This is a genomic window from Streptomyces yerevanensis (genome assembly GCF_000716805.1).
Classification (GTDB): Bacteria; Actinomycetota; Actinomycetes; order Streptomycetales; family Streptomycetaceae; genus Streptomyces; species Streptomyces flaveus.
Window position 1 is genome coordinate 1 of record NZ_JNWJ01000010.1, and the last position, 216,829, is coordinate 216,829.

200 protein-coding genes and 5 pseudogenes are annotated in these 216,829 nt (G+C 69.8%); 123 read left to right on the forward strand and 82 right to left on the reverse strand.

The features are described 5' to 3' along the window. The first annotated feature begins 192 nt into the window (after positions 1-192). From OP79_RS12315 to OP79_RS12345, 7 genes are all read left to right on the forward strand, one after another. Positions 193-1,035 (forward strand): nitrilase-related carbon-nitrogen hydrolase, encoded by an 843-nt coding sequence (locus OP79_RS12315; protein WP_033320165.1) that lies wholly within the window; start codon positions 193-195, stop codon positions 1,033-1,035. Further along, entirely contained in the window at positions 1,032-2,315 is a 1,284-nt protein-coding gene (locus OP79_RS12320) for an aspartate aminotransferase family protein (protein WP_033320166.1), read from the forward strand. The genes OP79_RS12315 and OP79_RS12320 overlap by 4 nt, the downstream gene beginning before the upstream one ends. A 189-nt stretch (positions 2,316-2,504) precedes the next feature. Next, positions 2,505-4,067, forward strand: coding sequence for a PucR family transcriptional regulator (locus OP79_RS12325; RefSeq protein WP_033320167.1), 1,563 nt, complete (start codon positions 2,505-2,507; stop codon positions 4,065-4,067). A gap of 155 nt (positions 4,068-4,222) precedes the next feature. After that, positions 4,223-5,065 carry a nitrilase-related carbon-nitrogen hydrolase gene (locus tag OP79_RS12330; protein WP_033320168.1) on the forward strand — a complete coding sequence of 281 codons (843 nt, stop codon included), beginning with the start codon at positions 4,223-4,225 and terminating at the stop codon, positions 5,063-5,065. An 88-nt stretch (positions 5,066-5,153) separates the two neighbouring features. Continuing rightward, the gene (gene hydA, locus OP79_RS12335; RefSeq protein WP_033320169.1) at positions 5,154-6,557 is read left to right on the forward strand and encodes a dihydropyrimidinase; all 1,404 of its coding nucleotides are present in this window, start codon (positions 5,154-5,156) and stop codon (positions 6,555-6,557) included. An 11-nt stretch (positions 6,558-6,568) separates the two neighbouring features. Continuing rightward, complete coding sequence (locus tag OP79_RS12340) at positions 6,569-7,591, forward strand: TIGR03842 family LLM class F420-dependent oxidoreductase (RefSeq protein WP_033320170.1); 1,023 nt, start codon at positions 6,569-6,571, stop codon at positions 7,589-7,591. A gap of 115 nt (positions 7,592-7,706) precedes the next feature. After that, positions 7,707-9,266: an NCS1 family nucleobase:cation symporter-1 gene (locus OP79_RS12345; RefSeq protein ID WP_033320171.1), complete on the forward strand. Its 1,560-nt coding sequence runs from the start codon at positions 7,707-7,709 to the stop codon at positions 9,264-9,266. 29 nt (positions 9,267-9,295) lie between these two features. On the opposite strand, the gene OP79_RS12350 is transcribed toward OP79_RS12345, so the two are convergent. Beyond that, complete coding sequence (locus tag OP79_RS12350; protein ID WP_033320172.1) at positions 9,296-9,964, reverse strand: hypothetical protein; 669 nt, start codon at positions 9,962-9,964, stop codon at positions 9,296-9,298. 247 nt (positions 9,965-10,211) lie between these two features. On the opposite strand from OP79_RS12350, the pseudogene OP79_RS49690 reads away from it, so the two are divergent. Continuing rightward, positions 10,212-10,768: pseudogene (locus OP79_RS49690) on the forward strand (Uma2 family endonuclease). Positions 10,769-10,867: 99 nt separating this feature from the next. Here the strand turns inward: OP79_RS49690 and OP79_RS12360 are convergent. After that, entirely contained in the window at positions 10,868-11,908 is a 1,041-nt protein-coding gene (locus OP79_RS12360) for a carboxymuconolactone decarboxylase family protein (protein ID WP_033320173.1), read from the reverse strand. A 166-nt stretch (positions 11,909-12,074) separates the two neighbouring features. Between OP79_RS12360 and OP79_RS12365 the strand changes: the two genes are divergently transcribed. The 7 genes from OP79_RS12365 to OP79_RS12395 all read left to right on the forward strand — a co-directional run bounded on the left by OP79_RS12365 (position 12,075) and on the right by OP79_RS12395 (position 19,442). Then, a complete protein-coding gene (locus tag OP79_RS12365; RefSeq protein ID WP_033320174.1) occupies positions 12,075-13,175 on the forward strand; it encodes a sensor histidine kinase in 1,101 nt (366 codons plus the stop codon). Then, the gene (locus OP79_RS12370; RefSeq protein ID WP_033320175.1) at positions 13,172-13,840 is read left to right on the forward strand and encodes a response regulator; all 669 of its coding nucleotides are present in this window, start codon (positions 13,172-13,174) and stop codon (positions 13,838-13,840) included. The genes OP79_RS12365 and OP79_RS12370 overlap by 4 nt, the downstream gene beginning before the upstream one ends. Positions 13,841-13,874: 34 nt before the next feature. Beyond that, complete coding sequence (locus OP79_RS12375) at positions 13,875-14,501, forward strand: DUF4232 domain-containing protein (protein ID WP_078491755.1); 627 nt, start codon at positions 13,875-13,877, stop codon at positions 14,499-14,501. Between the two features lie 68 nt (positions 14,502-14,569). Then, positions 14,570-16,408: a gamma-glutamyltransferase family protein gene (locus tag OP79_RS12380; protein WP_033320177.1), complete on the forward strand. Its 1,839-nt coding sequence runs from the start codon at positions 14,570-14,572 to the stop codon at positions 16,406-16,408. Positions 16,409-16,528: 120 nt separating this feature from the next. Beyond that, positions 16,529-17,374 (forward strand): inositol monophosphatase family protein, encoded by an 846-nt coding sequence (locus OP79_RS12385; RefSeq protein ID WP_033320317.1) that lies wholly within the window; start codon positions 16,529-16,531, stop codon positions 17,372-17,374. A gap of 143 nt (positions 17,375-17,517) precedes the next feature. Beyond that, positions 17,518-18,927, forward strand: a complete 1,410-nt coding sequence (locus OP79_RS12390; RefSeq protein ID WP_033320318.1) for a phytoene desaturase family protein — start codon at positions 17,518-17,520, stop codon at positions 18,925-18,927. Next, positions 18,924-19,442 carry an O-acetyl-ADP-ribose deacetylase gene (locus OP79_RS12395; protein WP_033320178.1) on the forward strand — a complete coding sequence of 173 codons (519 nt, stop codon included), beginning with the start codon at positions 18,924-18,926 and terminating at the stop codon, positions 19,440-19,442. Before OP79_RS12390 ends, OP79_RS12395 begins: the two co-directional genes overlap by 4 nt. 48 nt (positions 19,443-19,490) lie before the next feature. Here OP79_RS12395 and OP79_RS55235 read toward each other — a convergent pair whose 3' ends face one another. Further along, entirely contained in the window at positions 19,491-19,637 is a 147-nt protein-coding gene (locus tag OP79_RS55235) for a hypothetical protein (protein WP_157857305.1), read from the reverse strand. A 255-nt stretch (positions 19,638-19,892) separates the two neighbouring features. Here OP79_RS55235 and OP79_RS12400 point away from each other — a divergent pair, with 255 nt between their 5' ends. The 4 genes from OP79_RS12400 to OP79_RS12415 all read left to right on the forward strand — a co-directional run bounded on the left by OP79_RS12400 (position 19,893) and on the right by OP79_RS12415 (position 26,906). Next, positions 19,893-22,757, forward strand: a complete 2,865-nt coding sequence (locus OP79_RS12400; RefSeq protein ID WP_425428565.1) for a SpoIIE family protein phosphatase — start codon at positions 19,893-19,895, stop codon at positions 22,755-22,757. Positions 22,758-22,972: 215 nt separating this feature from the next. Continuing rightward, positions 22,973-24,559, forward strand: coding sequence for a sugar ABC transporter ATP-binding protein (locus tag OP79_RS12405; protein WP_033320319.1), 1,587 nt, complete (start codon positions 22,973-22,975; stop codon positions 24,557-24,559). Further along, the gene (locus OP79_RS12410; protein WP_033320180.1) at positions 24,556-25,674 is read left to right on the forward strand and encodes an ABC transporter permease; all 1,119 of its coding nucleotides are present in this window, start codon (positions 24,556-24,558) and stop codon (positions 25,672-25,674) included. Before OP79_RS12405 ends, OP79_RS12410 begins: the two co-directional genes overlap by 4 nt. Positions 25,675-25,742: 68 nt before the next feature. Further along, complete coding sequence (locus tag OP79_RS12415) at positions 25,743-26,906, forward strand: substrate-binding domain-containing protein (RefSeq protein ID WP_033320181.1); 1,164 nt, start codon at positions 25,743-25,745, stop codon at positions 26,904-26,906. Between the two features lie 53 nt (positions 26,907-26,959). Here OP79_RS12415 and OP79_RS12420 read toward each other — a convergent pair whose 3' ends face one another. Then, a complete protein-coding gene (locus OP79_RS12420) occupies positions 26,960-27,835 on the reverse strand; it encodes an SDR family NAD(P)-dependent oxidoreductase (protein ID WP_245685297.1) in 876 nt (291 codons plus the stop codon). Between the two features lie 191 nt (positions 27,836-28,026). Between OP79_RS12420 and OP79_RS50390 the strand changes: the two genes are divergently transcribed. Then, the gene (locus OP79_RS50390; protein WP_063741913.1) at positions 28,027-29,523 is read left to right on the forward strand and encodes a glycosyltransferase; all 1,497 of its coding nucleotides are present in this window, start codon (positions 28,027-28,029) and stop codon (positions 29,521-29,523) included. A 28-nt stretch (positions 29,524-29,551) separates the two neighbouring features. Here the strand turns inward: OP79_RS50390 and OP79_RS12430 are convergent, their stop codons facing one another. The 5 genes from OP79_RS12430 to OP79_RS12450 form a co-directional block, all read right to left on the reverse strand. After that, entirely contained in the window at positions 29,552-30,490 is a 939-nt protein-coding gene (locus OP79_RS12430; protein ID WP_033320182.1) for a DMT family transporter, read from the reverse strand. Positions 30,491-30,520: 30 nt separating this feature from the next. Then, complete coding sequence (hpnR, locus tag OP79_RS12435; protein ID WP_033320183.1) at positions 30,521-32,017, reverse strand: hopanoid C-3 methylase HpnR; 1,497 nt, start codon at positions 32,015-32,017, stop codon at positions 30,521-30,523. Between the two features lie 233 nt (positions 32,018-32,250). After that, entirely contained in the window at positions 32,251-32,928 is a 678-nt protein-coding gene (locus OP79_RS12440; protein WP_033320184.1) for a response regulator transcription factor, read from the reverse strand. Beyond that, positions 32,925-34,148: a histidine kinase gene (locus tag OP79_RS12445; protein ID WP_033320185.1), complete on the reverse strand. Its 1,224-nt coding sequence runs from the start codon at positions 34,146-34,148 to the stop codon at positions 32,925-32,927. Before OP79_RS12445 ends, OP79_RS12440 begins: the two co-directional genes overlap by 4 nt. Before the next feature lie 136 nt (positions 34,149-34,284). Continuing rightward, positions 34,285-36,501, reverse strand: coding sequence for an MMPL family transporter (locus OP79_RS12450; protein WP_033320186.1), 2,217 nt, complete (start codon positions 36,499-36,501; stop codon positions 34,285-34,287). A gap of 320 nt (positions 36,502-36,821) precedes the next feature. Here OP79_RS12450 and OP79_RS12455 point away from each other — a divergent pair, with 320 nt between their 5' ends. After that, positions 36,822-38,297, forward strand: a complete 1,476-nt coding sequence (locus OP79_RS12455) for an AlkA N-terminal domain-containing protein (protein ID WP_033320322.1) — start codon at positions 36,822-36,824, stop codon at positions 38,295-38,297. 48 nt (positions 38,298-38,345) lie between these two features. After that, on the forward strand, positions 38,346-38,828 hold the full coding sequence (locus OP79_RS12460) for a methylated-DNA--[protein]-cysteine S-methyltransferase (protein ID WP_033320187.1): 483 nt from the start codon (positions 38,346-38,348) through the stop codon (positions 38,826-38,828). Here the strand turns inward: OP79_RS12460 and OP79_RS12465 are convergent. The 4 genes from OP79_RS12465 to OP79_RS12480 all read right to left on the reverse strand — a co-directional run bounded on the left by OP79_RS12465 (position 38,825) and on the right by OP79_RS12480 (position 43,656). Next, positions 38,825-39,553 carry an SIR2 family NAD-dependent protein deacylase gene (locus OP79_RS12465; RefSeq protein ID WP_033320188.1) on the reverse strand — a complete coding sequence of 243 codons (729 nt, stop codon included), beginning with the start codon at positions 39,551-39,553 and terminating at the stop codon, positions 38,825-38,827. The two genes, OP79_RS12460 and OP79_RS12465, sit on opposite strands and share 4 nt — an antisense overlap. A gap of 52 nt (positions 39,554-39,605) precedes the next feature. Beyond that, positions 39,606-41,882 (reverse strand): protein kinase domain-containing protein, encoded by a 2,277-nt coding sequence (locus OP79_RS12470; RefSeq protein ID WP_033320189.1) that lies wholly within the window; start codon positions 41,880-41,882, stop codon positions 39,606-39,608. 168 nt (positions 41,883-42,050) lie between these two features. Beyond that, a complete protein-coding gene (locus tag OP79_RS12475) occupies positions 42,051-42,542 on the reverse strand; it encodes an NUDIX domain-containing protein (protein WP_033320190.1) in 492 nt (163 codons plus the stop codon). A 46-nt stretch (positions 42,543-42,588) separates the two neighbouring features. After that, complete coding sequence (locus OP79_RS12480) at positions 42,589-43,656, reverse strand: ADP-ribosylglycohydrolase family protein (protein WP_033320191.1); 1,068 nt, start codon at positions 43,654-43,656, stop codon at positions 42,589-42,591. Positions 43,657-43,766: 110 nt separating this feature from the next. On the opposite strand from OP79_RS12480, the gene OP79_RS12485 reads away from it, so the two are divergent. Further along, positions 43,767-44,075 (forward strand): hypothetical protein, encoded by a 309-nt coding sequence (locus OP79_RS12485; protein WP_033320192.1) that lies wholly within the window; start codon positions 43,767-43,769, stop codon positions 44,073-44,075. Positions 44,076-44,203: 128 nt separating this feature from the next. Next, complete coding sequence (locus tag OP79_RS12490; protein WP_051744596.1) at positions 44,204-45,370, forward strand: glycerate kinase; 1,167 nt, start codon at positions 44,204-44,206, stop codon at positions 45,368-45,370. Between the two features lie 122 nt (positions 45,371-45,492). On the opposite strand, the gene OP79_RS12495 is transcribed toward OP79_RS12490, so the two are convergent. Next, positions 45,493-46,683: a PucR family transcriptional regulator gene (locus OP79_RS12495; protein WP_033320193.1), complete on the reverse strand. Its 1,191-nt coding sequence runs from the start codon at positions 46,681-46,683 to the stop codon at positions 45,493-45,495. 180 nt (positions 46,684-46,863) lie between these two features. Here OP79_RS12495 and OP79_RS12500 point away from each other — a divergent pair, with 180 nt between their 5' ends. From OP79_RS12500 to OP79_RS12520, 6 genes and pseudogenes are all read left to right on the forward strand, one after another. After that, positions 46,864-47,679 (forward strand): ABC transporter ATP-binding protein, encoded by an 816-nt coding sequence (locus tag OP79_RS12500; RefSeq protein ID WP_033320194.1) that lies wholly within the window; start codon positions 46,864-46,866, stop codon positions 47,677-47,679. 29 nt (positions 47,680-47,708) lie between these two features. Further along, positions 47,709-48,221 (forward strand): annotated as a pseudogene (locus OP79_RS58500) (ABC transporter ATP-binding protein); the annotation flags it as partial. A 117-nt stretch (positions 48,222-48,338) separates the two neighbouring features. After that, a complete protein-coding gene (locus OP79_RS58505; RefSeq protein WP_425428567.1) occupies positions 48,339-48,488 on the forward strand; it encodes an ABC transporter ATP-binding protein C-terminal domain-containing protein in 150 nt (49 codons plus the stop codon). Beyond that, positions 48,485-49,375, forward strand: a complete 891-nt coding sequence (locus tag OP79_RS12510; RefSeq protein WP_033320195.1) for a branched-chain amino acid ABC transporter permease — start codon at positions 48,485-48,487, stop codon at positions 49,373-49,375. Before OP79_RS58505 ends, OP79_RS12510 begins: the two co-directional genes overlap by 4 nt. Further along, positions 49,368-50,498, forward strand: a complete 1,131-nt coding sequence (locus OP79_RS12515; protein WP_033320196.1) for a branched-chain amino acid ABC transporter permease — start codon at positions 49,368-49,370, stop codon at positions 50,496-50,498. Before OP79_RS12510 ends, OP79_RS12515 begins: the two co-directional genes overlap by 8 nt. Next, positions 50,495-51,766 carry an ABC transporter substrate-binding protein gene (locus tag OP79_RS12520; RefSeq protein WP_033320197.1) on the forward strand — a complete coding sequence of 424 codons (1,272 nt, stop codon included), beginning with the start codon at positions 50,495-50,497 and terminating at the stop codon, positions 51,764-51,766. Before OP79_RS12515 ends, OP79_RS12520 begins: the two co-directional genes overlap by 4 nt. 102 nt (positions 51,767-51,868) lie before the next feature. Here the strand turns inward: OP79_RS12520 and pssA are convergent, their stop codons facing one another. The 9 genes from pssA to OP79_RS12565 form a co-directional block, all read right to left on the reverse strand. Next, positions 51,869-52,687 carry a CDP-diacylglycerol--serine O-phosphatidyltransferase gene (gene pssA / locus OP79_RS12525; RefSeq protein ID WP_033320198.1) on the reverse strand — a complete coding sequence of 273 codons (819 nt, stop codon included), beginning with the start codon at positions 52,685-52,687 and terminating at the stop codon, positions 51,869-51,871. A 28-nt stretch (positions 52,688-52,715) separates the two neighbouring features. Then, positions 52,716-53,372 carry a phosphatidylserine decarboxylase gene (locus tag OP79_RS12530; RefSeq protein WP_033320199.1) on the reverse strand — a complete coding sequence of 219 codons (657 nt, stop codon included), beginning with the start codon at positions 53,370-53,372 and terminating at the stop codon, positions 52,716-52,718. A gap of 169 nt (positions 53,373-53,541) precedes the next feature. Continuing rightward, a complete protein-coding gene (locus tag OP79_RS12535; RefSeq protein WP_033320200.1) occupies positions 53,542-54,756 on the reverse strand; it encodes an acyl-CoA dehydrogenase family protein in 1,215 nt (404 codons plus the stop codon). Positions 54,757-54,758: 2 nt separating this feature from the next. Further along, entirely contained in the window at positions 54,759-55,271 is a 513-nt protein-coding gene (locus OP79_RS12540; RefSeq protein ID WP_033320201.1) for a MaoC family dehydratase, read from the reverse strand. Positions 55,272-55,277: 6 nt separating this feature from the next. Further along, positions 55,278-56,252 carry an HpcH/HpaI aldolase/citrate lyase family protein gene (locus OP79_RS12545; protein ID WP_033320202.1) on the reverse strand — a complete coding sequence of 325 codons (975 nt, stop codon included), beginning with the start codon at positions 56,250-56,252 and terminating at the stop codon, positions 55,278-55,280. Continuing rightward, entirely contained in the window at positions 56,249-58,315 is a 2,067-nt protein-coding gene (locus tag OP79_RS12550; RefSeq protein ID WP_051744598.1) for a protein meaA, read from the reverse strand. The genes OP79_RS12545 and OP79_RS12550 overlap by 4 nt, the downstream gene beginning before the upstream one ends. A 1-nt stretch (position 58,316) precedes the next feature. Continuing rightward, positions 58,317-59,654, reverse strand: coding sequence for a crotonyl-CoA carboxylase/reductase (ccrA, locus tag OP79_RS12555; RefSeq protein ID WP_033320204.1), 1,338 nt, complete (start codon positions 59,652-59,654; stop codon positions 58,317-58,319). A gap of 399 nt (positions 59,655-60,053) precedes the next feature. After that, positions 60,054-60,875, reverse strand: coding sequence for a TetR family transcriptional regulator (locus OP79_RS12560; RefSeq protein WP_033320325.1), 822 nt, complete (start codon positions 60,873-60,875; stop codon positions 60,054-60,056). 139 nt (positions 60,876-61,014) lie between these two features. Beyond that, entirely contained in the window at positions 61,015-62,820 is a 1,806-nt protein-coding gene (locus OP79_RS12565; protein ID WP_033320205.1) for a 3-hydroxyacyl-CoA dehydrogenase family protein, read from the reverse strand. A gap of 368 nt (positions 62,821-63,188) precedes the next feature. On the opposite strand from OP79_RS12565, the gene OP79_RS51570 reads away from it, so the two are divergent. Continuing rightward, entirely contained in the window at positions 63,189-63,779 is a 591-nt protein-coding gene (locus OP79_RS51570) for an adenylosuccinate lyase (RefSeq protein WP_078491760.1), read from the forward strand. A gap of 17 nt (positions 63,780-63,796) precedes the next feature. Here OP79_RS51570 and OP79_RS12575 read toward each other — a convergent pair whose 3' ends face one another. The 3 genes from OP79_RS12575 to OP79_RS12585 form a co-directional block, all read right to left on the reverse strand. Next, complete coding sequence (locus OP79_RS12575) at positions 63,797-64,195, reverse strand: RidA family protein (protein ID WP_033320207.1); 399 nt, start codon at positions 64,193-64,195, stop codon at positions 63,797-63,799. A gap of 66 nt (positions 64,196-64,261) precedes the next feature. Continuing rightward, on the reverse strand, positions 64,262-65,851 hold the full coding sequence (locus tag OP79_RS12580) for an alpha/beta hydrolase (protein ID WP_033320208.1): 1,590 nt from the start codon (positions 65,849-65,851) through the stop codon (positions 64,262-64,264). 170 nt (positions 65,852-66,021) lie between these two features. After that, positions 66,022-67,059, reverse strand: coding sequence for an Rv2578c family radical SAM protein (locus OP79_RS12585; protein WP_033320209.1), 1,038 nt, complete (start codon positions 67,057-67,059; stop codon positions 66,022-66,024). Positions 67,060-67,243: 184 nt separating this feature from the next. Between OP79_RS12585 and OP79_RS12590 the strand changes: the two genes are divergently transcribed. From OP79_RS12590 to OP79_RS12605, 4 genes are all read left to right on the forward strand, one after another. After that, complete coding sequence (locus tag OP79_RS12590) at positions 67,244-67,687, forward strand: SRPBCC family protein (RefSeq protein WP_033320210.1); 444 nt, start codon at positions 67,244-67,246, stop codon at positions 67,685-67,687. Positions 67,688-67,958: 271 nt separating this feature from the next. After that, the gene (locus tag OP79_RS12595; protein ID WP_245685298.1) at positions 67,959-69,284 is read left to right on the forward strand and encodes a subtype B tannase; all 1,326 of its coding nucleotides are present in this window, start codon (positions 67,959-67,961) and stop codon (positions 69,282-69,284) included. A 154-nt stretch (positions 69,285-69,438) separates the two neighbouring features. Further along, complete coding sequence (locus OP79_RS12600) at positions 69,439-71,937, forward strand: ATP-binding SpoIIE family protein phosphatase (protein WP_033320211.1); 2,499 nt, start codon at positions 69,439-69,441, stop codon at positions 71,935-71,937. A 149-nt stretch (positions 71,938-72,086) separates the two neighbouring features. After that, complete coding sequence (locus tag OP79_RS12605; protein ID WP_033320212.1) at positions 72,087-72,809, forward strand: class I SAM-dependent methyltransferase; 723 nt, start codon at positions 72,087-72,089, stop codon at positions 72,807-72,809. Positions 72,810-72,841: 32 nt separating this feature from the next. On the opposite strand, the gene OP79_RS12610 is transcribed toward OP79_RS12605, so the two are convergent. From OP79_RS12610 to OP79_RS53845, 8 genes are all read right to left on the reverse strand, one after another. After that, the gene (locus OP79_RS12610; protein WP_033320213.1) at positions 72,842-73,921 is read right to left on the reverse strand and encodes a terpene synthase family protein; all 1,080 of its coding nucleotides are present in this window, start codon (positions 73,919-73,921) and stop codon (positions 72,842-72,844) included. 19 nt (positions 73,922-73,940) lie between these two features. Continuing rightward, positions 73,941-74,930 carry a 4-hydroxy-3-methylbut-2-enyl diphosphate reductase gene (locus OP79_RS12615; protein WP_051744599.1) on the reverse strand — a complete coding sequence of 330 codons (990 nt, stop codon included), beginning with the start codon at positions 74,928-74,930 and terminating at the stop codon, positions 73,941-73,943. Continuing rightward, positions 74,927-76,000, reverse strand: coding sequence for a polyprenyl synthetase family protein (locus OP79_RS12620; protein ID WP_033320214.1), 1,074 nt, complete (start codon positions 75,998-76,000; stop codon positions 74,927-74,929). Before OP79_RS12620 ends, OP79_RS12615 begins: the two co-directional genes overlap by 4 nt. Then, complete coding sequence (gene ispG, locus OP79_RS12625; RefSeq protein ID WP_051744600.1) at positions 75,997-77,109, reverse strand: flavodoxin-dependent (E)-4-hydroxy-3-methylbut-2-enyl-diphosphate synthase; 1,113 nt, start codon at positions 77,107-77,109, stop codon at positions 75,997-75,999. The genes OP79_RS12620 and ispG overlap by 4 nt, the downstream gene beginning before the upstream one ends. Continuing rightward, the gene (locus tag OP79_RS12630; protein ID WP_051744601.1) at positions 77,106-78,962 is read right to left on the reverse strand and encodes a 1-deoxy-D-xylulose-5-phosphate synthase; all 1,857 of its coding nucleotides are present in this window, start codon (positions 78,960-78,962) and stop codon (positions 77,106-77,108) included. The genes ispG and OP79_RS12630 overlap by 4 nt, the downstream gene beginning before the upstream one ends. 163 nt (positions 78,963-79,125) lie before the next feature. Further along, on the reverse strand, positions 79,126-80,619 hold the full coding sequence (locus OP79_RS12635) for an ABC1 kinase family protein (protein WP_245685299.1): 1,494 nt from the start codon (positions 80,617-80,619) through the stop codon (positions 79,126-79,128). A gap of 75 nt (positions 80,620-80,694) precedes the next feature. Beyond that, positions 80,695-81,024 (reverse strand): hypothetical protein, encoded by a 330-nt coding sequence (locus OP79_RS12640; RefSeq protein WP_033320216.1) that lies wholly within the window; start codon positions 81,022-81,024, stop codon positions 80,695-80,697. Between the two features lie 152 nt (positions 81,025-81,176). Next, positions 81,177-82,574, reverse strand: coding sequence for an NsdA family TPR-like regulatory protein (locus OP79_RS53845; RefSeq protein ID WP_033320217.1), 1,398 nt, complete (start codon positions 82,572-82,574; stop codon positions 81,177-81,179). Between the two features lie 716 nt (positions 82,575-83,290). Between OP79_RS53845 and OP79_RS12650 the strand changes: the two genes are divergently transcribed. From OP79_RS12650 to OP79_RS12725, 16 genes are all read left to right on the forward strand, one after another. Continuing rightward, positions 83,291-84,472: an NAD(P)/FAD-dependent oxidoreductase gene (locus OP79_RS12650; protein ID WP_033320218.1), complete on the forward strand. Its 1,182-nt coding sequence runs from the start codon at positions 83,291-83,293 to the stop codon at positions 84,470-84,472. Next, positions 84,469-84,780, forward strand: a complete 312-nt coding sequence (locus tag OP79_RS12655) for a (2Fe-2S)-binding protein (RefSeq protein WP_033320219.1) — start codon at positions 84,469-84,471, stop codon at positions 84,778-84,780. Before OP79_RS12650 ends, OP79_RS12655 begins: the two co-directional genes overlap by 4 nt. After that, on the forward strand, positions 84,773-86,215 hold the full coding sequence (locus OP79_RS12660) for an NAD(P)/FAD-dependent oxidoreductase (protein WP_033320330.1): 1,443 nt from the start codon (positions 84,773-84,775) through the stop codon (positions 86,213-86,215). The genes OP79_RS12655 and OP79_RS12660 overlap by 8 nt, the downstream gene beginning before the upstream one ends. After that, entirely contained in the window at positions 86,212-87,102 is an 891-nt protein-coding gene (locus tag OP79_RS12665; RefSeq protein WP_033320220.1) for a dihydrodipicolinate synthase family protein, read from the forward strand. Before OP79_RS12660 ends, OP79_RS12665 begins: the two co-directional genes overlap by 4 nt. 15 nt (positions 87,103-87,117) lie before the next feature. Continuing rightward, positions 87,118-88,119 carry a proline racemase family protein gene (locus OP79_RS12670; protein ID WP_033320221.1) on the forward strand — a complete coding sequence of 334 codons (1,002 nt, stop codon included), beginning with the start codon at positions 87,118-87,120 and terminating at the stop codon, positions 88,117-88,119. A 27-nt stretch (positions 88,120-88,146) separates the two neighbouring features. Beyond that, complete coding sequence (locus OP79_RS12675) at positions 88,147-88,836, forward strand: GntR family transcriptional regulator (protein WP_033320222.1); 690 nt, start codon at positions 88,147-88,149, stop codon at positions 88,834-88,836. 210 nt (positions 88,837-89,046) lie between these two features. Continuing rightward, positions 89,047-90,180 carry a sensor histidine kinase gene (locus OP79_RS12680; protein ID WP_245685300.1) on the forward strand — a complete coding sequence of 378 codons (1,134 nt, stop codon included), beginning with the start codon at positions 89,047-89,049 and terminating at the stop codon, positions 90,178-90,180. Between the two features lie 102 nt (positions 90,181-90,282). Next, the gene (locus OP79_RS12685; protein ID WP_033320332.1) at positions 90,283-91,185 is read left to right on the forward strand and encodes an ABC transporter ATP-binding protein; all 903 of its coding nucleotides are present in this window, start codon (positions 90,283-90,285) and stop codon (positions 91,183-91,185) included. Next, positions 91,178-91,930, forward strand: coding sequence for an ABC transporter permease (locus OP79_RS12690; RefSeq protein WP_033320223.1), 753 nt, complete (start codon positions 91,178-91,180; stop codon positions 91,928-91,930). The genes OP79_RS12685 and OP79_RS12690 overlap by 8 nt, the downstream gene beginning before the upstream one ends. 317 nt (positions 91,931-92,247) lie before the next feature. Then, positions 92,248-92,922, forward strand: coding sequence for a response regulator (locus OP79_RS12695; RefSeq protein WP_033320224.1), 675 nt, complete (start codon positions 92,248-92,250; stop codon positions 92,920-92,922). Positions 92,923-93,054: 132 nt separating this feature from the next. Then, on the forward strand, positions 93,055-93,888 hold the full coding sequence (locus OP79_RS12700) for a M55 family metallopeptidase (protein ID WP_033320225.1): 834 nt from the start codon (positions 93,055-93,057) through the stop codon (positions 93,886-93,888). After that, positions 93,881-95,185, forward strand: a complete 1,305-nt coding sequence (locus OP79_RS12705; RefSeq protein ID WP_033320226.1) for a M20/M25/M40 family metallo-hydrolase — start codon at positions 93,881-93,883, stop codon at positions 95,183-95,185. Before OP79_RS12700 ends, OP79_RS12705 begins: the two co-directional genes overlap by 8 nt. A gap of 133 nt (positions 95,186-95,318) precedes the next feature. Further along, a complete protein-coding gene (locus OP79_RS12710; protein ID WP_033320227.1) occupies positions 95,319-97,280 on the forward strand; it encodes a dipeptidyl-peptidase 5 in 1,962 nt (653 codons plus the stop codon). Next, the gene (locus OP79_RS12715) at positions 97,277-98,200 is read left to right on the forward strand and encodes a S66 peptidase family protein (protein WP_033320228.1); all 924 of its coding nucleotides are present in this window, start codon (positions 97,277-97,279) and stop codon (positions 98,198-98,200) included. The genes OP79_RS12710 and OP79_RS12715 overlap by 4 nt, the downstream gene beginning before the upstream one ends. Before the next feature lie 150 nt (positions 98,201-98,350). Further along, positions 98,351-98,896 (forward strand): GNAT family N-acetyltransferase, encoded by a 546-nt coding sequence (locus OP79_RS12720; RefSeq protein WP_033320229.1) that lies wholly within the window; start codon positions 98,351-98,353, stop codon positions 98,894-98,896. A 106-nt stretch (positions 98,897-99,002) separates the two neighbouring features. Then, complete coding sequence (locus tag OP79_RS12725) at positions 99,003-99,407, forward strand: DUF5709 domain-containing protein (protein ID WP_033320230.1); 405 nt, start codon at positions 99,003-99,005, stop codon at positions 99,405-99,407. 9 nt (positions 99,408-99,416) lie between these two features. Here the strand turns inward: OP79_RS12725 and OP79_RS12730 are convergent, their stop codons facing one another. Continuing rightward, positions 99,417-99,770: a VOC family protein gene (locus OP79_RS12730; RefSeq protein ID WP_033320231.1), complete on the reverse strand. Its 354-nt coding sequence runs from the start codon at positions 99,768-99,770 to the stop codon at positions 99,417-99,419. A 114-nt stretch (positions 99,771-99,884) separates the two neighbouring features. Here OP79_RS12730 and OP79_RS12735 point away from each other — a divergent pair, with 114 nt between their 5' ends. Together OP79_RS12735 and OP79_RS12740 are read left to right on the forward strand one after the other, a co-directional pair. Beyond that, positions 99,885-100,403 (forward strand): phage holin family protein, encoded by a 519-nt coding sequence (locus tag OP79_RS12735; protein WP_033320232.1) that lies wholly within the window; start codon positions 99,885-99,887, stop codon positions 100,401-100,403. A 3-nt stretch (positions 100,404-100,406) separates the two neighbouring features. After that, on the forward strand, positions 100,407-101,507 hold the full coding sequence (locus OP79_RS12740; RefSeq protein ID WP_033320233.1) for an SDR family oxidoreductase: 1,101 nt from the start codon (positions 100,407-100,409) through the stop codon (positions 101,505-101,507). 36 nt (positions 101,508-101,543) lie between these two features. Here OP79_RS12740 and OP79_RS12745 read toward each other — a convergent pair whose 3' ends face one another. Beyond that, positions 101,544-102,635, reverse strand: a complete 1,092-nt coding sequence (locus tag OP79_RS12745) for an enolase C-terminal domain-like protein (RefSeq protein ID WP_033320333.1) — start codon at positions 102,633-102,635, stop codon at positions 101,544-101,546. Between the two features lie 109 nt (positions 102,636-102,744). Further along, on the reverse strand, positions 102,745-103,710 hold the full coding sequence (locus tag OP79_RS12750) for an LLM class F420-dependent oxidoreductase (protein WP_033320234.1): 966 nt from the start codon (positions 103,708-103,710) through the stop codon (positions 102,745-102,747). 165 nt (positions 103,711-103,875) lie between these two features. On the opposite strand from OP79_RS12750, the gene OP79_RS12755 reads away from it, so the two are divergent. The 13 genes from OP79_RS12755 to OP79_RS12815 are packed head-to-tail and all read left to right on the forward strand — an operon-like array spanning position 103,876 to position 114,214. Further along, the gene (locus tag OP79_RS12755; protein WP_078491772.1) at positions 103,876-105,918 is read left to right on the forward strand and encodes an NAD(P)/FAD-dependent oxidoreductase; all 2,043 of its coding nucleotides are present in this window, start codon (positions 103,876-103,878) and stop codon (positions 105,916-105,918) included. Further along, positions 105,915-107,762: a transketolase gene (locus OP79_RS12760; protein ID WP_033320235.1), complete on the forward strand. Its 1,848-nt coding sequence runs from the start codon at positions 105,915-105,917 to the stop codon at positions 107,760-107,762. Before OP79_RS12755 ends, OP79_RS12760 begins: the two co-directional genes overlap by 4 nt. 52 nt (positions 107,763-107,814) lie before the next feature. After that, complete coding sequence (gene ligD / locus OP79_RS12765; RefSeq protein WP_425428566.1) at positions 107,815-108,732, forward strand: non-homologous end-joining DNA ligase; 918 nt, start codon at positions 107,815-107,817, stop codon at positions 108,730-108,732. Positions 108,733-108,780: 48 nt separating this feature from the next. Continuing rightward, on the forward strand, positions 108,781-109,134 hold the full coding sequence (locus tag OP79_RS12770; RefSeq protein WP_078491762.1) for a gas vesicle protein GvpO: 354 nt from the start codon (positions 108,781-108,783) through the stop codon (positions 109,132-109,134). A 49-nt stretch (positions 109,135-109,183) separates the two neighbouring features. After that, positions 109,184-109,621, forward strand: coding sequence for a gas vesicle structural protein GvpA (locus OP79_RS12775; RefSeq protein ID WP_033320238.1), 438 nt, complete (start codon positions 109,184-109,186; stop codon positions 109,619-109,621). Then, on the forward strand, positions 109,618-110,436 hold the full coding sequence (locus OP79_RS12780; RefSeq protein WP_051744603.1) for a GvpL/GvpF family gas vesicle protein: 819 nt from the start codon (positions 109,618-109,620) through the stop codon (positions 110,434-110,436). Before OP79_RS12775 ends, OP79_RS12780 begins: the two co-directional genes overlap by 4 nt. 16 nt (positions 110,437-110,452) lie before the next feature. Continuing rightward, positions 110,453-110,710, forward strand: coding sequence for a gas vesicle protein GvpG (locus OP79_RS12785; RefSeq protein ID WP_033320239.1), 258 nt, complete (start codon positions 110,453-110,455; stop codon positions 110,708-110,710). Positions 110,711-110,712: 2 nt separating this feature from the next. Then, positions 110,713-111,378, forward strand: coding sequence for a DNA primase (locus OP79_RS12790; protein ID WP_106972374.1), 666 nt, complete (start codon positions 110,713-110,715; stop codon positions 111,376-111,378). After that, positions 111,375-112,499: an SRPBCC family protein gene (locus OP79_RS12795; protein WP_033320240.1), complete on the forward strand. Its 1,125-nt coding sequence runs from the start codon at positions 111,375-111,377 to the stop codon at positions 112,497-112,499. The genes OP79_RS12790 and OP79_RS12795 overlap by 4 nt, the downstream gene beginning before the upstream one ends. Further along, positions 112,496-112,912, forward strand: a complete 417-nt coding sequence (locus OP79_RS12800) for a gas vesicle protein (RefSeq protein WP_078491763.1) — start codon at positions 112,496-112,498, stop codon at positions 112,910-112,912. The genes OP79_RS12795 and OP79_RS12800 overlap by 4 nt, the downstream gene beginning before the upstream one ends. Beyond that, entirely contained in the window at positions 112,909-113,748 is an 840-nt protein-coding gene (locus tag OP79_RS12805; RefSeq protein WP_033320241.1) for a GvpL/GvpF family gas vesicle protein, read from the forward strand. The genes OP79_RS12800 and OP79_RS12805 overlap by 4 nt, the downstream gene beginning before the upstream one ends. Further along, entirely contained in the window at positions 113,745-113,933 is a 189-nt protein-coding gene (locus tag OP79_RS12810) for a gas vesicle protein (RefSeq protein WP_033320242.1), read from the forward strand. The genes OP79_RS12805 and OP79_RS12810 overlap by 4 nt, the downstream gene beginning before the upstream one ends. Beyond that, positions 113,930-114,214: a gas vesicle protein K gene (locus OP79_RS12815; RefSeq protein ID WP_033320243.1), complete on the forward strand. Its 285-nt coding sequence runs from the start codon at positions 113,930-113,932 to the stop codon at positions 114,212-114,214. The genes OP79_RS12810 and OP79_RS12815 overlap by 4 nt, the downstream gene beginning before the upstream one ends. Positions 114,215-114,245: 31 nt before the next feature. Here OP79_RS12815 and OP79_RS12820 read toward each other — a convergent pair whose 3' ends face one another. From OP79_RS12820 to OP79_RS12830, 3 genes are all read right to left on the reverse strand, one after another. Then, positions 114,246-114,416, reverse strand: coding sequence for a hypothetical protein (locus OP79_RS12820; protein ID WP_033320244.1), 171 nt, complete (start codon positions 114,414-114,416; stop codon positions 114,246-114,248). An 81-nt stretch (positions 114,417-114,497) separates the two neighbouring features. After that, the gene (locus OP79_RS12825; RefSeq protein ID WP_033320338.1) at positions 114,498-115,313 is read right to left on the reverse strand and encodes a class I SAM-dependent methyltransferase; all 816 of its coding nucleotides are present in this window, start codon (positions 115,311-115,313) and stop codon (positions 114,498-114,500) included. Positions 115,314-115,421: 108 nt separating this feature from the next. After that, positions 115,422-116,912: a bifunctional phosphatase PAP2/diacylglycerol kinase family protein gene (locus tag OP79_RS12830; RefSeq protein ID WP_033320245.1), complete on the reverse strand. Its 1,491-nt coding sequence runs from the start codon at positions 116,910-116,912 to the stop codon at positions 115,422-115,424. Positions 116,913-116,991: 79 nt separating this feature from the next. Between OP79_RS12830 and OP79_RS12835 the strand changes: the two genes are divergently transcribed. Next, on the forward strand, positions 116,992-118,611 hold the full coding sequence (locus OP79_RS12835; RefSeq protein ID WP_033320246.1) for an ABC-F family ATP-binding cassette domain-containing protein: 1,620 nt from the start codon (positions 116,992-116,994) through the stop codon (positions 118,609-118,611). Between the two features lie 38 nt (positions 118,612-118,649). On the opposite strand, the gene OP79_RS12840 is transcribed toward OP79_RS12835, so the two are convergent. Next, a complete protein-coding gene (locus tag OP79_RS12840) occupies positions 118,650-119,792 on the reverse strand; it encodes a baeRF2 domain-containing protein (protein ID WP_033320247.1) in 1,143 nt (380 codons plus the stop codon). Between the two features lie 90 nt (positions 119,793-119,882). On the opposite strand from OP79_RS12840, the gene OP79_RS12845 reads away from it, so the two are divergent. Next, positions 119,883-120,122, forward strand: a complete 240-nt coding sequence (locus OP79_RS12845) for a DUF6158 family protein (RefSeq protein WP_033320248.1) — start codon at positions 119,883-119,885, stop codon at positions 120,120-120,122. 62 nt (positions 120,123-120,184) lie between these two features. Here the strand turns inward: OP79_RS12845 and OP79_RS12850 are convergent, their stop codons facing one another. From OP79_RS12850 to OP79_RS12860, 3 genes are all read right to left on the reverse strand, one after another. Continuing rightward, on the reverse strand, positions 120,185-120,724 hold the full coding sequence (locus OP79_RS12850; RefSeq protein WP_033320249.1) for a type 1 glutamine amidotransferase domain-containing protein: 540 nt from the start codon (positions 120,722-120,724) through the stop codon (positions 120,185-120,187). A gap of 109 nt (positions 120,725-120,833) precedes the next feature. After that, on the reverse strand, positions 120,834-121,274 hold the full coding sequence (locus OP79_RS12855; RefSeq protein ID WP_033320250.1) for a CBS domain-containing protein: 441 nt from the start codon (positions 121,272-121,274) through the stop codon (positions 120,834-120,836). A 137-nt stretch (positions 121,275-121,411) separates the two neighbouring features. Beyond that, positions 121,412-121,810 carry a DUF2795 domain-containing protein gene (locus OP79_RS12860; protein WP_033320251.1) on the reverse strand — a complete coding sequence of 133 codons (399 nt, stop codon included), beginning with the start codon at positions 121,808-121,810 and terminating at the stop codon, positions 121,412-121,414. 136 nt (positions 121,811-121,946) lie between these two features. Between OP79_RS12860 and OP79_RS58015 the strand changes: the two genes are divergently transcribed. After that, entirely contained in the window at positions 121,947-122,078 is a 132-nt protein-coding gene (locus OP79_RS58015) for a hypothetical protein (RefSeq protein ID WP_281193180.1), read from the forward strand. A gap of 130 nt (positions 122,079-122,208) precedes the next feature. On the opposite strand, the gene OP79_RS12865 is transcribed toward OP79_RS58015, so the two are convergent. Continuing rightward, positions 122,209-124,002 (reverse strand): thiamine pyrophosphate-requiring protein, encoded by a 1,794-nt coding sequence (locus OP79_RS12865; RefSeq protein WP_033320252.1) that lies wholly within the window; start codon positions 124,000-124,002, stop codon positions 122,209-122,211. A 231-nt stretch (positions 124,003-124,233) separates the two neighbouring features. On the opposite strand from OP79_RS12865, the gene OP79_RS12870 reads away from it, so the two are divergent. After that, positions 124,234-125,028 (forward strand): RNA polymerase sigma factor SigF, encoded by a 795-nt coding sequence (locus tag OP79_RS12870; protein ID WP_033320253.1) that lies wholly within the window; start codon positions 124,234-124,236, stop codon positions 125,026-125,028. Positions 125,029-125,161: 133 nt separating this feature from the next. On the opposite strand, the gene OP79_RS12875 is transcribed toward OP79_RS12870, so the two are convergent. Further along, the gene (locus tag OP79_RS12875; RefSeq protein WP_033320339.1) at positions 125,162-126,292 is read right to left on the reverse strand and encodes a GAF domain-containing protein; all 1,131 of its coding nucleotides are present in this window, start codon (positions 126,290-126,292) and stop codon (positions 125,162-125,164) included. A gap of 109 nt (positions 126,293-126,401) precedes the next feature. On the opposite strand from OP79_RS12875, the gene OP79_RS12880 reads away from it, so the two are divergent. The 4 genes from OP79_RS12880 to OP79_RS12895 all read left to right on the forward strand — a co-directional run bounded on the left by OP79_RS12880 (position 126,402) and on the right by OP79_RS12895 (position 130,597). After that, the gene (locus tag OP79_RS12880) at positions 126,402-127,118 is read left to right on the forward strand and encodes an ANTAR domain-containing response regulator (protein ID WP_033320254.1); all 717 of its coding nucleotides are present in this window, start codon (positions 126,402-126,404) and stop codon (positions 127,116-127,118) included. Between the two features lie 172 nt (positions 127,119-127,290). Then, positions 127,291-128,196, forward strand: a complete 906-nt coding sequence (locus OP79_RS58250; protein WP_106972370.1) for a hypothetical protein — start codon at positions 127,291-127,293, stop codon at positions 128,194-128,196. 80 nt (positions 128,197-128,276) lie between these two features. Beyond that, positions 128,277-129,512, forward strand: a complete 1,236-nt coding sequence (locus OP79_RS12890) for an aminotransferase class I/II-fold pyridoxal phosphate-dependent enzyme (protein ID WP_033320341.1) — start codon at positions 128,277-128,279, stop codon at positions 129,510-129,512. Further along, positions 129,509-130,597: an MBL fold metallo-hydrolase gene (locus tag OP79_RS12895; protein ID WP_033320255.1), complete on the forward strand. Its 1,089-nt coding sequence runs from the start codon at positions 129,509-129,511 to the stop codon at positions 130,595-130,597. Before OP79_RS12890 ends, OP79_RS12895 begins: the two co-directional genes overlap by 4 nt. Positions 130,598-130,634: 37 nt before the next feature. On the opposite strand, the gene OP79_RS12900 is transcribed toward OP79_RS12895, so the two are convergent. Further along, complete coding sequence (locus OP79_RS12900) at positions 130,635-131,252, reverse strand: DedA family protein (RefSeq protein WP_033320256.1); 618 nt, start codon at positions 131,250-131,252, stop codon at positions 130,635-130,637. Next, entirely contained in the window at positions 131,249-132,022 is a 774-nt protein-coding gene (locus tag OP79_RS12905; protein WP_033320257.1) for an MBL fold metallo-hydrolase, read from the reverse strand. Before OP79_RS12905 ends, OP79_RS12900 begins: the two co-directional genes overlap by 4 nt. 84 nt (positions 132,023-132,106) lie before the next feature. On the opposite strand from OP79_RS12905, the gene OP79_RS12910 reads away from it, so the two are divergent. The 6 genes from OP79_RS12910 to OP79_RS12935 all read left to right on the forward strand — a co-directional run bounded on the left by OP79_RS12910 (position 132,107) and on the right by OP79_RS12935 (position 139,110). Further along, positions 132,107-132,532, forward strand: a complete 426-nt coding sequence (locus OP79_RS12910) for a recombinase family protein (RefSeq protein ID WP_033320258.1) — start codon at positions 132,107-132,109, stop codon at positions 132,530-132,532. Positions 132,533-132,643: 111 nt separating this feature from the next. Beyond that, a complete protein-coding gene (locus OP79_RS12915; protein WP_033320342.1) occupies positions 132,644-134,797 on the forward strand; it encodes a phage holin family protein in 2,154 nt (717 codons plus the stop codon). A 137-nt stretch (positions 134,798-134,934) separates the two neighbouring features. Further along, on the forward strand, positions 134,935-135,360 hold the full coding sequence (locus OP79_RS12920) for an OsmC family protein (protein WP_033320259.1): 426 nt from the start codon (positions 134,935-134,937) through the stop codon (positions 135,358-135,360). A gap of 195 nt (positions 135,361-135,555) precedes the next feature. Next, positions 135,556-137,445: a molecular chaperone DnaK gene (dnaK, locus tag OP79_RS12925; RefSeq protein WP_033320260.1), complete on the forward strand. Its 1,890-nt coding sequence runs from the start codon at positions 135,556-135,558 to the stop codon at positions 137,443-137,445. A gap of 69 nt (positions 137,446-137,514) precedes the next feature. Then, positions 137,515-137,907 carry an SgcJ/EcaC family oxidoreductase gene (locus tag OP79_RS12930; protein WP_169786187.1) on the forward strand — a complete coding sequence of 131 codons (393 nt, stop codon included), beginning with the start codon at positions 137,515-137,517 and terminating at the stop codon, positions 137,905-137,907. A gap of 261 nt (positions 137,908-138,168) precedes the next feature. Further along, the gene (locus tag OP79_RS12935) at positions 138,169-139,110 is read left to right on the forward strand and encodes an IS5 family transposase (protein ID WP_051744604.1); all 942 of its coding nucleotides are present in this window, start codon (positions 138,169-138,171) and stop codon (positions 139,108-139,110) included. Here the strand turns inward: OP79_RS12935 and OP79_RS12940 are convergent. Beyond that, positions 139,082-139,546 carry a hypothetical protein gene (locus OP79_RS12940; protein ID WP_033320262.1) on the reverse strand — a complete coding sequence of 155 codons (465 nt, stop codon included), beginning with the start codon at positions 139,544-139,546 and terminating at the stop codon, positions 139,082-139,084. The two genes, OP79_RS12935 and OP79_RS12940, sit on opposite strands and share 29 nt — an antisense overlap. Before the next feature lie 110 nt (positions 139,547-139,656). Between OP79_RS12940 and OP79_RS12945 the strand changes: the two genes are divergently transcribed. The 5 genes from OP79_RS12945 to OP79_RS12970 all read left to right on the forward strand — a co-directional run bounded on the left by OP79_RS12945 (position 139,657) and on the right by OP79_RS12970 (position 143,752). Next, a complete protein-coding gene (locus OP79_RS12945; protein ID WP_033320263.1) occupies positions 139,657-140,085 on the forward strand; it encodes a squalene/phytoene synthase family protein in 429 nt (142 codons plus the stop codon). A 545-nt stretch (positions 140,086-140,630) separates the two neighbouring features. Beyond that, positions 140,631-141,236, forward strand: a complete 606-nt coding sequence (locus tag OP79_RS12955; RefSeq protein ID WP_211270781.1) for an ABC transporter ATP-binding protein — start codon at positions 140,631-140,633, stop codon at positions 141,234-141,236. Next, positions 141,209-142,024 (forward strand): hypothetical protein, encoded by an 816-nt coding sequence (locus OP79_RS12960; protein ID WP_051744605.1) that lies wholly within the window; start codon positions 141,209-141,211, stop codon positions 142,022-142,024. The genes OP79_RS12955 and OP79_RS12960 overlap by 28 nt, the downstream gene beginning before the upstream one ends. Before the next feature lie 208 nt (positions 142,025-142,232). Continuing rightward, positions 142,233-142,523 carry an acyl carrier protein gene (locus OP79_RS12965; RefSeq protein WP_245685301.1) on the forward strand — a complete coding sequence of 97 codons (291 nt, stop codon included), beginning with the start codon at positions 142,233-142,235 and terminating at the stop codon, positions 142,521-142,523. After that, a complete protein-coding gene (locus tag OP79_RS12970; protein ID WP_033320265.1) occupies positions 142,520-143,752 on the forward strand; it encodes a beta-ketoacyl-[acyl-carrier-protein] synthase family protein in 1,233 nt (410 codons plus the stop codon). The genes OP79_RS12965 and OP79_RS12970 overlap by 4 nt, the downstream gene beginning before the upstream one ends. A gap of 389 nt (positions 143,753-144,141) precedes the next feature. On the opposite strand, the gene OP79_RS12975 is transcribed toward OP79_RS12970, so the two are convergent. Genes OP79_RS12975 through OP79_RS12995 form a run of 5 tightly spaced genes read right to left on the reverse strand, consistent with a single transcriptional unit; the run spans position 144,142 to position 149,139 of the window. Next, positions 144,142-145,104: an NAD-dependent epimerase/dehydratase family protein gene (locus OP79_RS12975; protein WP_033320266.1), complete on the reverse strand. Its 963-nt coding sequence runs from the start codon at positions 145,102-145,104 to the stop codon at positions 144,142-144,144. Positions 145,105-145,114: 10 nt separating this feature from the next. Further along, on the reverse strand, positions 145,115-146,251 hold the full coding sequence (locus tag OP79_RS12980) for a GNAT family N-acetyltransferase (protein ID WP_033320267.1): 1,137 nt from the start codon (positions 146,249-146,251) through the stop codon (positions 145,115-145,117). Positions 146,252-146,289: 38 nt separating this feature from the next. After that, positions 146,290-147,570, reverse strand: a complete 1,281-nt coding sequence (locus tag OP79_RS12985; protein WP_051744606.1) for an aminotransferase class I/II-fold pyridoxal phosphate-dependent enzyme — start codon at positions 147,568-147,570, stop codon at positions 146,290-146,292. Next, positions 147,545-148,435 (reverse strand): phosphatase PAP2 family protein, encoded by an 891-nt coding sequence (locus tag OP79_RS12990; RefSeq protein WP_051744607.1) that lies wholly within the window; start codon positions 148,433-148,435, stop codon positions 147,545-147,547. The genes OP79_RS12985 and OP79_RS12990 overlap by 26 nt, the downstream gene beginning before the upstream one ends. Next, positions 148,414-149,139, reverse strand: coding sequence for a PEMT/PEM2 family methyltransferase (locus OP79_RS12995; protein ID WP_157857306.1), 726 nt, complete (start codon positions 149,137-149,139; stop codon positions 148,414-148,416). Before OP79_RS12995 ends, OP79_RS12990 begins: the two co-directional genes overlap by 22 nt. 170 nt (positions 149,140-149,309) lie before the next feature. Between OP79_RS12995 and OP79_RS13000 the strand changes: the two genes are divergently transcribed. The 4 genes and pseudogenes from OP79_RS13000 to OP79_RS51585 form a co-directional block, all read left to right on the forward strand. Further along, positions 149,310-150,584, forward strand: coding sequence for a wax ester/triacylglycerol synthase domain-containing protein (locus OP79_RS13000; protein ID WP_245685310.1), 1,275 nt, complete (start codon positions 149,310-149,312; stop codon positions 150,582-150,584). 494 nt (positions 150,585-151,078) lie between these two features. Next, entirely contained in the window at positions 151,079-151,519 is a 441-nt protein-coding gene (locus tag OP79_RS13005) for a VOC family protein (RefSeq protein ID WP_033320270.1), read from the forward strand. A gap of 157 nt (positions 151,520-151,676) precedes the next feature. After that, on the forward strand, positions 151,677-152,081 hold the full coding sequence (locus OP79_RS13010; RefSeq protein ID WP_033320271.1) for a nuclear transport factor 2 family protein: 405 nt from the start codon (positions 151,677-151,679) through the stop codon (positions 152,079-152,081). 155 nt (positions 152,082-152,236) lie between these two features. Next, a pseudogene (locus OP79_RS51585) lies at positions 152,237-152,778 on the forward strand (transposase); the annotation flags it as partial. A 2-nt stretch (positions 152,779-152,780) separates the two neighbouring features. On the opposite strand, the gene OP79_RS13015 reads toward OP79_RS51585, so the two are convergent. Next, the gene (locus OP79_RS13015) at positions 152,781-153,545 is read right to left on the reverse strand and encodes a helix-turn-helix domain-containing protein (RefSeq protein WP_033320272.1); all 765 of its coding nucleotides are present in this window, start codon (positions 153,543-153,545) and stop codon (positions 152,781-152,783) included. Positions 153,546-153,731: 186 nt separating this feature from the next. Here OP79_RS13015 and OP79_RS13020 point away from each other — a divergent pair, with 186 nt between their 5' ends. The 4 genes from OP79_RS13020 to OP79_RS13030 all read left to right on the forward strand — a co-directional run bounded on the left by OP79_RS13020 (position 153,732) and on the right by OP79_RS13030 (position 154,727). Continuing rightward, entirely contained in the window at positions 153,732-153,902 is a 171-nt protein-coding gene (locus OP79_RS13020) for a hypothetical protein (RefSeq protein ID WP_157857307.1), read from the forward strand. 98 nt (positions 153,903-154,000) lie between these two features. Further along, a complete protein-coding gene (locus OP79_RS56400; RefSeq protein ID WP_211270776.1) occupies positions 154,001-154,201 on the forward strand; it encodes a hypothetical protein in 201 nt (66 codons plus the stop codon). 124 nt (positions 154,202-154,325) lie between these two features. Continuing rightward, positions 154,326-154,535, forward strand: coding sequence for a DUF397 domain-containing protein (locus OP79_RS13025; RefSeq protein WP_033320274.1), 210 nt, complete (start codon positions 154,326-154,328; stop codon positions 154,533-154,535). A gap of 9 nt (positions 154,536-154,544) precedes the next feature. Then, positions 154,545-154,727, forward strand: coding sequence for a hypothetical protein (locus OP79_RS13030; protein ID WP_033320275.1), 183 nt, complete (start codon positions 154,545-154,547; stop codon positions 154,725-154,727). An 88-nt stretch (positions 154,728-154,815) separates the two neighbouring features. Here OP79_RS13030 and OP79_RS13035 read toward each other — a convergent pair whose 3' ends face one another. Beyond that, a complete protein-coding gene (locus tag OP79_RS13035) occupies positions 154,816-155,679 on the reverse strand; it encodes a helix-turn-helix domain-containing protein (RefSeq protein ID WP_033320276.1) in 864 nt (287 codons plus the stop codon). A gap of 250 nt (positions 155,680-155,929) precedes the next feature. Between OP79_RS13035 and OP79_RS13040 the strand changes: the two genes are divergently transcribed. Beyond that, positions 155,930-156,349 (forward strand): hypothetical protein, encoded by a 420-nt coding sequence (locus OP79_RS13040; protein ID WP_033320277.1) that lies wholly within the window; start codon positions 155,930-155,932, stop codon positions 156,347-156,349. A 17-nt stretch (positions 156,350-156,366) separates the two neighbouring features. On the opposite strand, the gene OP79_RS13045 is transcribed toward OP79_RS13040, so the two are convergent. Further along, a complete protein-coding gene (locus OP79_RS13045) occupies positions 156,367-157,197 on the reverse strand; it encodes a helix-turn-helix domain-containing protein (protein ID WP_033320278.1) in 831 nt (276 codons plus the stop codon). A gap of 222 nt (positions 157,198-157,419) precedes the next feature. Between OP79_RS13045 and OP79_RS13050 the strand changes: the two genes are divergently transcribed. Then, positions 157,420-157,725, forward strand: coding sequence for a 4a-hydroxytetrahydrobiopterin dehydratase (locus OP79_RS13050; protein WP_033320279.1), 306 nt, complete (start codon positions 157,420-157,422; stop codon positions 157,723-157,725). An 8-nt stretch (positions 157,726-157,733) separates the two neighbouring features. Next, the gene (locus OP79_RS13055) at positions 157,734-158,474 is read left to right on the forward strand and encodes a class I SAM-dependent methyltransferase (protein ID WP_033320349.1); all 741 of its coding nucleotides are present in this window, start codon (positions 157,734-157,736) and stop codon (positions 158,472-158,474) included. Here the strand turns inward: OP79_RS13055 and OP79_RS13060 are convergent. Together OP79_RS13060 and OP79_RS13065 are read right to left on the reverse strand one after the other, a co-directional pair. After that, the gene (locus tag OP79_RS13060; protein WP_033320280.1) at positions 158,431-158,955 is read right to left on the reverse strand and encodes a hypothetical protein; all 525 of its coding nucleotides are present in this window, start codon (positions 158,953-158,955) and stop codon (positions 158,431-158,433) included. The genes OP79_RS13055 and OP79_RS13060 overlap by 44 nt on opposite strands. Then, on the reverse strand, positions 158,952-159,431 hold the full coding sequence (locus OP79_RS13065) for a hypothetical protein (RefSeq protein ID WP_033320281.1): 480 nt from the start codon (positions 159,429-159,431) through the stop codon (positions 158,952-158,954). Before OP79_RS13065 ends, OP79_RS13060 begins: the two co-directional genes overlap by 4 nt. Positions 159,432-159,505: 74 nt before the next feature. Here OP79_RS13065 and OP79_RS13070 point away from each other — a divergent pair, with 74 nt between their 5' ends. The 3 genes from OP79_RS13070 (at position 159,506) to OP79_RS13080 (ending at position 163,183) form a co-directional block, all read left to right on the forward strand. Further along, complete coding sequence (locus OP79_RS13070; protein ID WP_033320282.1) at positions 159,506-160,450, forward strand: helix-turn-helix transcriptional regulator; 945 nt, start codon at positions 159,506-159,508, stop codon at positions 160,448-160,450. Between the two features lie 90 nt (positions 160,451-160,540). Further along, positions 160,541-162,397, forward strand: coding sequence for a rhamnogalacturonan lyase (locus OP79_RS13075; RefSeq protein WP_033320283.1), 1,857 nt, complete (start codon positions 160,541-160,543; stop codon positions 162,395-162,397). Positions 162,398-162,568: 171 nt separating this feature from the next. Next, positions 162,569-163,183 (forward strand): dihydrofolate reductase family protein, encoded by a 615-nt coding sequence (locus OP79_RS13080; RefSeq protein WP_033320284.1) that lies wholly within the window; start codon positions 162,569-162,571, stop codon positions 163,181-163,183. Positions 163,184-163,255: 72 nt separating this feature from the next. Here the strand turns inward: OP79_RS13080 and OP79_RS13085 are convergent, their stop codons facing one another. Then, complete coding sequence (locus OP79_RS13085; RefSeq protein ID WP_033320350.1) at positions 163,256-165,577, reverse strand: beta propeller repeat protein; 2,322 nt, start codon at positions 165,575-165,577, stop codon at positions 163,256-163,258. 135 nt (positions 165,578-165,712) lie between these two features. Next, positions 165,713-168,625 (reverse strand): glycoside hydrolase family 48 protein, encoded by a 2,913-nt coding sequence (locus tag OP79_RS13090; RefSeq protein ID WP_033320285.1) that lies wholly within the window; start codon positions 168,623-168,625, stop codon positions 165,713-165,715. Positions 168,626-168,902: 277 nt separating this feature from the next. Between OP79_RS13090 and OP79_RS13095 the strand changes: the two genes are divergently transcribed. The 3 genes from OP79_RS13095 (at position 168,903) to OP79_RS13105 (ending at position 173,437) form a co-directional block, all read left to right on the forward strand. Next, on the forward strand, positions 168,903-170,375 hold the full coding sequence (locus OP79_RS13095) for a cellulase family glycosylhydrolase (RefSeq protein ID WP_033320286.1): 1,473 nt from the start codon (positions 168,903-168,905) through the stop codon (positions 170,373-170,375). 13 nt (positions 170,376-170,388) lie between these two features. Beyond that, complete coding sequence (locus tag OP79_RS13100) at positions 170,389-172,095, forward strand: glycoside hydrolase family 6 protein (protein ID WP_033320287.1); 1,707 nt, start codon at positions 170,389-170,391, stop codon at positions 172,093-172,095. Between the two features lie 478 nt (positions 172,096-172,573). After that, positions 172,574-173,437 carry a class I SAM-dependent methyltransferase gene (locus OP79_RS13105; protein WP_033320288.1) on the forward strand — a complete coding sequence of 288 codons (864 nt, stop codon included), beginning with the start codon at positions 172,574-172,576 and terminating at the stop codon, positions 173,435-173,437. A 10-nt stretch (positions 173,438-173,447) separates the two neighbouring features. Here OP79_RS13105 and OP79_RS13110 read toward each other — a convergent pair whose 3' ends face one another. Beyond that, positions 173,448-174,725, reverse strand: a complete 1,278-nt coding sequence (locus OP79_RS13110) for a glycosyltransferase family 39 protein (protein WP_245685302.1) — start codon at positions 174,723-174,725, stop codon at positions 173,448-173,450. Between the two features lie 393 nt (positions 174,726-175,118). Between OP79_RS13110 and OP79_RS13115 the strand changes: the two genes are divergently transcribed. Together OP79_RS13115 and OP79_RS13120 are read left to right on the forward strand one after the other, a co-directional pair. After that, a complete protein-coding gene (locus tag OP79_RS13115; RefSeq protein ID WP_033320290.1) occupies positions 175,119-178,580 on the forward strand; it encodes an nSTAND1 domain-containing NTPase in 3,462 nt (1,153 codons plus the stop codon). An 88-nt stretch (positions 178,581-178,668) separates the two neighbouring features. Next, on the forward strand, positions 178,669-179,370 hold the full coding sequence (locus OP79_RS13120; RefSeq protein ID WP_033320291.1) for an SDR family oxidoreductase: 702 nt from the start codon (positions 178,669-178,671) through the stop codon (positions 179,368-179,370). Positions 179,371-179,426: 56 nt separating this feature from the next. On the opposite strand, the gene OP79_RS13125 is transcribed toward OP79_RS13120, so the two are convergent. The 4 genes from OP79_RS13125 to OP79_RS13140 all read right to left on the reverse strand — a co-directional run bounded on the left by OP79_RS13125 (position 179,427) and on the right by OP79_RS13140 (position 184,310). Next, complete coding sequence (locus tag OP79_RS13125; RefSeq protein WP_245685303.1) at positions 179,427-180,116, reverse strand: glycoside hydrolase family 75 protein; 690 nt, start codon at positions 180,114-180,116, stop codon at positions 179,427-179,429. Between the two features lie 207 nt (positions 180,117-180,323). Next, positions 180,324-181,109 (reverse strand): aldo/keto reductase, encoded by a 786-nt coding sequence (locus tag OP79_RS13130; protein WP_051744620.1) that lies wholly within the window; start codon positions 181,107-181,109, stop codon positions 180,324-180,326. A gap of 155 nt (positions 181,110-181,264) precedes the next feature. Then, positions 181,265-183,091: an AMP-dependent synthetase/ligase gene (locus OP79_RS13135; protein WP_033320294.1), complete on the reverse strand. Its 1,827-nt coding sequence runs from the start codon at positions 183,089-183,091 to the stop codon at positions 181,265-181,267. Positions 183,092-183,443: 352 nt separating this feature from the next. Further along, positions 183,444-184,310 carry a LysR substrate-binding domain-containing protein gene (locus tag OP79_RS13140; protein ID WP_033320295.1) on the reverse strand — a complete coding sequence of 289 codons (867 nt, stop codon included), beginning with the start codon at positions 184,308-184,310 and terminating at the stop codon, positions 183,444-183,446. A gap of 156 nt (positions 184,311-184,466) precedes the next feature. Between OP79_RS13140 and OP79_RS13145 the strand changes: the two genes are divergently transcribed. After that, positions 184,467-185,504 carry a bile acid:sodium symporter family protein gene (locus OP79_RS13145; protein WP_051744612.1) on the forward strand — a complete coding sequence of 346 codons (1,038 nt, stop codon included), beginning with the start codon at positions 184,467-184,469 and terminating at the stop codon, positions 185,502-185,504. Here OP79_RS13145 and OP79_RS13150 read toward each other — a convergent pair. From OP79_RS13150 to OP79_RS13180, 7 genes are all read right to left on the reverse strand, one after another. After that, entirely contained in the window at positions 185,443-186,678 is a 1,236-nt protein-coding gene (locus OP79_RS13150; protein ID WP_033320296.1) for a DUF4185 domain-containing protein, read from the reverse strand. The two genes, OP79_RS13145 and OP79_RS13150, sit on opposite strands and share 62 nt — an antisense overlap. Positions 186,679-186,689: 11 nt before the next feature. Further along, a complete protein-coding gene (locus tag OP79_RS13155; RefSeq protein ID WP_033320297.1) occupies positions 186,690-188,573 on the reverse strand; it encodes a sialidase family protein in 1,884 nt (627 codons plus the stop codon). A gap of 422 nt (positions 188,574-188,995) precedes the next feature. Further along, entirely contained in the window at positions 188,996-189,850 is an 855-nt protein-coding gene (fdhD, locus tag OP79_RS13160) for a formate dehydrogenase accessory sulfurtransferase FdhD (protein ID WP_033320298.1), read from the reverse strand. 7 nt (positions 189,851-189,857) lie between these two features. Then, positions 189,858-190,718 (reverse strand): 2Fe-2S iron-sulfur cluster-binding protein, encoded by an 861-nt coding sequence (locus OP79_RS13165; RefSeq protein ID WP_033320299.1) that lies wholly within the window; start codon positions 190,716-190,718, stop codon positions 189,858-189,860. Between the two features lie 31 nt (positions 190,719-190,749). Then, positions 190,750-192,573 carry an NAD(P)H-dependent oxidoreductase subunit E gene (locus OP79_RS13170; protein ID WP_033320300.1) on the reverse strand — a complete coding sequence of 608 codons (1,824 nt, stop codon included), beginning with the start codon at positions 192,571-192,573 and terminating at the stop codon, positions 190,750-190,752. A gap of 4 nt (positions 192,574-192,577) precedes the next feature. Further along, entirely contained in the window at positions 192,578-194,530 is a 1,953-nt protein-coding gene (locus tag OP79_RS13175; RefSeq protein WP_245685304.1) for a molybdopterin oxidoreductase family protein, read from the reverse strand. Continuing rightward, a complete protein-coding gene (locus OP79_RS13180; RefSeq protein ID WP_033320302.1) occupies positions 194,527-195,498 on the reverse strand; it encodes a 2-dehydropantoate 2-reductase in 972 nt (323 codons plus the stop codon). Before OP79_RS13180 ends, OP79_RS13175 begins: the two co-directional genes overlap by 4 nt. 296 nt (positions 195,499-195,794) lie before the next feature. Here OP79_RS13180 and OP79_RS13185 point away from each other — a divergent pair, with 296 nt between their 5' ends. Together OP79_RS13185 and OP79_RS13190 are read left to right on the forward strand one after the other, a co-directional pair. After that, positions 195,795-196,826 (forward strand): glycoside hydrolase family 5 protein, encoded by a 1,032-nt coding sequence (locus OP79_RS13185; protein ID WP_033320303.1) that lies wholly within the window; start codon positions 195,795-195,797, stop codon positions 196,824-196,826. A gap of 159 nt (positions 196,827-196,985) precedes the next feature. Then, a complete protein-coding gene (locus OP79_RS13190; RefSeq protein WP_033320304.1) occupies positions 196,986-197,726 on the forward strand; it encodes a VOC family protein in 741 nt (246 codons plus the stop codon). Between the two features lie 173 nt (positions 197,727-197,899). On the opposite strand, the gene OP79_RS58255 is transcribed toward OP79_RS13190, so the two are convergent. Next, entirely contained in the window at positions 197,900-198,043 is a 144-nt protein-coding gene (locus tag OP79_RS58255) for a hypothetical protein (RefSeq protein WP_211270777.1), read from the reverse strand. Positions 198,044-198,436: 393 nt separating this feature from the next. On the opposite strand from OP79_RS58255, the gene ctaD reads away from it, so the two are divergent. Both ctaD and OP79_RS13205 read left to right on the forward strand, forming a co-directional pair. Next, entirely contained in the window at positions 198,437-200,149 is a 1,713-nt protein-coding gene (ctaD, locus tag OP79_RS13200) for an aa3-type cytochrome oxidase subunit I (RefSeq protein WP_211270778.1), read from the forward strand. Beyond that, complete coding sequence (locus OP79_RS13205; protein WP_211270779.1) at positions 200,146-200,532, forward strand: hypothetical protein; 387 nt, start codon at positions 200,146-200,148, stop codon at positions 200,530-200,532. Before ctaD ends, OP79_RS13205 begins: the two co-directional genes overlap by 4 nt. 204 nt (positions 200,533-200,736) lie before the next feature. Here OP79_RS13205 and OP79_RS13210 read toward each other — a convergent pair whose 3' ends face one another. The 8 genes from OP79_RS13210 to OP79_RS56920 form a co-directional block, all read right to left on the reverse strand. After that, a complete protein-coding gene (locus tag OP79_RS13210) occupies positions 200,737-201,192 on the reverse strand; it encodes an SPW repeat protein (protein WP_033320306.1) in 456 nt (151 codons plus the stop codon). A 190-nt stretch (positions 201,193-201,382) separates the two neighbouring features. Beyond that, positions 201,383-202,219 (reverse strand): DUF3618 domain-containing protein, encoded by an 837-nt coding sequence (locus tag OP79_RS49695; protein WP_037973530.1) that lies wholly within the window; start codon positions 202,217-202,219, stop codon positions 201,383-201,385. Beyond that, entirely contained in the window at positions 202,195-202,614 is a 420-nt protein-coding gene (locus OP79_RS13220) for a phage holin family protein (protein WP_051744613.1), read from the reverse strand. The genes OP79_RS49695 and OP79_RS13220 overlap by 25 nt, the downstream gene beginning before the upstream one ends. A 1-nt stretch (position 202,615) precedes the next feature. Further along, the gene (locus OP79_RS13225) at positions 202,616-203,224 is read right to left on the reverse strand and encodes a F0F1 ATP synthase subunit B family protein (RefSeq protein WP_078491768.1); all 609 of its coding nucleotides are present in this window, start codon (positions 203,222-203,224) and stop codon (positions 202,616-202,618) included. A gap of 297 nt (positions 203,225-203,521) precedes the next feature. Next, positions 203,522-203,806 (reverse strand): DUF1360 domain-containing protein, encoded by a 285-nt coding sequence (locus tag OP79_RS13230; protein WP_245685305.1) that lies wholly within the window; start codon positions 203,804-203,806, stop codon positions 203,522-203,524. A 374-nt stretch (positions 203,807-204,180) separates the two neighbouring features. Next, positions 204,181-204,348: a hypothetical protein gene (locus tag OP79_RS51595; protein ID WP_245685306.1), complete on the reverse strand. Its 168-nt coding sequence runs from the start codon at positions 204,346-204,348 to the stop codon at positions 204,181-204,183. After that, a complete protein-coding gene (locus OP79_RS13235; protein ID WP_245685307.1) occupies positions 204,345-204,641 on the reverse strand; it encodes a hypothetical protein in 297 nt (98 codons plus the stop codon). The genes OP79_RS51595 and OP79_RS13235 overlap by 4 nt, the downstream gene beginning before the upstream one ends. Before the next feature lie 31 nt (positions 204,642-204,672). Further along, on the reverse strand, positions 204,673-205,011 hold the full coding sequence (locus OP79_RS56920) for a DUF4383 domain-containing protein (RefSeq protein WP_245685308.1): 339 nt from the start codon (positions 205,009-205,011) through the stop codon (positions 204,673-204,675). 367 nt (positions 205,012-205,378) lie between these two features. Between OP79_RS56920 and OP79_RS13240 the strand changes: the two genes are divergently transcribed. The 14 genes and pseudogenes from OP79_RS13240 to OP79_RS13300 form a co-directional block, all read left to right on the forward strand. Further along, positions 205,379-205,906, forward strand: coding sequence for a hypothetical protein (locus tag OP79_RS13240; protein ID WP_033320307.1), 528 nt, complete (start codon positions 205,379-205,381; stop codon positions 205,904-205,906). A gap of 261 nt (positions 205,907-206,167) precedes the next feature. Next, positions 206,168-206,659: a DUF2243 domain-containing protein gene (locus tag OP79_RS13245; protein WP_051744621.1), complete on the forward strand. Its 492-nt coding sequence runs from the start codon at positions 206,168-206,170 to the stop codon at positions 206,657-206,659. Further along, a complete protein-coding gene (locus tag OP79_RS13250) occupies positions 206,656-207,681 on the forward strand; it encodes a cytochrome c oxidase assembly protein (RefSeq protein ID WP_078491770.1) in 1,026 nt (341 codons plus the stop codon). The genes OP79_RS13245 and OP79_RS13250 overlap by 4 nt, the downstream gene beginning before the upstream one ends. Before the next feature lie 43 nt (positions 207,682-207,724). Beyond that, positions 207,725-208,183: a hypothetical protein gene (locus OP79_RS13255; protein WP_342669521.1), complete on the forward strand. Its 459-nt coding sequence runs from the start codon at positions 207,725-207,727 to the stop codon at positions 208,181-208,183. Next, entirely contained in the window at positions 208,180-208,428 is a 249-nt protein-coding gene (locus OP79_RS13260) for a hypothetical protein (protein ID WP_033320308.1), read from the forward strand. Before OP79_RS13255 ends, OP79_RS13260 begins: the two co-directional genes overlap by 4 nt. 194 nt (positions 208,429-208,622) lie before the next feature. Continuing rightward, positions 208,623-208,733, forward strand: a pseudogene (locus tag OP79_RS51605) (hemerythrin domain-containing protein); the annotation flags it as partial. A gap of 216 nt (positions 208,734-208,949) precedes the next feature. Continuing rightward, positions 208,950-210,278 (forward strand): OFA family MFS transporter, encoded by a 1,329-nt coding sequence (locus tag OP79_RS13270; RefSeq protein WP_033320310.1) that lies wholly within the window; start codon positions 208,950-208,952, stop codon positions 210,276-210,278. Further along, a complete protein-coding gene (locus OP79_RS55970; protein ID WP_169786188.1) occupies positions 210,250-210,405 on the forward strand; it encodes an MFS transporter small subunit in 156 nt (51 codons plus the stop codon). Before OP79_RS13270 ends, OP79_RS55970 begins: the two co-directional genes overlap by 29 nt. Positions 210,406-210,539: 134 nt before the next feature. Further along, positions 210,540-211,478: a beta-ketoacyl-ACP synthase III gene (locus OP79_RS13275; RefSeq protein ID WP_033320311.1), complete on the forward strand. Its 939-nt coding sequence runs from the start codon at positions 210,540-210,542 to the stop codon at positions 211,476-211,478. Positions 211,479-211,623: 145 nt separating this feature from the next. Beyond that, positions 211,624-212,301 (forward strand): GntR family transcriptional regulator, encoded by a 678-nt coding sequence (locus tag OP79_RS13280; protein WP_033320312.1) that lies wholly within the window; start codon positions 211,624-211,626, stop codon positions 212,299-212,301. Positions 212,302-212,608: 307 nt separating this feature from the next. After that, positions 212,609-213,790 (forward strand): ROK family transcriptional regulator, encoded by a 1,182-nt coding sequence (locus OP79_RS13285; protein ID WP_033320313.1) that lies wholly within the window; start codon positions 212,609-212,611, stop codon positions 213,788-213,790. A gap of 166 nt (positions 213,791-213,956) precedes the next feature. Next, complete coding sequence (locus OP79_RS13290; protein ID WP_033320314.1) at positions 213,957-215,474, forward strand: sugar ABC transporter ATP-binding protein; 1,518 nt, start codon at positions 213,957-213,959, stop codon at positions 215,472-215,474. Continuing rightward, positions 215,471-216,490 (forward strand): ABC transporter permease, encoded by a 1,020-nt coding sequence (locus OP79_RS13295; RefSeq protein ID WP_033320315.1) that lies wholly within the window; start codon positions 215,471-215,473, stop codon positions 216,488-216,490. The genes OP79_RS13290 and OP79_RS13295 overlap by 4 nt, the downstream gene beginning before the upstream one ends. Before the next feature lie 111 nt (positions 216,491-216,601). Then, positions 216,602-216,829 (forward strand): annotated as a pseudogene (locus tag OP79_RS13300) (twin-arginine translocation signal domain-containing protein); the annotation flags it as partial.

Genomic DNA, 216,829 nt, shown 5'->3' on the forward strand with positions numbered 1-216,829 from the left:
CACCACCCCCGTAAGCGCCCCCGCCCAACCGCCGGAGGCACCCCCACCGGAGTGGGAAACATGATCGATTCCCCCGGTTAACGACGATGGTCTTGCCCAGCGCAGCGGCTCCGCTTACTTTCGGGGCTCTACGACCAGCGTCTACGGGCGTAGAGTCGTAGAGGCTGACGTCCCGGTCGAAGGAGCAAGCTCATGGCCAACGTCGTACGTGCCGCTCTGGTCCAGGCCACCTGGACCGGCGACACCGCAACCATGGTCGCCAAGCACGAGGAACACGCCCGTGAAGCGGCCCGCCAGGGCGCGAAGGTCATCGGGTTCCAGGAAGTCTTCAACGCCCCGTACTTCTGCCAGGTCCAGGAGCCGGAACACTACAAGTGGGCCGAGCCCGTACCGGACGGCCCGACCGTGACGCGTATGCAGGAGCTCGCGCGCGAAACCGGCATGGTCATCGTCGTCCCGGTCTTCGAGGTCGAGCAGTCCGGCTTCTACTTCAACACCGCCGCCGTGATCGACGCCGACGGCACCTACCTCGGCAAGTACCGCAAGCACCACATCCCCCAGGTCAAGGGCTTCTGGGAGAAGTACTACTTCAAACCGGGCAACCTGGGCTGGCCCGTCTTCGACACGGCCGTCGGCAAGGTAGGCGTCTACATCTGCTACGACCGCCACTTCCCGGAGGGCTGGCGCCAACTCGGCCTCAACGGCGCCCAGTTGGTCTACAACCCCTCCGCCACCTCCCGCGGCCTCTCCGGCTACCTCTGGCAGTTGGAGCAGCCCGCCGCCGCCGTCGCCAACGAGTACTTCATCGCCGCGATCAACCGCGTCGGCCAGGAGGAGTACGGCGACAACGACTTCTACGGGACGAGTTACTTCGTCGACCCCCGCGGGCAGTTCGTCGGCGAGACCGCGAGCGACAAGAGTGAGGAACTCGTCGTGCGTGATCTCGACTTCGACCTGATCGAAGAAGTGCGGCAGCAGTGGGCCTTCTACCGGGACCGCCGCCCCGACGCGTACGAAGGACTGGTGCAGCCATGAGTGACCTGTACGCCCGCCACAAAGCCGTCCTCCCCGACTGGCTCGCCCTCTACTACACAGACCCTCTCGAGATCACCCACGGCGAGGGCCGCCATGTCTGGGACGCCGACGGGAAGAAGTACCTGGACTTCTTCGGCGGCATCCTCACCACCATGACCGCGCACGCGCTCCCTGAGGTGACGAAGGCCGTCAGCGAGCAGGCCGGCCGGATCATCCACACCTCGACCCTCTACCTCGACCGGCCGATGGTCGAACTCGCCGAGCGCATCGCCCAGTTGTCCGGCATCCCGGACGCCCGCGTCTTCTTCACGACGTCCGGAACCGAGGCCAACGACACCGCGCTCCTGTTGGCGACCACGTACCGGCAGAGCAACCAGATCCTGGCGATGCGCAACAGCTACCACGGCCGCTCGTTCAGCGCGGTCGGCATCACCGGCAACAAGGGCTGGTCGCCGACCAGCCTCTCGCCGCTCCAGACGCTGTACGTCCATGGCGGCGTCCGCACCCGCGGCCCGTACGCCGAGCTCAGCGACGCCGAGTTCATCGCGGCCTGCGTCGCCGACCTGAAGGACCTGCTCGGCCATGTCCGCGCGCCCGCGGCCCTGATCGCCGAACCCATCCAGGGCGTCGGCGGCTTCACCGCACCGCCGGACGGACTGTACGCGGCCTTCCGCGAGGTGCTCCAGGAGCGCGGCATCCTGTGGATCGCCGACGAGGTGCAGACCGGCTGGGGCAGGACCGGCGACCACTTCTGGGGCTGGCAGGCCCACGGCCAGAACGGCCCGCCCGACATGCTGACCTTCGCCAAGGGCATCGGCAACGGTATGTCGATCGGCGGTGTCGTCGCCCGTGCCGAGGTCATGAACTGCCTCGACTCCAACTCCATTTCGACCTTCGGCGGCTCACCGGTCACGATGGCCGCCGGGAACGCCAACCTCACGTACCTCCTCGAACACGACCTCCAGGGCAACGCCCGCCGCGTCGGCGGAATGCTCATCGAGCGGCTGCGGGCCATCTCCGCGCAGCTTCCGGGCGTACGCGAGATCCGTGGCCGGGGGCTCATGATCGGCATCGAGCTGGTGAAGCCCGGCACCGACGAGGCCGACCCGGACGCGGCCGCCGCCGTGCTCGAAGCGGCCCGCGAGGAAGGCCTGTTGATCGGCAAGGGCGGCGGTCACAACACCAGCGTGCTGCGCATCGCCCCACCGCTCTCGCTCACCGTCGCGGAGGCCGAAGAGGGCGCCACGATCCTCGAGCGGGCGCTGAGACTCGTCCCGTAGCAAGCAGCAGAGCAGGGGCGAGTGAGCCGAAGGGGCGCGACTGTGTCGAGAGGCCATGGGGGTCCCCCGCTCGAGCGAAGCCGAGAGTGGGGGAGCGCGGAGGCCCGAAGGGTCGAGCACGATCGGGCTCTCGACACAGGCTTTAGCGCCCCGGAGGCGAACCGAGCCTTCAAGAAAGAGGTGCACGCCATGCCCACCGCCCCGGAACCCGCCCTCTCGGTCCGCCAGGTCCTCGGCCTGGAGCGGGTGCTTGCCGGAGAGCCCGAGGTGGTGGCCGGTGCCGGCCAGCTCGACCGGCCCGTGCGCTGGGTGCATGTCGCCGAGGCCGCCGATGTCGGCGTGATGCTCAGCGGCGGGGAGATGGTCCTCACCACCGGTGTGCTGCTCGCCGGTGACGTGGAAGCGCAGGCCGAGTACATCCGCTCGCTGCACCGCGCGGAGGCCGCCGCCGTCGTGCTGGGCCTGGGGCGCGCCTTTCCCGCAACGCCCGATGTGATGCGCCGGGCCGCCGAGCGGTGCGGGCTGCCGATGGTGGTGCTCCATCGGCCGTTCCCCTTCGCCGAGTTGACGGAAGAGGTCCAATCCCGGCTCGTACAAAGGAAGTTCGCGGCCGTCAGTCTCTCGGAGGCCGTACGGACCGCGCTGACCGGGCTCATCACCGCGGGCGCCCCGCTGCAACGGCTGCTCGACGAGGTCGCGGGACACAGCGCCTGCCCCGTCGTCGTCACCAACCTCGCGCACCGGGTGCTCGCGACGGCGGGGGAGCGGTCCGCGGTGGACGACGTGCTGCGCGACTGGGAGCGCATCGCGCGGCAGGCGGGCGGCAGTGAGGGCGACGGCTGGGTCCGTGCCGAGCTGGGCGGGCGCGGGGAGCGCTGGGGGCGCATCGTACTGTGCGGCTATCGCGGGGACGGCGCCACCGGGCGGCTGCTCGCCGACCGCGCCGCCGAAGCCCTCGTACTGCATCGCATGCTCGGCGGGCCCGCGCCCTCCTGGGAGGAGCAGTCCGCGCAGGGCCTGCTGACCGACCTCGTCTCCGGTGTCGTACCGGCCCGGCAGCTGTTGCCGCGGGCGCGGGCGGCCGGGCTGCCCGTCAACCGGCGGACGTTCGTGCCGCTGGTGGTACGGGACGGTGAGCCCGCCCAACTCGACCGTGTGCTAAGGCTGTTGGGGATGCCCGGCCTGGTCGCCGAGCTGGCCGACGGAGTCACCGCCGTGCTGCTGAGCCTGGCCCGGGACCAGGACGCGGAGGCGCTGGCGACGCACTTCGCGACCCGGTGGCGTACGGAGTCGGGGGCGCACAAGACGGTCGTCGCCGCCGCGGATCCGCGGACCGTGTGGGACGACGTGCCCGCCGGTCTTCGCGAGGCCCAGCATGTGGCCGACGCGGTCGCGACGACGCCCACCGAGCTGGACCTTCCGGTGGTGGTGCGGCTGCGGGACGTACATCTGCGGGGGCTGATCCGGCTGCTGCGGGACGATCCGCACGTGCAGTCGTTCGCGGAGCGGGAGCTGGACGGGCTGCTGTGCGGGGACGGCGCTGCCGAGCAGGAGCTGCTGCCCGTGCTGCGGACGTATCTCGCGACCGGCCGCAACAAGTCGCGTACCGCCCAGCTCCATCATGTCTCCCGGCCCGCCCTGTACCGCCGGCTGGAGGCCATAGAGGCGCGGCTCGGGGTCGATCTCGACGACTTCGAGCAGGCCGCGTCCGTGCACATCGCGCTCCTCGCGCACGACGCGCAACAGGGGTGAAACATGGAACGACATGGGAAAACGGTGGTGAAACATGGGCCGACGGCGGAGTGACACCGTGGAACGCCATGCCCCCGTAGACGTGACACCGTGCATCTCAAAGACCTCTTTCGGACTTCCTAGGCTCGCCGCACACCGAGTGACCGGAGGTCCCGATGAGCAGAGTGGTCCGCGCCGCCGTCTTCCAGACCGCCTGGACAGGCGACAAGGAATCGATGATCCAGGTCCACGAGCAGGCGGCCCGCGATGCCGCCGCGCAGGGCGCCCAAGTCCTGTGTTTCCAGGAGCTGTTCTACGGGCCGTACTTCTGCCAGGTCCAGGACAAGGCGTTCTACGAGTACGCCGAGCAGATCCCCGAGGGACCGATCGTGCGCCGCTTCCAGGCGCTCGCCAAGGAGCTGGGCATCGTCCTGGTTCTGCCGATGTACGAGGAGGAGCAGCCCGGCGTCCTCTACAACACCGCGGCGGTGATCGACGCCGACGGCTCGTACCTCGGCAAGTACCGCAAGACGCACATTCCGCAGGTCGAGGGCTTCTGGGAGAAGTTCTACTTCCGGCCCGGCAACAGCGGCTGGCCGGTCTTCGACACGGCCGTGGGCAAGATCGGCGTCTACATCTGCTACGACCGGCACTTCCCGGAGGGCTGGCGCGCGCTCGGTCTCGCCGGGGCCGAGATCGTCTTCAATCCGTCGGCCACCTCGCGCGGTCTGTCCGGCTACCTCTGGCAACTGGAGCAGCCGGCCTCCGCCGTCGCCAACGAGTACTTCGTGGGCGCCATCAATCGTGTGGGCGTGGAGGAGCTGGGCTCCAACGACTTCTACGGGACCTCGTACTTCGTGGACCCGGAGGCGCAGTTCGTCGGCGAGGTGGCGAGCGACAAGGAGACCGAACTCGTCGTACGCGACCTCGACATGGCCAAGCTCCGCGAGGTCCGCGACCGCTGGCAGTTCTACCGCGACCGGGCCCCCGGGGCGTACGAGCCGCTGACCGCACCCTGACCGCAGTCCCGGCGTCCGTCGATCCGGCGGACGCCGGGCGCATCCGTACCTCATCCGCACCCACCACGGCAGGACCAGGAGAGGGAACATGAGCAGCCGTACCGTCATCCGCGGTGGCCTCGTCATCACCGCGTCCGACGAGATCCACGCCGACGTCCTCATCGAGGACGGCCGCATCGCCGCCCTCGCCGCGAGCGGCACCCCCGCCGCCGAGGCCTGGACGGCCGAGCGGACCATCGACGCCACCGGAAAGTACGTGATTCCGGGCGGCGTCGACACCCATACGCACATGGAGCTGCCGTTCGGCGGCACCTTCGCCTCCGACACCTTCGAGACCGGCACCCGGGCCGCGGCCTGGGGCGGCACCACGACGATCGTCGACTTCGCCGTGCAGAGCGTGGGCCACTCGCTGCGCGAGGGCCTCGACACCTGGAACGCCAAGGCCGACGGCAAATGCGCCATCGACTACGGCTTCCACATGATCGTCTCCGACGTCAACAGCGAGACGCTCAAGGAGATGGACCTGCTCGTGGAGGAGGGCGTCACCTCCTTCAAGCAGTTCATGGCCTATCCCGGCGTCTTCTACAGCGACGACGGCCAGATCCTGCGCGCCATGCAGCGCTCCGCCGAGAACGGCGGGCTGATCATGATGCACGCCGAGAACGGCATCGCGATCGATGTCCTGGTTGAGCAGGCGCTGGCTCGTGGGGAGACCGACCCCAGGTATCACGGCGAGGTGCGGAAGGCGCTCCTCGAGGCCGAGGCCACCCACCGCGCCATCAAGCTCGCACAGGTCGCGGGCGCCCCGCTGTACGTCGTGCACGTCTCGGCGATGGAGGCAGTCGCCGAGCTGGCACGGGCGCGCGACGAGGGCCTGAACGTCTTCGGCGAGACCTGCCCGCAGTATCTGTTCCTGTCCACGGACAACCTCGCGGAGCCCGACTTCGAGGGGTCCAAGTACGTGTGCTCCACGCCGCTGCGGCCCAAGGAACACCAGAAGTACCTGTGGCGGGGCCTGAGGACGAACGACCTCCAGGTCGTCTCCACCGACCACTGCCCCTTCTGCTTCGTCGGCCAGAAAGAACTCGGCCGCGGCGACTTCTCCAAGATCCCCAACGGACTGCCGGGCGTCGAGAACCGAATGGACCTCCTCCACCAGGCAGTCGTCGACGGGCACATCACCCGCCGCCGCTGGATCGAGATCGCCTGCGCCACTCCGGCCCGGATGTTCGGCCTGTACCCGAAGAAGGGCACGATCGCGCCGGGCGCCGACGCCGACGTCGTCATCTACGACCCGCAGGCCGAGCAGGTCATGTCCGCCGAGACGCACCACATGAACGTCGACTACTCGGCGTACGAGGGCAAGAGCGTCACCGGCCGCGTCGAGACGGTCCTTTCGCGGGGCGAACTCGTCATCACCGAGCGGGAGTTCACGGGACGCGCCGGGCGCGGCGTCTACACCCCCCGCTCCACCTGTCAGTACTTGAACTAGGAGTGGCGCCAATGGACTTCGGACTCGTCCTGCAGACGGACCCCCCTGCCTCCCGCGTCATCAGCCTGATGAAGCGGGCCGAGCGCAACGGCTTCACGTACGGCTGGACCTTCGACTCCGCCGTGCTGTGGCAGGAGCCGTTCGTGATCTACAGCCAGATCCTGTCGAACACGTCGAAGCTGAAGGTCGGCCCGATGGTCACCAACCCGGGGACCCGCACCTGGGAGGTCACCGCCTCGACCTTCGCCACGCTCAACGACATGTTCGGCAACCGCACGATCTGCGGTATCGGCCGCGGTGACTCCGCGATGCGGGTCGCAGGTCGCAAGCCCAACACCCTGGCCCGTATCAGCGAGGCCATGAAGGTGATCCGGGCGCTGGGCAGCGGCGAGGAGGCAGATCTCGGCGGCGGCACCGTCATCAGGTTCCCGTGGATCAAGCCCGGCGCCGAACTCCCGGTCTGGATGGCCGCGTATGGCCCGAAGGCGCTGAAGATGACCGGCGAGGAGGCCGACGGCTTCATCCTCCAGCTCGCCGATCTGTATCTGACCGAGTACATGGTGAAGGCGGTCAAGGACGCGGCGGTCGCGGCCGGTCGTGACCCTGGGGATGTCAAGATCTGTGTGGCTGCCCCGGCGTATGTCACCGAGGACGACTCGCCCGAGGCGCTCGCCCACGCGCGGGAGCAGTGCCGCTGGTTCGGCGGGATGGTCGGCAACCATGTCGCCGATCTCGTCTCCAAGTACGGCGATCACTCCGACGTGGTTCCGGAGGCGCTCACGGACTACATCAAGGCCCGCGAGGGCTACGACTACTCGCACCACGGGCGCAGCGGCAACCCCGACACCCAGTTCGTGCCCGATGAGATCGTCGACCGGTTCTGTCTGATCGGCACGGCCGAGCAGCACATCGAGAAGCTGAACGCGCTGCGTGAGCTGGGCGTCGACCAGTTCGCCGTCTACGACATGCACGACGCGCAGGAGGCCGTGATCGACACGTACGGCCAGAAGGTCATCCCCGCGCTGAACTCCTGATCCGAATCCGAACCGCTCCTCCCCGCCCCCCACCTTGTTCTCCCCTCCCTCGTCCCGGGGAGGGGATCAAGGCCCCGCACGGCCTTTCCCGTCCCACCTCTTGATTGGCCTGCCCATGACCGAAACCGTCCCCACGGGTCCGCCGACAACCCAGACCACCGACAACGCCGGCCGGATCGAACTCGCCCCCGGCGCCTTCCCCACCGACAGTCCCTTCGCCAACGAGGACCTGCGCCCCGTTCCGGTCTCCGAGCGCAAGTGGACGACGTACAACTTCGCGGCCCTGTGGATCTCCATGGCCCACTGCATCCCCAGCTGGACCCTGGCCTCCGGCCTGGTCGCCCTCGGCATGGACTGGAAACAGGCAGTCTTCACCATCGCCCTGGCCAACGTGATCGTGCTGCTGCCGATGCTGGCCACCGGCCATGCCGGACCCAAGTACGGGATTCCGTTCCCGGTGCTTGCCCGCGCCTCCTTCGGGCTGCGTGGCGCCAACATCCCGGCGCTGATACGCGCGGCCGTGGCCTGTGGCTGGTTCGGCATCCAGACCTGGATCGGCGGCAGCGGCATCTTCGCGCTGGGCTCCAAGCTCACCGGCGGTGAGTGGGAGAAGGCCGGGCAGATCGCGGGCAACCCGTGGCCGCTGTGGCTCTGCTTCCTTCTCTTCTGGGCGGTGCAGATCGCGATCATCTACCGCGGTATGGACTTCCTGCGGCACTTCGAGAACTGGGCCGCGCCCTTCGTGATCGTCGGCGCCTTCGTGCTGCTGATCTGGATCGCGGTCAAGGCGGACGGCTTCGGCCAGCTGCTGTCGCAGCCCTCGCAGCTCGGCTGGGGCCCGGACTTCTGGCCGGTCTTCTTCCCGTCCCTGATGGGCATGATCGGCTTCTGGGCCACCCTGTCCCTCAACATCCCCGACTTCACACGCTTCGGCGCCAGCCAGAAGGCACAGACCTGGGGCCAGTCGCTTGGCCTGCCCACGACGATGACGCTGTTCGCGATCCTCGCCGTGCTGGTCACCGCCGGCTCCGAGGTCGTCTACGGCGAGGCGATCTGGGACCCGGTCGCCCTCGCCGCCAGGGCGGACAACGCCTTCGGCCTGCTCTTCGCCCTGATCACCGTGATCGTCGCGACGATCTCCGTGAACATCGCGGCGAACGTGGTCTCCCCGGCGTACGACCTGGCCAACCTGGCCCCGAAGTTCATCAACTTCCGTACGGGCGCGCTGATCACGGGTGTCATCGGCATCCTGATCTTCCCGTGGAAGCTGATCTCCACGCCCGAGTTCTACATCTTCACCTGGCTCGGAGTGGTCGGCGGTCTGCTCGGCACGGTCGCGGGCATCCTGATCGCCGACTACTGGATCGTCCGCCGTACGGTCCTGCATCTCGCGGACCTGTACACGCCCGGCGGGCGCTACTGGTACACGTCCGGCTGGAACCTGAAGGCCGTGGTGGCCTTCGTGGTCGGCGGCGTGCTCGCGGTCGGCGGCTCGTACTCGACGGTGAACGCCGAGGGCGCGAAGAACGGACCGTTCCCGGTCGACGGACTGATCCCGTTCCTGAAGCCGCTCGCCGACTACGGCTGGGCGGTGGGCCTGGCCACTTCGCTGGTGCTGTACGTGGTGCTGATGGGTGGCAGGGAGCGCGAACCCCAGCCTCAGGACGCCGTCTGACGGTGGTGCGGGCGCGTTGGAGAACGGCTCTACTGGGCCTTCTCCAGCGCGGCCACCGCCTCCTTGGCGGCCTTGATGGCGCCCTTGTTGATCTCGTCCGTGCTGGGCGCCTTCTTCGTCTCGAAGTCACTGCCGTTGTACGTGATGACCACCAGCGCGTTGGAAGCGCGGGCGATCACCATGCCTTCGCGCGTCTGCTGCTTGTCCTCGGTGGTGAGGTTCACGACGGAGTACGCCTCGTCGCCGAGCCCGGGGACCGCTCCTCCGCCGCTCTGCTTCGTGATGCGTTCCTTGTAGGCGGTGGCGGCGGTTTGGTCGGTCTTCTTGATCTCGTACGAGACGTCGAGCCAGCGGTAGTCGAACCCCTTGAGCGCGTTCCAGGAGCAGGTGCGGCGCACCGACTCGTCGCTCGACGGGATCTCCTTGCCGGCTGCCTTGGCGCCCGGCACCAGCGAGGTCACCGTCTTCTTCCCGAGCCCTTCGCAGGGCTTCGGCGAGACGCGGTACGTCTGGCTCGCCGAAGCCGTGGACGGCGCGGTCGGCGACGTGCTGGGTCTGTCCGAGGCTGTCTTGTTGTCCGCCTCTCCGGCCGGGGACGCGGCGAACGGCCCGGACGCCAGCGCCCAGCCGGCCGAGGCGAGCACGGCGACCGGCAGCAGACGCGCGGTGAGGGCGAGCGGCAGAGGAAGAGAACGCACGGCGCATTTCTCGTGGGGATGGGTGCGGAGGGGGCCACACGGTGGACGGGACGCCAGTGTCACATGCCTCTCTGTGAGACGAAAGTGTGAACTCGCTCCGTGCTCGTGTGGTCACAGGGGCTCGCTGTTGACGCCCTGGATCACCGGTTGGAGTGATCGGCGCGCTGAATCGCCGGGAACCCGTGACGGATTGCGGTAGACCGACGACGGTGATCATGCTGCAGGCACGATGTCCGACGGAGGATCGATGAGCGCTCAACCGCATACATATGCTGTGGCTGACCCCGAAACAGCACTCAAATACGCGATCCAGCACGTCCAGGGAGACCGGGTGCAGATCGTCGAGGGGGTCATCCAGCAAGTCATGCCGTCTTGGGATCATGAGGGCATCGCGGATCGGATCCGTCGGCAACTTGTACCAGCGCTGGACAGGCTGGACTGCCACGCCGGCTCCGGCAACCTGGACCTGCCGGGAACCAGCAACTGGTACGTGCCGGACCTCGCCGTCGTGCCGCGTGACATCGTCAAGGGCGCAGGCGCACTCCTGCCCGACCAGACACTGCTGATCGTCGAGATCGCCTCGGAGTCCAACGCCGACACGGACCGCATCGTCAAGCGGAAGCGGTACGCGGAGTACGGCGCTCCGCTCTATTTGCTCGTCGACCGTCAGGAGCGGTGTCCTGGACACTGCACGCCGTCCCGGGGCGCCTTGGTTACACCCAGGTGACGGACCCCATGCCGTTCGGAAGGCCGGTGCCCTTGCCCGAACCGTTCGGCCTGGAACTCGACACCTCGGAGTTCTGACACGGTTGGTGCGGCCATGGCGCGTGCCTCTGCGCAGGACGCCTCCGAAGGGCCGCTACCGGCGGGGTCCTGTGAGCAGTGGCCGCGCCTTCATCCCGGTCACGAAACCTCCCGGGTGGCACGAGGCGGGAGGGCGCTCTTCCAGGCCGTGTGCAGGGGCAGCGCCCGCTCGATGCGGTCCACGGCGGCGAACGCGCCGTATGCGATCAGATGGACCAGACAGTGGTCCGTGTACGGGGGCTTCTTCCAGGCCGCCACGTCCTCGTCGGCGATGCGGTACGGAGCGAGGGCGGCCAGCAGCGCCAGACGTGCGCCGGGCCTGCCCTCGCGGTCCGGCAGGTCCTTCCAGTCGAGCGGAGGATGCGTGCCGTCCCACGCCTCGACGGTCTCTCGTACGAGCGTCCGGTCGGCCTCGGTGAGGAGGCCGGCGCCCGCGGTGGCGGCCCTCCTGAGCGCCGTGAACGCCGGGCCGACCGTCGTCCCGGCCGCCCAGGAGGGGCCGGGGCCCGTTTCGTCCTCGTCGAGGAGCGCGAGGCTCGCACCCGGGACGATGCGTCGGCGCACGGTCTTGGCCAGCGAACGGCCTCCCAGGCTGCGTACCACCCTGAAGCGCTGGGCGTTGCCGGGGAGCAGGTTCTCGGTCACCAGGGACGAGACGATCCGGTTGATGAAGTGGAAGGAGAGGGCGGTGCCCACGTACCCGGGGGTGTGTTCGGCCGGGAAGGGGAGTGTCGAGACGTCCGGGCTGCCAGGGGTGCGGGTCGCCTCGCCCCAGGCGAGCACGCGTGCGTGCTGCTCGTTTTCCGGCGGTTTCCCGTGTGCCAGGCGTTCGGCGAGGGCGTGGTCGCCGGTGGCGTGCAGCAGCATGGTGTGCGCGTCCACGCAGAACGGGCACTTGTTGGCGCGTGACACTCCTACGGCGGCCAACTCCTTGCCGGTGCGGCTGCCTTTGCCGGCGATCAGGGACTCACGCATCAAGGCCCAGGTGGGGGCGAGGAGTTCGGGGGCCGAGGAGAGGGCGACGAAGGGGGAGGCGTCCTCGATGCCGAAATCCGTGGCGAGCTGCTCGTAGACGGCGGCGGTGCGGCCGGTGGCGGCCTTGGGCGGGATGGGCTCGGTGTACCTGAAGGATGAAGTCATGAGGAGAACCCTGGTTCCGGCGGGTGCTTTCGGGCGTCGTACGGGCGAAGGCAGTTGAGGCTGCGCCGACGAGGTCGGCCGGTCGGTGGACTACTGCGCCGGGAGTAGTCGCGGGGTTGTCCACAGGGCTGACGCCGTTGTCGGCGCGGCGGTTTACTGTGCGGACATGGACGGGGACCAGGTGTTACGCGGGCGCGTCGTCGACGCGACGCTCGCCGTCGTGATCGGCGCGATCGTCGTGGCCGCGGCGGTCTTCGACGGGGACACGACGCCGTTCGACTACGCGTTGATCGTGGCCGGTTCGCTGGCGCTGGCGGCGTATCGGCGGGCGCCGCGCGTGGTGCTCGCCGTGACCACGATTGCCCTGACCGTCCATGTGCTGCACGCCCATCCCGGACCGGTGTCCGCTCTGCCGGTGGTGGCCGCTGTCCACACGGCGGCTCAGGCGGGGCACCGAGGCGTGGGCGCGATAGCGAGCGCCGTGTTCCTCGGGGGGTATTTCGCGACAGACCCCACGTCCCAGGACGCCGTCGAGCGGACCGCGCTGCTGGCGGGCTGGTTCCTGTGCGCCGTCGTCACCGGCCTCGCGGGGAGCAACTGGCAGGCGTATCTGCGCCAGACCGAACAACGCGCGCTGGAGGCCGAACGTACCCGCGAGGAGGCCGCCCTGCGCCGGGCCGGCGAGGAACGCCTGCGTATAGCCCGCGAGTTGCACGACTCCCTCACGCACAGCATCTCGATCGTCAAGCTCCAGGCGGGCGTCGCCGTCCACCTCGCCCGCAAGCGCGGCGAGGAGGTGCCGCCCGCGCTGCTCGCCATCCAGGAGGCCGGCGGCGAGGCGATGCGCGAACTGCGCGCCACGCTGGAGGTGTTGCGCACCGACGAGCCCACCGGTACGCCCGCCCTGCTCGTGGAGCGCGCCCGGGCGGCGGGTCTCGCCGTCGACCTGACCGTGAGCGGCCGCGAGCGCCCGCTGGCGGCGACCGTGGACCGCGCCGCGTACCGCATCGTTCAGGAGGCCCTCACCAACGCCGCCCGCCACGCGGGACCCGCCAAGGTCATCGTCCAACTGGATTACAGGGAAGGTGAGTTGGAGATACGGATCGACGACGACGGCACCGCTGACCCGGCCCGGCCGCCCACCGAGGGCATCGGCCTCACCGGCATGCGTGAACGTGTCACGGCGCTCGGCGGCACGCTGGATGCCGGTCCGCGCGCAGAGGGCGGCTTCTCGGTGCGGGCCCAACTGCCGCTGGACGCCTCGTGATCCGCGTCGCGCTCATCGATGACCAGGCGCTGATGCGGGCCGGTTTCCGGGCGCTCCTGGACGCCGAGGACGGCATCGAGGTGGTGGGAGAGGCCGCCGACGGGAAACAGGGGGTGGAACTGGTGCGCGCCCACGTTCCCGATATCGCCCTGGTCGACGTCCAGATGCCGGTGATGTCGGGCATCGAGGCCACCCGCCGCATCGCCGCCGATCCCGAACTGTCCGCCGTACGCGTCGTCATCCTCACCAACTACGGTCTGGACGAGTACGTCTTCGAGGCGCTGCGCGCCGGGGCCAGCGGGTTCCTGCTCAAGGACACCGAGCCCGCCGATCTGCTCCAGGCCATCGAGGTGGTGGCGCGCGGCGAGGCACTGCTGTCGCCGTCGGTCACGCGCACGCTGATCGGCGAGTTCGTGTCCCGGCCACCGGACCGGGCCACCGCTCCCGGCCTGGAGTGCCTCACCCGCCGCGAACGCGAGGTCACCGCGCTCGCCGCGCGCGGGCTCACCAACGAGGAGATCGCCGCCCATATGGTCATCAGCCCCTTCACGGCCAAGACGCACATCAGCCGCGCGATGACGAAGCTGGGCGCCCGCGACCGGGCCCAACTCGTCGTCTTCGCCTACGAGTCGGGCCTGGTGGCGGCACGCGGTCACGTGGAGTGAAACCTCCGCCGAGGGTGCGTGCGATGATCGGCGCGTGATCGCGATACGCCGTCGAGTGACCCGAAGCCTCGTCACCACAGCCGTGCTGGCGCTGGCCGTCGGCGGCTGTGGGCTCGGGGCCGAGCTGGACCGGGAGCGCAACCCCGAGCAGACGCAGCCCGAGCAGAAGCCGCCCTCGACACCGCCTGCCGTGTCGGCCGCCCCGGTGCCCGAGCCCTCCGCGTCCGTGCCCACCCAGGAAGCGGGTGGCTGCCCGTCGTCCGGTGTCCGCCTCGACACGGGTCCGGTCAACGGCGCCATGGGGTTGCGCGCCATGACCCTCACGCTGACCAACTGCGGCAAGCGGCCCTACGAGTTGAACGGCTACCCGTCCATCACCGTTCTTGACGAGGCGGGCGACCCGTTCCCGGAAGTGCGGACCGTCGAGGGGACGGACCAGGTGCCCGTGGCACCGGAGGCGCCCGGTCCCGAGCCGATGACCCTCGCTCCGGGCGAGACCGCACAGGCGGGACTGGTCTGGCGGATGCATGCCGAGGACGGTGTGTATCTCCGGGTCACCCCGCAGAAGGGGCGCGACACCGTGACCGTGCGCTCCCGGGAGACCCTCGACATCGGCCCCGACAACATCTTGGGGACGTCGCCCTGGAAGCCGTTGCAGTAGCGGGTATCCGGGGGCGCAGACGGGTACGTACGATCTTCGGATGCCTGCCCGACTGTGAGGAGTCGCCCGTGTTCACCACCCGGCCCACCCTCCAGGGCACCTTCGGCATGGTGTCCTCCACGCACTGGCTCGCCTCGCAGTCGGCGATGGCCGTGCTGGAGGACGGCGGCAACGCGTACGACGCCGCCGTCGCCGCGGGCTTCGTACTGCATGTCGTCGAGCCCCATCTGAACGGGCCGGCGGGTGAGGTGCCGATCATCCTGGCCCCGGCGGGCGGCGAGGTCCGGGTGCTGTGCGGGCAGGGCGTGGCGCCGGCCGGGGCGGAAATCTCCCACTACAGGGGACTCGGTTTGGATCTCGTACCCGGTACGGGACCGCTCGCCGCCGCCGTTCCCGGTGCCTTCGACGCGTGGATGCTGCTTCTGCGGGACCACGGCACGAAGCCCCTCGCCGACGTCCTGAAGTACGCCATCGGGTACGCGGAGGACGGGCACGCGCCCGTGGAGCGCGTCGGCGAGACCGTCGAGACCGTACGGGAGCTCTTCGAGACCGAGTGGACCTCGTCGGCCGAGGTGTATCTGCCGGGTGGCCGGGCACCACGGCCGGGCGAGCTGTTCCGGAATCCGGCGCTGGCCGCGACCTGGAGGCGGCTGATCACGGAGGCGTCCCGGGCGGGCGACGACCGGGTCGCGCAGATCGAGGCCGCACGGCGGATCTGGCGCGAGGGCTTCATCGCCGAGGCCCTGGTACGGCAGGCGGGGCGGCCGACCATGGACACCAGCGGTGAACGCCACGCGGGCACGCTGACGGCAGCCGACCTGGCCTCCTGGTCCGCGTCCTACGAGGCTCCGGTGACGTACGACTGGCGGGGCTGGACCTTGTGCAAGGCGGGCCCCTGGAGCCAAGGGCCGGTCCTCCTCCAGCAGTTGGCCCTGCTGCCGCCCGAACTGCCGCGGTACGGCTCCGCGGAGTACGTCCATCTGCTGATCGAGGGCTGCAAGCTCGCGATGGCCGACCGGGAGGCCTGGTACGGGGACGCGGCCGACGTACCGGTGGGGGAGCTGCTGTCGGAGGAGTACAACGCCGGGCGGCGGGCGCTCGTCGGGGAGAAGGCCTCGTACGAACTGCTGCCCGGGAGCCCTGGGGGACGTACTCCGCGGCTCAGCGGGCACGCGCGCGTGGTGGCCACCGGGGAGGCGGGGTCCGAACCGCTCGCGGCGCCGGGTGCGGGCGAGCCGACCGTGGCCAAGAGTCCGACGTTGCCCGTGCCAGGGGAGCCGGACGTCTCGGCGGACGGCGGTACTCGAGGCGACACCTGCCACCTCGATGTCGTCGACCGCTGGGGCAACATGGTCGCCGCCACGCCCAGCGGCGGCTGGCTGCAGTCCAACCCGGTCGTGCCGGAGCTGGGCTTCCCGCTCGGTACCCGGCTCCAGATGGCCTGGCTGGAGGAGGGGTTGCCCAACTCCCTCACGCCTGGGCGCCGTCCGCGTACGACACTCACGCCCTCGCTCGCGCTGCGGGGCGGGGTACCGGTCATGGCGTTCGGCACACCCGGCGGTGACCAGCAGGACCAGTGGCAACTGCACTTCTTCCTGGCCGTCGCCCTGCGCTCCGAGGTACGCGGCGGACTCGACCTCCAGGGCGCGATCGACGCCCCGAACTGGCACAACGACAGCTTCCCCGGCTCCTTCTACCCACGCGGCATGCGTCCTGGCAGCGTCACTGTCGAGGCTCGCATGGACCCGGCCATCGCCCACGAACTGCGTCGCCGGGGTCACGACGTACAGGTCGGACCGCCCTGGTCCGAGGGGCGGCTGTGCGCGGTCGCGCGGGACCCGGAGAGCGGGGTGCTGTCGGCGGCGGCGAACCCGCGGGGGATGCAGGGGTACGCGGTCGGACGCTGACCCCTGAGGCTCCTGACCTCCGAGGCTGTGGACGACCAGGGGCTGGGGAGTTCATGCCGATTCCACCCGTAGCGCACCGGCTGGGTGAGGATTGTCAGTGGCGCGTGCTCTCATGGAGTGGTGATCGAAGACAGCGAAACCATCGAAGAGTTTCTCGCGCACGGTATGTCCGACGTGGAGGAAGCGGTCCGCAAGGCGGCGGCGACAGAGATCATGCCGCGCTTCCGGCAGCTCGCCGCGCACGAGATCGACGAGAAGACCGGCCCGCACGACCTGGTGACGGACGCCGACCGCAAGGCCGAGGAGTACCTCACGGCCGTGCTCGGCGCCCTGCTGCCCGGCTCGGTCGTGGTCGGCGAGGAGGCGGTGCACGCCAACCCGTTGACGTACGAGGCGATCCGGGGCGAGGCGCCGGTGTGGATCGTCGACCCGGTCGACGGGACACGGCAGTTCGTGCACGGCAACCCCGGCTTCTGCACCCTGGTCGCGCTCGCACTGGGCGGCCAGGTGCTCGCCTCCTGGACGTACGCTCCGGCGCTCGACCTGTTCGCCACGGCGATACGGGGCGGGGGCGCCGCTCTCGACGGAGTGCCCCTGCGCTCCGGTTCGCCCGCACCGGACCGCCCGCTCGAAGTGGCCACGTCCCACCCGGACTTCACGACCGACGACGAGAAGCGCGCTCTGCTCGCCCTGCGCACGGAGGGCGTGCGGACCCGGCCCTGCGGCTCAGCCGGCCTCGAGTATCTGGCCGTCGCGCGCGGCGAGTTGGACGCCACCGGCTTCTCCTGGGAAGCGGCCTGGGACCACGCGGCCGGTCTGCTGCTGGTCGAGGAGGCGGGCGGTGCGCATCTGACCCGCGCGGGCGAGCCGTTCCGGATAACGGGCGGCAACACCCTCCCGTTCACCGCCGCGCGGGACGCGGCCACAGCTCAGCGGGTGGCGGGCCTGCTGGCGGGCGGAGCCTGACCGCAGGCCGCTGCGCTGTACTCGGGCCGCGGGTCGAAGCGGATGGCCTGCGAGGACCACCCGCGCCCAGGCGCTGTCACCGCCCCGGCATATCCTGATCCCGAGTGGCCATCGGCTGACGAAGGAGTCCGAAGGTGCCGTCGATGCTCGATGCGGTCGTGGTGGGTGCGGGGCCGAACGGACTGACCGCTGCCGTGGAGCTGGCCCGCCGCGGTTTCAGTGTGGCCGTCTTCGAGGCGCGCGACACCGTCGGCGGAGGCGCCCGCACCGAGGAACTCACGCTGCCCGGCTTCCGGCACGACCCGTGCTCGGCCGCGCACCCGCTGGGCGTCAACTCGCCCGCCTTCAAAGCGCTGCCGCTCGGTCGGTACGGCCTGGAGTGGCTGCACCACGAACTGCCCATGGCGCACCCCTTCCCGGACGGCACGGCGGCCGTGCTGTCACGGTCCGTGGCCGAGACGGCGGCGTCCTTCGGCCCGCGCGACGCGGGGACGTACCGCAGGCTGGTCGACCCCTTCACCGGCAGATGGGACACGCTCGCCCGGGACTTCATGTCCCTGCCGCTCAGCGCGCTGCCCCGCGACCCGGTCACCCTCGCCCGCTTCGGTCTCGTCGGTCTGCCGCCCTCGACATGGCTGACGCGCAGATTCCACGACGAGCGGGCCAAGACGCTGTTCGCCGGTCTGGTCGCCCACGTCATGGCCCCGCTCGACGGCTTCGCCACCGGCGCCGTCGGCCTCGTCTTCGCGCTGGCCGCGCACGCGGGCGGCTGGCCCGTAGCGCGCGGCGGCTCCCAGTCGATCTCCGACGCGCTCACCGCGTATCTCAAGGACCTCGGCGGCACCGTCCACACCGACTACGAGGTCAAGCGCCTCGACGACCTGCCGCCCGCACGCGCGTACGTCTTCGACACCTCGCCCGCCGCGCTCAGCCGGATCGCGGGCTTCGGGCGGTACTACGAGCGGTACCGGTACGGGCCGGGCGTCTTCAAGATCGACTACGCCCTGGACGGACCGGTGCCCTGGACGGCGAAGGAGGCCCGCCGCGCCGGGACGGTGCAGGTCGGGGCGAGCAGGGCCGAGATCGGCACCGCCCTGCGCGAGGCCTCGCGGGAAGGGCGGGCCCCCGACGCACCGTTCCTGATCACCGTGCAGCCGAGCGTCGTCGACCCCTCCCGGGCCCCGGACGGCAAGCAGGTCTTCTGGGCGTACGGTCATGTGCCGAACGGCTGGACCGGAGACCTCACGGACGCCATCGAGCGCCAGCTGGAGCGGTTCGCGCCGGGCTTCCGGGACCGCGTTCTTGCCCGCGCCACGGCGGGCCCGCCCGAGATGGCTGCCCGCAACGCGAACTACGTGGGCGGCGACATCGCCTGCGGCGCGGCCTCCGGACTGCAGCTGATGCTGCGGCCCAGGCTGTCCCTGTTCCCGTACAGCACACCGCATCCGGCCGTGTTCATCTGCTCCTCGGCCACCCCGCCGGGGCCGGGCGTGCACGGAATGTCGGGGCACAACGCCGCCAAGGCCGTATGGAGGAGGCTGCGCCAGGCATGAGTGCCACGACCGCCATCGAACTCGTCCAGGGCGACATCACCCGGCAGTCCGTCGACGCCATCGTGAACGCCGCGAACTCCTCACTGCTCGGCGGCGGAGGCGTAGACGGCGCCATCCACCGGCGTGGCGGCCCCGCCATCCTCGACGAGTGCCGCAAGCTCCGCGCCTCCCAGTACGGCAAGGGTCTGCGCACAGGTCGGGCGGTCGCTACGACCGCGGGCGAGCTGGACGCCCGCTGGGTGATCCACACGGTGGGTCCCGTCTACAGCCAGAGCGAGGACCGCTCCGGCCTGCTCGCCTCCTGCTACCGGGAGTCGCTGCGGATCGCGGACGAACTGGGAGCTCGCACGGTCGCGTTCCCCGCGATCTCCACCGGCATCTACGGGTGGCCGATCGACGACGGTGCGCGGATCGCGGTGGAGACGGTGCGGGCCACGGACACGGCGGTCGAGGAGGTCAGGTTCGTCCTCTTCGACGAGCGGGCCCACGCAGCGTTCGCCGGCCAACTTCGCTGACGGAACCATGGTTCGGTTCACCTGTCCGCCTGAGCCGCCGGACAGGCCCTAAATCCCGGATCGGCTGCCGCTGAAGTTCAGCGGCAGCATCCGCCGCGTCGCCCCGCGCCACGGAATCAGCAACTGCGGGCCCGCCGACGCCGGCAACACCGCCGCCCGTACCGCCCGTACCGCCCGTACCGTTCGGGTCGGCATCGTCGGCGCCCCGGGCCCCTCGCCACGACGCTGCTTCGCTCCGGACACATCCGCCGTCAGCGGCATGGGCTCGCCCGCCAACCCGGCCGCGGTTCTGTGACAACCGGTCCCGTGCGGTCACCGCGGGTGAGGAATCTTACGAACGTGACTCGTATTCCTAATACCCGTATTGTCATCAATGCTGTGGTATTTCCGGATAACGGATTAGCGGAAGCGGGAGCGAGGTGAAGCGTGATTCGGTCGGACGGGGAATCGATGTGGACGTGGCGTGCGACAGACGGCACCGTGCCCGCCAGTTCCCGTGAGCGGTTTCTGCAAGGTGAGCCGGTTGAGGGAGGCGTGCGAAAGTCGATCTTGAATTCATGGCAGCGCAGCAGGTCCCTGGGTCTCTCACCGGACCAGTCCGACCTTCCCTTCCGGGAGGACTTCGACCGGGACGGCCGGCTCGTCCGCGCGTCAGGTCCGGTGCTCGACCGGCTGCAGTCCAGGTTCGCGGGCAGCGAGATGAACATCTCCGTCGCGGATGCGACCGGGACGGTCCTTCTGCGCCGTTTCGGAGAGGCGTCCCTGGCCAGAAGCCTCCCGGCGATCCAGCGCGTCCCGGGATTCGTGTTCGCCGAGCAGTTCGCCGCCACCAACGGCATCGGTCTCGCACTGGCGGAGCGGCAACTCATCCGGGTCCACGGTGCCGAGCACTTCGCCGAACGCTCCCAGGGGAGCGCCTGCCGTGCGATTCCCGTCCGCGACCCGCTCAGCGGGCACATCGAAGGCGTCCTGTGCCTCGGCTATCCGCGCAGCGCCGAGGACCCGGCGCTCGTCACCGTGATACGCAAGGCGGCCGAAGCCATCGAGCGGCGACTGCTGGAGCAGAGTTCCGCACGTGAGCGCGCTCTGTTGGGGGCATACCTGGGCACCGGCGCCGATGCCGCCGTCGGCCTTCACCACGGCGTCGGAGTGGACGAACTGGCCCGTGAGCTGCGCCCCCGTGACCGGGCGATACTCCTGGAGAAGGCCACCGAACTGATCTCCCGCGCGCAGCGGGCCGCCGTCGACGTGTCCCTGCCCGACGGCCGGAGGGTGACGCTGGTGAGCCGTCCGATGACGAGTGCCTCCGGGGTGGAAGGCATCGCCATCGAGGTCCTCCTCCCCGGCGTCCTCCTCCCCGGCCCTCCACCGCGACAGGCCCTCCCCGCCCCGCGCCAGGTCGACGAACTGCTCGGCTCCCCCGCCGAGCCTGCCGTCGCGCCGTCCGAATACGTTCCCGGCGCCCCGGCGCCCGGGCATCCCTCCGCCGATCCGCTGTCCGGGCACCTTCCCGGCACCGCATCCGGCCAAGGCCCCACGGGCGACCAGGGCGTCATGACCGCCGGTGCTGCCGACTCGACGGACGATCACCCCGACTTCCAACCCCCCGCGAGAGGGCTTGTGCTGGTGGGGGAGCCACAAGTGGGGAAGTACGCCCTGGCGGCGCGACGCCGCCTGGAGTTGCTGTCCGAGGCCAGCGCCCGTATAGGCACCACTCTGGATGTGCGCCGCACCGCCCAGGAGCTCGCCGAGATGACGGTTCCGCGACTGGCCGACTTCGCCACGATCGACCTGCCCGAGGCCGTACTGCGCGGCGAGGAGTCCGCCGACCCCAGCGGTGACCTGCGCCGTACGGTGGTCCACGGCATCCGCGACGACGTTCCTTTCAGCCCGGTCGGCAAGCGGGTCGACTTCGGCCCGACCGCGCCCCAACTGCGTTGTCTGACCAGCGGGCAGGCAGTGCTGGAACCAGACTTGAAGACTGCCGCGGGCTGGCTCACCGAGGACCCCGAGCACACCGAGCAGCTGCTGACCCACGTCCACTCCCTCATCGCGGTCCCCCTGCTCGCCCGAGGCGTCGTCCTTGGCGTCGCCAGCTTCTACCGCTCACAGGACCCCGCCCCCTTCGGAGACGACGACCGCGCGCTGGCCCACGAACTCGCCACCCGTGCCGCGCTGTCCATGGACAACGCCCGGCGCTTCACACGCGAACGCACCATGGTCCTGGCCCTGCAGCGGAGCCTGCTCCCGCAGGGTCTACCTGATCAGGAAGCCGTCGAGGTCGCCCATCGCTACCTGCCCGCCGAATCCGATGTGGGCGGAGACTGGTACGACGTGATCCCTCTCTCCGGCACCCGTATAGGCCTCTTCGTCGGCGACGTCGTCGGCCACGGCCTGCACTCCGCCGCCACCATGGGCCGACTGCGCACCGCCGCACGCAGCTTCGCCGAACTCGACTTCCCCCCGGACGAAGTCCTCACCCACCTCGACAACGTCGTGGGGCGCCTGGACCGGGAGGATCCCGCCGCCGACGGCGTCGGCATCATCGGCGCGACCTGCCTGTACGCCATCTACGACCCGACCTCGCAGCAGTGCGTCATGGCCCGCGCCGGTCACCCTCCGCCCGCACTGGTCCGCCCCGACGGCACCGTGTCATTCCTCGACCTGCCTGCCGGGCCGCCTCTCGGCCTCGGTGGCCTGCCCTTCGAAACCGCCGAGATCCACATCCCCGAGCACAGTCAGCTGGTCCTCTACACCGACGGACTCATCGAGGACCGGCACCGTGACATCGACGTGTCCCTCGACCGCCTGCGCGGAGCCCTGGCCCACCCGGAGCGCACACCCGAGGAGACGTGTGAGGCGGTCCTGGACCTCGTGGCACCCTCCCGCCCCGACGACGACCTCGCACTGCTCGTCGCCCGCACCCACGCGCTGGACCCCCACCGGATCGCCGACTGGGACCTGCCCGCCGACCCGGCCCTCGTCAGCGACGTCCGCGCCGCCGCCGTCCGGCAGCTGGCCGACTGGGGACTCGACGAGGCCGCGTTCGTCACGGAACTACTGCTCAGCGAGCTGATCACCAACGCCATCCGCCACGGTGCCGGACCTGTCCGGGTACGGCTGCTGCACGGCCCCACGCTGATCTGCGAGGTCTACGACACCAGTAACACCGCCCCGCACCTGCGCCGGGCGGCCGCCACCGACGAGGGTGGCCGTGGCCTGTTCCTCGTCGCGCAGCTGGCACAGAGCTGGGGCACCCGCTACACCCCGGAGGGCAAGGTCATCTGGGCCGAATGCGGGCTCGACGGCGTCTGAGTGCCTGTGTGCGGCGCTCCGGCCGCACGACCACCGGACGCGACCGACACGACCACCGGACATACGGAGGAATGCCCTGTCGGCCGTCTGGCTCGGTTGGGGTCACAGATGGGGCCACAGAGGCCGTCAAATGTCTGAAATGCTGCTATTTGCCCCGCTAGTATCCCTGATGAAAGTCGGGAAGAACTTGCCAGGCCGACCCCCGGGAGATGTCCGTGCACGATGCTCCCGACACCTCTGAGAAGGCCATCCCGCCCTCCGGCGCGGAACCCCTGGTCCGCATCCGCGGGCTCGACAAGCGGTTCGGCGGGACCTTCGCGCTGGCCGGGGTCGACCTCGACGTCCACGCCGGCAGCGTCCTGGCCCTTCTCGGCCCCAACGGCGCCGGGAAGTCCACGCTCATCAAAGTGCTCGCCGGCGTCCACCACGCCGACGCGGGGCAGATCACCGTGGCCGGTCACCCGCTCGGGACCCAAGCCGCGTCCCGCAGCATGTCCTTCATCCACCAGGACCTCGGTCTCGTGGAGTGGATGACGGTCGCCGAGAACATCGCTTTGAGCACCGGGTATCCGCGCCGCACCGGACTGATCTCCTGGCGGCGGACCAGGGAGCGCTGCACCGACGCCCTGCGGATCGTCGCCGGACATCTCGACCCCGACGTGCCGATCGCCCGGCTCGCCCCCGCAGAGCGTTCGCTGGTCGCCATCGCCCGAGCCCTGGCGGGACGGGCGAAGCTCATCGTCCTCGACGAGCCGACCGCCCGTCTCCCCGCCGCGGACTGCGCCCGGCTCTTCCACGTACTGCACGCCCTGCGCGACCGGGGGCACGGCATCCTCTACGTCAGCCATCGCCTGGACGAGGTGTACGAGGTCGCCGACACCTTCGCCGTCCTGCGCGACGGTCACCTCGTCAGCCATGGCGCGCTGGCCGGACACAGCCCCGCCCGTCTGGTGCACGACATCGTCGGCGAGGAACTGACCTCCCCCAGACTCCGTCCGGGGGGACCCCCATCTCGCTTCGCTCGCCGCCCCGCCACGGCCCCCGCCGGCGCCCCGGTCGTACTGACCCTCGACGGCGTACGGACCGCAGGCGCGGGCCCCGTCAGCCTGGAACTCAAGGCCGGGGAAGTCCTGGGCCTGGTCGGCCTCTCGGGCGCCGGGCACATGGACCTCGGCCGGGCCCTCATCGGTTCCCGGCCCATCCTCGATGGTCGCGTACTCCTCGGCGGCGAGCAGTACAGCCCCCACAAGGTCGTTGACGCCGTCGGCCTCGGCGTCGGTTTCGTGACCGGCGACAGACAGCAGGAGGGATGCGCCACCGAGCTGACCGTACGGGAGAACCTCCTGGCCAACCCGCGCGCGGGAGGCCTGCCGGCGCTGCGCTGGATCAGGCCCCGCCGTGAACGCGCCGAGGCCACCACCCTGATCGAACGGTTCTCGGTGCGTCCCCGCGACAGCGAGGCCCCCATCGCCACCCTGTCCGGCGGAAACCAGCAGAAGGTCATGATCGGCCGGTGGCTGCGGGTGGGCCTGCGCCTGCTGGTCCTCGAGGAGCCGACGGCGAGCGTGGACATCGGCGCCAAGGCCGCGATCTACGGCCTGCTCGACGAGGCGCTGGCCGCCGGTCTCGCGGTGCTGCTCATCTCCACCGATTTCGAGGAGGTCGCGGGCGTGTGCCGACGTGCCCTGGTCTTCGTCCGCGGATCTGTGACGGCCGAGCTGAGCGGTCCGGATCTCACCGTCGCCGGGCTCACCCGGGCAGCTTCGGCCATGCCCCCCTCCGGAAGCGCGACGAACTCATGACCGCCTCGCCCTCTCCCTCCTCGCCCCCATCCCCACGGCACCGACCGGGCCCGCTGAGCCGACTGGAGAGGCAGGGCGGGCACCTCATCGGCACGTACGGCCTTCTGGCCCTCACCGCCCTGCTCTTCCTGGTCTTCTCCCTGACGCTGCCGCGTACCTTTCCCACTGCGGACACCATCGACTCGATCCTGTCCACCCAGTCGATCCCGGCCGTCCTCGCGCTCGCCGCCATGGTCCCCATCGTGACCGGCGCGTTCGACCTCTCCATCGGCTACGGCCTCGGCCTGGCGCACGTCATGGTGATGCAGCTCGTCGTCAACGACGGGTGGCCCTGGCCGCTCGCCTGCCTCGCGGTGATCATCGGAGGGGCGATGGTGGGCGTCCTCAACGGTGTCATCGTCGAGTTCGGCCGGATCGACTCCTTCATCGCCACGCTCGGGACCGGCAGCATGATGTACGCCGCGACCGGCTGGATCACCGACGGCGGCCGGATCGTCCCGGGCCCGCAGGGCCTCCCGGCCGCCTTCACCGACATCTACGACTCCACGTTCCTCGGCCTTCCGGTCCCCGCCTTCTACGTGCTCGCCATCGCGGTCGCCCTCTGGCTGGTGCTGGAGCGGCTGCCGCTCGGCCGGTACCTGTACGTCATCGGCTCCAACCGCCGCGCCGCCGACCTCGTCGGCATCCCGACCCGCAAGTACTCGGTCTACGCCTTCGCCGCATCAGGGCTGATCGTCGGCTTCGCCGGGGTGCTGCTCGCGGCCCAGCAGCAGATCGGCAATCCGAGCGTCGGCCTCGACTACCTGCTGCCCGCCTTCGCCGGTGCCCTCCTCGGCTCCACCGCGATCAAACCCGGCCGCCCCAACGCCATGGGCACCGTCGTCGCCGTCACCGTCCTCGCCGTCGGCCTCACCGGCATCGGCCAGATGGGCGCCGACTTCTGGACGATCCCGCTGTTCTACGGCGGCACCCTGCTCCTCGCCGTAGGCCTGGCCGGCTACTCCGCCCGCCGCCTGCGCACCGGCGCCGTCGCGGCCCGCGATTCACCCGTCGGGCCGCCTCCACCGCCGTACCCACCGAAGCAGGACGGTGGCGCAGCGGATACCGCTCCATGACCCACGCCACGGCACCACCTCCGTGACCCGGCCGCATCCTCCCGTTCATCCCTCCGCGAGGAGCTCCCATGCAGTGCAACCGCAAGGCCACCCCCGGCGTCTTCAGGGCTCGGCTCGTCTCCGCGGCCCTGTTGGCAGCGGCAACCGTCCTTGCGGGCTGCGAACGCGGCTCGTCGACAGGCGAGGGGGAGTCCGCGACGGGCCCGAGCGGCTGCCCCGCGGCCCACGCCAGGGCCCAGGCCGCCGTCAGGCAGGCAGAGAAGACCGACGCCCCCTGGGGCGGACCGGTCGGCGGCCCTTCGGCGGTGTCCGGCAGGACCATCGTCTACGTCGCCCAGACCATGACCAATCCCGGAGTCGCGGGCACCGCGAAGGGAGTGCGGGAAGCCGCGCGGGTCATCGGTTGGAACGTCCGGGTGATCGACGGCGGGGGCACCCCCGCCGGCATCCAGGCGGCAATGAGCGCGGCCGTGGCCCTCAAGCCCTCGGGCATCGTCATCGGCGGCTTCGACCCCGACTCGACCTCCCAGCAGGTCTCCCGGGCCAACGCGGCGCGCATCCCGCTCATCGGCTGGCACGCGGTCGCTTCGCCCGGCCCCAGCCAGCGGCCCAAGCTCTTCACCAACGTCACCACCCGGGTCGAGGACGTGGCCGGAATCAGCGCGCAGTGGGTCATCTCGCGTTCCAACGGCCGCGCCGGGGTGGTACTCATCACCGACGCCTCGATCCCCTTCGCCAGGAACAAGTCCGACCTGATCAGGAAGGAGCTGGCCACCTGCTCGGGTGTGAAGCTGCTGGCGCAGGAGAACATCCCGATCCCGGACGCCAGCAGCCGCACCCCCCGGGAGATCTCCTCCCTCCTCTCCCGCTTCCAGAGCGGTTGGACCTACTCCATCGCCATCAACGACCTGTACTTCGCCGACGCCGCCCCCGCCTTCCGGGCAGCCGGCAGGAAAGGCTCCGGCCCACCCTTCAACATCGGCGCCGGCGACGGCGACCCGTCCGCCTTCCAGCGCATCAACAGCGAGCAGTACCAGTCCGCCACCGTCCCCGAGCCGCTGTCCCTGCAGGGCTGGCAGATCGTCGACGAGTTCAACCGCGCCTTCACCGGCAGACCCGCCAGCGGATATGTAGCCCCCGTCCACCTCACCACGGCCGCCAACAGCGCCGGGGCCACGACCTGGGACCCGCCAGGTTTCCGGGAGGCGTACCGAAAGATCTGGGGCAAGTGACAGCGGCATCGGGGCACACCTCACTCCTCCGCCGACGGACCCGGGCAGCAGCGTCAGCCGAACCTGGCCGCGAGACGCCGATACAGGGCCGGTGTCGCGCCGTGCAGCCGGCCGGGCAGGCGGAGCCAGCCGGGTACGTACACCTCGTCGCGGTCGCGGGTGACGGCCTGCCAGACGGCCTCGGCGACTCGCTCGGCCGGTACCGGCCTTGGACGCGAGCGTGCGTAAGGAGCGCCGCGCCGTTCGAAGAACGGGGTGTCCACGACTCCGGGCACGACATGGCTGATCCCCACGCCCGTGCCGCGCAACTCGTAGCGCAGGGCCTCGGCGAAGGTACCGAGGGCTGCTTTGGCGGCGGAGTAGACGGCCTCGCCGCGTACCCCGAGGCTGCCCGCCACGGAGCCGATGAGCACCACCCGACCGCTACCTCGGCTGACCATGCCCGGCAGCAGGAGGCGTACCAGATGCAGGGGCGCCAGTACGTCTACGGAGAACACCTCGTCGATGGCCCGTGGCGGCATGGTGTCGAACGGCCCTGCCCAGCCGATGCCGGCCCCGGCCACCAGCAGATCCACCCGACCGACCGTGTCCATGACGTACTCGGCCAGCCGTCGGTCCGCCCCCGGCTCGGCCAGATCGGTCGGGAAAGCGGCGGCCGAGGTGTCATCGGCGCTCTGGTCGAGGTCCAGGGCGACCCGCTCGAGCCGCGCCCGGTCGCGTCCATTGAGTACGAGGTGCCAGTTGCCCTCCGCCGCCAGGCGCCGAGCGACGGCCGCGCCGATGCCCGAGGACGCGCCCGTCACCAGGGCCACGTTCGTCTTCGGCGCCGAAGCATCGGCGAGGTGCGGGTACGCGTCCGGGTCCGTCCCGGTCGAGGCGCCGACGGGCACGGTGGCTTCGGAGCCGGTGGGGGATGAGTCGTGGGGCACGGTAGTCGTCCTCTGCAACCGGTGAAGCCACATGTCGGTTGGTGACGGGGTACTCCGGGCCCAGTGTACGAAGAGACCGTCCCGTAGGCCCGGCCCGTGCACAGGCATTCGTACGCCCCGCCTCCCGCCGCGCCCACCTGCCCGTATCCCTTCCCTGATAGGGGCGCGGGGCGACGGGTACAACGAGTGTCATGGGCGAATCACTTTCCGGGCTTTCCGGATCTTCCGGACTTTCCGCCGTCGAGGCCTACGGGCTCCCGGGCACCGGCCGCGCACACCGTTCCGTCCCCTCCGTCGCGGTCCTCGTGGAACTGCTCAGGAACGGCTCGGCCGGCGGTCAGGTCAAGTGCTGGGAACACTTTGCCGAAGCCGCGGCCCGGCACGCCGGGCCCGGCCCCGGCATCGACCTGACCGTGTACGTCCTGGGCGAGCGGGAGGGCGTGGAGCCGCTGTCGCCGCGTGTACGGTTCGTCAGCCTGCGACCGGTGCTCAGCACGGCGGCCCTGATGCCCACGGTCGGCGGAGCCGACATCGTCGATCTCGCGCCGTTCCACCCCCGGCTGTCCCGGCTGCTGCCGCGCCACGACGTCTGGCACCTCACACACACCTTCGCCTTCGCCTCGACGGCGGCCCTTCTGGTGCGCAGCGCGGACCGGGCCATGACACCGGCACGACCGGGTGTGGTGGGTTCGCTGCACACTGATGTACCGGCCCTGGCGTCCGTGTACGTACGGCAGATGCTCGGCAGGACACCGGCCCTGGCCTGGATGGACGGCCGGTTCCCCGGTGGCGGCGCGCCGGAGGCGGTCGCCTGGCTCGCCCGGCGGCGACGCGACCGGCTGATCCGGATATGCGACCGGGTGCTGGTCGCCTCCCCGAACGACCGCGCCCAGATCACCGCGCTGACGGACCCCGGCCGGGTGTCGCAGCTGCGGCGCGGCATCGACCGCGAGCGGTTCCGGCCCGATCCCTGGGCCCGCGGCGCACTCGCCCGTACCCACGGCGTGCCGGTGGACCGGCCGCTCATCCTGTTCGTGGGCCGGGTGGACGACACCAAGCGCGCCCTGTTGCTCGCCGAGGCGGTGGACCGGATGCGGCGGCAGGGGCATGCCGTACATCTGCTGATGGTCGGCCGGGGCGCCGACAGGGGCCGGGTCGCGGAACTGCTCGGCCCCGATGCGACGCTGCTCGGGCCGCAGCCCCAGGAGTGGCTGGCCCGGGTGTACGCCGGATGCGATGTGTTCGCCTTCCCGTCCCGGACGGAGACGGTCGGCAACGTCGTCGCCGAGGCGATGGCCTGCCGCCTCCCCGTCGTACTGCCCGCGGACGCCCGCACCACGCAGTGGCTGGCCGGGCCGGGACGGGACGGCCTGGTCGTACGGCACGACGACGCCAAGGGCTGGGCACAGGTGCTGGCCGAGCTGGTGACCCGGCCGGAGCTGCGCCGCGTGGTGGGGGAGCGGGCACTCGCCACGGCCCGGCACCGGCACCCCACCTGGGCTCAGGTGTTCGCTGAGGATCTGCTGCCGGTCTGGCACGATGCACTCCGCTTGAAGGGCAGTCATGAACCCGCGGGCCCGGTGGGGGCTGGTCGCTCCCCCACGCTCGAATCGAGCTCGCGCGGGGGGACCCCCATCGCGGCGGAGCCGCACAGTGTCACGCCTCGCGCCCCTAAAGGGGCGCTATAGCGCACCGGACTTCGCCAAGAGGGCTGTGCTACGACCGGAAGTCCGTCGTGTGCTCGGCAGCCGCGCGCCCGCCGCCGGAACCGTCTGCAGCCGAGGTCTGGTGCATCTCGCGTGGGTGCAGCGCGGCGATCAGGGGCGAAGAGTTCAGCCGTACGATCCCGAAGACCGTCAGGCACACACCCAGGACCGTAAAAGCTGAGGTGGGCCAGCCGTGGTTCAGCGACTCCCCGAACAGCGTCGTGCCGGTCGCGATGGCCACGGCCGGTTCGGTCGCGTCGATCACCGTCATCGTGGCGGCCAGCGGCCCCGCCTGGAACGCGCTCTGGATCAGCAGCAGCCCGGTGAAACTGGCGATGACCAGCAGATACGTCTGCCATGCCGTGAACAGCGCGAGCAGGCCCCGCTCCATGTGCGCGACGGTGATGGTCAGCAGCACGGACTGGAAACCCATCACCGCTCCGCCGGCCAGGGCCACGAGGGACGCCCGCCACGTACCGCCGACGAACCGCCGTGCCACCAGCGCGCACAGCGTCACACCGCACACCGAGCCCAGCGTCATCAGCCAGGGTCCGAGATCCGCGCCCGTCGAGCTGCCGCCGTGCGGCCGTGCGGTGGACAGGGCGAGCGCCAGACCGGCCGCCACGGAGAGGGTGCCGGCCCACTCCCGGACGCCCAGCCGTTTGCGGCTGAGCCGCGCCGACAGCGGCACCGCGAAGATCAGCTCACAGACGATCAGCGGCTGCACCAGGCTGAGCGGTGCGTGAGCCAGAGCCAGGGCCTGGAATCCGTACGCGAGGAAGGCGAAGGCGATCCCGGACAGCCACAGCGGTCGCCGGACCAGATGGCTGAGCAGGGTCCAGGACAGTGCCTCCTCGGCGGGCCGGGCGCTGGCCGCCCGCTGCTGGAGTACTCCCGCCAGGGCGAAGCAGGCGCCCGCGGCGAGTGAGGCGAGGACGGCGACCGGCATGCCGGGCCCTGTTCCGGGACTCGCGGCCGGTCAGTGCTGCGGCCCGGGCGGCTTGGCGTGGGCGGCCGGCCTCGTGTGGACGTACAGCTCGCGGCGGTCGCCGAGGTCGGTGTGCGGGGGCAGCGGCAGTTCGTAGCGGACCGGGCGGGCGTGGTCGGCGAGCTGGCGCCGCGGGTTGTAGACCCGGTTGAACTTCCACAGCATGCGGGCGAAGTTCGTCTGGCCGTGGGCGAGGTTGCGGCCGAGGACGCGCGCCGCGCCGAAGGCGGTGCGCAGACCGAGGTGCTTCTGGTGCAGTACGGCCTGGGTGCTGACCAGCTCCCGGTAGAAGACCTCGAGCGGCAGTGCCGTGGGCACGACGGCGTGCTGGATGTCGAAGAGCCGGTAGTCGCGGGTGGTCAGCCGGCGCGACTCGGTGTGCCAGATCTCCGTACCCGGATAGGGCGTCATCACGGTGAGGTGGACGATCTCCGGTACGGACAGCGCGAACTCGCGGACGATCCGGAAGCGTTCCTCGTCCCAGGCCGGGTCCACGATCAGGTTGATGGCGGCCTTGATGCCGAGCTTGCGGGCCGTCTCCAGGGCGCGGAAGTTCTCGTCGGGACTGATCCGTTTGCGGTACAGCTCGAGGCCCTCCTCGTCGAGCGCCTCCATGCCGAGGAACATGTAGCGCAGCCCCAGCCGGGCCCAGCGCTCGAAGACCTCCGTGTGGCGCAGCAGTACGTCGCTACGGGTCTCCAGGTAGTAGCGCTTACGGATTCCCCGGCGTTCCACCTGTGCGGCGATGGCATCGCCGTGCTCGGGGCGGATGAACGCGACGTCGTCGACGATGAACACGTTCGGCTCCTGGATGGAGGCGAGCTCGTCGGCCGCCGCTTCCGGGGACGCCTTGCGATAGCTGCGGCCGTAGAAGGTCCACGCCGAGCAGAACGAGCAGTCCCAGGGGCAGCCGCGGGTGAACTCGATGGAGGCGCACGGGTCGAGTTCACCGATGAAGTACCGGCGGCGGTGCCGCATCAGGTCGCGGGCCGGGCGGGGTGTGTCGATGCCGTGCAGCAGCCGCGGGGCGGGCCCGTGGCCGTCCGCGGTGACCACGCCCGGGACGCCGTCCACACCGCCGTCACGGACCGCTTCGAGCAGCGGGGCCACGGCCGGTTCGCCCTCCCCGCGGACCACCGCGTCGACGGCTCCCTCCGCCTGGGCGAGCACATCCTCGGCGACGAAGGAGACGCTGTGGCCGCCGAAGAAGACGAAACAGCCGGGTACGGCACGTTTCGCCTGCTGGGCGGTCTCGATGGCCTCCGGAATGTTGGCGAGGTAGTTCAGCGAGATGCCGAGCGCTTCCGGCCGGAAGGACGCCAGTTCCGAGCGCAGATCCGCGTGGCCGAGCACCTGGAGGTCCACCACGCGTACCTGATGACCTGCGTCGCGGGCGGCACCGGCCACTCGTTCAAGGCCGAGTGGTTCCAGTTTCAGGAAGATCTCCGAGTACAGCAGGGCGCTGGGGTGGACGAGCAGTAGGCGCATGGGTCACCTCGGGGGGAGACGGCTGCCGCTGTTCAAACAATGCCAGCGCCTCCGGCTTTCGGCTCCTTGGGCGGGTTCGTCGTGGTTTTAGGGGCGCGGGGCTGTATCGATTTGCGGCTCCGCCGCGATGGGGGTCCCCCCGCTCGAGCGCAGCCGAGAGTGGGGGAGCGACAAGCCACGACGAACCCGCACTCGCAAACGCACCGCAATCCACCACCCCCGTAGGCGCCCCCTCAACAGCCGGAGGCAGGCCGTACCAGACCTGACTGGTAAGCGATGACGACCAGTTGGGCCCGGTCACGGGCATCCAGCTTCGTCATGGCGCGCTGCACGTGGGTGCGGATGGTCAGCGGGCTGAGGAAGAGCACGTCGGCGATCTCCGCGTTCGACTTGCCCTCGGCGGCCAGGGCCATCACCTCGCGTTCGCGGGCGGTCAGCGCGGCGAGGCGTTCGGGCGGAGCCAGGTGAGGGCCGGCCTCCGGGGTGGTGAGGAAGCGCGTGATGAGGGTGCGCGTCGCCCCGGGCGAGAGGAGGGACTCGCCGGCGGCCACCGTGCGGATGCCGTCGAGCAGCGCGTCCGCGGTGACGTCCTTGCCGAGGAAACCGCTCGCGCCGGCGCGCAAGGCCTGGGCGACGTACTGGTCGGTCTCGAAGGTGGTGAGGATGAGCACGCGCGTCGCGGACAGGTCCGTATCGGCACAGAGCGCGGCCGTCGCGGCCAGACCGTCCATGCCGGGCATACGGATGTCCATGAGGACGACGTCTGGATGGTGGACGCGAGTGAGGTCGAGCGCTTCGCTGCCGTCGGTGGCCTCGCCGACCACCTCCATGTCCTCGCAGGAGTCGATCAGGATCCTGAAGGTCGCTCGCAGCAGGGCCTGGTCGTCGGCGAGCAGTACGCGGATGGTCATGCGGTCCGTTCCTTCGGTGCTGTGTCCTCGGCGGCCTGGGGGTACAGGGGCAGCGTGGTGGTGACCTCGAAACCGCCCTGGGGGCGATGCCCGGCCCTGAGGTCGCCGCCGACGGACTGAGCGCGCTCCCGCATGCCGACGAGGCCGAAGCCGCGCCCCGCGGCCGGGGCGGCGGGGGCCGTGGCCGTTCCGTTGTCGGTGACGGTGAGGGTCAACCGGTCCCGGACGTAAGCGAGTTGTACGTACGCCGCTTTCGCGGAGGCGTGTTTGGCGACGTTGGTGAGGGCCTCCTGCACGATGCGGAAGGCCGTCAGGTCCACTCCCGGGGAGAGCGGCTGCGGTGTGCCCTCGGTGGTGACGGTGACCTTGATGCCGGCGGTCTGGCAGGCGGCGGTCAGTTCCGGGAGCCGGGCGAGTCCGGGGGCCGGTTCCAGCGAGGCGTCGGAGTCGTTGGCCTGGCGCAGCAGACCGACGGTCGCCTTGAGTTCACGCAGCGCCGAGGACGTCGTACCGGCGAGGTCGTCGAGGATCTTCTGGACCTGGTCGGGATGGCTGCGCGCGAGGTGAGCGGCGGTGCCGGCCTGGGCGTTGGCCAGCGCCATGTGGTGGGCGACGACGTCGTGCAGCTCACGCGCGATGCGCATGCGTTCCTCGGCGACTCTCAGGCGTGCCTCCTCCTCACGGCTGCGTTCGGCGTGGTCGGCACGGGCCTGCACGGCGTCCAGGTAGGCGCGGCGGATCCGGGCCCCGCTGCCGGCCGCCACCGGCAGCAGCACCCAGATGGTGGGGGCGAGCGTCTGCAGGACCAGCGGCATGTCGGCGCGGTTGGCGACCACCACTGTGATCTGCAGTAGTGCGATGGCGACGAAAAGGTAGGTGCGTGTGGTCCTGCGGTCGGTGAGGGCGGCCAGCCAGTAGAGCGCCGCCATCACCGGTGCCATCAAGAGGGGGTTGAGCATGTAGCCAAGACCGCCGGCCATCGTGACACAGACCATGGCGACGACGACGGCGGTGCGGGGGTGAGAGCGATGCCACAGCAGGACGACACAGGCCACGACCGCGAGCAGCGCGACGGGCGTCAGCTCGTCCGGCTGGTCGTGCTCCGGAAGGCTGAGCGTGCCGCCGAGGACGGTGAAGCAGAACAGCGCGGTGGATGCCACCAGGTCGGCGGCACGCGGATGGCGCTCGATGTACCGCTCCAGGTCCAAGTCGATGCTCATCGGATCTCCGGTCAGAGGGTTGGGGACCATCGTGGACGACGTCGGGTCGGAGCGGCCAGCGAGGGCCGCCCGCGTCCACTGCGGGCGGCCCTCGGGGCGGGTCCTGGGGGAGGACCCGGGCGCGGGCCTGGGGGGATCAGACGCGCGCCGCTTCGCGGTCGGCCGGTTCGTCCGGGACCGCAGTGAGGGTGGCGGGGCGGCGGGTGAGGGCCTCCCCTTCCACGTCGATATTGGGCAGCAGCCGGTTCAGCCGGCGGGGCAGGTACCAGGCCTTGTCGCCGAGGAGGGCGAGTACGGCGGGGACGAAGGCCATGCGGACGACGAAGGCGTCGAACAGTACGGCGATGGCCAGCCCGAAGCCGATCATCTTGATCATCGATTCGCCGGCCCCGATGAAGCCGGAGAACACCGCCATCATGATCAGCGCGGCGGCCACGACCACACGGGCGCTGTAGCGGAATCCGGAGACGACCGCCTGCGCGGGCCGGTCCCCGTGGACGTACGCCTCGCGCATCCGCGAGACCAGGAAGACCTCGTAGTCCATGGCGAGACCGAAGACGATGCCCACCAGGAAGATCGGCATCAGGCTCATGATCGGACCGGTCTCGGTGACACCGAGGAGCTCGGCACCCCAGCCCCACTGGAAGACCGCGACGACCGCGCCGAGGGCCGCGAGGACCGACAACAGGAAGCCCAGGGCCGCCTTGAGAGGCACCAGGAGGGACCGGAAGACCACCAGCAGCAGCACGATGGCCAGGCCCACGACGACCACGAGGTAGGGGATCAGCGCGTCCTGCACCTTCTGGGCGATGTCGATGTTCACCGCGGTGGTGCCGGTGACCTGGAAGGATGCCCCGTCCGTCGCGGCCTCGATGCCGGGACGCCCGTCGCGCAGCGACTGGACGAGGTCCTTGGTCGCCTTGTCGCTGGGCCCGGTGCTCGGGACGGCGGAGAACACCGCGGTGTCGCCCGCGGGGTTGAACTGGGCCGGTGAGACGGACACGACCCCCTTGGCGGCACCGACCTCCTCGGAGATCGTCGTCACCGAGGCCTTGGGGTCATCGGCCCCCTTGGCGTCCACGACGAAGGTCAGCGGCCCGTTGAAGCCGGGGCCGAAGCCGTCGGCGAGGGCGTCATACGCGCGGCGCTCGGTGGTCGACGTGGCCTTGACCTCGGCTCCGGGCATACCCAGCTGCAGCCCCGTCACCGGTATCGCGACCACACCAAGGCCCACAACACTCAGGAGCAGCACCGTGACGGGACGGCGCAGGACGAACCGGGCCCAGCGGCTGCCTCCGTTGTGCTCGCCGCCCTCCTTGACCGTTCCGCTCTTGCGGGAGGCACGCGCGAGCACGGCGTTCGGCCAGAAGCCGAGCAGTGCGGGGACGATGGTCAGCGAGATGAGTACGGCGATGACGACCGCGCCCGCCGCGGCCAGGCCCATCTTGGTGAGCATCGGGATACCGACCACGGACAGCCCGGCCAGCGCGATCACGACGGTGAGCCCCGCGAAGACGACCGCCGAACCCGCGGTGCCGGTGGCAAGACCCGCCGCCTCCTGCGGCGCATGCCCCTTGGCGCGCTCCTCGCGATAGCGGGAGACGACGAACATGGCGTAGTCGATGCCGACCGCGAGCCCCAGCATCATGGCCAGCGTGCCGGTCGTCCCGGACAGACCGAAGGTGCTGGCCAGGGCCGTGATCGCGGCCATGCTGACCCCGACACCGAGCACCGCCGTCAGCAGCGGAAGCCCGGCGGCGGCCATCGAGCCGAAGGTCAGTACCAGCACGAGGGCCGCGATGGCGATGCCGATCGCCTCGCCCGCCCCGCCCGCCGCCGGTTGACCGGCCAGTGCGTCGCCGCCGACCTCGACGGTCAGGCCCGCATCCCGGACCTCGTCGATGGCATCCTCGATGGACTTCTTGTCGGCGTCACCGAGCTTGTCGGCGATCACCTTGAAGTTGACGGTCGCGTACGCCGTCGAGGCGTCCTTGCTGACCGCCCGCGCCTCGAAAGGGTCCACCGCGCTCGCGACCTCTCGGCCGGCGGACGCCTCGTCCACGAACTCCTCGATCGCGGACCGGTTCCCGGCCGCGGTGACCTTCTGCCCGTCCGGGGCGACGAAGACGACCCGGGCCGTCGCACCATCGGCGGTGGAGCCGGGGAAGCGCTCCTCCATCAGGTCGAACGCCTTCTGGGACTCGATGCCGGGCATCGACATCCCCTCGTCGGGAGCGGCGGGCGCCTTGGCCGCACCGAGGCCGAGGGCGCCCAGGACCGCCACCCACATCAGGGCGACGTACCAGCGTCGCCGGAAGGCCGTACGGCCCAGTCGATAGAGGAAGGTAGCCATGGGGCAGGGGGTCTCCACATCTGGTCTCGGGTACCTGCCAAGGCTCCTGGGACACGACCCTTCCTGTCGTCGTGCGCCTGCCGACAATGCCGCGTACTGAGAACGCAGTACGCGGCCACCTGCTCGTAGTCCTGGATGAGGAGGAGGCGAGGAGACGGTCGCCATGACGCAGGCGCCGCGCACGCGTCGTGGGAGGCGACAGCCCTAGGTAGATGTCGGATTCTCGCCAGCCACCGCCATGACCATGGCCGATGCTGGAGAGCATGCAGAACGGGACGTACAACGGGACCAACGGGACGTACAACGGGACGCAGCACGCCATGCACACCGACACCGAGCGCTGTGTGCGCGCCGTCCAGTCGAAGGACGCCCGCTTCGACGGCTGGTTCTACACAGCGGTGCGGACGACCCGGATCTACTGCCGGCCCAGCTGCCCGGTCGTGCCGCCGAAGCCGGAGAACATGACGTTCTACCCGAGCGCGGCAGCCTGCCAGCAGGCCGGGTACCGGGCCTGCAAACGGTGCCGCCCCGACACCAGCCCCGGCTCGCCCGAATGGAACCAGCGCGCCGACCTGGTCGCCCGCACGATGCGGCTGATCGGCGACGGAGTCGTGGACCGCGAGGGCGTCCCCGGCCTCGCTACGCGGCTCGGCTACAGCACCCGCCAGATCGAACGCCAGCTCCTCGCCGAACTGGGCGCAGGACCGCTCGCCCTGGCCCGCGCCCAACGCGCCCAGACCGCCCGCCTCCTCATCGAGACGACCCCGGTCCCGATGGCCGACATAGCTTTCGCGGCGGGCTTCTCCTCCATCCGCACCTTCAACGACACGGTCCGCGAGGTCTTCGCCCTCTCACCCAGCGAACTGCGCACCAGGGCGCCGAAGAAGGGAGCCGACTCACCTTGTACGCCAGGGGTGTTGACGCTACGCCTCCCCTTCCGGGCCCCGCTCAACCCCGACAATCTCTTCGGCCATCTCGTCGCCACCGCCGTACCCGGCGTCGAGGAATGGCGCGACGGCGCGTACCGCCGCACCCTGCGCCTGCCGTACGGCCACGGCGTCGTCGCGCTCACCCCGAAGTCCGACCACATCGGCTGCCGGCTCAGCCTCAGCGACCTGCGCGACCTGACCGTCGCCATCAGTCGCTGCCGCCGCATGCTCGACCTCGACGCCGACCCGGTCGCGGTCGACGACCAGTTGCGTACGGATCCCCTGCTCGCCCCGCTCGTCGACAAGGCGCCGGGCCGCCGGGTGCCGCGTACCGTCGACGAGGCCGAGTTCGCGATCCGTGCGGTGCTCGGTCAGCAGGTGTCCACGGCCGCCGCCCGCACACACGCCGCACGCCTGGTCACGGCACACGGCGAGGCGGTCGACGACCCCGAAGGCGGCCTCACCCATCTCTTCCCCTCCGCCGAGGCGCTGGCCGCGCTCGATCCCGCCTCACTCGCGATGCCCGCCACCCGCCGCACCACCTTCACCACGCTCGTACGCCAACTCGCCGACGGATCCCTCCACTTGGGCGTCGAGAGCGACTGGGCGGAAACCCGTGCCCGGCTGCTCGAACTGCCCGGCTTCGGGCCGTGGACCGTCGACGTCATCGCGATGCGCGCCCTCGGCGACCCCGACGCCTTCCTGCCCACCGACCTCGGAGTCCGGTACGCCGCCCGGGAGTTGGGCCTGCCCTCCACACCCGCCGCGCTCACGGCCCGCGCCGCGGCCTGGCGGCCCTGGCGGGCGTACGCAGTCCAGTACCTCTGGGCGACCGGCGACCACCCGATCAACTTCCTTCCCGTATAAGCCAGTACAGGCCCGTACCGACTACTCAGATTCGTCAAAGGACTTTCCGTGAAACAGCACACCGTGATCGACAGCCCCTACGGCCCCCTCACCCTCGTCGCCACCGACGGCGTCCTGTCCGGCCTCTACATGACCGACCAGCGCCACCGCCCACCGGAGGAGACCTTCGGCACACCCGACGACACGCCCTTCGGCGAGACGATCGACCAGCTGAAGGCCTATTTCGCAGGCGAGTTGAAGGAGTTCGACCTGCCCCTGCGCCTCGACGGCACACCGTTCCAGCGCACGGTCTGGGACCAACTCCGCCGCATCCCCTACGGCGAGACCCGCTCATACGGCGAACTCGCCGACGCCCTCGGCAACCCCAAGGCCTCCCGCGCGGTGGGCCTCGCCAACGGCAGGAACCCGGTCGGCATCATCGTCCCCTGCCACCGCGTCGTGGGCGCGAACGGAAGCCTCACGGGCTACGGCGGCGGCCTGGACCGCAAGAAGCGACTGCTGGACTTCGAACGGGGTGCGGGCCTCTTCTAGTTCTCCCGGAGTCGCTGCAGCAGCTCGGGCAGCGCCGTCCCGATCGGCTCCCGTACCACCTCGTCGGCCTGGTCGTCGTACGGTGTCGGCTCGGCGTTGACGATGACCAGTCGCGCCCCGTGGTCGGCGGCGAGCCCGGCGAGCCCGGCGGCGGGCTGTACCTGGAGGCTGGTGCCGACGGCGATGAACACCTGGCAGGCCTTGGTGATGGCGATCGCCTCGCCGAGGACCGTGGGGTCGAGCCGCTCGCCGAACATCACCGTCGCCGACTTCAGGATCCCGCCGCACTCCAGGCACGGCGGGTCCTCCTCGCCCGCCGCGACCCGGGCAAGGGCGTCCTCCATCGGGGTCGTCGCCTGACAGCCCGTACACACCACGGTCCGTGCGGTGCCGTGCAGTTCGAGCACCTTGCGAGCCGGCATCCCGGCCAGCTGATGCAGCCCGTCCACGTTCTGCGTGATCACCCGCACCGGCACCCCGGCCCGCTCCAGCTCGGCCACCGCCCGGTGCGCGGCGTTCGGCTCGGCCAGCAGGGTCCGGTTCTTCCGCCGCATCTGCCACGACCGCCGCCGGATCTCCGGATCACCCATGTAGTACTCGTACGTCACGAGCTTCTGGGCCTCCGGATCCCGCTGCCACAGCCCGTTGGGGCCGCGGTAGTCGGGGATGCCGGAGTCGGTGCTGATACCGGCCCCGCTGAGAATCGCGACGAGAGGCTTGTTCATGAGCCGAGGGTAAGGACCCCCGCCCGATCCGAGCCAACGGATATCGCGTCCGTCAGGGAGTCGACACCCCGTACGTCCGGTCGTAATGGTGGGCCACCAGGTGCCCGGCGCCGTCGGTGGCGAGCTGCCAGTCGTGGACACCGGTCTCCAGGCCGTCGGTGAAGTTCCACAGGAGCTTGCCCCGAGCGGCGTCGATCGCGTAGAAGCCGTTGCCGTTCTGGAAGGCCGGGACGTAGATCTCACGGGGGCCGACGACGATCGGGTGGTCGGTGTTGAGGCGTGGGGTCGGGCAGAACCAGCGCTTGTTGCCGTTCGCCGCGTTGAAGGCGTACACGCCGGAGGGGTTCGTGCCGGTGGCGTAGACCGTGTTGCCGGCGGCGCCGAGGGAGGCGAACTGGCCACGTTCGGCGCGCACATTCCAGCGGGTTCGCCCGGTGGCGAGGTGGAGCGCCATGAGTTCCCGGCCGACGGCGAAGACCGTTCGGTCCAGCACCGCCAGAGCCGGCCGGAGGTCGTAGCCGACGGGATGCCTCCACCGAACACCGCTGCCGTCGGTGGTGCTCCGGGCCGTCACATTGCGAAATCCGTCGGCGTAGATGAAGTTGCCGGGGAAGACGACCGGTTCCAGCGGGATCCCCACGTCCTCGGGGCTGATGGGCGTGATGTCGGCCCGGCCGGCCTCGATGTCGATGCCGAAGACCGTGTTCGTTGACGTCGCGACACCCTGCTCATCGGACTGGCGCTCGAATCGGAGACCGAAGACGGTGACGACACGGTCGCTGGTCTTGCCGAACAGCGTGTCGAACCGGAAATCCGCTCCGAAGTCGTACGTGAAACGCTCCGTGCCCTTGTCCGGATCGACACCGATCACCGTCGCGCCCTCGCCCAGCGCGACCGCGGCGTCGCTGGCGAAAACGACCGGGGTGGGCGACTGGCTGATGCCCCGGTAGACCCACTTGGGCCGTGTTCCGTCCTTGAGGTCGAGGGCGACCAGGTTGCCGGGGCGGGTCTTCACCAGCGCCGTCCCGCCCTTGAACACGGCCGGTGCCTGAAGCAGCGGATCACTGCGGTACGTCCAGAGCGGCCGCGGAGCCGGGCCGAGCGGTTCCACGGACTGTTTGTCCGCCTTGTCTTCCCGGGTGATCAGCAGAGCGGTGCTGACGACGGCGGCGGTGGTGCCCGCCGACGCGGCGAGAATCGCGCGCCGGGAGAGGCCACGTCGTGAAGGGGCCTGGCGATGAACGGGGGAGGCGGAGGGTTCCGGTCCGCGGGGCCCGGGGATGGCGGGCACCTCGGACACGTGGCCGGAGTCGTAGGAGTGGTCTGCCGGCGGCGTCGCCGGGGCGGAGGACGCCCCGTACCGGCCGTACGCGCGCGGAGCCGGGCCGCCCCGGACGGCGGAGACCGGGACCCGGTCGCGTGATCGGGTGCGCGACGGGGTGTCGAGAGCTCTCAAGGCCGCCGTACGGCGGGCGATCGACGACGCCACCGGCGCGGGCAGCCAGCCGTGCTCCAGCGTCTGCTCCACTCCGCCGGGCGCACAGGCCGCGTACAGCCGGTCCGCACTGATCCGAAGATGCGGATCCTTGGGGAGGCACAGGCTGATGATCTCGTCCAACGGCTTGGGTACGCCCGTCAGGTCGGGCGCGTCGTGCACCACCTGGTAGAGAAGGGTGGCCGCCGCGGAGCCGATGAACGGGGCGTGACCGGAAGCGGCGTACGTGAGCACCGAACCGAGGGAGAAGACGTCCCCGGCCGGCCCGGTCGGAGCACCGGTGGCCTGCTCGGGACACATGTACTCGAGGGACCCGAAAATGGTTCCGGCGTTGGTGAGGTCATAGCCGTCGTTCGCCCGGACGATGCCGAAGTCGATGACGCGCGGACCGTCGGCGGCGAGCAGCACATTGGACGGTTTGAGGTCGCGGTGCACCAGTCCCGCGGAGTGCACGTCGAGCAGCGCCTGAGCGGCGCAGGCTCCCAGCACCAGCACCGACGGCACCGGCAACGGTCCGTGCTCGGCGACTGCCTCTTCCAGGGTCGGGCCGGGTATGTAGGGGGTGGCCAGCCAGGGCGTCGCGGCCTCCGGATCGGCGTCCACCAAAGGCACCGTGTATCTGCCGCCAACCGCTTGCGCCGCCGCCACCTCCCGGCGGAAGCGGATACGGAAGGTCCGGTCCGCGAGCTTCTCGGGGCGGATGACCTTGACCGCGACCGCGCGTCCGTGCGAGGAGGCGGCCAGATAGACCTGGCCCATGCCCCCTGCGCCGAGCCGCGCCAGGAGGCGGTAGGGACCTAGCTCCTCGGGATCCTCTGGGCCCAGTGGTTCCATGACCTCAGCTGCCTGTTCTCGGGGCATGCGCAGGGGTGCCCCAGCTCTGGGACGAGGTGCGCGGAGCAGGATCGCCCGTGCGCACTTGAAAGTTAGAATAGGGGCTGGAGTGACAACTGGGGACCATTTTCAGGTAGTTGGTTGGCCGAAACGGTTCGTATACGTCGGTCAGACCATCCGGTGACCGTTCTCCAGCTCGGCCGTCCCCGAGCCCTCGGCGAGGGTGTCGAGTGCGGCCAGTACTCGCCGCCCCAGGGCACCCGGAAGGTATTCGCCGAGTTCCTCGCGCGATACGAGACGCCAGGACAGCAGCTCCTCCTCCTGGAGGCGGATCGCCTTGAACTGGTCCTCGCGCAGAACACCACCGTCGTACAGATACGCCACGATCGGCGGGCGCTCGGCACCCGGTACCCAGTCCACCGCGAGCAGCCGGCCGACCTCCAGGTCCAGGCCGATCTCCTCCACGGTCTCCCGGCGGGCACCCTGCCGCGGAGTCTCGCCCGCGTCGGACTCGACGGTCCCGCCGGGCAGCGCCCACCCCTCGCGGTAGTTGGGCTCGACGAGCAGCACGCGGCCCTCGGCGTCGCGGAGGAGCAGGGCGGCGCCGGCGAGGACCCGGGGGAGACCGGCGATGTACGTGGCGTAGTCAGGAGTGGTCATTGGGGAAGCGTAACGAGGGCACGCCGCGAGGCTGAGCCGCGAATCGTCACGGCTCCGTTTTCGCCAACCGCACCGTCCGCCGGGCCAGTTCGCTGATCCGTACGCCGTCGAAGCCGAACACCGCGCTGCGGACCGTGTCCTCCAGGGGGTCCTTCCACTGGGGCGGGATCGCGGTGGCGCCGCCCAGCACGCCGGCGACCGAGCCCGCGGTGGCGCCGTTCGAGTCCGTGTCGAGGCCGCCTCGTACGGTCAGGGAGATGGTGCGGGTGAAGTCCCCGTCGCCGTACAGGAGTCCGGCCGTCAGGACCGCGGCGTTCGGGATGGTGTGGATCCAGCCGAGGCCGGACGTCTCCTCGGCGAGGGTGCTGAGCGTGTCCTCCCAGGACAGCCGGGACTCGTGGAGCGAGAGCACGCGGCGTACGGTGCGGGACAGGCGGCTGCTCGCCGGGATCACGGTCAGCGCGGTCTCCAGGGCGGACCGTACGGTCGGTGCGGTGAACGCGGCGGCCACCAGCGCCGCCGCCCACATCGCCCCGTACACGCCGTTGCCGGTGTGCGACAGGACGGCGTCGCGACGCGCGAGGGAGGCCGCGCGGCGCGGTTCGCCCGGGCTGGTCCAGCCGTAGATGTCGGCGCGGATGAGGGCGCCGATCCACTCCTGGTAGGGGTTGTCGTACGTCGCGGTCAGCGGCGGTTTCAGACCGTCCGCGAGGTTCCGGTACGCGGCGCGCTCCGCCGTGAACGTCTGCAGATACGGCAGCCGCAGCAGCCACAGCTCGCCGACCTGCTCCGTACTGAAGCCGAAGCCGTACGTCTCCAGAAGATCCAGGCCGAGGATCGCGTAGTCCACGTCGTCGTCCCGGCAACTGCCGTGGATCCGGCCGCGTACGCACTCACGCCACTCGGGGCGCAGCTCCAGCTCGACGCCCGGCTCGACGGGCTCGGGCAGATAGTCGGTGAGCGGCAGGGCGTCGGCCTGCCGCAGATAGCGGTCGATGCGGTCCCGCGTCCAGTGGTCGCCCCGCTCGACCGGTTTGCCGAGCATGTTGCCCGCGATCCGGCCCAGCCAGCCCCCGAGAACGCGGTCCGCGACGTCAACACCGACAAGGGTCATACGTCCGGTCTACCGAATTCCTGTCCGTCCTGCCTGGTTTATGGCCATTCCCGCCCCGTGCCACATGAGAGTCTCGTCGGGTTTTATTCGTATTGCGGGTTTGGAGTTCCATGCGTTCCGTGCGTTCCGTCCAGTCCATGCGTCAGTCCCTGCGTCCCACTCGTTCCGCGGGGCCGAAGAGCCGTACGACCGTCCTGGCGGTCGCCGCCGCTGTCGCCGCCCTGTCCGCCGCCGCGGCGGCCCCCGCCCATGCCGCGCCCGGCGATCCGCTGGTCACGACCGGGGACGTCGGCAACGTCCGGATGGGCGACACCGACACCTTCGAGGACGTGCTGGAGCACATCAGCATCCCGTTCGGCGGCAGCGGGACACTGACGCACCAGATGTACGACTCCCCGGGCGCCGCGACGGCTGAGTGACCGGCGTTCAGCGAGGCGCTGTCCAGGGTGCGGGATTCGGCCTGGGCAGCGCCCGCCCCAGCCGGTTAGGGTCACAGCGGCGCGACTGCCTTGACATGCGCAAGGCCCGGAGAGCAAGGGGAGTACAGGTGGCGGACGCTGCAGTGAACCGGACCCGGGGCCGTACCCAGCGGGTGCTCATCGCCGCGGACAAGTTCAAGGGCTCGCTCACGGCCGTGGAGGTCGCGCAACGGGTGACGGCCGGGCTGCACCGGGTCGCGCCACGCGTCGAGGTCGAGGCACTGCCGGTGGCCGACGGGGGCGACGGCACGGTCGACGCCGCGGTCGCGGCCGGGTTCGAGCGGCGTGAGGTACGGGTCGCCGGACCGCTCGGCGACGAGGTCACCGCCGCGTACGCGCTGCGCGGCGACACGGCGGTCGTGGAGATGGCCGAGGCCAGCGGCTTGCAGCGGCTGCCGCTCGGCGTCCTCGCTCCGCTCACCGCGTCCACGTACGGGTCCGGAGAGCTGCTGCGGGCCGCCCTGGACGCCGGGGCGCGGACGATCGTCTTCGGGGTGGGCGGCAGCGCCACCACGGACGGGGGCGCGGGGATGCTGGCCGCGCTCGGCGCCCGCTTCCTGGACGAGAACGGGGAGCCGCTGCCTCCCGGCGGCGGATCCCTCCGGGACCTCGCCACCGCCGATCTGTCCGGGCTCGATCCCCGTCTCGGCTCGGTCGACGTCGTTCTCGCGAGCGACGTGGACAATCCACTGACCGGGCCGAAGGGCGCGGCCGCGGTGTACGGCCCGCAGAAGGGGGCGTCTCCGGACGAGGTGGCGGCCCTGGATGCTTCCCTCGCGCATTACTCCGCGGTCCTGGAGAAGACGATCGGGGACAGGGCCGCGGAGTACGCCGTGGCGCCCGGTGCGGGGGCCGCAGGCGGTATCGGATACGGGGCTCTCGTCGGCCTCGGCGCGAGCTTCCGGCCCGGGATCGAGGTGATGCTCGACGTCCTCGGCTTCGCCACCGCCCTGGAACGGGCCACGCTCGTCATCACCGGTGAGGGTTCCCTCGACGAGCAGACCCTCCACGGCAAGGCTCCCGCCGGGGTCGCCGCCGTCGCTCGCGCCGCCGACAAGGAGGTCATCGCGGTCTGCGGCCGGCTCGCGCTTCCTCCGGAGGCCCTCGGTCGGGCGGGCATCCGCCGGGCGTACCCCCTGACGGACGTGGAGCCCGACGTGGCGCGTTGCATCGCCGAGGCGGGTCCGCTTCTGGAGGACGTGGGGGAGCGGATCGCACGGGACTTCCTGATCTGAGGCCTGGCGCCCAAGGAAACGGGTGTGGGCCCGAGCCGAAATCGGCTCGGGCCCACACCCGTGTGTCTGTCCCTTCCCTGCTCTCGGCTTCGCTCGAGCAGGGGCGGCGAGAGCGAAAAAGTTCACCGGCCCGACAACCGGTACGCGTCCAACGCCAACGTCATCTCGATCAGATCCCGAGGCCGCGCCAGCGACCTCGATGTCAGCTGTTCCAGGCGGCGCAGGCGGTTGAAGACCGTGTTGCGGTGGCAGTAGAGGCGCCCGGCGGCACGCCCGGCGGATCCCTCGCAGGACAGCCAGACGTCCAGCGTCTCCAACAGCACCGCCTGATCGCCCGGTTCGAGCTCGAGGAGGGTTCCGAACACGTCGGAGACGAGGCGCCCGGCCAACTCGGGCTGGCTCACCACGAGCGCCGTCGGCATCCGCTGATCGAGCCGGACGACCTCCGTCGCGTCCGGCGGACAGGTGCGGAAGGCCAGTTCGGCAAGGCGCCGGGCCCGGCCGAGTTCGGCGAGACCGGCCACGACGGGGCTGATCCCGCCCGGACCGGAGCAGCGGCCGCCGAGCGCCCGCTCGACCTCGTCGAGCCCCTGCCCGTCGGCGAGGGCTACCACCCCGACCTCGCAATCCGCCCGCATCCGCCAGACGAACCGGACTCCGTCACCCCGCACGGGCCGCAGAACCGACTCCCGCCGCTGTGAACGCAGCACCACCACGGCGTACGGCCCACGCTCCGGCAGATCCAGCCCGGCCGCCGCCCGTGCGGCGAGCCCCGGCGCCTCCTGCCCCTCCAGCAGCGCGTCGAGCAGTGCCTGAAGCTGCTCGTCCGTACGCCGCCGCAGCTCCATCTCCGTCGCCCGGTACGCCTCGGAGGCCACCGCCGCCTGCGCGTCCACCGCCGACCACATCATCGTCGCGGACCGCATCAGAGCCGCGAGCCGCTCGGGCTCCCGACCGGCCGCCCCCTCCATCAACGCGTCCCACACCAGATAGCCCGCGCTGCGGTACGCGTGCACAAGGAGCTCCAGCGGCAACCCCTGCTGGGCACGCCGGCGTCCCGCCTCCTCCGCGTACTCCAGGTCGCGGCGCGGCGAGTCCCGGGGCGCGGAGATCGTCTCGATGCCGATCCGCATCGCCTCCTCCGCCTCCCGCCACTGCTGGTCGTAGGGCAGGAACCGCTCGTAGAGGGGGGAGTACTCGGCGAGCTGCCGCATGTGCTCGTCCACGAGTTCCGGTACCCGTTCGAGCAGCGCCGTACAGGACTCGGCGAGCAGCTTCCAGTCATGCCCGGTACGCCTTCTGCGCGCTCCCATGGCCGGAGGATGCCACCGGAGTGCCGCCCCGCACAGGCCCCTGACACGCGGTGTTGTGCCCGCGCACAACGCGGGACCGTGCCCGCTGGTCACCCGCAGCGATTCGATCGCGCCCCGTGGACGGGCGCCCGCCCTGGTGCTGTGGTGAGCGCCACACCGAGCGACGACAGGGGGAATGGCATGGGCGGTTCCGGGCTGGTCGTACGGGACCTGTCGGTCGGATACGGCCCCGTACGCGCACTGCGTCAGGTGTCCCTGGAGGTGCCGGAGGGAGCCGTGGTCACCGTGCTCGGCGGCAACGGCGCGGGCAAGTCGACGCTGCTGCGGGCCGTGTGCCGCACCCTGTCCTTCCACGGCGGCGCCGTCACCGGAGGCACCGTGAGCCTCGGCGGCCGACGGCTCGACAGGCTGTCGCCGGACCGCGTGGTCGCGGCCGGGGTGTCCCAGATCCCCGAAGGACGGCGGGTGTTCGCCCGGATGACCGTCGCCGACAACCTGCGTGCCGGAGCGCTCGGCGCCACCGGAGGCCGCGCGCAGCGGGCCGCCGCCCTCCAGCGCGTCCACGAACTGTTCCCCGTCCTGGCCGCTCGCGCCCAGCAGCGTGCCGGGCTCCTGTCGGGTGGTGAACAGCAGATGCTCGCGGTCGGCCGGGCCCTGATGGCGACGCCCGGGGTGCTGCTCCTCGACGAACCGTCACTCGGCCTCGCTCCGATGATGGCCGAGCGGATCGCCGACACCGTACGGGAGATCAACGCCCAGGGCACCTCGATCCTGCTCGTCGAACAGAACGCCGCCCTCGCTCTGCGGCTCGCCTCACGCGCGTATGTCCTGGAGGTCGGCGAAGTGACGCTGTCCGGCCCGGCTCGGCAACTGGCCGCTTCGGACGAGGTGCGCCGCCGCTACCTCGGGGTGGTCGACGAGGACGCGGCGGCCGACGCCTCACGGGCCACGGCCACGCTGCCGTCGCTGTCCCGGTGGGAGGGTGACGCCGAGTGACGCCCACGACGGACGTTCCCCCGCTCCAGGTACGCGAGTTGACCGTACGCTTCGCCGGGCTGACCGCCCTGGACGCGGTGAGCTTCACGGCACGGCCCGGTACCGTCCACGCCCTCATCGGCCCGAACGGCGCCGGCAAGTCCACCTGCTTCAACGTGCTGTCCGGCGTCTACCGGGCCACCGGGGGGAGCGTCCGCTTCGGCGAGCACGAGCTGACCGGCATGCCTGCGCACCGCATCGCCGATCTCGGCGTCGCCCGCATCTTCCAGAACCTCGCGCTGCCGCCGCTGGCCACGGTCGAGGACAGCCTGCTCCTTGGCCGCCACCGGCTGACCCGAACCGGCTTCCTGGCGGCGGGACTTCGGCTGCCCTCCGCCGCGCGCGAGGACCGTCGCCACCGCGCACGCGTCCGGGAGATCGCCGAGTTCGTGGGCCTCGCGCCCTACCTCGACCGTCCCGCAGGTTCCCTCCCGTACGGGCAGCGCAAGCTCGCCGAACTGGCCCGTGCCCTGTGCATGGAGCCCCGGCTGCTGCTCCTGGACGAGCCGGTCGCGGGCATGACCGCCGACGAACGGCGCCGGACCTCCGCCGTGATCGCGGGAGTCCGCGACAGCCTCGGCATCTCGATCGTCCTGGTGGAACACGACATGGGGGTGGTGATGCGGCTCGCGGACGCGGTGACCGTGCTCGACTTCGGCCGCCTGATCGCGGACGGCGCCCCCGGCGACGTACAGAGCGATCCGGCGGTCGTACGCGCGTACCTCGGCGAGAACCACGGCCAGATCCACGGCGAGGAGGGGACCGAGTGAGCACCTTCGCCGAACTCCTCCTCAACGGCGTCTCTCTGGGCTCTGTCTACGCACTCATCGCGCTCGGCTTCGTGGTCATCTTCCGGGCCACCGAGGTCGTCAACTTCGCGCACGCGTCACTGCTGCTGGCCGGCGGATACGTGACCGCGACCCTCCACGACGACATCGGCTTCTGGCCCGCCCTGCTCGCCGGGATCGCGGGCGCCGCACTGGTCGGGGCTGCCGTGGAGTTCCTGGTGATGCGCCGCTACCGGGGCGCCGACCACAGTGTCCTCGCCATCGTCACGATCGGCGTGGACATCCTGCTCACCACCGAGCTGACCCGCCGCATCGGTACGGATGTCCTGGCGCTCGGCGACCCCTGGGGGGACGCCGTGCTCACGGTCGGGCCGATCTCGCTCGCCCACACCCGCATCGCCGCCTTCGTCGCCGCGGCCCTGCTCATCACCGCCTTCCTGCTCGCCTTCCGGTACACCACCTGGGGCGTCGCGATGCGCGCGGCGGCCGAGAGCGCGGAGACGGCGGCGCTGATGGGCGTGCGGCTGGGCAGGGTCTCGCTCGGTGCCTGGGCCGTCGCGGGCGGCCTCGCGGCCGTCGCGGCGCTCTTCCTGACCGTCTTCCCGACACCCGGCCTGGAGAGAGCCACCTCGCTCGCCGCCCTCAAGGCCTTTCCCGCCGCCATCCTCGGTGGCCTCGACTCCACCACCGGCGCGCTTGTCGGCGGTCTGCTCGTGGGCGTCACCGAGTCCCTGGCCACCGGCTACCAGAGCGATCTGACCTTCCTGGGACGGGGGTTGGGCGATCTGGCCCCCTATCTCGTCATGACCGCGATCCTGCTCATCCGGCCCGCGGGGCTGTTCGGTACGAAGGAGCTCGCCCGTGTCTGAGGTCCTGGCCACTCCCGGCGAGGCGAGCGGCACGCCCCGGCCCACCCGCCGCCGGCCCGCCTGGCTCACCCGCACCCGTACGTACGTCTGGGCCGCCTGTGCCGTGCTCCTGCTCGCCCTGCCGTTCTACCTGGACCGCTTCTGGCTCCAGGCCGGTCTCTTCGCGATGGCCGCCGCGATCGGCGCGATCGGGATCAACCTCCTCACCGGTTCCACGGGGCAGCTCTCCTTGGGCCACGCCTTCTTCCTCGCCGTCGGCGCCTACGGCTACTGCGTGTTCGCCGCGGACGGAGGCGGGGGCGACGGTCTGACCGGTCTCGGGCTGCCGACCTGGATCGCAGCCGTGCTCGCCGTGCTGGTCGCCGGCGTGGCGGGTGGCCTCTTCAGCCCGATCGCGGGTCGGCTGCAGGGCGCGTACCTCGGAATAGCGACGCTGGCACTGATCTTCATCGGCCAGCACGTGCTGTTCAACGCCCGCGACCTCACCGGCGGCTTCAACGGCCGCGACGTACCGCCCCTGAGTCTGTTCGGCCTCACATTCGACGACCGCGAACTCGTCGTGGCCGACGTGCCGTTCGGGTCCGCGGAGAAGCTCTGGTACGCGGGACTCGTGCTGCTCCTCGGCTGCGCGCTGTTCGCCCGCGGGGTGCTGCGCGGGCGCCCGGGACGGGCCATGAACGCGATCCGCGACCACCGTATCGCCGCCGGGGTCATCGGCGTGCCCGTCGCCCGCTACCGGGCCGCCGTCTTCGTACTGTCATCGATGTACGCGGGACTCGCGGGCGTCCTGCTCGCCCTGGTCTTCCAGCGAACGGTGCCGGACTACTTCGGTATCACCCTGTCGCTCGAATACCTCGCCATGATCGTCATCGGCGGGCTCGGTTCGGTGTCGGGGGCGGTGCTCGGGGCGGCCTTCGTGTCGCTGCTGCCGCAGCTGCTGACCCGCTACAGCGACGCGCTGCCCCTGGTCTCCGCCCCGGGCACGGGCGGGATCGCACCGGGCGAGGCATCCCGGTACCTCTACGGCGCCGCCGTCGTCGCGGTGGTGCTCTTCCTGCCCGGCGGCCTGGTCAGGGTGACCGCCGGGCACCGTGCACGGACCCATCCAGGGGAGGAACGATGAGGACGACATACGCGGCCAGGGCGGTCGCCGGCGCGCTCGCGGCGCTGCTCGTGCTGGCCGGGTGCAGCTCCAAGGCCCAGGACGACGACGGCGACAAGGGGGACGGCGCGGCCGCCGGCGAGGTGAAGACGGGCGACGGTATCTCCGGCAAGACCATCAAGCTGGGCGTCCTCACCGACATGACCGGTGTCTACGCCACCCTCGGCAAGAGCGTCACCCAGGCCCAGCAGCTCTATGTGAAGCAACTCAACGCCGACGGAGGCGTCTGCGGATACAAGGTCGCGCTCAGCATCCGCGACCACGGCTACGACCCGCAGAAGGCCGTCGCCGGGTACACGGAGCTGGAGCCGGACGTGCTCGGCTTCGCCCAGTTCATCGGCTCCCCGTTCGTCGCCGCCGTCAAGCAGCGCATCGACGGGCAGGACAAGGGACTGGTGCTGCCACAGGCGTGGTCGGCCTCGCTGCTCGGCAGCCCGTACATCCGGGTCATCGGATCCACGTACGACATCGAGACGATCAACGCCGTCGACTTCCTGATCAAGGAGAAGGGCATCAAGAAGGGCGACAGGATCGGCCACGTGTACTTCGAGGGGGACTACGGAGAGAGCGCGCTGGTCGGCTCGAAGCACATGGCGAAGGAGTCCGGGCTCGCCGTCGTCGAGCAGAAGATCAAGCCGACCGACAACGACATGACCGCGCAGGTCGCGGCCCTGAAGAAGGCCGACGTGAAGGCGGTCGTGATCAGCGCGGGCCCACGGCAGGCGGCCTCGCTCGTCGGCGTTGCCGCGGCCGGCGGTTTCGACGTCCCGATCATCGGTAACAACTCGGCCTTCGCCCCGCAGCTCCTCGCCACCCAGGCGGGTCCGGCCCTCATGAAGAACTACTACGTGGCGTCGCCCTCACTGCCCATCGGCGCGGACACCCCTGAGGCCAGGAAGCTCGTGGCCGACTACAAGGCCGCGTACCCGAAGGACGCGCTCGACAACGGCGTGGTCGCGGGCTGGACGGCCGCCTACGCCTTCGGAGAGGCCCTCAAAAAGGCCTGCGCGAGCAAGGACCTCACGCGCGCCGGCGTCGACAAGGCCCTCCTGACGATCGACTCCCTCGACACCGGCTTCGGCATCCCACAGGATTTCACCGACCCGAACGCTCCGTCCTCCAAGCAGAGCGTCATCCTCCAGCCGGACAAGAGCGTGACGGGCGGCATGAAGGTCGTACGGGACGCGGAGGCTTCGGAGGTGGCGGAGGCGTACGCGCCGGGCGCCTGAGGCTTGCCGTCCGGCCCGTCGTCCCGGCGTGTCGTGACCGGTACGTGAAAGAGGGCCCGAACCGGAAGGTTCGGGCCCTCTTTCACGTACGTACACAACGAGCTAAGGCAACTGCGCCGCCCGCGCCTCGCGCCGGTTGTCGCGGAAGTTGTTCACCCTCCGTGCCGTGGCGAAGAGGGGGATCACCGCGCCCGTGACCAGCTGGAGCGCGCAGCCCATCTGGAGGAGGAGCTGGCCGCCGGGGGCGTCGAAGGCCCAGGAGGTCAGCAGGCCCATGCTGAGCACGATCCAGGAGAGCACCGCCACCGCGAGGCGGCCCCGCGGCTTCGGGTACTCGACGCGGCTCACCATCAGCCAGGCCGTGCCCAGGATCGCCATGAGCGTGGCGACGAAGGGCAGCTCAAGGAGCACGATGGACACCACGGTCAGTGCGCCGAACGGTGACGGCATGCCCTGGAACGTGCCGTCCTTCACTGTCACGCACGAGAATCTGGCGAGTCGCAGTACGACCGCCAGCAGGACAACGATGGCCCCCACCGCCGCCACTCGCTGCTGTGCGTCGTCCGCGACCATGCCGTAGACGAGGACGAAGTACGCGGGTGCCAGACCGAAGCTGATCAGGTCCGAGAGGTTGTCGAGCTCCGCGCCCATGGGGGAGGAGCGCAGCTTGCGCGCCACCAGTCCGTCGAAGAGGTCGAAGACCGCCGCGCACAGCATCAGGATCACGGCCGTGGCCGCGCTGTTGCGGGCCATACCCGACTCCTGGCTGCCCGTGAGGTGCGGGATCAGGATGCCGGTGGTGGTGAAGTACACGGCCATGAAGCCGCAGGTGGCGTTACCGAGGGTGAGGGTGTCCGCTATTGAGAGGCGGAGAGAGAGGGGCATCTCCTCCTCTTCGTCCACCTCATCGGCCTCGGGCACCCAGCCGGTGCCGGCCTGAGCCTCTGGATCAATCACGGTCAATGCGAGTCACCCCAGCCACCGTCTTCTGACCGACCTCCACCGCGGCCTCGACGCCCTCGGGGAGGTAGATGTCGACACGCGAGCCGAAGCGGATCAGGCCGATCCGGTCTCCCTGCTCGACCTTCGTGCCCTGCGGAACGTACGGCACGATGCGTCGTGCGACCGCACCGGCGATCTGGATCATCTCGATGTCGCCGAGTTCGGTGTCGAAGTGCCAGACGACGCGCTCGTTGTTCTCGCTCTCCTTGTTGAACGCCGGAACGAAGCCGCCGGGGATGTGCTCGACCGACGTGACCGTGCCGGAGAGCGGGGCGCGGTTCACATGGACGTTCAGCGGGCTCATGAAGATCGCGACACGGGTGCGGCCGTCCTTCCACGGCATGATGCTCTGCACCACTCCGTCGGCAGGCGAGATGACCCGGCCCGAGGTGATCTCGCGCTCGGGGTCGCGGAAGAACCACAGCATGCCCGCCGCGAGCGCGGTGGCGGGTACGGCCACGGCCTTGGCGGCGCCGGACTTGCGCGCGCGTACCAGGCTGAGGGCTGCGGTGGCGACGGTCGGGACGAGCCACGGCGATGCTCCGCGCGCGAGGCGTGCGCCGACCAGGCTGTCGCGAGGTGCAGAGGTTGGGCTGTGGGGCATGGATGACCTTCGTAGCGGATGATGCCGCGCTGCAGGAGGGGGACGGCGGCTTCCTGGGATCGTACCGGTCGCGGGCCACAACTGGGCAAGCCAGGAAGCCGAGTCAACGGCCGAAGGGTGTTGACGGGGTGTGATGTTCACCTCGAGCAAAACACCCCAATCGGCACGTCTAACCCTGGAATCGATACTCTTCGAGCAGCCGGCGCCCGATGATCATTTTCTGGATCTCGGCGGTACCTTCGCCGATCAGCAGCATCGGAGCCTCACGGTAGAGGCGCTCGATCTCGTACTCCTTCGAGAAGCCGTAGCCGCCATGGATTCGGAACGCGTCCTCCACGACTTCCTTGCAGTATTCGGAGGCGAGGTACTTCGCCATCCCTGCCTCGAGGTCGTTTCGCTCCCCTGAGTCCTTTTTGCGAGCTGCGTTCACCATCATCGCATGAGCGGCCTCGACCTTGGTGGCCATCTCCGCCAGCTTGAACTGGATGGCCTGGTGCTGGGCGATCGCCTTGCCGAAAGTGTGACGCTGCTGGGCATAGGAGACACCGAGCTCGAACGCGCGCTGAGCGACGCCACAGCCACGCGCCGCCACATTCACGCGGCCGACCTCGACCCCGTCCATCATTTGGTAAAAGCCGCGGCCGGTGACTCCGCCGAGCACGCGATTGGCCGGAATGCGCAGGCCATCCATGATCAGCTCGGTGGTGTCGACGCCCTTGTAGCCCATCTTGTCGATCTTCCCGGGGATGGTCAGTCCGGGCCGGACCTCACCGAAGCCGGGCTCCTTCTCGACCAGGAAGGTCGTCATCGACTTGTGGGGCTTGGCGGCTGCCTCTTCAGGGGAGTGTCCTTCGTCACTCTTCACGAGAACGGCCACCAGCGTCGACGTGCCGCCGTTCGTCAGCCACATCTTCTGGCCGTTCAGGACGTACTCCTCGCCGTCCTTCACCGCCTTCGACGTGATCGCCGACACGTCCGAGCCGAGCGCCGGCTCCGACATGGAGAACGCGCCGCGGATCTCGCCCGCCGCCATCCGCGGAAGGAAGTACTCCTTCTGCTCCTCGGTGCCGTGCTGCTTGAGCATGTACGCCACGATGAAGTGCGTGTTGATGATGCCGGAGACCGACATCCAGCCGCGCGCGATCTCCTCCACGCACAGCGCGTAGGTGAGGAGCGACTCACCCAGGCCCCCGTACTCCTCGGGGATCATCAGCCCGAAGAGGCCCAACTCCTTGAGGCCGTCGACGATCTGCTGCGGGTACTCGTCGCGGTGCTCCAGCTCGGTCGCGACCGGGATGATCTCCTTGTCCACGAAGTCCCGGACGGTGGACAGGATCTCCTGCTGGATGTCGGTCAGACCGGCGGTCTGGGCGAGTCGCGCCATGGCTACTTCTCCTGCTCCTTGAGCTGGGGCCGGCCGGGCTGCTCGCCGCCGCGCTCCTTGATGTACGTCTCGGTGGGGACCATCACCTTGCGACGGAACACGCAGACCAGCGTGCCGTCCTGCTTGTAGCCCTTGGTCTCGACGTAAACGATTCCGCGGTCGTTCTTCGACTTGGAGGGCGTCTTGTCGAGGACGGTCGTCTCGCCGTAGATCGTGTCGCCGTGGAAGGTCGGCGCGACGTGGCGCAGCGACTCGATCTCCAGGTTGGCGATCGCCTTGCCGGACACGTCGGGGACCGACATGCCGAGCAGGAGCGAGTAGATGTAGTTCCCCACGACGACGTTCTTCCCGAAGTCCGTCGTGTTCTCCGCATAGTTGGCGTCCATGTGGAGCGGGTGGTGGTTCATCGTCAGGAGACAGAAGAGGTGGTCGTCGTACTCCGTGACCGTCTTTCCGGGCCAGTGCTTGTAGACGTCCCCGACGGTGAACTCTTCGTAGGTGCGGCCGAACTGCATGGTGTCTTACGCCTCCGGGGCCTCGAACTTGGACGTACGGGTCATGCCGGCCGCCCGGCCCTTGCCCGAGATGACGAGCGCCATCTTGCGGCTGGCCTCGTCGATCATCTCGTCACCGATCATCGCGGAGCCCTTCTTGCCGCCCGCCTCGGACGTGTAGTACTCGTACGCGTCCAGAATCAGCTCGGCGTGGTCGAAGTCCTCCTGGGACGGCGAGAAGATCTCGTTGGACGCCTCGACCTGGCCCGGGTGCAGCACCCACTTGCCGTCGAAGCCGAGCGCGGCGGCTCGCTGCGCGACCTCGCGGTAACCGTCGACGTTACGGATCTGCAGGTAGGGGCCGTCGATCGCCTGGAGGTTGTTGGCGCGGGCGGCCATCAGGATCTTCATCAGGATGTAGTGGTAGGCGTCCGCCGGGTAGCCGGGCGGCTGCTCGCCCACGACCAGCGACTTCATGTTGATCGATGCCATGAAGTCGGCCGGGCCGAAGATGATCGTCTCGACGCGGGGGGACGCCTGGGCGATCTCGTTGACGTTGTTGAGACCCTGGGCGTTCTCGATCTGCGCCTCGATACCGATCTTGCCGACCTCGAAGCCCATCGTCTTCTCGATCTGGGTGAGGAGGAGGTCCAGGGCCACCACCTGCTGGGCGTCCTGGACCTTCGGCAGCATGATGCAGTCGAGGTTGGGACCCGCCCCCTCGACCACCGTCACGACATCGCGGTACGTCCACTCCGTCGTCCAGTCGTTGACGCGCACGACCCGCGTCTTGCCCGTCCAGTCGCCCTCGTTGAGGAACTTGACGATGGTGTGCCGCGCCTCGGGCTTGGCGAGCGGCGCGCACGCGTCCTCCAGGTCGAGGAAGACCTGGTCGGCGGGGAGGCCCTGGGCCTTCTCCAGGAAGCGGGGGTTGCTTCCCGGCACTGCGAGGCAGGAGCGCCGCGGACGCAGGCGGTTGACCTGGGGAGCAGGGCTGGTCATGCGGGGACCTCCAGGGGGTCGAGCTTGTTCGCTTTGCGGATCTCGTCGACGATGCGGCCGATGATTCCGGTGATGTCGAAATCCTTCGGGGTGAAGACGGCGGCGACTCCGGCGGCCCTCAGCTGTTCGGCGTCTCCGTTCGGGATGATGCCACCTGCGATCACCGGGATGTCTGTGGCTCCTGCCACACGCAGCCGCTCCAGGACGTCCGGCACCAACTGGGCGTGCGAGCCGGACAGGATGGACAGGCCGACCGCGTGTACGTCCTCCGCGACGGCAGCGTCCACGATCTCCTCGGGCGTGAGCCGGATGCCCTGGTAGACCACCTCGAATCCGGCGTCGCGGGCCCGTACGGCGATCTGCTCGGCGCCGTTGGAGTGCCCGTCCAGGCCCGGCTTGCCCACCAGGAAGCGGAGCTTGCCGACGCCGAGGTCACGGGCGGTCAGATCCACCTGCCGGCGCACGAGCGCGAGCGCGGTGCCTGCCTCGGCCGCCACGGCGACCGGCGCCGACGAGACCCCCGTGGGCGCCCGGAACTCGCCGAACACCTCGCGCAGGGCCCCGGACCACTCGCCGGTGGTGACCCCCGCACGGGCGCACTCCAGCGTGGCTTCCATCAGGTTGCCGGTCCCGGCCGCTGTCTCCTTGAGCTGCTCCAGCGACGCTTCCGCGCGGCCGTGGTCGCGCGCGTCACGCCACTCACCCAGGGCCCGTACGACGCGCTCCTCGACCGTCGGGTCGGCTGTATGGATCGCGGTGTCCAGGTCGGCCGTCAGCGGGTTCGGCTCGGTCGTCTCGAAGATGTTGACGCCGACGATCTTCTCCTGACCGGACTCGATACGGGCCCTGCGCTCGGCATGCGAGGAGACGAGCTGCGACTTCAGGTAGCCCGACTCGACGGCCGCCATCGCGCCGCCCATCTCCTGGATGCGGTCGATCTCGGCGAGCGACTCCTCGACCAGGGCGGCCACCTTGGCCTCGATGACGTGTGAGCCCTCGAAGATGTCCTCGTACTCGAGCAGGTCGCTCTCGTACGCGAGTACCTGCTGCATGCGCAGCGACCACTGCTGGTCCCAGGGGCGGGGGAGACCCAACGCCTCGTTCCAGGCGGGAAGTTGCACGGCACGCGCGCGTGCGTCCTTCGAGAGGGTCACAGCCAGCATCTCGAGCACGATCCGCTGGACGTTGTTCTCCGGCTGGGCCTCCGTCAGGCCGAGGGAGTTGACCTGGACGCCGTACCGGAAACGCCGGTGCTTCGGGTTCTCGATCCCGTACCGCTCGCGCGTGATCCTGTCCCAGATGCGGCCGAACGCCCGCATCTTGCACATCTCCTCGATGAAGCGGACGCCCGCGTTCACGAAGAAGGAGATGCGCGCGACGACATCGCCCATGCGCTCCTGCGGCACCTGGCCGCTGTCGCGGACCGCGTCCAGTACCGCGATCGCCGTCGACATCGCGTACGCGATCTCCTGGACCGGAGTGGCTCCGGCCTCCTGGAGGTGGTAGCTGCAGATGTTGATCGGGTTCCACTTGGGGATGTGGGACACGGTGTACGCGATCATGTCCGTCGTCAGACGCAGACTCGGCACCGGCGGGAACACATGCGTGCCCCGCGACAGGTACTCCTTGACGATGTCGTTCTGCGTCGTCCCCTGGAGCTTGGTGATGTCCGCACCGTGCTCCTCCGCGACGACCTGGTAGAGCGCCAGCAGCCACATGGCGGTGGCGTTGATGGTCATCGAGGTGTTCATCTGCTCCAGGGGGATGTCCTGGAACAGCCGGCGCATGTCACCGACGTGCGAGACGGGGACACCGACCCGGCCGACCTCGCCGCGGGCGAGGATGTGGTCGGGGTCGTAGCCGGTCTGCGTCGGCAGGTCGAACGCGACCGAGAGGCCGGTCTGGCCCTTGGCGAGGTTGCGCCGGTACAGCTCGTTGGACGCCTCGGCCGTGGAGTGACCGGCGTAGGTCCGCATGAGCCAAGGCCGGGCTGTTTCTTTTTGCGCCTGCGGCGCGGGCGGAGCGCCCTGCGCCGCAGGCGCTGTCTTTCGCGGCTCTGTCATGTCACACGTTCCGGAAGCGGTTGATGGCGTCGATGTGCTGCGCGCGCTTCTCCTGGTCGCGCACGCCGAGCCCTTCGCGGGGCGCCAGTGCCAGCACGCCCACCTTGCCCTGGTGGAGGTTGCGGTGCACGTCGTACGCGGCCTGCCCGGTCTCCTCCAGGGAGTACACCTTGGAGAGCGTCGGGTGGATCTTGCCCTTCGCGATGAGCCGGTTGGCCTCCCAGGCCTCGCGGTAGTTGGCGAAGTGCGAGCCGATGATGCGCTTCAGGGACATCCACAGGTAGCGGTTGTCGTACTCGTGGTTGTAGCCCGAGGTCGAGGCGCAGGTGACGATCGTGCCGCCCTTGCGCGTGACGTAGACGCTTGCGCCGAAGGTCTCGCGGCCCGGGTGCTCGAAGACGATGTCGACGTCCTCACCGCCCGTCAGCTCACGGATGCGCTTGCCGAAGCGCTTCCACTCGCGCGGGTCCTGGTTGTGCTCGTCCTTCCAGAACTTGTAGTCCTCGGCGGTCCGGTCGATGATCGCCTCGGCGCCCATCGAACGGCAGATCTCCGCCTTCTGGGGCGAGGACACGACACAGATGGGGTTGGCGCCGCCCGCGAGCGCGAACTGCGTGGCGTACGAGCCGAGTCCACCGCTCGCGCCCCAGATGAGGACGTTGTCGCCCTGCTTCATGTCGGCGCCGTTGCGGGACACCAGCTGCCGGTACGCGGTGGAGTTGACCAGTCCGGGGGCGGCGGCCTCCTCCCAGCTGAGGTGATCCGGCTTCGGCATCAGCTGGTTGGACTTGACGAGGGCGATCTCTGCCAGCCCGCCGAAGTTCGTCTCGAAGCCCCAGATGCGCTGCTCGGGGTCGAGCATCGTGTCGTTGTGGCCGTCGGACGACTCCAGCTCGACCGACAGGCAGTGCGCGACGACCTCGTCACCGGGCTGCCAGGCGTTCACGCCGGGTCCGGTGCGCAGGACGACGCCCGCGAGGTCGGAGCCGATGATGTGGTACGGCAGGTCGTGGCGCTTGGTGAGCTCGCTGAGCCGGCCGTAGCGCTCCAGGAACCCGAAGGTCGACAGCGGCTCGAAGATCGAGGTCCACACCGAGTTGTAGTTGACCGAGGAGGCCATCACGGCCACCAGGGCCTCGCCGGGACCGAGTTCGGGCACCGGCACCTCGTCCAGGTGGATCGACTTGCGGGGATCCTTGTCGCGGGTGGTGAGCCCGGCGAACATCTCCGTCTCGTCCTTGTGCACGGTGATCGCGCGGTACGAGTCGGGCAGCGGCAGGGCGGCGAAGTCGGCGGACGTGGCGGTCTGCGACTGAATCGCGTCCAGGATTTCCTTCACGGTGTTGCCTCCGGCGAAGCGAGCGCTCGGGAGGAGCGCTTGAGGGTTACGTCGGGGTGGTTGCTGGTGTGAGGCGTGCCGTCGGTTCGGCGAAGGTGGTGTTCGGCAGCGCTTTGTGGCGCGGAAGGTTGCCTGTGACGCAGGCGTCCGGGCGCGCAGGCCATGAAGCTTGCGGGGACAGCCGGCGTACGAAAGTTCTCTGCACGCCGGCCGCCCGGACTACTCCAACGTATGGCACCGCGTGTCACGCCGCAAGGCACGCAGTGCCAACAATTTCTCTCAGATGCAATCTCGCCGTAACAGATGAGCGATGATCGATCAAAAGCGGCGCTGCGGGGGCGTTCGCGCCGCGGGGGAGGCGTCCTGGGGGCGTTCTGCTGACCGCGCCCGCCCGCTCGGTCAGCGGTTCTTCAGGGCCTGCTCGATCGTCTTCATCACTTCGTCGAGCGGCGCGTCTGTCCTGGCCACTGTGACCAGCACCTCGCCCTGTGAGGCGACCGAGGCCGCGGCTGAACGAGACGTGGTCTCACGCCCCGCCCCCATCCCCGCCCCGATTCCTGCCCCGAAGGTCTTCTGGACGATGGCGAACGCGTGGTCCAGCTGCGCCTCCACGTCACCCTGCCCGCCGGCCCGCAGCCATCGCCGCAGTACGTGGTTGTGCGCCGTGACCACGGCCGAGGCGGCGACCTCCGCGAGCAGCGGATCGTCGTTCGCGTCGTCGTCGTGCGCGTGCTCGTCGAAGTGCCCCAGCAGATAGCGCGTGAACAGCCGCTCGTACCGCGCCACGGACGCGATCTCCGCCTCCCGCAGCGTCGGCACCTCACGTGTGAGCTTGTAACGCGACACCGAGATCTCCGGCCGGGCCGCGTACATCTTCATGACTTCCTTGATGCCGCGGCACACGGTGTCGAGCGGATGCTCGTGCGCCGGCGCGGCATTCAGTACCGCCTCGGCCCGGATCAGCGTGTCGTCGTGATCGGGAAAGATCGCCTCTTCCTTGGAGCGGAAGTGCCGGAAGAAGGTGCGCCGGGCGACCCCGGCCGCCGCGGCGATCTCGTCGACGGTCGTCGCCTCGTAGCCCTTGGTCGCGAACAGTTCCATCGCCGCGGCCGCCAACTCCCGGCGCATCTTGAGCCGTTGAGCGGCGGCGCGGCTGCCCGCGGCACTCTCCGGAGCGTCGGGCGTGGCTGGCGTACGGGAGGACTTGACGGGCTGGGACATGCCCCGAACGTACTCCATCCGTGCGGCGGAGCGCTCAAGATCCGCTCTCCCCCCGACCGGGGCGGGGGGAGAGGCGTCGGCCGGGGCGAGCAGTCCGCCCCAGTCCGTGCGGTTCGTGAACCGGTCGCCGGGCCGCCGCTCAGCGCCGGGCATATTCGCGGAAGCCGCGGCCGGTCTTGCGGCCGAGGCAGCCCGCGGCCACCAGGTGCTCGAGGAGCGGCGCCGGGGCCAGGCCCGGGTCGCGGAACTCCCGGTGCAGGACCTTCTCGATGGCCAGCGAGACATCGAGACCGACCACGTCGAGGAGCTCGAAGGGGCCCATCGGGTAGCCGCCGCCGAGCTTCATCGCGGCGTCTATGTCGTCGAGCGAGGCGTAGTGCTCCTGGACCATCTTGATCGCGTTGTTCAGATACGGGAACAGCAGCGCGTTCACGATGAAGCCCGCGCGGTCGCCGCAGTCCACCGGGTGCTTCCTGATCTTTGTGCACAGCTCGCGGACCGTGGCGTGCACATCGTCCGCCGTCAGAACGGTCCGGACGACCTCGACCAGCTTCATCGCCGGGGCCGGGTTGAAGAAGTGCATGCCGATCACGTCCTGCGGGCGTGAGGTGGCACGGGCGCAGGCGACGACGGGCAGCGAGGAGGTCGTGGTGGCCAGGATCGCGCCCGGCTTGCAGACCTTGTCGAACACCGCGAACAGCTGCTGCTTGATCTCCAGGTCCTCGGCGACGGCCTCCAGCGCCAGATCGACCTCGGCGAAGGCGTCGTACGAACCCGCCGGAGTGATCCGCTCCAGCGTCTCGGCGGCGGCCTCGGCGGTCATCCGCCCCTTGTCGACAGAGCGCGAAAGCGACTTGCCGATACGAGCCTTGGCGGACTGCGCCTTCTCCTCGCTGCGCGCGGCGAGCACGACCTCGTACCCGGCCTTCGCGAAGACCTCGGCGATCCCGGACGCCATGGTGCCGGAGCCGGCGACGCCGACCGAGCGGACGGGGCGGCCAGGGGTTTCGGGGCCTGAGGCCGACGGCGTCAGGGCGTCCCGCACGACGGTTCCGCTGCCCGGGGCGTCGTACGTGTAGAAGCCGCGGCCCGACTTGCGGCCGGTCAGGCCCGCCTCGCTGAGCTGCCTGAGGATGGGCGCGGGCGCGTGCAGCCGGTCGTGCGAGGCGGCGTACATGGCCTCCAGGACCGTACGCGCGGTGTCGATCCCGATGAGGTCGAGCAGTTCGAGCGGGCCCATGGGCAGTCCGCAGCCCAGCTTCATCGCGGCGTCGATGTCCTCGCGGCTCGCGTACTTCGCCTCGTACATCGCGGCCGCCTGGTTGAGGTAGCCGAACAGCAGACCGTCGGCGACGAAGCCGGGGCGGTCGCCGACGGCGACGGGCTCCTTGCCGAGTTCGAGGGCGAGGTCCGTGACGGCGGCGACGGCGCCCGGCGAGGTCAGCACGGACGAGACGACCTCGACCAGCTTCATCGCGGGCGCCGGGTTGAAGAAGTGCAGCCCGAGAACGCGCTCGGGACGGGCCGAGTCGGCGGCGAGGCGGGTGACCGAGAGGGCGTTGGTGCCGGTCGCCAGGATCGTCTCCGGGCGCACGATGCCGTCGAGCTCACGGAAGATCTGCCGCTTGACCTCGTACGACTCCGGGGCCACCTCGATCACCAGGTCGGCGTCGGCCGCGGCGCGCAGATCGGTGGAGGTGTGGAAGCGGGCGAGGACCTTCTCGCGCTCCTGCTCGGTGAGCCGCTCGCGCTGCACTCCGCGGGCGGTCGAGGCCTCGAGCGCGGCGTGGGCCTGGGCGGCGGCGGACTCGCTGATGTCGATGCCGACGACCTCGCGGCCGGCCCGGGCGAGGACCTCGGCGATGCCGGTGCCCATCGTGCCGAGGCCGACCACGGCGACGGTCTTGAGCGGGGAGGGAGAGGTGTCGGGCAGGGGAGTGGCCATCACGGGACTCCAGGGATGAGTGACGACTGAGGGACGCATCCGGATACGCCGACAGGCGCACACAGTGCGGGAGTTGTTGCGGGTGTGGGGCCGGGCTACTGAAGCGCACACGCCCGGTGCCGTCCGCGGGCGAGACACACAAGCCCGCGAGGCGGTGAGATCGACCGGCCCTGTCCCGGAGCCATGTCGTACTGAGGTACCTGAAGTACCGAACCGACTGACACTCACGGCGGCTGCGTCACCAGGCCACCGCAAGCAGATGTACGAGTGGGTAACTCGCTCGATTGAGCTTAACTCGCGGGTAACGAGCGCGCCAGTGTGTGGAAGAGTCGCGATTATGTGACGTACGTCGCGGATAGGCTCGCGCCATGGACGAAGAGTTGCGGTCGCTCACTGGGCGCTTACGGCACGAGGCGGGGGCCGCGGCGGCGTTCGCCTACGAACGTCTTGTCTCGACCGGTGATCTCGATGAGCTGGCCGGTGTGCTCACCGCGTCCCAGCAGCCGCTGTGGGCACGGGAGTTGGCGGCGTTCCGGCTTGGGCTTGCCAGGGATCGGCGGGCCTTCGAGACGCTTGTTCTGCTGCTCAATCATCGCGATCCGCAGCGGTGCGCGTCCGCTGCGTATGCGCTGGCGCGGCTCGGGGATCCGCGTACCGCGCGTGCGGCGGCTGCTCTTGCCACCAATGAGCTGCGGGTTGCCTATGCGCTTCATCCGGTGCGGCTGTTGGTCGAGTTGCGTGCTCCTGAGGCCGTGCCTGCGCTGATCACCACGCTGGCACGGCGGTTTCGGCCGCATGATCCGTATCGTCGGGTGGCGCTTGCGTGTGTGGAGGGGCTGGGTGCGCTGGGCGACGAGCGCGCTCGCGCGGTTTTGAACGAGGCGCTTGCGCATCCTCCGCTTGCGCAGGCGGCGGCGGGGGCGCTCAAGCGGTTGCCGGTGCAGCGGGCTCCTCGATAGGAGGATCTGGAGTTGGCTTACTCGCCCACGACCGCGTACGCCTCGATCTCCATCAGGAACTCCGGGCGCACCAGACCTGCGACCTGCACGGCCGTGGACGCCGGGAGATGGTCGGGGGATATGCAGGCGTCGCGGGCCGCGCGGACGGCCGGTATGTGGGCCATGTCCGTGACGTAGTAGGTCAGTTTGATCACGTCGTCGAACGTCGCCCCGGCGGCGGCCAGGCAGCGGCGCAGGTTCTCGAAGACCTGGCGGGCCTGGGCCGCCGGGTCGTTCTCGCCGACGAGCTTGCCGTCCTCGTCCAGCGCCACCTGGCCCGAGATCGCCACGAAGCGGCCTGTGCCGATGACGACGTGGGAGTACGCGGCAGCGGGGGCGACCCCGTCGGGGGCGGGAATGCGGGTCAGTTCGGCCATGGATCAATCCTGCACCACGGCACTGACAACGCCCCCGACGGGCAGCCGCTGCTCACATGCCGAGGCTCAGCCGCGGAATCCCAGCATCCCGTGCAGCGTCGCGCCGCGCGAACTCGAGGCCTCCTGCGCGCTCAGCGGCTCGGGATCCGGCAGCGTCTCGCACACCGCGTCGGCCTCGCCGTCGCCGCGTGGCACCTTGCCGGTGGCCAGGTACGTCGCCAGGTGCTTGTCGAGGCAGGTGTTCCCGCCCAGCGTGATGCCGTGGTTCCCACCACCCTGCTCGACGACCAGGCTGGAGCCGCGCAGCAGGTGATGGACCGTGACACCGCCCTCGTACGGGGTGGCCGCGTCGTCGGTCGCCTGGAACAGCAGCGCCGGCGGCAACGAGTCGTTGGAGACGTCGACAGGGTCTAGCGAATCCGTCGGCCAGAACGCGCACGGCGCGTTGTACCAGGCGTTGTTCCAGGCCATGAACGGCGCCTTCTTGTGCACCTTCCAGTTGTCGTGGCGCCACTGGTTCCAGTCGCGGGGCCATGGCGCGTCACGGCACTCCACAGCGGCGTAGATGCTGTAGCCGTTGTCGCCCGCGGCGTCGATGGCGGCGAAGTTCTGGTACGCCTCGACCAGCGGGTCGTCGTTCTTGTCGTTCACGTACGCCGCGAACGCCTCGGCGAGATAAGGCCAGTAGCCGTTGTAGTAGCCGCCGGGGAGGAACGTGTCCTCCAACTCGGAAGCGCCCACCGTGTTGTCCGCGGGCTTCTTCGCCAGCGCCGCCCGCATCGCGTACCACTTGGCCTCGATCTTCGCCGGATCGGTGCCGAGCTTGTACGTCGCGTTGTACTTGGCGACCCACGCCATGAAGGCCTTGTGGCGGGTGTCGAAGGCGTAGTCCTGATCGATGTTGTCGTCGTACCAGACACCGGTGGGGTCGACGATGGAGTCGAGCACCAGGCGCCGTACGCGCTCCGGGTAGAGCTTCGCGTACACGGCGCCCAGATAGGTGCCGTACGAGTATCCGAAGTAGTTGATCTTCTTCGCGCCGAGCGCGTGCCGGATGGCGTCCATGTCACGGACCGCGCTCACCGTGTCGATGTACGGCAGCACGTCCGCGTACTTCTTGCCGCATGCCTCGGCGAAAGCCTTTGCCCGGGCGAGGTTGGCCTTTTCGAGGGCGCGGGTGCGCGGCACGGAGTCGGGGCGGACCGGCGCGAAGTGCCCCGGCTTGCAGTCCAGTGCGGGCTTGCTGGCGCCGACGCCGCGCGGGTCGAAGCCGATGACGTCGTACTGCGCCGCCACCTCCTTCGGCAGCGAGGAGGCGACGAACCCGGCGAGCGAGAGACCGCTGCCGCCGGGACCGCCCGGGTTCACAAGGAGCGGTCCCTGGTACGTCTTCGAGGTGTGCGGGACCCGCGACAGCGCGAGCGTGATGCTCTTGCCGTGCGGGTTCGAGTGGTTGAGCGGCACTTTGAGGGACGCGCACTGGAGCGTCGGATAGTCCTCGGTGCCGCACTTCTTCCAGGTGAGCTTTGCCGCGGGAGCGGACTGGTTGGAGCGCGGCGCGGTCGCGGCGCCCGCGTTCGCGTCGGCCGGGACCGCGGTCATCAACCCGGCCAGCACGGCGGCAGCACCGCACAGAGCGGTTGCTCTCTTCTTCATCAAGGCCTCCCAAGACGGAGGAATTTGAGCCGTGTACATCACGGCCCGCCCCGCATCGTCCCGGAAATGGCCCTCAGGAAGGACAGATTCTGCAAAGAGTTGACACTATTGGGCAGCGCGATGCCGCCGGATGCCGGGCAAAGGCGCTGGTCGGAGCAGGGAAACGGCGGTCAGAGCAGAGTGAGTTGAGTGGGGCCCGGTACGGCCGGCTCCGGCTCCGGTTCGGGGATTCGGCGCGGCATCCCCGCGCGCGTGGGGCCGATGCCGTACTCCTGGGCCAGTTCGTGGACCTGACGGGTGATCCGGCGCTGGTACCACTTCGGGGCGTACGCGCCCTCCGCGTACAGCCGCTCGTAACGGCGTACCAGATGCGGGTGATGGTGCTCCAGCCAGTTCATGAACCACTCGCGCGCGCCCGGCCGCAGATGCAGCACGAGCGGGGTCACCGAGGTCGCTCCGGAGGCCGCGATCGCCCGTACGGTGGCGCGCAGTTGAGAGGGGTGGTCGCTCAGGAAGGGGATCACGGGGGCCATCAGTACGCCGCAGCCGATGCCGTTCTCGTTGAGTGTGCGCACGACGTCCAGGCGGCGTTCCGGGGCGGGTGTGCCCGGCTCGACGGTCCGCCACAGCTGGTCGTCCGTGAAGCCCACGGAGACGGATATCCCGACCTCGGTGACGGCGGCGGCCTGCTTCAGGAGGTCGAGGTCGCGCAGGATCAGGGTGCCCTTCGTCAGGATCGAGAAGGGGTTCGCGTGGTCGCGCAGGGCGGCGATGATGCCGGGCATCAACTGGTAGCGGCCCTCGGCGCGTTGGTAGCAGTCCACGTTCGTGCCCATCGCTATGTGCTCGCCCTGCCAGCGCCGCGAGCCCAGCTGACGGCGCAGCAGCTCCGGTGCGTTCACCTTCACCACGATCTGGCTGTCGAAGCCGAGGCCCGTGTCGAGGTCCAGATAGCTGTGGGTCTTACGGGCGAAACAGTAGACACACGCGTGGGAGCAGCCGCGGTACGGGTTGACCGTCCACTCGAAGGGCATGCGTGAGGCTCCCGGCACCCGGTTCACGATCGACCGGGCCCGGATCTCGTGGAAGGTGATCCCGCGGAACTCCGGCGTGTCGAAGGTGCGGGTGGTCACCGCGTCCGCGCCGAACAGCGCGGGGTTCTCCGGCGGATTGCCGCCGGACTCCACTGTGAGGTTCTCCCAGCGCATGAGGCCTCCTCGGTAGCACTGAGCAGAGAATAGAACACTTGTTCCCTTGATCGTGCGACCCCAGGACGACCTGCGTGTCGGCCGCCCTTTCTGCACCCCTTGGGGGACCCCGATTTGGGCGACTCGGCCGCCTGGTGGTTGGCTGACCGCGAACCCCCGAGTTTCCAAGTGCTGGAGGAACGCAATGGCGCAGGTCGAGGCCACCACGGAGCGAGTTGTAGCGGCTCAGCCGGACGACGTTTTCGATGCCCTGGCCGACTACAGCGGCACGCGCGGGAAGATCCTGTCCGAGCACTTCAGCGAGTACGAGGTGCGCGAGGGCGGCGACGGCGAAGGCACCCTCGTCCACTGGAAACTCCAGGCCACCAGCAAGCGCATCCGTGACTGCCTGCTCGAGGTGACCGAGCCCACCGACGGCGAACTCGTCGAGAAGGACCGCAACTCCTCGATGGTCACCACCTGGCGGGTCACCCCGGCCGGCGAGGGCGCGGCCCGCGTCGTCGTCACCACCGTGTGGGACGGCGCCGGCGGCATCGGCGGCTTCTTCGAGAAGACCTTCGCACCCAAGGGCCTCGGCCGGATCTACGACACGGTGCTCGCGAAGCTCGCCGCCGAGGTCGAGAAGTAACCCAACAGGTCTCTGTGCAGGGCGCGTTCAACGCGCCCTGCATGGACGTGCTCTGAGATTCCCTCGTGCATCCGCTGTGAAGCACCGGGCAGTCACCTTCTCGGCCGTGAAGCGACCCAGCTCGTGCGCTCAGCCGTCCACGCCTCGTTGCGCTCCCGACTGCCCCCTACGACAGGGCGGTCACGGGTCGCATCCACCGCATGACGGCCGGACCGCCATGCGGTGCGGGACCGGTGACAGGGCCCCACGTCAGGAAAGTCCTGGCGACGTCGTGCCGGTCAACACCACGTACAACCGTCTCCCCGGCCAGGCCGGTTCGTGCCTTCAAGGGCTCACGGAACGACCGAGCCATCGTACCGGAGACGCTGCGGCACTACGCGCCGTTTTCGATGGCACGACCGTCGACGCCACCGACGCTCCCATCCTCCTCGCCAACTCGGTGGGCGGCTACATGCCGTCGTCCGTGGCGGACGCCGACGGGGTGGGCGGCGCCGGCATGAACCGCGGGGTCAGCAACGCCAAGCTGGCCCTCGCGGCGGGTTACGTCGTCGTGGAGCCGGGCGCGCGCGGCCGGACCCTCGTCGACTCGGACGGTACGTACTACGGCGTGGCGCCCGCCGCCATCGTGGACCTGAAGGCCGCCGTGAAGTACGTACGCGCCAACAAGGGCCGCATCCCGGGAAACACCGACCGCATCGTCTCCTCCGGAACCAGCGCAGGCGGCGCCCTGTCCGCCCTGCTCGGCGCGTCCGGCGACAGCCCGCTGTACGCCGCGTACCTCAAGGAGCTCGGCGCGGCCGACGCGAGCGACGCCATCTTCGCCAGCGGCGACTGGTGCCCCATCACCGACCTGGAGCACGCCGACATGGCGTACGAGTGGAACTGGGGCGCCAACAAGCTGAGTTCGGGAGAGCTCGTCGACCAGGCCGTCTCCAAGGAGCTGCGCTCCACGTTCGCCGACTACCAGGCCTCGCTGAAACTGCGGGCGAAGGGCTTCGGCACCCTCACGGCGCGTAATCTCGACGCGTATCTGGTGCGGACGTACCTCGATCCGTCGGCCACCAAGTACCTCAAGTCCCTGTCGGACGCGGACCGTTCGAGCTATCTGGCTGCGAACACGTTCATCACCTGGAAGAACAACCGGGCGACGTTCACGTGGAAGGACTTCCTCACGCACGTGGGGGCGCGGAAGAAGGACGCCCCGTCGTTCGACGCCTTCGACCTCTCCACCCCGGAGAACAACCTCTTCGGCAACGGCACCACCAAGGCCCGGCACTTCACGCTCTACAGCCTGCGTCACGACACCGGCAACGACAGCGCGCGGCTCGACAGCGACCTGCCCAAGAAGCTCGCCCTGATGAACCCGATGTACTTCATCCAGCAGCACAACCCGGGCCGCTCGAAGCACTGGTGGATCCGCGTCGGCACCAAGGACAGCGACACCTCGCTGTCGGTCGTCGGCAACCTCGCGGCGAGCCTGGAGAACCTGGGCGACGACGTCAACGCCGCCATGTACTGGGACGGCGGCCACGGAGCCAATGAGGACGCGGGCGACTTCATGAAGTGGATCGGCAGGGTGACGGGTTACACCAAGTAACCCATTACCGCGCCCACCGACATCGCGCCCGGTCGTGCCCCGTCGCGTACGCCGGAGCAATTCCCGGATTGCCACACATGGCAACCGTACGCACCCGTACCGTGGTTGCTTGGGGCGCAGATCTTGCGGACCGTGGGAAGAAGGGGCCTTGGCCATGGACCGTGGCACCGATGCGGGCACGGCTTCAGGCGGCGGAGCCGGGAACGGCGCAGTGGCGGAGAGCGTCGCGGCCGGCCGCATTCCGCTGGCCGTGGTCGTCGTCGACCGAGAGGGCCTGGTCTCCCACTGGAGCCGGGGCGCCCGGCGGCTGTTCGGGACCTCCAAGGAGGAGGCGGTGGGCCGCGCCGCCGTCGATCTGCTGCCCGTGTCCGGCGCCCTGCCGGAGAACGACGAGATCACGCCGTACGGGGCGTATACCGCGTACGACGGACTCGGCCCCGACCTCGAAGCGTCCCTCGACGGGCGGCTGTCCTACCCTGCGGCCGGCCGTGCGCGGCTCTCGGTGCCGGGCCGCGACCGGGCCGACGTCCTGTGGTGGGCGTATCCCTTGGTGGGCCCCGGCCAGGAGCGGCTGCTCGTGCTGGCGGCCGACGCGGACGGGGCACGCCGCGACGACGCCGATGACGCCGGCGACGGCGAGGAGAGTGCGGCCGTCGAGCGCATCGCGCCCGGCTTCGCGCTGCACACCGACTTCCCCGGCTCCCAGGACCTCGCCCGCCGGCTGCCCGAGATCCTGCCCAGCATGAGCGTCGGCGAGAGCGCCCGCATCGTCGGGCAGGTTCTCGAACTGGGCTATCCCGTCCTGGAGTTCAGCCAGAACGAACGGGTTCCCGTCACGCCCGACTGGGGTGTGCCACGACGGACCGAGCGCAAGGCGCGCCGGGAGCGTGCGGCTCGGGCGGCGGAGTCCGGTGAGCCCCTGCCCCCGGACTTCGAGGACGACGGCGAGGACCTCGAGTACGCCGCCGTGCGCGAGCGCCTGGAGTTCCTGAACGAGGTCAGCGGGCGCATCGGCAGCTCGCTGGACCTGTCCCGCACCATCGTCGAGGTCAGCAAGGCCGTGGTGCCGCGCTTCACCGACGTCGCCGGGACGTACCTGCGCGAACAGGTCGTCGCCGGTGAGGGCTTCCCCGACGGCGTGCCCGACACGACCACCATGTGGCACCGCGTCGCCGTGGAGCACACCGACGAGCCGGGCCGCTGGGACGATGTCGTACCGGTCGGCGAGGCCATGCCGTTCCCGGCGCACACGCCGTTCTTCCAGTGCATGACCACCGGCGAGCCCGTCCTCGTGCCGCGCATCAGCGAGCAGATGGGGCACATGATCGCCGCGCAGTTCGAGAAGCGCGACATCCGGCCCCTCATCACCGGCCGCTCCATGCTGGTCGTACCGCTCAAGGCCCGCCATGTGGTCCTCGGGTTCATGATCCTGCTGCGCCACCCCGAGCGCGTCGAGTTCAACGACATGGACCGGGTGACGGGTGCCGAACTGGCCGCCCGCGCCGGGCTCGTGCTCGACAACGCCCGCATGTACACGTACCAGGAGAATGTCGCCGAGACCCTCCAGGACAGCATGCTGCCGCACATCGCGCCCCGTATGTCGGGCTGCGACATCGCCACCCGCTATCTGCCGGGTACGTTGCTGGGGCGGGTCGGCGGCGACTGGTTCGACTCGGTGAAGCTGCCCGGCTCGCGGACCGCGCTCGTCGTCGGCGATGTGATGGGGCACGGGCTCAACTCGGCCGCGATGATGGGCCAGTTGCGCACCGCCGTACAGACCATGGCGGGCCTCGACCTGCCGCCCGCCCAACTCCTGCGCAACCTCGACGACTTGGCGCAGCGGCTCGGCGAGCACTACCTCGCGACCTGTCTGTACGCGGTGTACGACCCCATCGCGAGCGAGCTCCAGATCGCCAACGCGGGCCACATACCACCGGTGTTGGTCCGTGCCGAGGACGGCCGCAGCGATCTCCTCGACCTGCCGACTGGGGCGCCCATCGGGGTCGGCGGGGTGCCCTTCGAGACCGTACGGGTGCGGGTGTCGCCCGGCGACCGGCTGGTGATGTGCACGGATGGACTGGTGGAGGTGCGCGGCGAGGACATCGGGGTGGGGCTCGCCACGCTGTGTGAGTCCGCCGCGCATCCGGCGGCGTCGATGGACGATGCCTGCGACACCATCATTCGTGCCCTCGCCGAGACGTTTTCGAAAGCGGGGCGGGGCGGTCGTAAGGACGACGTGGCGCTGCTGATGGCTCGGCTCGGAGGCATCGAGCCTGAGGACGTCGCTACGTGGGGGCTCGTGGCTGAGCCGATCGAGGTGAGTCGTGCGCGGGACGTGGTTCGTGAACAGCTCCATGAATGGGGGCTCAACTCGCTTGCTGATCAAGCTGAGTTGATGGTCAGCGAGCTCGTCACCAATGCCGTACGGCATGCCCGGAGCCGGCGGATCGAGCTGCGGGTTGTTCGTGGGGACACGCTGCTGTGCGAGGTGGACGACGACGATCCCACGTTGCCGACAATGCTCAGCACGGGGCCGTATGACGAGTACGGGCGGGGGCTGCGGGTGGTCAGCCGGCTGGCGCGGGAGTGGGGGACCAGCCGCAGTGCCTCCGGTAAGACGGTGTGGTTCGAGATGACGCTGCCTCGTCGTTAGCCCCGGGGGCGCGCAGCGGCGTACGTGTGCCGAAGGAGTCGTGAAAGGTACGAAAGGTGTGCGCCGCGTGCTTGTCGCCGCACTCCGGGCGCGGTAGACCGATCTGGCCCGTTTGTTTCGGCGGGCAAGTCGCACCCTGGGGAGCTGGCATGAGCGTGACGACTCGGTACAGGGACGCCTGGGAGGGCTTCTGGCAGGAAGCTCCTGACGAACAGGGGGCCGTCTTCTGGGACGCGGAGCCCGCCCTCACCGTCGGAGTCCATCTCCCGCTGTTCGAACCGCACTTGGCCGCTCCGGGGCTGCCCTTCGTGGACCTCGGGTGCGGTAACGGGACCCAGACGCGCTTCCTTGCCGACCGGTACCCCCATGTCGTCGGGGCCGATCTCTCGGCTGCCGCCCTCGATCATGCTCGGCATGCGGATCGGGCGGGGCAGGCCGCGTATCGGCTGCTCGATGCGGCTGAGAAGAGCGAGGCGGAGACGTTGCATGCCGAGCTTGGGGACGTGAACGTGTACATGCGGGGGGTGCTTCATCAGTGCGAGCCTGATGATCGGCAGCCGCTGGTCGACGGCGTTGCCGCGCTGGTGGGGGAGCGGGGGCGTGCCTTTCTCGTTGAGCTCGCCGAGGCTGCGGGGCTTGTGCTGCGTGGCCTTGCCCAGCGTCCGGAAGGGCCGCCGGCCAAGCTTGCGCCCGTGTTCCGGCATGGCATCGTGCCGGGTGAGGTGGCCGATGACGCGGTGCCGGAGTATCTGCGGTCCGCTGGGCTCACCGTCTTTGCGAGTGGTGAGCTGCCGCTCGTCACCACGGAGTATCAGGGTGACGGTACGCGGATTGAGTTGCCGTCCAAGTGGGTGGTGGCGGGGCGGGTCTGAAGGTGTGGGTGGGTGGGGGTGGGGACATCCCCTCAGAGGGTGAGGTCGTCCCACCACCAGGTGATGGACGGTAGTGGCGGTGGTTCGTCGCTGGTGTCCAGCGGGTGGTCGGCCCAGGGGATGTGTTCGGGCGGGGTCACTTCGCCCGGTCCTGCGGTGGCGCTGCTGAGGCTGAGGTAGCGCGGCACGCGCAGTCCCCACTCGATGTTGCCGCGGATGCCGTGTCCGAGGTCGGTGAGGTAGCGGTGCAGTTCACCGCTCGCCCGGGGCAGGACGCGGTCGCGCAGGACCAGGAAGCGGCGGAGCACCCGGTCGCGCAGGGCTACGGCGTCCTCTGCCGCGCGGGCGGGCGAGGAGCCGTCCTGCCGCATCAGGACGGTGATGATGTTCTGCTCGGCCTGGTGGCGGTCGGCCTCCTTGGCGAAGGAGTGCCGGTCGTTGTCCAGGGCGGCGACCAGGATCGCCAGCTCGGTCAGGGCGCAGACCGCCGGTGAGTCCATCTCGCGGGCCGGTACCTCGGCACCGTTGGCGATCTCCAGCATGGCGTAGGTGGGTTCTCCTCCGGCGGAGTGCAGGCGCATGGTGACGTAGTCGTCGAGTGTCGGCATGTGCCCGCGTGAGCGGTTGCCGATCTGCCACTGGACTCCGGCCAGCCAGGCGCGGTGCGCCTGATGGAAACGCCGTACCTGGACGGGGGTGGCGCATGCCCGGAAACGCTCGCCGAGGTCGTGGAGCGCCGCGGCGTAGGGGTCGTCGAAGCGGCGCGGGCCCGGAACCTCCAGCGCGCGCTGCACCCGTCCCGCCATGGCGGAGAACGCGGCCGGATCCGTACTCAGTGTTCCCTCGTCGCAGCGCGCGTCGTCGATGGCGAAGCCCCAGTACACCCAGCAGGCGGTGACCCAGAGGCGTTCGGAGTCAGCCTCGGGAGCGAACCGGGCGTAGAACTCGGCGCTGTTGCTGCCGAGCACCCACGCGCGCTCGGCCGGGGTGCGGCAGAAGCCGAGCCGATCGATCCAGTCGACGGCCCGCCGCTCGACCTCCTCGACCTCGGGGTGGATGGCGGATTCGATCGGACAGTAGAACGGGGGGAGTTCGATGGCGGTGGCGTCCACTGCTGCTCCTGGGCGGCTGTCAGGGGTGGGTCAGTTCGCGGGGGAGGGCGAAGTGCTGCCGCTCCTCGGCGGCGCGTACGACCTCGACGTCGTCGAAGCCGTGCTCGGCGAGCCAGGCCAGGGCCTCCTCGACCAGGACCTCCGGTACGGACGCCCCACTGGTCAGCCCCACGGTGGACACGTCCCGCAGCCAGGTCTCGTCGATCTCCTCGGCGCCGTCGACCAGATGGGCGGCGTCCGCGCCGGCCTGCGTCGCAACCTCGACCAGCCGGGCCGAGTTGGAGGAGTTCCGCGAGCCGACCACGATCACCAGCTCGCACGCGGCAGCGATCCGCTTCACCGCCGTCTGCCGGTTCTGGGTCGCATAGCAGATGTCGTCGCTGGGCGGGCTGAGCAGCGCGGGGAACCGCTCCTTGAGCGCGTCGACCGTTTCCATCGTCTCGTCCACCGACAGCGTCGTCTGCGACAGCCAGACCACACGCCGCTCGTCACGGACCTCCAGGGCCGGTACGTCGTCCGGTCCGCCCACCAGGTGGATGCGGTCCGGTGCCTCACCCATCGTGCCGATCACTTCCTCGTGCCCCTCGTGACCGATGAGGAGGATGTCGTAGCCCTCGCGGGCGAAGCGCCGGGCTTCCTTGTGGACCTTGGTCACCAGCGGGCAGGTCGCGTCGATCGCGGTCAGTCCGCGCCTGGCGGCCTGGGCGTGGACCTGCGGGGCGACGCCGTGCGCCGAGAAGACCACGACGGCGCCCTCGGGTACCTCGTCGGTCTCCTCGACGAAGATCGCGCCCTTCCTCTCCAGAGCGCGGACCACATAGGTGTTGTGGACGATCTGCTTGCGGACGTAGACCGGCGCCCCGTACCGCTTCAGGGCCTTCTCCACGGTGATGACGGCACGGTCCACGCCGGCGCAGTAGCCGCGGGGCGCGGCGAGCAGGACCCGCCGGCGGCGTGTGGTCGCGGACGGATCGACGGGATGGAGGGAGGAGGGGCCGGAAAGGGTCATGAGGTCCTCACGGTGACGGCGGTGGCGAGCTGGTACAGCGCGGCCCGGACGGACTGCGGGAACGGGGAACGTTCGAGGGAGTCGACGGCCTGCTGACGGCGCTCGCGGATCATGCGCTCGACGGTGTCCAGCGCGCCGGTGGTACGCAGAACACCGCGGACGGCGGCGGCACCGTACTCATCAAGGCGAGGATCACCCACCAGCGCCCGCAGCACACGGGCCTGTGCCCGGTCGGCCTGCTGCAGAGCGATGGCCAGCAGCGCGGTGTGCTTGCCCGCGCGCAGGTCGTCCAGGCGCGGCTTGCCGGTCACCGAGGGGTCGCCGAAGACCCCGAGCACATCGTCGCGCAGCTGGAACGCCTCGCCGAGCGGAAGACCGTAGGCACTGCACGCCTCAAGTGTCCGCTCGTCCCCGTCGGCGAGGGCAGCGCCCAGTTGCAGGGGGCGTTCCACGGTGTACTTGGCCGTCTTGTACCGGGCGACGGTCAGCGACGCCTCCAGGCCGCTGTCGAGGTCCGTGCTGATGAGCAGGTCGAGGTACTGGCCGTACATGACCTCGCTGCGCATGGCGTCCAGCACGGGACGGGCGGCGGCCAGCCGGGCGGAGGACAGTCCGCCGGCGTGGAGGAGTTCGTCGGACCAGACCATGGCGAGGTCGCCGAGCAGAATCGCGCCGTTGACCCCGAAGCTCTCGGCGTCCAGGAGACCGAGGCGTCCGCACACGCGGGCGGCCAGGGTGCGGTGGACCGTGGGGTGCCCGCGCCGGGTGTCGCTGCGGTCCATGATGTCGTCGTGGATGAGGGCGAACGTGTGGAAGAGCTCCAGCGAGGCGGCGGCGGGCACGACGGGTGCCAGATCCCCTCCGCCCGCCGCCAGCCAGCCGCAGCAGCACAGGACGGGGCGCAGCCGCTTGCCGCCCGCACTGAGCAGGCCGCGCAGCAGCTCGGTGAACTGGCGCAAGTTGTCGTCGGCACCGGTGCGGGCCTTACCGTCGAGGAACTCCTCCAAAGCCGCCTCGACGGCCGCTGGTACGTCATCGAGGCCTGGGGCGTGGACGACGGTTGCGGTCATGACGTCTCCTCCTCGGCGAGGCGGAGAGCCTCCTCGACGAGGGTTTCCACGATCTTCGACTCGGGGACGGTCTTGATGACCTCGCCCTTGACGAAGATCTGGCCCTTGCCGTTGCCGGACGCGACACCGAGGTCGGCCTCGCGGGCCTCGCCGGGGCCATTGACGACACAGCCCATGACGGCGACGCGCAGAGGATGCGGAAAGCCTTCGAAGGCCGCCGTCACCTGGTCGGTGAGCCGGTAGACATCCACCTGGGCGCGACCGCAGGAGGGGCAGGAGACGATCTCCAGGTGGCGGGGGCGCAAGCCCAGGGACTGGAGGATCTGCTCGCCTGCCTTGACCTCTTCGACCGGAGGCGCCGACAGCGAGACGCGGATGGTGTCGCCGATGCCCTCGGACAGCAGAACTCCGAAGGCGACGGCGGACTTGACGGTGCCCTGGAAGGCAGGTCCGGCCTCGGTCACCCCCAGGTGCAGCGGGTAGTCGCAGGAACGGGCGAGGAGCCGGTAGGCGGCGATCACCGTTTGAGGGTCGTGGTGCTTGACCGAGATCTTGATGTCGCGAAAGCCGTGCTCCTCGAACAGCGAGCACTCCCACAGCGCGGACTCCACCAGCGCCTCGGGGGTGGCCTTGCCGTACTTGGCCAGCAGCCGCCTGTCCAGCGAGCCGGCGTTGACGCCGATGCGGAGGGGTACGCCCGCGTCCGCGGCGGCCCTGGCGATTTCCTTGACCTTGTCGTCGAACTGCCGGATGTTGCCCGGGTTGACCCGCACCGCCGCACAGCCGGCGTCGATGGCCGCGAAGACGTACTTGGGCTGGAAGTGGATGTCGGCGATCACCGGGATCCGGGACTTCCTGGCGATGACCGGCAGCGCGTCGGCGTCGTCCTGGGACGGGCAGGCCACGCGGACGATCTCGCAGCCGGAGGCGGTCAGCTCGGCGATCTGCTGGAGCGTGGCGCCGATGTCCGCGGTGACGGTGGTGGTCATCGACTGCACGGAGATCGGAGCGTCGCCTCCGACGGCCACGGTACCGACCATGAGTTTGCGGCTGGGGCGGCGCGACGGGGTGGCTGGGACGGTGGGCATGCCGAGGTCTACGGCCATCATGCGCTCCACAGGGGGCTGGAAGTGGTGTCGAGGGGGCGGCCCGCGCGGGCGCGCAGAACGGAGTGGACGATGCCGTGGGTGTGCAGACCCGCAGCCTTCAGCAGTTCGGGCCGGGTGCCGTGGGACACGAAGGCGTGCGGCAGCCCGAGGTTGACCACGGGAGTGCGGACGCCGGCGTCGTGGCACGCCTGGGCGACGGCCGTGCCGACCCCGGCGGCGCGGGTGTTGTCCTCCACCGTCACCACCAGCCGGTGCATGGCCGCCAGCCGGACGACCTCCGGGGAGACGGGCAGCACCCAGCGGGGGTCGATGACGCCGGTCCCGACGCCCTGGGCGGTCAGATAGGCGGCGGCGGACAGGCAGTCGGTCGCCAGGGGGCCCACCGCGACGATCAGGACGTCACGGACACCGGGGCACGCGAGGGTGTCGACCGCGCTTCCCCGCCCTGTGCCCCCGCGGTCCACGGCGGGGATGTCGGCACCGGCGGCGGCCTTGGGGAACCGGATGGCGGTGGGGCCGTCGCCGTGGTCCAACGCCTCGCGCAGCAGGACCCGCAGCGTGGGGGCGTCGCGGGGCACCCCGACCCGCAGGCCGGGCACGGCGGACAGGACGGACAGGTCCCACATGCCGTGGTGGCTGGCACCGTCGGGTCCGGTGATCCCGGCCCGGTCCAGTACGAAGGTGACCGGCAGTCGATGTAGTGCCACGTCCATCAGGACCTGGTCGAAGGCCCGGTTGAGAAACGTGGCGTACAGGGCGACCACCGGGTGGTATCCGCCCATCGCCAGACCGGCGGCGGAGGTGACCGCGTGCTGCTCGGCGATGCCCACGTCGAAGACGCGGTCAGGGCTGACGGCGGCGAGACGGGCCAGCCCGGTGGGGCCGGGCATGGCGGCGGTGATGCCCACCAGGTCTTCCCGCCCGGCCGCCAGGGTGATCAGTTCGGTGGCGAAGACGTCCGTCCAACTCGGTGCCGGTGAGGTGCGCGGTGCGGTGGTGGCCGGGTCGGCGGCGCCGACCGTGTGCAGGCGGTCGTCCTCGTCGGCTTCCGCGGGCTCGTACCCCTTGCCTTTGACGGTGACCGTGTGGACGACGACCGGGCGGTCGGCGGTACGGGCCCGGCCCAGGGCTGCCTCCAGTGCCGTGATGTCGTGGCCGTCGACCGGACCGAGGTAGAGGAACCCGAGGTTCTCGAAGAAGTTCTGGTGGTCGGGTGGGCCACAAGTGCGTGGCCCGCCGTCGGCGCTTTGGGGGGCATGCCGCAACCCACGTAGGTGGAGGGCCAGAGCGCCGACGGTGGGGGAGTAGGAGCGGCCGTTGTCATTGAGGACGACGACCACCGGGCGGTGGGGGGAGGCACCGATGTTGTTGAGGGCCTCCAGTGCCAGTCCCCCGGTGAGAGCCCCGTCCCCGACCACCGCGACCACGCTGCGATGCCCCTCGCCGCTCAGGGCACGGGCCTTGGCCAGGCCGTCTGCGTAGGCCAGCGCGGTCGACGCGTGCGAGTTCTCGATGTGGTCGTGCGGGGACTCGGCGCGGCTGGGGTAACCGGAGAGACCGCCGCACCTGCGGAGCCGGTCGAAGCCGTCCCGGCGACCGGTCAGGATCTTGTGGACGTAGGACTGGTGCCCGGTGTCGAACAGCAGGGTGTCGCGCGGGGTGTCGAAGACCCGGTGCAGGGCGATCGTCAGTTCCACCACCCCGAGGTTCGGCCCGAGGTGGCCTCCGGCCGCGGTGACCTTGTCGATGAGGAAGGCACGGATGTGCCCGGCCAGTTGTGTGAGTTCGGAACTGCCGCACTCGCGCAGCAGGCCCGGGCGCGGAATGTCGGGGGTGACGGATGGCAGCGCCATAAACCGGATACTCCCTTCGGGAACCTGCCCACCACGCGCGGGATTTGGTCGTCTCTTCGCCCGTCTGACTGCATGGCAGCCATTCCATTGAATTGTTCTCGCCGTGCTCAGGGGAAGAATTCGGGAGCCCCGGCGGTGTTGAAGGGGTTGAATGAGGTGTGCGTCATCCCGGGTTTCTTCGCCGACTCCCGAGCGCCAAGGCACCGAGCGCCAGAGCCATTTCCTTCGGCCCCAGGTGAAACCCCGTCCGGCCTCCGGCCGGAGCCCCTTCGTCCATCGACACCCGCATGGCCAGGTCACGGTTCGTGAGGTCGCGGGTGAGGCCGCGCAGCTGTTGCGACGCCGAGGCACCGCCGGCGACGACCTCCAGGGCCGTGCGCATGACCTGTTCGGCGGAGAAGGACTCCCTGAGGAGGCCGGTGACGATGCCGGAGAGTTCCTCGGAGAACACGTCGACGAGGGAGAGTTCCGGGCACAGGTGGCGGATCGACCCCTCGATGTTGGCGAAGGACTTGCCCAGGATGGACACCATCGGGCTGGTCCGGATCCCGCGCCGCGTGGAGTGCTGGAGGACGGCGGTCAGCGTGACGCCGAAGTCGAGTTCCTCCAGGGATGCGGTGGCGATCTTCGGAACCAGCGCCGCCATGTCGTCGGCGAACGCGGCGGCCTGCGTCCACGCGGTGCAACTGCCCATGTCGATCCAGGCCCTGGCCGTTCCGGCTCCGTCGTTCATCGCCAGGTTGAGCATGAGCAGCAGGATGCTGTTGCTCATGGGACGGTCGATGCGCCCGACCATTCCCCAGTCGATGATCGTCGCCTTCTCTCCGGGGTGCACGAAGATGTTGCCCGGATGCGGGTCGGCGTGGAAGACGCGGTCGATGAAGTAGCCGCGATACATGAAGGCCAGCAGGTCGCGGCCGATGTCCTGCCGCTCCCGCACCGAGAAGGCGTCCCGGTCGGCCTCCCGTATGGGACAGCCGGGCGCCAGGCTCTGTACCAGGACGCGCGGCGTGGCGTCGACAACCCGCGGGACGGCGATGTGCTCGAATTCCCGGGCGACTTCCCGTGCCCGTTCCATGTTGCGGGCTTCCAGGACGAAGTCCAGTTCGGGGCGCATGGCGTCGAAGACCACCGCGAGCATGGCCTCGATGTCGATGACGTCGTTGAACCGGGGCATCCGCTTCGCCGTGAAGCGGGACACCCTGTGCAGCAGGGCCATGTCCTCGGCCATGACGTCGCGGACGCCGGGCCTCTGGATCTTGACTGCGACCTGCTCTCCGTCGGGGAGCACGCCGCGATAGACCTGAGCCAGAGAAGCGGTCCCCAACGGCTGTGTGGTGTCGATGTCCCTGAAACGCTGCCGCCAGCCAGGCCCCAGCTCCTCCACCAGCACCGGTTCGAAGGTGGCGAAAGGCGTAGGCGACACCTGGTCGTGGAGCTTCTCGAACTCGCTGATCATCGCCGGAGGGACGAAGTCGGGGCGGGTGGCCAGCATCTGCCCGACCTTGATGTAGAACGGGCCGAGGCTCTCCAGGGCCTGCCGTACGCTCCGGGCGCGCCGCTCCCCGACGTCCGGCCGGTCGCCGACGGGATGGCGACGCGGCCGGAACGTATGCGCGGCCTCCCGTCCGATCAGGTCACCCAGGGTGCGTGCCACCAGACGGCCTCGGCCGCTCCCCATGCACTTCCCCGCCTTCCCCTGTGTGACGACGACCGGACGGGCTCACCACGCCTACCGCTGTTCTGGGGCCATCCTCGCGATCTTGTCCTTGAGGTCGACGAGTTCGGCCTTCAACTCGGCGACCTCCCGCCGGTTCCGCTCGTGGCGGACCCGATCGCGGTCCCGGTCCCGGTCCCGGTCGCGGTCATGGCTGTCGTCGTCATCGTCGTCGTAGTCGTCGTCCAGGGCTTTGCTCAGGCTGTGGCGGATGTCGGACTCGAACTCGTCGGCGTCGTCCAGCACATCGTCGACGAAGTCCTCGGTGGCGTCGACGATGTCCCTCAGATAGCAGCTGATGCTGGAACGGCGATTACGCCTCCGCCTGGATCGGCTTCTTGCCATTGCACGGAACCTCTCTGGTCCTGCGGTCCGGAATGTGGCGCCGCTTCATACGTTCACGTCGGGGAAGGCCTTCATGCGGGCCTCAGTGCCCGTCCGTGTTGAACGTGTTGTGCGCGGCTGCACGCGTCAGCAGGCGTCCACGGCGCCGGAGTTCATCCCGGCCGACGCACGGCCGTGTCCGCGCGGCGCAGCAGGACCCGGACCGGAGGGTGGGCCGCGTGGACCCGCAGTTCCCCGCGCAGTTCGGCCAGGATCCGGTCGGCGCGGCCGGACCGCAGGTGGAGGTGGTCGTCGAGGAACCGGTGCCATGCCGTACAGGCCTCGTCCAGTCGGCCGCCGCCGAGGAGCAGCCGGGCGATCTCCGCATGAGTGAGCGCGCGGGAAAGGTACGCGGTCGCGGGGCGGTGCTCCAGGGACAGACGAAGGGCAGTGATCGCCGACGCACGGTCGCCCAGGGCGGCCAGTGTCCGCCCCTTCCGGGCGGTGACGGAGGCCCAGGAGGAGCAGGGTGCGTGCGCGTCGTGGCCTGCCGTGCCGGGGGTGGACACCTGGTGCTGATGCCGTTCCGCCGTGGCCAGGGAGGCGGTCGCCCGGCAGCGATCCCCCATCGTGGCTTGAGCGAGAGCAAGTTGGGACAGCAAAGAGGCCCGAACCTCAGGAGGGGCGTCAGCGGAAGCGGTGCTGACGGCCGCCTCGGACAGGCGCAGGGCCGTGCGGCGGTGCCCGAGGTCGAGGGCGTGGGTGCTCATGCTCCGCAGCACGACGGCGTACGCCGTGCGGTCGCCGGCCTCGGCGGCCAGGCGGAGAGCGGCGTGGTGGTAGTGCTGCGCCGCGCCGTTCTTCACGTCGTCGACGTACATACGGGCGAGCACGTGAACCAGCCGGGTCGCTTCCGTCAGCAGCCGAAGATGCGTGATCTCGTGGCTTCCTGCGTGAAGTCGGGGGACGACATCGTCGTGGAGGTAGGACACCAGGGCCGTACGAGCGTGACGTCCGCCGAAGTCGCCTGCGCGGCGGAAGAAGTCCGCGGCATCCCGCAGGCCCTCGATGTCCTCCAGACGGCCCGCAGGCCCGCTTGCTGTCGGCCGCTCTGTGGAGCGGCATGCGTTACTCCTCTCCGGCCACACAGGCACGTCAAGCCTCATGGCGCCGTAGACGGACTGCTGCACCAGGCGCCGGCGCGCGGGATCGGCATCCATCCCGCACAGCACGGCCAGACGCGCCACCGCGGACGTCTCCCTCTCGGCGATCGCCCCGCCGTACGGATCAACGGCGTCCAGGATGTCGGGAGCGGAATCCCCCATACCCAGCTCGACGAGGGGCACGGGGCGGCGCAGTCTGCGAGTGAACGCCTCGGCGATCAACTCCCTGGTGCGGAGCCGGGGAACCGACCCCGCCAGCCAGTGGGCCACCGAGGTGCGGTCGTAGCGCAGACGCATGCCGTTTTCGGCACCGATCGCGTTGACGTTCCGGGCCAGGGCCTCGTACGTCCAGTCGGCTGTGGAGAGCAGCATCCGCAGGGAGTCGTTGGCTGCACGACGGCCGGCCATCCCCCTCCTCAAAAGCATCGGACTGCCCGCGGCGGACCTCGCAGTGTCCTGGGGCAGGACATCAGAGACATGCCCGTCGCCTTGGGGGAGTTTCCCAAGCTCCTTGCCCTGGCGGGACAGCTTCAGGAGCCGCCTGCTTGTACGGGAACTTTCGGTCTGTGGGACCACGGCGGCGGGCACTGTGCGATTCCCGCGACCACTTTCTGAGCGAGTGGATCCAATTGATCACTTTCCGCTAATAGCGCGATGCCCATCGAAGGTGAAAGCGATCCCTCAATTAGCTCTTTCGAGTAATTACTAACATCAATATGTCTGGTCGAAGTGCCTGAGCGACAGGAGCGCCTTCAAGTGGCCGCATTGCCGACCGCACGGCAGCACCGCCGTGCACTACATTCACCCGCCTGAGCATCCGTAGTGGCGTGAGGGCGGGTCACGATCACCGGTCTGAATTCCGCGACCCCGGGTGGGCCTGGCCTGATCGACGGCGGAGTGGTTCAAGGCGAACGAACGGTTTGTGCCGGACGAGCTGACCGATGAGGCATGGGCGCTGGCCGAGCCGATCGTCAAGGCGTGGGAGCCGCCGCTGCGGGTAGAGGGGAGAGCCGATCCGCGCGTGATGGTCCAGGAAGAAACGGTGTCTCCGGAAACAGGTCTCCCGGCCCCCTCACGAGCGCCGCACCCTTGGCTCGTTCAGCGGTATGTGACATGGTACTGAGGTGAGTGCGCTGCTGACCTGCGATGTTGTCGTCGTTGGGGCCGGGATGGTGGGGGCTGCCTGTGCCCTGTACTCGGCTCGGGCGGGGCTTCGTGTTGTTCTTGTCGATCGTGGGGCGGTGGCCGGGGGGACTACCGGGGCGGGTGAGGGGAATCTGCTCGTGTCCGACAAGGAGCCTGGGCCTGAGCTTGAACTTGCCCTGTTGTCCGGGCGGTTGTGGGGTGAGCTCGCCGGGGAGCCCGGTATCGCTGCGGCTGTTGAGTACGACCTCAAGGGTGGGCTCGTTGTTGCCTCCTCGGCGGAGGGGCTCGTGGCTCTGGAAGGGCTCGCTGATGGGCAGCGGGCGGCCGGGGTCGAGGCCGTGGCGGTTGGTGCGGGGCAACTTCACGATGTGGAGCCGAAGTTGGCGAAGGGGCTCGCGGGCGGGGTGCTGTATCCGCAGGACGCCCAGGTCATGCCTACCCTCGCCGCCGCCCATGTCGTACGGCTCGCCAGGGCTGCGGGTGCCTCGTTGCGGACGGGGTGGACTGTCACGGAAGTGCTGCGTACGGGGGCGGGAGCGGTGCGGGGAGTGCGTACCTCTGAGGGCGAGATTCATGCACCTGCCGTCGTGAACGCTGCCGGGACTTGGGGCGGGGAGCTGGCCGCGCTCGCCGGTACATCCCTGCCCGTGCTGCCCCGGCGTGGCTTCGTCCTCGTCACCGAGCCGTTGCCGCCGCGTACGGTGCGGCACAAGGTGTACGCCGCGGACTATGTGGCCGACGTGGCCAGTGACTCGGCGGCGTTGCAGACCTCGCCGGTGGTGGAGGGGACGGCCGCCGGGCCCGTACTGATCGGGGCCAGCCGGGAACGGGTCGGCTTCGACCGGGCCTTCTCGTTGCCCGTCGCGCGGGCGCTGGCGGCGGGGGCTACGCGGTTGTTTCCGTTCCTGGAGGGGGTGCGGGCGATGCGCGGTTACCTCGGCTTCCGCCCGTACATGCCCGACCATCTGCCCGCGATCGGGCCGGATGCGCGGGTGCCCGGTCTCTTCCACGCGTGCGGGCACGAGGGGGCGGGGATCGGACTCGCCACGGGGACCGGGCACTTGATCGCCCAGGTGCTGACCGGGAAGACCTCGGATCCCGATCTCGACCTCGACCTCAGTCCGTTCCGTCCCGACCGTTTTCCCGAGGAGGGTCCGTGAGATCTCCGCTGGAGTTGGTGGGGGCGCGGCCGGGGCCCGCCTTCACCGTCACCTTCGACGACCGTGAGATCACCGTCCTGCCCGGCCAGACGATCGCCGCCGCGCTCTGGGCGGCGGGCATCACGTCATGGCGTACGACCCGGGGGAGTGGTGAGCCGCGCGGCGTCTTCTGCGGGATCGGGGTCTGCTTCGACTGCCTGGTGACCGTCAACGGACGGGCGAACCAACGCGCTTGTCTGGTGCGGGCGGAGGCCGGGAATGTCATCCGTACGCAGGAAGGGACCGGCCATCGTGGGCATCATGGCTGAGGGGCCGCACCTCGCGGTGGTCGGTGCGGGTCCTGCGGGGCTCGCGGCGGCACTCGCCGCTGCCGCGCGTGGTGTCCGCGTGACCCTGATCGACTCGGCTGCGGAGGCGGGCGGCCAGTTCTACCGTCAGCCTGCCGCGGCGCTCGGCGCGCGCCGTCCGCAGGCCCTGCACCACCAGTGGCGCACATGGGAACGGCTGCGTGATGGTCTCGCGGCGCATGTAGCGGGGGCTCGCATCACGCATCTGGCGGACCATCACGTGTGGTTCGTGGAGCCGACATCAGACGCGTTCGTCGTCCACGCCCTCCTCGGTCCCGAGCAGGAACAGTCCGTCGCCGTCCGTGCTGACGCCGTGCTGCTCGCCACCGGTGGGTATGAGAAGGTCCTGCCGTTCCCCGGGTGGACCCTCCCCGGAGTGGTCACCGCGGGTGGGGCGCAGGCCATGCTCAAGGGCGGGCTCGTGTTGCCGGGGCGTACGGCCGTGGTGGCGGGGACCGGGCCGTTGCTGATGCCGGTGGCGGTCGGGCTCGCGGCGGCCGGGGCGGAGGTCGCCGCGCTCGTCGAGTCCGCCGGAGCGAGGGCCTTCGCGGGGCATGCCAGGACGCTGGCCGCACACCCGGCCAAGCTCGCCGAAGGCGCCCGGTATGCCGCCGAGTTGGCCCGGCGCCGGGTGCGGATCAAGGCCCACCACACCGTAGTCGCGGCGCATGGCAGCAACCGGGTCGAGGCCGTGACCGTTGCCGCGCTGGACGGCGGCGGGCGGGTCCGGCCCGGCACCGAGCGGCGTATCGCCTGCGACACCCTCGCCGTGGGGCACGGCATGCTGCCGCACACCGACCTCGCCGAGGCGCTCGGCTGCCGTCTCGACGGGCCGGGCGTCGCCGTCGACGACGAGCAGCGCACCGATGTGCCCGGCGTCTGGGCGGCCGGGGAGACCACCGGGATCGGCGGCGCCGTGCTGTCGCTCGCCGAGGGCAGGATCGCCGGCCTCTCGATCGCGGCCCGGCTCAACTCCCGTACGCCTGACGCGGGTTCGTACGAGGCTGCCGCCAAGGCCCGTACCCGACTGCGGGAGTTCTTCACCGTCCTCGACACCGTCTACGCCCCGCCCGCCCACTGGACTGAGCAGGTCACCGACGACACTGTCGTCTGCCGCTGCGAGGAGGTGCCCGCCTCCGCGATCCGGGAGGCCGCAGGCGAGCTCGGCGCCGGTGACATACGCACCGTGAAGCTGCTGACGCGGGCCGGGATGGGCTGGTGCCAGGGACGGATGTGCGCTCCCGCCGTCGCAGGGCTCGCCGGTTGCGAACTTGCCCCGTCCCGGCGGCCGTTCGCCCGGCCCGTACCGCTCGGCGTGCTCGCCGGAACCGACTTCGGCCGGCACCACACGGACTCCACAGACTCCACGGACCCCACCGAGGAAGGATCCTCATGACCGACCACCGCCCCTGGCGCGGCGTCCTCGTCGCCACCGCCCTCCCGCTGCGCGACGATCTCTCCGTCGACTACGACAAGTTCGCCGAGCACTGCGCCTGGCTCGTCGAGAACGGCTGCGACGGCGTTGTACCGAACGGTTCCCTCGGCGAGTACCAGGTGCTCACCCCCGAGGAGCGCGCCAAGGTCGTCGAGACGGCCGTCGCCGCGATCGGTGGAGAGCGCGTGATGCCCGGCGTCGCCGCCTACGGGTCCGCCGAGTCCCGCCGCTGGGCCGAGCAGGCGCGCGACGCCGGCTGCCGCGCGGTGATGCTGCTGCCGCCCAACGCCTACCGCGCCGACGAACGCTCGGTCCTCGCCCACTACGCCGAGGTCGTGAAGGCGGGGCTGCCCATCGTGGCGTACAACAACCCCATCGACACCAAGGTGGACCTCGTACCCGAACTGCTCGCGAAACTGCACAGCGAGGGGTACATCCAAGGCGTCAAGGAGTTCTCGGGCGATGTCCGGCGCGCCTACCGGCTGGCCGAACTCGCCCCCGAACTCGACCTGTTGATCGGAGCCGACGACGTGCTGCTCGAGCTGGCGATCGCGGGCGCCAAGGGCTGGGTGGCGGGCTATCCGAACGCGCTGCCCGCCGCGAGCGTCGAGCTCTACCGCGCCGCGGTGGAGGGTGACCTCGACACCGCACTGCCTCTCTACCGGCAGCTGCACCCGCTGCTGCGCTGGGACTCGAAGGTCGAGTTCGTACAGGCCATCAAGCTGTCGATGGACATCGCCGGGCGGCACGGCGGCCCGGTACGCCCGCCGCGCGTCCCGCTCCTGCCGGAGCAGGAGGCAGCCGTGCGCGCCGCCACCGAGAAGGCCGTCGCGGCAGGGCTCGCATAAGGAGGAGGCACGGTCATGCGCAGCAAACTCGTCCTGCACGCCGTCGACTCGCACACCGAGGGCATGCCGACCCGGGTGATCACCGGCGGCATCGGCACCATCCCGGGCGCGACCATGAACGAGCGGCGCCTGTACTTCCGTGAACACCGCGACCACATCAGGCAGTTGCTGATGAACGAGCCGCGCGGGCACTCCGCGATGAGCGGCGCCATCCTTCAGCCGCCCACCCGCCCCGACTGCGACTACGGGGTCGTCTACATCGAGGTCTCCGGCTATCTGCCCATGTGCGGGCACGGCACGATCGGCGTCGCCACCGTGCTCGTGGAGACAGGCATGGTGGAGGTCGTCGAGCCGGTCACCACCATCCGGCTCGACACCCCGGCCGGACTCGTCATCGCCGAGGTCGCGGTGGAGGACGGGGCCGCCAAGGCCGTCACCCTCCAGAACGTGCCCTCGTTCTCCGTCGGCCTCGACCGAAAGGCCACGCCGGCCGACGGGCGGACGGTGACGTACGACCTGGCGTACGGCGGGAACTTCTACGCGATCCTGCCGATCGACCAGCTCGGGCTGCCCTTCGACCGTGCCCGCAAGGACGACATCATCGCCGCCGGTCTCGCCCTGATGGACGCCATCAACGAGGAGGCGGAGCCCGTCCATCCCGAGGACCCTTCCATCCGCGGCTGCCACCATGTGCACTTCGTCGCCCCGGGCTCCGACGCCCGGCACTCGCGCCACGCGATGGCGATCCACCCCGGCTGGTTCGACCGCTCACCCTGCGGTACAGGGACCAGCGCGCGCATGGCGCAGTTGCACGCGCGCGGTGAACTCCCGCTGCACACCGAGTTCGTGAACGAGTCCTTCATCGGGACGCGGTTCACCGGGCGGCTCCTCGGGACCACCGAGGTCGCCGGGATCCCGGCCGTGCTGCCCAGCTTCACCGGGCGTGCCTGGGTGACCGGCACTGCCCAGTACCTGCTCGATCCGTCCGACCCATTCCCGGCCGGGTTCGTCCTCTGAGCCCCGTCGTTACCAGGAGCCACCCTCATGCCCGCCCAGCGCACCAGCACCCGGTCCGCCGCCCCCGCCCTGCCCACCCTCGGCGGCCTGAAGCGCAACTACCGAGAGCGCGTCGCCGACGCCCTGCGCGCCGCGCTGATCGCCGGGGAACTGCGCCCCGGCGAGGTGTACTCCGCGCCGACCCTCGCCGCCCGCTTCGGTGTCTCGGCGACGCCGGTACGCGAGGCCATGCTCGACCTCGTCAAAGAGGGCCTGGTCGACACCGTGCCGAACAAGGGCTTCCGGGTCACCGCCGTCTCCGAGAAGCAGCTCGACGAGTACACCCACATCCGCTCGCTCATCGAGATCCCCACGACCGCAGGTCTCGCCACCACCGTCGACCCCGTCGCCCTGGAGGCGCTGCGCCCCGCCGCCGAGGAGACCGTCACAGCTGCCGCGGCGGGCGACCTCATCGCGCACGTCGAGGCGGACACCCGCTTCCACCTCGGCCTGCTCGCGCTCGCCGGCAACGAGCATCTGGTCGAGGTGGTGCGCGACCTCCGCAAACGCTCCCGCCTCTACGGCCTGCAGGCGCTGGCCGAGGCGGGCCGCCTGGAGGACTCCGCGAAGGAGCACCTGGAGATTCTGGAGGCGCTCGCGGCCCGCGACGAGGAGGCGGTACGCGCGGTCATGACCAGGCATCTCGGGCACGTACGGGGCTTGTGGGCCGCCGGATGATCCTCCGCGCCCCGCGGGGATGACTGGTCGGATAACCGCCGGACGGGACAGCACCGTGCAGGGTCGGCCCTCCCTTCCAGGCAGCCGCGGTTCGTCGAATCCCCCCACTCAGTTGGGTAGTTCGGACGGATCTGCACCCGGACCTGGACCGTCGCAGAGGACCACCGATGCATTGGACGCCCTGTGAACCGAACGCATACGTTCAAAGGCATGGGTGATATCCCTCGTCGGCGCTTGATCATGCTCGATGTGCTGGCCGCAGTCGGGTTCGCGCTGCTCCCGCAGGTGTCGGTGCTGCGGCCGGCCGTCAGCGGCGAGGTGAGCGGCAGCACCGTATGGCTGCTGTCGCTGAGCATCGCACTGCCGTTGGCTGTCCGGCGGCTGTGGCCCGTGCCGGTCTTCGGGTTCGTTCTGACCACCGCGTGCGTGGCGCTGGCGGTCGGTGTCGGACCGGCCCCGTTTCTGGCCACGGCCTACGCCCTGTACATGGTGGCCACGACGAGGAGGCGGCAACCAGGACTGTCCGCGGTTTTCATCGCCGGGCTGTGCGCGGCGGGCGCAGCCCTGCTCACGGCGACAGGAGGGCAGAGCTACCAGGGCGGGACCAAGGTCGTGCAGGTCGTGTTCGGACTGCTCGTCCTCGGCGCCACCTGGGCGGCGGGGACGGCCGTCAGGGAACGGCGGGAGAGCACGCGGCGCGCCATCGAGCAGGCGACCGAGCAGGCGAAGGTCGAGGAACGCCTCCGCATCGCACGTGACATCCACGACGTCGTCACGCACAGCGTGGGCCTGATCGCGGTCAAGGCCGGTGTTGCCAACCACGTGGTCGACACCCGCCCCGAGGAGGCACGGGAAGCCCTGACCGTCATCGAGGACGTGGCCCGCAGTGCGCTGCGCGACATGCGAGCCACCCTCAATGTGCTGCGCCGGGAGCAGGAGGGCGGAGCTCAGGATCTCCGGCCGGTTCTCGGGCTGTCGGACCTGCCCGCTCTGGTGCGGACGGCAGAGGCGGCGGGTGTACGCGTCGACCTGCGGTCCCGGTGCGCCGAGGAACCTCCAGACGGGGTGGCGCTGTCCGCGTTCCGGGTCGTCCAGGAGGCGCTGACCAACATCATCAAGCACGCCGCGCCGACCGGCTGCCGGGTGCATCTCACCGCGGAGCAGGGCACGTTGACGATCGACATCGCCGACGACGGTCCTGGACCCGGGCAACGGCCGACCGTGCCCGGCGGCGGAATGGGCCTCGTCGGGATGAAGGAGCGAGTCGCCGCGCACGGCGGCACCCTCACCGCCGGGCCGCAGCCGGGCACAGGTTTCCGGGTGCTGGCAACGCTGCCGTACTGAGCCGGACTCATTCGCAAGTATGGCTTCGGCCCGCCAAGGCCGTCCGGTAATCCCAACCCCGGACCGATGTGGCCGACGGGGGCGCTCGACAAGACTCACCATGTGATTGACGTCCAGAACTTGACCAAGCGGTATGGGCAGAACACCGTCGTGAGCGGCCTCACCTTCACGGTGCGGTCAGGGGCCGTCACCGGATTCCTGGGCCCCAACGGAGCCGGGAAGTCCACGACGATGCGGATGATGCTCGGCCTCACCCGCCCGGACACCGGATCCGCGAGCATCGACGGCCGCGCCTATCACGAACTGAGGTACCCGGCCCGACATGTGGGTGCCCTGCTGGAGACATCGGCCCCACATCGCAGCCTTACCGCCGCCGACCATCTGCTGTGGCTCGCACAGAGCAACCGGATCGCCCGGCAACGGGTCGGAGAGGTCCTCGAGATGGTCGGCCTGACGGGAGTGGCGCGGCGGCGGATCAGCACGTTCTCCCTCGGGATGGGCCAGCGGCTCGGCCTGGCCGCGGCCCTGCTCGGCGATCCGCCCGTCCTGGTGCTCGACGAGCCGGTCAACGGCCTTGACGCAGAGGGAATCCGGTGGCTGCGGGAACTGCTGCGCTCGATGGCTGCCGAAGGCCGGACCGTCCTCGTCTCGAGTCACCTGATGACCGAGATGTCCATGGTCGCGGACCATCTGATCGTCATCAGCCGCGGGCAGCTCCTCGCGGAGACCAGCATGTCGGACTTCATCCAACGCCATGGACGGACGTACGTACGCGTCCGGACACCGGAACCCCTGCGGCTCAACAGGGAACTGGAACAGAAGGGTGCCTCGCCGAGGCCTGCTTCGGACGGCAGCCTGGAAGTCGAGGGCATGTCTGCGGCCGAGATCAGCCGACTGGCTGCGGCCGGCGGGCTCTCGCTCGAGGAACTGAGCACCCACACGGAATCCCTTGAGGACACTTTCCTCAAGATCATCGGCAACGGAGGAAGCAACATCCATGTCTGAGACGGTCGCGGCCATACGGGCTGAGTTCACCAAGCTGCGAGGCGTCCGAGGCACGTTCTTCGCACTGCTGCTGTTCGTTCCGGTAAGCGTCCTTGTCGCCGTCCTGGGCGGCTGGTCCGCGAAGGGTGCGATCGAATCCGACAGCCCCGGGCTCCGCTCCGACTTCACCCCCGAGCAGGCCGGCCTGGACGGCATCCTGTACGGCCAACTCGCCCTGATCGTCTTCGGAGTGCTCATCGTTTCCAGCGAGTACGCGTCGGGCATGATGCGGGTCTCGCTGCTCGCCGTGCCCCGGCGCGGTCGGCTCTACGCAGCGAAGACGGCCGTCACCACTGTCGCCGCCGCGGCCGTCGCGATCCCCGTCACGGTCGTCAGCTACCTGGTCACCCAGCTCGCTCTCGGGCCCCACGGCGCCTCGATCGACGCGAGCGGTGTCCCCCGTGCCCTGGCCGGCGCGGTGGTCTACCTGACGCTGATGAGCCTGTTCGCGTCAGGTATCGCCGCGATGGCCCGCAGCGCCGTCCTTCCGCTGGCCATTCTGCTCCCGATGGTGCTCGCCGGGACCCAGATCCTGTCCGTCATCGGAGCGACGAAAGAGGTGGCGCGCTACTTCCCCGACCAGGCCGGCATGCGGATGCTCGACGTCGACTCGAACGACGCGTACACCGGATTCGCGGTGCTGCTCGTGTGGACCGTGGCGGCGTTGGCCGTCGGCTACTTTCGGCACAGTCGCTGGGACGCGTGACGGGACTCGTCTGATCGAACTCGCTGACCGGGTCCCCGCCAAGGATTGCGCCAGGGTCGCCGTGGGCGAACAGCGCACACCAGGTCGGTACTTCGCTGAACTCGGCGTCCACGGCGGCGGCTGTTTCGCCCCGCACCGCCGGTACTGGCAGTCGCTCGTTCCGGTTCTCACGCTCGATGAGGCGCGCTCGACGCATCGCCCTGGCTGCTCTCGTCCTCAACAGCTCGGGCAGGCAAGGCAGTTGAGAAAGCGACACTGCTAAAATCGCGGATCTCGATGGCCCGATGACCGATGACCAGCGTGCGAGGAAATGCGGAATGGCTGAGGCGGTCCGGGTGCTGATCGCGGACGATCAGGCGCTGTTGCGCGGGAGCTTCCGTGTCCTCATCGACTCAACACCGGGAATGGAAGCGATAGGCGAGGTGGGTGACGGCGCCCAAGCAGTGGAACTCGCCCGGGAACTCAAACCGGACGTCGTCCTGATGGATTTACGTATGCCCGTCATGGACGGCATCGCGGCCACGCGGGAGATCTGCTCCGACGAGACGATGGCCGGTGTGCGGGTACTGGCCCTCACGATGTTCGACATGGACGACTACGTTTACCCGGCCCTTCAGGCGGGCGCGAGCGGATTCATGCTGAAGGATGCCTCGCCGTCGGACCTGGTCGCCGGCATTCGTGTCATCGCCACCGGCGAGGGTGTACTGGCACCCACGGTCACGCGCCGCCTCATTGCGAACTTCTCCCGCAGCGACGAGCGGGCTCGGTCGGCCCCGCGGCTTGTCGGGCTCACCAAGCGGGAACAGGAGGTGCTCGTGCTGATCGCGAACGGCTTGTCGAACGCCGAGATCTCCGAGCAACTGGTGATCAGCCTGCCAACCGTGAAGACCCATGTGAGCAGCCTCCTCTCCAAGCTGAATGCCCGCGACCGCGCCCAACTGGTCATCATCGCCTATGAAAGCGGCCTCGCCGAGCGTGGGATGCCAACCTGACTGGGGGGACTCCAGCGCCCTGGGACCGCGGTGCCTGCCGGATGCTGGGCACGGGTACCGAGCGGGGTGTGGGAATGCACGTCTCTTCCTCCTCGTAGCAGGGGCTCCCGTCGCCGCGTAACGTGAGATCTCATGAAGATCCTCATCAGCGCCGACATGGAGGGCGCCACAGGCGTGACCTGGCCGGCCGACGTGCTGCCGGGGACACCCGAGTGGGAGCGCTGCCGGGCGATGTTCACCTCGGACGTGAACGCCGCCGTGCTTGGCTTCTTCGACGGGGGTGCCGACGACGTCCTCATCAATGAGGCGCACTGGACCATGCGCAATCTGCTGCTCGAGCGGCTGGACGAGCGGGCGCAGATGCTCACCGGGCGGCACAAGTCGCTGTCCATGGTGGAAGGCGTGCAGCACGGGGATGTCGACGGCATCGCGTTCGTCGGTTATCACGCGGGGGCGGGCATGGAGGGGGTGCTCGCCCACACCTATCTCGCCAACTCGATCACCGGCGTGTGGGTCAACGACGTACGCGCCAGTGAGGGCCTGCTCAACGCGCATGTCGTCGCCGAGTACGGCGTCCCCGTCGTCCTCGTCACGGGCGACGACGTGGCCTGCGAGGACGCGCTCGGCTATGCGCCCGAGGCGCTGAAGGTCGCCGTGAAGGATCATGTCTCGCGGTACGCGGCGGTGTGCCGCACCCCCGCGCGGACCGCGTCCGACATCCGCGCCGCGGCGAAGGAGGCGGTCGGACTCGCCGTGCGGTACGAGCCCGTGGACGGCGGTCCGTTCACGGTGGCGCTGGAGTTCGACGCCGAGCATCTGGCCCTGGCGGCGACCGTCGTGCCGGGTGTGGACCGGATCGGGGAGCGGAAGGTCGCGTACACCAGCGCGACGATGTATGAGGGGATCCGGGCCTTCAAGGCGGTCACCACGATCGTCTCGGCCGCCGTGGAGGAGCAGTATGGCTGACCAGCAGGCTCTGGACGAGGTCGTGGAGTTCACCTCCGGCCTCATCCGTATCGACACGACCAATCGCGGGGGCGGGGACTGCCAGGAGCGGCCCGCCGCCGAGTACGCCGCCGCGCGGCTCGCCGAGGCGGGCCTGGAACCGACGCTGCTGGAGCGCACGAAGGGGCGTACGAACGTCGTCGCACGCCTCGAAGGCAGCGATCCGTCCGCGGACGCGCTGCTCGTCCACGGTCATCTGGACGTCGTACCCGCGCAGGCCGAGGACTGGAGCGTGCACCCGTTCTCCGGGGAGATCCGTGACGGGGTCGTCTGGGGCCGGGGCGCGGTCGACATGAAGAACATGGACGCGATGATCCTCGCGGTCGTACGCCAGTGGGCGCGTGACGGCGTACGCCCCCGCCGGGACCTCGTCATCGCCTTCACCGCCGACGAGGAGGCGAGCGCCGAGGACGGCTCGGGCTTCCTCGCCGACCGGCATCCGGAGCTCTTCGAGGGCTGCACCGAGGGCATCAGCGAATCCGGGGCGTTCACCTTCCACGACGGCGCCGGGCGGGAGCTGTATCCCCTCGCGGCGGGCGAGCGCGGCACCGGCTGGCTGAAGCTCACCGCGCGGGGCCGGGCCGGGCACGGCTCCAAGGTCAACCGGGAGAACGCAGTCACCCGTCTCGCCGCCGCCATCACACGGATCGGCGCGTACGAGTGGCCGGCGCGGCTGACGCCGACCGTCCGCGCGGCCCTCACCGAACTCGCCGCGCTGTACGGCATCGAGCCCGACCTGGACGATGTGGACGGGCTGCTGGACAAGCTCGGCCCGGCGGCGAAGCTCGTCGAGGCGACCGTCCGCAACAGTGCCAACCCGACCATGCTGAACGCCGGTTACAAGGTCAACGTGATCCCGGGGGAGGCCGTCGCGTACGTCGACGGACGCTATCTCCCCGGCCACGAGGACGAGTTCCGCGCGACACTCGACCGGCTCACCGGGCCGGACGTGGAGTGGGAGTTCCACCACCACACGGTGGCCCTCCAGGCGCCGCTGGACTCACCGACGTACGCGAGGATGCGCGCCGCCGTCGAGGAGTTCGCGCCCGAGGGGCATGTCGTGCCGTACTGCATGTCGGGCGGCACGGACGCCAAGCAGTTCTCGCGTCTTGGCATCACGGGATACGGGTTCACTCCGCTGAAGCTCCCCGCGGGTTACGACTACCAGGCCATGTTCCACGGCGTCGACGAGCGCGTACCGGTCGAGGCGCTCCACTTCGGCGTCCGTGTCCTCGACCGCTTTCTGCGCACGGCCTAAGCGCTCCGCTGGATGGGCGGTTCGAAGCTGCGGGTACGTTGTGGCTGGTCGCGCAGTTCCCCGCGCCCCGGGGCCTGCGGCCCTGGGGGCGCGGTACCGCACCGCACTTCGGCAGGTCCGCTACGGAAGGGAAATGGGGGACATCGTGCAGACCTTGGCCTACGGTTCCTGGCCCTCGCCCATCGACGCTTCGCTCGCCGCCGCGCATGACGGGCACCCCGAGTACGTCGGCTTCGTCGGCGACGAGGCGTGGTGGACCGAGCCCCGGCCCACCGAGGGCGGCCGCCGCACCCTGGTGCGCCGACGTGCCGACGGCAGCGAGGAGTCGGTGCTGCCCGCCCCGTGGAACGTGCGCAGCCGCGTCATCGAGTACGGCGGGCAGCCCTGGGCCGGGACGATGCGCGAGGACGGTCCGCTGATCGTCTTCGTCAACTTCGTCGACCAGCGGCTGTACGCGTACGAGGGCGGCGAGCCGCGTCCCCTCACGCCCTTGTCGCTCGTGGGCGGCGGACTGCGCTGGGTGGACCCGCAGTTGCACCTGGAGCGGGGCGAAGTCTGGTGCGTACTGGAGGAGTTCACCGGTGACGGGCCCACGGACGTACGCCGGGTCGTGGCCGCCGTCCCGCTGGACGGTTCGGCGGAGCAGGACCGGGACGCCGTACGCGAACTCACCGACGGGCGGCACCAGTTCGTCACCGGCCCCCGTGTCTCGCCCGACGGACGACGGGCCGCCTGGCTCGCCTGGGACCACCCGCGGATGCCGTGGGACGGTACGGAACTCATGCTTGCCGACGTGGCCGGCGACGGGACGCTACGGAACGCCCGGCGCGCCGCCGGCGGCCCCGACGAATCGATCGCCCAGGTCGACTGGGCCGCCGACGGCGCCCTGCTGTACTCCAGCGACCGCACCGGCTGGTGGAACCTCTACCGCGACGGCGAACCCCTCTGCCCGCGCGAGGAGGAGTTCGGCGGACCGCTGTGGAAGATCGGCCGACGCTGGTTCGCGCCCCTCGAGGACGGACTCATCGCCGTCGTGCACGGGCGCGGCGCCACCGCGCTCGGCATCCTCGACCCGGAGACCGGCGAGGTCGTCGACACGGCCGGACCCTGGACCGAGTTCGCGTCGAATCTCGCGGCGAACGGCAGCCGGGTCCTCGGCATCGCGGCCAGCCCGCGCAGCGCGTACGAGGTCGTCGAACTCGACGCCCGCACCTGCCGCGCCCGCGTAATCGGCGACGCCCACGACGACCCCGTGGACCCCACGTACTACCCCGAGCCGCAGATCCGCACCTTCAACGGCCCCGCCGGACGCGAGATCCACGCCCACATCTACCCGCCGCACCACCCCGCCTGCATCGCCTCCGGCGACGAACTCCCGCCCTACGTCGTCTGGGCCCACGGCGGCCCCACCGACCGCGCCCCACTCGTACTCGACCTGCAGATCGCCTACTTCACCTCTCGCGGCATCGGCGTCGCCGAGGTCAACTACGGCGGATCCACCGGCCACGGCCGCGCCTACCGCAACCGGCTGCGCGAACAGTGGGGCGTCGTCGACGTCGAGGACTGCGCGGCCGTCGCGCTCGCACTCGCCGACGAGGGCACCGCGGACCGCGACCGGCTCGCCATCCGGGGCGGCAGCGCGGGCGGCTGGACCGCGGCCACGTCCCTGACGAGCACCGACGTCTACGCCTGCGGAACCATCCTCTACCCGATCCTCGACCTCGCGGGCTGGAGCGCCGACGAGACGCACGACTTCGAGTCCCAGTACCTGGAAACCCTCGTCGGACCCCTCGCCGACGTACCCGCCCGGTACGCCGAACGGTCGCCCACCGAGCACGCCGACCGGATCACCGCACCCTTCCTGCTGCTCCAGGGCCTCGACGACGTCGTCTGCCCTCCCGCCCAGTGCGAGCGGTTCCTGGCCCGGATGGAGGGACGACGCGTGCCGCACGCGTACATCGCCTTCGAGGGCGAGGGCCACGGCTTCCGGCGCGCGGACACGATGGTCCGCGTCCTGGAATCCGAACTCTCCTTGTACGCCCAGGTCTTCGGCCTCAACCCACCCGGCATCCCCACCCTGGAGCTCACCAAGTGAAGCCCCTCCTGCGCCCCCGCCGCCTGGCCCCCGGCGCCCGTGTCGCCGTCGTCGCGCCCAGCGGTCCTGTGCCCGAGGAACGGCTGGAGGCGGGGCTCGACATCCTGCGGGGCTGGGACCTGGACCCGGTCGTGGGGCCTCATGTCCTCGACCGGCACCCGGAGTTCGCGTACCTGGCGGGCACGGACGCCGACCGCGCCGCCGACTTCCAGGCCGCCTGGTGCGACCCGACGATCGACGCGGTGCTGTGCGCCCGCGGCGGCTACGGCGCGCAACGCATGGTCGATCTGCTGGACTGGGACGCGCTGCGGGCCGCGGGACCCAAGGTGTTCCTCGGCTACAGCGACATCACCGCACTGCACGAGGCGTTCGCGACACGCATGGGCCTCGTGACGCTGCACGGTCCGATGATCGCGGCCGTCGACTTCCTGAAGAACGCGCGGGCGCAGGAGCACTTGCGGGCAACGCTGTTCGAGCCGGAGTCGGTCCGGACGATCACCTCGTCCGGCCGGTCCCTGACCCCGGGCCGAGCACGGGGCGTCCTCCTCGGCGGCTGCCTCTCGCTCCTCGCGGCCGACCTGGGCGCGCCGTGGGCCCGCCCCTCGGCACGCGGCGGCCTGCTCTGCCTGGAGGACGTGGGCGAGGAGACGTACCGCCTGGACCGCTACCTCACCCAACTCCTGCGCGCGGGCTGGTTCGACGGGGTCGCCGGGGTTCTGCTCGGCTCCTGGGTCGAGTGCGCTCCGTACGAAGAGGTACGGGCTCTCGTCCTCGATCGGCTCGGCGGGCTCGGGGTGCCGATCGCGGAGGAGTTCGGCTTCGGCCACGGCGAGGGGGCGCTGACGATTCCGTTCGGGGTACGGGGGGAGCTGGACGCGGAGGGGGCAAGCCTGACGCTGGAGGAACCCGCACTTCTATAGCGCGCTCAGTACAAGTAGGGGCGCGGGGCTGTGCCAATTTGCGGCTCCGCCGCGCGGGCGCGATCAACCACAACTAGCCCGCAGCCGCCAAACTACAGAACCTCCCGAGCTCTCCGAACCGCACAACCAGCGGAGGGTTACCGTGGAAAGGTGCCAGAACCGAACCGCTACCTCGCCGAAGGCACCCTCGTAGGCATACGTCACTACCGCTACGAAGACGCCGCCGAGTTCACCGCCCGCGTGCGCGAAAGCAAGGACCTGCACCATCCTTGGCTCTTCCCGCCGGCCAGTGCCGGCGCCTACGCCGCGTACGCGAAACGCCTCATCGAGGACCCCACGAAGACCGGCTTCCTGGTCTGCGAGAAGAGCGGCGGCGACATCGCCGGGTTCATCAACATCAACAACATCGTCGAGGGCGGCTTCCTCAACGGAGCGCTGGGATACGGCGCCTTCGCGCACGCCGCAGGGCGCGGGCTGATGAGGGAGGGGCTCGAACTGGTTGTGCGGTACACGTTCGGTCGGCTCGGTCTGCACCGGTTGGAGATCAACGTCCAGCCGGACAACGCCGCCTCGATCGCACTCGCCAGCCGCTGCGGCTTCCGGCTTGAGGGCTTCTCGCCGGATTTCCTTTTCATCGACGGCGCCTGGCGGGACCACGAACGCTGGGCCATCACCGCGGAGATGCTGAGAACGTGACCCCGAGTGGCCGCCGCCTTCACGGACACTCCGCTCTGACTCCGGTGTGAACCGCGCGGCCCATGGGAACCCGGTGATCCCGCACGTCGGGAAGGAGGCAGATCCCATGAACGCCAGGCCGCACGATCCCGGGGCCGACCCCGAGGACGAGGGCATGCCGGATCTGCAGGACGGTACGCCCGAGCAGCAGGAGTCGAGTGATCCGCAGCAGCTGCCCGTGGCCGGTGACGAGCCGACGATCGCCGAGGAGCGGGACACCACCGTGAACGAGGTGATCGAACGCGAAACGCTCGACGAGCGGCTCGCGGACGAGGAGCCCGAGGTCGACGCGGAGGGTGAAGCGGGGCCGCCCGAGGAGCAGGCCGGGCTGCTCTACGACGAGCCGGATCCCGACCTGCCGCGCAACCAGGACGTGTACGCGCAGGAGGGCGCGACCCGCGGGCTCTCGGCCGAGGAGGACGCGGTGCGGATCAGGGACGAGGAGGACTTCGGGGAGGACGAGCTGACCTGAGAGCAGCCTCTACGCCGGTGCGCGCCGGTCCGCGTACTCGTACACCGTGCCGTCCGGGTGCAACGCGATCAGGTTGCGGCCCGCCGGGGTGGCCACGGGCCCTGCGAGGACCTGTGCTCCCGAGTCGGTGAGGACCTGACGGGCTTCGTCGACGTCCTCCACGGCGATCGTCGCCGAGACTTTCCGGAGGACCTCCAAGTCGGCTTCCGGTCCGCTCATCAGCAGAAAGCAGCCGACCGCGGCGACCGAGACGCCGCCGCGTTCGAAGCGCATGGCTCTGCCGCCCGCAAGCTTCTCGTAGAAGGGGACCGTAGCGTCCAGGTCCTCGACGCAGATGCGCAGCGTGGCGCCCAGAATCTCCATGCCGACGAGCCTAGTTGCGGCACGCCGGGAACGAGATCGTTTCAGCCGGATCCCGGGCCACGTGCCGGATCCCGCGCGGCGTTACGGGTGCGGAGGTGCGGGTACCCGGCCGCCATGGACCGCATCGATCACCTGGAACACCTGGACAAGCACCTGGTCGACGAACTGGCGCAGGTGGCCCGGGACGCCGTACGCGACGAACTGCGTGAGCAGACCCGCAAACAGCGCCGCGCCGCCGCCCTGTACGCCGCGTCCGGCGCCGTCGCCCTCTACGCGGGCGCCGCCCTGGCTCTGACCCTCGGGCTGCTGCTCGCGCTCGGCCTGCCCGACTGGGCGGCCGCACTGATCACCGCCGCCGTGCTCGGCGCGGTGGCGTACGTGCTGCGGGGCGCGGCCCGGCCCTCGGCCTCCCAGTCCTCGGTCTCTCAGCCTTCGGCCTCCCGGCCCATCCCGGAACAGGCCGCCGCGGACCACGGTGAGCGTGGGGTCGTCGGCGGTACGCCGCCCGCCGGGCCCGGCTCGCCCGCGTACCCGCCGGTGCCGCCCGTCGCGCCCGGCGCGGGTGCGCCGCCGTCCACGCCCACGCAGGGCGGGCCCACGGATCCCGAAGCACCGCACCACCGGGCCCGGTGAGCCATGGCGCGCCGCAGAGCCGTTGTGGTGACCGGGGCCAGCGGCGGCGTGGGCCGGGCCACGGCCCGCGCCTTCGCCGCCCGTGGCGACCGGGTGGCCCTGCTCGCCCGGGGCCGCGACGGTCTTGCCGCCGCGGCGGACGAGGTGACACAGGCCGGTGGTGAGGCGCTCGTCGTCTCCGTCGACATGGCCGACGCCAAGGCTGTCGAGGACGCCGCCCAGCGGGTCGTCGACGCCTTCGGGAAGATCGACATCTGGGTCAACAACGCCTTCGCCGGGGTCTACGCGCCGTTCACCGAGATCACGCCCGACGAGTTCCGCCGGGTCACCGAAGTGACGTACCTGGGCTATGTGTTCGGCACCAGGGCCGCGCTGCGGCACATGCTGCCGCGCGACCGGGGCGCGATCGTGCAGGTCGGTTCGGCGCTCGCGTACCGCGGGATCCCGTTGCAGTCCGCGTACTGCGGGGCCAAGCACGCGATCCAGGGCTTCAACGAGTCGGTGCGCTGCGAGCTGCTGCACGAGGGCTCGCGGGTGCGTACGACCATGGTGCAGCTGCCCGCGGTCAACACCCCTCAGTTCGACTGGGTGTTGAGCCGTATGCCGAGCCGGGTCCGTCCCGTCGCGCCCATCTACCAGCCGGAGGTCGCCGCCCGCGCCATCGTGCACGCGGCCGCGCATCCGAGGCGCCGCGAGTACTGGGTGGGCGGCTCCACGGTCGCCACGCTGGTGGCCAACGCCGTGGCCCCCGGTCTCCTCGACCGCTATCTGGCCCGTACGGGGTTCGACGCCCAGCAGGAAGCCGGGCGAGAACGAGAAGAGGCGGCCCGTTACGCCCGTTACGACGGTCACGGCAACCTGTGGACTCCGGCCGACGGGCCGCACGGTCACGACTACGGGGCGCACGGGCGCTTCGACGGCGAGTCGCTGCCGGGCAGTTCGCAGGAATGGGTGTCCCGGAACCGAGGGCGCATGGGCGCGGGACTGGCGGTCGGCGGGGCACTCGCGCTCGCCGCGCAGCTCAGGCGTAAGCCGCTGGCGGCACAGCTGCTCAGGCGTAAGCCGTTGGCGGCACAGCTCAGGCGCAAACACCGAGTCCACTGAGCCAGGATCACTGAGAGGTCCAGGATCACTGAGAGGTCAAGCGACCCGGAACTCCTCCACCTCCTCCGTCCGCAGCGTCAGCCCATGGCCGACGCCCCCGTCCGGGCGGACCTCGCCGCCCGTGGGATCCAGGGCGCCGTCGAAGAACATCGACTCGATGCGGACGTGGTCGTGGAACCACTCGATGTGGCGGAGGTTGGGGGTGGCGGCGGCGACCGCGGCGTGTGCGTGCGGGGCGCAGTGCGCGGAGATCTCCAGGCCGTGGGACTGGGCGAGGGCGGCGGCGCGGAGGAACTCGGTGAGGCCGCCGCACCGGGTGGCGTCGACCTGGAGGCAGTCGACCGCGCCGGCCGCGATCATGCGGGCGAAGTACGGCAGGTCGTAGCCGTACTCGCCCGCCGTGACGTCGCACAGCAGCGCGTCCCGGACGAGCCGCAGACCCGTCAGGTCGTCCGAGGACACCGGTTCCTCGAACCAGTCCACGCCGTGCTCGGCGAGCGCGCCCCCGACACGTATCGCCTGCTTGCGCGTGTAGGCGCCGTTGGCGTCGACGTACAACTCGGTCTGTGGGCCGATGACCTGGCGCGCGGCGCTTACCCGGTGCAGATCCCGGGCGACCGCCCGCCCCCAGCTCTCACCGATCTTGATCTTGACGCGCGGGATGTGCTGACCGTGCACCCAGCCGTTCAACTGGGCCGCCAGATGCGTGTCGTGGTACGTCGTGAAGCCCCCGCTGCCGTACACGGGCACGGCCTCGTGGGCGGCGCCGATCAGGCGGGTGAGGGGGAGTTCGAGGAGGCGGGCCTTGAGGTCCCACAGGGCGATGTCGAGCGCGGAGATCGCGCAGGCCGCGACGCCCGGCCGGCCCGCGTTGCGCACCGTGCGGCACAGCGTTTCGTGGGCGGCCGGGATGTCGAAGGCGTCGAGTCCCGTGACGACCGGCGCGAGCTGTTCGCGCAGCAGGTCACCGACGGCGGCCGGGCCGTAGGTCCAGCCGGTGCCGGTCGCGTCGCCCGCGGTCACCTCGACGATCACCATGGTCGTGGTGTCCCAGGCGAGCGTGCCGTCCGCCTCGGGCGCATCGGTCGGCACGGTGTATGTGGACACGACGGGCGGCTGGAGCTCCACCTGGACCTTCACCGGCCACCTCGCACGGTCCGGACAGCCGACTCGGTCCGGACGGCCGGGAGAGGAGAAACCGTCCGGACCGAGAGCCCATGAGGCCGGTGGACCGGCATCAGCGAACCCCCTGCTGGAGCTGGGGCAGCACCTTCGTGCGGTAGAAGTCGAAGAAGCCGCGCTGGTCGGGGCCGATCTGGTTGACGTAGACGCGGTCGAAGCCGGCCTCCGCGAACGCGTTGAGGGCGCTGACATGGTCGTCCACGTCGTCCCCGCACACCACGTTCTGGCTCACCATGTCCTCGGTGATCAGCGGCTCGAGCTGCTCGAAATGGCGCGGCGAGGGCAGCACCTGGCCCATCTCGCCGGGCAGCAGTTGGTTGGCCCAGAGCCGGTGGACGGTGCGTACGCACTCGTCGCGGTCGTGGCCGTAACAGACCTTCGTGCCACCGCTGACCGGCTTGCCGCCACCGCCGCCCTTGCGGAACTGCTCCACCATCGACTCCTCCGGCATCATCGTGATGTAGCCGTCGCCGACGCGGGCCGCGAGTGCGGTCGCCTGGGGGCCGAAGCCGGAGATGTCGATCGGGACGGGTTCGTCGGGGACGGTGTAGAGGCGGGCGTTCTGGACCGTGTAGTGGGGTCCGGAGTGGTTGATCTCCTTGCCGGTGAAGAGCTGGCGCATCACCTGGATCGACTCCTCCAGCATCTCCAGGCGGACATGCGCGGGCGGCCAGGCATCACCGAAGATGTGCTCGTTCAGGGCCTCTCCGCTGCCGACGCCGAGCCGGAAGCGGCCGTTGGTCATCACCGCGCTGGTCGCCGCGGCCTGCGCGACCACCGCCGGATGCATCCGCACGGTGGGGCAGGTGACCGCCGTGCCGATCGGGAGGGACACGGCCTCGGACAGGGCGCCGATCACGGACCACACGAAGGGGCTCTGCCCCTGCTCGTCGTTCCACGGGTGGAAGTGGTCCGAGATCCACAGCGACTGGAAACCGGCCTGCTCGGCCATCCGCGCCTGCTCGACCAGATCGGCGGGACCGAACTCCTCGGTGGACAGGAAACAGCCGTACTCGACCATGGGAACACCTCCGCGACGGGGCGGGTCGGGGTCCTCGTCCGGGTAACCCCGGGGTCCGGCGCGAAACGCCGCTGCCCAGGGCAGGCGGACGTTTGGGTGACCGGGCCAGGGGGACGCGGAAAGCCCGTACGAGCGACCCCTATGAGCGACCCGCCGGAGGCGAACATGAGTCGACCCCGCGTCGTGATCGTCGGTGCCGGCTTCGCCGGATACCAGACGGCACGCACCCTGTCCCGGATCACCCGGGGCAGGGCCGAGATCACTCTCCTGAACCCGACGGACTACTTTCTGTATCTGCCCCTGCTGCCCCAGGTCGCCGCCGGGGTGCTCGAACCACGCCGGGTCACCGTCTCGCTGGCCGGCACCCTGCCGCGCGTACGGCTGGTGCTCGGGGAGGCGGACGGGATCGACCTCGAAGGGCACTCCGTGCACTACACGGATCCCGAGGGGGACGGCGGCACGCTCGCGTACGACCGTCTTGTGCTGGCCGTCGGCAGCGTCAACAAGCTGCTGCCCGTGCCCGGTGTCGCCGAGCACGCGCACGGGTTCCGGGGACTGCCGGAGGCGCTGTATCTGCGCGATCACGTGACGCGGCAGGTGGAACTCGCGGCGGCCTCCGACGATCCCAAGAGCTGTGCGTCGCGGTGCACCTTCGTGGTGGTCGGCGCCGGCTATACGGGGACCGAAGTCGCCGCCCAGGGACAGCTGTTCACCGACGCGCTGGTACGCAAGCAGCCGCTCAGGCAGGGCATACGGCCGCGCTGGCTGCTGCTCGACATCGCCCCGCGCGTGCTGCCCGAACTCGACGAACGCCTCTCGCGTACGGCCGACCGTGTACTGCGGGGGCGTGGCGTCGAGGTCCGCACGGGGACCTCCGTGGAGGAGGCGACGCCGACCGGAGTGCGGCTCAGCGACGGGGAGTTCATCGACACGCGCACCCTTGTGTGGTGTGTCGGAGTACGGCCCGATCCGCTGGTCGAGGGGCTCGGGCGGCCGCTGGAGCGTGGTCGGCTGCTCGTCGACCCGTACCTCCAAGTGCCGGGTCATCCCGAGGTGTTCGCGTGCGGGGACGCTGCCGCCGTGCCGGATCTGGAGAAGCCGGGGCAGTACACGCCGATGACCGCCCAGCACGCCTGGCGGCACGGTAAGGTCGCGGGCCGCAACGTCGCCGCGTCGCTCGGCTTCGGCGAGCGCCGCGTCTACCGCCACCGCGACATGGGCTTCACCGTCGACCTCGGCGGCGTGAAGGCCGCCGCGAATCCGCTCGGCGTCCCGCTGTCCGGTCCGCTCGCCGGGGCCGTCACCCGCGGCTACCACCTGGCCGCGATGCCCGGCAACCGCGTCCGGGTCGCCGCCGACTGGTTCCTGGACGCCGTACTCCCGCGCCAGGCCGTCCAGTTGGGCCTGGTCCGCTCCTGGTCGGTCCCCCTGGAATCGGCTTCTCCGGAACTGGCCCGGGTGGCCGGTGGCCCACCACCGCAGAGCCGCCCCGCTCCGGTCACGCGCGGGACGCCCGCCGCGACGCAGGGGGCCGACACCCAGGCGGTCCCGGATCCGGGCAGGCCGGGAGCGACGGGGCCGAGAAAGTCGGCGGTGCTGGATCCCGGGAGGCCGGGGGTGCCGGGTGACGACCAGCCTGGTTCCGCTGACGCGAGGGAACAGGGCCGTGGCGGGCCCGGTGCCGACGGTTCCAGTCCTGCCGGTTCCGGCCCTGGCAGGCCCGCGACGCCCGGTGCCGACGAGCCTGCCACCGGTCCGGACAGGCCCGCCTCCGCCGAGCCGGTGGCATCCGGCCCCGACGGGCCCGGCTCTGGCCGGCCGGAAGCGTCCGGCTCCGACGAACCCGGCGCCGGTCGGCCGGCGACATCCGGTGCCGACGAGTCTGTCTCCGGCAGGTCTGCGGCGTCTGGTTCGGGTGAGTCCGTCGCGTACAGGCCTATGGCTTCCGGTTCCGGCGGATCCGGCTCGGGTCGGCCGGAGACACCCGGCAAGCCCGACCCCGCCCGGCCGGAGGCATCCGGTACCGACAGGTCCGTCCCCGCCGCGCCGGAAGCGTCCGGCACCGACGAACCCAGCCCCGGCCGGCCGGAGGCACCCGGCTCCGACAAGCCCGCCCCCGCCGCGCCGGAGGCATCGGGTCCCGACAAGCCCCGTCCCGCCCGGCCGGCAGGCCCCCGCCCCGACAACCCCCCGGAGGGACCGTCATGAAGAGCCGTCAACTTGCCGAGCTGGCACAGCAGTTGCGGGTGGACAGTGTGCGGGCGGCGGCTGCGGCCGGGTCCGGGCATCCGACGTCCTCGATGTCCGCCGCCGATCTGATGGCCGTGCTGCTCGCCCGGCATCTGCGCTACGACTTCGAGCGGCCCGCGCATCCCGCGAACGACCGGTTCGTCCTCTCCAAGGGACATGCCTCGCCGCTGCTGTACGCCGCCTACAAGGCGGCCGGGGCCATCAACGAGACCGAGTTGATGACCTTCCGGCGGCTCGGGAGCCGGCTCGAGGGGCATCCGACGCCGCGGCGGCTGCCGTGGGTGGAGACGGCCACCGGATCGCTCGGGCAGGGGCTGCCCGTCGGCGTCGGGATCGCCCTGTCGGGTAAGCGGCTCGACCGGGTCGGCTACCGGGTCTGGGTGCTGTGCGGCGACAGCGAGCTGGCCGAGGGCTCCGTATGGGAGGCGGCCGAGCACGCCGCGTACGAGCATCTCGACAACCTCATCACCATCGTCGACGTCAACCGGCTCGGCCAGCGCGGCCCGACCCGGCACGGCCACGACCTCGACGCGTACGCCCGCCGCTTCCAGGCCTTCGGCTGGCACACGATCGAGGTCGACGGACACGACGTGGACGCCGTCGACCGCGCGTACGGCGAGGCCCTCTCCACCGTCGGGCAGCCGACCGTGATCCTCGCCCGCACCCTCAAGGGCAAGGGCGTCGCGGCTGCCCAGGACCGCGAAGGACTGCACGGCAAGCCGCTCAAGGACGCCGACGAGGCGATCGAGGAACTCGGCGGAGTGCACGACGTCCGCGTCGAGGTCCAACCCCCGCCCGCCGCCCGGATGCTGCACGCCGTACGGACCGGACACCTCGACCTGCCGCGCTACGAACTCGGCGATCAGGTCGCCACCCGAGACGCCTTCGGCCAGGCGCTCACCGCGCTCGGCACGGCTCGCGGCGACATCGTCGCCCTCGACGGCGAGGTGAGCGACTCGACGCGCTCCGAGTACTTCGCGAAGGACCACCCCGACCGGTTCTTCGAGTGCTACATCGCCGAGCAGCAGCTCGTCGCCGCCGCCGTGGGATTGGCGGCCCGCGGCTGGGTGCCGTACGTGTCGACCTTCGCCGCGTTCCTCACCCGCGCCCACGACTTCATCCGCATGGCGTCGATCAGCGGCAGCGGGATCAACCTGATCGGCTCGCACGCGGGCGTCGCCATCGGCCAGGACGGGCCCTCGCAGATGGGCCTGGAGGACCTGGCGATGTTCCGCGCGGTGCACGACTCGACCGTGCTCTACCCCTGCGACGCCAACCAGACCGCCCATCTCGTCGCCGCGATGGCCGGCTGCGAGGGCATCCGCTATCTGCGGACCTCGCGCGGCGCCTCGCCCGTCGTCTACGGACCGAACGAGGAGTTCCCGATCGGCGGCAGCAAGGTCCTGCGCGTCTCCGCCCAGGACCGGCTGACCCTCGTCGCCGCCGGAGCGACCGTGTACGAGGCCCTGACCGCCGCGGACCGGCTCGCGGAGGACGGCATCCCCGTCCAGGTCATCGACCTGTACTCCGTCAAGCCCGTCGACCGCCGCACCCTGCGCGAGGCCGCCGAGCACACCGGCTGCCTGATCACCGTCGAGGACCACCGCGAGGAGGGCGGTCTCGGCGACGCGATCCTCGACGCCTTCCTCGACGGCCGCCCGATGCCCCGCCTGGTCCGCCTCGCCGTGCGCACCATGCCCGGCTCGGCCTCGCCCGCCGAGCAGTTGCATGCCGCGGGCATCGACGCCGAGGCGATCGCGGCTTCGGCGAAGCTGCTGGTCGAGCATGCGGTCGTGCGATGAGAGCCACCGATACACGCGTACGGACCGCTGTACGCGTACGGAGGGAATGATCATGGGAGGCACACAGACCGTACGGGCCGGGCGGCGCACCGTGGAGGTGCACCGCCCCGACAAGGTGCTGTTCCCCGGCAACGGGCGGACCAAGGAGTACACCAAGGAGGATCTGGTCGCCTACTACCGGGAGGTCGCGCCCTTCATGCTGCCGCATCTGCGCGGGCGGCCACTGATGCTGGAGCGGCACCCGGACGGTCTGGACGGACCCCGGTTCATGCAGAAGAACCTCCAGGCGCACGATCCGGACTGGATCAACCGCATCGAGGTGCCCAAGGAGGGCGGCACCGTCTGCCACCCCGTGTGCGACGACACCGCCACCCTGCTCTACCTCGCTGACCAGGCCTGTCTGACGCTGCACCGCTGGCTGGCCCGGGTCGATGGGATCGACCGGCCCGACCTGCTGGTCTTCGACCTCGACCCGGCCGGGGACGACTTCGGCTCCGTACGCCGGGCGGCCCGGCAGCTCGGCGAACTCCTCGACCGGATCGAGCTGCCGTCCGCACTGATGACCACCGGCTCACGCGGCCTGCATGTCGTCGTGTCGCTCAACGGACGCCATGACTTCGACGAAGCACGCGAGTTCGCCAAGGCCGTCGCCGACACACTCGCCGACGCGCACCCCGACGACCTCACCACGGCCGCCCGCAAGAAGGACCGCGGGGACCGGCTCTACGTCGACGTACAGCGCAACGCGTACGCACAGACCGCCGTCGTCCCCTTCACCGTGCGCGCCAGGCCCGGCGCCCCGGTGGCCACACCCATCAGCTGGGACCAGCTGGACGACCCGGACCTGGGCCCCGGCCGCTGGACCATCGAGGACGCCGTCGACCAGGCCCGTACCGACCCCTGGTCCGCTCTGCCGCGCCGCGGACGGGCACTGGGACCCGCGCGGCGCAGGCTCGACGCCCTGCGATAAGGGGTTTGGCGCATGCCGTAGGGGCCACTCGGAGGGCGAGGTGGGGCCATGGCTGACACATCCAACAAATCAAGTTCACGAGGTTCCGCAGAATCCCGGAAAGACCGGCAGAACGGTCCGGCGGACGAGATGCCGAGCCCCATGGAGGTGCTGCGCCACGCGCGTGCCCAGCTCGCGGAGCTCACCGGCATGGCGGCCGAGTCCGTGTCGTCCTTCGAACGCACCGAGGACGGCTGGGCGCTGGAGATCGAGGTCCTGGAACTCGCCAGGGTCCCCGACACGATGAGCCTGCTCGCGAGCTACGAGGTGACTCTCGACCCTCAGGGCGAACTCACCGGCTACCGGCGCGTTCGCCGTTATGAACGCGGGCGGTCCGAGCCACATAGGCCCGGCGGCCGGTAGGCCGCCCACCCGCGCACACACCCGCAACCTACAAGGAGGAGCGGTCGGTATGACCGTCGTCCCAGCCCAGCAGACCGGCGGCGGAGGCGGCACCAGCGGTCTCTATGACGTGCTGGAGCTCGTCCTGGACCGGGGGCTCGTCATCGACGCCTTCGTCCGGGTGTCCCTCGTCGGTATCGAGATCCTGAAGATCGACGTCCGTGTCGTCGTCGCCAGCGTCGACACCTATCTGCGCTTCGCGGAGGCGTGCAACCGGCTCGACCTGGAGGCAGGCCCGCACAAGAGCCCAGGGCTGCCCGACATGGTCGGCGAGATCACCGAATCCGGTGCGCGCGGCAAGTCCAAGGGAGCGCTGTCCGGCGCCGCCGAGACGATCTCCGACGCCTTCAAGCAGGCCCGTGAGGAGGGCCAGGGCGAACGCCAGGCCGAGTCCAGGCCGCGTGCCCGCAAGGCCACGGCGACACGCAAGAAGGAGGAGCAGGAGTGAGCACGTACGTCTACGGCATCACCGCCGGCTCGCATCCTTCGCTTCCCGAAGGCATGGACGGCGTCGGCGACCCGGCGCGCCCCGTGCGCGTCATCCAGGAGAGCGGTCTCGCCGCGGTCGTCAGCGACGCCCCGGAAGGGCTGCGGCCCAAGCGCAAGGACCTGCTCGCCCACCAGAACGTACTGGCAGAGGTGGGCGCGGCCGGTCCGGTGCTGCCCATGCGGTTCGGCAGCATCGCGACCGACGACGCCACCGTCGCCGGGGTGCTGGCCGAACGCGCGGATCACTACAAGGAACGTCTCGACGCGTTGGCCGGCAAGGTCGAGTACAACGTCAAGGCCAGCCACGAGGAAGAGGCCGTACTGCACCGCGTGATGGCCGAGAACCCGGAGGTCCGCGCGCTCACCGAGGCCAACCGGCAGGCAGGCGGCGGCAGTTACCAGCAGAAGCTGAAGCTCGGCGAGATGGTGGTGGCCGCGGTGAAGTCCCGCGAGGCGGAGGACGCCGCCGAACTCCAGCACGCACTCGAGCCGGCCGCCGACGCCATGAGCGCGGGTCCCGAGTCGAGTGGATGGCTGGCCAACCTGTCGTTCCTGGTGGCCCGGGAGTCGGCGGAGATGTTCCTCACCGCCGTCGAGCAGGTCCGCAAGAGCCATCCGCACCTCGATGTGCGGGTCAACGGACCGCTGCCGCCGTACAGCTTCGTCGACCCGGGCCCCTCCGAGCCGGCGGACAACACGATCGGTTCGGACGCCGGAACGGACGCCGAGGTGGATCGCATCCAGGACCGGATGCAGGAGCCGGTCCAGGAATGAACCCGGGAGTGAACCCATGGGACTGATCGGTGAGGTGCTGCTGCTGCCGTTCGCTCCGGTGCGCGGCAGCGCCTGGGTCATCAGACAGGTGCTGAATGAGGCGGAGCGGATCTACTACGACCCGGCCACCATCCGGACCGAACTCGCCCAGCTCGAGGAGCGGCTCGAGTCGGGCGAGATCGATGAGGAGGAGTTCGACCGACTCGAGGACGAGCTTCTCGACCGGCTGGAGATCAGCATGCGAGGCAACGCGGGAACAGACGAGTGGACGTGACCATGAACCGAGTGGGACTGGGCCTTGCGGTAGGGGCCGGATACGTCCTCGGACGTACGAAGAAGATGAAGATGGCGTTCGCCGTCGGCTCCCTGGTGGCCGGCAAGCGGATGCATCTGAGCCCGCGGGCGCTCGCGGATCTGGTGAATCAGCAGCTGCAGAACAACCCGCAGTTCAAGGAGATCGGCGACCAGCTGCGCGAGGACCTGAGTGGAGTCGGCAAGGCAGCGTCCGGTGCGCTGGTCGAGCGGCGGATCGACGCACTGGCGGACCGGCTGCACGGCCGGACCGAGCAGGTCCGCGGGCAGCTCGCGGATGTGACACCGGACGTGCCGGGTCTCCGGGACGAAGAGGAGCCCGAGGACGAACGCGAGGAATCCGAAGAAGAGGCATCCGAAGAACCGGATGAGGCTGAGGCTGAGGGCGAGTCCGAAGAGCCGGAGGCGGAGGAGCACGAGGAGGCCGAGGCCGAGGAGCCGCAGCAGGGCGCTGCCAAGAAGGCGGCGAAGAAGGCACCGGGCAAGAAGTCGGCCTCGAAGGGGCCTGCGAGGAAGGCCCCCGCCAAGAAGACAGCGGGCAAGAAGACGGCGGCGAAGTCCGCCAAGAAGGCTCCCGCGAAGAAGACGGCCGCACGCGGCCGAGCTGCCGAGGGGAGGCAGGGACGATGACGGACACCCTCGGGACGGCGACGGGCCGGGCCAAGAACGGCCTCGGGACGGCGACGGAACAGACGAAGGAGACGAAGGGCGGCGGCCTCGGCGCTCTGGGAGGCGTGGCGCAGAGCGAAGCCGCCGACCGGCTCAAGGCGGAGCTCCAGGAATACCTCGCGGCCCAGGCCCAGCACATGCTGATCGGCTTCGGCCGCAAACTCGGCGAGACAACCGGCAAGCTCAACGACATCGCCGCGGGCAACAGCCCCGGCTTCGCCAAACTCGCTCTCGACGGCGGCCGCAAACTCGCCGAGGGCAAGGGGCCGTTGAGGTCCGCCCTGGAGCTCGGCGCGGGCCGGGCCAAGGACAAAGTGCTCGGCGCCTTCAAGGGCATGGCCGGCGGCAAGGGCAAACGCAAGGGCCGCGCCGGCAAGAAGCCCACGGTCATCATGGAGTTCATCGACGTCGGCGTGCCACTGCGCACGGCGTACGACCAGTGGACCCAGTACCAGGACTTCAGCACCTTCGCAAAGGGCGTCAAGGGCGCGAACCGCGTCGACGACACCACCTCCGACTGGCAGCTCAAGGTTTTCTGGTCCAACCGCAGTTGGAAGGCCAACACCACGGAACAGGTGGCGGACGACCGGATCTCCTGGACGTCGGAGGGCAGCAAGGGTACGACGAAGGGCGTCGTCTCCTTCCATTACCTCGCCGAAAACCTCACTCGCATCCTGCTGGTCATCGAGTACTACCCCCAGGGGCTCTTCGAGAAGACCGGCAACATCTGGCGCGCCCAGGGCCGAAGGGCGCGCCTCGACCTCAAGAACTTCGCCCGCTTCATCACCATCAAGGGTGAGGCAGAGGACAGCTGGCGCGGGGAGATTCGCGACGGCAAGGTGGTCCGCAGCCACGAGGACGCGCTCGCCGAGGAAGAGGAAGGCGAGGAGCCCGAGGAAGCCGAGGGCGCGTCCGAGGACGAGGGCCCGTACGCCGAAGAGGAAGAAGAAGGGGAAGAGGAGCCTGAGGGCGAGTACGAGGACGAAGAGGTGCCCGAGGGCGAGGAGGAAGAAGAGGAGCCTGAGGGCGAGTACGAGGAGGAGGACGAGTACGAGACCGTCCAGGGCGGGAGCCGCCGATGACCACTCCCGGCCGACTCCCCGAACCGTACGGGCGTGACACCAGCGCCAATCTCGCCGACATCCTTGAGCGTGTGCTCGACAAGGGCATCGTGATCGCGGGCGACATCCGGATCAATCTGCTCGACATCGAACTGCTCACGATCAAGTTGCGGCTCATTGTGGCCTCCGTCGACAAGGCGAAGGAAATGGGGATCGACTGGTGGGAGGACGACCCGGCGCTGTCCACGCGGGCGCGCCGGGACGAACTGGCCCGGGAGAATGCGGAGTTGCGTGCGCAGGTCGCCGCGCTGGAGCGCGGGGAAGTCGGACGCGGGGAAGCCGGGCGCGGGGAAGTCGAGCGCGGGGAAGTCGAGCGCGGGGAAGTCGAGCGCGGGCGCAAGCGTACGGAGCAGACGGAGGAGGAGGCCCCATGAGCGGTCTGCGTTATGTGTATGCCATCTGCCGCCCTCTTGGTTCCACCACCCTTCCTTCCCAGCTGACGGGCGTCGCGGGAGTGCCGCCCAAGCAGCTGACCCATCACGGACTGGTCGCCATCGTCAGTGCCGTACCGGAGGAGGATTTCTCCGAGGAGCCGCTGAAGGCCCACCTGGAGGACCTGGACTGGCTCAGCGCTACCGCGCGGGCCCACCAGAGCGTGATCGACGCGCTCACCGTGGTCACCTCGCCCCTGCCGCTGCGGCTCGCCACCGTCTTCCGGGACGACAGCGGCGTACGCACGATGATGGAGACGCAGGAGGAGACCTTCCGCCGGACGCTCAACCGGATCGAGGGGCGGGTGGAATGGGGCGTGAAGGTCTACGCGGAATTCTCGGAGTCCTCGGAAGCCTCGGAGGTCTCGAATTCCCCGAGGTCTTCTGAGGCCTCTGGACCCACAGAAATTTCCGAGGACACCGGCGCGAAAAGCGTGAAAGTCGGCTCGGGGCGCGACTATCTGCGGCAGCGGCGGCAGCAGCGCAGAGCTCACGAGGACAAATGGGAGCAGGCCGAGGAATTCGCGCGCAGGCTGCACGGCGCCCTTTCCCGGTTCGCGGAGGACACCCGCATCCACGCACCGCAGAACCCGGCGCTTTCCCGCGCCTCCGGGCGCAATGTGCTCAACGCCGCCTATCTCGTACCGCGTGCGGAATCCGAGGAATTCGTGGAACTGGTGGACCGTACGAAAGGCGATGAGCCGGGCCTCCGGGTGGAACTCACCGGCCCCTGGGCCGCGTACTCCTTCAGCGGCCCGGCGGGACAGGAGGGCGCATGACCGTCGTCGAACGCCGGGAGATCGCCCTCGTCGACCTGCTCGACCGGCTGCTCGCGGGCGGGGTCGTCATCACCGGTGACCTGACCCTGCGGATCGCGGACGTCGATCTCGTACGTATCGACCTGAACGCGCTCATCAGCTCGGTGAACGCACAGGTCCCCTCGCCCTGGCAGGAGTCGCTGTGACCGACCGGAGGAACCGTCTCGACCTCGATCCGGACACCGTGGAACGGGATCTGGTCAAGCTCGTGCTGACCGTCGTCGAGCTGCTGCGGCAGCTGATGGAGCGGCAGGCGATCCGGCGCTTCGACACCGGTGAGCTGACGGAGGACCAGGAGGAGCGGATCGGACTGACGCTGATGCTCCTCGAGGACCGGATGGCCGAACTCCGCGATCGCTACGGACTGCGGCCCGAGGACCTCAATCTGGACCTCGGGCCGCTCGGACCACTGCTCCCGAAGGAATAGCGGACAGCGCACTACCGCAGGGGAAGTGGGCCTACCAGCGATACCAACGGGACCTGGTGCCTGTCGTGGTGGTGCTGCGCATCAGGAAACCGAGCAGCCACACAACGAGAACAATCAGGGCGATCCACCAGAGCACTTTCACCGCGAATCCGGCACCGAAGAGAATCAGCGCCAGCAGCAGTACCAGCAGGATGGGAACCATGTCTGAAACCTCCTCCTGCTGTCCGGGTTTCCCGAACTGGAGGAATCAGACCGGCTCGGACCGGATTTTCATGATGGCTTTTCAGACCGGCTTTCGGCAGAGGATTTCTCCGTGCAGGCAGGAGAACCACGCGTCCTCCTGCTGCCCCCATTCCCGCCACGCCTCAGACACCGCCCGCAGTTGATCCTCCGTCGCATGGCCGCCTTCCGTGGCACGCTCCGCGTACGCCGAGGCGAGAGTGCGGTCCGCCCACAGGCCGCTCCACCAGGCGCGCTCCTCGGCGGTGGCGAAGCACCAGTTGCTGGAGGAGGAGGCGATGTCGGTGAAACCGGCCTGCAGCGCCCAGGACTTGAGACGCCGCCCGGCATCCGGCTCACCGCCGTTGGCGCGAGCCACCCGCAGATACAGGTCCAGCCAGTCGTCCATGCCGGGCGTCCGCGGATACCAGACCATCCCCGAGTAGTCCCCGTCGCGCGCGGCGACGATGCCGCCGGGCCTGGTGACCCGGTACATCTCGCGCAACGCCCGCACTGGATCTCCCACGTGTTGCAGCACCTGATGCGCGTGGACGACGTCGAAGGAGTCGTCCGGGTAGTCCAGCGCGTGGACGTCCGCGACCGCGAACTCGACGTTCGTCACGCCTCGTTCGGCGGCCGTGGCCTGGGCCTGGTCCAGGATGCCCGGCGCCTGGTCGACGCCGGTGACCCGGCCGTCCGGCACCAGTTGCGCCAGGTCGGCGGTGATGGTGCCGGGGCCGCAGCCGATGTCCAGGATCGTCATATGGGGTTTCAGTGAACCAAGGAGGTACGCCGCCGAGTTGGCGGCCGTGCGCCAGGTGTGCGAGCGCAGCACGGACTCGTGGTGTCCGTGGGTGTAGACGGCGGTCTCCTTCGACATGGCGTCCCCTTCCGTGGTGGTACCCGTGGGGTCACCGTACGCCGTCATGTCGAATAATGAGACCCGCGTCTTGCGATACGGACGATAAGGGAAGGGTCGACCGGGTGGTCAGCGGTGGCCGAGCGGCCGGTACACCGTCAGCGCCTCCGGCAGCTTCTCCAGCGTCAACTTGCCCTCTACCTCGGTCACTTCACCGTCGTACGCCAGAAGTGTGCCGGGTGCGACGCCGTCCACCCGGAGTCCGCTGACCCGTACCGCCGCATGGACGGGGGATCGGGTCAGCGGTCCCGCGACAGCCGCGGCGAGCAGCCGGACGGCGGGTTTGCGGCCTCCGTGCACGACCCGTACGTCCAGCCGGCCGTCCGCGAGGTCGTAGCGGCGGCCGGGGATCGGGCCCATGCGGTGGTACATGCCGTTGCCGGCGAACAGCAGCCACAGCGGCCTTTCCCTGCCGCCGATCTCGGTCCGCAGCGGATGCCGGTCGGCCCGCAGCACACGAAGCGCCGCCAGCACCCCGGCGGGCCAGCCGCCGATCCGTGGCGACCAGTGGTCCCGTTCCCGCACCAGTTCGGGATAGACGCCCAGGCTGCAGGTGTTGAGGAAGCAGCCGTCGACGTCGCCGGCCTTGAAGTAGCCCACGTCCACGCGTACGGCGTCGCCGTGCTCGAGGGCCTGGCACAGATCGCGTACGTCCTCCACGCCCAGGTCGTGTGCGAAGTGGTTGAGCGTTCCGCCGGGCAGCACCGCGAGCGGCAGGCTGTGGCGCACGGCCACCTCGGCCGCCGCGTTCACCGTGCCGTCGCCGCCGCACACGCCCAGGACCACGGCCCGCGCCGCCGCCTTCTCCAACTCGGCCCGCAGCTCGGCCGCTTCGCACTCGACGACCTCGGCCTGCGGCAGCGCATCGTGGAGCTGACGTACGCGCTCCGGGGTGCCCGCCCCCTTGTTGACGACTAGTACCAGGCCCTCGCCCTCGGGAAGCGTGGGCGCGTCCACACGTGGGCGGCCCGGCGGTGGCAGCTGGTCGCGGGTCGGCACAATGCCGCGTACGGCGTAGGCGGCGCCCGCGCCCAGCGCCGCGCCCGCGAGGACGTCGCTCGGGAAGTGGACGCCCGTGTAGACCCGGGAGAGGGCCACCGCGGCGGCGACCGGGGCGACGGCCGCACCGAGGGTCCGGGACTCCAGGGCGACGCCTGTGGCGAAGGCCGCCGCCGACGCCGAGTGCCCCGAGGGGAACGAGGTGGTGATGGGCTGCCGCTCCAGCTGACGGATCAGCGGTACCGCGTGCAGCAGCGGACGCGGCCGGCGCACCGAGCGCTTGCCGAGCGTGTTGATGGTCGCCGAGGCCACGGCCAGCGAGGCGACACCCCGGGCGGCGGCGCGACGCGCCTTGGGCGAGCGGGTCGCGGCGAGGGCGGCAGCGGTGGCGAACCACAGCACGCCGTGGTTGGCGCTGCGGCTGAGCCTGGGCAGAACGCGGTCGGCGCCGGGCCAGTGCCGGGCCGCCACGGAGTCGAAGAGACGGCAGTCCAGAGCCAGCAGCCGGTCGCGCAGGCCGTGGCCGGGTTCCGGGACGGTGAGGTCTACATCTGCGGTCATAGGTTGCGGATACCCCGCAGACGCCGGACCGCGCATAACCGTTTGCCGCCCGCTCCCGCCACCCGGACAATGCCCAATCATGGGACATCTGGAAGCGGCACACCTCGAGTACTACCTGCCCGACGGGAGGGCGCTCCTCGGCGGTGTGTCCTTCCGGGTGGGCGAAGGGGCCGTGGTCGCACTGGTCGGGCCCAACGGCGCGGGGAAGACAACCCTGTTGCGGCTGATCTCGGGGGAGCTGAAGCCGCACGGCGGCACCGTCACGGTCAGCGGCGGGCTCGGGGTGATGCGCCAGTTCGTGGGCTCCGTACGCGACGAGACCACCGTGCGCGAACTGCTCGTCTCCGTCGCGCCGCCCCGGATCCGCGAGGTGGCGAAGGCCGTCGACGCCGCCGAGCACGCCATCATGACCGTCGACGACGAGGCCGCCCAGCTCCAGTACGCGCAGGCGCTCGCCGACTGGGCGGAGGTCCAGGGCTACGAGGCCGAGACACTGTGGGACATCTGCACGATGGCCGCGCTCGGCGTGCCGTACGACAAGGCGCAGTTCCGCGAGGTGCGCACGCTCTCCGGCGGTGAGCAGAAGCGGCTCGTACTGGAGGCGCTGCTGCGTGGCGGCGACGAGGTGCTGCTGCTCGACGAGCCGGACAACTACCTCGACGTGCCCGGAAAGCGCTGGCTGGAGGAGCGGCTGAAGGAGACGCGCAAGACCGTCCTGTTCGTGTCCCACGACCGGGAACTGCTGGCCCGCGCCGCCGAGAAGATCGTGAGCGTGGAGCCCGGCCCCGCGGGTGCCGACGCGTGGGTGCACGGTGGCGGTTTCGCGACGTACCACGAGGCGCGGCGTGAACGCTTCGCGCGCTTCGAGGAGTTGCGGCGGCGCTGGGACGAGAAGCACGCCCAGCTGAAGCAGCTCGTCAACACGCTTAAGAACAAGGCCGCGTACAACGACGGGCTGGCCTCCCGTTATCAGGCCGCGCAGACCCGACTGCGCAAGTTCGAGGAGGCCGGCCCGCCACAGGAGCCGCCCCGCGAGCAGGACATCACGATGCGCCTGCACGGCGGACGTACCGGCGTCAGGGCCATCACCTGCGAGGGGCTTGAACTCACCGGCCTGATGCAGCCCTTCGACCTGGAGGTCTTCTACGGCGAGCGGGTCGCCGTGCTCGGCTCCAACGGCTCCGGCAAGTCGCACTTCCTGCGGCTGCTCGCGGGCGGCGAGGTGGCGCACACGGGGGCGTGGAAGCTCGGCGCGCGCGTCGTCCCCGGCCACTTCGCGCAGACGCATGCCCACCCCGAACTGGAGGGGCGCAAGCTGCTCGACATCCTGTGGACCGAGCACGCGCAGGACCGGGGCGCCGCGATGTCCAGGCTGCGGCGCTACGAGCTGACCGCCCAGGCCGAGCAGCGCTTCGACCGGCTCTCCGGCGGTCAGCAGGCCCGCTTCCAGATCCTCCTGCTGGAGCTGGAGGGGTCCACGGCCCTGCTCCTCGACGAGCCCACCGACAACCTCGACCTGGAGTCGGCCGAGGCCCTGCAGGAAGGTCTTGAGGCGTACCAGGGCACGGTCCTTGCCGTCACCCACGACCGCTGGTTCGCCCGCTCCTTCGACCGCTACCTGGTGTTCGGCAGCGACGGGAAGGTGCGCGAGACGACGGAGCCGGTGTGGGACGAGCGGCGGGTGGAGCGCGCCCGGTAGCCGACCGGGGCGTACCTGCTGGGCCGTATCTCCTGGGGCTACGACCTTGTCTGCGGGGGTTCGGTCCAACGGAGCAGCGCGCCCAGGCCCCCCACCGGAGCCGTCTGCGGCCCGGCCTCGGGCACGGCGGGCGACAGCGACAGCGCCGGAGCGCCCGACGCGATCACGGACCGCAGCAGTGCGTCGTCCGCCCGTGCCGACCACGGGCGCGGCTCACCCAGCGTCTTCGTGTCCGTGCGCCGCACCGCCAGCTGGTCGGGAGCCTCACCGACCCACACCTCACGGTGCGTGTCGGGCCCCTCCGGGATGATCAGCAACTCGTCGATCCGGTGCTCCCGGGCCGCCTCGATCACCGCAGGTACGCCCTCGACGGCGCCGACGTTCCCGTCCGCGTCCGGCGCCCGGGCAGCCATGAACCGTTCCAGGTCCTCGGCCGCCCTGCGCCGCACATGCTCCGCGCGGATCCGCTCCACGTCCTCGTCGAGCAGCCTGCTCTCGGCACCGTGCGGCGCCTCCATGGTGCGGTCCTGCAGCCGCTGCGGCAGTCGCTCGCGCACGGCCCGCCGCTCGCGGTCATTGCCGACGAGAATCAGCAGGTCGGCCCGGGTCTCCTCCTGGCACACGGCGAGCGCGTCGGCGATCTCCGCGGCGTTGTGCTCCCAGGTGTTCTCCACCCTGAGCTGGAAGTGCCGCTCCGACCAGTCGACCGTGCTCGTACGGTGCAGGGGCCACTGCCGCCCGGTGACCGAGCCCGCCTCCCGGCTGCCCAGCGCGGAGCGCAGCTCGAAGTCGGCGCCCCGCCGGTCGACGTACGCCACCACACAGACCGGGTCCTCACCGAGCAGATCGAGCAGCGGCGCGGTGTGCGGGAGCGCCGACCAGGTGACGGACAGTCCCCCCGGCGGGGGCGTGGCCAGCGCGGGGTCGAGGACGACCTCGCCGCCCGTGGCGAACAGGGCCCGGCCATGCGGTTCCGTGGAGTGCCGCAGCTCCTCGAGCGCGGACCGCACGGCCTGGCACGTGGCCTCGTCCGCGCCCTGGTCCGCGAGCTGCCTGGATGCCGCCTGTGCCGTCAGTGACCGTTCGTGAGGGGTGCTCTCCGTGTGCTGGGAGGTGCCGAAATACACGGAGGCCCAGGGTCCCGGGTGTTCGTACAGTGGACGCAGAAAGGCGAGATCCATGGCTTCCTCCCGGATGCCGCTAGGTCGGGATATTGCTTGCCGGGCGGGTACCCGGACGCTCCGAAGGAACACGACGATCGGGGTACCGCCATGAACGGAGTCGACCCGGGGCTTCTGGACGACCAGCAGCTGATGAAAGAGCTGGAGACGATCCACCGCACACGCCACGACACGCTGCTGCACGGCTCGAACGACGCGCTGCGCGTCCACAACGAGCGGATGGCGCAGCTGGAGGGCGAATATCTGCGCCGGAACCCGCGCCGCCCTGTGGCCCCGGGCCGGACACGGGAAGGCGCGCGGGAACGGGAACGGCAGCCGGGCGGGGCGTGAGCAGCGCCCCGCGCCTCCGGCTTCCCAGGTCGGTAACTCGGTAGGTCGGACAGGTCAGTAGCTCAGCGGCGCTTGGCGAACTCCTCCAGGAACGCCTCGCAGAACGCCTTCAGATCGTCCGGCTTGCGGCTGGTGACGAGCGTCGACGGCGCGGCCTCACAGACCTGGACCTGCTCGTCGACCCAGGTGCCGCCCGCGTTGCGGATGTCCGTACGCAGACTCGGCCACGAGGTCAGGGTGCGACCGCGGATCACGTCCGCCTCGACGAGCGTCCACGGGGCATGGCAGATCGCGGCGACCGGCCGGCCCTGCTCGAAGAAGTCCCGTACGAACGACACGGCCTGCCCGTCCATGCGCAGCGCGTCCGGGTTGGCCACGCCGCCCGGCAGCACAAGGCCGTCGAAGGAACCCGCGGACGTCTCGGACACGACCTCCTGCACGGGGAACACATCGGCCTTGTCGAGATGGTGGAACGCCTGGATCTGACCGGGCTTCGTGGACACCAGGACGGGTTCGTCACCCGAGTCGATCACGGCCTGCCAGGGGTCGGTGAGTTCGATCTGCTCGACGCCCTCCGGCGCCATCAGAAACGCGATACGCATCAGTTCTCCACGTCCTCTCTCGACACGTCGTCTGTCGACGGTTCTCTCGACACGTCCTTTCTCGGCGGCTCGTCCCTTCCCGGTACGGGCCGCCGTTCCTCCCGCGCGTTCACCGGATGATGCTGCCCGGCGAGTCCTCCGGCGCGGCGCGGCTGATCTCCGCCAGAGCCGAGCCGGGGTCCTCGGAGACGGCCAGGTCGCCCAGGCTGACCATGCCGACCGGGTGGCCGTCCTCGACGACCGGCAGGCGGCGTATGGCGTGCTCGCGCATCAGCTCGACCGCGGCCGAGACCGCGTCCTCCGGGCCGATCACCACAGGGTTGGGCGTGCACACGGCATGGGCGCTCACCGTCAGCGGGTCGACGCCGTCCGCGACCGCGCGCAGCGCGATGTCACGGTCCGTCAGGACCCCGAGGACGCTGCGCTCCCCGGACACCAGGACGTCGCCGATGTCGTGGGCGCGCATGAGTTGCGCCGCTTCGACGAGCGAGGCGTCCGGACGGACCGCGACGACGCCTGGCGTCATGACTTCTCTCACGAACTCAGCCATGCTGTGGCCCTTTCCTGCATTCCCGGTACCGAGGTGGGGCACTGGTACGACGGCGGGACGTCGCCCGCAGTACCCCTATGCGGGTGCCCCATGCCTCCGCCGCTGATTCCTCGGGTTCCGCGGGTTCCTCAGGGCGGTCACCTCTCACCCCTCTCGCCGCTCGCGGCCCATACGACCGCTTCGGCCAGTTCCTGAGCGGTGTGGTAAACCGCCTTCCTCGGCAGCCGCTCCAGCGGTTCGACGAGCCCGTCGGGCGCGTGCCGGTCCCGCAGGAGGCGGATCAGTTCGCGCGGGCCGGCGGGGAAGGCCGTACGGCCCAGCAGCCGCGCCAGTTCGTTACGCACCGCCTCCTCGGAGCCCCGGCCGACGCCCGGCCTGACCGGTCCGCCCGCGACCCACGGGTCGTCGTCGGCGGTCGGCTCCGGGTCGTGCCACTCCTCGGTCCTGGTCGGATGGCCCGACCGGAGCAGGCCCTGCAGTTCATGCTTCATCTCGTCGTCCTTGTGGACGTTGAGCCGGTCGCTGCCTCGCTGCATGTCTCCCTCCAGACACTCCGGGATGGACCTCCGTGTACCCGCGCCCCCGACATCGACACGAAGCGTTTGTCCGCCCGTGGTCTGGAGACCCGATTCGCGCCCCCCAATCGCAAATCTCCTGGGGAAGGACAAGGCCATGGCGATATTCGCTGTGATGCTGCCGGTCCTGATGCTCGGCGTCGTCCTGGCGCTCGGCCGCTACGAGGAGTGGCTCCTACCGTCGAACCGCCACCCCGACGAGCCCGAAACGCCCGCACTGCCCCACTGATCGGTGACCGAGTGATCAGTGACCGAGCCGGACGGCATCGGCCCTCGGCGCCGGGGGGAACGCCGAGGGCCTGTTCGTGGAGTCGTCCGTCAGGACTTCAGACGTCAGGCGTCAGGAGTGCGGCCGTCCGTCAGTGGCGGTCGCGTCCCGGCAGGAACTCCTGGACCTTGGCCTTGAACCCCTGCCGGACCATGGACGAGCGGTCGAAGTCGCCCTTCAGGATGGCGGCGGCGGTGGCCTCCATCTGCTCCCAGGTGGCGTGCGGCGGAACCGGCGGTACGGCGGGGTCCGTCAGGAACTCGATCACCGCGGGACCGTCCGCCTCCAGACCTGCACGCCAGCCCGACTCGACGTCCTCCGGCTTCTCCACGCGGATACCGGTCAGCCCGAGGGAACGGGCGAAGGCGGCGTACTGCACGTCCGGGATCTCCTGCGAGGGCAGGAACGACGGGGCGCCCTCCATCGCGCGCATCTCCCAGGTCACCTGGTTGAGGTCATGGTTGTTCCAGACGCCCACGACGAGCCGTGGATCCTCCCATCGGTCGCGGTACTTCGCCGCCGTGATCAGCTCCGCCAGCCCGTTCATCTGCATCGCCCCGTCCCCGACGAGCGCGATCGCGGGCCGGTCCGGATGCGCGAACTTCGCCCCGATCGCGTACGGCACCCCGCAGCCCATCGTGGCGAGGGTCCCCGACAGCGAGGAGCGCATCCCGGCCCTGTGCGTCAGATGCCGCGCGTACCAGTTCGCCACCGAGCCCGAGTCGGACGTGACGATCGCGTTGCCGGGCAGCAGCGGATCCAGCGCCCGGGCCACGTACTCCGGGTTGATCGGATCGGCGGACAGCTGGGCCCGGCGCTCCATCACCTCGCGCCAGCGCGTCACGTTCGCGCACACCGTGTCGTACCACTCGCGCCCGCGGTCCGCGTCGAGCATCGGGATCAGCCGCTCCAGGGTCGCCTTCGCGTCCCCGACGAGATTCACCTCGTACGGAAAGCGCATCCCGACCATGTGCGGATCGATGTCGATCTGCACGCCACGGGCCTTGCCGAACTCCGGCATGAACTGCGTGTACGGGAAGGAGGAGCCGATCGTCAGCAGGGTGTCGCAGTCGCGCATCAGCTCGTACGAGGGGCGGGTGCCGAGGAGGCCGATCGCGCCCGTGACGTACGGGAGTTCGTCGCTCAACGCGTCCTTGCCGAGCAGCGCCTTGGCGACGCCCGCGCCGAGCAGCTCGGCGATCCGCTCCACCTCGGGCTGTGCCCCGGCGGCGCCCTGGCCGATCAGAATGGCCACCTTGTCACCGGAGTTGAGGACTTCGGCCGCCCGCTCCAGTGACTCCTGTGACGGAATCGCGGTCCACGCGCTGCGGTCCAGGCTGGAGGGGACCATCTTGAACTCGTGGGTGGGGGCGGAGTAGTCGAGGTCCTGGACGTCTCCGGGGATGATCACGGCGGTGGGGGCGCGGCGCGCGTAGGCGGTGCGGATCGCCCGGTCCAGGACGTTCGGCAGCTGCTCGGGCACTGTCACCGTCTCGATGAAGTCGGAGGCGACGTCCTTGAACAGCGTGTGCAGGTCGACCTCCTGCTGGTACGAGCCGCCCATCGCGGTGCGGTGCGTCTGGCCGACGATCGCGAGCACCGGCACATGGTCGAGCTTGGCGTCGTACAGGCCGTTGAGCAGGTGGATCGCGCCGGGTCCCGAGGTCGCCGTGCAGACCCCGAGCCGGCCCCCGAACTTCGCGTAGCCGACCGCCTCGAACGCGGACATCTCCTCGTGCCGCGACTGGATGAACCGGGGGTGGTCCTCGGCCCGGCCCCAGGCGGCCAGGAGACCGTTGATGCCATCGCCTGGATAACCGAACACGTGTTCAACGCCCCATTCGCGCAGGCGCTGCAGGACATGGTCGGCGACCTTGGTGCTCATGCGGAACCTCCCGGGGTGACGGCTGTACCGCCCGAGTCACCCGGGCGCGTCCGGGAAAACCTTCGGGTGTTTGGCGCCCGTCCAGAGGGGCAGGCGAATGTCAGTGCTTCGGACAGGAGGCACGTCCGTGGGAGCGGCGAAAACCCGCCACGGGTGTGCCTGTCGGCTCTAGGCGCGCTTCCACGGTGACTGTCCAAACCAAGGCATCACTCAAGGGAGTTGCGACGCATCATGCAGACTCACGCGAGCGCCAAGCACCACCCGCACGACGACGCCCCCGACACCGCGGAGGCGTTCCGCACCCTCGCCAAGCTCCCTCCGGGACAGCAGCGCGACACACTGCGTGCGGAGATCGTCGAGGCCTGGTTGCCCATGGCCGAGCGGCTGGCGGGACGGTTCCGCAGCCGTGGAGAGAGCTACGAGGACCTGCGCCAGGTCGCGGCGCTCGGCCTTGTCAAGGCCGTCGACCGGTACGACCCCGAGCGCGGCAACGCTTTCGAGAGTTACGCCGTGCCGACCGTCACCGGTGAGATTAAGCGGCACTTCCGTGACCACATGTGGACCCTGCACGTGCCCCGCCGGGTCCAGGACCTGCGCAACCGGGTCCGCTTCGCCAGTCAGGACCTGTCCCAGACGATCTCCGGCCGACAGCCCACCGTCAAGGAGATCGCCGAGCACGCGCAGATGAGCGAGGAGGACGTACGCGTCGGACTTGAGGCGCTGGAGAGTTTCACCGCCCTCTCGCTCGACGCCGAACTCCCGGGCAGCGAGGACGGATACTCCCTGAGCGACGCGCTCGGCGCCTCCGACCCGTCCCTGGACGTCGTCGTCGACCGCGAGGCGGTCAAGCCCCGGCTCCAGGCCCTGCCCGAACGCGAACGGGCCATCCTCTACATGCGGTTCTTCGGCGACATGACGCAGAGCCGGATCGCCGAACAGCTCGGCATCTCCCAGATGCACGTGTCCCGGCTGATCAGCCGCTGCTGCGGCAAGCTGCGGGACCAAGTGATGCAGGACGCTGCGTAGGCGCTCCGCTTAGGGCGCGGATTGAACCTGCGGGTTCGTTGTGGCTGGTCGCGCCCGCGCGGCGGAGCCGCACATTGATACAGCCCCGCGCCCCTAAGAAGGCCTGCGGCCTTCTTAGGGGCGCGGTACCGACCTAACGTCGGTCCAAGTTCTGCAGGGCCAGGGCTATGTGACGGGACATCATGTCCAATATCTGTGCCTCGGCCATCGAGAACGCGAGCCGGGCCCCGCAGCGGAACAACGTGAGGACGCCCTGCACGGTGCCGTCCACGGTCAGCGGGACGCACAGCAGAGATGTGACGTTCGCGCTGATCAGGACGGGGGCGCCCGAGGCGTCCTTGCCGAAGGCGTCCGGGTCCTCCGGGCGGACCTGAAGCGCCGTGGACCCGCCGCGTGCCACCTCGACGACGAGCGGGCACGCGGCGGGATCCTGCGCCTGGAGGTCCTCGATCTGCGCGCCTGGCCGGTCCGTCGGTCCGAGAACGGTCATACGGCACAGCCGTGCGGCCCCCTCGTCGGCGACCACCCAGTCCGCGAACCGCCCGTGCAGCACTCGGGCCGCCTGCTCCAGCACGGCGGCCCTGGTCTTCGCGGGCTCGGCCAGTAACGCCGTGGCCATGGCGTCCACCAGGTCCAGCTGCGCCTGATGCCGCGTCGTCTCGGCGAGGTCCGGCAGCGGGCCGGGGGAGCCCTCAGCCGACGGCACGCGCGTCCCCGCGGGCTGGAGCACCATGAGTACGGAGGTACGCGGCTCACTGCTCGTCCTGAGCGCGGTGAGCGTCGCGCGTACGGAAACGGAGGGGCGTTGCTGAAGGTGAACGGTGAGACTGCGGTCGCCCTCGCCCCGCGCCACCGCCGCGACCTGGGAACGGAACGCGGCCCGGTCCGGGTGCGCGAGGAAACCGGTCAGCGGCCGGCCCGTCGCGTAGCCCGGCCGTGCCCCGGTGAACTGGGTCGCCGCGTGGTTGAGTCTGCGGACCACCGTCTCGCGGTCCATCAGTGCGACGGGCAGGGGAAGGCGCTGGAAGATCGCCCGCAACAGCTGCTGCTCCTGACGGTCGGTGGAGGATCCATTGGATGTGCCGCCCGAGGTCAGCCGCTCGTACCACGGCCACAACTGGCCAGCCACATGGTCCAGTTCGAAGAGTGCCGCGTCGAGCACTGTCTGAAGGTCGCCGCTCGGTACCGACCGCGCCGCCTTCAACTCCGCGACACGGCGCACGAAATCCGCAAGCTCTTCACCGAACTCATCCGTCTGCGCCATGCACAAGAACGTAACCCGAACCACGCCGCTGCGGAGCAGCGAGAGTGGAATGCCTCATTTTCGTTTTCCCCGAGAGCGTGCGGGCAGGCGTAAAGAAGGAGGTAAAAACATGCCGGACGCCGAGCACATCGGCCCCCTGGGCACAGAGTCCCCGGAGTCCACGCTTCCCGCCCGTCGGCTGTCAGAACTCGCCGAGCAGGCCGCGCGCTGCACCAGTGAATGCTGCGGCGCGAGCACCACGGTTTCCAACGATGGTACGGAGCAGCCGGCCGCCGTGACCCATCCCGATCTGGCGAGCCTCGTCTCGGTCCAGCTCCGCTCCGGCGAGGGGCCGATCCCCGTCGCCGTCGACGGCGGTGAAACCGTCGAGACGGGCGACCTGCTGCGTGTGGAGCGCTGGCCGCAGTACCGGGCCGTGGCACTCGACGCGGGCGTACGCTCCTGCGTCACGATGCCCTTCCGGCGCTCCGGGCTGACGGTGACCCTCAGCCTGTACAGCTTCCGCGCGGACGCCCTTGAGGACGCCTCGCACGGTCCCGCCCGGGCCCTCGGCAACCTCGCCGCGAACGGTCTCGTACGCGACCGCTCCTACCGTGCCGCGCTCACCGAACTCGACCAGCTGGGCGCCGCGTTGCGTACCCGGCCCGTGGTCGACCAGGCCTGCGGCATCGTCATGCACGTACTGGCCTGTGACGCGGACATGGCTTTCGCGGTGCTGCGCCGAATCTCGCAGGGCACCAACCGTAAACTGTCCGAGGTCGCCGCGTCCCTCGTCGAGACCCGGGGACGCGGCCTGGAAAATGAGCTGATGTCCCTGGCGGGCTGAAGGCTCTGCGCCGTCACCCGCCCGGGCGCCCGCATGGCACGAATGGTGCCCGGCCGCGCGCGCCCCGGCGATGACCGGGCTCTGATGGGCTACGGGGCACGAAGGCTGTGCCCCTCCTTCCGCGGCCCCGCGCCGCGGAAGGCCCCAGCCTTCGCCCGAAGGAGCCCACCCCATGCGCCGCACTGCCCGCGCCCTGTCCACCACCGCCACCGCCGTCACCACGGCCGCCGTCCTGGGCACCGCCGCGTCGGCGGCGATTCCGGCCGAGGAACGGGTCGTGGGCTCGGCCCGGGAGAGGGCCACACTTGCGGCCGATGAGTGGGCCATGGCTCCGGCCCAGGAGCGGGCCAAGGTTCCCGCCGATGAGTCGGCCACAGGCCCGGCCCGGGTTCCGGAGGAGGACTCGGCGGATCCGCCTCCGCCTCCGATCCCGGACGAAGAGCCGTCCGGAGAGTTGGCGGAGAAGCCGGTCGACGAGTGGGCCGAGGAGCCGCCCGGAGGGTCGGGCGAGGAGTCGGCCGACAAGTGGGCCAAGGAGTCAGCCGAGACGTCGGCCGGGGCGTCCGCAGCGGCCCCGGCCGCCGAGGTCAGCCCGCGCACCGTCGCCCCCGGCGGCACCGTCACCGTCTCCGTGTCCTGTGGCCCGCTCGGCGGAACCGCGCCCAAGAGCATCGACGCCCACTCGCAGGCCTTCGAGCACGGCACCGCCAAGCTGCACTTGGTCAAAGGCAAGGGCAAGGACGAGGACGAGGCGGCGGGACCCGCCTACCGCGGCACCGCCCGGATCGCGCCCGCCTCGCACTTCAAGGACGGCGGGCCCGACAAGGCCGGCCCCACCTCCGAGTGGAGCGTCGACGGCACCTGCCCGGCGCCGCCCGGCGCCGAGGAGGCGGAGTGGAGCGCGACGTTCACGGTGTCGCGAGACGGCTCCCGCCACCCGCACGGGGTGCGCGCGGGCGAGGGCGGCGCGTTCACCGACTCCCCGGCCGCCCTCGCCGCCGGCGGCCTCCTCATCGCGGGCGCACTCGGCGCCGGCGTACACAAGTTGCTGCGCAGGGAGTCCTCGGTGAACCGCTGAGTTGATGACGCGTGACGGTGGGTACTCACAGCTCAGAGACACAGGCCCTGGAGACCACGGATCACTGCGCGGAGGCGACCATGCGGCGGACGGATCCGGAAGGCCACGGCCCCGTCCGTTACGGCCCACCGATACCCGGCCAGGGGTTGCCCGTGCCGCCGGGCCTCGCCGCCGCCGCAGTCGGTGCGCACACCGAACCCACCGGCGGCGGCCCCCGCCTCCTGGACGCGGCCTGCGCCTACTGGGCCCGGCGCGGACTGCCCGCCGAGCGTCACCGCACGGCCGCGGCCCCCGGCGCTCCCGCCCTGCTCCTCGCGCTGACCGCCGCGCTCGGCGGCGACGTCCTGGTGCCGCTGCCGTGCGCCGCCTGGTGGCGGCCGACGGCCCGGTTGCTCGGCACCTCCGTGTTCCATGTGGCGACGTCCGCCGAGTGCGGTGGCGTCCCCGATCCGTACGCCCTCCTGGAGACCGTGCGCCGGGTGCGCGCCGAGGGCGGCGACCCGCGGCTGCTGGTGCTCTCCGTCGCCGACGACCCCACCGCCACCGTCGCCCCGCCCGAAGTGGTCCACGAGACCATAGAGGCCGCCGCAGGCGAGGGGCTGCACCTGATCAGCGACGAGACCTGGCGCGACACCTTGCACCAGCCGCACGACACGGTCCTGCTGAGCCCCGCCGAGATGCTTCCCGACCGGGTCACGGTGATGACCGACCTGGCCGGCCCGTTCCTGCCGCCCGGCTGGCCGGCCGCCATCGCCCGTTTCCCCGACAACGACACCGGCACCCGACTGCGCGACCGTGTCCTCGACGTCCTGACCGCGCTCGGCGCCCGCCTCGCGACACCGGTCGCCGAAGCCGCCGCGTACGCGCTCGGCGAACCCGAGGAGATCAGCCTGCGGCTCACCGAGTCCGTACGGCTGCACGCGCGCGTGGCCGCCGCCGCGCACCACGCCGTGGTGACGGGGGGTGCCCTCGCCCGGCCCCCGCAGACAGGGCGCCATCTGTACGCGGACCTGGGCCCGCTGCGCCCCGCGCTCACCGAGTACGGCGTGGGCGACGCACAGGAATTGGAGGACTTCCTCACCGCCCGCCTCGGCATGCCCGCCCCCGGCGGCCACCGCTTCGGCGACGACCTCGGCGCCCTGCGAGTCCGCCTGGCCACCGGCCCGCTCCTCGGAGCAACGGACGAGGAGCGTACGGCGTCTCTCACGTCACTGGAACCTCTGGAATTGCCGCATGTGGAAAGTGCGTTGACCTTGCTGGGATCGGTCTTCGACGATCTCCGCGACGACGCCCGGCGATGGGAGTCCCCTCGATGACGCAGCAGTCCGAGTCGACCTCGACCACCACCACATCCACGTCCTCCTCCACGTCCACCTCCTCGATGGACGCCGATGAGGCGGTGTCCTCCTCCGTGCCCGCGGGAGGAACGGGAACGCCGCTCGCCGCACCCCGCCCGCTCGGCGAGCGGCGGCTCTGGCCGCGGTCCTTCGCCGACCGGCTGACCGCCCCGCTGCCCGGCCTCAGCGGCTTTGCCCGCTTCGCCCGCGAGGGCGCGCTGCGGCCGGGACCCGAAGGCCTCGCCGACATCCCCCGGCTGCCGTACGAGCCGGCCCCGCTGCCGCGTGTGGACACGCGGACTGTCGCCGTCTCCTGGGCCGGGCACGCGAGCTGGGTGATCCGGATCGGCGGACTCACGGTCCTCACCGACCCGGTCTGGTCCCGCAAGATCCTCGGAACTCCCGCCCGGGTCACGCCTGTTGGCGTGCCCTGGAGCGAACTGCCGCGCATCGACGCGGTGGTCATCAGCCACAACCACTACGACCACCTGGACGCCCCGACCCTGCGCAGGCTCCCGCGCGACACCCCCGTCTTCGTCCCCGCCGCGCTCGGCGACTGGTTCCGGCGCCGCCGCTTCACCCGCGTCACCGAGCTCGACTGGTGGGAAGCGGCTGAACTGGACGGCGTGCGCTTCGACTTCGTGCCCGCCCACCACTGGTCCAAGCGCAGTCTCCACGACACCTGCCGCACTCTGTGGGGCGGCTGGATCCTGACCGCACCCGACGGCCGACGCGTCTACTTCGCGGGCGACACGGGCTACGGCCACTGGTTCACCCGCATCGGCGACCGCTACCCCGGCATCGACCTGGCCCTCCTCCCGATCGGTGCGTACGAGCCCCGCTGGTGGCTCAGCGACGTCCACTGCAATCCGGAGGAGGCGGTCCGCGCGGCCCAGGACCTGGGCGCCCGCCGGATGGCACCGATGCACTGGGCCACGTTCGTACTGTCGGCGGAGCCGGTGCTCGAGCCGCTGACGCGGGTGCGTACGGCCTGGGAGCGGGCAGGCCTGGCCCGCGAGGACCTGTGGGACCTGCCGGTGGGGGCATCCCGGATCCTGACATGAACAGACGGCACGTGAACGGAGCGTTCAGGCCACGGACTTACGCCACGGACTTACGAAACCTGCGCCACACACTCGGCGCCCCGCTGATCACCAGCGTGAGCACCACCGCGGCCACCACACCCTCCCAGGGCTCCTTGAACAGCGAGCCCCCCAGTATCCCGATGAGCTGATACGTCACCGCCCACGCAAGGCAGGCCGGCGCATCCCCCCGTACGAACTGCCGCATCGGCATCCGCGCCATCAGACACGCCAGCATCACCGGAATCCGCCCCGCCGGAACGAGCCGCGACACCACGAGCACGGTCACCCCATGCGTTTCGAGCCGCTCCTGCGCCTGCGCGAGCCGGTCCTCCGGGGCACGATCACGCAGTGCCTGCAGCCACCGCGAGCCGTTCTTCGAGCCCATCCCGCGCTTCCCGAGCCAGTACAGCGCGATGTCACCGAGGAAGGCCGCGACCGACGCCACCACGAACACCATCAGCAGCGAGAGCGGCGCCGTCTGATGAAAGGCCACCACCGCGGCCGAACTCACCAAAGCCCCCGTGGGTACCACCGGCACCAGCGCCCCGATCAGCACCAACAGGAACAACGAGGGATAGCCGACCGCCTGCTGGGTCGTCTCCGGCGGCACCGTGGCCGCCGCGGACAGGATCACCGCGCGACTTCCGGCCGTACGCTCTCGCCGTGCCCCAAAAGGTGCACGGCCACCTCGGGCGCCCTCCCGCGCGCCAGGCGCATGAACTCCGGGCCCGGCGCATGGAATTCATGGGGGCGCACGGCGTCCATGCCGATCGGCCAGTACGTGCCGTAGTGCACCGGCACCGCGCTGCCCGGCAGCAGCCGGGCCAGCGCCTCGGCGGCCCGTCCGGCGTCCAGATGCCCCTCCCCGAGATACGGTCCCCAGCCGCCGACCGGCAGCAGCGCCACGTCGACGGGCCCGACCTCCTTGGCCATCTCCTCGAACAGGCCGGTGTCCCCGGCGAAGTACGTCCGACCCTCGCCCTCGACGACATAGCCGAGGGCGGGCGAACGATGCGGCCCGAGCGGAAGGCGCCGCCCGTCGTGCCGCGCCGGCACGGCCCGTACGACCAGGTCACCGACCCGTGTCTCGTCGCCCGGCGCGACCTCCGTGAGCCGTAGATGGCCGAGCCTGCGCAACCCGGGCACGGCGCGCATGGTGCCCCGCGGCACCAGCACCCGGGTGCCCGCGGCGAGCCGCGCCAGCGAGGGAACGTGCAGATGATCGGCGTGCAGATGCGAGACCAGGGCCGCGTCCGCGAGCGCCGCCTCGGGTGGGGGCGTAGCCCCGCGGCGCCGGCGCAGATGAGCGAGCCGACGAGCGAACAACGGGTCGGTCAGCAGGCGCACGCCCGAGTCCTCGACCGTGCAGGTCGCGTGACCCCACCAAGTGATCTCCACCGGCACCCCCTTTGCTCCCTTCGTGCGACTCCCCCAGAGCCTACGGGCAGGGGTAGGGTCAGCGGCGAAACCGGAGGTGAGGGGGACACCATGGGAGACACGCGCAGCGCCTCCGGCCTGCTTCGCGTCACGGCCATCGCCAGTCTGACGCCGCTGGAGGAACTGGACGCGGATCCCTTCCTGGTGGACTCGCGCAGCCAGCACGCCATGTGCGCGCGCTGGGCCGCCGAGCACGGGTACGTCATCACCCGGGAACTCCTCGTACGCGGACTGCGCCCCGACCACTGCGCGCTCTGGGAGGACGTCGAGGCCGGCCGCGTCGACCTGTTCGTCGCACCCAGCCGCCGGGTGCTGGAGCGGGCGCTCGCCTCGGTCGACGAGTTCACCGCCGAGTGCGCCCGGCGAGGCGTACGCATCGAGACGGTCGGGCACGCGGAGCCGGCGTACGACGCGCAGATGAAGGCGTCGGTCCATCGCCGGCTGTCGATGCCGACGGCGGGGTACGACGGGCGCTGAATCGCGGGGGGTCACCCTCTGTCTGCTGACGTCCGTGCGCCCTCACCCGTTGTGACAATGTGGGAACGGACTTCGGCAGCAGGAGTCGGTGGGAGGCAGCAAGAGGTGGGCGTGCGCGACAGACGATGGCGGCGGCTGGGCAGTACCGTCCTGCGGAGTATCGCGGTGTGGGCCGTCTCCACCGTCACCATGCTGGTGCTCGCCGGGATCCTGCCCGACTTCCGAATCCAGTCGGCCGACGGAGAGAGCGCCACCCGTATCACCGTCGCCGCCGCGGTCGGCGCCGGAGGCTTCGGTCTGCTCTCGGCCCTGGTGTGGCCCATCCTCGTCCGGGCCTTCCTCCTGGTGCCCGCCCTCGTCCTCGGACTGCTCGTCTTCTTCCTCAACGGTTCGCTGCTCCTCGTCGTCCTGCGCTTCAATCCCTCGGGACGGGGTGAGGTCGCCCCGGAAACCGCCGTCGTGGTCGCCGCCGTGATGTCCGCCGTTGCCTCCGCCACCGGCGCGGCTCTCGCGGTCCGGGACGACGACGCGTACCGGAGGAGGCTGTACCGCCTGGCCGACCGTCGTCGCACGGAGGAGTTGGGAGAGGGCGGGCCGTCGACTCCTGGCACCGTCTTCCTCCAGCTCGACGGCGTGGGACATGACGTACTGCTGGACGCGGTCGGGCGGGGCCTGATGCCCACGGTCGCCACCTGGCTCGGCAGGAGCGAAGGCGAGAGCAAGGAAGAGAGCAAGGGCGAGAGCAAGGGCAGACGTGACGGCGACCGCGAGGGCGAGCGTGGCGCCGGGCGCCCCACCCACCGCCTCACCCTCTGGCGCACCGACTGGTCCAGCCAGACCGGCGCCAGCCAGCTCGGCATCCTGCACGGCTCCAACCACGACATCCCCGCCTTCCGCTGGTACGAGAAGGAGAGCCGGGAGGTGATGGTCTGCAACCGGCCCACCAGCGCCGCCGAACTCCAGCGTCGGGCCATCGAGCGCACCGGCGACGGCGGTCTGCTCACCCTGGACGGCGCCAGCCGCGGCAACCTCTTCAGCGGCGGCGCCGACCAGCTCGCCCTGGTGCTGTCCGTGGCGGCGCGGCGGGGGAAGGAGAACCGTTCGCGGGCGGGCTACTTCGCGTATTTCTCCGACCCCGCCAACGCCGTCCGTACGGCCATGTCGTTCGTCGCCGACGTCGGCCGCGAGATCGGCGAGTCCACCCGCGCCCGCCTCAGGAGGCAGCGTCCCCGCGTCAAACGCGGCGGCCTGTACCCCTTCATCCGCGCCTTCGCGACCGTCGTCGAGCGGGACGTCGTCGTCGCCGCCGTGATCGGCGACATGCTCGCCGGACGCGCCGCGGTCTACGCGGACCTGGTGGCGTACGACGAAGTGGCCCACCACTCGGGCCCGTACAGCCGCGACGCCGAGAAGGTCCTGGGCCGCCTCGACCGCTCGCTGGCCCTGATCGCGAAGGTCGCCGAGCACGCCCCGCGCGCGTACCGCATCGTCGTCCTGTCCGACCACGGCCAGAGCCCCGGCGAGACCTTCCGCGCCCGCTACGGACTCGCCCTCGGCGAACTCGTCAGAGCCGGCTGCGGACTGCCCGTGCCCCGCAAGGCGCAGCGCACGCACAGCGGCGCCGAGGCCCGGGCCACCGTACGGGCCGCGCTGCACCGGCCCGTCGAGGAGGGCGGCGAACAGCACCGCCCGTCCCGTCGCCGCTCGGAGCCCATCGTGCTGGCGTCGGGCAACCTGGGTCTGGTGTCCTTCCCGGACGTACCGCACCGGATGAGCCGCGAGGAGATCGACGAGCGCCACCCGGCCCTGCTGTCCACGCTCGCCAACCACCCCGGCATCGGCTTCGTCCTCGTCAGGAGCGAGCGGCACGGCGGCCTCGTCCTCGGCGCGCACGGCGTGGAGATCCCCGTGGACGAACTGGAGGAGAACCCGGGCCCGCTCGCCGACTTCGGCCCCGCCGCGGCAGCCGCCGTACGCCGCACGCACTCCTTCCCGCACGTCGCCGACATCATGGTCAACTCCTCCTACGAGCCCCAGGACGGCGAAGTCCTCGCCTTCGAGGAGCAGATCGGCTCCCACGGCGGACTCGGCGGCGCGCAGGGCGAGGCGTTCCTGATGTCGCCCCTCGACCTGCCGCCCCCCTGCGAGGAGGGGGCGGAACTCGTCGGCGCCGAGCAGGTGCATCGTGTCCTGCGGCGCTGGCTGCGAGAGGCCGCGGGCCCGCAGATCCCGCTGCCGGCCCGCCGCGACCAGCGGGCGGCCTGACGAGGGTTGGGGCAGATCCCGCCGGGTGCTCACCTGCCGTTCAACCGCTCTTGACCGGACCCTCCGACTGCACCGGGCACGGATGTGATCGGATGGGGCGTACGGACCGATCCAGGGACCCATCGAAAGGACACATCGTGGCAACCACGCGTACCGCACACACCGTCTGGGAGGGCGAACTGCTCAAGGGCAGCGGCACCGTCACCTTCGACTCCTCGGGCATCGGTTCGCAGCCGGTGTCGTGGCCGTCGCGGGCCGAGGCCGCGAACGGCAAGACCAGCCCGGAGGAGCTCATCGCCGCCGCCCACTCCAGCTGCTTCTCCATGGCCCTGTCGCACGGCCTGACCGGCGCCGGCACTCCGCCCACCCGCCTCGAGACGAAGGCCGACGTGACCTTCCAGCCCGGCGAGGGCATCACCGGCATCCACATCACCGTCCAGGGGGAGGTGCCGGGCCTGGACGCGGACGGCTTCGCCGCGGCGGCCGAGGACGCCAAGAAGAACTGCCCGGTGAGCCAGGCTCTCACCGGCACCACGATCACGCTGACGGCCGAGCTGGCCTGACTGCCTGCCTGACCCGTCTGCAAGCACTCCGTACGCACCTCGATGCCGCGCCTCCCGCAGGGCGCGGCATCGTCGTTTGCAGGTGCTGCTCCAGGTGCGGCGTACGCGTTTCCGGGGTACCTGGTGGGTGTTGACAAGAGCGCACTCAAGTTTTGTGCTGGAGGGCGGGAAGCGCCCGGGTGGAAGGGGACGAAGATGGCACGAGCGGTCGGGATCGATCTCGGTACCACGAACTCCGTGGTGGCCGTCCTGGAGGGCGGTGAGCCCACGGTCGTCGCCAACGCCGAGGGTGCGCGGACGACGCCGTCCGTCGTGGCCTTCGCCAAGAACGGCGAGGTCCTCGTCGGCGAGGTCGCCAAACGGCAGGCCGTGACGAACGTCGAGCGCACCGCGCGCTCCGTGAAGCGGTACATGGGCGACGCGAGCTGGCGCTTCCCGGAGAAGGGCGACATCGACGGCACCCGCTACCGCGCGCAGGAACTGTCGGCCCGTGTGCTGCAGAAGCTGAAGCGGGACGCGGAGGCGTATCTCGGCGAGGACGTCACGGACGCCGTGATCACCGTGCCCGCCTACTTCGACGACGCCCAGCGTCAGGCCACCAAGGAGGCCGGCGAGATCGCGGGCCTGAAGGTGCTGCGGATCATCAACGAGCCGACGGCCGCGGCCCTCGCGTACGGGCTCGACCGCGGCGAGGAGCAGACCGTCCTCGTCTTCGACCTGGGCGGCGGCACCTTCGACGTCTCGCTCCTGGAGATCGGCGAGGGCGTCATCGAGGTCAAGGCCACCAACGGCGACACCCACCTCGGCGGCGACGACTGGGACCAGCGGATCGTCGACCACCTCACCAAGCGCTTCAAGGGCTCGTACGGCATCGACCTCGGCAACGACAAGATGGCGATCCAGCGGCTGCGCGAGGGCGCCGAGAAGGCCAAGATCGAGCTGTCCTCCTCCACCGAGACGACCATCAACCTGCCCTACATCACCGCCTCCGCCGAAGGCCCGCTGCACCTCGACGAGAAGCTGACGCGCGCCCAGTTCCAGGAAATGACAAGTGATCTGCTCGACCGCTGCAAGACCCCCTTCGACCAGGCGGTCAAGGACGCGGGCATCAAGCTCTCCGCCGTCGACCACGTGATCCTCGTCGGCGGCTCCACCCGGATGCCCGCGGTGACCGAACTCGTCAAGGAACTCACCGGCAAGGACCCGCACAAGGGCGTCAACCCCGACGAGGTCGTGGCCCTGGGTGCGGCCCTTCAGGCGGGCGTCATCCGCGGCGACGTGAAGGACGTCCTGCTCCTCGACGTCACCCCGCTGTCCCTGGGCATCGAGACCAAGGGCGGCATCATGACGAAGCTGATCGAGCGCAACACGACCATTCCCACCCGGCGTTCGGAGATCTTCACCACCGCCACGGACAACCAGCCCTCGGTCGGCATCCAGGTCTTCCAGGGCGAGCGCGAGATCGCCGCCTACAACAAGAAGCTCGGCGTCTTCGACCTCACAGGCCTGCCGCCCGCGCCGCGCGGAGTGCCGCAGATCGAGGTCGCCTTCGACATCGACGCCAACGGAATCATGCACGTCTCCGCGAAGGACCTCGCGACGGGCCGCGAGCAGAAGATGACGGTGACCGGCGGCTCGGCCCTCCCCAAGGAGGACATCGACCGCATGATGCGCGAGGCGGAACAGTACGCCGACGAGGACCGCAGGCGCCGAGAGTCCGCCGAGACCCGCAACCAGGCCGAGCAACTCGTCTACCAGACCGAGCGTTTCCTCCGCGACAACGAGGAACGGATCCCCGCCGACACCAAGTCGGAGGTCGAGTCCGCGATCACCGAACTCAAGACCCTGCTGGAGTCCCGCGACGGCGCCGACACGGCCGCCCTCCGCGCCGGGGCGGAGAAACTGGCCTCGGTCAGCCAGAAGATGGGCCAGGCCATGTACGCCCAGACCCAGCAGGGCCCCTCGGACGCACAGCCCGGCACCGACCGGCCGTCCCCGGAGGGCTCGGCCGCCTCGGAGGAGGAAGGTGTAGTGGACGCGGAGATCGTCGACGACGAGAAGGACACGAAGGGCGGCGCCGCCTAGGACATGCTCGGCGATCTCGCGGCTGCGGGGCTTGACCTCAAGCTAACTCGAGGTCACAGAGTGATCTGCATGAACACCGAAACCGCAGACATCAAGGCCATCGAAGAGGTCGTGGCCACCGTGGAGCGCGCCCAGCGTGCCAAAGACGTCGAGGAGTTCCTCGCGCTCTTCCACCCCGACGCCCTCTGGACGACCGCCCACGGCAAGGTCCTCATCGGCTTCGACGCGATCGCCGAATTCACCCGCGCCGTGCTGCCCGCCGCGAGCTGGGACGGCGAGGTCACATACGAGGCGGTGCACACGCAGTTCCTGCGGCCCGACGTGGCGGCCGTCAAGGTCCGGCAGGTCTACCACTCGGCAGAAGGCGATTCGGAGGGTGCCCCGCTGTACGTCATGACCAAGCAGGATGACGGGCGCTGGCTGCTGCACGCCTGCCAGAACACCGAAGTGCGGGTCGAGTAGGGCTTGTTCGGCGGATCATGCCGGGCCATGGGGTCGGGCATGATCCGCCGGACAAGCCCTCTGTCAGCGGGGCAGAGCACGTGCCTGGTTCTGGAGCTGGTCGTTGCCACTGGACTGAGAAGCCTTCCGCTTACCGTTCGGCAGGCTTGGTCAGTCGAACAGGGTTCCTGTTCGGGTGATCTCTCGGTGGTCGGGGCATAGCGGCAGGGCCTCCTGGTAGCTCGGGGTTGTGATCCCGACCGAGCAGTACCAGGAGGCCCTGTGTCGCGGTCTTTCGTGCTCGCGTCCGTGGAGTCCAACGCGCCGTCTCCGGCGTGTGACTGTCTCGCGCACAGGTTCGGCAACGCGGCCGACGGGCCGGACCGCGTGCGGTGTTACGGCTCCGACCTGACGGAGGCGGAGTGGCAGGTCATCCGGCCGCTGCTGCCGGTCCCCGCGTGGCTTCAGGGGCGGGGCGGGCGGCCGGAGGGCTATTGCCACCGCGTGATGCTGGACGCGGTCCGCTATGTCGTCGACAACGGCGTCAAGTGGGTCAACCTCCCCTGTGACTTCCCGCCGTACCGGCGGGTGCATGCGTTCGCCCGCCGCTGGCAGGTGACGGGCCTGCTCACCGAGCTCCACGACCGGCTGCGCGACAAGGTGCGCCAGAAGGAGGGCCGTTCGCTGGACCCGACGGCCGCCCTCGTGGACTCGCAGTCGGTGCGGGCGGCGACGAACATCCCGCGCGCCACGTCCGGTTGGGACGGCGGGAAGAAGGTGGGCGGCCGCAAGCGGCATCTGGTGGTGGACTGCCTCGGCCTGGTCCTGGCCGTCGCGGTGAGTGCGGCGAGCGTGCAGGACCGCGACGCCGCACTGCCCTTGCTGGAGAGGCTGCGCAACACGTACTTCTCCATCCGCCTCGTCTGGGCGGACGGCGGCTATGCGGGTCGGCTCGTCGGCTGGGCGGCCGAGAAGCTCCAGCTCACCCTCGAGATCGTCAAACGCGCCGACGACACCAGCGGGTTCGTGGTGCTGCCGCGCAGGTGGGTGGTGGAAAGAACGCTGAGCTGGCTGATGCGCTCGCGCCGCCTGGTGCGCGACTACGAGACGCTGCCCGCCATGCACGAGGCCATGGTGCTGTGGTCCATGACCATGCTCATGAGCAGCCGCCTGGCCGGGCGCCGGCCAGGCGGCTTCAGCCGGCCGACGTCCCGAGCGGGGTGAACACCTCCGGCCGCACCTGGAGCGCCCACCCCCGCTCCACCAGGCGTTTCGCCTTCGACCGCAGCCCCTCGACCTTCGCCGGGACCGCCTGAAGGCCCAGGGCCAGCTGCCGGCACCGCATGCCCTCCCGGGCCGCATCCGACTCCAGCACGGACATGATCCGCCGGTGGTCCGCAGGCAGGGCTGTTGCTGTCATGCCCTCGGCCCGTTGCGGCACCACCGACCCCACCACCGCACTCACCACCGGCTCCGCGACCGCAACGGGCGGCTCGGCCAGCACCTCGGCCACCGTCACCCGGGCATCCGCCAGACGCTGAAGTGCCCGTTCCGCCTCGCCAAGGGCAGCCTCCACCCGCTCGGCCTCCTCCCGCAGCCGTGCCACCTCTTCCCGGACCTTCTTCTCCCGGGCCTCCAGCAGACCGAGCACCGACGGCACCAGCCACCTCCACAAGCGAGACGAACAGACGAACCACGCCCATCTCTCCCGCCGCCAGCCGGAGTTCATGCCCACCCAGCCCGAACCAAACGATCACGTTCGGAAAGCGGATGGCGTCTCAACCCAACCTCTGGCTCAGCACCGTTCTCGGACTGACCGAAGACGGGAACACGCAGGGCGTACGGGCATGGGGACTTGGCATCGGGCTTGTGGACTGTCTCCTCGACGTGGAAGAGGACCTCCGCATCGGCAAGCTGTACTTCCCACTGGAAGACCTTCGGCGCTGCCGGGTGGGGCCGGCGGACATCGAACGCGCCGTGTCGGCCCGGTGCGTCACCGAACCGCTGCACCGGCTCATCAGCCTCCAAGTCGGCCGAGCGGTACGCCGTTTCGCCACCGCGGAGGACTGGGCCCGCCAGTGCCGAGCCCAGGAAGGCGAGATCGTCCTCCAATCGATCGCCCGCGCGCGACACATCCTCGACCGCATCGAGCAGAACAAGAAGTCCATCTTCGAGATGCCCGGCGAGAAGGCGGTCTGAGCCTGGCTCAGCCAGGGGAGGGTCGAGAGGTGAACGGACGCTGCCCGCGGTGCGAGGAGACGCACCCTGTCCGCATCCGGCGGGGCGACAAGATCAGCAACTGCCCCACGTGCGCCGCCACCTCAGGGCCGTCGGCGTTGCTGTCATCCAGCATGCCCAGGGGGACCTGGCCGGGCCAGGTCAGCCAGCTCGGCTCCCTCATCACCAGCATGAGCGAGGCGGGCTTCAACGCCCCCTGGCCGACCGTATTCCGTCTCCTGCTCGCCGACCCGAACGAACGGCCTCGGCGAGCTGGCGGGCGCGGTCGGCGGCCATCCAGCCGAGCTGCTGAAGCAAGACCGGTGTGATGAGCTGGGTGGCCGGAAAAAGATGGTTACCCGCCGCTGTGCGTCTCGTTACTCAGTCGTGATCATGATTTCGGCTGCTCAGCGCCGGCTCGCGCGCACCACAGCTTCGTTCTCCGACTGGTTGCGGCACGGGCTCGCCGTCGCCCGGGGGGAGGGGTGAACCGTGCGGTCCACGGGTCCACGCGCCCGGAAACCGTCATGGAGGTGCAAGGTCTGCGTCATGCGTACGGCCGTCGCCCTGTACTCAATGGCATCGATTTGGTCCTGCACTCTGGCGTGGTGGCCGGCATCGTCGGTGAGAACGGGGCGGGCAAGAGCACGTTGCTCAAGATTCTCTGTGGTGAGCTGCAACCCCGTAGCGGCTTCGTCCGTCATCTGGGCCGGTTCGGGTACTGCCCGCAGAAGGCCGTGCTGAATAAGGCCCTCACCGTGCGTCAGCACCTTGATTTCTTCAAGGCGGCATACGGGCTCACCGACTTGCGCCGGGCGGAGGAAGTGATGGAGATGCTCAATCTCGCCGACTATGCCGACGAGCGGGCCAGCGTGCTGAGCGGCGGGACCCAGCAGAAGCTGAACCTGACCCTGGCGGTGATGCACGACCCGCAGCTTCTGCTGCTGGACGAGCCCTACCAGGGCTTTGACTGGGACACCTATCAGCGCTTCTGGGACCTTACCGCTCAGCTGCGCGCCCGCGGGCGGTCCGTTCTGGTGGTCTCCCACCTCGCCTATGACGCTCAACAACTGGACGAGCTGCAGCGTTTGAAGGACGGTACTTTGTGCGCCGCACCGCTGGTGACGCCATGAGGCGGCATGTGCGCCTGTGGGCTACCGCGACGCGGTACGCGCTCACTGAGCAGGGCCGCAACCGCTTTGCCATGGTTCTGGTCGCGTGCTGTATCCCTTTGTGGATCACGGTTTCACACGCCATTATGAACCCGAAGGTGGTGTCCTTCCGGCTCCGGAGTACCGGTCAAACCGTGGCAGCCGCGGGGAATGAGATCACGCAGATCGTGGGTGCCCTCAACTCCGTGACCCTGATCGCCGGTTTCATGATGTTCGCCGCCAGCTACTCCAGCACCGGCTTCGATCGCCGCCTGGCCCTGGCGGGCTTTCCGCGTGCTCATCTCGTCCTGGCCAAACTCACCGTCCTCGTCCTCGTTTCCGCTGCCCTCACCGCATACGCCACCGCGCTTCTCGCCAGCTACTGGCCTGCTCGTCAGCCCGTGTTGCTGGGCGTTGGCGTTTTTGCCGCGGCGATCACCTACGGCACGTTCGGCGTCGTCTTCGGTTTTGTGCTGCGGCGTGAGGTCGAAGGCATGGTCGCCATCGCCGTGACCAGCGTGATGGACATCTCCCTGCTACACCCCATGTCCAGCCTGGGAGGCGCCGGTGCTCTGACGGGCCGTCTGCCCTCCTACGGGGCTGTCCAGGCGAGTTTCGCCGCCGGTTACTCCAGCGACCCGGCGTGGTCCTGTCTGCTCCCTCAGCTTGCGTGGTGCAGCGCGGCCGCCGCTGTCAGCCTCTACGCCTTCCACCGGCGAACTCGCAGCACGCTACCCCGCCCCGCACGCGAGGTGGCTTCCGTCGACTGACCCTCCGGGGTGGCCCTCCCTTGTCAACCGCAGGTGCCTTCGGGGATGGCTACTTTCGGGGGTCAGCCGCGGTGTTGGGACGGACTCGGTGCCGTCCGTACTCCTTGGCAGCGCCGCAATCCACGCTCGCTCACAGCAGTCAAAGCAGGCAATCAAACAGCCTTGCTACATATTGCAGTTGGTACAGTGCGCACGGTAATAAATCCTGATGGGAGGGCGTACGTACATGGAACGCGAGGAAGTGCTGGGCCGGTTGCAGCAGCTGTGCGCGACGGTGCTGTCGGTACCGGAGGCCGCGGTCGTGCCGCAGGCCCGGCTGGCAGCGGATCTGGGCGCGGACAGCCTGGACTTCGTGGAGCTGGAGGTAGCCGTACAGGACACCTTCGGGGTCGCCGTGGATGGCGACGAGCGGTGGAGGAAGGCGTCGACCGTTGCGGAGGTGGCGGACCTGCTGGCGGAGAGCGAGGCGTCGGTCGGGGCCGCAGACGTCGTTGGATGAGTACCCATCGGGTGGTGATCACCGGGATGGGGGTGCGCACCGCTGCAGGGGACACACCGGACGCCGTGTGGGCAGCGCTGGCCCAAGCGCGGTCGGCGGCCGGGCCGGTGCGTTCCTTCGACGTGCCCGGGTTCCCTGTTGATGTGGCCTGCGAGATCCGCGACTTCGACCCGGGCGGGTATCTGACGCCCAAGCAGGCCGCCCGGGCCGACCGGTCGGCGCAGTTGGCGTTCTGCGCGGCCGCCGACGCGATCACGGACGCCGGCGGCCTTGCGGCTGGACCTGGTCGGCGCGCCGTGGTGACGGGAACGGCCTACGGCGGGGAAGTCACGCGGGAGCAGGCACTGCTGCGTCACGTGGACGGGGTGGGGCGGCCGCGGCCGATGAACCAGCCGATGGTGATGTCGAATGCCGGGGCCGCGCTGATCAGCATGGCCTACGGCATCGGCGGGCCGAGTCTGACACTGTCGACCGCGTGTGCCTCGGGGGCTCATGCGGTGGGCGAGGCAGCACAGCTGGTACGGGCCGGCGTTGCAGATGTGGTGGTCGCCGGGGGGCATGACACTCCGCTGACACCGACGACGATGCTGGCCATGTACCGGCTTGGCGCCCTTGCAACAGGGTTCGCCGATCCGGCGCAGTCCTGCCGCCCGTTCGACGCGGGGCGCAAGGGGTTTGTGATGGGCGAGGGGGCCGCTTTCGTGGTGCTGGAGCGGCTTGCGTCAGCACAAGCCCGCGGCGCACGCGTCTACGCCGAGGTGGCCGGTTACGGGCGGACCTCGGACGCCCATCACCTGACCGCGCCCCACCCCGAGGGTGCGGGCGCACGGAGCTGCATGGCGGCGGCCCTCACCGATGCGGGCGTGACGGCGCAGGAAGTGGTGCACGTCAACGCCCATGGCACGGGCACCGAACTGAACGATCTGGTCGAGGCACGGGCGATCACGTCCCTCTTCGGGCCGGGGCAGGTACCGGTGACGGCACCCAAGTCCGTGACCGGCCACACGATCGGCGCGGCCGGGGCGATCGAGGCGGTGGTTGCAGCGCTGTCCGTGGCTGAAGGGCTGGCACCGCCTACGGCCAACCTGACCGAGCTGGACCCGCGCTGTGAGGTGGACGTGGTCACCGGAGCGCCCCGCAAGCTGCCGTCCGGGCCCGTGCTCAGCAACAGCTTCGCCTTCGGCGGGCACAACGCCAGCCTGCTGCTGGCCCCGGTAGGAGTCCGGTAACCGCAACGAGCCGCTGGTACTTCGCACCTGGCGTACGCCTTGGCCCTGTGCACGGGTGCGAAGTGCCGGCCGAAGCCCTGCACCGGCTTCAGGGCGTCCTGCTCGGCCTGGCGAATCCCCTCCAGCAGCAAGTACCCGCGCTGGTGACGACTTTGCGGCTGTCGGCGGCGGAGGCTGGCACCCTGATCGAGGCCGCTGTTGCGGAAGCGGCGGGCGGTCTTGCGGTTCAGGTTCAGCCGTCGGGCGATCACGCTGATCCTCCAGTTCGTCGAGCGTCTTGCTCGCCACGGTGGGGAACCGTCTGCCCAAACGGCCACTCGTTCCCGCCGCTGACCTGGCGATTCACGCACAGAACGGCGGGTGGCGCCGAATAGAAGGAATCGCCGGGTTCAGCACAGGGCCGCCAACTCGTGGCTGAGGACGGTCCGCTGCGGGGTGAAGCCGAGTTCAGTACGGGCGCGGTCGTTGGCGCAGGTCCAAGCGGCCTGATTGAGCTCGCGGGCCTTGTCCCGGCCCAGAACCGGCTGGATGCCGACTGGTCGGCTTGCGGTCTCGATGAGCGTGGACACGGCCATCAGTACCGGCCGCGGAAGCGGCACGAGCCTGGGAGCCCGGCGGCCGAGGGCGCGGGCGAGGTCGTCGCAGATCTCCGGAAAGCTGCGAGGGCTACCGTCGCACACCTGATAGACGCCGGACTGACGGTCGAGTGGGTCCAGGCGGCGGCCGACGGTCAGCGCGAGGATGAGCGCGGTGCACAGGTCATCGACATGGATCAGGCAGTACCTGGGGCTTCCCGCCGGGCGGACGCCGATGCCCGCCCGGATCATCGCGGCCAGGGTCGGCAGCAGGGCGGGGTCGCCCGGTCCGTAGACCGCAGGCGGACGGACGATGACCGAGGGCACACGGGCAGCGTAGGCGTGTGCGACCTCTTCGGCGGCGAGCTTGCTGCAGCCGTAGTGCGACACGGGAGCAGGCGTGTCGGACTCGGTCCGCGGCCGTGCCAGGGTGGACGGGCCGGCGGCTGCCAGTGAGGAACACACGACGACGGTGGGCGGGGTGTCGAGCGTGGCGGCGGCGTGCAGCAAGGCGCGAGTGCCGTCGGCGTTCGCCCGGTGGAAGTCGCGGGCGCAGATGGCCCGGGTGACGGCCGCCAGGTGGACGACAGCGTCACACGCTTGCAGGGCGGGGGCCAGGTCACCGAAGGGGTGGACGCCGGCCTCCCGTAGCCGCTGAACGGCGTCCGGGGCGGTCTCGGGCCGCACGAGCGCGGCCACGGTGTGGCCCTGTGAGAGCAGGTACCGGACCATGCGGCTGCCGACGAATCCGGTGGCGCCGGTCAGGAGGACGTACATCGCGGCTGCCTTACAGATCGAGTTCGTAGAGGCGGTGAGTGACGCTTCGGCGTCCGCCCATGGCGACGACGCCCCGGTTTGAGTCTGTGTTGTCCTCAAGGACCCACGACGCGTCAACGGTTCGCATCCCCAGCTGGCGAGCCTGCTCCAGTCCGGCGACCCGCAGAAGCACGTCGATGCCCTGACCTCGGTACTCGTCCAGGACGCCGATCAGCAGGGCCCGTCCGGTGCTGGTACGGCGCAGCGCACGAGCCATCCGCAGCGCGCCAAGCGGGAACCCGAACCTCCATAGCCGGCCGCGTGCGGCCCGCAGGGCCGGCGCGGCGTCCGGCAGGATCACGCCGAAGGCGACCGGCACCCCGTCGATCTCGGCTACGCCAGTGAAGCTCCGCCGCAGCAGCGGCTTCAGCTCGCCGAGGGCGTGGCGGAATTCGGCCTCGCTCATGGGGATGAAGCCCCAATTGCCCTGCCAGGCTTCGTTGTAGATCCGGTGAAGGACGGCCGCCTCGTCGTCCAGCCGGTCCAGGTCCAGGGGGCGCAGGGTGAAGCGGTGCCGCTCGGCCACACGGTCCCGCAGGCGGTTGAGGCGGGCCGGAAGGGGGGCGGTCAGGTCGATCGTCCAGCTCCACAGGTCTTTGGCGGGCTTGAGACCGGCCTCCCCAAAGAGGTCCTGGTAGTAGTCGGGGTTGTAGGGCATCTGCACGACGGGTGGGGTGTCGAAGCCGTCGACGAGGAGCCCGCACTCGTGGTTGGTGGACAGGTTCAGCGGGCCCAGCATCCTGACGCGGCCGCGGCCGCGCAGCCAGTCTGATGCAGCGACGAACAGGGCAGCGCACACTTCTGCGTCGGGAACGCTCTCGAAGAGCCCGAAGCCGCCCTCGCCCTGGCGGCAGTCGTCGACCGCCGCGATCCGCCCGACGACGTCACGGCCGCGGCGAGCCAGGAACGGCTGCACGCGGGCGAACTCGTGGAAGGGATGGCCGCGGTCCGCATCAAGCAGGGTGCGCTGAGAGCTGTCCAGCGGCGGTGTCCAGTGCGGGTTGCCCACGTAGAGGCGGTGAGGCATCCGGATGAAGGCGTTCAGCTCCGAACGGTGCTGGACCGGAGTAACGGTGAGGGAGGCGGCGGGCGTTGTGGTGGAGGACATGGGGACCTGACTCGTGAACGGCAACGGCGGGACTGGGATCAGCAGGCCGTTGCAACGGTGGGCTGCTGCGGGGCCGGCAAGCGGCACGTGGTCGGGCGGGCGATGCGGACCGGCGTCCAAGAACCGGGCGGGGCGTGAGGGATGACGCCTTCGGCCCGGCCGGCCGTGGCGAAGACGTCAAGGACCCGCTCCAGTTGATCGTCGGTATGGGCGGGGGTGAAGGACACCCGCAGCATCTCCTGACCCACGGGCCGGCCGGGTGCGACGATCGGATTGACGTAGACGCCCGCGTCGAGCAGCCGCTGCCACAGCGACAGGCACCGGTCCTGATCCCCGACAGCGACCGGGATGATCGGACTGACTGAACTTCCCGTATCGAAGCCAAGCGCACGCAGCCCGTTGTGCATACGTTCGGCCACATCCAGCGCACGCTCGCGCCGCTCCGGCTCGGCCCGCACGATCTCCAGAGCCGCCAGCGCCGCCGCCGCGACGGGCGGAGCCATAGCCGCCGTGAACACCGTTGCCCGGGAACAGAACCTGACGAAGTCGATCACCTCGGCAGGACCGGCCAGCACACCGCCGGCCGACCCGAGGCTCTTGGAGAACGTCGCTGTCACCAGGTCCACCCGACCCTCCAATCCGAAGTGTTCCGGCGCCCCCCGGCCCATCGCGCCGATCAGGCCAAGGTCATGGGCACAGTCGACCACCACGCGTGCCTCATGACGGGCAGCGAGCTCCGTGATGCCGGGCAGGTCGCACAGGTCACCCTCCATGGAGAACAGCCCGTCGGTGATGATGATCCGCCCGGCACCGGGCACGGCCCGGTCAAGCAGCGACTCGGCCCGCGCCACGTCGCCCCGGCGGAAGCGGTGGTAGTCGGCACCGGCCAGCCGCACGGCGTCCACCAGCGACGCGTGGTTCTGCCGGTCGCCCAGCACCACATCCCCCTTGCCCATAAGACCGGCGAGCAACAGGTTGGTCTGGAACCCCGACGGCGCGATGACCGCAGCCTCCCGGCCAAGGAACGCAGCGCAGGAACCTTCCAACTGCTCATGCACCTCCCGCGTGCCGCACATCGCCCTGGCTCCCAAGCCGCCCATGCCGTACTCGCGGACGGCCCGGACCGCTGCCTCCGCGAGCCGGGGATCACGGGCCAGACCGAGATAGTCATTCGAACCAGCCATCACCACCGACCGTCCGTTGACCATCACTTCACCCGGACGAGTGGACGCCAGCACCGGGCGGAAGTAAGCGGAGCCGACGAGCGGGCCGTAGAGCCGGACCGGGTCGAACTCACGGCATTTGGCGAAGATATCCACGAGGAGAACTCCTGTAACTAGGGAAAGAGCGGGGCGCGAGCCGAGGGGCAAGCGCAGCCGAGAAAAAGGCCACGGCCATTCCGGCGAGCGCGTCGCTGAGATAGTGATAGCGGTTGTAGACCACAGAGACCGTGACACAGAGAACCAGCGGAAGGAAAGCATGGAATGCCTTGACAGAAATGATCCGGCGCATAGCCAGCAGTCCGGCCCAGGCAGTAGCGACGTGAGCGGACGGAAAACAGGCACCGACCGGATCGTGCACCATGATCAGGGCCTGCACATCGGTCATGACGTAACCAGCCAGCGAAGTGGAACTGAACGCATCACCCAGGGCGGCTACCGGTCCGCGCAGCGGAACCAGCAGAAAACCCAGATAACACAGGTACACAGCGGACATCTGGAGGAGGAGATAGTCAGCAGCGTCTTCCGTACGGTCACGGAAAATGAGCCATAGCGGGGGTAGGGCGGCGAAGAGATAGAACGAGAAATAGCTCGCCATCATGAACTCGGTGAGCGGTGGCGAGGCGAACCCGTCGAGTACGAGATTGGGATGGCCGCCGAACAGCCGCCGTTCCCAGGCGTTGACATCGTCGTCCACGAACCGGCCCCGCAGCACCAGCGCATAACGGCCCACCGCCGGATAGAGGAAGAGCGTGAGGACCAGGGGACAGCACAGCGACACACACGCGACCGGCCGGCTCTTGGGACGGTGGCGGGCCAGAGCGGCACAGGCGAGGACGAGGACCAGGCACCCGAGGAAGCCGGTCAGCAATGCCGCCCGGCCGCGCACCGGCCCGGGGCCCAGGGCCACCAGGCCGGCCGCTACCGCGAGATAACCGGCGGTCAGGCGCTCGAGCGGACGCACGGTGCGTAGACCCGGTTGATGAACGGACGCTCGGCAACGGCGTAGAAGACGTAGATGCTGCACTGGAACAACGCCGCCAGCGCCAGCCCCTCGACCGACCGGCACCACAGCGCGAACCCGTAGGCATGCACCGTCCCAATGCCGTACATCGGATTGCGGAAATAGCGGTAGGGGCCGGAGGCCACCAGCCCGCTGCCATCGCCGCTGTCCGTGTGATCGATACGGCGGTCAAGGAACATGTCCCGGCAGTAGAACGTGTCCAGCCCCGCCAGGTGGGCCGACCACAGTTTGAAGACCGTGCCCACCACGATCAGGACGGTACCCGCTGTCCAGGACAGCCAGACCGGGATGGCGGCCGGAAAACTACTGCCGAACGCGAACATCAGAACGGCCTGAGAAAAACCTTGATTGAGGAAAACGATACCGAGAACGGCTTCGTATGCCAGATAGGCACGATCTTCCCCGAACCGGCCCGTGAGCCACCGCTTCACCGGCGTACCGAGAACAAAAATGATCCCCCCGTAATACGCCACCCAGACCGTCATCGCGTACCACACGGAAATCTCTCGCAGTGCGGCACCCGCTGATCCGGAAGTTGCGCCGGGGACATGGACAAGGGTCAGGTCGACCAGATAATAGACGGCGACCATGCCGAGCCAGGCCGCGACCCTGGCGCCCCGCCCTTCGGTTTTGTCGAGCCGCAACCCGAGTGTACCCACGAATGTGTAGCCAAAATGTGGCCGAGTTTTCGGCCGCGAAACCTCGCTCATAATGCACAGTTATATTAGGTGAAGGTGCAGGTGCGCAAAACGGCAAAACCTTGGAAGTGTGTGTATTAATGGATTACCGCATCGCTCTTTCGTCTGTGGACGAGATGCTTGCCCGCAACGGGCTGGCCGAGACGGTCGGCGTCATCTTCTTCTTCGCCGGGGAACTCCCCGACCCCGGCGAGCTGCACGCCAGGGTCGCCGAACGCTGGGGCGACCAGGCCCGGCTGCGCCTGGTCCTGGACCCACCGCCCAACGGATACCGGCGCCTGTACCAACACCATCGGTGGGCTGTGGCCCCCGGCTTCGACCCGGCCGACCACGTGCTGCCCGTCGCCGAAGCAGGTGAGCCACATGCACCGGAGCATGCCGGGAACCCGATGGAAAACCTCAGCACGTTGCTCACCCCGCACGTGAGCCGGCCAATGCCCGCCAGCCTTCCGCCCTGGCGACTACTGCCTGTACGAGGCGTGCCCGACGATGGATTCGCCCTCGTTCTCCTCTCACACCACTCACTGCTCGACGGCAGCTCACTGCTGACGCTGTTGCGCCTGCTGCTCGACGGCACTCCCAAGCCTGCTGGCGGCACACCGGCTCCGGCAGCGCCCATCTGCACGCCACAGCAGCCAATGCACTGGGCGTGCCTGGCCCGCGCACTGCGGGCCGAACTCCCACGCGGCAGCGCTCTCCCCGACACACTCGAAGGCCACGCACACCCGGAGGTGGCCTTCGCCGCCCTGGAACACGACAACGTACGCGCCGCCTGCGGCCTGGCCGACGGCAGAGGAGCCACCCTCAACGAGCTGCTCATCGCCCTGACCACCGGCGCTCTGCGCAGCGTCTACGGTCTGCCTCGCCCGGTCGGCCGCCGCCAAGTGCCGCCAGTGCAGGCAACGGTGCCTATCGACCTGCGTACTCGGGAAACCGCCCATCACCTTGGCAACATCGTCTCGAGCGTACGGATCCCGCTGCCCTTGCAGGCGCCAACTCCACACGCTCGACTGACGGCCTGCCGCCAGCTGCTGGCGAAGGTTCCACGAGGCACAGCACACCAAGACCTCATCCGATTGGGCGACGCCGTCAACCGCCTAGGACCCTGGGTAGTTGAGGCCCTCGCGAAACGCGGGTACTCACCCGCCTACGCGGCGGTCAACACCACGGCCCTCAAATGGCGGCACCCGCAAGCCCATCTGGGCGACCGGCCGCTGGTCCGTGTAGCCGCACTCCCACCACTGCACCAACCCGGCACCCTCAACTTCCACGCAGTCGCCTCCGGACACACCGTCACCCTCACCGTCGTCAGCCACACACGACAAGGCACCGCACACACGCTGGCGGACGCCGTCAGCTGCGAGCTCACTCAGATGGCACGCAGCGTCTGAGCAGCAGGCCCGCTGGTCCGCCCTGAGCGCGCGGCGCCGAACTCGACGACATCGACCTGGCCAGGCAGCGGCTGTCCACCCCGCGGCGCCTGGCCGGGCACCGGTCCGAGGCTCGTTGGTGGATCAACTGGCAGTGGCGCGGCTACTCGAACTTCCCGTACTGCGTGCCCGGAGGCAGCGGATGGCTGGAGGTGGTCCGGCCCACCCGCACACGGCCGTTGACCGCCCTGATGATCCAGCCAGGACCGAACGCCGCAGCCCACCTGAGCTGAACCGGGGCATACCACATCGAAGTCTGATTGTTCTGTGCCGCTGAAACTTGAGCGCGTGCCATCGAGGTTTGAGTGGTGCAGGTCCGCTCGCTGAGTCTCCATGATCCTGACAACTCTTCGGTTCTCGGAGGGGTGTGGCCGAGGATGTCGAGGACGGCTTATCAGCTCCGTCTCAGGGGCAGAAGCGGCCACCGTGGCCGTGCCACACGAAGGAGGCCCAGCGTGACCATCCAGCGGATGGACAATGTCCTCATCGTCGTCGACGACCTTGAGGCTGTCATTGCGTTCTTCGTCGAACTCGGCATGGAGCTCGAGGGTAAGGGGCCACTCGAATGGCGCGGGGCGGAGCGTGTTATCGGGCTCGATGACGTCCGGCAGGACATCGCCATGCTGCGGATCCCGGACGGCCACGGGCGAGTAGAGCTGGCGAAGTTCCACAGGCCGAAGGCCATCACCCCCGAGCCGAAAGACGCGCCGGCGAACACGCTCGGCCTTCGGCGCATCATGTTTGCCGTCGACGACATCGAGGACGTCGTTGCCCGCCTGCGGGCCCACGGTGCCGAACTCGTCGGCGAGATCGTGCAGTACGAGAATATCTATCGGCTCTGTTACGTCCGCGGCCCCGAGGGCATCGTCGTCGGACTCGCCGAGCAGCTGAGCTGAAGCCCTCCGGCGGGGCCGTGCACTCACAGGGCAGGCGGGCCCGGCCCCGCCTCGGCTGACTTGTGGCTTCGGCACATGTCGGCACGGCCTAGAGGGTGCTCTTGAATCAGGGCTTGATGGGCTTGCACCGCATATCCGACCTGTAAGGTCGACACGCATGACAGCAGAGTCACCGGCGCAGACTGTGCAACGCTTGTTCCCGCTGCTCGCCGAGGGGAAGAGTGCGGAGGCGGCGGCGCTGTTCGCCGACTCGGTGTCGTTCTCCATCCCGCACCCGCCGGGCATTCCGTGGGTACCGGAGGTCGACTCGGCGGAGGGCATGCGGACGTTCTTCGAGCTGCTGCAGATCCATGTGCAAGCCAAGGAGTTCGACCTCCGCCAGGTCATCGCCGAGGGCGACGATGTGGTGCTCATCGGGCGCATGGTCTCCGAGGTCAAGAAGACGGGCCGGGACATCGACACCGCGTTCGCCCTGCACACCACGGTCCGGGACGGGCGGATCACCCGCTACCACCTCTACGAGGACAGCTACGCCGTCGCCAAGGCCTACTTCGGCGACTGATCGTCCGGCGGGCTCGCTCAGCTTGTCTTTCAACCTCTGGCCTCGAACGTCGCATCGCACGCGCTCACTCGTCCGGGAATTCGCCGGGCAGGCGGACGGCCTTCGCATGATCATGCGTTCCTCCATGGAATCACGTTCATACGAAGGCCGCAGAGGTGAGTTTGCTGCACCACGATGCCCGGTGGGACGCGTTCGACTTCGCGTCCCACTTCCGGGACGACTTCTACTCGTGCCTGACCCGGCGCGGTGACACACTGTTCGAGCTGACGGACGCGATGCTCTGTAAGAACGGGCCGGTGACCTCGCCAGTCGATCTGACGCTGCTGGCCGAACACCGGCGTGGGCACGGCGCGTTGTACGACGCCTTGAACCACGGCCGCGTCGACGTGGCCGGGCTGCGGCGGGTCCTGGCCGCGTTGCCGCAGCCCAAGGCTGCCAACGGGCGTCTGGTCCTGGCGGTCGACGTCTCCCCGTGGCTGCGACCGGACGCGCCGACCAGCCCGGACCGTTTGTTCTGCCACGTCTACGGACGTTCGGGACGGACCAGCGACCAGTTCGTCGCCGCGCTGGATCGGGCCGCACCTCGTGGTGCCAGATCCTGGACACGCTGCGGCTGGGGTCGGCCGACGACGTCGCCGAGGTCACCGCTGCCCAGGTCCGCCGGGTGGTCGAGGACCTTATCGCCATGGGCCGTTTTTGTCAGGCGTCCGGCCGGACGTTGTACCGGTCGAGCGTCGCCTTGCCCGTGTCGGCGTCCATGAGCCGCAGCTCCCACGGGCCCGTGTTGACGTCCATGTCCTTGCCGAAGCCGGCCCACTTCCCGGCCATGCGACGGCCGGTCGGCTCCACCAACATCTGAAGCGCTCCGAAGTACCGGGCTCCCCGGTAGTAACCGTCAGAGGCTGTCTGCTCGGTCCACGTGCCGGTCACCACATTGCCCTCGACCTGAAGATCCAGAGTCAGCGGCGAGTCCGGGTTGAGAGACCCCTGCGGCAGGCTGCGGCCGGTGAGTCGGTGTCCGTGCTGGAGCAGCACCACGAAGTGCTTGCCGGTGAACGAGGCATCGCGGCCGGAGCTGAAGTACTCGTAGGTCGACAGCCATACGCCGGAGTGGTTACCGCGTGGGGCCGTCTGGGGAGTGGGCGACCCGTTGGTCACGGGCACGCCGGTTGGGCTGTCCACGAGGTCATGACCGCCGTGGCCGTCGTCAGAGACGCGAGCCTGTACCGAGGCCGCGAAGCCCAGGGAGTCGATCGGCAGGCCGGTCACGGCTTCGAGGGCACGCGCGTACGCCGGCCGGGGCGCGGCCGTCTCGCCGGATTCCCACCGCTGGACGAGCCGCTTGGAGGCGTCGTTGCGCTGACCCGTGCGCTGCCCGGCCTCACGGACCGCGCGGGCGAACTCGTCCTGGGACATGAGCAGCCCCATGCGGACTGCCCGGAGAATGCTGTTCGGGGTTGCCATGTGATCCACGGTACGCGCAATGACGCCGAAATGTCGCCCCGAATAGCGCCCGAGTGACGCCCTCTTCGACGTCGCGCAGGGCGATGCTTCGGCGACATTGTGTAACGCATGAGCGATGAGATGCCGGACAGCGGCGAGGGGCATGCACGAGGCGAGTCGGGGAGCGACGGAAGGGTGAGGGCGGCCATGCAGAATGTCGAAATCCCCATGTTGCGCGCCTACCGCGAGTGGGTTGAGCACTCGCTGAAGTGCGCCGACGGCTGCAAGGGCGTGAGTAGGGCGGTGGACGGTTGTGACGTCGGGCGGGAATTGTGGGGCGCCTACCGCCTCGCGCGCATCGGCAGGGGGACGTCGTGATGTGGCAGATCGGACGAACTCCGGGAAGTCGCGTGCGCCGCACCAAGGTTGACCAGGTAGCTGTTCCCTTGCGGTTCTCGCGGAACGGCGAGCACGCGATGGATGCTGAGCTTGTGCTCTCCCTGGTCGAGGCCGAGCACCTGCATGCGGCCCTGTGCCGTGCCCTCGACGGCCATCCGGTACCCCCGTCCGCGCCGGAGTGCCGTACGTCCGTCGAGACGACGCCCATCGACGCGCGCGGTGGATCGCGCCTAGCCAGCATTGCACCAACCCGATGGCTGCCGCTTCCGGTGCGCTGAGAGGCGCAAGGGCCGCATCCAAAACCCCCGCTCCGGCAGATGAGTTGCTGTCGCGCCTGTCGGAGCGGGTCGCGCAACGGCGTGGGGACCGATTCCCCGCAGGTCCTGACGAAGGGACAGTTACGTGACCGCAGTGCCCGAGTTCGAGTTCCGCACGTCCAACGCGTGCAAGTACAACAACGACGACCCACGCTGTGTGGAGGTGGCGACGAACGTTCCCGGCAAGGTGGCGGTACGCAACTCCGCGACCGGCCGGACCGTCGAGTTCACGGCGGTCGAGTGGACCGAGTTCCTGGCCGGTGCCAAGCTGGGCGAGTTCGATCTGTCGGCGTAGGGAGTCCTCATGTGGCAGTGCCCGCAGTGCGGCGGCAGCGCCGAGCCCGATCCGGAGCACTCCGGGGTGATGCGCTGCATGTCGTGCTGGGACGTCTGGGCACTGCCGCGTGAGCCGTCCTGTCCCGGCTATCGCCCCCGGCTGATCACTGCACTTCGCAAGCTGGACGAGTACCGGGACCTGCGCCGCTGAGTCCGTACAGGCCCCTGTCGTGTGCCGCACCGTGGTGCATGGCGGGGCGGGCCGGGGGCGAGAAAAGCCGGCGCCCAAGCCCGCTGTCTCAGAAGTCGTCGCGCCGCTGCTTGATGAGCTGCTTCGTGCGCTGGGTCGTGGTCGCGCGGGTCGTCATGGCGTCCAGGACCTCCAGGTGTGCGGCGACCTCCCGGCGCGAGTCGAGATACAGGGCACCGGTCAGATACTCGCTGTAGACCATGTCCGGCAGCTCCGGCTCCTCGAAGCGGAACAGCGTGAAGGGCGCGCACGCCCCTGGGTGCGGGCCGTCCTTGAACTCGGCGATCTGCAGCGTGATGTGGTCGTTCTCGGCGACCACCAGAAGCCGGTCGAGCTGCTCCCGCATCACCTCACCCCGCATGCACACCGGTCGCAGCAGCACCGTCTCGTCCATGATCATCCATAGGCGCGGCGGATGCTCGCGAGTCAGCAGCTTCTGCCGCTCCAGCCGCAGCGTCACATGCCGTTCGACATCGGCGGGCCGGGTCTGTCCGACCGTGCCCGCCTCCAGGACGGCGCGCGCGTAGTCCTCGGTCTGCAGCAGCCCGGGCACGAAGTGCGGCTCGTACGACCGGATCAGCGAGGCTGCGCCCTCCAGGCTCACATGCAGGCTGAACCAGTCCGGCAGCACGTCGTGGAAACGCTGCCACCAGCCAGGCTGGTTCGCCTCCTCGGCCAGCGCGACGAACGCCGCGATCTCGTCGTCGGGCACGCCGTACGTCGACAACAGCACCTGGGCGTACGGGATCTTCAGCGCGACCTCGGCCATCTCCATCCGCCGCACGGTCGCTGCCGTGACACGCAGGATCTGGGCCGCCTCGTCCCGCCGCAGCCCGCATTCCTCGCGCAGTTCCTGAAGTCTTCTTCCCAGCACCACCTGACCCACGGTCGGCGCCGGCCGCCGTTCACTCACGCCACGCCTCCCCACGCGCCGAGCAACGCAAGAAGTCTGCCACGTCGGCGGGAATCCAACACGGGATCGGGCGCCCCTTCATTACCTCGCGCGTAATCGACCACCGCCCACGCCCCCGGCATGGTGGGTGTACCGGGTCCCGGGCCGGCGCACTCCGGTCCGGTACCCGGGTCCCACCGGTCCGCCCGGACCCTGGCCCGTCCGGACCACGACCCACCCCATCTCGACCTCGACGGAGGCTGATTCCGCCATGTCCGCAACCCAGCTCGCCGCACTGGCCCGCACCACCGAGCCGCACACCATGCTGCGCCGTTTCCTGGCGCTCGACGCGGCAGGGACCGGAGCGAACGGCATCGCCTACCTCGTCGCGTCCGGCCCGATGGGCCGGCTGCTCGGCATCGACTCGGGTCTGCTGCTCGCACTCGGCCTGTTCCTCACGGTGTACGCGGCGGGCGTCGGCCTCCTCGCCTCGCGACCCCAGCCGCCGACCCTCCCGGTCCGGGCGGTGATCGAGCTCAACCTCGCCTGGACTGCCCTGAGTTTCATCGCACTCGCCGCCTGGCTGTCACCGACCACCGCGGGGGCGGTGTACATACCGGTACAGGCGCTGGTCGTGGCGGGGTTCGCGCTGGTGCAGTACGCGGCACTGCGAGCCGTTCAGAGGACCTGACCGTAGCTGACTGAGCGTCAGGAAATCAGCGACTGAAGGTACTTGCCCGTCGCCGGGTCGGCCGGGAGCAGTGTCTCGATGGCCAGCTCGGCGACCGTCACGTCCATGGGGGTGTTGAACGTCGAGATGGACGAGACGAAGGACAGGACGCGCCCGTCGTGCTCGATCTGCATCGGCAGCGCGAAGGCAAACGGCTCCACAGTTCCCTCGCCGCGCTCCGGGGAGGCGGGTTCCTCCGGGGCGGAGTACGGATACGCCGCCACCTCCTCGTACAGCGCGCGCAGCGCATCCGAGCGGCGCAGCGCGATGTCCCGCTCCATCTGGGCCAGCAGATGGCCGCGCCACTCACGCAGATTGCGGATCCTCGGCGCCAGGCCCTCCGGGTGAAGCGTCAGCCGTAGGGCGTTCAGTGGAGGCGCGAGCAGATGCTCGGGGAGGTCGTTGAACAGCATCGCGATGCCCCGGTTGGCGGCGATCACGTTGTACGTGGCGTCCACGACGAACGCCGGGTAGGGCTCGTAGCCCTGGATCAGCCGCTCCAGGCCCTCCCGCAGCGCGTCCATCGCCGGGTCGTCCAGCGGGGTCTCCGGATAGTGGGGTGCGTAACCGGCCGCCAGCAGAAGGGAGTTGCGGTCCCGTACGGGGACGTCGAGATGCTCGGCGAGGCGCAGCACCATCTCCTCGCTCGGCCGGGAGCGGCCCGTCTCGATGAAGCTGATGTGCCGCGCCGAGGACCCGGCCCGCAACGCCAGCTCCAGCTGACTCACCCGGCGCTGCTCGCGCCAGCCGCGCAACAGCGGCCCGATCTCACGTTCGGCGGAGGCGTCGGCGTTCGGGGCAGTGGCCATACGACGACCGTAGTCGAGGCCCGGTACCGGGCGGCCATCGGAGTGACGCAAGAGAACGGAGAGACGCGTACGACAGCGCGTCGTCAGCCGCCCACTGCCCATCCCTCGGCCGGGTCCGTCCCCCGCCCGCCGTCGGGCACCCGCCTGACCAGCCCCGTAACCGTCCCCCTGTGGCACGCTGAGAGAACCGGACGTTACGGGACGACGGAACGGAGCACAGTCATGCCCCTCGAACCGCTCTCGCAGAAGGACATCGAGGAACGGCTCGCCGAGCTGCCGGGCTGGTCGCTCGACGGGGACCGGATCGCCCGCTCGTACCGGCTCGGCTCGCACTTCGCGGCGGCCGCGATGGTCGTGCACATCGCGCAGGTGCAGGACGAGCTGGACCACCACTCCGACCTCACCCTCGGCTACCACTCCGTCTCGCTCACCGTGAACACGCACAGCGTGGGCGGCGCGGTCACCGAGAAGGACTTCGAGCTGGCGCGCCGGGTCGAGGAGCTCGCCGCGGGGCACGGTGCCAGTTGAGCAACCTGGTGTTCGACTACAACGAGGAGGCCGAGCGGTACGACGCCTCCCGTGGCGGCGAGCCCCGTGCCGCCGAAGCCGCGAGCGCCGTACTCGCCATGCTCCCCAAGGGGACGCGCGACCTCCTCGACGTCGCCTGCGGCACCGGCACGGTGACCCGGCGCCTGGCGGCGGCAGGACTCGACGTGACGGGAGTCGACGCCGCGAACGGAATGCTGAGCCGGGCCGCCGCACAGGTGCCCGGCCGCCTCGTACGCGCTGACTGCCGCCAACTCCCCTTCCCCGATGCCTCGTTCGACGCCGTCTCGGCGATCTGGCTGCTGCATCTGCTGGACGACGCGGCCCTCGTGGTCGCCGAGGCGGCCCGTGTCCTGCGGCCGGGCGGCGTCTTCGTCACCACCGTCGACAAGGCCGCCGCCCACGACGTGCGCAGCGACATCGACGCCGTCATGGCCCCGCGCCCCCGCCGCGCCGCCCGCGACGAGTCCGGCCTGGTGTCGCGCTTCGCCACCGACAGCGGCCTGATCCCGGCGGCCCGCTCGACCTTCCGAGGCCGCGGCCAGGGCCGCACCCCGGCTCAGGCCGCCGCCGACGTACGTCGCGGCTGGTACACCCTCCTCCGCCCCGGCGCCCCCCTCACCGAACAACTCGCCTCCCGCCTGGAACAACTCCCGCACCAGCATGTCCCGCGCCCCGAACCGGAGTTCAAGCTCCGCTCGTTCCGGAAACCGGGGCCGCGCGACGCGTGAAGTCCATGACCCAGTTGGTCACCCACGTCTTCTCGCCGTCCACCGAGAACGCCTGCTCCCAGCGGGCGGTGGTCTCGGAGATCCCCGACCACACGAACCGCACCCGCACGTCCTTGCTGATGGGGGTCCCCCCGCTCGAGCGAAGTCGAGAGTGGGGGAGCATGTCGTCCCCGAAGAACTCGCCCCGATCGTCGGTGAAGTGACCGATCACCGGCGGGAACAGCTTGCCCGTGCGGCTGGACGACCAGTTCAGCGACCACTCCTTGGTCTCCTGGTCGAACAGTCGCAGCGTCAGCCCCTTCCAGCCCTGGCTCGGCACCGCCATCTCGTCGATGTTGGCGGCCCCGTCGAACAGACTCCAGCAGCGGTGCGTGGCGGCGAACTCCTGCCACCCGCTGTCCGGGTCGAGGAAGTCCGCCAGTCGGCGATTGTGGACGTCCCACGCGCCGTGGAAGAAGTCGAAGTCGTGCGCGCTGCTCATGAGAGGTCTCCAGTCGTGCCCTCGGGCAGTGAGTCCACGAGGTATCCGTCCAGGTCAGGGGTATCGGGCATGAGTACGTGGCGTACCCAGGCGTTGCGTTCGTGCAGGATCGGTGGCAGTTCCCAGACGCAGCCGATCCACGGCAGATCGGGAGTGATGAAGTGCGTCGGGTCGCGGTCCGGGCAGCCGAGGACCGGCTGACCCGCCGAGGCGCCCCGAAAGTGCAGCACGTTGTCCCACACCCAGCTGTACGCGTTGAGGTACGCGCCGTCGTCGCCGCCCCGGTGCAGCACGACGAACGTCGCGGGCGGGGTGGAGTCCGGCTCCGGAAGCAGCTTCGGCAGGATCGCGTACGCCGCCTCCTCGACGTCGGGCGCGATGCCCGCCGGGTCCGCGGTGACGTGGTAACGCTTGATCCGCCGCCCCGCCACCTCGATCGGCGGCGGCACGGTCAGAAGCTTCTCCGCGAAGGCCACAGAAGATGTCATGGCAGGAAGCTAGACCCGCTTCACTGACACCTTCTGTCAGTGAAGTCTGAGATCGTGACCGAGTGAAATCGGCCCGCCTCGTCTCCGTCCTCCTGCTCCTCCAGACGCGCGGACGGCTCACCGCCGCCCAGCTCGCCGAGGAGCTGGAGGTTTCGGTGCGCACGATCTACCGGGACATCGAGGCGCTGAGCGCCGCCGGTATCCCGCTGTACGGCGACGCCGGCCACGCGGGCGGATACCAACTCCTCGACGGCTACCGCACCCGCCTCACCGGACTCACCACCGAAGAAGCCGAGGCTCTGTTCCTCGCCGGCGTCCCCGGCCCCGCCGCCGAACTCGGGCTCGGCTCGGTCCTCGCCGCCGCCCAGCTGAAGGTCCGCGCGGCCCTCCCGCACGAACTGCGCGAGCACGCCGACCGGATCAGCGGCCGCTTCCACCTCGACGCGCCCGGCTGGTACGCGGAGGACGACGAGGCTCCGTACCTCCCCGCCGTCGCGGACGCCGTCTGGAACAGCCGCGTCCTGCACGTCCGCTACCGCCGCTGGCGCGAGCCCACCGACGTGGAGCGCCGCCTCGAACCGTACGGACTCGTCCTCAAGGCGGGCCGCTGGTACGTGATCGCCGGCCCAGGACCGCGTACGTACCGCGTCGACCAGATCCTCGAACTGGCCGCACCCGGCGAGGAGTTCAGCCGCCCCGAGGACTTCGACCTCGCCGCGTACTGGACGGCGTACCAAAGGGACTTCCACGACCGGCTGCACCGCGGCGAAGCGGTGGTCCGGCTGGCTCCGGGAGTGCGGCTGACCGGCGCCGCGGCCCGCGCCGTCGAGGCCACCGGCTGTACCGACGCGAACGGCTGGACCCGCGCCACCCTCCCCATCGAGTCGATCGACCACGCCCACGGCGAGTTCCTGCGCCTCGGCGCGGGCATCGAGGTTCTGGAACCGGCCGAGCTGCGGGAACACATCGCGCGGACGGTCACCGCACTGGCCCGCACATACACGTAGAGAGCGCTTGCCCAAAGGCGGCAACTCCCGTACCCCCAGCGGCGACTGAGGAGTGGAACCCCTCTGCCCCCACTCAGGAGGTACGTCACCGTGCGGCACCCGCATCGCAGACGCAAGAAGCTCCGCCTGTTGCTCGCCACCGTCGTCACCGGGACCCTGGCCGCCACCGGGATCACCGCGTTCAACGTGAGTTCCGCCGAGGCCGCGGTCGCCCGGCAGGTCGAGGGACTCGACCGGGGCGTCGTCAGCGTCCACACCGGCAGCGGCAACCTGGTCAGCTGGCGCTGGCTGGGCACCGACCCGGGCAACGTGTCGTTCAACGTCTACCGGGCCGGTACGAAGGTCAACTCGACGCCGATCACCGGCTCCACGAACTACTTCCACTCCGGCGCCCCCAACTCCGCCGACTACACGGTCCGCGCGATCGTGGACGGAGTGGAGCAGGGCGACTCCGTGCACGCCATCCAGTTCCGCAGCGGATACAAGGACGTGCCGATCACGCCCCCGGCGGGCGGCTCCGGCTACACCTACGAGGCCAACGACGCCTCCGTCGGCGACCTGGACGGCGACGGCGCCCTCGACTTCGTACTGAAGTGGCAGCCGACCAACGCCAAGGACAACTCGCAGTCCGGCGTCACCGGCAACACCATCGTCGACGGCATCAAGATGGACGGCACCCGCCTGTGGCGCATCGACCTGGGCCGCAACATCCGCTCGGGCGCGCACTACACGCAGTTCCAGGTGTACGACTACGACGGCGACGGCAAGGCCGAGGTCGCCATGAAGACCGCGGACGGCACGCGGGACGGCACCGGCGCGGTGATCGGCAGCGCGTCCGCCGACCACCGCAACTCCGGCGGGTACGTACTGTCCGGGCCCGAGTTCCTGACCATGTTCAACGGGCAGACCGGCAAGGCGATGCAGACGGTCGACTACGTCCCGGCGCGCGGCAACGTCGCTTCATGGGGCGACTCGTACGGCAACCGTGTCGACCGCTTCCTCGCCGGTACCGCCTACCTGGACGGCGAGCGGCCCTCGCTGATCATGGCCCGCGGCTACTACACGCGCTCGGTGATCGCGGCCTGGGACTGGCGGAACGGCCAGTTCACGCGCCGCTGGACCTTCGACACCAACTCCTCGACCAACACCGGCAAGGGCTACGACGGCCAGGGCAACCACAGCCTGTCCATCGCGGACGTGGACGCCGACGGCAAGGACGAGATCGTGTACGGCGCGATGACCGTGGACGACAACGGGCATGGCCTGTGGACGACCAAACTCGGCCACGGGGACGCCGGCCATGTCGGCGACCTCAACCCGTCCCGCTCGGGACTCGAGTACTTCAAGGTGTCCGAGGACAGCTCCAAGCCCGGCTCCTGGATGGCCGACGCGCGCACCGGACAGATCCTGTGGCAGACCGCCTCCGGCTCCGACAACGGCCGCGGCGTCTCCGCCGACATCCATGCGGGCTCGGCAGGCGCCGAGTCCTGGTCCGCGGCCGACACCACGCTCCGCTCACCCAGCGGAGCCTCGCTCGGCCGCGAGCCGTCCAGCATCAACTTCGTGAACTGGTGGGACGGCGACACCACCCGCGAACTCCTCGACGGCACCCGCATCGACAAGTACGGCACGAGCGGTGACACCCGGCTGCTGACCGGAGCCTCCGTCGCCTCCAACAACGGCACCAAGGCGACCCCGGCGCTCTCCGGCGACATCCTCGGCGACTGGCGCGAGGAGGTCGTCTGGCGCACCGCGGACAACACGGCCCTGAGGATCTACTCGACCCCGCACGAGACCAGCACGAAGATCACCACCCTGCTGCACGACCCGATGTACCGCGTCGCGCTGGCCTGGCAAAATACGGCTTACAACCAGCCGCCGCACCCCAGCTTCCACATCGGCAGCGGCATGGCGACGGCTCCTCGCCCGACCGTCTACGCACCCTGAGAGCCCGGCACACCTGAGGTACCGGAGGGGTCCCGCTTCCGTCGCGGGGCCCCTTCCGTATTGCCGGGATTTCCACCACGTCGTACTGGCACGCTGAGCACCGATGAGTTCACTCGGCTCCCACGGTCTACAGAGACAACTTCACCAAGCAGCTCTTCAGAAGGAATCACCATGAGGAAGATCACCGCCGGCCTGTTCATCTCGCTCGACGGCGTCGTAGAAGCCCCCGACCAGTGGCACTTTCCGTACTTCGACGACGACATGGGGGCCGCCGTCGGCTCGCTGTTCGACGGGGTCGACACCATCCTGTTCGGCCGCAAGACCTACGACAGCTTCGCGGGGGCGTGGCCCGAGCGTGAGGCGGAGGGCGGGGAGGACGCCGGCTTCGCCAAGATCCTCGGCGACACACGCAAGATCGTGGCCTCGCACCAGAAGCTCGAGTTCACCTGGCGAAACTCCGAGCAGCTCCAGGGCGACCTCATCGAGACCGTCACCGAGCTGAAGAACGAGCCGGGCGGGGTCATCTCCCTGAGCGGCTCGATCTCCGTCGTCCGCCAACTGCTGGCCGCCGGCCTCCTGGACGAGCTGCACCTGCTGGTCCACCCGATCGCCGTACGCCACGGAATGCGGCTCTTCGACGAGGCCGAGACCACGATCCCGCTGCGCCTGCTCTCCTCGAAGACCTTCGGGTCCGGCGTACTGCACCTCGTTTACACCCGGGCCGAGTCCACCGGCGACGCCGGATACGAGGAGGCCAAGGCTCACCTGTCCCAGCCCGGGCAGTAAGAGACCACCGGCTCACGGCCCGGCCCGCGCACACCGCGCAGGCCAGGCCGGGCCGGGTCATCTACGCGGCCACTATCCCGCCGTGTCCCCGTAAACGACCCCGCGCCCGTTCGTCGACACGTACACCCGCCCGTACACCCGCGGATCCCCGGTGATGGCCGCACCCGTCCAACCCCACTGGTGCGCGTCGTCGTTGATGCGCGTCCAGGTCGAACCCTGGTCCGTGGAGCGGAAGATGCCGCGTATGCCGTCGATCTTGGCGCTGGTGTAGAGCGTCTGGTACGAGGCGCCGGGCGCGGCCTTGCCGAAGCCGATCGTGTCGGCTTGCTCGACCCCCGACAGCTTGGTGAAGCTCGCGCCGCCGTCCGTCGAGTGCCACAGCCCGTACGCGCCGTCGCTCGCACCGCCCGCCAGCCAGATGTCGCCCTTGGTACCGGGCAGCGCCTTGAAGCGCACGCTGTCACCGCTCGGCAGACCGGTCGCGGCCGACGCCGTGAAGGTGGCGCCACCGTCCGAACTGACGTAGAACTTCCCGGACTTGAAGCCGTAGAAGGTCCGCGGATCGACCCGGTCGGACTCCACGATCGCGCCCGCCGGAATCCCACTCGACGCGGACCACGACGAGCCGAACCCGGTCGCGTAGTGCACGCCCGCACCCTCCGGACTCCACACGAAGCGGCTGCCGTCGGAGGCGGCGGCGACCGTGCCGCCGCCCGAGACGCCCGAAGGATCCGTCCCCGCGAACCAGTTGGCACCGTTGTCGGTGGAGAAGGCGATGTGCGGACCCGCGTCGAGATTCCCGGCCCGCACCACGGTCCCGGGATTCGTCTCGGCGAAGTCGAGGCTCGTGGTCGTGGTGAAGTTCGGTGAAGTGAACATCATCGACGGCACTTTGGTGAGATCCGTGTGCCGGAAGCCGCCGACGTCTCCGAGCGCGCTGAACAGCTGCGCCCCGCCGGACGGAGGAGCGGCGAGGTCGTTGACGGCCGTCTCCTCCAGGCCCCGCACCATCGGCTTGATGGTGAACTGGCCCCCGCTGTCCCACTTGCCGAGGTCCTCGGTGCCGTAGATCGTGGCGCCCGTCCCGTACATCATCCGGTCCGGGTCGAACGGGTCGATCTCCAACGCCTCGGTCATCCAGCCGAGTTTGGGGCTCTGCTCGGGCGGGGAGGGGTTCGCGCCCCAGGTCAGCCAGGGCGAGGACGAGACGTCCATGGTGTAGCGGTTCGAGCGGGTGGGATACGAGCTGTAGTCCCAGGCCTTCGTCCAGGTGCCGCCGCTGTCCGTGGAGCGGAAGATCTGGGTGTCCGGCCACCAGGAGCTGTACGCGGTCGCCATCACCGTGCCCGGGTTCTGCCGGTCCACGGTCAGCCCGCTGAAGCCGTAGTACGTGTCGGCCTCGGCCACCGGGCTGATGTCCGTCCAGGTCCCGGACTCGGTCGCGTACCGCCACAACTGTCCCTTGCCGCCGTCGTACGGGCCGCCCTTGTCGCTGTACGCGAGATAGAGGTAGCCGTTCTCGGCGTCAAGCACGCCCTTGTGGGCGAGGTATCCGGTGGGCTGGCCGGGCAGCCGGGACCAGGTGGCGCCCGCGTCGGTCGAGCGGTAGACCGCGTTCTCCTTGTCGGCGACGCCGACATAAATCGTCTGCGTGGCGTTCGTACCAGTGCCCGTCGACTCGTCGAAGGTGACCCAGACGATGCCCTGGTTGTCGGAGGCGTAGCCGCTCGTGTCCGTCGGATCCTGCACGTAATTACCGACGTTGGGGAAATTCGTCACCTGCGACCAGGAGGCGCCCGAGTCCGTGGACCGCCACAGGCCCTTGCCGCTCGGGGCGCCCAGATACAGCACGCTGTTCTTGTGCGGGTCCACGGCGAGCCGCTCGCCCATGCCGCGTCCGGGCATGTTGCCGCCCAGCTTGAACGGCAGGTCGGCCTTCTGCCAGCTCGCGCCCCGGTCGGCGGACCTGAGCACGGCACCGTTCTTCGGGTCCCAGCTGTTCGTGTACGTGCCGACGGCCGCGTACACCCGGTCGGGGTCGACCGAGTCCGAGGCGAGGCTGACGACGCCGGTGTGGCCCCAGTCGTCCCAGCCGATGGAGTCGAGCAGCGGGGTCCAGGTCTTCGTCGACTCCTGCCAGCGGTAGGCGCCGCCGATGTCGGTGCGGGCGTATGCGAGGTTCTTCTCGCTCCGGTTGAAGACGATGCCTGGCACGAAGCCGCCGCCGTCGATCCGGGCGTTCTTCCAGGTGTACGGGTCGGCGGCGACGCTCACCGGCCTCTCGACCGGCGGGGCCGCCATCGCGGACGGACTGCCCGCGAGGAGACCGGCCGCGAGCGCGAGTACGGCCGTGAGAACGCGGCCCCTTCTGACGGTTTTTCCGGTTCTTCGCACGGTGGGGGTCCTCTCCTGGAGCGGGGGATGGGGGGAGGAGGAAGTGCGCAGTGGAGCCGGGCGGACCCCCAGGAGGAGGGGGTCCGCCCGGCCGTGGGCCCCGTCGGTAGGGCCCTGTACACGGAGCGACGGGGGCTATTCGAGGAGCTCCGCGTACGAGCCCATGGCGAGCGCTATGTCCGCCTGGGCCCAGAACCGGTGGTACGTGAACGTGGGCGCGGCGCCGCCCGCGAGATAGCTCTCGATCTTCGACCACGCCGGGTCGTCTTCGTAGAAGGAGCGGATCGAGTCGAAGGTGGACGAGGAGTTGATCGCGTCACCGTTCGGCATCGTGCCGGTCCAGCCGCTGGGGATGTACACGCCGTCGTCGAAGCGGTTGTAGTCGGCGCGGGTCTCCGGGACCGCGATGCCCAGCGCGTCCTGGTTGTTCGCCCACATACCGTCGAGCAGTGCCTTGGCGGTCGACGCGGCCTCGGTGTCCCCGGACTTGTCCGCGTAGTACGTCAGGGTCTTGGCGTACGCGGCCGCCACACCGACATCGTTCGTGTAGTCGGCGACGGTGACATGAAGTCCGCTGTTGGAACCGGGACTTGACGCGTTCCAAGTGTCGGGCGCACCCGACCACTGGAGCGTGTTGGGGATGCGGAAGCTGCCGTCCGGGTTGACCGTGGTCTTGGACAGCGCCCAGTCGACCCACTTGTCGAGCACGACCTTGGCGTCCGCGTCACCCGTCTGCTGGTAGTACTCGGCGACCCGCTCCATGGACCACGCCTGGAAGCCGAACCACTGGTTGGACGGCGGGTCGTGGTACACCGGCTTCTCGTCGTAGTACATGCCGTAGAAGGTCGGGGTTCCGGCCGGCGGGGTCGCGTAGTGGCCCTTCCAGCTGTTGGTGGCACCGCCCGCGATGGCGCCCTCGTTCGACTGCAGCCAGCGGTAGAACTCCAGCTGCCGGTCGAGCGACTTGGCCCAATCCGCTTGCCCGGTGGCCGACTTGGGCTTCAGATCGGCGTACGAGCTGAGTGCGTACGCGGCCAGGGGGTTCTGGTAGCCGCCGTGGGCGTGGCTGGAGCCGATGCGCCAGGACCAGCCCGCCGAGGTGTCGGTGGCGCCGCCCCAGGCGTAGTACCAGTTGAGCAGGTAGTGGGAAGCGTCCTTGCCGGTGCCGGGTGCACACGTCGACGGGCCCACGCAGTTGCCGATTTTCTTGAAGTACTTGTCGTACATGGCGTAGCGCAGATAGTCGCCCATCTTCGCGGCCTTGCCGAGCGTCGCCGAGACCTCGGAGCCCTTGCCCTGCTCCTCGGCCCAGACATCGGCCCAGTACGCGGCCTGTACGGCACGCGCGTCGGCGTCCGGCGCGTTGGTGAACTTCCACTGCTTGGCGTAGGAGGCGTCACCGGTGAACAGATCCAAGTACCCGTTCTTGCCGCCGTACTTGAAAGCGTCACAGGTCGGCTGCGGCACCGTCTCCCACACCGACTCCTGCGAGCCGCGCTGGAAGGTGTTGATGTACGAAGGGCCGGTGTCGCTCGGGCCCGCCTCGCACTTGCCCGGCGAGTTGCCGTAGCCGTAGACGTTGTCGACGTCCTGCAGCCAGTGCATGCCGTAGATGTCGTCCGTGCCGTACGCGCTCTTCAGCTCCGAGGCGATCGGGTCCTGGCCGACCGAGACGCCGGGGTCGAGCTTCGCCGGGTACTCGTTCGGGGTGTCCAGCTCGGGCGCGTACGTGGCGGGCTTGGAGGCGTTGTAGAAGGAGGTCGTCGGCTGGTCCGCCTTCGTGGGGATCATGAACTTCTCCATGGTCTCCCACGCGGCGTTGAACCTGGTCCAGTCGCCGGTGACCTTGCCGTACATCGCCTGCAGCCAGATCAGATAGCTGTACGCCTCCGACGTCGTCTCATGGCCGTGGTCCGGCGCCTCGACGATCAGCGTCTCGACCGAGTGGTACGGGATGCCCTCGGGGGAGAAGTAGCCGTTCGCCGGGTCGGTGATCTTGCCGTAGAGCTCCAGGAAGCGGCCGTCGTACGCCTTGGTCGCGGCGAGCTGGGTGGCGGTGACCGTGGCCTTGGCGTGCCCGGTGGCCGTCGACTCGAAAGTCGCCGAGCCGGTACCGGAGTCGCCGGCCGTGATGGTCACCTTCTGGGCCGTGTTCCAGTTCGACGGCGTGAAGGTGAGCGACGAGCCGCCGGTGACCGACAGGCCCGTATTGCCGTCCGTACGGGCGGTGGAGACCGTCACGTTCGCGCTCGGCTGCGTCGACAGCTTCACGTCGAACGTGCCCGTCTTGCCCTGCTGGACGCCGAGTTGGGCAGGCGAGGCCACCACGGCGGGACCCGAGGCGACCGTGATGCCGACCGGGGTGGAGTCCGCCGAGGCACCCAGACTGTCGTACGCCTTCGCCACCAGCGAATGACCGCCGACAGCAAGGGTGTTGACGGAGAGCGTGTACGGCGACGTGGTGTCCGTACCGAGCAGCTTCGTGTCGTCGTAGAACTCGACCTTGCTGATCGTCGCGTCATCGGCCGCCGCGGCGGTGGCGGCCAGCGGGACCGCGTCGCCCTGCGTGTAGACGGCGCCCGCGGCGGGGCTGGTCAGCACGGTGATCGGCGGCTGGTGCGCGCCGACACACGTGGTGCCGTTCACGGCGAAGTTGGTCGGTGCGGCGTTGGTCCCGCTGTACGTGAACTGCGCGCCGGTGGTGACGGCGGCCCCGGAGGCGATCTTCGCGTTGAAGGAGGCGCTCTTCACTGTGACGGTCTTTCCGGACTGGGACCAGGTGCCGCTCCACCCGTTGCCGAGCTTCTGGTTGCCGGCGTAGTCGTACGTCAGCGTCCAGTCGTCGATGGCTTCGGAGCCGCGGTTGGTGAGGGTCAGCTCCGCGGTGAAACCGGAGCCCCAGTCGTTGGTCTTGTAGTCGACGTTGCACTCGACTGCCGCCGCCTGTGCGGGAGTCGAGCCTGTCGCCAGTGTGGTGAGGGGGAGTGCGAGGGCCGCCGTGACAGCGGTCCACAACCGCCGCGCACGGCGTCTCTTTCTGCCTGCCATGTCTCTGGTTCCTCTCCTTGCGGCTCGGAGATGGGGGGAGGAGCAACAAGCTTTGAACCAGTGGGAGCGCTCCCATCTTGGGGAGGGGGATGTCAAGGGTCAAGGTGCTTGAAGAGTCGAAAAGATTCGATAGGGGCATCTGTAGGAAACATGTCAACTCCTTGGTTACTCCTCTGTTCTTTGCCATCACTTGGCGCTACCTTCGTCCGCACCAGTGGGAGCGATTCCATCAGTCGACGCGTCCGTGACGGCGCGTCAGAGCTGCAAGGAGTCGCTCATGCGACACCCCCCGCGTTTACCTCTTTTAGTGGCCGGTGCGGCACTCGCCCTTGCGGCGAGCACCGTCGCACCGGTCGGCACGGCTTCCGCAGCGGCGCCCGCGTGCACGGTGGAGTACTCCGTCACCAGCCAGTGGGACGCCGGCTTCCAGGGCGCCGTGAAAATCACCAACAACACCGCCGCGCTGAGCAGTTGGAGCCTCTCCTTCGACCTGGCCGGCGGACAGCAGGTCAGCCAGGGCTGGAACGCCAAGTGGTCCCAGTCCGGTAGGACCGTGACCGCGGCCAACGAGAACTGGAACGGAGCGCTGGGCTCGGGAGCGAGCATCAGCGCCGGGTTCCTGGCCTCGGGGTCGGGGAGCACCGCCGCGCCCCTGTCCTTCAAGCTCAACGGGACCACGTGCAACGTGGACGCCGAGGTCCCGCCCGATCCGCCGGATCCGCCCGCTCCCACGGACGGCCCGCCCGTGCTGAAGGCCTCTGGCAACAAGCTCGTCGACGAGAGCGGAGCCACCCGGCGACTGCTCGGCGTCAACCGCTCCGGCGGCGAGTTCGCGTGCGTACAGGGTTACGGCATCTGGGACGGACCGGTGGACGACGCCTCGGTGAAGGCGATCGCCGACTGGAACGTCAACACGGTCCGCATTCCGCTGAACGAGGAGTGCTGGCTGGGCCTGTCCAACATCAAGCCCGAGTACGCCGGCGCCAACTACATCGCCGCCGTCAAGGACCTGGTGACCAAGGTCAAGGCGCACGGCATGACGCCGATGCTCGAACTGCACTGGTCCCACGGCCAGTACACGGGCAACTCGGCGGGCTGCTCCGACGTGCACGCCAGCTGCCAGAAGCCGATGCCCAACATGCAGTACACGCCGTCCTTCTGGGCCTCGGTCGCCAGCACCTTCAAGGACGACCCGACCGTCGTCTTCGACCTGTTCAACGAGCCCTACCCGGACCGCGCGACCTCCACCGCCGAACAGGCGTGGACCTGCTGGCGGGACGGCGGCACCTGCCCCGGCATCGGCTACGAGGTCGCCGGGATGCAGGACCTGATCGACACGATCCGCGAGACCGGCGCCACCAATGTGATCCTGGCGGGCGGGCTCGCGTACTCGAACGACCTGAGCCAGTGGCTGACGTACAAGCCGAGTGATCCGGCGGGCAATCTCGCCGCGGCCTGGCACGTCTACAACTTCAACACCTGCTCCAACGAGAGCTGCTGGGACTCCACGCTCGGCCCGGTCGCCGCCCAAGTGCCGCTCGTGGCGGGCGAGATCGGCGAGAACACCTGCGCGCACTCCTTCATCGACCGCGTCATGACGTGGTTCGACGAGCGCGAACAGTCGTACCTCGGCTGGACCTGGAACACCTGGAACTGCAACTCGGGTCCGGCCCTCATCTCGGACTACGACGGTACTCCCACGTCGTTCGGCATCGGGTTGCGCGATCACCTGCGCTCCCTCGACGGATAGGAACCCGCACATCATGAGCCGTACCAGAACAGCACTGCTGGCAGCGTTAGCGCTGCTCGTCGGAGGAACGGGCACCGCTGTCGCGGCGATGCCCCCGGACGCCGGCCCGGCCGCCGTCCCCTGCACCGTCGACTACAAGGTGCAGAACCAGTGGGACTCCGGCTTCACCGCCGCGGTCACGGTCACCAACCACACGGCTGCCAAGTCGAGTTGGGCCGTGAAGTGGTCGTACGCCGGAAACCAGAAGATCACCAGCGGCTGGAACGCCAACCTCAGCCAGAGCGGCAACGCGGTCACCGCCGCCAACGAGAGCTACAACGGGACGCTGTCGACGGGCAGTTCCATCAGCTTCGGCTTCAACGCCTCGTACAGCGGCACCAACGCGATGCCCACCACCTTCACGCTCGACGGCGTGACCTGCAACGTCGACGGTGGCGGCGGCCCCACCGACCCACCCGACCCGACGGGCCCCAAGGTCGACAACCCGTACTCGGGCGCCAAGGTGTACGTGAACCCGGAGTGGTCCGCGAAGGCCGCCGCCGAAACCGGCGGCAGCCGCATCGCCAGCCAGCCCACCGGTGTGTGGCTGGACCGGATCGCCGCCATCAACGGCGTGAACGGCGGCATGGGCCTGCGCGACCACCTCGACGAGGCGCTGGAACAGAAGGGCTCGGACGAACTGGTCGTCCAGCTCGTCATCTACAACCTGCCGGGGCGTGACTGCGCGGCGCTGGCGTCGAATGGCGAACTCGGTCCGACGGAGATCGACAAGTACAAGACCGAGTACATCGACCCGATCGCCGCGATCCTCGCCGATCCGAAGTACGCGGACCTGCGCATCGTCACCACGGTCGAGATCGACTCGCTGCCCAACCTCGTCACCAACACCGGCAGCCGTCCCACGGCCACGCCCGAGTGCGACGTGATGAAGGCCAACGGCAACTACGTCAAGGGCGTCGGCTACGCACTCAACAAGCTCGGCGACACGGAGAACGTCTACAACTACGTGGACGCCGGGCACCACGGCTGGATCGGCTGGGACGACAACTTCGGCCCGTCGGCGGATCTGTTCAAGCAGGCGGCAACCGCCGAGGGCGCCACGGTGAACGACGTCCACGGCTTCATCACCAACACCGCCAACTACAGCGCGCTGAAGGAAGACCACTTCACGATCAACGACAACGTGGCCGGCAAGTCGGTCCGTGAGTCGAAGTGGGTCGACTGGAACCGCTACGTCGACGAGCAGTCCTTCGCCCAGGCCTTCCGCGACAAGCTGGTCTCCGTCGGCTTCAACTCGGACATCGGCATGCTGATCGACACGTCCCGCAACGGCTGGGGCGGCGCTTCCCGGCCCACCGGTCCTGGCGCGACGACCAGTGTGGACACCTACGTCGACGGCGGCCGTTACGACCGTCGCCTCAACACGGGCAACTGGTGCAACCAGTCCGGCGCCGGCCTCGGCGAGCGCCCGCAGGCCGCGCCTGCCTCCGGCATCGACGCGTACGTGTGGATGAAGCCGCCGGGTGAGTCCGACGGGGCCAGCAAGGAGATCCCGAACGACGAGGGCAAGGGCTTCGACCGGATGTGCGACCCGACGTACGAGGGCAATCCTCGTAACAACTTCAACATGTCGGGTGCGCTGCCGGACGCTCCGCTGTCGGGGCACTGGTTCTCGGCGCAGTTCCAGGAGCTGATGAAGAACGCGTACCCCGCGCTGTAGCTGCCGCTGGTTGGGCAGTTCGACACTGCGGGTTGACTGTGGCTGGTCGCGCCGTTCCCCGCGCCCCTGGGTTTGTTGGGGTGCGGGGTCGCGGGCCGGTGCGTCAGCCCGTCGCAGGCCGGGCATACGGCCCTGGGCTGGTACAGGGTCCTGGTCCTCCGAGACAGAACCTAAGCGACGGGCATACGACGCACCGGCCCACGACCCCTCCCGCCGGTGGGCAAGTGCGGGCACGTCGTGGCTGGCGGTGAGTGGAGCCGCAGGCTTTTGCTTTAGGGGCGCGGGGAACGGCGCGACCAGCCACGACGCACCCGCAGCCGCGACACGCAGTGTCACCCCTACCCCCTGGCGGGGATCCGGGGCGCAGCCCCGGGGCCAGTTCATGTACAAGTTCGGCTTGCTGTTTCGGCAATGCGAGTGGCCGTTTCGGGGATTCGCGGAGCACTCTGGACGCAAGTCGAATGAGAGGTCATGAACCATGGCGCATCAGCACGATCACACGCAGATCGACTTCGCCGAGTGGCTGCCCATGCTGGAGCAGGAAGCGGAGCTGTTCGCTCCGGTGTACCGGCAGGCGGCGGGGTGGTTGCGGGAGTGGAAGCCCGAGCCGGAGCTGATCGCGGACGTGGGCAGTGGGCCCGGTGTCATCTCCTGCCTCCTCGCGGACGCGTTCCCGCAGGCGCGGGTCGTCGCCGTGGACGGGTCCGCGCCCCTCCTGGAAGCCGCCCGGTCCCGCGCCGCCGAGCACGGGATCGCCGACCGGTTCGGCACTCTGGAGGCCGAACTGGCCGACGGAATCAGCGACTTGGAGTATCCCGCCGACCTGCTCTGGTCCAGCAGGACTCTGCATCACGTCGGCGACCAGCGCGCCGCCCTCACCGAATTCGCCCGCCGTCTCGCACCCGGCGGTGCCCTCGCCCTCCTCGAAGGCGGCCTGTCCTCGCGCTACCTCCCGCGCGACATCGGCATCGGCCGCCCCGGCCTGCAATCCCGCATGGACGCGGTGCAGGAGGAGTGGTTCGCCAAGATGCGGGCCGAGTTGCCCGGTGCGGTGGAGGAGACCGAGGACTGGCCCGCCCTCCTGACCGCAGCCGGCCTGCGCCACACCGCGACCCGCACCTTCCTCCTCGACCTGCCCGCCCCCGTCTCCGACGAGGTCCGAGCCTTCGTGGCCACCACCCTCACCCATCGCCGGGAGGGTCTGGCCGACGGTCTCGACGCCGACGACCTCGCGACCCTCGACCGGCTCCTCGACCCGGACGACAAGGCGAGCGTCCACCACCGCCCGGACGTCTTCGTCCTGGCGGCCCAGACGGTGTACGTCGGGGTCAAGTCCGCGTAACCCTGCCCGGTCAGCAGGCGCCCGGCCGCGCGTACACCGTGACCCGGGCGCCCCGCACCTCGCGCGTGCGGCACTCCTCGAAGTACGCGGCCAGGACATCCCGCTTCACCGCTTCCTGCGCGATCGCGTCCACCGGCTGCCCGGCGGGGTCGCGCACGACGACGATCCGCGTCATGTCCAGCATCCGCGCGCGGATGACCGATGCCGGGACTTCCGTGCCGTACAAGGTGCGTGAGGCGACCGGGCTCCGGTCCAGGGCGAGGTCCCGCAGCCCGCTGACGGCGTCCGGGAACGGCAGCGACCAGACACGGCGGCGCAACGGCATATAGAGCACACCGTCGCCCGGCTCGCCCAGCTGCTGGATGGTCCGGGCGATGGACGTGACGTCGTCGACGCGGCTGGTGGTGTCCCGCAGGTGAAGGGTCGAGGGGACCAGTGCGAGGACGAGCGCCGCCGCTGCGAGCCGTATCCACCGGGCGCGGCCGAGCCGGTGCAGCGCGGCGCCGATGAGCAGGGCGAGGCCCGCGTTGCCGTACAGGACATAGCGGTCGACGTACAGCGGCTGGAGCACGGAGAGCAGCATGAGCAGCGCGGCGGGTGCGATGAGGAGGGCGAGGGCGAGAGTTCTGAGATCCACGGTCCGGGGCCCGGCACGGTGGGGCAGGGCACGTGCACAGACCAGGGCGACGGCGGCCGTGGCCGCGAACGACACGTACGCGACGATGTCGTGGCCGATCCACGCCACCTGCTGCGACTGGCGTGTGCTCAGCACGGCGACCGGGGCGAGCACGACGATCGCCGGCAGCGCGGCCAGGCGCCATCGGCGACGGGCCGCGAGCGGGACGGCGAGCGCGTGCGCAGCCAGCGTCAGGACCGCGAACTCGTGCAGCAGGCAGGCCACAAGCATCAGCGCGCCGTAGCCGCACCAGAGGCCGACGCTGTCCCGCGCGGCCACGGCCCGCACCAGCAGATACGTGGCCCAGACGACCAGCGCGCAGACCAGCGCGTACGAGCGGCCCTCCTGCGCGTGCTGCTGGACGGGCGGCAGCAGGGCGAAGGCGAAGCCCGCGAGGAGGCCCGCACCTGGGCTCGCGAGACGGCGGCCGAGGAGGACCACGCCCGCCGTGGCCGCCGCGGTGGCGAGGACCGACGGCAGCCGCGTCACCAGCAGCGGGTCGGTGCCGTCGAAGACGGCGTACAGGGCGTGCATGAGGAGGTAGTACGCCCCGTGCACCGCGTCCGCCGTGCCGAGGGTGCCCCACAGATCGGGCAGACTCCGGTGCGCCATGTCGAAGGTGACCGCCTCGTCCCGCCACAGGGAACCGCCCCGGCGGAGCCCCCACAGCCCCAGGACCAGGGAGAGGAGGACGGGCAGCAGGAGGAGCGGGCCGGGACGCCGGGAGGATACGGCGGCCGGTCGCGCGGTCGCGCCGGGGGCCGGGCGGAGGGACTGTGCGGTGGCGATGACGGGCTCCCGGGCGTGGGGCGTCGTCGACGGGGCGACGACGCGGGGGACTCGGAAGCCCCAAGGTCAGCCACCTGGGGATTGATGCGTAGCCCTGTCCGGGCGCTTATCAATCTCGGGCGCGTTGATCGGTCCAGTTCGGACGCTTATCAACGGGCGCCGCCCGCTTGCTAGTTTGGGGAGTCGGCCGTGACCGGCGGGACGGGGGAGACACCGATGGGGCGCCGAGAGAAACCACTGGACCCGGCCGCGGGGCCCGTGCAGCGGTTCGCGTACGAACTGCGCAAGCTCCGCGAAGAGGCAGGCGGACCCACCTACCGGGACATGGCCCGGGGCGCCCCCTACTCGGCACCGACGCTCTCCGCCGCGGCGACCGGCGACCGGCTGCCCTCGCTGCCCGTGCTCCACGCCTTCGTCACCGCATGCGGAGGCGACCCGGAGAAATGGGAGCGCCGCTGGGGCGAGGCGCTCGCCGAGGAGGCTGACAGCCGTACGCCACAGAACGGGGAGGCACCGTATCCGGGTCTCACCCGCTTCGAGACGGACGAGCGGTATCCGTTCCACGGCCGCGACGAACTGATCGCCGAACTGCTCGAACTGACCGGCAGGCGACGGATCCTGGCCGTCATCGGCGCCTCCGGCAGCGGCAAGTCCTCACTTCTGCGTGCCGGACTGATACCCGCCCTGAGGGAAGGCAAGGGCCCCGCTCTCGCTGCCATCCGCGTCCTCACCCCCGGCGACCGGCCCGCGCGCACCCACCGCACCCTCCTCACACCGCATGACGGCGATGGAGAGCAGAGAGCCGGGGACACGCTGCTCGTGGTCGACCAGTTCGAGGAGGTGTTCTCGCTCTGCCACGACCCGGCCGAACGGTCCGCGTTCCTCGACCAACTGCTCACCGTGCGGGACCCGGACAGCCGACTCCGCGTGATCCTGGCCGTCCGTGCCGACTTCTACGGTCGCTGCGCCGAACACGGCCCCCTCGCCGAGGCCCTGACCGACGCGAACCTCCTCATCGGCCCCATGCCGCCGGACCGCCTGCGCGAGGCGATCGTCCGGCCCGCCGCCACCGCCCGGCTCGTCGTCGAACGCGCCCTGACCGCCCGGATCGCGGCCGACGTGGCAGGGGAACCGGGTGGGCTGCCGCTGATGGCGCACGCCCTGCGCGAGGTATGGCGACGGCGCTCGGGCAAGACGCTGACCGAGGCGGCGTACGACGCGATCGGGGGCGTACGCGGTGCCGTCGCGCACACTGCCGAAGAGGTCCACGGCTCTTTCACGCCCGCCGAAGCCACCGCCGCCCGGGCGCTGTTGCTGCGCATGGTGTCGCCGGGCGACGGCACCTCCGACACCCGCCGCCCGGTCGACCGCGCCGAACTCGCCGGCGACCCCGCCACGGAGCACGTCCTCGAACGCCTCGTCCGCGCCCGCCTGTTGACGGTCGACGGCACGGACAGCACCGTCTATGAACTTGCCCACGAGGCGCTGATCGACGGCTGGCCACGCCTGAAGAGCTGGATCGACGAGGACCGGGAGCGGCTGCGGCAGCACCGGCGACTGACCGAATCGGCCCAAGCCTGGGCCGAACTCGCCCGAGACCCAGGCGCGTTGTACCGCGGCACCCGGCTCACGGCGGCCCGCGAGACCTTCACCGACCTGACGTGCCTGAGCCCGCTGGAACGCGACTTCCTGACCGCGAGCATCGAGGCGTACGAGCGTGGGGTGCGCGCGGCCGCCCGTACCACCCGGCGACTGCGCACCCTCACGGTCGCGCTGGCCGTGCTGCTCTGCCTCGCCGTCGTGGCCGGCCTGACCGCCTGGCGTCAGAGCGGCACGAACGCCCGGCAGCGCGACGAGGCCGAGGCGCGCCGGATCGCCGACGTGGCGGGGGAGTTGCGGGCGACCGACCCGCGTACCGCGATGCGCCTGTCCGTCGCGGCCTGGCGGCTCGCGGACCTGCCGGAGACGCGGGCGGCGGTGCGGGCGACGGCGGGCCAGCGCGAACAGGCGGCGTACACCCTGCCCGAGGAACTGACGCTGAACGCTCCCTCGTGGCTCAGCGGGGACGGCCGCGTCCTCACCACGGTCTCGCGCGACCGGGTGGTCCAGTGGGACATACGCAAGGAGCGCAAGACCCGGTCGATGAAGGTGCCCGGGCTGTCGCGAGATGTCGTGGACGTGACCGCGGACGCACGCTCGATCGCATACCGGAACGAACAGAACCTCATTATCAGGGACTTGAGAGGAGGGAGCTCTCCACGACGGCTGCCGATCGGGGACTCGGCCGATGTCGACGGAGGGTTCTCGCCCAGCGGCCGACTGTTCTTCGACAGGCGGCCGCTGGGCGAGAACCGCGCACGGATCCAGGTCTGGGACGTGCGGCGGCAGAAGGTCCTCTTCACGTACGGGCGGGCGGAGGACAGCGGTCCGGCGCCGGTGGTGAGTCCGGACGACCGGCTCGTCGCCTGGTGCACCCGTGAGGACTCCCGACTGGAGATCCACGACATCGTCACCGGCCGCCGCGTCAAGCCCAACTGGCCGCGCCGAATCGAGCAACGCCTTTGCACGGCCAACGAGTTCGACTTCGCTCCCGACAGCCGGGCCGTGGCTTTCGGGAGTCAGGACGGCATCCACACCTGGGACTTCCATGAGGGACGCGAGCGCAAGCCGCTGCCGCTGGACGCCGAATGGGCGGCGAGTGTCCGCTCCGACCCGAGCGGTGAGTACGCCGTGACGTGGGACGGCGAGGCCTTCGCCGTCTGGCGCACCGACCGTCCGGACGAACCGCTCATCACCTTCCCCGTGTCCAGCCGCACTATGAGCGAGTACCGGCTGGACACGGAGGACGCCGTGCTGCGCTACCGCGAGGGTGGCCAGACCGACAGTGTCCGTACGTTCTCACTCGACGGTCTCGTCAATGACGTGGCGTGGCGTCAGAAACCCCTCACCCACGCGGCGTTCGACCCGAACGGGAAGCTGACGTCCCCGGGGTCGCCGGAGGAGGCTCGGGTGGTGGCCCGGGACGGCACGGCCTTCACTGCCCTCACCACGAAACGCGGTATCGAGGTCCGGCGCAGGGGAGACCGGCCGCGGAGCTGGACGGTGGGGACGCCACAGATGGGGGCGGCTGCCATTTCTCCCACCGGACGCCGGATCCTCACCAAAAACGGCAGGTTGATCGATGTGCCGACGGACCGGAGGAGCAAGGCGGTTCGGGGTGAGGACATGGTGATGACGGCGGCTTTCAGCCCGGACGGGCGTTACTTGGCCGTCGCGGCCGACAACGGGTGGATCTCCCTGTGGGACGCCCGCGGCCGGCACCGTATCGCCGTGCTTGTCGACACCGGCGACGCGATGGAGCCACCCGTGCTCGCCTTCTCGGCCGACGGCTCGCTGCTCGCGGCAGGGGACGAGGGCGGTTCCGTACGCGTATGGGAGACCGCCTCTCCCCGACTGTCGCCCGCATCCGTCCCGGTCGGGGAGGGGCCGGTCATCGCGGTCGGATTCACGCCGGACAACGGGGAATTGAGGGTCGCCGCACCCCATCTGCCCACGCGGGACTACCCGTTGGAACCGGAGCGGGCCGCCGCGGTCGCGTGCTCTCGGGCGGACGGCGGCGCGACCGAGGAGGAGTGGCGTACGTATCTGCCCGATGTGCCCTACCGGCGGACGTGCTGACGAAGGTGCCTGCCTGCATGTGTTGACATCGAGTGCGCTCCAAGTGATGGACTCCGGGCCATTCGTGACACACGGCTTGGGGGAACGTATGACTGACTTACCAGTGGCACTGATCACCGGCGGCGGCAGCGGGATCGGCGCGGCGGCGGCACGGCAGCTGCTCGACGCCGGGCACCGGGTGACGGTGACGGGGCGCGGGGCGGAGCGCTTGCGGGGATTCGCGGACCAACTCGGCAATCCCGACGGCTTGTTGACCATCACCGGAGACGCGGCCGACTACGACCACGTCCAGGCGGCCGTCGAGGCGACGGTGAAGGAGTTCGGACGGCTCGACACCGTCGTCGCCAACGCCGGCTTCGCCACGCACGACTCCGTCACCGAGGGCGATCCGGCCGGATGGCGGGACATGGTGCTGACCAATGTGCTCGGCCCCGCGCTGCTCATCCGGGCGTCGATCGACCAACTGAAGGAGACACGGGGGCGGATCGTGCTCGTGGGCAGCGTCGCCGGGTTCGTCCACACGCCCGGCAACATCTACGGGGCGACCAAGTGGGCCGTGACCGGGCTCGCCGAGAACACCCGGCGGCAGGTGACCGAGTACGGCGTGGGCGTGACGCTCATCGCGCCCGGCCGGGTGGAAACACCGTTCTGGGACGACTACGGCAGCCTGCCGCCCGGACATCTGCTCACCTCCGACCAGATCGCGGAGTCGATCGTCTGGGCGATCCGGCAGCCGAGCGGTGTGGATGTGAACACCGTGGTCGTGCGGCCGATCGGCCAGCCGGTCTGAGCCGCGGCCGCCCGGCTCGGCACCGCCGCGGTGCCGAGCCCGAGCCTGCCGCCTGCTCAGTTGTTCTGGAGGAACTGCTTCGCCAGCGACTCGCCGAGGGACACTGCCGCGCCGTGGCTCTCGATGGGGGAGACCCGTGAGCCGGTGAAGAGGATGTACGTCACTCCCGAGCCCGTACCGCCGGTGGAGGGCTCCGGATCGATGCCGAGGGCCTCGGCAGTGGCGTACGAGGCCTCGCCGATGATGTTCGTGGGACCGGTGTCGCCGACGACGGCGTACTGGACCTGGTCGTCGTGGATGACGGCGACCACGCTGCCGCCCCTGATGCCGGCGTCCGCGTAGTTCCAGGTGTAGCTGGGGCCGGGCACGACGACGTACGGCAGCGTCTCGGAGATCAGCGGGCTGCCGTCGGACTGGGAGAAGGCCGTGCCGGGGTGGAACCACGGGTCGATGCCGCGGTTGCACCGGGCGGTGACCTGACCGTCGCAGGTGATGTCCATGTCGGCCTTCCAGAACACCGCGCCCTCCTTGCCGCAGACGGGGACGGAGGGCGAGGCCTTCTCGTCGGTGCGGTACAGGCCGTCCGAGATCCGTGAGCAGGACGCCACCTCGGCCAGCAGGTCGGCCGCACCGACCGTGCCCTCCCGTGCCCTGGTGGGGCTGTCGGTCGCGCCGGCAGGGAGCGCCCCGGCGGCGAGCAGCGCGGCTCCGGCGGCAACGGCGAGGGTCTGCGTTCGCATACGCACTGTGGGGCCCTTCTGCCTGGGGAGTCGCTTCCGGACGACCCTGACCGACCCTGAACCAGGTGGCGAGGAAGCCGCGCCCGGTTTTAGGCCGCACGGCGGAGCGTTACTACTTGTCGAGTACGTGGCGTACGGCCCGACTCAGGCCGGAAGCCGCCGCCCAAGTGCGGTGCATCGGGCGGCGGCTTCCAACGGGTCAGGGATATGCGGTCAGTTGAGGGTTGCCGGGTCCGGACCGATGCGGCGGTCCTCGTTGAGGGCGCTGATCGCGGCGATGTCCTCGGTGTCGAGGGAGAAGTCGAAGACCTCGATGTTCTCCTTGATCCGGGACGGGGTCACGGACTTGGGGATCACCACGTTGCCGAGCTGGATGTGCCAGCGCAGGACGATCTGCGCGGGCGTACGGCCGTGCTTCTGGGCGATGGCCACGATCGCCGGGACCTCCAGGAGGCCCTTGCCCTGGCCGAGCGGCGACCATGCCTCGGTGGCGATGCCCTGCTCCGCGTGGTACTCACGCGAGGCGAGCTGCTGCAGGTGCGGGTGCAGCTCGATCTGGTTGACGGCCGGGATGACGGACGTCGCCTCGATCAGCCGGTCCAGGTGCTCAGGAAAGAAGTTGGAGACGCCGATCGACTTGACGCGGCCGTCGGCCAGCAGCTTCTCGAACGCCTTGTACGTGTCCACGTACTTGTCCTTGGCCGGCATCGGCCAGTGGATCAGATACAGATCCACGTAGTCGAGGCCGAGTTTGGCCAGGGACGTGTCGAAGGCGCGCAGCGTCGAGTCGTAACCCTGGTCGCTGTTCCAGAGCTTGGTGGTGACGAAGAGGTCCTCGCGGGCGATGCCGGAGGCGCCCAGAGCCTTGCCCGTGCCCTTCTCGTTGCCGTAGGCGGCGGCGGTGTCGACGCTGCGGTACCCGGCCTCCAGAGCGGTGGTGACCGCCTGCTCCGCCTCGTCGTCCGGGATCTGCCAGACACCGAAACCCAGCTGCGGCATCTCGACGCCGTTGTTCAGGATGATCGGGGGGACCTTGCTCACGAGCTCTCGATCCTTCAGTCGTCGGTTGGTATCCCATCATCAACGATCACAGGCCGTCAGTCATTCCTGTCCCACATTCCGTCCCATCTCGTGTGACGTGAACTACGCCCCGTCTACGCCCTGTACAGCGCCTCGACTTCGGAGGCGTACGCCTTCTCGATCGCCTTCCGCTTCAGCTTCAGCGAAGGCGTCAACAGCCCGTGCTCCTCGGTGAACTGGTGGGCGAGTATCCGGAACGTACGGATCGATTCGGCCTGCGACACCAGTGTGTTCGCCGCCACCACCGCCCGGCGCACCTCGGTCTCCAGATCCGGGTCGCGCACCAGCTCGGCCGGGGTCAGCTTCGGCTTGTCGTGCATCTGGAGCCAGTGCTCGACGGCCTCCCCGTCCAGCGTGACGAGCGCCGCGATGTACGGCCGGTCGTTGCCGACGAGGATGCACTGCGCGACCAGCGGATGGTCCCGTACCCGCTCCTCCAGCTGCGCGGGCGAGACGCTCTTGCCACCGGACGTCACCAGGATCTCCTTCTTGCGCCCGGTGATCGTGAGATAGCCGTCCTCGTCGAGCGAGCCCAGGTCACCCGTGGCCAGCCAGCCGTCGTGCAGGGCCGCGTCGGTGGACTTGGGGTCGTTGAGGTAGCCCTGGAAGACGTTGGGGCCGCGCAGCCAGATCTCGCCGTCGTCCGCGATGTGCACGGTGGTGCCGGGGAACGGCTGCCCCACGGTGCCGTACCGGGTGCGCTCGGGCGGGTTGGCGGTCGCCGCGGCGGTGGTCTCGGTGAGGCCGTACCCCTCGTAGATCTGGACGCCCGCGCCCGCGAAGAACAGCCCGAGCCGCCGGTCCATCGCCGAACCGCCGGACATGGCGTGCTTCATCCGGCCGCCCATCGCCTCGCGGATCTTGGAGTAGACGAGTTTGTCGAAGAGCTGGTGCTGCACCCGCAGGGCCGCCGAGGGGCCGGGCCCGATGCCCCAGGCCTTCGCCTCCACGGCGTCCGCGTACCGCACGGCGACCTCGACGGCCTTCTCGAACGGACCCGCCTTGCCCTCCCGCTCGGCCTTCCTGCGTGCCGCGTTGAAGACCTTCTCGAAGATGTACGGCACCGCGAGGAAGAACGTCGGCTGGAAGGCTGCCAGATCGGGCAGCAGGGCTGCCGCGTTGAGCTGCGGCTGGTGTCCGAACTTGACCCGGCCGCGGATGGCGGCGACCTGCACCATCCGCCCGAAGACATGCGCCAGCGGCAGGAACAGCAGCGTGGCCGCCTGGTCGCCCTTCTTCGAGTGGAACAGCGGCTCCCAGCGCTCGATGGCCGTGTCCGACTCGAACATGAAGTTGCCGTGCGTGATGACACAGCCCTTGGGGCGGCCGGTGGTTCCCGAGGTGTAGATGATCGTCGCGATCGACTCGGGTGTGACCGCGCGCCGGTGCCGGTGCACCACCTCGTCGTCGAGGTGCGCGCCCGCCTCGTACAGCTCCTGCACCGCGCCCACGTCCAGCTGCCAGAGCCGGCGCATCATCGGCAGCCGGTCGATGACGGTGGCGATCGTCATCGCGTGGTCCTCGTGCTCGACCATCGCGGCCGACACCTGCGAGTCGTGCAGCGTCCAGAAGACCTGCTCGGCCGAGCTCGTGGGGTAGATCGGCACGACCTGGGCGCCGATGGACCACAGGGCGTAGTCGAAGAGGGTCCACTCGTAGCGCGTACGGGACATGATCGCGACCCGGTCGCCGAACCGGATGCCTTGGGCAAGCAATCCCTTGGCGAGAGCCAGCACCTCGTCGCGGAACTCCGCGGACGTCACATCGCGCCACTCACCGTGCTCGTCCTTGCGGCCGAGCGCGACATAGAGCGGGTCCTCCCGGGCATGGTCATAGACGGCATCGGCCAGGCCGCCCACCGGCGGCGCCGACGCCAACGGAGGGTTGGTGAACTCGCGCAATCCCCGCTCCTTGTGGCGCTCCGCACAGCGCCGTGAAAGCTACCCCACGTTGCGCTGCCGCGGGAGTGGCGGTGGCTTGTCAGTTCGCTGTGTTGTATGTGCTGGTCACGAGCTTATTTGCGGCTTCAATGGGGTGGGTCGGGACACAATTCTTACGGGTGCGTAGGTTTCCGGCTCGCAATCTCCACGGAATCTCCTCCGGAAGGTGTGCGGTGGGGTGGGTGCCCCTTGGGGGTGGGCTCGTGCGGGTTGTCTGTGGCTGGTCGCGCAGTTCCCCGCGCCCCTTTCAGGGGCGCTTCCCCGCGCGTCCGCTGATAGAGGCTGCCCCCCGCATAGTGGCCGAACGCCCGCTTCAGCGGCCGGTGTGCAGGCTTACCCCGCCTTGCAGGATTCGGTTCGCCAGGGCGTCTGCCGAGCCCTGAGCCGGTGTGTGGCGTTTGGTGTGGGTCAGGACGAAGTCGACTCTGCCCAGTTCGGGGAGGGCTGCTCGGGGTGGGACTCGGACCAGGCCCGGGGGGATCAGGCCCTGGGAGTGGGCCATGACGCCCAGGCCTGCTCGGGCTGCTGCGATCAGGCCGCTCAGGCTGCCGCTGGTGCAGGCGATGCGCCAGGGGCGACCCTGGCGTTCGAGGGCTTCCAGGGCCAGGGCGCGGGTGATTCCGGGGGGTGGGTAGACGATCAGCGGGACTGGGCGTTCGGGGTCCAGGCGGAGGCGTTCCGCGCCGATCCAGACCAGGCGGTCGTGCCAGACGAGTTCGCCGTGGGGATCCTCGGGGCGGCGTTTGGCCAGGACCAGGTCGAGCTTTCCGTCGGCGAGTTGCTCGTGCAACGTGCCCGAGAGCTCGACCGTCAGCTCCAGATCGACCTCGGGGTGGTCGTGCCGGAAGCCCTCCAGGATCTCGGTCAGCCGCGTGAGCACGAAGTCCTCGGAGGCGCCGAAGCGCAGCCGGCCGCGCAGCCGCGTCCCCGTGAAGAACGCCGCCGCCTGCTCGTGCGCCTCAAGGATGCGGCGCGCGAAGCCGAGCATGGCCTCGCCGTCCTCCGTCAGCTCCACGGAGTGGGTGTCCCGCGAGAACAGCTGCCGCCCCGCCGTGCTCTCCAGCCGGCGCACATGCTGGCTGACCGTCGACTGACGCAGACCGAGACGCCGGGCGGCCTGGGTGAAGCTCAGCGTCTGGGCCACGGCCAGGAACGTACGCAGGTGCGAAGGGTCGTACACGCTCCTCAGGCTATCGCGATTCGTGATGACAGTCAGAGCCGTATGCCGGATTCTCGATCACGGTCCGGAGGAGGAGCATGGAGAGGGCACGATCCCGCGTCCAGACGGACAGACCGACAGATCGACGTACAAGAACCGACTCAGCAACGGAGCACCGTGAAACGCCTGACGTGGCCGTCCTGGCTGCCGATCGACCCGTACATCCTGCTCCTGCTCGGGACGGTGGGCCTCGCGGCGCTGCTGCCCGCCCGGGGGACGGCGGCCGATGTCGCGTCCGGGGTGTCGACGGGCGCGATCGCTCTCCTCTTCTTCCTGTACGGGGCACGCCTGTCGACCCGCGAGGCCCTGGACGGGCTGCGCCACTGGCGGCTCCATGTCACCGTGCTGGCCTGTACGTTCGTGGTGTTTCCGCTGCTCGGCCTGGCGGCCCGCGGCCTTGAACCGGTGTTCCTGACGCACTCGCTCTACATCGGACTGCTCTTCCTGACGCTGGTGCCCTCGACGGTCCAGTCGTCGATCGCGTTCACGTCCATCGCGCGCGGCAATGTGCCCGCCGCGATCTGCGCGGGCTCCTTCTCCTCCCTCGCGGGCATCGTGATCACCCCGCTGCTCGCGGCGACGCTCCTCGGCAGCACCGGCGGCGGCTTCTCCGCGGACTCGATCCTCAAGATCGTGCTGCAACTGTTCGTGCCGTTCGCGGCAGGGCAGGTGTTGCAACGCTGGATCGGGGGGTTCATCACACGCCACAAGCGGATCACCGGCCTCGTCGACCGCGGCTCGATACTCCTGGTCGTCTACGCCGCGTTCAGCGAAGGCATGGTCCAGGGCGTCTGGCAGCAGGTCAGCCCGTTGCGGCTGGCCGGTCTGCTCGGGGTCGAGGCGGTGCTGCTCGCCGTGATGCTCACGCTCACCTGGTACGGCTCGAAGGCACTGCGCTTCAGCCGCGAGGACCGGATCGCCATCCAGTTCGCCGGATCGAAGAAGTCCCTGGCAGCCGGACTGCCCATGGCGAGCGTGCTGTTCGGTGCGCAGGCCTCGCTGGCCGTGCTGCCGCTCATGCTCTTCCACCAGATGCAGCTCATGGTCTGCGCGGTGATCGCCAAGCGCCGCTCCCGCGACCCCGAGCCGGACCTCAGCCCGACCCCAGCTTCAGCGTCACGAATCGCGGTCGGTACAGGGACACGTTCCGACTGAGATTCGACTGCGCCGTGGTCCCCGTCGCGTCCAGCCAGTTGACGTCGTAACTGAGCACGAGCCGCCCGCCGAGCGCCGGGTGCACCTGCGGGTTGTACGCCGCGACTTCCCCCTTCTGCTCGGGCAGCGGCGGGCTGAAGCCCTTGGTGGGCCCGCGCCAGGGACCGGCGGGCGAGCATGCCCAGTACGAGGTGACGGTCGTCAGCCCCTCGGCGCCCGCCGCCATCGTGAACAGCACCCAGGTGCCGCCGTCCCGTGCGACCGTGAACGCGCTGCCCACGCCCTTGCGCTGCCCGTCTCCGAGCACGGGTTTCATCCGCGAGGAGATGGCGGACCACCGCCCGCCGTCCCAGTACTCCCACGCGTCCGGCTCCGCCAGCCGGTCGCGGGGCACGCGCGCCACGTACGCCTTCGAGGCCGGCCGGGAGGCGGCCTGCGCGTCGTCGCCGCCGAACACATACGTCCAGTCCTCGTCCTCGGTCACCGCCGTCGTGCCGAACAGCACCCGCTGCTCCGGTTCCCGCACCTGCTGCTGGTCGAGGACCTTGACGATGCCCTCGACCCGCAGGTCGGGCAGCGACAGCGTGGCCACCTCCGTGGCGGTGGGGACGCCGTAGATCCAGGGGTACGTGCCGTTCGTACGGGTCCACAGCAGGACGCGTACGACCTTGTCCGAGGACCCGGGGGAGCGGGCCTCGACCTTGGCCGCGACGGGCCAGCGCCACTGTCCGGGGGCCGGGTCCGGGAACAGCGGCGCGGGCAGGGTGCTCTGGAGGCGGCCGTCGGACATGACCACGGCCGAGTTCCGCACCAGGGGCGTGTTCTGGTCCCGCCAGGCGTACGACTCGCCCACCGGGTTCGGCGGGCCGTACACGTTGCCCAGATACGTGTCCGAGAACAGCCACAGCACCCGGCCGTCCGGCAGCCGCACGGAGTGGGTGCCGTCGCCGCCGGTCCAGTCGTCGGCCCGCGAGGCGTCGTCTCCGTACCGCGCGAACTCGCCCGTGAGGTCCGGCTCCGCCGCCCAGGACGAGACCGTACGAGGCGCGCAGGCGCCCTCCCGGTCGTCGTCTTCCTCCGGGAAGGCGGTGAGCAGCACCGCTCCGAGGACCAGGGCAAGGAACAGACCCAGCCCGGCCCCCGCATGGCGTCGTACGCGTGAGTCGTCGGGCACGGCACGGGACGTTAGTTGCTGCCGCGCACTCGGTCCATGGGAACCCACAGGACGGTGTCCCGCGTCACAGAAGCCCTGGTCCTGACGCCGGTCAACTCCGTGTCGCTGAGCGCCCGGTCGTAGACGCGAACATCATCGATCGCGCCCGCGAAATGCGCCCGATTGTCCAGCTTCTGGCCGATGTGCACGCCGAACGGCGAGTTACGGCTCACGGAACCCGGCACGTCCGCCGTACTGATCGGCGTGCCGTCGATGAACAGCGTGAGCTGCCCACCGCCCCGACGCAGCGTCAGATGGTGCCACTGCCCGTCGTTGTACGCGCCACTCGTGCTGACCGAGGCGGACCGCGGGGCCGCCGTGCCGTCCCGGACCGTGATCAGCCCCTGGAGACGGTTCGAAGCGGGCTCACCGCGCAGCCACACCTGCGGCTGCGTGGTGCCGACCCCGCCCATCCACAGCAGTGGCTGCTCACCGGTGGTGGCTGTGTAGCGGAACCACAGCGACGCCGTGAAGTCCTTTGTTCCCAGCGGCAGTTCACTGTGATACGGCAGCCTTACGGCGTCGTCGGCGCCGTCGAACCGCATCGCCCGGCCGAACACGCCGTCCGTCGGGCGCGCGCCGCCGAGGACCGCCGCGGGACGCGTGAGGGAGGCCAGGTCGGTGGTGGTCGGGTCGGGTCCGCGACGCGGTTGCAGCCAGTCCTCGGTGAATCGCGCGAAACGGATCTCGTCGCGCGCGTCCACGGCCCCGCCCTCGTACATCAGGCCGACCGTGTCACCGCTGATGTCCACCATGTCCGAGTAGCCGGACCAGTCCGTCGTGACGACCGTGCCGCGGTCCACGCTGTCCCAGGTGCGCCCGCCGTCGTACGAGGAGCGGATCATCATCGTCCGGCGCCGGTCCGGATCGGCGGGGCAGGCGAGCAGGATCCGGTCGCCCAACCGCAGGCTGGAACCCTGGACTTGGGGCGTGTAGAGGTCCGGCTGGGTACGGAAGGGCGAGGTGAAACTGTCGCCGCCGTCGCGGCTGAACGTCTGCGTACGGTGGCCGAGATCGGTGCCGTCCTGCTCGCGGCCGCTGATGAGGATCACCCCGTCGGCGCGCTCGGTCATGGTCATCTCGGACGGTTTCTGGCGGAACGTGCCGCCTGCCGGTATCGGATAGGAGTCCGTTGCCCCGATCCGCCAGCTGTCGCCGCCGTCGTCGCTGACGATGAGCGCGGCGTGGTTGGCGGAGACCCGACTGCCGTTCCACGTCTCGGCGTTGACGCCGAAGACGAGCCGGCCCGCGTGCCTGCCACGGCTCAGCTGGATGCCGTGCACGGGCCCGGTCGCGTACCAGGAGTTCCAGTGGTCTGGCAGGATCTCGTCGCTGAGGTCGCGCGGCTCGGACCAGGTGAGCCCGTCGTCGTCGCTGTGCTGCATGTGGGGCGTGCGGTCGCACGGCACGTCGCAGTTGCGACCGTCCGTACGGCCCGTGTTGTACGTCTCCGCCAGCAGGATGCGCCCGGTTTCGCGGTCCACGATCGGGGCGGGGTTGCCGTGGGTGTCGCCCCCGCCCTCGTTGACGACCTGGAGGGGCCCCCACGTGCGCCCGCCGTCCGTGGAGCGCTTGAGCACGATGTCTATGTCGCCGGCGTCACTGCAGTCGTTCACCCGGCCTTCGGCGAACGCGAGCAGCGTGCCTTTCGTCGTTTTCACGACGGCGGGGATCCGAAAGCACGCGTATCCGGGATCCTGAGAGGCCTTGAAGAGCACCTGCTGCTCGAACCCGGTGATTTCGGCGGCCGGTTGGACCCGGTCGGGACCCGGCTGTGGCGACAGCGCGAGTAACGCGGCGGTGGTGACGCTTGCGATGACGGTGGTTCTGAGACGTGCGCGAACACTTGACGGCATGGTGCGACCTGCCCTTCATCCGTCCGGACATCCGGACATCCCACGTCCAACGTGCGCGCCACGCAGGCTACTTGGGCTCTCAGGGGGCTCACAAGAAGCGTGCAGCGGTCGTTCCGTCCGGTTCCGTGATCATGGATGCCCGTGCGGCGACTGTGAAACGTCCGGGGTTACGGATGGGGGAGGTCGGGTGCTGTGGCTGGGGGAGTTCATTCTGACGGAGCAACAGATGATCAGGGTGGCTTGTCGAACGCCGGTTCAGGCAAATTCAGCCCGTCCGGCGTTTGAGGACGAGGCCGTCCAGGCCGACACGGGGGTCTGGGGGCGGAGCCCCCAGTCGCGGCGTGACTGAGGCGGAGCCCCATCACGGCGCAGGGGGCGCTCCCCGCCGGTCGGGGCCCCGCCGCCGTGTCGCGGGGAGCCGGTCAGCCTTGGGCGGCCGCGGTCCGCAGGGCGATCCGGTGTTCGCCCGCGTACACGTTCATGGAGGCGCCCCTGAGGAAGCCGACGAGGGTCAGATCCGACTCCGCCGCCAGATCCACCGCGAGGGACGAGGGCGCCGAGACCGCGGCCAGCACCGGGATACCCGCCATCACCGCCTTCTGGGCGAGCTCGAAGGAGGCCCGGCCCGAGACCAGCAGGATCGTGCGGGAGAGCGGGAGCGCGCCGTTCTGCAGGGCGCGGCCGACCAGCTTGTCGACCGCGTTGTGCCGGCCCACGTCCTCGCGGATGTCGAGCAGCTCGCCGTTCTCCGTGAACAGGGCCGCCGCGTGCAGGCCCCCGGTCCGGTCGAAGACCCGCTGGGACGCGCGCAGCCGGTCGGGGAGACCCGCGAGCAGCTCGGGTTCGAGCCGGACCGGGGCGGCTTCGCCGTCGTCGATGGCCCACCGTGCCGTCGTACGGACGGCGTCGAGGCTCGCCTTGCCGCACAGGCCGCAGGAGGAGGTCGTGTAGACGTTGCGTTCGAGAGTGATGTCGGGGATGACGACGCCGGGCGCGGTCTTCACGTCGACGATGTTGTACGTGTTGGAGCCGTCCACCGTGGCACCCGCGCAGTACACGATGTTCTGGAGCTCTTGCTGATCGCCCAGCACGCCCTCACTGACCAGGAACCCGGCGGCCAGCGCGAAGTCGTCCCCCGGAGTACGCATCGTGATCGCGAGCGGCTTGCCGTTCAGCCGGATCTCCAGGGGTTCCTCGGCGACGAGCGTGTCCGGGCGGGTGGATATGGCCCCGTCCCGGATGCGGATCACCTTGCGTCGTTCCGTGACTCGTCCCATGTTCTGATCAGCCCCGGTTCTGTACGTGCTGGTAGCCGAAACGGCCCTTGATGCAGAGATTGCCGTGGGTCACCGGGTTGTCGTGCGGCGAGGTGACCTTCACGATCTCATTGTCCTGCACGTGCAGGGTCAGATTGCAGCCCACTCCGCAGTACGCGCACACCGTGGTCGTCTCCGTCTGCGCCGACTCGTCCCACGTACCCGCCGCCCGCATGTCGAACTCCGACTTGAAGCTGAGCGCTCCCGTCGGGCACACCTCGATGCAGTTGCCGCAGTACACGCAGGCGGAGTCGGTGAGCGGGGCGTCGTGCTCGACCGCGATACGGGCGTCGAAGCCGCGCCCGGCGACGGAGATTGCGAAGGTGTTCTGCCATTGGTCGCCGCAGGCGTCGACGCACTTGTAGCAGAGGATGCACTTGTCGTAGTCGCGGACGTAGAGGTCGTTGTCGATCTTCGGTTCCTCGTTCAGGCGGGCTGCGTCCGGGCCGAAGCGGTCCGGTTTCGCCTCGTACTCCTTGATCCACTCGGCGACCTGGGGTGTGATCGACAAGTCGACCGATGAGGCGAGGAGTTCGAGGACGATCTTGCGGCTGTGGCGGGCTCGTTCGGTGTCGGTCCGCACCTCCATACCGGGCTCGGCCTTGCGGGAGCAGGCCGGGACGAGCGTGCGCGAGCCCTCGACCTCGACGACGCAGACGCGGCAGGCGTTCTTGGGGGTGAGGGTGTCGCCCTGGCAGAGGGTCGGGATGTCCTTGCCCGCCGACCGGCAGGCGTCGAGGATCGTCGAGCCCTCGGGCGCCCGCACCGGTTCACCGTCGATGGCGAACTCCAGCAGACGGCGGGGAATCCCCAGCGGTGTCACGGTCATACGGCGGCTCCTGTGCTGCGGCAGGTCGCGGTCATTCGTACGCCCCCAAGCGGTCGATGGCGGATTCCACGGCGTTCCACGCGGTCTGCCCGAGACCGCAGATCGAGGCGTCCCGCATGGCCCGGCCCACCTCGCGAAGCAGCGCAATGTCGTCGGCCGCGTCCGCGCCCGTGCGCTCCACGATGCGGTGCAGCGCCTCCTCCTGGCGCACGGTGCCGACCCGGCACGGCACACACTGACCGCACGACTCGTCGCGGAAGAACTCGGCGATACGCAGCAGCAGGCGGGGGAGGGGAACGGTGTCGTCGAAGGCCAGCACGACACCCGAGCCGAGCGTCGTGCCCGCCTCCCGCGTCCCCTCGAAGGTGAGCGGGATGTCCAGCTCGTCGGGCCGTACGAAGCCGCCGGCCGCGCCGCCGAGGAGGACGGCGCGCAATCGTTTACGTACGCCTGCCAGCTCCAGCAGTTCGCCCAGCGTCGCGCCGAACGGGAGCTCGTAGATGCCGGGGCGATCCACGCTTCCCGATACGCAGAACAGCTTGGGGCCGGTGGATTTCCCGGTGCCGATCGCCGCGTACGCCTGTGCCCCCATCGTGAGGATCGGCAGCACGTTGACCAGTGTCTCGACGTTGTTCTCAGCAGTGGGTTTGCCGAACAAACCCTTCTCTACGGGGAAGGGCGGTTTCGAGCGGGGCTCTCCTCTGTAGCCCTCGATGGAGTTGAAAAGGGCGGTTTCCTCGCCGCAGATGTACGCGCCCGCGCCGCGCCGGATCTCGATGTCGAAGGCGTAGCCCTGGCCGAGGATGTCGTCGCCAAGGAGGCCACGCGCGCGTGCCTGATCGATGGCGTGCTCCAGGCGTACGAGGGCGCGTGGGTACTCGCCGCGCAGATACAGGTAGCCCTTGTGGGCGCCGATCGCGTACGCCGCGACCGTCATCGCCTCCACGAGGGAGTACGGGTCGCCCTCCATGATCACGCGGTCTTTGAAGGTGCCCGGTTCGGATTCGTCGGCGTTGCAGACGAGGTAGTGGGGGTGGTCGGGCTGGGATGCCGTGGCCTGCCATTTGCGGCCGGTGGGGAAGGCGGCGCCGCCTCGGCCGACGAGTCCGGCGTCGGTGACTTCGCGGATGACTCCGGCGGGGCCGAGGGCGAAGGCCTGGCGCAGGGCCGTGTAACCGCCGTGCGCCCGGTAGTCGTCGAGCGAGGTCGGGTCGACGACGCCGACACGGCTCAGCAGTACCAGAGACGGATCCCCGGCCTGCGGGACCGCCATCGCCGCGGGCGGCTCCTCCGGCGCCGAGTCGGGCGCGCTGCCCGCGAGCACGGCCGACTCGATGGTGGTCGGCGCGGACACGGCCGTACGTACCGGATCCCCGGCCTTGACCGCCAGCGCCGCCGGCGCCCGCTCGCACAGGCCCAGGCACGGGCTGCGCTCGACGCTGACGCCGCTGCCGAGGCCGAGTCGGGCCTCGACACCGGCGCACAGCTCCGAAGCGCCGGCCGCCGCGCACGCGAGGTCCGTGCACACATGGAGCACGGTCGCGGGGCGCGGCTTCACCGAGAACATCGAGTAGAAGGTGGCGACCCCGTACGCCTCCGCCGGCGGCACGGTCAGTCGGCGGCACAGATAGTCGAGTGCGCCCTCGCTGATCCAGCCGACCCGGTCGTTGACGGCGTGCAACCCCGGCAACAGCAGGTCACGACGCTCCCGCGCCGCACGGCCTCCACGTGCCCACCTCAGGTCGGCGTCGGACCGGTCCGCGCCCTCCCACGACGACTGAGGAGGGCCGAGCAGTGCGTCGACCGCCGCCCGTTCCTCGTCCGTGGGCTTGCTGTCACCGAAGTGCAGATCCACCAGATCACCTCACCTGAGTCGCAACCGGAAGCTTCTCGATCCGGATCGCCGACGCCTTGAACTCCGCCGTCCCCGCGATCGGACAATTCGCCTCGATCGTCAGCTGGTTGGTGTCCACCTCGTCGGGAAAGTGCATGGTCATGAAGGCGAGCCCCGGCCGCAGCGCCGGATCGACCCACACCGGCGCCACCACCGCCCCGCGCCGGGACGACACCTGGACCTCCTCACCCACCACGACCCCGTAGCGCTCCGCGTCCTCCGGACACAGCTCGACGTACTCCCCGCGCCGCAGCGGCGACGCGAAACCACCGCTCTGCACACCGGTGTTGTACGAGTCGAGCCGCCGCCCGGTGGTGAGACGGATCGGGTACTCCTCGTCCGTCAGGTCGACCGGCGGATCGTGCTGGACGAGCCCGAAGGGCGCGAGACGGCCGCGACGGGCGGGATCCGCGTCCCACAACCGGCCGTGCAGATACGTCGGTTCGAGCCGGTCCGTGTCCGGGCACGGCCACTGGATGCCCTGGTGCTCCTCCAGGCGTTCGTACGTCATCCCGTAGTGGTCCGGCGACACCGACCGCAGCTCGTTCCATACGGCCTCGGAGTCCGCGTATTTCCAGTCGTGGCCGAGCCGGGCGGCCAGCTCGCAGATGATGTCGATGTCCTCACGGGCCTCACCGGGCGGAGTGACGGCCGCCCGGACGCGCTGAACGCGCCGCTCGCTGTTGGTCGTCGTACCGTCCGTCTCGGCCCACCCTGCGGTCGCGGGCAGCACCACGTCGGCCAGCTCGGCGGTCTTCGTGAGGAAGATGTCCTGCACGACGAGGAAGTCCAGGGCCCGCAGACGCCGTATCGCCTGCTCGCTGTCGGCCTCGGACTGCGCCGGGTTCTCGCCGATGCAGTAGACGGCCTTGAGCGTGCCCTCCTCCATGGCCTCGAACATCTCCGTCAGGTTCAGCCCGTAGTGCGGCTGGATGACGGTGTCCCAGGCGGACTCGAACTTGAGCCGTGTGTCCGGGTCCAGGATGTCCTGGAAGCCGGGGAGCCGGTTCGGGATGGCGCCCATGTCACCGCCGCCCTGCACGTTGTTCTGGCCGCGCAGGGGCTGCAACCCCGAGCCGAAACGCCCCACATGACCCGTCAACAGCGACAGGTTGATGAGCGCGCGTACGTTGTCCGTGCCGTTGTGGTGCTCGGTGATGCCGAGGGTCCAGCACAGCTGGGCGCGCTCGGCGCGGGCGTAGGCGTGCGCCAGCTCCCGTATCGCGGCGGCCGGTACGCCTGTCACCTTCTCGGCGAGCGACAGAGTCCAGGGCTCGACGAGTTTCTCGTACTCCTCGAAGCCGGTGGTCGCCCGCTCGATGAAGGCCTCGTTCGCAAGGCCCGCGTGGATGATCTCGCGGCCGATCGCGTGCGCCATCGGGATGTCCGTGCCGACGTTCAGCCCGAGCCAGCTCTCCGCCCACTCGGCCGTGGAGGTGCGGCGCGGGTCGACCGCGTACATCCGCGCCCCGTTCCTGATCCCCTTCAGGACGTGCTGGAAGAAGATCGGGTGTGCGAAACGGGCGTTGGAGCCCCACATCACGATGAGGTCGGTGTGCTCGACCTCCCCGTACGACGACGTCCCGCCGCCCGAGCCGAACGCGGCCGAGAGGCCCGCGACGCTGGGGGCGTGGCAGGTGCGGTTGCAGGAGTCGACGTTGTTGGTGCCCATGACGACGCGTGCGAACTTCTGCGCCACGTAGTTCATTTCGTTGGTCGCACGGGCGCAGGAGAACATCCCGAACGCGCCACGGGCGGCGGAGAGTCCGCGGGCGGCGCGGTCCAGCGCCTCGTCCCAGGTCGCCTGCCGGAAGGGCTCGTCGCGTGAGTCGCGGACGAGTGGATGAGTAAGTCGGGTGTACGTCTTGGGTGTTCGGTCGCGTTTGCTGGTACGGCTGGTGTGGCTCATACGGCTCATGCGGCGGTCCTCAATGCGAGCAGATCCGAGATGGCGTGGACGGTGCGGAGTGTCGGCACCTCGACCCCGGTGATCTCCGCCAACTCGACGACGGCGGCGAGGAGTACGTCGAGTTCGAGCGGTTTGCCGCGCTCCAGGTCCTGAAGGGTCGAAGTGCGGTGATCGCCGACGCGCTCGGCGCCGGCCAGCCGCCGTTCGATGGAGACCCCGACTTCGCAGCCCAGCGCCCGAGCGACGGAGAGGGTCTCGGTCATCATGATCTCGATGACCTTGCGGGTGCCGCCGTGCAGGCACATCTGTCGCATGGTCGCGCGGGCGAGGGCGCTGATCGGGTTGAAGGAGATGTTGCCGAGCAGCTTGAGCCAGACGTCGTTGCGCAGATCCGGCTCGATCGGGCACTTGAGCCCGCCGGCCCGCATGGCCTCGCTGAACGTGGTGCACCGCGCCGAGACCGAGCGGTCGGGTTCGCCGATGGAGAACCGGGTGCCTTCGAGATGGCGTACAACTCCCGGTCCTGCCAGTTCAGTTGCGGCATACACCACACACCCGACGGCCCGTTCGGGCGCGAGCACCGCACTGACCGCGCCGTCCGGGTCCACGCTCTCCACGCGATGGCCGTCGTACGGGCCGCCGTGCCGGTGGAAGTACCACCAGGGGATGCCGTTCTGGGCGGCGACCACCGCCGTCGTGTCGTGAAGGAGAGGCTCGATCAGCGGCCCGCACGCCGCGTACGAGTTGGCCTTCAGCCCCAGGAAGACGAAGTCGGCCGGGCCGACCTCGGCCGGGTCGTCGGTCACGTGGGCCCGAGCGGTGAAGTCCCCACGCGGGCTGAGTACTTGCACTCCGTGCTGCCTCATGGCCGCCAGATGGGGTCCACGGGCGATGAGATGCACGTCGGCGCCCGCGCGATGCAAGGCGGCGCCGACGTAGGCGCCGATCGCGCCGGCGCCGAGAACTGCGACTTTCACTGAGGGTCTCCGTTCGGTCGAGGGATACCGCGGAGGTGAACTGAGGTGTCGAAATCTGTCGACGGAATATTGTCTACAGTATGGGAGTTGGGCCAGCAAGGGTTCGCGCAACGGCTTCCGGTGCGGCTGACGGGCTCGGGGCAGGCTGCGGGAAGCTCGTGATCCTGCGTTCTTGATGAAATTTGGTGTGCAGATGTGTTGACCTCTGTTTGAGATCTCTTCTACTTTGCGGGGGCCACAGAGCCGCCGACCTGCAGTCAAGGTTTCGCGGACTCACCTGCGCCGAAAGGGACTTCGTGCCTCGAAAGAACCATCGCGGGACAGCTTGCCTGGGGGCGCTGCTGGCCGGCGTCACGGCATTCAGCGGGGCGCTCGCCTCCCCCGCGTCCGCAGCCGCCTCCCGCCACACCTCGCCGCCGCCCGTCAGCGACTTCCGCGGGGTCAACTGGGCTGACCCGCGCGACAACTACGCCGACGACGCAGTCGTGCCGTCGGGCCTGTCCACCTCCGACAGCTACGCCACGACCTACGCCAAGTCCAGAGCGATCATCGGCGGGTTCTCCAAGCTCGGTGCCAACACGGTCCGCCTTCCGGTCAACCCCACCTCCGTGAACGGCTCCTTCTGGAAGTCGTACCGGGGCGCGATCGACGCCGCCACCGCCAAGGGCTTCAAGGTCATCCTGGGCTACTGGGAGGCCGACACCGCCAAGGACGGCAAGATCGACAACCAGGCTTCCTGGGACCGGATGTGGGCGCGGATCACCTCCGCCTACGCCCGCAACTCCAAGGTGTACTTCGAGCCGATGAACGAGCCGTTCGGCTACACCGCCCAGGAGTGGACCGACATCGCCGCGAAGTGGGTGACCACCCACCCCAAGGTGCCCCGCGACCGGATGGTGATCGGAGGGTTCAAGTACAGCGAGGACGTCAAGCCGGTATGCGCCGACCCGCGCCTCAAGGGCACCCGGATCGCCCTGCACAACTACGGCTTCTGGCACACCGACTGGACCAGCGTCGACCAGTGGAAAGCGGACTTCAAGGAGCGCATCGGCGACTGTGCCTCACGCACGATCCTCGACGAGTTCGGCGCTTCCATGACCACCGGCCTGGACTACAACGGCCCGGTCAACGGCTCCAACGAGGTCGCGTACATCCAGGCCGCGACCGACATCATCCGGGAGATGGGCCTGGGCTCGGTCTACTGGCCCGGCCTGCGCAACGGTGACACCTACTCCCTCACCACCCTCCAGGGCACGGGCACCAAGCTCAGCCTGAAGGTGAACAACCAGAGCGGGCTCGACCGCCTGCACTGGGCCTGGAAGAAGTAGCAGCGGTGCGATAGCCGTGGTGTCCCTTCCGGGTTCGGCGCCTCAGGGCACCTGAACCCGGAGGGGAGCCATCAGGACACCGACGTCGGCCAGGCCGTGCCAGGGCTTGCGGAGCTTGATCAACTCCGTCTTGTAGAGCGGGTGCATAGGATCGCCGGCATGGCCCTGCGACCTGTTCAGGTGAACATAAAGGCTCTTGATGTCTCGGCGGTCGGCCGGTTCTGGGCGGAGGCGCTCGGCTGGAGTGCTTACAGCCCCGGTGTGACCACCTACGTCGGACCCGCCGGCGGCCTCGTTTGGCCGGACCCGGTCGCCGTCGGCGTCGACGTCGTTCCCGTCCCGGAACCCAAGACGACGGCGAAGAACCGTGTGCACCTCGATCTCGCCACCACCTCTGCGGCCCATCAGGCGGAGTTGGTCGCGCGCCTGAAGGCTCTCGGTGCGACGCCCCTCCACGTGGGCCAGGGCGACGTCCCGTGGACGGTCCTCGCCGACCCGGAGGGCAACGAGTTCTGCGTGCTGGAGCCTCGGGAGATCTACCGGGACACCGGGCCGATCGCCGCGGTGGTGGTCGACTGCGCGGATCCGCGGGCCATGGCCCGGTTCTGGGGTGAGGCGATGGACTGGACCCTGCACGAGGTGACCGACGATCATGCGGTGTTGCGCTCCGCCAAGGGTGCCGGCCCGTATCTTGAGTTCCTCCGCACGCCCGACGCGAAGACCGTGCACGGTCGCGTCCACCTTGACCTGCTGCCGTACCCCGGTGACGACAAAGCAGCAGAGGTGGCCCGGCTGCGGGCCCTCGGCGCCACCGACCTCGACCTCGGCCAGGGCGACGTCCCGTGGACGTGCCTGGCCGACCCGGAGGGCCACGAGTTCTGCGTCCTCGCTCCGTCGTGACGCGGAGCCTTGTCGACACCCGACACGTGAGCCTTGTGTGCTCATGCGCCATGGCCCCGGGTGGGTTGCGCTGCGGCGTCTCGGTCGATTCGGGTGGCGAGAGCTTGCGTGTAGGGGGCGAGATCAGCTCGCTCGCCGGCCACAACACTCAACTCGCCAACTGAAGCGCTAAGTCACAGGTCGAGGGTGATCGGGTCGGTGCCGAGCGGGAGAGTCATGAGATGTGCGTTCTCCTGGTACGTCGAGGTGAGCTTTACGCGGTTGAGGTGCCGGCCGTCCGCTGTGCGGACCGCCTGGTTGTCGTAGAAACCGACCACCAGCCATCGATTGGGCCCGCCGTTGGTGAGCTCGTCCGGGAGCCAGTGTTCGGCGCGGACGTGCGCGTGGATCGTCGCGCGGTCGCCATCGATGGGGCGCGTTGCGGAGAAACATCGCCGCCGGTGGAAACGGCTGCCCCTCGTAATCGAGCAGCCCGTACAGATCACCTGGTCCTCAAGTAAGAGGAACTGGCCAGCTCCTCTCGGGTGGATGGATCAGTCAGCCATTCGGCCCTAAGACGGCCGCTGCAAGGCGCGGTGACGAATCGGCAGGACTAGTTTCCACAGGGCTTGTTACGCCCTGCCCAGCGACATGTCCGAACCGGTGGGGCAAGGCTCCGCTGTCCCAGCTGTGCTCACCTGTCACCGATTTTCTGCCGATTGAGGGACTCCATGGCGACACATACTGAACCGGTTGCTCCGGTACCGGCGGCGGAGCGCCGCGGCGGAGGGCAGGTGATCGTCACCTGGATCACCACGACCGACCACAAGAAGATCGGGCACCTGTACCTGATCACGTCGTTCGGGTTCTTCCTGATCGGCGGGGTGCTGGCGATGGCGATCAGGGCGGAGCTGGCACGGCCGGGACTGCAGCTGATCTCCAACGAGCAGTACAACCAGGCGTTCACCATGCACGGCACGATCATGCTGTTGCTGTTCGCCACCCCCACGTTCGCCGGGTTCGCCAACGCGATCATGCCCTTGCAGATCGGCTCGCCGGACGTCGCCTTCCCGCGGCTGAACATGCTCTCGTACTGGCTGTTCCTGTTCGGCGGCCTGATCGTGCTCAGCAGCTTCCTGACCCCCGAAGGCGCCGCCGACTTCGGCTGGACCTCCTACACCCCGCTCAGCAGGGAGGAGCGCACCCCTCAGGTGGGCGGTGACCTGTGGATCATGGGGCTGGCATTCGCCGGGTTCGGCACGATCCTCGGCGCGGTCAACTTCATCACCACCATCATCTGCATGCGCGCCCCCGGCATGACCATGTTCCGCATGCCGATCTTCACCTGGAACGTGCTGCTCACCTCGGTCCTGGTCCTGTTCGCCTTCCCCGTCCTGGCCGCCGCGCTGCTCGCGCTGGAGGCGGACCGGAAATTCGGCGCACACATCTTCGACCCGGCGAACGGCGGCGCGATCCTGTGGCAGCACCTGTTCTGGTTCTTCGGCCACCCCGAGGTCTACATCCTCGCCCTGCCGTTCTTCGGCGTGGTCACCGAGATCCTTCCGGTCTTCTCCCGTAAGCCGATCTTCGGCTACATGGGCCTGGTCGGCGCCACCATCGCCATCACCGGCCTGTCCGTGACCGTGTGGGCCCACCACATGTTCGCCACAGGTGCCGTGCTGTTGCCGTTCTTCTCCTTCATGAGCTTCCTCATCGCCGTACCGACCGGCGTGAAGTTCTTCAACTGGATCGGCACGATGTGGAAGGGCTCGATCTCGTTCGAACCCCCGATGCTGTGGGCGGTCGGCTTCCTCGTCACGTTCCTCTTCGGCGGCCTGTCCGGGGTGATCCTGGCCTCGCCGCCGATGGACTTTCACGTCACCGACAGCTACTTCGTGATCGCGCACTTCCACTACGTGCTGTTCGGCACGATCGTCTTCGCGATGTTCGGCGGATTCAGCTTCTGGTGGCCGAAGATGACCGGCACCATGCTCGACCAACGCCTCGAGAAGATCCACTTCTGGACGCTGTTCGTCGGCTTCCACACCACTTTCCTCGTCCAGCACTGGCTCGGCGCCGAGGGCATGCCCCGCCGCTACGTCGACTATCTCGCCGCTGACGGGTTCACCGCCCTCAACACCGTCTCCTCCATCGGTTCCTTCCTCCTCGGCCTTTCCACCCTGCCCTTCCTCTACAACGTCTGGAAAACCGCCCAACGTGGCAAACGGGTCGAGGTCGACGACCCCTGGGGATACGGCCGTTCCCTCGAGTGGGCCACGTCCTGCCCGCCGCCCCGCCACAACTTCGTCACCCTGCCGCGCATTCGCTCCGAATCCCCCGCCTTCGACCTGCACCATCCGGACCTGGCAAGGCTCGACGAGCGAGAGCTCACCGGCAAGCGCGACGTCTTGGACGCCGGCGGTCACAACGGCGAACGGCCATGAATCACAACGCCCACAACGCGCACGGCGGCCCCTACGGCGACCGGGACAGCGTTCTGGCCAACGAGGCCGAGGGCTACCTGCTCGCTCACGTCCATCACGACCAGGCACGCCGTGAGGCCGAATCCCTCTGCGCCCGCATGTCGTGGCTGACCGCCGCCCAAGCCGAGGATCTCACCCGCCACTACGTCCACCAGCGCATCCGCCTCACCCGTCAGATGCTGCTCGACGTAGTTGAGCGAGCCGGCCAACTGCGGCAGGAGTACGAGGACCGGTACGCCGCCCTCCGCCGCGATCTGCTCAAACGCCACGCCGCCTGTGCCTGCGCCGTCCTCGCATGCGCCGGAGGTGTGAGCACGCTGGCGTGCCTGCTCACCCGCCGATAGTTCGATCCGTACACGCGGAAACTCGCCGATGGTCCATGGCTCCCGCCCATCCCGATGGACCCGCCGACATCGGCGGGTCCACACGAGGCGTCAGTTGTCGGATGCGTGTCGCCGGAGCCGCGCTTGCTTCCTCGCCCGTCGCCCGTCACCGGTGAGCGGGGCGCAGGGGTCGCCTGATGAGGCCAAGCGGGCTCCGGCAGGCCTCTAGGCAGCCGGCATGCCGCGGTTTCGGCCGGTTGACCGAGGCGAGTCGGTTGAGCGGGCGGCGGCGCTGGCTGCCAGCCCCAGCAGCAGAGCGACTGCGCCCACGATGATGTTGTTGACGATGGACCTCGTAGTGCTGACGTCACCTGCCACGACCCAGGGGGCGACGATGGTCCACACGCCCAGGGCGCAAGCCGTCCACGCCATGCTGTGCGTGCGCTCGTAGGCACGCCCGAAGCCACCGCTCATCAGGACCGCATAGGCGATGCCGACGATCAGGTTGTTGACGGCCAGTGTCGTGAGGCCGTTGAACCCCGCGATCCACGGCGACGCCGCCAGATACAGGCCCGTGAGGAGAGCCATCATCTCCACGGCCTGCGCCTGGGGGGTGGTCGCCGCGCGCTCGGCCATCTCGTGGCGCGTGCGCATGTCGAGGATGTCGGGATGGGTTTCCATGGATGACCGAGGAGAGGTTGTCATTCCTGTCACCTCCGAGGTGGCGTGATCTCCGAGTGCGCTGCAACGAGTACCCACATTCCAGTCCCGTCCGTCCGAGGGCCGGAAGCGCTGCCGTGCCAGGAACACTGGACGCGGCCGTCCCAACCGTGCCCTCGGACAGCGATAACTCGCACGGTGGCCGTCCGTCTTACTTAGGCGAGCGGCGCGTTTGCTTCTGTGTCTCTTCTGCCACTTGCTGCCCGGATGCTCTCGCCTTCTCGGCGACCTGGCCGGCGTGCTCACGGGCCTGCTCGCCGGTGGCTTCGGCGGCCTGGGAGGCGGTCTCCTTCACCTCTTGGGCGGCCTGCTGCACCGACCGTCCGGCTTCCTCCTTCACCTGTTCCGCGGATTCCACCGCCGCTCGCTTGACGGGCTCGATCACATCGCCTGCCTGGTCCGCGAGCCGGTCTGCCGCCTGCTGTTCCGTCTGCGACGCGGGCAGGAGACTTGCGGTCAGCAGACCGGTGCCGAAGGCGATCAGAGCGGCGGCCAGCGGGTTGCCCTCTGTCTGGCGTATCGCCTGCTCGGGGGCCTGCTGTATCGCCTGGCCGGCTTGTTCGGCGGCCTGGCGAGTGGTGTCGGTGACTTCGCGGGCGGTGTCGGCGACCTGGTCTGTGGCCTGCCGCGCGGTGTCCCGGGCCTGCTGGGCCGCCTGGCGCCCCATGTCAGTGGCCTGTCCGGCTGCCGCCTGCGCGATGTCGGTGGTCCTCCCACCGGTCTCGCGAGCGGTGTCGGTGATACGCCCGGCGGTATCGCGCACGCCTCTGCCTGCCTGCCGGCCGCGGCCACTCGCCTGGTCGGTGGCGTGCGAGGCGGTACCCATGACCCGTTCGCGCATCCCTGTCATGGCACCACGTACGCGCTGTGTCCGCCGCCGCACCGCCCGACGTGGGGAGGCACGGCCGGCCAGCCTGGTGGCGTCCTGGGTCAGTTTCTCCCGAGTGGTTTCGATGTCGGCTCTTATCCGGTCGGGTGACGTGCCCATTGCGCGTCCTCCTTCAGTGTCTCCACGGTCTGTTCCGGTTTCGGTGAGACGCTGCGCATCCGGTCGCGGCCCTTGCGGTACAGCACGGCACCGATCACGGCCCACACAGCGGCGACGATCAGCGCCGACCAGCCGACGTGGATCGCATGGGCGAGGGCGAACATCGCCGCGAGAGACAGGAAGAGGGCCACCATGTAGCCGGCGAAGCCCGCGCCGCCGAACATGCCGGCTGCCTTGCCCGCCTTGGTGGCCTCCTCGCGGATCTCCGCCTTGGCCAGCTCCACCTCCTGCCGGAACAGCGTCTGCACGTCCCCGGTCAGCTCGGACAGCAGGTCGCCCACAGAGCCGTCCTCACCGCGGAGCCGGGACAGTGGCCGGTCCTGGATCGAGCGCATGTCATACCTCCGGGTGACCGGGCAGCTCCTGCCGCGGCGCACCTTCCGACACGCTCTCTGTGACGGCGGGGGCTGTGGCGGCGGCGCGGGCTGGGCCGTGCGCCGCGGGCCTCTGGGCGGTATAGCCCGCCTTGGCGAGCCTGCCCACCAGGAACCCGGCCAGCGCCGCTCCGCCCAGGAAGACGCCCGGTCGCCGGCGGGCGAAGTACTCCACGTCCGTGACCAGGCCCTGCGGGCCCTGTCTGTCCAGGTACTCCGCCGCGCGTTGACTGCCCTGGGCCGCCTGCGCCACCAGGCCGTGTGTCGGCGAATCGTCGGGCGCGTGTCGCGCCAGCCCGCTCAGGTCGTCTGCCCACTTCCGCAGTGTCCCGGCCGCACGCCGAGTCTGGGCCTCGGCCTGGCCTGTCAGACTCTCCCGCAGGTCACGCACCACCGTGACGGCTTGTTGCCGTGCTTCACTCGTCACGGCCCTGGCCTGCTCGGCGGCGGTTTCCGTCACCTCGCCTGCTGCCTGCCTGGCACGATCGGCGGTCGCCGAAGCCTCTTGCTGGGCGGTCTCTCCCATCCGCTGCACACGGCCTGCACCGGCCGCGGGGGAATCTCCACTCATGGGTTCCTCCTCGTCGGGACGCGCACGACCCCCAGGACAGAAAGGAAGGTGTCTGGGCAGCGCCGCATGCCTTGTCTCGCCCGTTCGACTGTCTCGACCGGACCGGTCCAGGACCGCGCAAGGCGCCCCATACTCCACTAGGTTTTGGCAATCGTTCGGGTAGCCGCAGCCAGAAGCGCGAAACGCGCAAAGCATTTTCAAATGGTGCATTTCAGACTTTTGAGGCTCCACGGGAGAGACTGCTCGGCCCGCACCGACCGGCGAACGGCTGGGTACGCACAGCAGGTTCCGCTCCCGTCACTGACCGCCGGTGGTCTTGTCCATCAGTGCGCTGTACGCCAGTTGCAGCGCGTCCGCCCCGGCCAGGGCGGTGAGAGCGCCCATGGCGGTGCGTGTAGCGCGTGGCCAGAGCAACTGGCCGGCGGTCAAAGTGGAGGTCACCCAGACGCTCGTGCAGAAGGGACAGGTCGCCAGGTCGCCGACGGTCTCCTTGCCGCCGTCGGGCTGCGCCTCCTCGTGCAGTTCGGCCGGGCCCTGCGGACTGACGTACCTGGTGAAGGGGGACCGCAGCGGACTGGTCACCGATCCTTTGCTCAGCAGTCTGCTGAGCCGGGACGTGGCCACCGAGGTCAAGACCACGTCCCAGGGCTCGGGCCGGTCGGGTAACGGGCGCCCCCGGAGCCGGATCGTCGTGTACGCGCTGAATCCCGCCACGGCGGCGAGATAGCCACACAACGGCCGCTCGTGCCCTGCCGAGTAGTCCCGTTCGCGTGGCGGAGCAGCTCGCGCACCTTCCGTCTGAGGCGGCTGTCAGCTTGCCTGTCCATGCGCGGTGCCCATTCCGGTTCCGGCGTGGGCACGATCAGTGTCCCCACCGCCCGTGGCTGTTGGCCCCGCGCACCCCTTGGCTCGGTGATCAACAAGGGTCTGACCGTACGGGGCGCCCAGCAGCACGGTCAGCGTTGCATCCCCATGGGGATGCAGCCGCCGATGAGATGCAGATCGGAGCCGCAGGTGGTGCCCGCGATCAGGCGTACGACCACGTCCTGGTCGTTGCGCAGGACGGGATCGGGCACCTGATCGACGGCGAGCTTGTTGACGCCTTCCCAGCACAGAGCCTTCACAGCACTCCCTCCCCACTCGAGCGGCGGCTCAGCGGCCCGATGAGTTTCCCGCCCGGGGTCTCGTGTGTGGTGGGCGGTGCGTCGGGCCGCATGACCTCGCCCGCCTCCAGCAGCGCCTTGGCCTCACGCAGGGGCAGATCCTGGCGGGGGGCCTGCCCCGCGAGTCTGGCGGGTACGGAGTGCGCGGGAGCCGGAGGCGGCTCCTTGGGCCGTACCGACAGTTCCGTCCCGCGGTCTCCGGGCGCGGGGCCGATCCGGGTTTCGATCCGATCGCCGTACTCCTGCAGCGGCACCGGCAGCTTCTCGGGCTGAATGTCGCCCGGTTCACAGTTGATCGTCGCTGTCAGCCAACGGTCGCCGTCGGCCCGGGACGACGGGCGCGACCTCGACCGTCGGATGACGACGGTGGCCCCGGCGGCGAGCCCGGCTGTGGCCGCTCAGAGTGGTTTCCTCGACATCATCAACGCTTACCTCCCGGCGAAAGTGTCGGTGCGGCGACGGGTGAGCAGCGCCCGGAGCGCGATAAAGCCGACGCCGAGACCGAAGTGCAGCGTGGTCGTCGGCGATGTTCAGCGGTACGAAGTCGGCATCGCTGTCGTGGCCGACGATCAGACCGTACAGCCACAGCACCAGGCAGCCGGCGCCCCCGCCCAGCAGGACCATGCGGGCGCCAGGCGCGGTGCCGGCCAGGCGAGGCCCGCCACACCGAGGCCACGTGTACCGCCGCCCCGACCGGCAACGCCGCCTGCTGGACAGCGGTACCGGCCCTCTTCACGGTACGTGTGCGCGTCGTCATGACGGCCGGATCTTCGTACGCACGCATCCGGCGAGCGCCTGTGTGCGGCGAGTACCGGCTCCGTCCGGCCATCCCACCGGAGGGCCGGACTCGTGCCGACACGTTTGCGTCAGCGGTGCGGGAGCTCGTGCGAACCGATCTCCGTATGCCCGCTGCGCGGGGCTCGGCCCCGCAGCCGCGCCGAACTCGCCAGGTGGGGTGTGGTGTCGTGCCCCGCCGGGTACCCGGCGGGGCATGTTCAAGCGTGCACTGTGGCAGGGGCTGCTCGCCGGTACGGCCGGGGCGGTGCTGATGACGCTGGGCGAGAAGACGGAGCAGCGCCTCACCGGCCGACCGGACTCCCACGTGCCGGCACGGACCCTCGAGCGTCTGGCCGGCATCAGCGAGCGGTCCGGTCAGCAGCCGCGACCGGTGAATCTGAGCATGCACTTCGGTCAGGGCGCCCTCCTGGGCATCCTGCGCTCGGTCATGGCGCACTCCGGGCTCCGTGGGCCGTGGGCCTCGGCCCAGTTTGCCGTCGTACGGCTCACCAACGACCAGATCCTGGAGAACGCCACCGGCGTCGGAGCCCCGCCACAGACCTGGCCTCGACGGGAGCTGGCCGTCGACCTGCTGCACAAGGCCGTCTACGCCTTCACCACCGGAGCTGTCGCCGACGCCCTGGCCGGCCCCACCGGACCCGGCCGGCGACATGCCGCGCTCCGCCCCGGCCGCCGACCGCACGTCGGCCCTCCACCCCGAACGGACGCCTACGGCCGATAAGACCAGGGTGCGCGAGGTGCATCGGCACGGAACGCTCCACCGGTCGCCACTCCCTGACTTCACCGGCAAAGCGTTGCCCTCAACGCCAACCAACACGATCCCGGCTCTGTGCCCAGGGCATCGAAGCCCTTCTCGGTCTTGCCACCTGGCTGATCATCCACCGCCATGTCCAACGCCTTTGTCAGGACCTCTTACAGCCGTCGACGGCGCCGTCGTGACGGACAGCAGCCGGCGCGCCCGCACAGAGGAAGGCAGATGCCCATGAAGGAATCGGCCCAGTCGGACACCGCCTCGGCTGCGCGCCCTGAGCCCCGGAGGTCGATGGCCGTGTGGGCGCTGATCGGGGCGGCGGTGATGGCCGCGGTCGACGAGATCCTCTTCCATCAGATCTTGGGCTGGCACCATTTCTACGACCGTTCCACCACCAGCGTGGGCCTGCTGTCCGACGGGCTGCTGCACAGTGCCGAACTGCTGGCGCTGGTCGCCGGGTTCTTCTTCCACGCCGATCTGCGCCGTCGCCAAGCTCTGGCAGCGGCTCACGCGCGGGCGGGGTTCTTCCTGGGTCTGGGGATCTTCCAGCTGTTCGACGGGATCGTGGACCACAAGCTGCTGCGCCTGCACCAGATCCGCTACGGCGTGGATGCCACCCCGTACGACTGGGCGTGGAACATCACCGGCCTGGTCCTGCTGCTCATCGGCGTGGTCCTCGCCGTGCACGCGGGCCGTCGCAGCGGGGCCGGGCCGGCATCGTGACACTCGCGCACGTCCACCCGGGCGCGGCTACCGGCCCCGGTACGGCCGAGCTGCTCACAGCTGTGGCCGCGCTGCTGGTGTCCGTGGCGTATGTGCTGGCCGCAGGGCGTCTGCGGCGTCGCGGGGATGCCTGGCCCCGGTGGCGGGATGTGTCGTTCACCGCGGGGGGCGTCGCTGTGGCCTGGGCGGCGGTGGGAGGGCTGCCGGGAGGACCGTTCACCGGGCACATGATCCAGCACCTCGTTGTGGGCATGGCCGCCCCGCTGCTGCTCGTTCTGGCCCGCCCTCTCACCCTCGCCCTGCGGGCCCTCGCGCCCGGCCGGGCGCGACGATTCCTGCTGGTCCTCGCGCGCTCGCGTCCCGTCGGTCGGCTCGTCTTCCCTCCGCTGGCAGCCCTGCTGGATGTGGGCGGCCTGTGGCTGCTCCACCGCACAGAGCTGTTCGCGGCCATGCGACACCAGCCGGTGCTGCACGGCGTGGTGCACGCGCACATGCTCGCGGCCGGGCTGCTGTTCGCTTTCGCCGTGTGTCAGCTCGATCCGGTAGGCCGCCGCTGGAGTATCGCCGTCCGCGGTGGCACCTTGCTGGCCGCCGGCGCCGCACACGGCGTGCTGGCCAAGACCCTGTACGCGCTACCGCCACCCGGCACCGACTTCACCACTGCCGACCTGCACAGCGGGGCCCGGTGGATGTACTACGGCGGCGACGTGGTGGAGGCGGCCTTGGCCGTGGTGCTGGGGGTGGGCTGGTACACGGTCGGCGGACGTGCCCGGGCCCGTCGCACGCGCCGAAGTCGGTACCCGTCGCGGCGAACTCTCCAGCCCAGCGACAGGCAGGGCCTCCCCGAGCTCCCCACGGTGACCGGACCAGACGCAGCCTCGAAGCAGAGGTTGACCGACTCAGCCGGGGCACTCGGTGAACATCGACAGCTTCGAGACCCCGAGGGAAATCATGAACGTGACAGCACGAGGTACCGGCGACGGTCAGACACGGCAGAGAAGGCTGGACATCTATCTCAATGATCACCTGGCCGGAGCGACGGCCGGTGCAGAACTCGTCCGGCGCATGGTCCAGGAGCACGGAGATTCGCCATACGGTGACGATCTGAAGAACCTGGCGGCGGAGATCTCGCAGGACCGGCAGGCCCTGCTGCAGCTCCTGGCCGACCTCGACGTTCCCGTAAAGCACTACAAGGTCTACGGGGCATGGCTGGGCGAGAAGATCGGGCGTGTGAAGCCCAACGGGCGCCTGCTGCGTCGCTCCGGCCTCACCGTGCTGGTCGAACTCGAAGCACTGCGGCTGGGGGTACAGGGCAAGGCGTTGCTCTGGCGCGTCCTGCGCTCCGTAGCGGCACAGGACTCACGCCTGGACTCCGACCGGCTGGAGCAACTGCTGCAAAGGGTGCGGCAGCAGATCGGGACGTTGGATTCCCTGCACGACAGGGCCGCAACGGCGCTGCGGGCCTCTACCCCACGACTGGAAGCGACATCACAAGCCGCCACCCGGAAGGACGCACCCCTGTGATCACGTCTGAGCAGATCGAGGCCCTGCTCGCATCCGACGCCGAGGGCCCCACACTGATCGTCACAGCCGGCACCGTCGTGGTCGTTCCCGCGTCGGCGCTGGACAGCGAACGGTACCGAGGGGCTGTGGAGATCATCTCCCGACACGACCTCGTCGCCCAGCTCGGCACCGACGCACCGTCCCGGCGTGATCTCAAGGAGACGGCCGCTCGTCTGGACACCGCTGTGACACAGCTCGGCGCCTGAGAACGTCTGTCCGCAGATCCGGCGCCGCGGGGCCCGACGGCCTGCGGCCCGTGGCTCCGTACGGCACCGCGCACGGCGATCCGCAGCTGCGCCATTCGCCGCCTGGCTGTTCCGCCCGGTTGCCACCGTTCTTGCCGGTTAACTCCGGACGGCGGCCGGTACTCGGCGGCGAGTACCGGCACCAGACCGAGGGCCCGCACCCCGGCACCGAGTCCGCGGCGAAGAATCTGACCCTGGGCCCGATCGCCGCGGTGGCCGACCGAACCCGGGACGCCGTACGCAAGGCCATGGGCAAGGACCGCTGAACGGCGTCCGCTCCATGGCCGACACAGCCCGCAACTCCGGGGCACCGAAGCGGACTTGCCGCGGTCCGGCGCGGAGCCCGCCCAAGGCCACGGGATGCCGCCCGTCGGCCTCCGGCGACCGTTCGTCGCGTCCGGCATACCGTTCATCGCATACCGTCGACGAGTTCGGGTGGGCCGACTTCCCAACTGAGCGCTCGATTCCTATCGTTCGGGATCATGAGCCCACCCATAGCCCCACCCGGCTGGAGCCGCTGGCTGGTCCCGCCGGCTGCCCTTTCCGTTCACCTCTCCATCGGTCAGGCCTACGCCTGGTCCGTGTTCAAACCGCCCCTGGAATCCGCACTCGACCTCAGCGGTACGCAGAGTGCGCTGCCCTTCCAACTCGGCATCGTGATGCTCGGGTTGTCCGCCGCGTTCGGCGGGACGCTCGTCGAGCGGAACGGGCCGCGCTGGGCGATGACCGTGGCCCTGATCTGCTTCTCGTCGGGCTTCCTGCTCTCCGCGCTCGGGGCCGCCACCGAGCAGTACTGGCTGATCGTCTTCGGCTATGGCTTCGTCGGCGGGATCGGTCTCGGTATCGGGTACATCTCGCCTGTCTCGACGCTCATCAAGTGGTTCCCGGACAGGCCCGGCATGGCCACCGGCATCGCCATCATGGGCTTCGGCGGCGGTGCGCTGATCGCCTCGCCCTGGTCCGCGCAGATGCTGGAGTCGTTCGGCTCCGACAGCTCCGGGATCGCGCTCGCGTTCCTCGTGCACGGGCTGTCGTACGCCGTGTTCATGCTGCTCGGCGTCCTCCTGGTGCGCGTGCCGCGCAGCGAGAAGCCGGTCGCCTCCGGGCCGAGTGCCTACGAGGGCGTGCAGGTGTCGGCGCGCAACGCCGTACGCACTCCGCAGTTCTGGTGCCTGTGGATCATCCTCTGCATGAACGTCACGGCGGGCATCGGCATCCTGGAGAAGGCCGCCCCGATGATCACGGACTTCTTCGCGGACACCTCGACGCCGGTCTCGGCATCGGCGGCGGCCGGTTTCGTCGCGCTGCTCTCGGCGGCCAACATGGCGGGCCGTATCGTCTGGTCGTCGACGTCCGACCTGGTCGGGCGCAAGAACATCTACCGGCTGTATCTGGGCGCGGGCGCGCTGATGTACGCGCTGATCGCATGGGTGGGGGACTCCTCGAAGCCGCTGTTCATCGTCTGCGCGCTGGTGATCCTCTCCTTCTACGGAGGCGGCTTCGCGACCATCCCCGCCTATCTGAAGGACCTCTTCGGCACCTACCAGGTCGGCGCGATCCACGGCCGGCTGCTCACCGCGTGGTCGACCGCCGGAGTCCTCGGACCGCTGATCGTCAACTGGATCGCGGACCGGCAGGAGGAGGCGGGCAAGTCCGGAGAAGCCCTGTACGGAACGTCCCTGATCATCATGATCGGGCTGTTGGCCATCGGCTTCGTCGCCAACGAACTCGTACGCCCCGTCCATGCCCGCCACCACGTCCCCGCCCCGAAGGAGGCCGAAGATGTCCACGAGCGACAGCAGTCCGCCTAGCGCACCGGCCGGTACGCCGCCCGGCCGTCGCGGGCTGATCGCCTTCTCCTGGGTGTGGGTGGGGGCGCCGCTCGCCTACGGTCTGTACGAACTGGTGCGGAAGGCGACGCAGCTGTTCACCGGGTAAGTACTCGGGTGTCCGAGCGTTCAACAAAAGCCGACAAGGCTGACGCCGCTTTCCTGTGGCTTCACTTGTCTTCGTACCCGTGAGTATCCGAACAGACTGGTGGGCCCTACACCCAGTAATAAGGGGGACCGCCCATGATCGGCTCACGCATCGTCGCAGTCGGCCACTACCAGCCCGCCAAGGTACTCACCAACGAGGACCTGGCGGGTCTGGTCGACACCAGCGACGAGTGGATCAGGAGCCGGGTGGGCATCCGCACACGGCATATCGCCGGACCCGACGAACCGGTCGACGAGCTGGCCGCGCACGCCGCCGCCAAAGCTCTCGCGGCGGCCGGACTCGTCCCCGGCGACATCGACCTGGTCCTGGTGGCGACCTCCACCGCGGTCGACCGCTCGCCGAACATGGCCGCCCGGGTCGCCGCCCGCCTCGGCATCCCATCCCCGGCCGTGATGGACCTCAACGTCGTCTGCGCGGGCTTCACGCACGCGCTGGCCACCGCCGATCACGCCGTACGCGCCGGGGGCGCGAGCCGGGTGCTCGTCATCGGCGCCGACAAGATGTCCGATGTGGCGGACTGGACGGACCGTACGACCTGCGTGCTCGTCGGGGACGGGGCGGGGGCCGCGGTGGTCGAGGCCTCGGAGGAGGCCGGGATCGGGTCCGTTCTGTGGGGTTCCGTGCCCGAGATGGGGCACGCGGTACGGATCGAGGGCACGCCTTCGCGGTTCGCGCAGGAGGGGCAGAGCGTCTACCGGTGGGCCACCACTCAGCTCCCGCCCATCGCGCGCAAGGCCTGCGAGCGGGCGGGCCTGGAACCCGAGGACCTCGCCGCGGTCGTCCTGCACCAGGCGAACCTGCGCATCATCGAGCCGCTCGCCGAGAAGATCGGCGCCGTGAACGCCGTCGTCGCGCGCGATGTCGCCGAGTCCGGCAACACGTCCGCTGCGAGCATCCCGCTCGCCTTCTCGAAGCTTGTCGAACGCGGCGAGATCTCCACCGGCGACCCGGTGCTGCTCTTCGGCTTCGGCGGCAATCTGTCGTATGCGGGACAGGTGGTCCGCTGCCCGTGACGTGCGGGTTCGCCGTGATGTGACGAGTCCAACTGCCCCTCGCCCTGGCCGGTGTGCGCCGTAGACTGTAGACGAAAGACAATTGATACTGGCTGGCACTGGCTTTTCGGTTGCCGCGCTGCCGTTGCCCAGGAGGGGGACCGCGATGTTGTCGACAGGACTGCCGCAGGGGGCGGTACCCAAGCTCGAACGGCCGGGGCCGCTCAGGGATCGCGTGTACGAGGCGCTGCTTGAGCTCATCACGACGCGGGCCCTGCAGCCCGGCCAGCACCTGGTCGAGAGCGAGCTCGCCGGGCATCTCGGGGTCTCCCGGCAGCCGGTGCGTGAGGCCTTGCAGCGGCTGAACACCGAGGGCTGGGTCGATCTGCGGCCCGCGCAGGGCGCGTTCGTACACGAGCCGACCGAGGAGGAGGCGGACCAGCTCCTCACGGTCCGTACGCTCCTGGAGGCCGAGGCCGCCCGCCTCGCCGCCGCGAACGCGGGCAGTGCCGGTATCAGTGCCCTGGAGGAGCTGTGCGCCGAGGGCGAGCGGGCGGTGGACGCCGACGACGTGGACGGCGCGGTCGCGATGAACGCCCGCTTCCACGCGAAGGTCATGGAACTCGCGGGCAACGCGGTCCTCGCGGAGCTGGCCGCGCAGGTCGACCGCCGGGTCCGCTGGTACTACACCCCCGTCGCCCGCCAGCGCGGCCACCAGTCCTGGATCGAGCACCGCGAACTCATCGCGGCGATCTCGACCCGCGACGAGCAGCGCGCGACGGAGGTCATGCGCGCCCACACGGAGCACACGCGCAGGACGTATCACGCGCGACAGGGAGCGTAGCGCCGCCGGGCGCATCGCCGGCCCTACCCCCAGGGGCTGCGCCCCTTCGACTCGCCAGAGGCTGCGCCCCTTTCGACCCCGCTTCCGGGGGCCGACCCCCGGACCTCCGGTCCTCAGGCGCCGGGCAGGCTGATTTTCAGCCTGCCCGGCGCCTGAGGCACCAGCACCCCTCTCTTTGTCCTGTCAGTGGAAAAAGTCAGCGCTAATTCCTGCGCAACTTCTTCCCACTCCCGGCAACCGCTGCTACGTTCCCCTCGAAAGCACGACGAAGCTGTGCCGATGAGGCGGGGAGGGGCTCGTGAGACGTATGACGGCGCGACCCGCGAACGCCCACCAAGCGCGGCTGCTCAGGCTGTTGCGTGATGACGGGCCCAACTCCCGTGCCCAGCTGGGCGATCGGGTCGACCTCTCGCGGTCCAAGCTGGCCGTGGAGGTCGAACGTCTCCTGGAGACGGGACTCGTGGTCGCCGACGGACTCGCCGCCTCGCGCGGTGGCCGCCGGTCCCACAACATCCGGCTCGCGCCCGCTCTGCGCTTCCTCGGCGTGGACATCGGCGCGACGTCGATCGATGTGGCCGTCACCAACGCCGAATTGGAAGTGCTGGGACACATCAACCAGCCCATGGACGTACGCGAGGGCCCGGTCGCGGTCTTCGAGCAAGTCCTGTCCATGGCGGCGAAGTTGAGGGCTTCGGGGCTCGCGGAAGGTTTCGACGGCGCCGGCATCGGCGTACCAGGGCCCGTCCGTTTCCCCGAGGGTGTCCCGGTCGCCCCGCCGATCATGCCGGGCTGGGACGGGTTCCCGGTGCGCGAGGCGCTGAGCCAGGACCTCGGCTGCCCCGTCATGGTCGACAACGACGTGAACCTGATGGCCATGGGGGAGCAGCACGCGGGCGTCGCACGCTCCGTGGGCGACTTCCTCTGCGTCAAGATCGGCACCGGTATCGGCTGCGGCATCGTCGTCGGCGGTGAGGTCTACCGCGGTACGACGGGCAGTGCAGGCGACATCGGCCACATCCTCGCGGTACCGGACGGCCGCCAGTGCGCCTGCGGCAACCGGGGCTGCCTGGAAGCCCACTTCAGCGGCGCCGCGCTCGCCCGCGACGCCACGGAAGCCGCCCAGCAGGGGCTGTCGCCGGAACTGTCGAGCCGCCTGGAGACGAACGGCAGCCTCAGCTCCGTCGACGTCGCCGCCGCGGCCGTCGCGGGCGACACCACGGCGCTCGATCTGATCCGCGAGGGCGGCTTCCGCACCGGCCAGGTCATCGCCGGACTCGTCAGCTTCTTCAACCCCGGCCTGGTGGTGATCGGCGGCGGGGTGACCGGCCTCGGCCACACCCTGCTCGCCGCGATCCGTACCCAGGTCTACCGTCAGTCGCTGCCCCTCGCGACCGGCAACCTCCCGATCGTTCTGGGGGAGTTGGGCCCCACCGCCGGAGTCATCGGCGCGGCCCGGCTCATCAGCGACCATCTGTTCTCACCCGCTTAACGCAGCACGTCACGCTCACCAGGGCCGCACGTCACGCTCGCCAGCGCCACGTAAAGCCACCAGCACGACGACACCCTGCCACCACTCCGACTCAGCACCCCGCACCGCCCCTGCCCTACCCCGCCCTGCCCTGAACCGGCCCGCACGCCCGCCAAGGGGAACCGTCATGGCATCCGAACCACCGCTGCTCACCATGTCCGGGATCACCAAGTCGTTTCCCGGCGTCCGCGCGCTCGACGGCGTCGACCTCGACGTCCAGCCCGGCGAGGTGCACTGTCTGCTCGGCCAGAACGGCGCCGGGAAGTCCACCCTCATCAAGGTCCTGGCCGGCGCCCACCAGCCCGACAACGGCACCATCAACTGGCGCGGCGACCCCGTCACCCTCCGCTCGCCGATCGCCGCGATGCGCCTCGGCATCGCCACCATCTACCAGGAACTCGACCTGGTGGAGGGCCTGTCGGTGGCCGAGAACGTCTATCTGGGTCATGAGCCGACGGCCGCCGGTTTCGTCGTACGACGCAAGGGCGCGCGCTCATCAACTGCCGCTCTCCTCAAGCGACTTGGCCACCCGGAGATCGATCCGGCCCGGCTCGTCGGCGACCTGTCCGCCGCCCAGCAGCAGATCGTCTCCATGGCGCGGGCGCTCTCCCACGACGTACGCCTCATCGTCATGGACGAGCCGTCCGCCGCCCTCGACCCCGACGAGGTCGACAACCTCTTCCGCATCGTCGGCGACCTCACCGCGGACGGCGTCGCCGTCGTCTACATCTCGCACCGCCTGGAGGAGATCCGCCGCATCGGCGACCGCGTCACGGTCCTCAAGGACGGGCGCGCGGTGGCCGGCGGGCTGCCCGCGAAGTCGACGCCGACGCGCGAGGTCGTGGCGCTGATGACGGGACGGAACGTGGAGTACGTCTTCCCCGAGCGGCCGGTGCGCGACGCGCTCCCGGATCCGGTGCTCGAGGTCAAAGGCCTTGCCCGCGAAGGAGAGTTCGCACCCCTCGACCTCAGCCTCCGGCCGGGCGAGATCGTCGGCCTCGCCGGACTCGTCGGCTCCGGGCGCTCCGAGATCCTGGAGACCATCTACGGCGCGCGCAAACCGACCGCAGGTCAAGTCCTCGTCGAGGGAAGACGGTTGAAGCCGGGCAGCGTACGGGACGCCGTCCGCGCCGGGCTCGGACTCGCCCCCGAGGAACGCAAGGCGCAGGCCCTGCTGATGCTGGAGTCCGTCACGCGGAACGTGTCCGTGTCCTCCATGTCCCGCTTCTCGTACGGGGGTTGGCTGGACCGGAGCGGCGAGCGGGAAGCGGCCCTGAAGGCCACGCGCGAGCTGTCGCTGCGCCCCGACAACCCCTCCGTGCCCGTGCGCACCCTTTCCGGTGGCAACCAGCAGAAGGCCGTACTGGCCCGCTGGCTGCTGCGCGGCTGCCGGGTGCTGCTGCTCGACGAGCCCACCCGCGGCGTCGACGTCGGCGCCCGCGCCGAGCTGTACGCCGTCATCCGCCGCCTCGCCGACGAAGGCCTGGCCGTGCTCCTGGTCTCCAGCGAAGTCCCCGAAGTCCTCGGGCTCGCCGACCGCGTCCTGGTGCTCCGCGAGGGCCACGTCGTGCACACGGCGCCCGCCCGGGAGCTCGACGAACCCCGCGTACTCGACCTCGTCATGGAAGGAACTCCGGCGTCATGACGCAGCACGCATCACCGCCCCGGGATGACACCCCGAAAATGTCGCCGGTGGAGGGACCCAGCCCCTGGCGGGCACTCACCGCCCGCGCCGACGTCCGCACCCTCTCGCTGCTCGGCGTACTCGCCGCCCTGATCATCATCGGCGGCATCACCAAGCCCGACCAGTTCCTCGACACCCGCAACCTCCAACTCGTCCTCACCCAGGCCTCGGTCATCGGTGTCGTCACCGTCGGCATGACCTTCGTCATCGTCTCCGGCGGCATCGACCTGTCCGTCGGCGCGATCGTCGCGCTCGCCTCCGTATGGGCCACGACGGTGGCCACCCAGGAGTACGGATTCATCGGCATCCTCTTCACCTCGGTGATCGTCGGCGTGGGCTGCGGCCTGGTGAACGGCATGCTGATCGCGTACGGCGCCATGGTCCCGTTCATCGCGACGCTGGCCATGCTCGCCTCGGCCCGCGGGCTGGCCCTGCAGATCACCGACGGCAACACCCAGGTCGTCACGGTCCAGAGCGTGCTGGACCTCGGCGGACGCGACGCCTACGTCCTGGGCATCCCGCCGCTGGTCATGGTCTTCGCGGTGGTCACTGTCATCGGCTGGCTGCTGCTCAACCGCACCACCTTCGGGCGGCGCACGGTCGCCGTCGGCGGCAACGCGGAGGCGGCCCGGCTCGCGGGTATCGACGTACGCCGGCAGCGGCTGTACCTGTATCTGCTCTCCGGGCTGTGCTGCGGTATCGCCGCCTTCCTGCTGATCGTGCTGTCCGGTTCGGGCCAGAACACCAACGGCAACCTGTACGAACTCGACGCCATCGCCGCCGCGATCATCGGCGGCACCCTGCTCAGCGGCGGTCGCGGCACCATCGTCGGCTCGGTGCTCGGCGTCCTGATCTTCACCACGATCACCAACATCTTCGCCTTGAACAACCTGCAGAGCGACGTCCAGCAGATCGCCAAGGGCGCGATCATCGTCGCCGCCGTGCTCGTCCAGCGCCGTACCGCACACACGACTTGACGCCCGTACGGCATGCACGACTTGACGCCAGTACCGCCAGCACGACCTGAGGCCTTAGGGCCAGCACGACTTGAGTCGTTTCGCACGTCCTTCACGGAAGGGTCCACCGCCATGCCAGAGTTCACCAGCCGCAGAGGACTGCTCTTCGGCACCGCCGCCGTCGGGGCCGGTGCGCTCCTCACCGGTTGCACGAGTAACGAGTCCAGCGACGAGCCGGCCTCCAACGACCAGCCCGCCGCCGACGACAAGCCGGGCAAGGCCGTCACCATCGGCTTCGCCGGCCCCCAGGCCGACCACGGCTGGCTGAACGCCATCAACGACAACGCCAAGAACCGGGCC

What these genes read in the sequence shown, in the direction of transcription:
- OP79_RS12315 (WP_033320165.1), top strand. Translation starts at nt 193, where the DNA reads ATGGCCAACGTCGTACGTGCCGCTCTGGTCCAGGCCACCTGGACCGGC.
- OP79_RS12320 (WP_033320166.1), top strand. Translation starts at nt 1,032, where the DNA reads ATGAGTGACCTGTACGCCCGCCACAAAGCCGTCCTCCCCGACTGGCTC.
- OP79_RS12325 (WP_033320167.1), top strand. Translation starts at nt 2,505, where the DNA reads ATGCCCACCGCCCCGGAACCCGCCCTCTCGGTCCGCCAGGTCCTCGGC.
- OP79_RS12330 (WP_033320168.1), top strand. Translation starts at nt 4,223, where the DNA reads ATGAGCAGAGTGGTCCGCGCCGCCGTCTTCCAGACCGCCTGGACAGGC.
- hydA (WP_033320169.1), top strand. Translation starts at nt 5,154, where the DNA reads ATGAGCAGCCGTACCGTCATCCGCGGTGGCCTCGTCATCACCGCGTCC.
- OP79_RS12340 (WP_033320170.1), top strand. Translation starts at nt 6,569, where the DNA reads ATGGACTTCGGACTCGTCCTGCAGACGGACCCCCCTGCCTCCCGCGTC.
- OP79_RS12345 (WP_033320171.1), top strand. Translation starts at nt 7,707, where the DNA reads ATGACCGAAACCGTCCCCACGGGTCCGCCGACAACCCAGACCACCGAC.
- OP79_RS12360 (WP_033320173.1), bottom strand. Translation starts at nt 11,908, where the DNA reads ATGACTTCATCCTTCAGGTACACCGAGCCCATCCCGCCCAAGGCCGCC.
- OP79_RS12365 (WP_033320174.1), top strand. Translation starts at nt 12,075, where the DNA reads ATGGACGGGGACCAGGTGTTACGCGGGCGCGTCGTCGACGCGACGCTC.
- OP79_RS12390 (WP_033320318.1), top strand. Translation starts at nt 17,518, where the DNA reads ATGCTCGATGCGGTCGTGGTGGGTGCGGGGCCGAACGGACTGACCGCT.
- OP79_RS12395 (WP_033320178.1), top strand. Translation starts at nt 18,924, where the DNA reads ATGAGTGCCACGACCGCCATCGAACTCGTCCAGGGCGACATCACCCGG.
- OP79_RS55235 (WP_157857305.1), bottom strand. Translation starts at nt 19,637, where the DNA reads ATGCCGACCCGAACGGTACGGGCGGTACGGGCGGTACGGGCGGCGGTG.
- OP79_RS12400 (WP_425428565.1), top strand. Translation starts at nt 19,893, where the DNA reads ATGTGGACGTGGCGTGCGACAGACGGCACCGTGCCCGCCAGTTCCCGT.
- OP79_RS12410 (WP_033320180.1), top strand. Translation starts at nt 24,556, where the DNA reads ATGACCGCCTCGCCCTCTCCCTCCTCGCCCCCATCCCCACGGCACCGA.
- OP79_RS12415 (WP_033320181.1), top strand. Translation starts at nt 25,743, where the DNA reads ATGCAGTGCAACCGCAAGGCCACCCCCGGCGTCTTCAGGGCTCGGCTC.
- OP79_RS50390 (WP_063741913.1), top strand. Translation starts at nt 28,027, where the DNA reads ATGGGCGAATCACTTTCCGGGCTTTCCGGATCTTCCGGACTTTCCGCC.
- OP79_RS12430 (WP_033320182.1), bottom strand. Translation starts at nt 30,490, where the DNA reads ATGCCGGTCGCCGTCCTCGCCTCACTCGCCGCGGGCGCCTGCTTCGCC.
- hpnR (WP_033320183.1), bottom strand. Translation starts at nt 32,017, where the DNA reads ATGCGCCTACTGCTCGTCCACCCCAGCGCCCTGCTGTACTCGGAGATC.
- OP79_RS12440 (WP_033320184.1), bottom strand. Translation starts at nt 32,928, where the DNA reads ATGACCATCCGCGTACTGCTCGCCGACGACCAGGCCCTGCTGCGAGCG.
- OP79_RS12445 (WP_033320185.1), bottom strand. Translation starts at nt 34,148, where the DNA reads ATGAGCATCGACTTGGACCTGGAGCGGTACATCGAGCGCCATCCGCGT.
- OP79_RS12450 (WP_033320186.1), bottom strand. Translation starts at nt 36,501, where the DNA reads ATGGCTACCTTCCTCTATCGACTGGGCCGTACGGCCTTCCGGCGACGC.
- OP79_RS12455 (WP_033320322.1), top strand. Translation starts at nt 36,822, where the DNA reads ATGCACACCGACACCGAGCGCTGTGTGCGCGCCGTCCAGTCGAAGGAC.
- OP79_RS12465 (WP_033320188.1), bottom strand. Translation starts at nt 39,553, where the DNA reads ATGAACAAGCCTCTCGTCGCGATTCTCAGCGGGGCCGGTATCAGCACC.
- OP79_RS12470 (WP_033320189.1), bottom strand. Translation starts at nt 41,882, where the DNA reads ATGGAACCACTGGGCCCAGAGGATCCCGAGGAGCTAGGTCCCTACCGC.
- OP79_RS12475 (WP_033320190.1), bottom strand. Translation starts at nt 42,542, where the DNA reads ATGACCACTCCTGACTACGCCACGTACATCGCCGGTCTCCCCCGGGTC.
- OP79_RS12480 (WP_033320191.1), bottom strand. Translation starts at nt 43,656, where the DNA reads ATGACCCTTGTCGGTGTTGACGTCGCGGACCGCGTTCTCGGGGGCTGG.
- OP79_RS12485 (WP_033320192.1), top strand. Translation starts at nt 43,767, where the DNA reads ATGCGTTCCGTGCGTTCCGTCCAGTCCATGCGTCAGTCCCTGCGTCCC.
- OP79_RS12495 (WP_033320193.1), bottom strand. Translation starts at nt 46,683, where the DNA reads ATGGGAGCGCGCAGAAGGCGTACCGGGCATGACTGGAAGCTGCTCGCC.
- OP79_RS12500 (WP_033320194.1), top strand. Translation starts at nt 46,864, where the DNA reads ATGGGCGGTTCCGGGCTGGTCGTACGGGACCTGTCGGTCGGATACGGC.
- OP79_RS58505 (WP_425428567.1), top strand. Translation starts at nt 48,339, where the DNA reads ATGCGGCTCGCGGACGCGGTGACCGTGCTCGACTTCGGCCGCCTGATC.
- OP79_RS12520 (WP_033320197.1), top strand. Translation starts at nt 50,495, where the DNA reads ATGAGGACGACATACGCGGCCAGGGCGGTCGCCGGCGCGCTCGCGGCG.
- OP79_RS12530 (WP_033320199.1), bottom strand. Translation starts at nt 53,372, where the DNA reads ATGCCCCACAGCCCAACCTCTGCACCTCGCGACAGCCTGGTCGGCGCA.
- OP79_RS12535 (WP_033320200.1), bottom strand. Translation starts at nt 54,756, where the DNA reads ATGGCGCGACTCGCCCAGACCGCCGGTCTGACCGACATCCAGCAGGAG.
- OP79_RS12540 (WP_033320201.1), bottom strand. Translation starts at nt 55,271, where the DNA reads ATGCAGTTCGGCCGCACCTACGAAGAGTTCACCGTCGGGGACGTCTAC.
- OP79_RS12545 (WP_033320202.1), bottom strand. Translation starts at nt 56,252, where the DNA reads ATGACCAGCCCTGCTCCCCAGGTCAACCGCCTGCGTCCGCGGCGCTCC.
- OP79_RS12550 (WP_051744598.1), bottom strand. Translation starts at nt 58,315, where the DNA reads ATGACAGAGCCGCGAAAGACAGCGCCTGCGGCGCAGGGCGCTCCGCCC.
- OP79_RS12560 (WP_033320325.1), bottom strand. Translation starts at nt 60,875, where the DNA reads ATGTCCCAGCCCGTCAAGTCCTCCCGTACGCCAGCCACGCCCGACGCT.
- OP79_RS12565 (WP_033320205.1), bottom strand. Translation starts at nt 62,820, where the DNA reads ATGGCCACTCCCCTGCCCGACACCTCTCCCTCCCCGCTCAAGACCGTC.
- OP79_RS51570 (WP_078491760.1), top strand. Translation starts at nt 63,189, where the DNA reads ATGGACGAAGAGTTGCGGTCGCTCACTGGGCGCTTACGGCACGAGGCG.
- OP79_RS12575 (WP_033320207.1), bottom strand. Translation starts at nt 64,195, where the DNA reads ATGGCCGAACTGACCCGCATTCCCGCCCCCGACGGGGTCGCCCCCGCT.
- OP79_RS12580 (WP_033320208.1), bottom strand. Translation starts at nt 65,851, where the DNA reads ATGAAGAAGAGAGCAACCGCTCTGTGCGGTGCTGCCGCCGTGCTGGCC.
- OP79_RS12585 (WP_033320209.1), bottom strand. Translation starts at nt 67,059, where the DNA reads ATGCGCTGGGAGAACCTCACAGTGGAGTCCGGCGGCAATCCGCCGGAG.
- OP79_RS12590 (WP_033320210.1), top strand. Translation starts at nt 67,244, where the DNA reads ATGGCGCAGGTCGAGGCCACCACGGAGCGAGTTGTAGCGGCTCAGCCG.
- OP79_RS12600 (WP_033320211.1), top strand. Translation starts at nt 69,439, where the DNA reads ATGGACCGTGGCACCGATGCGGGCACGGCTTCAGGCGGCGGAGCCGGG.
- OP79_RS12605 (WP_033320212.1), top strand. Translation starts at nt 72,087, where the DNA reads ATGAGCGTGACGACTCGGTACAGGGACGCCTGGGAGGGCTTCTGGCAG.
- OP79_RS12615 (WP_051744599.1), bottom strand. Translation starts at nt 74,930, where the DNA reads ATGACCCTTTCCGGCCCCTCCTCCCTCCATCCCGTCGATCCGTCCGCG.
- OP79_RS12620 (WP_033320214.1), bottom strand. Translation starts at nt 76,000, where the DNA reads ATGACCGCAACCGTCGTCCACGCCCCAGGCCTCGATGACGTACCAGCG.
- ispG (WP_051744600.1), bottom strand. Translation starts at nt 77,109, where the DNA reads ATGATGGCCGTAGACCTCGGCATGCCCACCGTCCCAGCCACCCCGTCG.
- OP79_RS12630 (WP_051744601.1), bottom strand. Translation starts at nt 78,962, where the DNA reads ATGGCGCTGCCATCCGTCACCCCCGACATTCCGCGCCCGGGCCTGCTG.
- OP79_RS12640 (WP_033320216.1), bottom strand. Translation starts at nt 81,024, where the DNA reads ATGGCAAGAAGCCGATCCAGGCGGAGGCGTAATCGCCGTTCCAGCATC.
- OP79_RS53845 (WP_033320217.1), bottom strand. Translation starts at nt 82,574, where the DNA reads ATGGCCGGCCGTCGTGCAGCCAACGACTCCCTGCGGATGCTGCTCTCC.
- OP79_RS12660 (WP_033320330.1), top strand. Translation starts at nt 84,773, where the DNA reads ATGGCTGAGGGGCCGCACCTCGCGGTGGTCGGTGCGGGTCCTGCGGGG.
- OP79_RS12665 (WP_033320220.1), top strand. Translation starts at nt 86,212, where the DNA reads ATGACCGACCACCGCCCCTGGCGCGGCGTCCTCGTCGCCACCGCCCTC.
- OP79_RS12670 (WP_033320221.1), top strand. Translation starts at nt 87,118, where the DNA reads ATGCGCAGCAAACTCGTCCTGCACGCCGTCGACTCGCACACCGAGGGC.
- OP79_RS12675 (WP_033320222.1), top strand. Translation starts at nt 88,147, where the DNA reads ATGCCCGCCCAGCGCACCAGCACCCGGTCCGCCGCCCCCGCCCTGCCC.
- OP79_RS12680 (WP_245685300.1), top strand. Translation starts at nt 89,047, where the DNA reads ATGGGTGATATCCCTCGTCGGCGCTTGATCATGCTCGATGTGCTGGCC.
- OP79_RS12690 (WP_033320223.1), top strand. Translation starts at nt 91,178, where the DNA reads ATGTCTGAGACGGTCGCGGCCATACGGGCTGAGTTCACCAAGCTGCGA.
- OP79_RS12695 (WP_033320224.1), top strand. Translation starts at nt 92,248, where the DNA reads ATGGCTGAGGCGGTCCGGGTGCTGATCGCGGACGATCAGGCGCTGTTG.
- OP79_RS12700 (WP_033320225.1), top strand. Translation starts at nt 93,055, where the DNA reads ATGAAGATCCTCATCAGCGCCGACATGGAGGGCGCCACAGGCGTGACC.
- OP79_RS12705 (WP_033320226.1), top strand. Translation starts at nt 93,881, where the DNA reads ATGGCTGACCAGCAGGCTCTGGACGAGGTCGTGGAGTTCACCTCCGGC.
- OP79_RS12710 (WP_033320227.1), top strand. Translation starts at nt 95,319, where the DNA reads ATGGGGGACATCGTGCAGACCTTGGCCTACGGTTCCTGGCCCTCGCCC.
- OP79_RS12725 (WP_033320230.1), top strand. Translation starts at nt 99,003, where the DNA reads ATGAACGCCAGGCCGCACGATCCCGGGGCCGACCCCGAGGACGAGGGC.
- OP79_RS12730 (WP_033320231.1), bottom strand. Translation starts at nt 99,770, where the DNA reads ATGGAGATTCTGGGCGCCACGCTGCGCATCTGCGTCGAGGACCTGGAC.
- OP79_RS12735 (WP_033320232.1), top strand. Translation starts at nt 99,885, where the DNA reads ATGGACCGCATCGATCACCTGGAACACCTGGACAAGCACCTGGTCGAC.
- OP79_RS12740 (WP_033320233.1), top strand. Translation starts at nt 100,407, where the DNA reads ATGGCGCGCCGCAGAGCCGTTGTGGTGACCGGGGCCAGCGGCGGCGTG.
- OP79_RS12750 (WP_033320234.1), bottom strand. Translation starts at nt 103,710, where the DNA reads ATGGTCGAGTACGGCTGTTTCCTGTCCACCGAGGAGTTCGGTCCCGCC.
- OP79_RS12755 (WP_078491772.1), top strand. Translation starts at nt 103,876, where the DNA reads ATGAGTCGACCCCGCGTCGTGATCGTCGGTGCCGGCTTCGCCGGATAC.
- OP79_RS12760 (WP_033320235.1), top strand. Translation starts at nt 105,915, where the DNA reads ATGAAGAGCCGTCAACTTGCCGAGCTGGCACAGCAGTTGCGGGTGGAC.
- ligD (WP_425428566.1), top strand. Translation starts at nt 107,815, where the DNA reads ATGGGAGGCACACAGACCGTACGGGCCGGGCGGCGCACCGTGGAGGTG.
- OP79_RS12770 (WP_078491762.1), top strand. Translation starts at nt 108,781, where the DNA reads ATGGCTGACACATCCAACAAATCAAGTTCACGAGGTTCCGCAGAATCC.
- OP79_RS12775 (WP_033320238.1), top strand. Translation starts at nt 109,184, where the DNA reads ATGACCGTCGTCCCAGCCCAGCAGACCGGCGGCGGAGGCGGCACCAGC.
- OP79_RS12785 (WP_033320239.1), top strand. Translation starts at nt 110,453, where the DNA reads ATGGGACTGATCGGTGAGGTGCTGCTGCTGCCGTTCGCTCCGGTGCGC.
- OP79_RS12790 (WP_106972374.1), top strand. Translation starts at nt 110,713, where the DNA reads ATGAACCGAGTGGGACTGGGCCTTGCGGTAGGGGCCGGATACGTCCTC.
- OP79_RS12795 (WP_033320240.1), top strand. Translation starts at nt 111,375, where the DNA reads ATGACGGACACCCTCGGGACGGCGACGGGCCGGGCCAAGAACGGCCTC.
- OP79_RS12800 (WP_078491763.1), top strand. Translation starts at nt 112,496, where the DNA reads ATGACCACTCCCGGCCGACTCCCCGAACCGTACGGGCGTGACACCAGC.
- OP79_RS12805 (WP_033320241.1), top strand. Translation starts at nt 112,909, where the DNA reads ATGAGCGGTCTGCGTTATGTGTATGCCATCTGCCGCCCTCTTGGTTCC.
- OP79_RS12810 (WP_033320242.1), top strand. Translation starts at nt 113,745, where the DNA reads ATGACCGTCGTCGAACGCCGGGAGATCGCCCTCGTCGACCTGCTCGAC.
- OP79_RS12820 (WP_033320244.1), bottom strand. Translation starts at nt 114,416, where the DNA reads ATGGTTCCCATCCTGCTGGTACTGCTGCTGGCGCTGATTCTCTTCGGT.
- OP79_RS12825 (WP_033320338.1), bottom strand. Translation starts at nt 115,313, where the DNA reads ATGTCGAAGGAGACCGCCGTCTACACCCACGGACACCACGAGTCCGTG.
- OP79_RS12830 (WP_033320245.1), bottom strand. Translation starts at nt 116,912, where the DNA reads ATGACCGCAGATGTAGACCTCACCGTCCCGGAACCCGGCCACGGCCTG.
- OP79_RS12835 (WP_033320246.1), top strand. Translation starts at nt 116,992, where the DNA reads ATGGGACATCTGGAAGCGGCACACCTCGAGTACTACCTGCCCGACGGG.
- OP79_RS12840 (WP_033320247.1), bottom strand. Translation starts at nt 119,792, where the DNA reads ATGGATCTCGCCTTTCTGCGTCCACTGTACGAACACCCGGGACCCTGG.
- OP79_RS12845 (WP_033320248.1), top strand. Translation starts at nt 119,883, where the DNA reads ATGAACGGAGTCGACCCGGGGCTTCTGGACGACCAGCAGCTGATGAAA.
- OP79_RS12850 (WP_033320249.1), bottom strand. Translation starts at nt 120,724, where the DNA reads ATGCGTATCGCGTTTCTGATGGCGCCGGAGGGCGTCGAGCAGATCGAA.
- OP79_RS12855 (WP_033320250.1), bottom strand. Translation starts at nt 121,274, where the DNA reads ATGGCTGAGTTCGTGAGAGAAGTCATGACGCCAGGCGTCGTCGCGGTC.
- OP79_RS12860 (WP_033320251.1), bottom strand. Translation starts at nt 121,810, where the DNA reads ATGCAGCGAGGCAGCGACCGGCTCAACGTCCACAAGGACGACGAGATG.
- OP79_RS58015 (WP_281193180.1), top strand. Translation starts at nt 121,947, where the DNA reads ATGGCGATATTCGCTGTGATGCTGCCGGTCCTGATGCTCGGCGTCGTC.
- OP79_RS12865 (WP_033320252.1), bottom strand. Translation starts at nt 124,002, where the DNA reads ATGAGCACCAAGGTCGCCGACCATGTCCTGCAGCGCCTGCGCGAATGG.
- OP79_RS12870 (WP_033320253.1), top strand. Translation starts at nt 124,234, where the DNA reads ATGCAGACTCACGCGAGCGCCAAGCACCACCCGCACGACGACGCCCCC.
- OP79_RS12875 (WP_033320339.1), bottom strand. Translation starts at nt 126,292, where the DNA reads ATGGCGCAGACGGATGAGTTCGGTGAAGAGCTTGCGGATTTCGTGCGC.
- OP79_RS12880 (WP_033320254.1), top strand. Translation starts at nt 126,402, where the DNA reads ATGCCGGACGCCGAGCACATCGGCCCCCTGGGCACAGAGTCCCCGGAG.
- OP79_RS58250 (WP_106972370.1), top strand. Translation starts at nt 127,291, where the DNA reads ATGCGCCGCACTGCCCGCGCCCTGTCCACCACCGCCACCGCCGTCACC.
- OP79_RS12890 (WP_033320341.1), top strand. Translation starts at nt 128,277, where the DNA reads ATGCGGCGGACGGATCCGGAAGGCCACGGCCCCGTCCGTTACGGCCCA.
- OP79_RS12895 (WP_033320255.1), top strand. Translation starts at nt 129,509, where the DNA reads ATGACGCAGCAGTCCGAGTCGACCTCGACCACCACCACATCCACGTCC.
- OP79_RS12910 (WP_033320258.1), top strand. Translation starts at nt 132,107, where the DNA reads ATGGGAGACACGCGCAGCGCCTCCGGCCTGCTTCGCGTCACGGCCATC.
- dnaK (WP_033320260.1), top strand. Translation starts at nt 135,556, where the DNA reads ATGGCACGAGCGGTCGGGATCGATCTCGGTACCACGAACTCCGTGGTG.
- OP79_RS12930 (WP_169786187.1), top strand. Translation starts at nt 137,515, where the DNA reads ATGAACACCGAAACCGCAGACATCAAGGCCATCGAAGAGGTCGTGGCC.
- OP79_RS12945 (WP_033320263.1), top strand. Translation starts at nt 139,657, where the DNA reads ATGGCGTCTCAACCCAACCTCTGGCTCAGCACCGTTCTCGGACTGACC.
- OP79_RS12955 (WP_211270781.1), top strand. Translation starts at nt 140,631, where the DNA reads ATGGAGGTGCAAGGTCTGCGTCATGCGTACGGCCGTCGCCCTGTACTC.
- OP79_RS12965 (WP_245685301.1), top strand. Translation starts at nt 142,233, where the DNA reads ATGGGAGGGCGTACGTACATGGAACGCGAGGAAGTGCTGGGCCGGTTG.
- OP79_RS12970 (WP_033320265.1), top strand. Translation starts at nt 142,520, where the DNA reads ATGAGTACCCATCGGGTGGTGATCACCGGGATGGGGGTGCGCACCGCT.
- OP79_RS12975 (WP_033320266.1), bottom strand. Translation starts at nt 145,104, where the DNA reads ATGTACGTCCTCCTGACCGGCGCCACCGGATTCGTCGGCAGCCGCATG.
- OP79_RS12980 (WP_033320267.1), bottom strand. Translation starts at nt 146,251, where the DNA reads ATGTCCTCCACCACAACGCCCGCCGCCTCCCTCACCGTTACTCCGGTC.
- OP79_RS13000 (WP_245685310.1), top strand. Translation starts at nt 149,310, where the DNA reads ATGCTTGCCCGCAACGGGCTGGCCGAGACGGTCGGCGTCATCTTCTTC.
- OP79_RS13010 (WP_033320271.1), top strand. Translation starts at nt 151,677, where the DNA reads ATGACAGCAGAGTCACCGGCGCAGACTGTGCAACGCTTGTTCCCGCTG.
- OP79_RS13015 (WP_033320272.1), bottom strand. Translation starts at nt 153,545, where the DNA reads ATGGCAACCCCGAACAGCATTCTCCGGGCAGTCCGCATGGGGCTGCTC.
- OP79_RS13020 (WP_157857307.1), top strand. Translation starts at nt 153,732, where the DNA reads ATGCAGAATGTCGAAATCCCCATGTTGCGCGCCTACCGCGAGTGGGTT.
- OP79_RS56400 (WP_211270776.1), top strand. Translation starts at nt 154,001, where the DNA reads ATGGATGCTGAGCTTGTGCTCTCCCTGGTCGAGGCCGAGCACCTGCAT.
- OP79_RS13030 (WP_033320275.1), top strand. Translation starts at nt 154,545, where the DNA reads ATGTGGCAGTGCCCGCAGTGCGGCGGCAGCGCCGAGCCCGATCCGGAG.
- OP79_RS13040 (WP_033320277.1), top strand. Translation starts at nt 155,930, where the DNA reads ATGTCCGCAACCCAGCTCGCCGCACTGGCCCGCACCACCGAGCCGCAC.
- OP79_RS13045 (WP_033320278.1), bottom strand. Translation starts at nt 157,197, where the DNA reads ATGGCCACTGCCCCGAACGCCGACGCCTCCGCCGAACGTGAGATCGGG.
- OP79_RS13050 (WP_033320279.1), top strand. Translation starts at nt 157,420, where the DNA reads ATGCCCCTCGAACCGCTCTCGCAGAAGGACATCGAGGAACGGCTCGCC.
- OP79_RS13060 (WP_033320280.1), bottom strand. Translation starts at nt 158,955, where the DNA reads ATGAGCAGCGCGCACGACTTCGACTTCTTCCACGGCGCGTGGGACGTC.
- OP79_RS13080 (WP_033320284.1), top strand. Translation starts at nt 162,569, where the DNA reads ATGAGGAAGATCACCGCCGGCCTGTTCATCTCGCTCGACGGCGTCGTA.
- OP79_RS13090 (WP_033320285.1), bottom strand. Translation starts at nt 168,625, where the DNA reads ATGGCAGGCAGAAAGAGACGCCGTGCGCGGCGGTTGTGGACCGCTGTC.
- OP79_RS13095 (WP_033320286.1), top strand. Translation starts at nt 168,903, where the DNA reads ATGCGACACCCCCCGCGTTTACCTCTTTTAGTGGCCGGTGCGGCACTC.
- OP79_RS13100 (WP_033320287.1), top strand. Translation starts at nt 170,389, where the DNA reads ATGAGCCGTACCAGAACAGCACTGCTGGCAGCGTTAGCGCTGCTCGTC.
- OP79_RS13105 (WP_033320288.1), top strand. Translation starts at nt 172,574, where the DNA reads ATGGCGCATCAGCACGATCACACGCAGATCGACTTCGCCGAGTGGCTG.
- OP79_RS13110 (WP_245685302.1), bottom strand. Translation starts at nt 174,725, where the DNA reads ATGGCGCACCGGAGTCTGCCCGATCTGTGGGGCACCCTCGGCACGGCG.
- OP79_RS13115 (WP_033320290.1), top strand. Translation starts at nt 175,119, where the DNA reads ATGGGGCGCCGAGAGAAACCACTGGACCCGGCCGCGGGGCCCGTGCAG.
- OP79_RS13120 (WP_033320291.1), top strand. Translation starts at nt 178,669, where the DNA reads ATGACTGACTTACCAGTGGCACTGATCACCGGCGGCGGCAGCGGGATC.
- OP79_RS13130 (WP_051744620.1), bottom strand. Translation starts at nt 181,109, where the DNA reads ATGCCGCAGCTGGGTTTCGGTGTCTGGCAGATCCCGGACGACGAGGCG.
- OP79_RS13155 (WP_033320297.1), bottom strand. Translation starts at nt 188,573, where the DNA reads ATGCCGTCAAGTGTTCGCGCACGTCTCAGAACCACCGTCATCGCAAGC.
- fdhD (WP_033320298.1), bottom strand. Translation starts at nt 189,850, where the DNA reads ATGGGACGAGTCACGGAACGACGCAAGGTGATCCGCATCCGGGACGGG.
- OP79_RS13165 (WP_033320299.1), bottom strand. Translation starts at nt 190,718, where the DNA reads ATGACCGTGACACCGCTGGGGATTCCCCGCCGTCTGCTGGAGTTCGCC.
- OP79_RS13175 (WP_245685304.1), bottom strand. Translation starts at nt 194,530, where the DNA reads ATGAGCCGTATGAGCCACACCAGCCGTACCAGCAAACGCGACCGAACA.
- OP79_RS13190 (WP_033320304.1), top strand. Translation starts at nt 196,986, where the DNA reads ATGGCCCTGCGACCTGTTCAGGTGAACATAAAGGCTCTTGATGTCTCG.
- ctaD (WP_211270778.1), top strand. Translation starts at nt 198,437, where the DNA reads ATGGCGACACATACTGAACCGGTTGCTCCGGTACCGGCGGCGGAGCGC.
- OP79_RS13205 (WP_211270779.1), top strand. Translation starts at nt 200,146, where the DNA reads ATGAATCACAACGCCCACAACGCGCACGGCGGCCCCTACGGCGACCGG.
- OP79_RS13210 (WP_033320306.1), bottom strand. Translation starts at nt 201,192, where the DNA reads ATGGAAACCCATCCCGACATCCTCGACATGCGCACGCGCCACGAGATG.
- OP79_RS49695 (WP_037973530.1), bottom strand. Translation starts at nt 202,219, where the DNA reads ATGGGCACGTCACCCGACCGGATAAGAGCCGACATCGAAACCACTCGG.
- OP79_RS13220 (WP_051744613.1), bottom strand. Translation starts at nt 202,614, where the DNA reads ATGCGCTCGATCCAGGACCGGCCACTGTCCCGGCTCCGCGGTGAGGAC.
- OP79_RS13225 (WP_078491768.1), bottom strand. Translation starts at nt 203,224, where the DNA reads ATGAGTGGAGATTCCCCCGCGGCCGGTGCAGGCCGTGTGCAGCGGATG.
- OP79_RS56920 (WP_245685308.1), bottom strand. Translation starts at nt 205,011, where the DNA reads ATGGTCCTGCTGGGCGGGGGCGCCGGCTGCCTGGTGCTGTGGCTGTAC.
- OP79_RS13240 (WP_033320307.1), top strand. Translation starts at nt 205,379, where the DNA reads ATGTTCAAGCGTGCACTGTGGCAGGGGCTGCTCGCCGGTACGGCCGGG.
- OP79_RS13245 (WP_051744621.1), top strand. Translation starts at nt 206,168, where the DNA reads ATGAAGGAATCGGCCCAGTCGGACACCGCCTCGGCTGCGCGCCCTGAG.
- OP79_RS13255 (WP_342669521.1), top strand. Translation starts at nt 207,725, where the DNA reads ATGGTCCAGGAGCACGGAGATTCGCCATACGGTGACGATCTGAAGAAC.
- OP79_RS13270 (WP_033320310.1), top strand. Translation starts at nt 208,950, where the DNA reads ATGAGCCCACCCATAGCCCCACCCGGCTGGAGCCGCTGGCTGGTCCCG.
- OP79_RS55970 (WP_169786188.1), top strand. Translation starts at nt 210,250, where the DNA reads ATGTCCACGAGCGACAGCAGTCCGCCTAGCGCACCGGCCGGTACGCCG.
- OP79_RS13275 (WP_033320311.1), top strand. Translation starts at nt 210,540, where the DNA reads ATGATCGGCTCACGCATCGTCGCAGTCGGCCACTACCAGCCCGCCAAG.
- OP79_RS13280 (WP_033320312.1), top strand. Translation starts at nt 211,624, where the DNA reads ATGTTGTCGACAGGACTGCCGCAGGGGGCGGTACCCAAGCTCGAACGG.
- OP79_RS13285 (WP_033320313.1), top strand. Translation starts at nt 212,609, where the DNA reads ATGACGGCGCGACCCGCGAACGCCCACCAAGCGCGGCTGCTCAGGCTG.
- OP79_RS13290 (WP_033320314.1), top strand. Translation starts at nt 213,957, where the DNA reads ATGGCATCCGAACCACCGCTGCTCACCATGTCCGGGATCACCAAGTCG.
- OP79_RS13295 (WP_033320315.1), top strand. Translation starts at nt 215,471, where the DNA reads ATGACGCAGCACGCATCACCGCCCCGGGATGACACCCCGAAAATGTCG.